The following is a 224,820-nucleotide window of genomic DNA, read 5'->3' on the forward strand; positions in this document are numbered from 1 at the left end:
GTTGCGAAAGCGGCGGCCGTCGAAATTGTCCGAGGCCGGGCCCCGGTAGGGCGCGCGGTACTGACCGGCGAGGGTCATCAGGTTGATCAGCCAGGTGGGGCGCAGGGCACGCGACATGGTGCATTCTCTTGCGGCTGGGAGGCAGTCAACCTAGCATGCCTCTCCCATTCCCATACCGCCAACCCGTTTCCAGGCATGTCGCGCCCAACTCGCCCCGTCCGTCCCGCTTCCCGCCGCCCCGGTCCCGCCGCGCCACGCCGAGTGGCCAAGGCGCCGCCGGCCGAACCGCGCCTGCTGCTGTTCAACAAGCCCTTCGACGTCCTGACCCAGTTCAGCGATGGCGAGGGCCGCGCGACCCTCAAGGACTACATCCCCATTCCCGGTATCTATCCCGCCGGCCGCCTGGATCGCGACAGTGAAGGCCTGCTGCTGCTGACCAACGATGGCCGCCTGCAGGCGCGCATCGCCGACCCGAAGCACAAGCTGCCGAAAACCTATTGGGTGCAGGTGGAGGGGGAGCCCAGCGAAGAACAGCTCAAGCAGCTGCGTGAAGGCGTGGAACTGAACGACGGCCCGACCCTGCCGGCCGAGGCGCGGCAGATCGAAGAGCCGGTGCTGTGGGAGCGCAATCCGCCGGTGCGTTTTCGCAAGAGCGTGCCGACGGCTTGGCTGGAACTGGTGATCCGCGAAGGTCGCAACCGCCAGGTGCGACGCATGACGGCAGCGGTAGGGCTGCCGACGTTACGTCTGGTGCGGGTGCGTATCGGTCCCTGGAGCCTCGATGGGCTGGGGTTGGGAGAGTACCGCGAAGTGCCCGCTCAACTCTGAGCGGCAGGTTGAGCCCGCCTTGGCTGGCGGGCTCAGGAAAAGGGCCTTAGAAGCCTTCGAGGCCGCCGATTACCAGCGTCTTGATGACGAAGCCCAGCACGCCCAGGCCCAGGGCGAGGAACAGGATCATGGTGCCGAAGCGACCCGCCTTGGACTTCTTGGCCAGGTCCCAGACGATGAAGGCCATGAAGGCCACCAGGCCGGCGATCATCGCCGTCATCATCAACTCTTCGAATTTCTCCGGGCTCATCTCGCACCTCGTGGAATGAATACAGGCTGCACCCGCACGGCCGAAGGGCCGGGAGGAAAGCGGGGCGGTGCGCTTGTGATTCCGTGAGCCGGAGGGCTCTTTATATGAGGCGGGGCCACGCGGGGGTACAGCAAAGCGCGGCGATTATACGCCAAGCGAATCGCCGCGCGAGGGCCATTCAGCCGCGCAGATGGCCCAGGGGCAGCTCGGTGCTGCTCAGCACCTGGTTGAGCACGAAGCTCGAACGCACGCTGGTCACCCCCTCGATGCGCGTCAACTGACCCAGCAGGAACTGCTGGTAGTGATCCATGTCCGGTACCACCACCTTCAACTGGTAGTCAGCCTCCATGCCGGTCACCAGGCTGCACTCCAGCACTTCGGGGCACTGGCGGATCACTTCCTGGAAGTGCTCGAAGCGCTCCGGCGTGTGCCGGTCCATGCCGATCAGCACGTAGGCGGTGAGACTGAGGCCCAGCTTCTTGCGATCCAGCAGGGCGACCTGGCGGACGATGTAGCCGTCATCTTCCAGTTGCTTGACCCGCCGTGAGCAGGGCGAGGGCGACAGTCCGATGCGTTCGGCCAGCTCCTGGTTGGAGATGCGCGCATCGCGCTGCAATTCGGCAAGGATCTTGAGGTCGTAGCGATCGAGTTTTTCCATTGCAGCGGCCGTTGTTTGGTTTGATTGCTGTAAATATTGCTACTTTGGAGATTAATTGCGCAAGTGGCCCTGTGGTGAGCAATATTCGCAATCATTCGTCGCGCAGCAAGACGTAAGATTTCTCTCAGTTTCACGGCCCGGACAGCAAGTCCACCCGACCCGCCCAATCAGGTGCGTCGGCGCCTCCGATCCAACCGGTTCGAGCAGGCCCCCGGGTCCGCACTGCCCAACCAGGCAGGCGATGAAAGCGGCGACAAAATCGCCAGCACAGGACGAATTTCCCGAAGGGGGGCCCGCAGTATGGGGCCTCCCTTTTTTATTGCGCGCGGATTGCGGGTCAGATCAGCGCTGCCAGCTTCAGCAGCCACCAGGCGAGGATCGCCAGCTGCACGAAGAACCCGGCGAACCGTAGCCAAACGAACAGCGCGCTGGTGCTGATCAGGTGCGCGATGCTCTGGAACAGGCGCGCGCCCAGCAGCAGGCCGGCCAGCGGATCGGTGATCGCGGTCTGCCCGGCGGCGATGGCGTAGAGCAGGACCGCCGCTTGCATCGGCAGGTTCTCCAGGGTGTTGGCATAGGCGCGCACCAGGCGCTTGCCGAAGGCGCTGGGGGTGTTGCTGCCGTCAGCGGCGAAGGCATTGACCTTCATCCGCCCGGCCATCACCAGCAGGCCGCGCTGGTTCACCAGCAGAAACACCAGCAGCAGACTCCAGGCCGCCAGCCCGAGCAGGGCCGCGGCAGAAGGGGACAGGGGCATTGCGGACTCCTCGTTCTTGTTATGGAACGAGCGAGTCTAGAAGTTTTAGAGCAATTGCTCTAGTCGTGTTTCACCACTTCGCTCGGGTCCGCATGGACCAGCACTTCAGCGCGGGGATAGTGGCTGGTGATCGCCTGTTCAGCCTGCTCGCAGAGCGCGTGGGCGCGGGACAGCGTCAGCTCCCCTGGCAGTTCCAGGTGCAGTTGCACATACCAGTGATTGCCGGAAATCCGCGTGCGCAGGTCATGGGCGCCGAGCACGCCGGGTACCTCGCAGGCCAGGCGGTGCATGTCGGCGCTGATCGCCGGCGACAGTTCCTCGTCCATCAGCACCGAGATCGATTCCCGCGCGATGCCGATGGCGCTCCAGAGGATGTAGCCGGCGATGCCCAGGCCGAACAGTCCGTCGGCCTGCTGCCAACCCAGGCTGGCCAGCACCAGGGCGAGGAGGATGCCGCTGTTGAGCAACAGGTCGGAACGGTAGTGCAGCGAATCGGCGCGGATGGCGGTTGAGCCGGTGGCGCGGATCACCCGGCGCTGCAGCATCAGCAGACCGGCGGTGAGTGCCAGCGACAGCAGCATCACGCCGATGCCCAGCATCTCTGCTTCCAGCGGTTGCGGATCGTTCAGGCGCTCGTAGGCCTGGGCTGCCACCAGCACGGCGCTGACGCTGATGAACAGCGCCTGGGCCAGGCCCGCCAGGGCTTCGGCCTTGCCGTGGCCGTAGCGGTGGTCGTCGTCCGCCGGCTTCAACGCGTAGCGCACCGCCAGCAGGTTGAGCAGGGAGGCTGCGCTGTCCATCAGCGAATCGGTCAGGCCGGCCAGCAGGCTGACCGAGCCGCTCATGGCCCAGGCGATGGCCTTGGCGATGACCAGGGTGATGGCGACGGCGAGGGAGGCGCGGGTGGCCAGGCGCAGCAGTTGCGCATGCTGGCGGGGTAAGGTCATGCCGGCTCCGGCTTGAAGTGGATGAGGTCCATGGCCTAGATCGTGGCGCAAGCCTGGCCGGGGCGATAGCTGCTGTGCAGGCTGCCGAAGAGCAGCCTGCACGAGGCGCGGTACGCCGCATCAGCTACCTGTCGCAGGCTCTCCGACAGGCGCTGGACGCGCCGCGCCAGCGGGTCCACCTCAGGCAGCCGGGTGCAGGCCGAAGGCGGCCAGTTGCTGCAGGTTGCCGCTGCGCTGGAGCAGTTGCGGGTTGTCCAGCGGCAGGTCGTGGCCGGTTTCGCGGGCGATGATCGACTTCAGGCGAATCGGGTCCACCTTGCCGTCGGCGCCGATGGCTTCCCGCAGCTTCTCGGGGTCGACCTGGGCGTGCTGGTCGGCGGGCAGGTAGATGGCGCCGGTGGCGAAGTCGACCGCGAAGGCGATCAGGCCGGGAATCACATAGAAGAGAATGCCGATGGCGTCCATGGCCGCGATGGCCGGGTCGATCTTGCCCTCGATCTGGCCGCGGCGGTCCGGGTAGAACAGCGTGCCGCAGGCGGTGAGCTGGGTAGTGAGGGCAGCGGCGACGACACCGCCGATCCAACGGGAAGCAATGCGCATAAGCGTCTCCTGGTCGAAATTTCGCAACTATAGCAAGCCGGCTATTTCAAAACTGCTCGGTGTATCTAAGACCCCGGCAAGGAACTGGCAGTTCGCCGGTATACTTTGGCGCCTGCCTGGAGTACCCATGAATCCGCTACCCATCGATGCCGTCCTGCCCGACTTGCGGGCCGCCCTGCTATCCCGCCACGAAGCCGTACTGGAAGCGCCGCCTGGCGCCGGCAAGACCACCCGCGTGCCCCTGGCACTGCTGGGCGAGCCGTGGCTGGCCGGGCAGAGCATCCTGATGCTGGAGCCGCGCCGCCTGGCCGCCCGCGCCGCCGCCGAACGCCTGGCCAGCGAGCTGGGCGAGGCCGTGGGCGAAACCGTTGGCTACCGCATCCGCCTGGAGTCGAAGGTCGGTCCGCGCACCCGCATCGAAGTGGTGACCGAGGGCATCCTCGCCCGCCGCTTGCAGGAGGACCCGGCACTGGAAGGCGTCGGCCTGGTGATCTTCGACGAGTTCCACGAGCGTAGCCTGGACGCCGACCTCGCCCTGGCCCTGTGCCTCAATGGCCGCGCGCTGCTGCGCGACGAACCGCCGCTGAAGGTGCTGCTGATGTCCGCCACCCTGGAAGGCGAGCGCTTGTCGCGCCTGCTGGCGGAGGCGCCCGTGGTGCGCAGCGAAGGTCGCATGTTTCCGGTGGAGCAGCGTTGGGGGCGACCGAGTCAGGTGGGGGAGGCGCTCGAACCCAAGGTGGTGCAGATCGTGCTCCAGGCCCTGGCGGACGAACCCGGCAGCTTGCTGGTGTTCCTTCCGGGACAGGCTGAGATTCGTCGCGTTGCCGAGCAGTTGGCCGAGCGCCTTGATGGCCAGCCCGAGATCCTGCTCTGCCCGCTCCATGGCGAGCTGGACCTGACCGCCCAGCGCGCGGCCATCGAGCCGGCACCCACGGGCAAACGCAAGGTGGTGCTGGCCACCAACATCGCTGAAACCAGCCTGACCATCGATGGCGTTCGCGTGGTGGTGGACGCCGGCCTGGAACGGGTACCGCGCTTCGACCCGGCCAGCGGCATGACCCGCCTGGACACCCAGCGCATTTCCCGCGCCTCCGCGACCCAACGCGCCGGCCGGGCCGGCCGTCTGCAACCGGGCGCCTGCTACCGGCTCTGGTCCGAGGCCCAGCACGAGCAACTGGCGGCCCACGGCAGCGCGGAAATCCTTCAGGCCGACCTCGCCGGCCTGGCGCTGCAATTGGCGCGCTGGGGCGTCGGCGATCCCAACGAGCTGGCCTGGCTCGACCCGCCCCCCGCCGCTGCGTACGCCCAAGGCCGCGACCTGCTGCAGCGGCTCGGTGCCCTGGCCGAAGACGGCAGCCTGACCCGCCATGGCCAGGCGATGGCCGAACTGCCGGCGCACCCGCGCATTGCGCACCTGTTGCTGCGTGGACACTCCCTGGGGCTTGGCAATCTCGCGTGCGACCTCGCCGCCCTGCTGGGTGAGCGTGACATCCTGCGCGGCGGCGGCGCCGACCTGCACAGCCGCCTGGCACTGCTGGCGGGTGAAGACAAGGCCGCACGTGGTGCTCGTGGTGGTGTACAGCGCGCCCGTCAGTTGGCGCGGCAGTTCCGCTCCTACCTGCGTGGTCCGGCCAGCGAGCCGGTGGCCGATCCGGATCACCCGCGCTGGCTTGGCTGCCTGCTGGCCTTCGCCTACCCGGACCGTATCGCCCAGCAACGCCGCGCGGGCGGTGCCGACTACCGCCTGGCCAACGGCCGTGCAGCGACCTTCGGTGAACCGGACGCACTGATGAAGGAGCCCTGGCTGGTGATCGCCGACCTCGGCAGCCGCCAGGGCCAACGGGAGGAGCGCATCTATCTCGCCGCCGACCTCGATCCGGCGCTGTTCGAGGGGCCACTCGCCGAACAGGTGAGCCGCCACGACCTGCTGGACTGGGACGAGCGCGAAGGCGTGCTGCGCGCCGAGCGGCAGGTGAAAGTGGGTGAGCTGGTGCTGGCCCGCGAAGCCTTGGTCGAGCTGGATGATGAGGCGCGCTCGCGGGCGCTGCTGGGCCTGGTGCGACGCAAGGGACTGGAGCTGTTGCCGTGGAATCCCGAACTGCGCCAATGGCAGGCGCGGGTGGCGCTGCTGCGCCGGCTGGACCTGGCCGACAAGGGCGCCAGCGAATGGCCGGATCTCTCTGACGCGGCCCTGCTGGCCAGCCTGGAAGACTGGTTGCAGCCCTGGCTGGGTAAGGTCAGCCGGCTCAGCCACTTCGCCAACCTCGACCTCGCCGGCATCCTCCAGGGACTGCTGCCCTGGCCACTGCCGCAGCGGCTCGACGAACTGGCGCCGCGTACGCTGGAAGTCCCATCCGGGTCCCGCATCCGCCTGGACTACAGCGACGAGATGCCGGTGCTCGCCGTGCGCCTTCAGGAGCTGTTCGGCCTGGCCGATACGCCGCGCATTGCCGGTGGCCGGCAGGGCGTCAAGTTGCACCTGCTGTCCCCGGCCCAGCGCCCGGTGCAGGTTACCCAGGACTTGGCGAGCTTCTGGCGTAATACCTATGCGGATGTGAAGAAGGATCTGAAGGGGCGCTACCCCAAGCACTATTGGCCGGAGGATCCGCTAGTAGCCGAGCCGACCGCGCGGGCCAAGCCTAGGAAGTAGGAGAGCCCTACTGGGTAGGGAATCCAGTCGTAGGGTGCGCCATGCGCACCGATTGCGGAATCAGCCCGACCCTACCAGTTCGAAATCGCCCCAATGGAGTCTGCGGACTCAATGCCCCGACGGCAGGAAGAAGCGCGCCGTCAGCGGCAGGTGATCGGAGATGCGCAGGGTGTCGCCCTGGCGCACCCGCGCTTCGATGCGGGTCAGGCTGGGGCTGTGGAAAACGTAGTCCAGGGTGCGGTCAGGCCCCTTCACCCGAGGGTCGTTGGGGTAGTGGGTGAACCATTGCGCCTGCTGGGCACCACTGGCTTCCTCGACGCTGGGAATCATCGGGTAGCGGCTCCAGAGTGCCTTCAGTTCGCTGTCGCGGGTATAGCGGCTGCGCTGGGGGGCGGACAGTCGCTCGTACTGGCCGGGCGGCAACTGGTTGAAGTCGCCGGCCAGGATCCAGGGCAGGCCTTCGCTCTGAAGCTGGTCGAGCAGGCCGCGGGTCATGGCCACCTGGCGCTTGAGGGTTTCCGGGTCGTCCTCCAGGGCATCCAGGTGCGTGTTGACGGCGGCCAGGCGCCCGCCGTCGCGAATCGGCAGGTAGCTCACCAGCAGTGCGCGCTTCTTGTCGAACTGGCGGCTGAGCGGATCGTTTGCCTCCAACGGCAGCTGCAAGCGTTCGGCACTCTCGATGCGGAAGCGGCTGAGGGTCGCGAGTTTCAGGCCAACGCTGCCGAGGATATGGGGATCGGGCACGAAGGCGGCCTTCCAGTAGAAGGCCTGGCTGGCGCAGGGGTAGACGTCGGCCAGGCGTTCCTGGAGCAGGGCCAACTGGTCCTGGTAGTCGGTGGCGCGGGCGCCTTCGTGCAGTTCCTGGAGATTGACGATGTCCGGTTGTTCCTCGCGAATCACCCGCACCACCTCGTCCAGGCTATAGGCCAGGTCTTCCGCCGTGGGGCGTTCGTCCGGGCCTTCGCCATCAGGCAGATCGTAATAGAAGACGTAGCGTTTGCCGGCCAGGTACTGGAGGTTCCAGGTCATGACCTTCAGGGCCTGGCCCGGCTGCAGTTGCGGCGCTTCGGCCTGACAGGCCAGCACGGCCGGTTCGCGCTCTGCGGGATGCCAGGTCAGCGCATAGATCAGGGCCACCAGGCCAACGGCGAGGACCGACAGGCTGAGCAGGGCGAAACGCAGGACTCGGGGCATCGGCAAAGGCAGGCATCTATGCTGGAAGAGGGCGAGCATACCCGAGCCGCCGCCGCGGCCCAAGCCAGGCGCGCCCGGGAGGAATGCCGTGGACAGCGAAGTGCGAATCGCCCAGCGGGGGCCGTTCGAAGTGGAGGTGGTGGCCGGCCGGGATTACTTCTGGTGCCGTTGCGGTCGTAGCCAGCAGCAGCCGTTTTGCGATGGATCTCATAAAGGAACCGGCCTGGCGCCCCTCAAATTCCATGCAGATGTCAGCGAAACCCTGTATTTCTGTGGCTGCAAACATAGCCACTCGCCACCGCTCTGCGATGGCACCCATAACCAACTGCAAGACTGATCCGGGAGCCTGCATGCGGCTGGGTGTAGTCCTCTGGTCAATCCTGGCCTCACATTTCAATTCGGGACGCCTCTGGCTGGCGGGTTTGCTGCTGTTGCCCCGCCTGGTGGTTGCGGACGATGCGCCGCCCTTGCGGGTAATGACCGATTTCTGGCCGCCCTTTCGTATCGCCGGTGAAGGAGGGCAGCTGCGCGGTCTGGACATGGACCTGCTGGCGGAACTGGAGCGCCGTACCGGCCTGCGCTTCGAGGTGCAGCGGGCGCCCTGGTCGCGAGGGCTCGCCGCATTGGAGCGGGGCTCGGCCGACCTGATGACGGGCCTTGCCCGGACCCCCGAGCGCGAACGCTTTATCGACTTCCTGGAACGCCCTTATTTCACCTGCGCGCCCCGCTTCTACAGCCTGCCGGCGCTGGCCCAGAAGGTCAGCGGCTATTCGCAGCTGGGCCAGTACGACATCGGTTTCGTGCGGGGCTCGGCCTACTTCGAACCCTTCGATTCCGATCAGGACTTGCGCAAGGTCGGGGTCGGCAATGAAGGGCAGTTGCTGGACATGCTGCGCCACAAGCGGCTGCAGTTGGTTATCGGCACCGATTGCCAGGTGGACTATCAGCTGCTGCGCGACCCGACCCTCGCCGGGCGCATCGTCAAGCTGAACTATCGGCCGCCCGCGCGTACCGAACTCTTCCTCGGCTTCACGCGCCAGCGGCCCCTGCAGGCGCAGCGCCAGGCCATTGCCGAGGCGCTGGAGCAAATGATCGATGAAGGCTGGGTGCTGGATGCCGCGCGGCGCTACAGCCCTCGTGCTCAGTGAGCGTGAGGCTCGACGTACAGCTCGTAGTCCGGGGCCAGATCCATATCCCAGAAGGCGGCCTCGATCTTGTGGCCATCAAGGTCGCGGATGAAGCAGCCGTAGTAGGGCTCACCGTATTCGGGGCGCGGGCCGGGCTCGCCATCGCCCTTGCCGCCGGCGTCCAGGGCTGCCTCGAAGAAGGCCAGGACTGCCTCCTTGCTGGCAGCGAAGAAACCGATGTGGGTGCCATTGCCGACGCTCGCCGGGCGGCCGTCGATGGGGGACTGCACCCAGAATTCCGGGTACTCGCGGCCGTAAGCCACAGCGCCGGGGTGCTCCATGATGCGCTTGCAGCCCAGGGTGGGCAGCACCTTGTCGTAGAAGGCGACGGCGCGCTCGAAGTCGTTGGTGCCCACCGAGATGTGGGACAGGATGCTGGGGTTTTCAGCCATGGAAGATCCTCCTTGAGTGGCCTGGAAAGCCTAGCAGCCCGTCGCGGAACCAGCGGCCAACCCTTCCATGGGTTGGTGTCCGGACGTTACAGGGTCACTGCTCCGTCGCGCGTTCCGTGACCAGGGTGAACATCCGGTACAGGGCGATGCTGACGAACAACTGGAAGAAGCTGTTGAAGCTTTCCAGCACCACGGTGCCCACCGGATCGGGGTTCTGTCCCAGTTCGCGATAGGCGAACCAGTCCACCAGCCAGATCGGCCCCATCACCAGCAGCACGCAGGCGAGGATGGTCCAGAAGTGCCCGCGAGTGAGGGCGAAGCTTTCCTTGATCGCGTCCAGCGGGGGCTTGCCTTCCAGCACCAGCAGGTACTCGGCGAAGGCCAGTTTGATCATCACGTAGACGCCGGGAATGATCAGCATCCAGACCCCAACCATGATCAGCAGCGTGCTGATGGCTGCCAGCACGGCGAATGTAGGCCAGCGGAACAGCGCCATTTCCAGCACCTGTCGGGGCTTGAGGCGGATGTGATGGCTGCGGCTGTCGACGAAGATGATCAGCGCGCCGACGTAGAGCGGATAGAACAGCATGCTGACGATGATCGATGCGCCCTGGGATTTGTCCGCTCCTAGCCAGGCGATCAGCCCCTGTTGGGCGATCGCTTCGGTGAGGATGGCCGGCAGGCAGAGCAGGGCGATTTCGCCGGCGTTGCGGGAGAAGAAGAACCATGAGGCGCGCAGCAGCTCGAACGGATTCATCGGCGGGCATTCACATCTTGCGGCAGTTGGTCTTGCGCACTTTAGCCCAAGCCTGCGCTGCCTCCAAAGGGCGCTTCACTCGGAACGGTAGTGCAGGACGCGGTTGGGTAATTGCGACAACAGACGGGCGAGGTCGGCGGTGGCCACTTCCAGGGTGTACTCCGGTGGGCCCGGCGAGTAGATCAGGTAGTCGTGCCGGAAGATCGCCTCGTCGAATACCAGGGCAATGTCCTTGGCATGGCCCAGGGGGCAGGCGCACTGGGGCACGCAGCCAGTCAGCTCCACCAGTTCTTCGTCGCTGGCAATGCTTGGTCGCGCGCCCAGCAGCGCCTTGAGTTGTGCCCAGTCGGCCCGCGCGCCCTCCAGGGTCACCAGCATGGCGTAGCCGCCGCCCTTCAGGCGCAGGAACAGGCTCTTGCTCTCCACCCCGCGCAGGCCGAAGCGCTGGCGCACCGCATGGGCGGTGGGGTAGTCGAGCACGGCTTCGTGGCTGACCTCCCGGTAGGGGATGGCGTGATCGCCGAGCAGGGCCAGGTTTCGGTCGTGGAGCGACATCGGGGTTCCGCGGGATGGGAGAGGGGAGCGCCATGATAGTCGTTCAGGGAAGGCTGAGGTCATCCAGCCCGGCTTCGCGCAGCACCTGCTGCTCGATGGCCTGCAAGCGACCTTGCTGTGCCATGTGCCGCAGCACCTCCTCCAGGCGTGGTGCAAGATCGCGATGGCGCGGGTTCAGGTAGTGGTGCATGGAGAAGCGTTCCAGCACCGGATGCAAGGGCTGGATACCGCGCATGCCGTTCTGGCGCAGGATGCACATGCCCGAGTAATAGTCCTCCACATGCACGTCCACGCGGCCACCGGCGAGCTTGCGCATGCCATTCTCCACCCCGTTGGAAGGTGACATCCGCACCCCCTTGAGTCGCAGTTCCAGCGCCGCCTTGCCGCGTTCGAAACCGACGAGATACGGCTTGAGGCTGGACCAGCCGCGCAGTTGCAACGGGCGATTGGCAAAGGCCACCGTGTAGGATTCGAACAGTGGGGTGCGGATCAGCAGCAGGTCGCTGCGCTGCTCGGCCAACAGGCTGGTGCGGCACAGCTCGCCATCGTTCAGGCCGCGCTCGGCATATTGCAGGGCGCGGGCGGCTGGCGCGGCGCGGGTCTCGATGCTGATGCCGAGCTCGCCGTAGGCTTCCACCAGAATGCGCTTGCAGATCTGGAACAGGGGCAGGCCCTGGTCGGGAAAGGTGCTGAATACCAGGCGCGCCTCGGCATGGATGGGGGCGGACAGGAGCAGCAGGACAAGCAGGCAGCTTCCATAGGCTCGCATTGCACAATCGCCTGGGGCACGGCCTGTGGCTGGAGTGACTGCCAGACGGCGCCGCCTGCCATGGCGGGCGCCTTGCTCCCTGCAACAGACCCGTGCGGTGGGTCTTGGCGTCTTCCCCGTTCTCGATGCGCGCGGGGTTAGCTGAAACTATAGACGCCCGCCTTCAGGGCGTTGGCCAGTTCGCCAGCAGTTCGTCCGTCGACAGCACCTGCGCGTATTCGCCCTGCAGGTTGGCCATGGCCATGTCGTGCACTTCCTCGGCGCTGCGCTGGCGGCCGGCGAAGTCGGTCTTGGCGAAGGTGTAGCAGGCGTCCGCGACGACCGTCGTGGCAAAGCCCAGGTTGCCGGCGCTGCGGGCGGTGGCTTCCACAGAGTTCTCGCTGGCTACGCCGACGATCACCAGCGCATCCAGGCCGCGCACCCGCAGCCAGTGCTCCAGACCGCTGTTGATGAAGGCATCGGGCACGTTCTTCTCCAGTACCTGCTCGCGCGCCCCGGGCATGAACTCGGGTTGGAAGAGGGCGCCGGGTTGACCGGGGGCGAATACCGAATGTGCCTCGCGGGAGATATGGCGGATGTGCACCAGCGGCCAGCCGGCTGCTCGCCAGCGTGCCAGCAGGGTGGCCATGTGGCGTTCGGCATCGGGGTTGTTGCGCGGCTTGTCGAGGCCTCGGATGCCCTGCTGCTGATCGATGATCAGCAGGGCACCGGGAGCGTTCTGCAGGGTCCTATCCACTTTCCATCCCCAGAGGCTGGCATACTGGCCGCAATCTACCCTTATACCGTCGCTGCCAGCCAGCCGCCCCCAGTCAGCCACGAGGATCCGCGTTGAAGAAAATCGCAGTATTCGCCGACGTGCAGAACCTCTACTACACGGTGCGTCATACCTACGGCTGCCATTTCCACTACAGCGCGTTCTGGCAGAGCGTCAGCGCCGAGGGCGATATCGTCGAAGCCAACGCCTACGCCATCGATCGCGGCGACCCGCGCCAGCAACAGTTCCAGCAGATCCTGCGCAACCTGGGCTTCAACGTGAAACTCAAGCCCTTCATCCAGCGCAGCGACGGTTCGGCCAAGGGCGACTGGGACGTCGGCATCACCATCGACGTACTGGACGCCGCGCCGCGCGTGGACCTCATCGTGCTGGCCTCCGGCGACGGCGACTTCGACCTGTTGCTGGATCGGGTGGCCAAGGCCCATGGCGTGGAAACCCTGGTCTATGGCGTACCTGGCCTGACCGCGCAATCGCTGATCCGCGCCGCCAGCCGCTACCAGCCCATCGAAAGTCCCCTGCTGCTGCGCAACTGAAACCCGCCCCAATCTGGACAATTCCGTGGACCCCATAGCCGTCATCGACTTCGAGACCACCGGCGTCATGCCGGGCAACGACTGCCGCGCCACCGAGATCGGCATCGTCATCCTGCAGGACGGGCGCATCGTCGACCGCTACCAGAGCCTGATGAATGCCGGTGTTCCGGTACCCGCCTTCATTCAGGGTCTGACCGGCATCACCACCGCCATGCTGCGCGAGGCTCCGCCCGTGGAGCAGGTGATGGGCGAGGCGGCGGACTTCATCGGCGACCTGCCGCTGCTGGCGCACAACGCCTCGTTCGACCAGAAGTTCTGGGACTACGAACTCGGCCGCATCGGCAGGACACGCCACCAGGCCTTCGCCTGCTCATTGCTGCTGGCCCGGCGCCTGTTGCCCGAAGCGCCCAACCACAAGCTCGGCACCCTCAATACCTGGGCGCGCCTGCCGAACACCGGCAAGGCTCACCGCGCTCTGGCCGACGCCGAGATGGCCGCCAACCTCACCCTGCACATTGCCGGACGTCTGCGGGAGAAGCATGGAATCGCGGAGGTCTCGCACAAATTGTTCTGCAGCTTGCAGAAAGTACCGGCGGCAAAGATTCCCGAAGCACTCAGGCGCCATCGGGAAGCCTGAGCCGCTTTTGTAGGTTGGTCCGAGCTCCGCGAGGCCCAACGATTCCGGGTCGGGTCCGCCTGTTGGGCTTCGCTTCGCTCTGCACCAACCTACGGATAGATCAGCCCTTCACCGTGCGCAGGGTTTCCACCTTGCCGCGTTCCTGCAGCACGGCGGGAATACGCTGCTCGAACGGCGTGGAGAGGATGAGCGACGTCTTGGTTGCGCCGAACTGGCCGATCTGGTCGATCAGGTCCTGCAGCTCCGGCATCGACGCCACGGCCGCCTTGATCAGCAGGCAGGCATCGCCGGTAACGCGGTGGCATTGGGTCAGCTGCGGGATCTTCTCCAGGGCTTCCTGGGTACGCTTGTAGTCACGGTCGGTGATGCGCAGTTCGATCACGCATTCGATGGGCGAGCCCAGCTTCGCCAGGTCCACGCCGGCGTGGTAGCCGGTGATGATCCCGGCGGCCTCCAGCTTGGCCACGCGGTCGGCCACCGCCGGCGGTGACAGGTTGACCCGGCGCGCCAGGTCGGCGAAGGAAGCGCGGCCGTTCTCGATCAGGGCCGACAGCAGCAGGCGGTCGTACTTGTCCACAGGTGCCTCCGAAAGTGGCCTCCTTCGAATCGAAGGGTGGAGCCGGTGAATTCGATGATTTGCAAGGTAGGGCCGGGGATCAAGCAGGCTTTCTGCCTTATTTCCCCGCCGAAGCCTTTCATAGAATAGACACCTCATTCCTGCCTGTGTCGAGTTCCGATCATGCCCGCGCGCCGCTTTCCGCTCCTGCTCATAGGGGCATTCATCGCTCTCTATCTGATCTGGGGTTCCACCTACCTGGCAATTCGTATCGGTGTCGAATCCTGGCCGCCGCTGTTGATGGCCGGGGTCCGCTTCGTCGTGGCCGGCGCCCTGATGTACGGCTTCCTGCGCTGGCGCGGGGCCCCCAACCCGACCTGGCAGGAGTGGAAGTCCGCTGCTGCCATTGGCTTTCTGCTGCTGAGCTGCGGCAACGGTGGCGTGACCCTGGCCGAAGACCTCGGCGTGGCGTCCGGCGTCGCCGCCCTGGCGGTGGCCACCGTGCCGCTGTTTGCGCTGCTGTTCGGGCTGATCTGGGGCCAGCGCACCACGCGCCTGGAATGGGCCGGCATCCTGCTCGGGCTGATCGGTATCGGCCTGCTCAACCTCGGCTCCAACCTCCAGGCCAGCCCGCTGGGGGCCGTGCTGATCATCTTCGCTGCGGCGTCCTGGTCCTTCGGCTCCATGTGGAGCAAGAACCTCAAGCTGCCCGCCGGCCCCATGGCCAGCGCGGTGGAAATGCTCGCAGGCGGCGTCGCCCTGCTGGCTGGCAGCCTGCTCAGCGGCGAGCGCATGGTCGCCGCGCCCACGCTGGCCGGTTGGGGTGCGCTGGCCTACCTGATCGTGTTCGGCTCCATCATCGCCTTCAGCTCCTACCTCTACCTGCTGAAGAACGTGCGTCCGGCGGCGGCCACCAGCTACGCCTACGTCAACCCGGCGGTGGCGGTGCTGCTGGGGATCGCGTTCGCCGGCGAGACCATCGGCATCGAAGAGGGCCTGGCCATGCTGGTGATCATCGGCGCCGTGGTGCTGATCGGCCTGCCGCAATGGCGCGAACGCAAGGAAGCCAAGGCGCTGGCGGACGAAGAGCTGCAACAGCAGACCAGTTGATCCCGGAGGTCGTGGGCGGCCTGATAGAATTGCGGCTTTTCCGCACACTATGGCTGCCCCGATGACCTTCGCTTCTCTCGGCCTGATCGAACCCCTGCTGCGCGCCACCGAGGCGCTCGGCTACCAGACCCCATCGCCGGTACAGGCCGAGGCGATTCCCGCCGTCCTCAAGGGCCGCGACCTGATGGCCGCCGCCCAGACCGGCACCGGCAAGACTGCAGGCTTCGCCCTGCCGCTGCTGCAGAAACTGACCCAGGAAGGCCCGCAGGTGGCCAGCAACTCGGTTCGTGCCCTGGTGCTGGTGCCCACCCGCGAACTGGCCGAGCAGGTCAACGAGAGCTTCCGCGTCTACGGCCAGCATCTGCCACTGCGCAACTACGCGGTCTACGGTGGCGTCAGCATCAACCCGCAGATGATGAAGCTGCGCAAGGGCATCGACGTCCTCGTCGCCACCCCCGGCCGGTTGCTCGACCTCTATCGGCAGAACGCCGTGAAGTTCAACCAGCTCCAGGCGCTGGTACTGGACGAGGCCGACCGCATGCTCGACCTGGGTTTCGCCCGCGAGCTGGACGAGCTCTTTTCCGCACTGCCGAAGCGCCGCCAGACCCTGCTGTTCTCCGCCACCTTCTCCGACGCCATCCGCCAGATGGCCGGCGAACTGCTGCGCGACCCGCTGTCCATCGAGGTCAGCCCGCGCAACGCCGCCGCGAAGAGCGTGCGCCAGTGGCTGATCCCCGTGGACAAGAAGCGCAAGAGCGAATTGTTCCTGCACCTGCTGGAAGACCGTGGCTGGGGCCAGGTGCTGGTCTTCGTCAAGACCCGCAAGGGCGTCGACCAATTGGTGGATGAACTCCAGGCCCAGGGCGTCAGCGCCGATTCGATCCACGGCGACAAGCCGCAGCCCTCGCGCCTGCGCGCCCTGCAGCGCTTCAAGGCAGGAGAAGTGCAGATCCTCGTGGCCACCGATGTGGCGGCCCGTGGCCTGGACATCGACGACCTGCCCCTGGTAGTCAACTTCGACCTGCCCATCGTCGCCGAAGACTATGTGCACCGCATCGGCCGTACCGGCCGCGCCGGCGCCACCGGTGAGGCGGTATCGCTGGTGTGTGCCGACGAGGTGCAACTGCTGGCGGCCATTGAAGTGCTGATCCGCCAGACCCTCCAGCGTCGCGACGAGCCGGATTTCATCCCCGATCACCGGGTGCCCATGACCGATGCCACCGGCCAGGTGATCAAGAAGCCGAAGAAACCCAAGAAGCCCAAAGAGCCCCAGGCCGTCGCTGGCAAGCCAGGCAAGGGCGCAGCGCTGGGCCGCTGGATCGACAGCGAAAAGCCCAAGGTTAAATCGGTGCGCAAGTCGCCCGGATTTGGCAAGGCGAAGAAGGGCTGATTCCCGGCCCGGGCGTCACCGCATTGTGGTGATGGGTGACGCCTGATGGGGCAACGGGAACCGGATTGGGGCAGGGCGGGGAACCGGCACCCCCGTGCCAGAGCGGGCGGTTGGGCTTTCAGGATATTGGCGCACTTCCTGCATTTCTGTTCGAAATGCTGAACGCCTATCTATAGTGATTGAAGCGCAGCCCAACCTCAGGCATTTCCCACATGCGCCACAAGGAACTCAAACACTGGACCACCGGTGTTGCCCACCTGCTCGCCCAGCCCGCCGGGCGGGCCCGTCTGCTCGGCCTCAGCCAGTGGTTGCAGCAGGCCTGCCATGTCGACCACTTCGTGCTCTTCATCTATGAAGGCAATCACCGGCCGCTGGCCCTGTTCGATACCTTCCCCCCCGACAAGCGCCATGTGTATGTCGAGGACTACCAGGTCGGCCCCTATCTCCTGGACCCCTTCTACCTCGCCTGCACCCGCAACCAGGCCTCTGGCCTCTGGCGTCTGCGTCAATTTGCGCCGGACCACTTCTACCTGGGCGAGTACTACGTCACCTACTACCAGCAGACCGGCCTGACCGAGGAGATCGCCTTCTTCATCGACCTGGCCGACGGCGCCAAGGCGGTGCTCTCGCTGATGCGCAGCGCCTGCAGCCCGGCCTACAGCCGGGACGAGATGCAACTGCTGGACTGTGCCCAGCCAGTGGTGGAGCAGGTGGTCAACGAAGCCTGGGAACTGGCCCGTGCCCACGCGCCACGCCCGGCGCAGGACCTGGACTACAAGATCCGCGAAGCCTTCGACCAGTTCGGCGCCCACGTGCTGACCGCGCGCGAGCAGGAGGTGGTGCAGATGCTCCTGCGCGGCCACTCCAGCGCCTCCGTGGCCGAGCACCTGGCCATCAGCCCCGGCACGGTGAAGATCCACCGCAAGAACATCTACGCCAAGCTGGGCATCGGCAGCCAGTCGGAGCTGCTCGGGCTGTTCGTGCGTGAACTGGCCGGCCAGCGCGACGACCCCGAACCGCTGCGCAAGGCGGTCTAGCCTTATCGCTATTGGCGATTTAAACGGCTCTGATCAATAACTATCCAGCACAAGCCGGATCAGCCGCCATCGGCCTCCGGCGCGGGTGCCCACGAGTTATCCACAATGATTTGCACAGAAATTGTGGGCAGCGGGCACACCTGTGGGGGCGAATTCATTCGCGATGGGCAACGCAGTTGCCCCCTCAAGATTGCACAGGGCAGACCTGCGGCCTGCTTGGCGAATGAATTCGCCCCCACAAGGAGGCTGCTCAAAAACCGAGCAATTGCCTCTATCCCCTGCGGCACGTGCCTCGCAGCCAGTCTTCCACTAGTTATCCACAATTGATCCCACAGAAAATGTGGGCAGCGGGCATACCTGTAGGGGCGAGTTCATTCGCCAAGGGCAACGCAGTTGCCCCTCGAGATTGCACAGGGCAGACCTGCGGCCTGCTTGGCGAGTGAATTCGCCCCTACAAGGCTGATCGGCCTTCGTAGGATGGGTTGAGCGAAGCGATACCCATCGGCTCGTCATCGCGATTGAAATCTCCCCCACAAAGAGCGCCTGCTCAAAATCCGTCCATCCCTCGAAACTCTCCGCCGGCCGGGGCGTCCAGCCCTCCATCCATAACTTATCCACACCATGCTCCACAGTTTCTGTGGAGGGCGCGTCTATCCCCGGAGGGATATATACAGCCGAAAACCGCCATTGGTAGCGTGTTGCCATATGCCAAGAACACCTGAAAAAAGGGGCCGGCCGTGAGCGATGCAAACGAGTTCTTCGATATCGAGTTCCGCCATGTGGTCAAGCGCTATGGCGCGGTCTCGGCGGTCAACGGCCTGAACTTCAAGGTGCGGCGCGGCGCTTTCCATTCCTTTCTCGGCAGCTCCGGCTGCGGCAAGACCACCACCCTGCGGATGATCGCCGGCTTCGAGCAGCCCACCGAAGGCGAAGTGCTGCTGGCCGGGCGTTCGGTGGCCGGGGTTCCGGCGCACCAGCGGCCGGTGAACATGGTGTTCCAGAGTTATGCACTGTTCCCACACCTCTCGGTGGCGGAGAACATCGCCTATGGCCTGCGCTACCACCAGCCGCGCCCGGATCGCGCCGGGCAGCGCCGCATGGCCGACGAGGCGCTGGAGATGGTGCGCCTGTCCGGCTTTGGCCAGCGCAAGCCCCACGAACTGTCTGGCGGCCAGCAACAGCGGGTGGCCCTGGCCCGCGCTCTGGTGAACAAGCCCACGGTGCTGCTGCTGGACGAACCCCTGGCGGCACTGGACCGCAAGCTGCGCAAGGAGATGCAGTCCGAACTGCTGCGCCTGCAACGCGAGGTGGGCATCACCTTCGTGCTGGTCACCCATGACCAGGAAGAGGCGCTGTCCATGAGCGACAGCATCAGCGTCATGCAGGACGGCCAGATCCTCCAGAGCGCCAGCCCCGAGCAGCTCTACGAAACCCCGGCGAGCCGCTACGTGGCCGACTTCATCGGCGAATCCAACCTGTTCGACGGCACCGTGCGGCGCATCGAGGATGGCCGCGTGCTGCTGGAAACCACCCACGGCCTGCAACTGGCCAGCCCGCAGACGCCCACCGGCCCGGCCCTCAAGGCCTCCGAGCCGGGCTGCATCGCCGTGCGCCCGGAGCTGATCGCCATCGGTGCCGGGGCCGAGGCGCTGCCCCGCGAGATCAGCCTGCCCGGCCAGGTGGTGGACCGCATCTACCTTGGCAACCTCACCGAGTACCGCGTGCGCACCGAGCCCTTCGGCATCGTCTGCGTGCGTGTGCCGCGCCATGGCCAGCACGAGCGTTCGGCCTTCGAACACGGCTCGCCGGTACGCATCGGCTGGGACCAGGCGAGCGGCCTGGCGATGACGCTGTAGAGAGACGCAGTAGGCGAAGGACAAGAACAACCAACCCTTGAAAGGCAGGTGGCAGCAATGGATCGGAAAGACTTCATCAAGCAACTGCGCAGTTGGCAGAACGGCTCCATCAGCCGTCGCGAGTTCCTCGGCCGGACCGGCCTCGGCGTGGCCATGGCGGTAATGGCCGCCAACATGCCGGGCCTGCTCACCAGCAACCGGGCCTTCGCCGCAGAAAAGGGCTCCCTCGGCGACCGCGTGGTCCTGGCTACCTGGCCGAACTACCACAATGCCGAGAACTTCGCCGCCTTCGCCGAGCAGACCGGCGCCCAGGTGCAGATGAACGTGTTCGGCTCCAACGAAGAGATGCTCGCCAAGCTGCAGGCCGGTGGTAGCGGCTGGGACGTCTTCGTGCCCACCAACTACACCATCAGCACCTACGCCGAGCTGGGGTTGATCGAGCCGCTGGACCTGTCACGCATCCCCAACTTCGATCCGTCCTCCTACGAGAAGCGCTTCATGGAGCAGGGCGTGATCAACGGCAAGACCTACGCCGTGCCCAAGGATTGGGGCACCACCGGGTTCGTCTACGACAGCAAGAAGATCAAGGCCAGGCCCACCACCTGGAAGGAGTTCTGGGAGCTGAGCAAAGGCGAAGCCACTGGCCGGGTGATGGTTCACGACTATCAGCTGACCGTGATCGGCAACGCCCTGAAGTCCTTCGGCTACAGCTTCAACTCCATCGACCCGAAGGAGCTGGCCGACGCCGAGAAGCTGCTGCTGGAGGTCAAGCCGCATCTGTTCGCCATCAACTCCGACTACCAGCCGTCCATGCGCAACGGCGATGCCTGGATGGCCATGTGCTGGACCGGCGATGCCTCGCAGCTGCATCGCGACTTGCCGGAAATGACCTACGTGCTGGGCCGCGAGGGCGGTGAAATCTGGAGCGACTTCTTCGCCATTCCGAAGAGCGCCGAGCGGCCGGATGCGGCCTACGCGTTGATCAACTACCTGCTCGATCCGAAGGTGAACAAGCGCGAGGTGGAGGCCCACGGCTACCCCAGCGGCGACAAGCGCGTGGATGCGATGCTGCCCAAGGCCATGCTCGATGACCCGATCATGTACCCGGCCGCCGACCTGCTCAGCGCCTTGGAGTTCGGCGCCGCAGCCACCCTGACCAGCCCGGCCCGGGCGGAACTGATGGCGCGCTTCAAGGCGGCCTGACCCATGGCGCTGTAGGAGCGAGCTTGCTCGCGAAGCCGTTCGCGAGCAGAGCTCGCTCCTACGAAAGCCGCAGTAATGAACCGTAGGGAATCTTCCATGAACGTCGCCCTCAGCGCCCCGGCGCTGGCCGATGCGGGCCAGGCCGCGCCTGCCGAAAGCCGCAGCCTCGGCCGTCGCGTCACGCTGCTCCTGCTGTTGCCGTCCACCTTGTGGTTCCTGCTGCTGCTCCTGCTGCCGCTGGTGATCATCCTGGTCTTCAGCCTGGGCGAGCGCAGCCCCGTGGGGGGCTACAGCGCCGCCCTGACCCTGGACAACTACCTGAACCTCGGCTCGCGGGCAAAGGCCTTCTACAACACCCTGCTGCTGGCGCCGCTGGGCACCCTGGTGTGCCTGCTGGCCGCCTACCCGCTGGCGTATTTCCTCGCGGTGAAGGTGCAGCGCAGCCGCTCGCTGCTGCTGACCCTGGTGATCGTGCCCTTCTGGACCAGCTTCCTGATCCGTACCTACGCCTGGATCTTCATCCTCGGCGGCAAGGGCATCCCGGCGCTGCTGGCGATGGTGGGCCTGGATGACGTGCGCCTGATCAACACGCCGACCGCGGTGCTGATCGGCATCGTCTACGGCTACCTGCCGCTGATGGTGTTTCCCATCTACGTCAGCCTGGAAAAGCTCGACAAGCGCCTGCTGGAAGCCTCGTCTGACCTGGGCGCCAGTGCCTTCGAGACCTTCCGCCGGGTGACCCTGCCGCTGTCGGCGCCCGGCGTCATCACCGGCAGCATGCTGGTGTTCATCCTGCTCATGGGCGAGTTCCTGATCCCGGCCATCCTCGGCGGCGGAAAGGTGTTCTTCGTCGGCAACGCCCTGGTGGACCTCTTCCTGCAATCGCGCAACTGGCCGTTCGGCAGCGCGGTGGCCATGACCCTGGTGGCGATGATGCTGGTGATCATCGCCCTCTACCTGAAACTGGTGGCGCGCTACGGCAAGCGCGGCACGGAGGGGATGCTCTGATGTGGCTGCGCAGCTATTCCACCTCGCTCTACCTGTTCCTCTATGCCCCCATTGCGCTGATCGTGCTGTTCTCGTTCAACGCCGGGCGTAGCGGGCTGTCATTCGAATGTTGCTCGGTGCAGTGGTTCGGCCGCGCCTTCGGCAATCCGTTCATCATCGAGGCCCTGGGCACCAGTGCGCTGATCGCCTTCTGCTCGGCGGTGATCGCCACGCTCTTCGGCACCCTCGCGGTGTTCGGCCTGCAGCGGGCGGGCAAGCGGGTGCGGCTGTTCTTCGATGCCATGACCTACTGCGCGATCATCATCCCCGGCATCGTCATCGGCATCGCCACCCTGATTGCCTTCATCAGCCTGTTCGAAGTGGTCAACCCGCTGCTCGACCTGCTTCTGGGGGCGGGTCTGCCGCGCCTGCGCATGGGCCTGATCACGGTGATCGCCGCGCACTCGTTGTTCACCATGGCGCTGGTGATCGTGATCGTCCGCACCCGCGTCGAAGCCTTGGACAAGGCCCTGCTGGAAGCTTCCGCCGACCTCTACGCACCGCCCTTGGAAACCTTCCGCCGGGTGACCCTGCCGCAGATCGCACCGGCGATCCTCGCCGGCTTCCTGCTGGCGTTCACCTTCAGCTTCGACGACTTCATCGTCGCCTTCTTCGTGGCCGGCTCGGAGACCACGCTGCCGATCTACATCTTCTCGTCGATCCGCCGGGGCATCACACCGGAGATCAATGCCATTTCCACGGTGATCATCTGCGTCTCCCTGGCGCTGCTGTTCACCTCCCGCTACCTGCAGAACCGCCGCAGTGGCGCCTGAGCGCCCATGGAGCAGAGCCATGCGTGACCAGCTTTACATCAACGGGCAATGGGTCCGCCCCGACCTGGGCGGTTATTTCGAGGTGCTGGACCCCAGCAGCGGCGACCTGATCCAGCGCGTACCGGCGGCCACCGAGGAAGACATCGACCATGCCGTGCATGCCGCCCGACAGGCCTTCAATCGAGGCTGGGGACAAAGCAGCGGGGCCGAGCGCGCCAGCTGGCTGGAAGCCCTGGCCAGCGAACTGGAAGGCCGCCAGGACGCCCTGGCGGTGCTGGAAGTGCGGGACAACGGCAAGCCGCTGCCGGAGGCGCAGTGGGACATCGCCGACGCCATCGGTTGCTTCCGCTACTACGCCGAACTGGCGCGGGAACTGGACGACCGCCAGGACGAGCCGCTGGCGCTGCCGGACGATCGCTTCAGCTGCCGTATCCGCTATGAGCCGGTGGGCGTGGCCGGGCAGATTATCCCCTGGAACTACCCGCTGCTGATGGCCGCGTGGAAGGTCGCCCCGGCCTTGGCGGCGGGAGCCACCTGCGTGCTCAAACCGTCGGAACTGACGCCCCTGTCCGCGCTGGAACTGGCCGGCGCCGCCGAACGCATCGGCCTGCCGTCGGGCGTGCTCAATGTGGTCACGGGCCTCGGCAGCGAGGCGGGCGGCCCGCTCAGCCAGCATCCGGGGGTGGATAAGCTGGCCTTCACCGGCAGCGTGCCGACGGGGGCGAAGATCATGTCGGCGGCGGCGGCCGACATCAAGAACATCAGCCTGGAGCTGGGCGGCAAGTCGGCCTTCATCGTGTTCGACGACGCCGATGTGGAAGCCGCCGTGGAATGGATCATGTTCGGCATCTTCTGGAACCAGGGCCAGGTGTGCAGCGCCACGTCGCGCCTGCTGGTGCAGGAAGGCATCGCCTCGCGCCTGATCGAGCGCCTGGTGGAAGAAACCCGGCGCATCAGCATCGGCCCTGGCCTGGAACGTGGCGTGCTGCTGGGGCCGCTGGTGAGTGCCGGGCAGTACCAGAAGGTCGTGGGCATGGTCGAACAGGGCAAGCAGGAGGCCAGCCTGCTCACCGGCGGCAAGCGGCCCGCGCACCTGTCCCACGGCTACTTCATCGAGCCGGCAGTGTTTGACGAGCCAGCGGACAACAGCCGTATCTGGCGCGAAGAGATCTTCGGCCCGGTGCTGTGCGTGAAGCGCTTCAAGACCGAGACTGACGCCCTGCGCATGGCCAACGACAGCCGCTTCGGCCTGGCCGCTGCGGTGATGAGCGCCGACCTCGACCGCGCTGCGCGGGTGGCCAACGGCCTGCGCGCCGGCATCATCTGGGTCAACTGCTCGCAGCCCACCTTCACTCAGGCACCCTGGGGCGGCATGAAGCAGAGCGGCATCGGCCGGGAACTGGGGCGCTGGGGGCTGGAGAATTACCTGGAGGTGAAGCAGGTGACCGAGTACAGAAGCACCGAGCCTTGGGGGTGGTACATCAAATAACGGGGGATTTCGGGTGCATTCCAATGTGGGGGCGAATTCATTCGCTAAGGGCAGCGCAGCTGCCCCCATTGGTTTCGGCAGGGCAGGCCTGCGGCCTGCTTGGCGATTGAAATCGCCCCCACAAAAGGTTGCCCCTACAGGAGCTGCGGACGACGGGTCTCCGCCAACTGCCGCTTCAACCGCGCCACTTCGGTCATGTCGGTGATCACCAGGCACACGCGCTCCACCTTGCCGCCTGCAGCGGCGAGGGGCAGGACGGTGAGATTCTGGTACATGAAGTCCTCTTCGCCGGTGATCGGCCGGTAGTTGTCGAAGCGGATCAGGTAGGGCCGCTGCTCCCACAGGCTGAAGGCGCGGGTGCCGAGCTGCAGCACACTGTCCACCTTGCGTCGCAACCAGTTGCGGTCGATCTCCGGGAACAGCTCGAAGAGGTTCTTGCCGTGTACCCGGTCGGGGCCGAGGCCCGAATGGTTTTCCATGAAGCTGTTCCACACCTCGACGTGGTACTGGCGGTCCAGGACCACTACGCCGACGTCCAGGCACTGGACGATATCGAGCAGCCAGTGGAGTTCCTTGAAATCGATCTGTGCCGGCATGGGGTCAGTCCATCAGGTAGTGGATCTTCTGGGTCAGGCGCGCGATGGAGGTTTCGGTGAAGAGCAGCAGCAGGTCGAAGTGCAGGTTGTGGTCTTCAATGGCGTAGCTGATCTCCACGGCCAGCGTCTTGCGCCAGCGCCGGTTGTTGAGCTGGAACAGCCGTTCGATGGAGCTGTGCCGGCCGAGCAATTGCGGGTGGCCCTGGGAGAAGCGCACGTCGATCTGTTCGGCGATGCCGGCAAGGCAGGCGCCGATCAGGATGCTCGCCAGGTCCAGCTGGATCTCCGCTTCCTCGTTCTCGCCCTGGGGGCGGCAGCCGAGCAGGCGCGCCACCTCGGCGCTCTCGGCATCGTGGAACAGCAGCAATGCCTCGCCGGCGATGGATTCGCCGATGAACCCCTGACACACCGCCGACAGCCGTTCGCCGCGCTGGGCATCGGCCAGGGCCATGTGCAGTTCGCTGACTTCGAAGAGGTTGACGTTGGGCACCGGCAGCTGCACGAACACCCCGAGCACCCGCGCCAACAGGGCGGCGGCGCGGCCCATGGCGACGTTGCTGACTTCGCGCAGGGCATCGCGGAAGTTCACCCGCAGGTCCGGATCGGTGCGCACCGGGATGCCGCTCAGCGGGCTGGTGGACGGCGCCGGGCGCAGCAGCCCCAGGCGGATCAGGGTTTCCCGCAGCTCGTCCGGATCGGCGGGCTTGCGGATGAAGGCCAGGGCGCCGAGCTCGTGAACGCGGCGCTGGGCTTCTTCCTGGATATCGCCGGAAATCACTACCACCCGTGACTTCAACCCCTCGGCGCGGATTCGGCTGAGGACCTGGTAGCCATCCATCACCGGCATGGTCAGGTCCAGCAGGACCACCTGGCCCTGGCCCTGGCGTATCGCTTCAAGGGCTTCTTCGCCGTTGCTTGCCTGGGTGATATGCACCGGCCAGTCCAACGGCAGCGCGCGAATCAACTGCTTGCGCGCCATCATCGAGTCGTCGCAGACGAGGAGGGGAATCACCTTGGGGGCACCGCATGGAGAAAGCTGGACTCTGGGCAAGCATAGACGCTGGCCGCGTGCCAGCCGACACCTCGCGGCCAGCTTCCGATCAGATGTTCTGTCCGATGCGCCAAAGGACGCCACTAGGGTCGATGAGGACAAAGTCGCGCATCCGCCAGGGCTGGTCCTGGGGCGGCACCACCCGTAAACCGTAGCGCTCGATCACGCCGGAGTTCTGCACGTGCTGCCACCAGGCTTCAACGTCCTTCACTTGCAAATGCATCATCAGGTTCTCCGCAAACTCCTTGGTGTAGAAGTTCTGGAGGAGGAAGGCACTGTGGCCGTATCGGAAGTAACTGACCTCGTCCGAGGTGCTGCACATCTCGAAGCCGAGGTCGCGGTAGAAGTCCTTGCTTTGTGCGTAATCCTTCGCCGGCACGAAGGCTTTGATCTCGATGGTGTCCAGTGTGCTCATGGGGCTTTCCCTGACAGTAGCGATGGACAGGCGATCACGGTGGAAGCGGCCCTCTGACGGGGCCTGGAGCGGGATGCTACGCGAGCTCTCGGGGCTGCGAAAGCCAGCGCAGCGCACCCTGTGCCGCCGCTCGTCCACTGGCGAAGCAGGCGGTGAGCAGGTAGCCGCCGGTGGGCGCTTCCCAGTCGAGCATCTCGCCGGCGCAGAACACCCCCGGCAATTGCCTGAGCATCAGGCCTTCATCCATGGCCTCGAAGGGCACGCCACCGGCCGAACTGATGGCCTCGTCCAGCGGACGCGCCCGTACCAGCGTCAGCGGCAGGGCCTTGATCACGGCGGCCAGACGCGCAGGGTCGAGGAAATCGTCCTTGGCCGACAGCTCCCGCAACAGGCCGGCGCGGGCACCGTCGATGCCCAGCTGGCTGTGCAGGTGCTTGGCCATGGAGCGCGAACCGCGCGGGCGCGCCAGGGCCTTGGTGACCTTATCCACAGAGTGGTTGGGCAGCAGGTCCAGGTGCAGGGTGGCGCTGCCGGTGGCGTTGATCCGCTCGCGGATGGCGGCGGAAAGGGCGTAGATCAGGCTGCCTTCCACGCCGTTGGCGGTCAGCACGAATTCACCCAGGCGCGGTGCCTGGTCATCCAGGCGAATGGCCGTCGACTTGATCGGCGCGCCGGCGAACTTCTCTTGCAGCAGTGGGCTCCAGCCGGCCACCTCGAAACCGCAGTTGCTGGGTTGCAGCGGCGCGATGGTCAAGCCGCGCTGTTCCAGCAGCGGCACCCAGGCGCCGTCCGATCCCAGCCGTGCCCAGCTGCCACCGCCGAGCGCCAGCACGCAGGCGTCGGCACGGACGCTCGTTTCACCAGCGGGGGTAGCGATGCGCAGCGCACCGTCCTCGGCCCAGCCGAGCCAGCGGCTGCGGGTATGGATGAGTACGCCTTGCTCGCGCAGGCGCTTGAGCCAGGCGCGCAGCAGCGGAGCGGCCTTCATGTCGGTGGGAAAGACCCGGCCCGAGGTGCCGACGAAGGTGTCGATGCCCAGGCCGTGAATCCAGGCGCACAACTCGTCGGCGCCGAAACCTTCCAGCAACGCGCCTACCTCTTCGCGGCGTGCGCCGTAGCGGCCGACGAAGGGGGCCTTCGCTTCCGAATGAGTGATGTTCATCCCGCCCACGCCGGCCAGCAGGAACTTGCGTCCCACCGAGGGCATGGCATCGAACAACTCCACCCGCGCACCGCCCAGGGCCAGGGCTTCGGCGGCCATCAGGCCGGCAGGGCCGCCACCGATCACGGCGACGAAGGGGGAGGAGTCGTTCATGGGAATAAAAGAGAAGGAGTTGGGAAAGGGCGCATTCTACTGCACGCCGCTCGGCTGGACACGGCATGTTGTGGGGGCGAATTCATTCGCGATGGGCGGCGAAGCTGCCCCGAGGAAGTCTATTGGGCAGGCCAATGGCCTGCTCAGCGATTGAAATCGCCCCCACAGGAAACGCACATTGCTTAGCGCCCCAGCCCCATCTCCCGCCAGACCCGATCCGCGCTGTGATGGAGGATGCCATGCCGCTTTGCCAGGGCCGCGCGGTCCTTGCTGTAGCCACCACCGATCACGCCCACCACCGGGATGTCGCGCCCCAGGCAATGGCGGATTACCCGCTCATCACGCTCGGCCACGCCGGCGTCGGTGAGTTGCAGGTAGCCCAGGGCATCGTCCTTGTGCACATCCACGCCGGCGTCGTAGAGCACCAGGTCCGGCTGATACAGCGGCAACAGATAGTTCAGCGCATCCTCCACCACCTGCAGGTAGTCGGCGTCGCCCATGCCCATGGGCAAGGGGATGTCCCAATCGCTCTCGGCCTTGCGCGCGGGGAAGTTCTTCTCGCAGTGCAGGGAGACGGTGATGGCTTCCGGGGTATCGGCCAGCAAGCGCGCGGTGCCATCGCCCTGGTGCACGTCGCAGTCGAAGATCAGCACCCGCTGAACCTTGCCCGCCTCCAACAGGTAGCGGCTGATCACCGCCAGGTCGTTGAAGATGCAGAAGCCCGCCGCGTGGTCGAAGTGCGCGTGGTGGGTGCCACCGGCCAGATGGCAGGCCAGGCCGTGCTCAAGCGCCAGGTCGGCGGCCAGCAGCGAACCGCCCACTGCGCGCACGGTGCGCCGCGCCAGTGGTTCGCTCCAGGGGAGGCCGAGGCGGCGTTGTTCGTCGCGGCCCAGGTCGCCGTCGAGGAAACGCCGGATGTAGTTGGGGCAATGGGCGAGCGCGAGTACGTCTGGCGGGCAGATGTCCGGGCGATGCAGGCGCGCATCGGTGGTCAGGCCGCTGTCCAGCAGGTGCTCGTAGAGCAGGCGGAATTTCTCCATGGGAAAGCGGTGTTCCGCCGGAAAGGGCGGACTGTAGTCGTCGTGGTACACCAGCGGCAGGAACATCGATCAGCACTCGGGGCGGGACGCAGGGCAGTATTATGAGGCCTTCGAGCCAGGTTCAAGAGTAAGCCCCGTGCCCCCGATCGAACTGCATACCCCGCGCCTGCACCTGCGTGCCTGGCGCGACGATGACCTGACGGCCTTCGCCGAACTCAATGCCGACCCCGAGGTGATGCGGCACTTTCCCGCCTGCATGAGCCGCGAGCAAAGCGATGCCCTGGCGACCCGCATCCACCAGCACACCCAGCAGTACGGATTCGGCCAGTGGGTGGTCGAGCACCGCGGGGACGGTGGCTTTGTCGGCGTCGTCGGCCTGCAGAACGTGAACTTCGACCAGCACTTCACCCCGGCGGTGGAAATCGGCTGGCGCCTGATGCACCGCTACTGGGGGCACGGTCTGGCCAGCGAGGCGGCGCAGGCGGCCCTGGCGTTCGGCTTCGAGTCCATGCAGCTGGCGGAGATCGTGGCGTTCACCGTGCCGGGCAACCTGCGTTCCCAGGCGGTGATGACGCGAATCGGGATGCAGCGCGACATGCAGGGCGACTTCGAGCATCCGCTTCTGCCCGAGGGGCATCCACTGCGCCTCCATCTGCTCTACCGCTTGGGCCGCGCCGAATGGGAAGCCTTGCGATGAGCGATGCCGTACGTGCCTACCACGAGCTCAGCAAGCACCGTCCGGACCGCTTCGCGCCCGGGCCCGGCCAGCTCGACTGGGCGACCCAGCCGGCGCCCTTCCGCCGCTACGCCGGGGCGCGTGTGCTGGAGTTGTGGCATCGCCCGCTGGAAGAAACGCCGGGCTACGACGCGGTGTTCGCCGCCCCGGTCGGCGCGCCGGCCCCCCTGAATCGCGAAAGCCTGTCGCAACTGCTGTACGACAGCCTGGCCATTTCCGCCTGGAAGGAGGCGGGTGCGAGCCGCTGGGCGCTGCGGGTCAACCCGTCCTCCGGCAACCTGCATCCCACCGAGGCCTACCTGCTGCTGCCGGCAGGCGCGGTGGAGGAGGGCGCCCTGCTGGCCCACTACGCCCCGGACGTCCATGGGCTGGAAATCCGCAGCGAGTTGCCGGCGCCCCTGGCCGAGCAGTTGTCCGCAGTGCTGCCGGCGGATGGCTTCCTGCTGGCGCTCGCCAGCATTCCCTGGCGCGAAGCCTGGAAGTACGGCGAGCGCGCCTACCGCTATTGCCAGCACGACCTGGGTCATGCCCTGGCGGCACTGGCCATCGCCGCCAGTGCCCTGGGCTGGCAGGTGCGGGTGATGGGCGGAGTCGCTGAAGAAACCCTGGATGCCCTGCTGGGGCTGGACCGGCCTGGCTTCGTCGAGCGCGAGTACGCTGACGTGCTGCTGTGGATAGGCCCGGCGCATGAGTTGGAGTTCGCCCTTGGCCAGTCCCTGCAGGATGGCCTCGCCGCCCTGGAGTTGCATGGCACACCGAATCGCCTGTCCCGCGAGCAGCGCCACTGGCCCGAACTGGAGCGAGTCCACGAACTCTGCCGGGCGCCGCGCCTGCCGCCGGCCGACTGGCGCGCAGCCGAGGCCCGCGCGGTTGTGGATAACCCCGGGCTGCCGTTGCGCCCGCTGCTGCACCGCCGGCGCAGCGCGCAGTCCATGGATGGTCGCAGCGGTATCCAGGCGGACCTGTTGCTGGCCTGGCTGCGCCGCCTGATGCCGAAGAATTCGCCGGTGCCCTTCGCCAGCCTTGGCGATGCGCGGGTCGACCTGCTGCTGTTCGTCCATCGCGTCCAGGGCATGGCGCCGGGCCTCTACTGGCTGGCACGCGGGGCCGCTGCGGAAAGCGAACTGGCCCAGGGCCTGCGGGGGGATTTCCTCTGGCAGCGGGCCAGCGACGAGCTGCCGCTGTACCGCCTGCTGGAAGGCGATGCCCGTGGCCTGGCGGGCTTTCTGTCCTGCGGCCAGGACATCGCCGCCGATGGTTGCGTCGCGGTGGCCATGCTCGCCCGCTTCGACGCTGCCCTGGAGCGGGGCGCCTGGTGTTATCCGCGCCTGTACTGGGAGTGCGGGCAGATCGGCCAGTTGCTCTACCTGGAAGCCGAGGCCGCCGGGATATCGGGGACTGGCATCGGCTGCTACTTCGACGATTCGGTGCATGAATTGCTGGAAATGGCCGACAGTCGCTGGCAAAGCCTTTACCATTTCACCATTGGCCGCGCGCTGTGGGACGAGCGCCTGACGACGCTACCGGCCTATCCCGAACTACGAAGACCGCCCCGGCCATGACCGGAGCGGCAGCCTTGCAGAGGAGAATTCCATGACCCAGGTGCTCGACGAGCTGGTCGCGCTGCTGAGCCTCGAATCCATCGAAGAGAACCTGTTCCGTGGCGTCAGCCAGGACCTCGGTTTCCGCCAATTGTTCGGCGGCCAGGTGCTTGGCCAGTCGCTCTCCGCCGCCAGCCAGACGGTCGAGTCCGAGCGCCATGTGCACTCCCTCCACGGATACTTCCTGCGCCCCGGCGATGCCACCCTGCCGGTGGTCTACTCGGTGGAGCGGGTGCGTGATGGCGGCAGCTTCAGCACTCGCCGCGTCACTGCCATCCAGAAGGGGCAGCAGATCTTCACCTGCAGCGCGTCCTTCCAGCAGGACGAAGAAGGCTTCGAGCATCAGCTGACCATGCCCGAGGTACCGGGGCCGGAGAACCTGCCGAGCGAGCTGGAACTGGCGCGCAAGAATGTGCATCTGCTGTCAGAGCGCGTGCGCGACAAGTTCCTCTGCGCCAAGCCCATCGAGATCCGCCCGGTCACACTGGAAAACCCATTCGACCCGCGTCCAGGCGAGCCGGTGAAGCACGTCTGGTTCCGCGCCGACGGCAGCCTTCCGGACATCCCTGCGATCCACAAGTACATCCTCGCCTACGCCTCGGACTTCGGCCTGCTGACCACGTCCATGCTCCCCCACGGTGTGTCGGTGTGGCAGAAATTCATGCAGGTGGCCAGCCTTGACCATGCCCTGTGGTTCCACCGCGACCTGCGCGCGGATGACTGGTTGCTCTACTCCATGGATAGCCCCTGGGCCGGCAATTCCCGCGGCTTCTCCCGCGGCAGCATCTTCAACCGCGCCGGCCAGCTGGTGGCCTCGGTGGCCCAGGAAGGCCTGACCCGCCTGCGCGAGGATTGGAAGTGACGGTTCCGAACACCGAACTTGGGCGATACCGCCACTGGGTGTTCGACATGGATGGCACGCTGACCATCGCCGTGCATGACTTCGCCGCGATTCGCGTGGCCCTGGACATCCCGCCGGAGGACGACATCCTCCACCACCTCGCCGCCCTGCCCGATGACGAGGCAGCCGCCAAGCACGCCTGGCTGCTGGAGCACGAACGGGAGCTGGCGCTGAACGCCCAGCCCGCTGACGGCGCCATCGAGTTGGTTCGCGAACTGCACCAGCGCGGCTGCCAGCTCGGCATCCTCACCCGCAATGCCCATGAATTGGCCCTGTTGACCCTGGAAGCCATCGGACTGGGCGACTGCTTCGCTACCGACGACATCCTCGGCCGCGGCGAGGCCCCACCCAAACCCCACCCTGGCGGCCTGCTGCACCTGGCCGGGCGCTGGCAAGTCCCGCCCCGCGAACTGGTGATGGTGGGCGACTACCGCTTCGACCTCGACTGCGGCCGCGCCGCCGGGGCGGCAACCGTGCTGGTCAACCTGCCGGACAACCCCTGGCCGGAACTGGCGGACTGGTTTGCGCGGGATTGTGGGGAGTTGTTGGGGATGGTGGGAGAGTAAGGGGCGGGTGATTGCGAGCAAGGAGGCTCAATGGAACTCAAGAAATTTGCCAGGGAATTGCGCAGCAACATGACTGATGCTGAGCATCACCTCTGGTACTACCTGCGCGGACATCGGTTCTTCGGACTCAAGTTCAAACGACAGAAGCCAATGGGTCACTACATAGTCGACTTCATTTGCCTGGAACAGCGGCTGGTGATTGAACTGGATGGTGGCCAGCATCAGGAACAGGCTGACCGGGATGGCGAACGCGATCGCTGGCTGTCAGAGCAGGGCTATCGGGTATTGCGCTTCTGGAATCATGAGGTGCTGAGGGATACGGACGCCGTGCTTGAGGCGATAGGACGTGCGCTGGGCAAACTCTGACCCACTCCCCAGCCCTCTCCCACACGTGGGAGAGGGGGCGGTCCGAGTGCGTCATGACTTGGTCGCTCTGATCAGGCTCTCTCCCGGCTGCGTGAGTGGGGCGGTCCGTGCTGGTCATGACCAGATCGCGCCGATCAGGCTCCCTCTCCCGCCTGCGGGAGAGGGCGGGGGGAGAGGGCAGATGACGGTGAGCTAAAGCCTCGCCGTCGAAAACGTATCGCAGCGCCCCACTTCCCCCTTCTCGAACCCCATCTTGAACCAGCGCACCCGCTGCGCCGAGGTTCCGTGGGTGAAGGAGTCAGGCACCACCTGGCCACGGCCCTGGCGCTGCAGGCGGTCGTCGCCGATGGCGTTGGCGGCGTTCAGGGCTTCTTCCAAGTCGCCGGGTTCCAGCCAGTTGAGGCGCTTCTGCGCGTGGTAGGCCCAGACGCCGGCCAGGCAGTCCGCCTGGAGTTCCTGGCGCACCAGCAGGCCGTTGTCGCCTTCCACCCGTTCGCCGCGCTGGCGGGCGGCGTTGACCTTGGCCGAGACGCCCAGCAGGGTCTGCACGTGGTGGCCTACTTCGTGGGCAATCACATACGCCTGGGCAAAATCGCCGGCGGCCAGGAAGCGGCTAGCCATTTCCTCGAAGAAGTCCAGGTCCAGGTAGACCTTGCGATCACCCGGACAGTAGAAGGGGCCGACCGCCGATGAGGCGAAGCCGCAGGCCGATTGCACGCCGCCGTTGAACAGCACCAGGGTCGGGTCCTGGTATTGGCGACCGGCGGCCTGGAAGATCTCGCGCCAGGTGTCCTCGGTGTCGCCGAGGATAGCGCGGACGAACTCGCGCTCCTCCGGGGTGCCCGTCGGCATGGCCGACTGCTGCTGGGGATTGACCGAGGCGTTCTGCTGAGTGATCTGGCCGAGGATCTGCAGCGGGTCCTCGCCCATCAGCAGGGCGACCACCACCACAATCGCGATCCCGCCCAGTCCCAGTCCCTTGCCACCGCCCAGGCGCATACCGCCGCCACCCATGCCTCCAGCGTCTTCCACATTGTCGCTGCGACGCGCTTTTTGCCAGCGCATGACCTCTCTCCACACAGAATGCGAGTTATTCAGTGTTGACGCTGGTGGCGAGTGTCGCCAGCCCGGTCGTCAGCCCAACTCGGACAGGGGTGGCAGCAGGCGAGCGTGGGCCAGGAGTTGGACCTCGCCGCCCACCAGCACATTGCCGGCTGCGGTGACGCACACGTCGAGCCGGCTCGGGCGGCCGAGGAAGCGGCCCTGGGCCAGGGCGAAGGGCTGGTCGGGGCGCTCCAGCCCCTGGGCTACGCGCCAGGCGGCCACCGGTCCTGCGGCACTGCCGGTGGCGATGTCTTCCACCACGCCAAGCGGGTCCCAGGTGCGGCCTTCGCGGGCGTCCACATCCATCAGGAAGACGAAGGCGGCGCCGATGCCGGCCAGGGCATCGTCCAGCAGTTCGCGCTGCTTCGCCGCCGCCAGTCCGGCGGCGGTCACCGGTAGCAGCAGGTAGGGCAGGCCGGTGCTGACCACCTGGGCGGGATAGCGGCGGTCGCGCTCACTGCCGAAGGCCGCAGCGAAGGTATCGGCGGCGGCATCGTCCAGCACCTGGCCGAACTCCGCAGGCCCTTGGTCCATCTCGGCATAGAAACCCTTGCCGTGGCGGCGGGTAGCGATGTGCACCTGCTTCTCCGGCAATTGCAGCAGCCACTCGGCGTCGGACTTGCCGCCATGCAGCTGATGCAGCAGCGCGGCGGCGCCGAGTATGGGGTGGCCGGCGAAGGGCAGTTCCTCTTCCACCGTGAACACCCGCGCGGAGAAGGCGTTGTGGGCATCCAGCGGCGCCAGGAAGATCGACTCGAATTGCCGCAGCTCGCGGGTCAGCTCCTGCATGGCGGCGGGGGAAAGGCCGCGGCAATCGGGGAAGACGGCCAGGCCATTGCCGGCCAGGACCCGTTCAGCAAACACATCGACTTGCCAGTATTCCATTTCAGGCTCCAGGGAAATGAAAACGGCCGCACCAGGCGGCCGTTGCGTGAACGCGTGGATTCAGCGTGCAGGATACTCGCTGAGCACGCTCAACTTGCCACCCTGGGCGACGCCGACCACCTGGTAGGCGTCCTGGCGGTCGCCCATTTCCATGCCGGGGGAGCCGATGGGCATGCCCGGTACGGCGGCGCCCAGCAGGTCGGGACGCTCGCGTAGCTTCAGCACGTCGCTGGCCGGCACGTGTCCCTCGACGAACTTGCCGTCCACCACGCCGGTGTGGCACGAGCCGAGCTGGTAGGGCACGCCGACGCGCATCTTCACCGCGGCCATGTTGGTTTCCTCGTGGTCGCGGACCTGGATGCCGTTGTCCCGCAGGTGGGTGATCCATTCCTTGCAGCAGCCGCAGTTAGGGTCGCGGTAGACGTCCATGGTGATGGGGTCGGCGGCCTGGGCGATGCCGGCGAACAGGGTAGTGAGCAGGAGGAGGGAACGCATGTGGACTCCTTGCGGCCAGACCGGCCGGAGACAAAGAAAGGGAGCATAGCGCCGCACCGATTCCGTCCCAAGCACAGGTCTGTTTCAGACTGTTCCCGAGCGGCCTATGCTTTTTCTGACCTTCGCGCGAGATTCGCCGATGCTCTTCACCCGCATCCTGCTTGGCCTGCAGGCCCTGATCCTTGCCGTCTTCGGCCTGGCCTACTTCATCCGCCCGGAAGAAATGGCCAGCCTCAGCGGCATGCTGTTGATGGACCCTTCCGCGGTCACCGATGTGCGTGCCTGGTACGGCTGCCTGCCGCTCGGCATCGCCGCGTTCCTCCTGCTCTCGCAACTGCGCCTGCAACTGGCGCGAGCCTCGCTGGACCTGCTGGTGCTGGTCTACGTCGCCCTCGCCCTGGGACGGATCAGCGGGCTCTGGCTGGACGGCAGCCTGGGGCAGACCTTCAACCTCTATGCGCTGCTGTTCGAGGTGGTGTCGGCAGGACTCGCCTTCGTCGCCCTGCGTAGGCTGGATAGCTGATATATCCAAAAGAGCTATAAATATTTTTATTTCGAATTTTTAGAAATAAAAAATTGCCTTTATAAGAGCGAGAACGACACCTCATCTCGCCCTGAAAAAGGACTTTTCCCGATGAACGCCAAGACCGAAACCCCTGATCTTCCCGAAGGCGCCTGCATCACTGCCAAGGTGCCGGAGCGCGGCACCGCCCTGCTCGGCGACGTGGTGGTCAACCCCTACAAGCTGGCGCCGCTGACCGCGATCATCCGCGACGGTGGCCAGGCCATCAGCGCCGCCCACGTCCGTGTGCTGGGCAAAGGCGAGCGTGGCGTGGACATCGCCTACGAAGTCTCTGACCGCTCCCTCTGGACCTACGGCGGTATCCCGGTGTTCGGCCTCTACCCGGACCACGTCAACCAGGTGGAGGTGACCTACAAGCTCGATGGCGAGCGCATTCGCGAGCGCTATCAGGTCTACGCCCCGGCGGTGCGCCTGCCGGTGGTTGCCAACCAGACCGCCGCGCTGCCGCTGGTGGAGCCGATCAAGGTGGCGCCCGGCTTCGAGCATCGCCTGTACCTGTTCAACCACCTGCTCGGCGAGATTCCCGGCGGCCGCGCCTTCAAATGGAACGCCCTGGGCGGTGCCGCGGAGTGGGACCAGGTGGGCAACAACTGGATCTCCGACAGCAACGGTGATGTGCGCTGGTACCTGGATATCGAGCAGATCCACGATTCCGGTCGCCGGGACGGCCTGGGCGGCACCATGGGCTTCCAGCAGACCCGCGACGGCAAGCTGATCTGGGGCCAGGGCCAGACCTATTCCAAGTACGACCTGCTGGGTCGCCGCGTGTGGCAACGCGCCCTGCCGGACAAGTTCGCCGACTTCTCCCACGAGATCCGCGAGACCCCCAACGGCACTTACCTGCTGCGCGTCGGCACCAGCGACTACCGCCGCCCGGATGGCAAGCGCGTGCGCTCCATCCGCGACCACATTATCGAGGTGAACGAAGCTGGCGACGTGCTGGACTTCTGGGACCTGAACCAGATCCTCGACCCCTATCGCGGCGAGCTGCTGGAAACTCTTGGCAAGGCCGCTCTCCAGCTACCGGAAGGCGTGCAGAAGCAGGACAGCACCGCTGCCAACGAGCTGCTGGAAGGCGACCTGCCGTTCGGCGACACCCCCGGCGTCGGCACCGGCCGCAACTGGGCCCACGTCAACGCCATCGACTACGACGCCAGCGACGACAGCATCATCATCTCCGCCCGACACCAGGGCGTGGTGAAGATCGGTCGCAACAAGGAGGTGAAATGGATTCTCGCCTCGCCCCAGGGCTGGCCGGAGCGCCTCAAGTCCAAGGTGCTGACCCCGGTGAATGCCAAGGGTGAAGCGCTCGCGGAGGAGGGCGGACTCTACGCTGAAGGCTTCGACTGGTCCTGGACCCAGCACACTGCCTGGCTCACCGGCAAAGGCACGTTGAGCGTGTTCGACAACGGCTGGGGCCGCAACTTCGCGCCGACCAAGCTGGCCGGCAACTACAGCCGCGCGGTGGAGTACCGCATCGACGAGGCGAAGGGTACGGTCGAGCAGGTCTGGGAATACGGCAAGGAACGCGGGGACGAGTGGTACAGCCCGGTGACTTCGGTCGTCGAATACCGCGCCGACAAGGACACCCAGTTCATCTACTCGGCTTCGGTGGGCTTCCTCACCCCGGAAAAACTCACCACCACCGTGCTCAACGAAGTGAAGTACGGCACCCAAGAGGTACAGGTGGAGCTCAAAGTGAGCAGCCGCCAGCCGGGTAGCGTGGGCTATCGAGCGCTGGTGATCGATCTGGCGCGTGCCTTCTCGTAGGCAAGCGCTCTTGTAGGTTGGTGCAGAGCGCAGCGAAGCCCAACGATGCCGGGGGGAGCATCGAGCGAGGCTTGGCTACCCTCTCCCCCGGCCCCTCTCCCGAAGGGCGAGGGGTGACTCACGCCGGTCAGTCCCAGCGCGGACCGCCCCCTCTCCCTCTGGGAGAGGGTTGGGGTGAGGGTGTTCGATTCCGCTCCGGACCCCAACCTACGAGCGCCGCTCCAGCAGCACACCCGATTCCATGTGGTGCGTATAGGGGAACTGGTCGAACAGCGCGCAGCGCACCACTTTGTGGGTGTCGCTGAGCTGCTGGATGTTCGCGGCCAGGGTCTCCGGGTTGCAGGAGATGTAGAGGATGCGGTCGAAGCGGCGGGTCAGTTCGCAGGTGTCCGGGTCCATACCAGCACGCGGCGGGTCGACGAAGACGTTGCCGAACTCATAGCCCTTGAGGTCGATGCCGGCCAGGCGGCGGAACGGGCGAACCTCGTTCAGCGCCTCGGTCAGCTCCTCGGCGGACAGGCGCACCAGGGTGACGTTATCCACAGCGTTGTCGGCCAGGTTGGCCAGGGCGGCGTTCACCGAGGTCTTGCTGATCTCGGTGGCCAGCACCTTGCGCACGCGGGTGGCCAGGGGCAGGGTGAAGTTGCCGTTGCCGCAGTAAAGCTCCAGCAGGTCGTCCTGGCGCTCGCCCAGTACATCGAAGGCCCAGCCCAGCATCTTCTGGTTCACCTCGCCGTTGGGCTGGGTGAAGGCACCCTCCGGCTGGCGATAGCGGAACATGCGGTCGGCGACGGTCAGCTCTTCCTCGACATAGTCGCGGCCGATGACGATGCGCTTGCCCTTGGAACGGCCCACCAGGCTCACGCCAAGGTCTGCGGCGAGCTTTTCGGCTTCCGCTTGCCAGGCCTCGTCCAGCGGGCGGTGGTAGCAGAGGGTGATCAGCGCATCGCCGGCCAGGGTGGTGAGGAACTCCACCTGGAACAGCTTGAACGACAGCACCTGGCTTGCCTGCCAACCCGCCTTGAGGCGCGGCATCAACTCGTTGATGCGGCGGCTGGCGATGGGGAAGTCCTCGATCAGGATCGGCGTGAACTTGTCGCCGGCTTCGAACATCGCGTAGTGGCGAGTCTCGTTGCCGGTTTCGCGCCACAGGCGGAACTCGGCGCGAAGGCGGTAATGCTCGCGGGGGGACTCGAAGACTTCCGGTTCCGGGGCGTCGAAGGGCGCCAGCAGCGCCTTGAGGCGCTGCGTCTTCTCGGTGAGCTGGGCGGCGTAGGCCGCCGGGTCGAACTGGGGACGACTCATCAGTGGAAGAAACCCATCTTGATAACGAAGAGCACGGCCAGGATCACCAGCGCCGGGCTGAGCTCCTTGTAGCGGCCAGCCAGGGTCTTGATCGCGGCCCAGGCGATGAAGCCGAAGGCGATGCCGTCGGCGATGGAATAGGTGAACGGCATGGCCAGGGCGGTGATCAGCACCGGTGCGGCGGTGGTCAGGTCGTGCCAGTCGATCTCGGCGAGGCCCGAGGCCATCAGCACGGCGACAAAGAACAGCGCCGGCGCGGTGGCGAAGGCCGGCACGCTACCCGCCAGCGGCGAGAGGAACAGGGCCAGCAGGAACAGCACGGCAACCACCAGGGCGGTGAGGCCGGTGCGGCCGCCGGCGCTGACGCCCGCAGCGGACTCGATGTAGCTGGTGGTGGTGGAGGTGCCCAGCAGGGAACCGCCCATGGCCGCGGTGGAGTCGGCGATCAGGGCGCGGCCCATCTTCGGCATGTAGCCGTCGGCGCGCATCAGGCCGGCCTTCTTGGCCACGGCAATGAGGGTGCCGGAGTTGTCGAACAGATCGACGAAGAGGAAGGCGAAGATCACGCTCACCAGGCCGATTTCCAGGGCACCGGCGATGTCCAGCTGGAGGAAGGTCGGCGCCAGCGACGGCGGCATGGAGAAGATGCCGCCGAACTGGGAAACGCCCAGTGCGATGCCGGCGATGGTCACGGCGAGGATGCCGATCAGCACGGCGCCGGTCACCTTGCGCGCTTCGAGGGCGACGATCAGGAAGAAGCCGAGCACGGCGAGGATCGGCTCGGGCTTGGTCAGGTCACCGACCGTCACCATGGTCACCGGGTGGGCGGCGACGATGCCGGCTTTCTGCAGGGCGATCAGTCCGAGGAACAGGCCGATGCCGGCGGCGATGGCCGAGCGCAGCTCCAGTGGGATGCTGTTGATGATCCACTCGCGGATCTTGAAGATCGACAACAGGAAGAACATGCAGGCGGAGAGGAACACCGCGCCCAGGGCCACCTGCCAGGTGTGCCCCATCTGCAGCACCACGGTGTAGGTGAAGAAGGCGTTCAGCCCCATGCCGGGAGCCAGGGCGATGGGGTAGTTGGCGATCAGCGCCATGACGGTCGAACCGATGGCGGCAGCCAGGCAGGTGGCGACGAACACCGCGCCCTTGTCCATGCCGGTTTCACCGAGGATGGCCGGGTTGACGAAAAGGATGTAGGCCATCGTCAGGAAGGTCGTCAGACCCGCCAGGATCTCGGTACGCACATTGGTGTCGTGCGCCTTGAGTTGGAATAGCTTTTCCAGCATGTGTGAGCTCCCCGTGACGCAGTGCGTCGTTGTCATTCAGCTGGCGAAAAGAAAAGCACAAATGCACGGCGCGCGCGGGCGCCATGGACTTTTCTCTGCCAGTCTGGAAAAAGGCGCGCATCATACCAGCTCACCTGGGAGCGGTGAATTTGTGACCGGACGGACAGCTTCGGTTTCCAGGAACAGGAGAATGCCATGCACACCCAACCCCAACTCCAGGCCCTGATCGCCGTTGCTGAAGGCGTGGAGGACCTGGAGACCGTGACGCTCATCGACGTGCTGCGGCGCGCCGAAATCAAGACGGTGGTGGCCAGCATCGAAACCCGCCGCATGATCACCTTGGCTCGTGGCACCCGCCTGACTGCTGACACCATGTTGCTGGACGTGCTGGCCCAGGACTACGACCTGATCGTGCTACCCGGCGGCATGCCCGGTGCACAGCGCCTGGGCGAACATGAACCGCTGGGCGAAAAGGTCCGCGAACAGGCCAAGGCCGGCCGCTTCTTCGCCGCCATCTGCGCATCCCCGGCCATGGCCCTGCAGCCCTTCGGCGTACTGCGCCAGCGCCGCATGACCTGCTACCCGACCTTCAGCGACCGCCTTTCCGGCTGCACCTTTGTCGACCAGCCGGTGGTGGTGGACGGCAATTGCATCACGGCCCAGGGGCCGGGCAACGCACTGGCTTTTGCCCTGACTCTGGTGGAGCAGCTGTGCGGCAAGGGCAAACGCAATGAAATCGCCAAGGCGATGTTGGTGCCCTGACGGCGGACTCCTAGGGGCTTTCCTGTGGGGGCGAATTCATTCGCTAGGCAGGACGAAGTCCTGCTCCACGGATGTTGAGGGGGGCAGCTGCGCTGCCCATAGCGAATGAATTCGCCCCCACAAGGAAACGCACCCGGGATGGACTCAGTGCAGCTTGTCCCGCTTGGCCAGGCTCGGGAACAGCTTCATCCACAGCCCGGTCACGATCAGCGTGCCCACGCCGCCCATGACCACTGCCGGAACCGTGCCGAACCAGGCCGCGGTGACGCCGGACTCGAACTCGCCCAACTGGTTGGAAGCGCCGATGAACAGGCCGTTCACCGCGCTGACCCGGCCGCGCATCTCGTCCGGGGTGTGCAGCTGCACGAAGGCACCACGGATCACCATGCTGATCATGTCGGCCGCGCCTAGCACTGCCAGAACCGCCAGGGAGAACCAGAAGGAGGTGGACAGGCCGAAGGCGATGGTCGCCACGCCGAATATGCCCACCGAGGTGAACATGATCCGCCCGACATTGCGCTCGATGGGGAAGCGCGCCAGCCAGAATGACATCAGCAAGGCGCCAACCGCCGGGGCCGAGCGCAGCAGGCCGAGGCCCCAGGGGCCGGTGAGCAGGATGTCCTTGGCGAACACCGGAAGCAGGGCAGTGGCGCCACCCAGCAGCACGGCGAAGAGATCCAGGGAGATGGCGCCGAGAATGTCCGGGCGGCTGCGGATGAAGCGGATGCCCGCTAGCAGGTTTTCCAAATTGGCCGGGGCCTTGTTCGCCTGTTGCTGGTTGCTGGAGAGGCCCAGCATCAGGACACAGGCGGCGATATAGAGGATGGCCGTCGGTCCATACACCCACAGGCTGCCGAAGGCATACAGCAGACCGCCCAGGGCCGGCGCGACGATGGTGGCCGCCTGCATGGCCGAGGCCGAAGCAGCCACCGCGCGGGGAAAGAGTTCCTTGGGCACCACGTTGGGCAGCAGCGCCTGGGTGGCCGGCATCTCGAAGGCGCGCGCGGCACCAAGGACGAAGGCCATGAGGAAGATCAGTTCGCGGCTGGCGCTGTCGGTGGCACTGGCAAATACCAATACGCCGGCCACCAGGGCCTGTAGCACCTGGCAGATGGCGGCGACGCGGCGGCGGTCGAAGCGGTCGGCCACATGCCCGGTGTGCAGCATGAACAACACGCGCGGCAGGAACTCCACCAGGCCTACCAGACCCAGGTCGAGCACGTTGCCGGTGAGTTCATAGATGTGCCAGCCGATGGCGACCGTGATCATCTGGAAGCCGCTGGCCGTGCACACGCGCGCGAACCAGAAAGCCAGGAAGGGGCGGTGATGGCGTAGGAGAGGGGTCTGGGACATATCCGAAAATGCTTTCCAGGCTGTTGAAAAACTACCTGCGTTGCCGATACGGCGTTAAAAACGGCCTCAGAATGCTCATTTACAACTCGTAAACTCCGCTTCTTCGGCCGTTTTTGCCTTGTCTCGGCTGCCTCGCCTACGTTTTTCAACAACCTGTTAGGTTGCTATCGATGTCGCAGCCTAGCATGCAGCTGAAACATGCGGTTGCATTTGGCGAACAAAGCGTTCGAACAGCGAGTCCCTCGTCAGAATTTTCTGACCCGTAAGACAATTTTTCTTTGTCTGCGTCAGGCTTTTCGTTAAGATTTGACCTCCGAGTCAGGTAAACCCCACCGACTATTCTTATTGCGGCCCTTTCCCAAGGAAGGGCCGACAACCGTTTATTGCACAAAAATTGGGTTCGGCTTCGGCCGACCCAGGAGAAACGGGCATGTCCACTCCTGAACTATCCCGCCGCGCCTTCCTGCAAGGCAGCGTCGTCGCCGGTATCGGCATCACTCTCGCGCCGCTCGGCAGCAAGGCCTTCGCCGCTCTGTTCGAAGAACAGGTCACCCGTGGCCCCGAGCCCTGGCACACCGCTGGTGGCCAGGCCCGTGGGCGGATCGATGGTGTCAGCAAGGTCTGCGGCGGCAAGGTGTTCGCCCGCGACATCCGCGCCAAGGACATGCCTGGTTGGCCGCAACAGCAGGGCCACGCGCTGCTGATCAAGGCCACCCGTGCCGACCACCTGTACCAGGGCATCGACCTGTCGATGCTGGGGGATGAGCTGAAGCCCGACCGCGTGGTGACCGCCGCGGACCTGGCGCGGGACGGCATCGCCTTCCCCGAAGGCCACAGCCCGGACCCCTTCCTGCCGGAAGGCCAGGTGCCCATGTTCATCGGCCACCCGGTGGCGCTGCTGATCTGGAAGGACTTCGACCGCTATCGCCGGGCGAAGAACATCCTCAAGTTCAACGAGAAAGTGGTGCGCTACGGTGCCCAGGCGCCGCTGTACCAGCGCGACCCCTACGGCAGCTTCCGCTTCGTGCGCGTTGGCGGCGCCACGCCGTTCGAGCCGGACGCCTTCTCCAGCCTGAAGGACAGCATGCTGTTCCCGCTGATCCGCGAGCGCAAACCCACCTGGGGTGCCGGCAACCCGACGGGCGACCTGACCGCCCAGGGCATCTACCACGCCGAGCAGATGCAGTCGAAACTGGCCAATCCGCCGGAAGGCTGGATGGTCTTCGATGAGCGCTTCAAGACTCAGTCCATCGAGCCCGCCGCCCTGGAAGCGGACAACGGTAACGGCTGGTACGACCCGGCCACTGGCACCCTGCATTTCGTCGTGGCCACCCAGTGCCCCTTCGAAGTGGCCGAGCAGACCGCACACATGCTGGCGCCGTCGCGCTTCAAGGTGACGAAGCTGAACATGCACCCCGGCTACACCGTGGGTTACGGCTCCAAGGACAACAACATCTTCGTCTTCTACGCCGCCCTGGCCGCCATGTACGGCGACGGCGTACCGGTGCGCCTGGCCAATGACCGCTACGAGCAGTTCCAGAGCGGCATCAAGCGCCACCCCTTCGATATGCACTACCAGTTGGCGGTGAAGAAGGACGACCTGTCGTTCCAGATCTTCCGTGCTCACATGGATGTCGACGGTGGCGGCCGCATCAACTACAGCCCCTCGGTAGCTGCCGTGGGTGCCACCGCCGCGCAGTCGATCTACTACCTGCCGCAGAGCGACCTGGCCGCCACCGCCTACCACTCCCGTGGCGTCGAAGCCGGCTCCATGCGTGGCTACGGCACCCTGCAGACCATGGCCGCCACCGAGATGATGGTGGACGAAGTGGCCCAGCGCCTGGGCGTCGACCCCATCGAGCTGCGCCGCAAGAACGTCTTCAAGTCCGGCATGAAGAACACCCAGGGCGCCATTCCCGCCGGTGCCCTGCGCCTGGAGGAAATCCTCGACAAGGCCGCCCAGCACGACGTCTGGAAGAACCGCGATGCGCGTAAGCGCGAAGCAGAGGCGAAGGACCCGGACAACTACTACGGCGTTGGCTTCGCCATCTGCCAGAAGGACTTCGGCACCGGCTCCGAAGCGCCCATGGCGAGCGTGGAGTTCACTGCCGACGGCCGCGTGACGCTGCGCCAGATCGCCATCGACATGGGCACCGGCATGGCCACCTCCCAGGCCCTGCTGGTGGCCGACTATCTGGGTCGCCCGGCGCATGACATCCGCACGGGCGTCACCGAGTGGTCCGAACTGGCTCTGTCCACCAGCGGCAACCCCTACCTGATCAGCCAGTCCGAGCAGGACGCCGCGCTGAAGAACCCGCGTTGGGTCGGCAAGCTGGCGTCGCCGTCCTCGGCAACCAACTCGGCCTACTACTCCGGCCACGGCACCCGTGAAGCCGCGCGCATCCTCTTCAACCACGGCCTGTGGCCGGCGGCACTGGCCATCTGGGGCCGCGGCGAGTTCGGCGGCATGGCCAACCCGTACGTCGTGCGCCGCGAGGACGCCAACTGGGTCGAAGGCAAACTCACCGCCAACGGCCTGCCGCCGATCCCCTTCGAGCTGCTGGCGCACAAGGCCCATGAGCTGGGTCTGGTCACCGGCGTCAGCGTCCACGGTTTCAACCGCTGGGCCTGGGCCGAGGGCGAGTTCGAGATCGACGGCAAGCGCGACACCTTCCCGCTGGACGCGGTAGCCGTGAAATACGGCGACGGCGCGCCCAAGGAGAAGAAGGCGAAGATGACCAGCCACGGTTTCCACCTGCTGGATCGCACCGCCATCACCTATCCGCCGACCCAGCTGAACAACGCCATGGTCACCTACTACAGCCCGGTCGCCACCCTGGTCGAGGTGAAGGTGAACAAGGGCAGCGGCGAGGCGCGGGTGATCAACCACCATTCCTGGCTGGAGTGCGGCCGGGTCATCGTGCCGGAACTGGTTCGCGGCCAGCTCGAAGGTGGTATCGCCATGGGCATCGGCCACGCGCTGCTGGAAGAAATGCCGCTGTACGAGGGCGGTCCCGGCGAAGGCACCTGGAACTTCAACCGTTACCAGCTGCCCCGCGCCAAGGACTGCGCAGTCTGGACACAGACCGCTGAAATCCTACCGCCGTTGTCGCCCAGCGACCCGGCCAAGGGCATTGCCGAAGTGGTGATGATCCCCGTGGTCGGCGCCATCGTGAACGCCGTGGCCCACGCCACCGGCAAGCGCCTGCGCGACCTTCCCCTGACCCCGGCCCGCATCAAGGAGGCCCTCCATGGCTAAGCGCGCCCTCAGCATGACCCTCAACGGCCAGGCCGTCGGTCCCATCACCGTGGACGACGACCTGATGATGATCGAGTTCCTCCACGAATACCTGAACCTCACCGGTTCGCGCCTGGGCTGCGGCCAGGGCGTCTGCCATGCCTGCGTGGCGATCCTCGACAAGCCGGACGGCACCAGCGAGGAAATCCGCACCTGCATCACCGGCGCGCACTTCTTCGACGGCAAGAAGGTGCGTACTGTCGAAGGCCACGCCAAGCGCGATGAAAAGGGCGAAGTGACCGGGCTGAACCCGATCCAGCAGAAGTTCATCGACCAGTTCGCCTTCCAGTGCAGCTACTGCACCCCCGGCTACGTCAACGCCGCCACCGTGCTGGTGGAAAAGCTCCAGCGCCAGCCGGTCAAGCGCAGCGAACTGGAAGGGGAGATCGAGCACGCCCTGGGTAACCACATCTGCCGCTGCACCGGCTATGTCCGCTACTACAACGCCGCGCGCGAAGTGGTGGAAGGCCTCGGCCTGGTCAAGGAGGGTTGAGGATGCGCTCGCTTATCCTCGCGGCACTGCTGCTGCCCCTGGCCGCCCAGGCCGCTGAACAACCGGCGGACAAGGCGCTGATCGAGCGTGGCAAGTACCTGGCCCGTGCCGCCGACTGCGTGGCCTGCCACAGCATCGAAGGCGGCGCCGAGTACGCCGGCGGCCTGCCGCTGGTGTCGCCGTTCGGCACCATCTACGGCACCAACATCACCCCGGACAAGGAGCACGGCATCGGCCACTACAGCGCCGATGAGTTCTTCAAGGCGGTGACCCAGGGTGAGCGCAGGGACGGTGGCAAGCTGTACCCGGCCATGCCCTACACCTCCTACCACCTGCTCAAGCGCGAAGACTCCGACGCCATCTATGCGTACCTGATGAGCCTGGAGCCCATCGCCAAGCCGAGCCCGAAGACCGACCTGGCCTTCCCGTTCAACGTGCGCTTCGGCATGACCTTCTGGAACATGCTGTACAAGAACCGCGTGCAGCTCGAAGCGGCCGATGGTAAGGGCGAGGAATGGCAGCGTGGCCAGTACCTGGTGGAAGTGCTCGGCCACTGCGGCGAGTGCCACACCCCGCGCAACGCCGTCGGCGCGCTGCAGCAGGACCTGCGTATGACCGGTGGGGTGATCCTCGGCTACGAGGCCCCCAGCCTGTTGGCCAAGGACCTGGCCGAGCGCGGCTGGACCACCGACGACCTGTCCACCTTCCTCAAGCACGGCATCAGCGACCAGGGCTCGGTGTTCAACGAGATGTACCCGGTGCTGCACCACAGCACTCAGTACCTGCCTCAGGACGACCATCGCGCCATGGCCACCTACCTGTTGGGTGAGCAGGCGCCGGAACCGCGCAAGATCGTTGCCGTGGCCGAGACCCAGCTGGGCGAAAGCGCAGCCCGTGGCCGCCAGCAGTACCTCAACGTCTGCGCCGGCTGTCATGGCGTGGAAGGCGAGGGCGTGCCCCATGTGGCAGTCGCCATGAACGGCAACACAACCCTGCGCCTGGCCGATTCCCGCAACTTGGTTCGGGTGATTGACGACGGCATCCGCGCGCAGCAGTTCACCGGTTTCGAACGGATGCAGCCAATGCCGGGCTTCAGGGATAAACTCGACGACGGCCAGATGCGCGACCTGCTCAACTACCTGCGTCAGACCTGGGGTGGTCTCGACGGTGAGGTGGGTCCCGAGCGGGTGGCGGAATTGCGCAGCGACGCCCCGTCCCACTGATAACGGTATCCCTCGATGCAACACCTCGACCTGCTGGTGGTGCGCAAGGCCCTGGAGTGGTCCGCTTCCGGCCAGCGCGTGTGGCTCTGTACCGTCCTTGCCACGTACGGCTCGGCGCCCCGCGCGCCGGGCTCGCTGCTGGCGGCTACCGCCGATGGGCACTGGATAGGCTCGCTGTCCGGCGGCTGCGTGGAGGATGACTTCCTCGAACGCCTGGCCGCCGGCGCCTTCCCGGAGCCGGTGCAGCTGGTGCGCTATGGCGATGGCAGCGACACCCATTCGTCGATTCGCCTGCCCTGCGGCGGCATCCTCGATGTGCTGGTGGAAAACCTGCCCTCCGATTGCGATGTCCAGGCCCACCTGCGCGAACTGGAAAGCGCCCTGGCGGGCCAGCGCCGGCTGATCCGCGAGGTGTCCGTGCCCGACGGCGCCCGGAGTCTGCTGCCCGACCGCGATCACGGCCCCCGGGTCGAGCGCGAGGACAGGCTGCTGCGCCTGCGCGTCGGTGCTGCCCAGCGGCTGCTGCTGGCGGGGTATTCCACGGTGGCCCAGGTGTGCGCCGAGTTCGGCCAGAGCCTGGGTTTCGAGGTGGTGCTCTGCGACCCGCGTGACGAGGCGCTGCAAGGCGTCGAGCTGCCGGGCGTGGAAATCCGCCGCGAACTGCCCTCGGAGTTCATCCGCCTGGGTGGCTGCCATGCAGACACTGCCGTGGTCGCCCTGACCCACGATCCGAAGATCGACGACCTGGCGATGATCGAAGCGGTGCGCACTGAAGCCTTCTACATCGGCGTGATGGGCTCCATGGCCACCAGCACCAAGCGCATGGAGCGCCTGCGTCGGGTGGGCGGCCTGAACGAGGCGGAAATCGCCCGCATCATTGCCCCCATCGGTCTCAACCTGGGCAGCAAGACCCCGTCCGAAATCGCCCTGGCGGTGCTCGCGGATATCCTGCGGGTGCGCAATGGGATTGCGCGGGAAAGGGTTTGAGTCGCGCTAGCAGGCTCTGCTTTTCCGTTGTGGGGGCGAATTCATTCGCTTTGGGCAGCTATGCTGCCCCCTTTGGCTTTGCAGGGCAGACCTGCGGTCCGCATAGCGAATGAATTCGCCCCCACAGTGTTCGTGCCCTAGCTGAACGGAGTCGCTGCATGCCCACCGTCCCCGCCCTGATCCTCGCCGCCGGCTTCGGCACTCGCTTTGGCAGTGACAAGCGCCGCGCCACTCTGGTTAATGGCCGCACCCTGCTGGCAGCCAGCCTGGAGCGGGCCCAGGCGGTGTTCGACGAGGTGCATGTGGTGCTGCGCCCGGAGGACGACCCGGCGGCGTTGGGGCTGCCGGAAGGCTGCAACATCATCCTCTGCGAAGACGCCGGCCAGGGCATGGGCCATAGCCTGGCGGCCGGAGCGCGGGCACTGGCTGCTGGGGAAGGGGAGGCCATCGCCGTGCTGCTGGGCGACATGCCCTGGATCGCCGAGTCCAGCCTGTGCGCCCTGATTGCCAAGGCGGCGCCGAGCCGCATCGTCTTCCCTGTTCATCACGATGAACGTGGGCACCCTGTGCTCTTCGGCCGGGAGTTCTGGCCCGAGCTGCAGCAATTGACTGGCGACGAAGGCGCGCGCCGGGTTCTGCGCGCCCATGCTGCCGCCTGGATAGCGGTGGGCGTCGACGATCCGGGCGTCCTGCGCGATGTGGACAGCCCCGAGGCTCTCGAACCGTAGGTTGCGGCAGAGCGCAGCGAAGCCCAACGATTCCCGGTGAGTCCGCATGTTGGGCTTCGCTTCGCTCAGCGCCAACCTACACAACCCCTGCCCACCTGATGCGGCGCGCAGCCGCGCGGCAACCTGTCGCGCGGCAACGAACCACAGCTTCCAAAATGCCTTGACCGGCTAATCTCTATGCATTGCTTGATCCGCGTCAAAACCCCAGACGCGGGTTTGTGAAGGGCCGACCTGGCCCGCATCCAGTCGCACTCGCCCCCACAAGAACAATTCGGCTCGGCCTGGCTCCAGTACCAAAAGGAGCCGCGCGGGGCCGCACCCGTATCAACCTGATTAGAGGATTCGCCATGTTCGGATTGGAGGCTCTCGATCTCGCCCGAATGCAGTTCGCCTTCACCGTGTCCTTCCACATCATCTTCCCAGCCATCACCATTGGCCTGGCGAGCTACCTCGCCGTGCTGGAAGGGTTGTGGCTGAAGACGGGGCAGGGGGTCTATCGCGACCTCTACCACTTCTGGTCGAAGATCTTCGCCGTCAACTTCGGCATGGGCGTGGTATCCGGCCTGGTCATGGCCTACCAGTTCGGCACCAACTGGAGCGCCTTCTCCGACTTCGCAGGCTCCGTCACAGGGCCCCTGCTGACCTACGAGGTGCTCACCGCCTTCTTCCTCGAAGCCGGCTTCCTCGGCGTGATGCTGTTCGGCTGGAACCGCGTCGGCCCTGGCCTGCACTTCTTCGCCACGGTGATGGTGGCCATCGGCACCATCATCTCCACCTTCTGGATCCTCGCCTCCAACAGCTGGATGCAGACCCCGCAGGGCTTCGAGATCATCGACGGCCGCGTGGTGCCGGTGGACTGGCTGGCGGTGATCTTCAACCCGTCCTTCCCCTACCGCCTGCTGCACATGGCCACCGCCGCCTTCCTCGCCACCGCCTTCTTTGTTGGCGCCTCGGCGGCCTGGCACCTGCTGCGCGGCCGTGACAACCCGGCGATCCGCAAGATGCTCTCCATGGCCATGTGGATGGCGCTGCTGGTGGCCCCGGTACAGGCCTTCATTGGCGACCTGCACGGTCTGAACACCCTCAAGCACCAGCCGGTGAAGATCGCCGCAATGGAAGGCCACTGGGACAACAGCAGTGGTGAGGCTACCCCGCTGATCCTCTTCGGCTGGCCGGACATGGAGCGCGAGGAAACCCGCTTCAAGGTGGAGATTCCCTACCTCGGCAGCATCATCCTGACCCACAGCCTGGACAAACAGGTGCCGGCGCTGAAGGACTTCCCCAAGGAAGACCGCCCCAATTCCACCGTGGTGTTCTGGTCCTTCCGCATCATGGTCGCCCTGGGGATGCTGATGATCCTGGTAGGCGTCTGGAGCCTCTGGCTGCGCTGGCGCGGCGGGCTGTTCCGCTCGCGGCCGTTCCTCTACCTGTGCCTGTGGATGGGGCCGTCCGGATTGATCGCCATCCTGGCCGGCTGGTTCACCACTGAAATGGGCCGCCAACCCTGGGTGGTCTATGGGCTGATGCGCACGGCTGACGCGGTATCCAACCACAGCGTGGCGCAGATGAGCCTGACCCTGGTGAGCTTCGTGGTGGTGTATTTCGTGCTCTTCGGTACGGGGATCGGCTACATGATGCGCCTGGTGCGCAAGGGCCCGGTCACCCATCAAGGCAAGGAACTGGCTGGTGGCCCTGGCCAGCACCGCACCCCTGCACGCCCGCTCTCGGCGACCGAAGAGGGCATGGACGATGACGACAACGCTACAACCCTGCCGAGGACCTGAACATGGGCGTCGACCTTTCTCTGATCTGGGCCATCATCATCATCTTCGGCGTGATGATGTATGTGGTGATGGACGGTTTCGACCTCGGAATCGGCATCCTCTTCCCCTTCGTCAAGGATGACCAAGAGCGCGACGTGATGATGAACACCGTCGCGCCGGTCTGGGACGGCAACGAAACCTGGCTGATCCTGGGCGGCGCCGGCCTGTTCGGTGCCTTCCCGTTGGCCTACTCGGTGGTGCTTTCCGCGCTCTACCTGCCGCTGATCCTGATGCTGCTGGGGCTGATCTTCCGGGGCGTGGCCTTCGAGTTCCGCTTCAAGGCCCGTCCGGCCAAGCGCCACTTGTGGGACAAGGCCTTCATTGGCGGTTCCATCGCCGCCACCTTCTTCCAGGGCGTGGCCCTGGGCGCCTTCATCGAAGGTATTCCGGTGGTGGACCGCGCCTATGCCGGCGGTTCCCTGGACTGGCTCGCACCCTTCCCGCTGTTCTGCGGCCTGGGCCTGATCGCCGCCTACGCGCTGCTGGGCTGCACCTGGCTGATCATGAAGACCGAAGGCCGCCTGCAGCAGCAGATGCACGACCTGGCGCGTCCGCTGGTGCTGGTGCTGCTGGGCATTACCGGTATCGTCAGCATCTGGACCCCGCTGGCCCATGAAGAAATCGCCACGCGCTGGTTCAGCCTGCCCAACCTGTTCTGGTTCATGCCGGTACCGATCCTGGTGCTGATCTGCACCTGGGCGCTGCTGCGCGCGGTGGCCAACAACGCCCACCATGCGCCGTTCGTGCTGACCCTGGTGCTGATCTTCCTCGGCTACAGCGGCCTGGGCATCAGCATCTGGCCCAATGTGATCCCGCCGTCCATTTCCATCTGGGACGCCGCGGCCCCGCCGCAGAGCCAGGGTTTCATGCTGGTGGGCGCGCTGTTCATCATCCCGTTCATCTTGATGTACACCGCGTGGAGCTACTACGTGTTTCGCGGCAAGGTGCGTGTGGAAGATGGCTACCACTAGGAGCACGGCGATGGGCGAATCCGAGAAGAAGCCCCTGTGGCAGCGCCTGGGCTGGCTGGTGGGCATCTGGGCCCTCAGCGTGCTGGCCCTGGGCGCCGTGGCCTACCTGCTGCGGATGTTCATGGCGGCGGCGGGGTTGAGTACGCACTAGGCGTGCTCTCCCATTACTTGTAGGGGCGAATTCATTCGCCAAGCAGGCCGAAGGCCTGCCCTGCAGATTCGATAGGGGCAGCTGCGCTGCCCTTGGCGAATAAATTCGCCCCTACAGGGTTTCAGTGGCCTGGTGCAGCTATTTGCTTGCTTTGAGCACCACGAACTTCGGCGTCGCCGCCACTTGCTCAACCCCGCGGAACAGGCGCTTGAGCTTGGCGTGGTAGCCCAGGTGGCGGTTCCCCACGATCCACAGCTCGCCCCCCTTCACCAGCGCATTGCGCGCTTGCACGAACATGCGCCAGGCGAGGAAGTCGCCCACCACCTGCTGTTGGTGGAAGGGCGGGTTGCATAGCACCAGGTCCAGCGAATCCGACGGCTGTTCGGCCAGGCCGTCGCCGGCACGGATATCCGCCGGGCGTTCGCCCAGGGCTGCGCGCCAGTTTTCCTGCGCCGATTGCACCGCCATGTACGACTCATCCACCAATGTCATCTGTGCCTGCGGGTTGGCCAGGGCGTAGACGATGCCGAGCACGCCATTGCCGCAGCCCAGGTCCGCCGCGCGGACATCCGCCAGGCTGCGCGGCAGGTGCGGGAGAAAGGCGCGGGTGCCGATGTCCAGCCCGTCGCGGCAGAACACGTTGGCGTGATTCACCAGCGTCAGGCGCGGTTGATCCAGCTGGTAGCGCGTGGGGTAGGGCGAGGCGATGGCCGGCTTCTGCTCGGCCGTGGCGATCAGCAGGCGGGCTTTCTTCGCCGCCAGGGAGGGCTGCATCGGGCCGATGTACTTGGCCAGCAGGTCACCGGCGGCGTGGGGCAGGTGCTTGACCATGCCAGCGGCGACCACAGTAGCGCCTGGAGCCAGTTGGCCGTGCAGGCGGATCAGTTGTTCCTCCAGCAGTGCCAGGGTCTTGGGCACGCGGATCAGTACCCGGTCGAACGGACCAATGGCCGCTTCACTGGCAGGCACGAAGCGTACGCCACCGACATCCAGTTCATTGCGCGCCAGATTGCGTTGCAGGGCGATATGACCGAGGTGGGAATCGCCGCTGCTGGTGACCTGGGCGTGGGCGGCGAGGCTGGCCGCCAGCGCACCGAAGCTGTCGTTCAGTACCAGGATGCGTGTATTGGCCGTGATGCCTTGCTCATGGAGGTGATTGAGCAGGTATTCGTCGGCGGCATCGAAGGCCTGCAGCGGGTCATCCTGCTGCTCGGGCTGGCGAACGAGGTCGAGCTGGGCGAAAGACGTAGCAAATATAGGCATAAGAACCGGCGGTGTTTCTGAAGGCCGCTTTGCGAGACACTGGGGCGGTCTTCGAACGAATCGGAAATGAGTGGGAGCGGAGTATGACCGCCAGCGAAGAGAAGTTCACCCGTCAGGCCCTGCTCGAAGTAGAGACCCTGACGCCCAGCCTGTTCACCCTGCGCACCACCCGCGACGCGGGCTACCGCTTCCGCGCTGGCCAGTTTGCCCGACTGGGCGTGACCAAGCCCGACGGCAGCACCGTCTGGCGCGCCTATTCCATGGTGTCGGCGCCCCATGACGAGCATCTGGAGTTCTTTTCCATCGTCGTGCCGGGGGGCGAATTCACCAGTGAGCTGTCACGCCTCGCGGTCGGCGACACCCTGATGGTGGACAAGACGTCCTTTGGCTTCCTCACCCTTGACCGCTTCGTAGATGGCCGCGACCTCTGGCTGCTGGCCACCGGCACCGGCCTGGCTCCCTTCCTGTCGATCCTCCAGGACCTGGAAGTCTGGCAGCGTTTCGAACGCATCATCCTGGTCTACAGCGTGCGCCAGGCCGCCGAACTGGCCTATCAACCGCTGATCGATGACCTGAAAAACCGTGATTACCTGGAAGGCGCGGCCGACAAGCTGCTGTACATCCCCGTGGTGACCCGCGAGGAAGTGCCCGGCGCGCTGCATGGGCGCATCACCACGCTGATCGAGAACGGTGATCTGGAACGCGCCGCCGGCCTTGAACTGATCCCGGAACATAGCCGCGTGATGCTCTGCGGCAACCCGCAGATGATCGACGACACCCGTGCCGTGCTGAAGAAGCGCGACATGAACCTCAGTCTGACCCGCCGGCCGGGGCAGGTGGCGGTGGAGAATTATTGGTGAGGTAGCGGTTGCTCTCGCTTTTCTGTGGGGGCGATTTCAATCGCTAAGCAGACCGCAGGTCTGCCCAACCGTTGAGAGGGGCTGCTGCGCAGCCCTTAGCGAATGAATTCGCCCCCACAGGGTTCGGCCCTCAGGCGTCCATCTCCACCCGGCTCGCACAACCCCCATCACACCGCCCCGGGCAGCCGCACCCCGTGCTGCTGCGTCCAGTGGCGCGCTCCATGCGCCGGGCCACGGGGTCGTCGTCGGCGAAGGGCAGCATGGTGGCTTCTTCGATCTGACGCTGGCTCCTGCCGCCCAGGCAGGCCTGGGTGGCGAGGTAGAAGAAGGTCAGCGCGGCCAGGCTGAGCAGCGCGTAGGCGCCTTCGCTATCCATGGGCCACCGCCTGCGGCACCACTTCGGTGGTACGGGCATCGCCAACGCGAATCGTGCGCCAGGTATTCCAGGCCATCAGCAGCATGCCAGTGACGAAGAAGATGCCGCCCACCATGCGCACCACGAAGCCGGGGTGGCTGGCTTCCAGCGCTTCGACGAAGGAGTAGGTGAGGGTGCCGTCCTCGTTCACCGCACGCCACATCAGGCCCTGGGTGATGCCGTTGACCCACATCGAGGCGATGTAGAGCACGGTGCCGATGGTGGCCAGCCAGAAGTGCGCGTTGATCAGGCCGACGCTGTGCATCTGCGCGCGGCCGTAGAGGCGCGGGATCAGGTGGTACAGCGAGCCGATGGTGATCATCGCCACCCAGCCCAGCGCCCCGGCGTGCACGTGGCCGATGGTCCAGTCGGTGTAGTGGGAGAGGGCGTTGACGGTCTTGATGGCCATCATCGGGCCTTCGAAGGTGCTCATGCCGTAGAAGGCGAGGGACACCACGAGGAAGCGCAGGATCGGGTCGTCGCGCAATTTATGCCAGGCGCCGGACAGGGTCATCATGCCGTTGATCATGCCGCCCCAGGACGGCGCCAGCAGGATGATCGACATCACCATGCCGAGGGATTGGGCCCAGTCGGGCAGGGCGGTGTAGTGCAGGTGGTGCGGGCCGGCCCAGATGTACAGGGTGATCAGCGCCCAGAAGTGCACGATGGACAGCCGGTAGGAATACACCGGGCGCCCGGCCTGCTTGGGGATGAAGTAGTACATCATCCCGAGGAAGCCGGTGGTGAGGAAGAAGCCCACGGCGTTGTGGCCGTACCACCACTGCACCATCGCGTCGGTGGCGCCGGAATAGACCGAGTACGACTTGAACCAGCTCACCGGAATGGCCATGTGGTTGACGATGTGCAGCATCGCGGTGACCACGATGAAGGCGCCGAAGAACCAGTTGCCCACGTAGATGTGCTTGGTCTTGCGCTTCATCACCGTCCCGAAGAACACCACCGCGTAGGCGATCCAGATGATCCCCATCCACACCGCGCCGGTGAATTCCACCTCGGCGTATTCCTTGGTGGTGGTCAGGCCCTGGGGCAGGGTCACCAGCAGGATCACCACCAGCGCCTGCCAGCCCCAGAAGGTGAATGCCGCAAGCCCGCCACCGAACAGCCGCGCCTGGCAGGTGCGTTGCACGGTGTAGTAGCTGGTGGCGAACAGCGCGCTGCCGCCGAAGGCGAAGATCACCAGGTTGGTGTGCAGCGGGCGCAGGCGGCCAAAGCTGGTCCAGGGCAGGTCGAGGTTCAGCGCCGGCCAGACGAGCTGGGCGGCGATGAACACGCCCATGCCCATGCCGACGATGCCCCAGACGAGCGTCATCAGGGCGAACTGGCGAACCACCTTGTAGTCGTAGGTCGGTTCCGGGATTGCGGTGTTCATGTGCGGGCCTTTCGGTTGGGAAGACTGAGCGGCGCCATTCTGGAAATCCCGTGGCTGGGGAAACAGACTCAGATAAAGGCACTTTTTAAAGCTCAGATTGAGAGTGTCCTCCCAAGTGAACCGCTGCTGTCCCTGTAGGAGCGAGCTCTGCTCGCGATCCTGGCCATTCGCGAGCAGAGCTCGCTCCTACGAAAGCTACCTGTCTGGCTGATCTGATATGGTTTTTACTGACATATCTGGCGCTGTTTCCTGCTGCCGGGCGTAGCCATAGTGAAGGCCCCCGCCCGCCTTGCTGGAGCCCGCTTGCATGTACCACTACGACGACTACGACCGCGCCCTGGTGCAGGAGCGCGTGGCGCAATTCCGCGACCAGGTGGCGCGGCGCATCAGCGGCGAGCTGAGCGAGGAAGAGTTCCTGCCGCTGCGCCTGCAGAACGGCCTCTACCTGCAGAAGCACGCCTACATGCTGCGGGTCGCCATTCCCTACGGCACCCTGTCGTCGAACCAGCTGCGTTGCCTGGCGCACATCGCCCGCGCGCACGACCGTGGCTACGGCCACTTCACCACCCGGCAGAACATCCAGTTCAACTGGATCGAACTCGCTGAAGTCCCGGACATCCTGCAGCAGCTGGCCGAGGTGGAAATGCACGCCATTCAGACCTCCGGCAACTGCGTACGCAACATCACCACCGAGGCCTTCGCCGGGGTGGCGGCCGACGAGCTGCTGGACCCGCGCCCGCTGGCGGAAATCCTTCGCCAGTGGTCCACCATCAACCCGGAATTCCTCTTCCTGCCGCGCAAGTTCAAGATCGCCCTCTGCGCCGCCGAGGAAGACCGTGCCGCCGTGCAGATGCACGACATCGGCCTTTACCTGTACCGCGACGACGCTGGCGAAATGCGCCTGCGGGTGATGGTGGGCGGCGGGCTTGGGCGCACGCCGATCCTCAGCCAACAGATCCGCGACGGCCTGCACTGGCGCCACCTGCTGTCCTATGTCGAGGCCATCCTGCGGGTCTACAACCGCCACGGGCGGCGCGACAACAAGTACAAGGCGCGGATCAAGATCCTGGTGAAGGCGCTCGGCATCGACGCGTTCGCCCGCGAGGTGGAAGCCGAGTGGCAGCACCTGAAGGATGGACCCGCCGAATTGACCGAGGACGAGTACCAGCGAGTCGCCGTCAGTTTCGATGCGCCGTCCTATCACCGTCTCGATGACACTGATCTCGGCTTCGGCACTCACCTGGCGCGGGACCCAGCATTCGCCCGCTGGTGCGCGCGCAACCTGCAGCCGCACAAGGTGCCGGGCTACGCCGCTGTGGTGCTGTCCACCAAGCCGGGGCCGGATGCGCCGCCCGGTGACGTCACCGCCGCGCAGATGGAAGCGGTGGCCGACTGGGCCGAGCGTTTCGGCTTCGGTGAAATCCGCATCGCCCACGAACAGAACCTGGTGCTGCCCGACGTGCGCAAGGCGGACCTGCACGCGCTCTGGTTGCTGGCCTGCGAGCGGGGTTTGGCGACCGCCAACATCGGCCTGCTCTCCGACATCATCGCCTGCCCTGGGGGCGACTACTGCTCCCTGGCCAACGCCAAGTCCATCCCCATCGCCCAGGCGATCCAGGCTCGCTTCCCCGATCCGGCGGCGCTCCAGGACCTAGGCGAGCTGAGCCTGAATATCTCCGGCTGCATGAACGCCTGCGGCCACCACCACATCGGCAACATCGGCATCCTTGGCGTGGATAAGGGTGGCAGTGAGTGGTACCAGATCACCCTCGGCGGCGCCCAGGGCATGCAGAGCGAGCTAGGCAAGGTGATCGGCCCGTCGTTCAGTGCCGACGAGGTGCCGGATGTGATCGAAAAGGTGGTGGCGACCTTCCGCGACTACCGCGAGCCGGAGGAGCGCTTCGTCGACACGGTGCGCCGTATCGGTCTGGAACCCTTCAAGGAACGGGTCTACGCCAAGGCGGAGGTGCCGGCATGAACAACCTGATCAGGCTGCTGGACGGCCAGGCCCAATTGATTGAGAGCGACCCCTGGACCCTGGTGCGCGAGACCGGTGACGTCTTGCCGGATGGCCCGCTGATCCTGCCGTTGGCGCTCTGGCGCGAGCGCGATGGTCGTGATGGCCTGCTGCTGCAACCGGATGACGAAGTGGAGCCGCTGGCGCCGCTGCTGTCGGAAGCGCTGCCGCTGATCGCCGTGGAGTTTCCCAGCTTCCGCGACGGCCGTGGCTACAGCCAGGCCTACCTGTTGCGGGTGCGCCTCGGCTGGCGTGGCGAACTGCGCGCAGTGGGGGATGTGCTGCGGGATCAGCTCAGCCACATGCGCCAGTGCGGCTTCGATGCCTTTGCCGTGCGCGAGGACAAATCCGCCGAGGATGCATTGAAGGGACTGGCCGGCGTGAGCGTGTTGTACGGCCGCTCCGTAATAGAGCCGAACCCCTTATTCCGCCGTCGCTGAGAGCCTGTCCGCAACTGGCTGCGCGTCGGAATAGCTGCGTTGGAAATGGCATCGGGCTTGCTCATTTACAACTCGTAAACTCCGCGCCCTCTGCCATTTCCGCCTTGCTCTTCTCTAGCTCGCCCAGCTGCGAACAGGCTCGGCGAGGTTTCGTACATGAATGGTAAAAATTCCCTACTTAGCTCTGGCTAATTTCTGACCTAGCATTCGCAGTTCGTTTATCCGAACTGGAAACCAATGGACAGCGACAGTAGTTGTAAGCCGCCCCCTGCGACCCTGGGTGCGGCCTCCCTCCCCACCGGCGTTCCCGTACGCCAAATCGAATTGCAGCTTCCTGCTGCCTACGCTTCGTGCATGTCGATGCAACGCCTGCAGGCGCGGTTTGTGCCTGCCCGTGAACTTCTCCCGAGAGCTTGATCCCTATGGAATGGATACTTGATCCCACGGCCTGGCTTGGCCTGCTGACCCTTATCGTCCTGGAGATCGTCCTCGGCATCGACAACCTGGTGTTCATCGCCATCCTGGCCGACAAGCTGCCACCCCATCAGCGAGACCGCGCGCGTCTGATCGGCCTGTCGCTGGCGCTGATCATGCGCCTGGGCCTGCTGGCCAGTATTTCCTGGCTGGTCACCCTCACCACGCCGCTGTTCGAAGTGTTCGACAAGAGCTTCTCCGGCCGTGACCTGATCATGCTCTTCGGTGGTGTGTTCCTGCTGTTCAAGGCCACCATGGAGCTGCATGAGCGCCTGGAAGGCCGCGTCCACAGCCAGGGTGGCAGCCGCACCTACGCCCTGTTCTGGCCGGTGGTGGCGCAGATCGTGGTGCTGGACGCGGTGTTCTCCCTCGACGCGGTGATTACCGCCGTGGGCATGGTGGAGCATCTGGAAGTGATGATGATCGCCGTGGTCGTGTCCATCGGCCTGATGATCATCGCCAGCAAGCCGCTGACCGCCTTCGTCAACGCTCACCCGACGATGATCATGCTGTGTCTGGGCTTCCTGATGATGATCGGCTTCAGCCTCACCGCCGAAGGCCTGGGCTTCCATATTCCGAAGGGCTACCTGTACGCCGCCATCGGCTTCTCGTTGCTGATCGAGGCCGCCAACCAACTGGTGCGCTGGCGCCGCAAGCGCCAGCTCCAGGGCGACCGCAGCGTGCGTGAGCGCACTGCCCACGCGGTGCTGCGCTTGCTGGGCGGCCGTGGTGTGGAGGCTGAAGAGGTAGGTGAGGAAATCGCCGACCTGGTGGGCGCCGGCGACGCTGGCAAGGTGCCCTTCGACCGCCGCGAACGGATCATGATCAGTGGTGTGCTGGGGCTGGCCGAGCGCCCGATCCGCACCCTGATGACCAATCGCAGTGAGGTGGAGCGCGTCGACCTGGACGAATCCCGCGAGGTCATCTGCGATGCCCTGCTGCGCTCGCCCCACTCGCGGCTGCTGGTGATCCGTGGTGGCAACGTAGACGAGCCGCTGGGCTACGTGCACAAGAAGGAGCTGCTGCGCGAACTGCTGCAGGGCCAGGACCCGGATTTCGAGCAGGTGCTGCGGGTTCCGCCGAATCTGCCGGATAGCGCGTCGGTGCTGGGCGCCCTGGAGGAAATGCGCAAGGCCTCCACCCACGTGGCCTTCGTGGTCAACGAGTTCGGCGGTTTCGAGGGTCTGCTGACCATGACCGACATACTCGAGTCCATCGCCGGTGAACTGCCCGACGCCAGCGAGGTGGATGGGCTGGATATCGAGCCGTGCGACGGTGGCTGGAAGGTCAGCGGTGCCGTGAACCTGAGTCTTTTGGGTGAGCGCCTGGGCTTTGCCGCCAAGCCCGGTGAGGACTACCAGACCCTCGCCGGCCTGGCCATGAGCCTGCTGGACCGCTTGCCGGTGAGGGGCGATGCCCTGGAAGTGGAGGGCTGGCAGCTGGAGGTGATCGAGGTGAAGGAAAGGCGGGTCAATCGCCTGCTGCTCAAGCCTTTGGGGTAGTCCACCAGTGCGTTGTAGGGGGAGCATTAAGTGCTGCAAGTAGCTGCATCGCCCGTAGGAGCTGGCTTGCCAGCGAATGTCCCCTTTTCGCTAGCAAGCTAGCTCCTACAAGGCTCAGCTAAAATTCGCCCCACAAGAAGAAACGGCGCCATCGAGGCGCCGTTTTTTATTGCGATGTCCGTCAGGACTACTTGTCCCGTTGCGACTTCAGCAGGTCGCGGATCTCGGTCAGCAGTTCCTGGTCCTTGGTGGGCGCCGGCGGTGCTTCCGGGGCTGCGGCCTCTTCACGCTTGAGCTTGTTGATCGCCTTGACCCCCATGAAGATCGCGAAGGCCACGATCACGAAGTCCAGAATCGTCTGGATGAACTTGCCGTAGCTCAGTACCACAGCCGGGATATCTCCCTCGGCGGCCTTGAGGGTGATGGCCAGGTCGGAGAAATCGACCCCGCCGATCAGCAGGCCAATGGGCGGCATGATCACGTCGCCCACGAAAGACGAGACGATCTTGCCGAAGGCGGCGCCGATGATGATGCCCACGGCCATGTCGACCACGTTGCCCTTGACGGCGAAGGCTTTGAATTCGTTGAGCAGGCTCATGTTCACTCCCTGAGGTTCTGGTTTTAAGGCTGAAGTGTAATTCAGCGGGTCGAGGCTGCCAGTGGCGGTCACCTCCTTGTGCGGGCACACATGCTAGGGCCCGGCATGGCCAGTGCCAAGCCTGCGGTGTGTTTCCGTCAGGCGGCGCTTTCCGCCGCTGGACACTGGTCTAGCCTGAGAGTGAGGCTGCAAGAGGAGGGTCGCTGCCATGCCACTAGAACATCACCCGCTCAACCGTGAATTCCCGGAGTTCAAGGACACCATGCGCGCACTGCTGCAAAGCGATGCGCACTTTGCCCGGTTGGCGGGGGAGTACCAGGATCTGGATTCGCAAATCTACGAAGTCGAGGACGGCAACAAGGCCCTTGATGACAGCGCCCTGCACGGTCTGAAGGTGCAAAGGGTCGCCTTGAAAGATGAAATCGCCCGAATGCTCAGGAGCGCCAAGGGCTGACGCCTTGATTTGATCGGGGTCAACAGGGCTGGACGAGTAGGGGCATAGGCTGGGCACCATCTTTTCTTCCCGGAGCCTTTGCCATGACCGCTGCCATCCTGGTGTCCGGCGTGGGCATGATGCCTGCGTCGTCCATTTCCCCTGAGCGCCTGGAAGCCATCGAACGCCTGGGCCGCCTGCAAAGCCAGCTCGACCTGTTGCAACTCCGCATCCGCCGCGTGGAAGAGGGCAGCGAGCCGGATGACGGCTCCAGCCTGACCATGCTGCACATGCGCCTGGATGGTCTGCTTGAGGACCTCGAACGCCAGCGTCGACGCGCCAGCGGCCAATGCTGCAACTGCGGCGGCGGTTGCCGGGGTTGATCCGCTATCATGCGGGCTTTCGTGTTTTGACGGAGTCCGCTGATGGCCAAGGCCAAGCGCATGTACGGCTGCACCGAGTGCGGCGCCACTTTCCCCAAATGGGCCGGCCAGTGCGCTGATTGCGGGGCCTGGAACACCCTGGTGGAAACCGTGCTGGAGGGCGCCGCGGCGTCTTCCTCGGGCGGCCGCGGCGGCTGGGCTGGCCAGCAGGCGCAGCTCAAGACCCTGGCCGAGGTCAGCGTCGAGGAAATGCCGCGCTTTTCCACCGCCTCCACCGAGTTGGACCGCGTCCTCGGCGGCGGCCTGGTGGATGGCTCGGTGGTGCTGATCGGCGGTGATCCGGGCATCGGCAAGTCCACCATCCTGCTGCAGACCCTCTGTAACATCGCTGCGCGCTTCCCCGCGCTCTATGTCACCGGTGAGGAGTCCCAACAGCAGGTGGCCATGCGCGCCCGCCGCCTGGGCCTGCCGGAAGACAAGCTCAAGGTCATGACCGAGACCTGCATCGAAGCCATCATCGCCACCGCACGGGTGGAGCAGCCCAAGGTGATGGTGATCGACTCCATCCAGACCATCTTCACCGAACAATTGCAGTCCGCCCCCGGCGGTGTGGCCCAGGTGCGCGAGAGCGCCGCGCTGCTGGTGCGCTTCGCCAAGCAGAGCGGCACGGCGATCTTCCTGGTCGGCCACGTAACCAAAGAAGGTGCCCTGGCCGGTCCTCGCGTGTTGGAGCACATGGTGGACACGGTCCTCTATTTCGAAGGCGAGTCCGATGGTCGCCTGCGCCTGCTGCGGGCGGTGAAGAACCGCTTCGGCGCGGTGAACGAACTGGGCGTGTTCGGTATGACCGACAAGGGCCTGAAGGAAGTCTCCAACCCTTCTGCGATCTTCCTCACCCGTGCCCAGGAGTCAGTGCCCGGCAGCGTGGTGATGGCCACCTGGGAGGGGTCGCGGCCCATGCTGGTCGAGGTCCAGGCGCTGGTGGACACCAGCCACCTGGCCAACCCTCGCCGAGTGACCCTGGGCCTGGACCAGAACCGCCTGGCCATGCTGCTGGCGGTGCTGCACCGCCACGGTGGCATCCCGACCTATGACCAGGATGTGTTCCTCAACGTGGTGGGCGGTGTGAAGGTGCTGGAAACCGCCTCCGACCTGGCGCTGATCGCCGCCATCATCTCCAGCCTGCGCAATCGTCCGCTGGCCCATGACGTGCTGGTGTTCGGCGAAGTGGGGCTGTCCGGTGAGGTGCGCCCGGTACCCAGCGGCCAGGAGCGCCTTAAGGAAGCCGCGAAGCACGGCTTCAAGCGCGCGATCGTGCCCAAGGGCAACGCGCCCAAGGAAGACCCGCCCGGCCTGACCGTGGTCGCGGTGACCCGCCTGGAACAGGCGCTGGGTGCGCTGTTCGAGTAGCGGGGAGGTGGGGGTGAGGTGAGAGGTATTGGCAGACCTGCGGTCTGCTTAGCGATTGAAATCGCCCCCACAGGAAAAGCGAGCAGCATTTAGCCTGCACGGACAGCTCCCTCTCCCGCTTGCGGGAGAGGGTTGGGGTGAGGGGCTTTTGGCAGACCTGCGGTCTGCTTGGCGAATGAATTCGCCCCTACAAGAAGCGGCTGTCGACGGGCTCTTCCTCACCCAATGCGGTCAACTCGCGCTCCAGCAGCTCTTCGCTACCGAGGTTGAGCTCCACCAGGCGGCGCAGGTGGCTGATGGAGTCCAGGTCGATATGACGGCAGATGAAACCGAGCTGGTCGCCCTGGGCGCGGGTCAGTTCCACTTCCATCGCGACCTGTATGTCGGCCCCCAGGTCGATGCGGACATCGAAGGGCATGGCCGGGTCGCCATCCCACTCCGACGGGCGAATCACCAGCAGGCCCTTGAGGGAAATGTCGTGCAGCTCCGCCGCCCAGCGCTTGTCGCCCTGCGCGATGGTGGTGGCGGCATCGAAGTTGATGCGGTGGAAGCGCCGACGTTCGCTGGCGATTTCACTCATGTTCATGCTCCTGCGAGATTTCAACCACTATAGACAAGGCTCTTCGCGCCTTCATTCGCCCCGGCGCCGCCTGATCCACAAAATCATTGCCGCAATCGCCAGCACGCCGGTTCCGGCCAGCAGGTACTTCCACGGGCGCAGGCTGCTGCGCAACCACTGCCCGCGCTCTTCCCAGACGCGCTTGCCGGCGGCATCGAAGTTCGGTTCCTCGCAGTTCTGGCCGAAGTTGACGGCCCAGGGCACGTACGGTCCCTGCTGCACGTAGCGCCGGTAATGGACACGTGCGCCTTCCAGGTCGCGGTAGAGCAGCCAGCCGGTGGCCTTGCACAGCACCGCGGCGAAGGCCTGGCTGCTCCGGGGCAGTTGGTCGGCGGCGCGGTCAGCGAGCTGCGCGGCGACCCAGCGATAGTGGTAGCGGGCATTGGGCTGGGCCAGATTGGCGTTCTGCCGCTCGGCCTCGTCGGCGCTCAGCAGCCCGCTTGCTTTCTGGCGGTCGACCTGGAGCAGGGCGAAGGAACCGCCGAGGCTATGGAAGTCTGGCGACATCTCGTAGCCCAACAGTTCCATGCCCTGTTCACGGGCGATCACCGCCGCTTCATAGAGGGCTTCGGCACGGCCGGTGGCGGTCCAGCGGTTCTCCGCTTCTTCCCGAGCGTGGCCATAGCGGCGGGCGGTTTCGCGCAGCTCGTCGCTGTCGTAATAGGGCAAGGCCTCGGCGTAGTGGCCTTCACGCAGCAGACGCCGTGCCAGCAAATCACGCAGTTGGGCGGCTACGGGACGTGGCTGGTAGCTCTCGCGCTCTTCGGCTGTCTGCGGTTTGGCTGCCGCTACCTTGGCGTCGACATAGCCCTTGAGTTCTTCCAGCGTGAGCACCCGCTCGGCGACAGCGGCGGCATCCCACCAGTAGAGGTCGCCGCTGCGGTAGAGCAGGTCGAAGGCGTCCAGGTAATCGCCGCGCTGCAAAGAGAGGATGGCGTTTTCGCCGTCCACCCGGCAGCGCGGTTTCACGTTCTCGTAATCCCAGTTGGCCGTGCGCCGGGTGCCCCAGTCTTCACCTTCGGGGAAGGCGCGCGCGGCCTTGGCGTAGGCTTCGGCGGCACGGGTGGCATCACCGTCGCGCAGGGCCAGCTTGGCTCGCAGCCACCAGGCCAGACCGCTGTCGCCGGCTTTGGCGAGGAAGCGCCGGGCATCGTCGTAGCGACCGAGCTGGTAGCTCAGGGCGGCCAGGCGATCGGCATTGTCCAGATCGCTGGCAGTGTTCTCGACCAGCAAGGAGCCGAGGTGATCATCCCCATTCGGCTCGCCATCGAGGCGGCTGAGCAGGCGCGCGGTCAGCAGTTGCTGAACCTCGGGAATGGCCAGCAACGGCACCAATTGTTCATCGGGCAAGCGGATGAGTTCGGCCGAAAGCTGGCGCAGCGAGCTGTAGCCGGTGGCCGAATGGTGGGCGGTCTGGCTGGCGTAGAGGCGGATGGCGCCGGCCCAGTCGCCGGCCAGATAGGCCAGGCGGGCGTCTTCGCCGAGGCTGGCGATGCCCAGCTCCAGAGGGTCGGAGTAACCCTGGGCGGTGAGCTGGCGGGTCTGACTGAAAGCATCGCGCGCGGCCTCGGTGGCTTGTCGCATGAACAGCCGCTGGTCTTCTTCGCTGCGTTGGGTTTCGTCCGTAGGCACGCCCTCGGGATTTCCTAGGCTGGCCTGTGCCCGGCCCAGGGAATAGGCGGCCCAGGTGCTGCGCAGGCGACGTTGTTCGGGCGGCAGTTGCAGGACCCTCTGGAAGTAGTCGGCAGCCAGTTGGTAATCCTGCTGGGCGAACGCGACCGCACCAGCGCTGTAGAGGCGCAGCTCGGCGGGCAGGTCCAGGCCCTGGTCCTCCACCTGGTGGGCGTCGGTCAGGGTTCGCAGGTGCCGGACCTGCTGGTAGAGGGGCTCGCCCAGTTCCTTCTGTTCCACTTCATCGCGCTGCTGGAGGTAGCGTTCCCCGCCGTCGTCCCAGTAACCCACCAGGGTGGCATCACCTGACTGGCCGAGGCCGGGGACCGGCTTGCCCAGGCGCGCGACCTCGAAGGCGAAGTTGCCTTCGGGCAGCTCGGCCAGGGTCTGGGCGCGGTCGTCCAGCAGGCTCAGGGGAAAGTCCGGCCCGCACGCCTGCGCGCTCAATACCGGCAGGCAGAGCGCGATGGCGAGGGCAAGGCGAGTGCGGCGTTCAGGGGTAGACACGGGATCCTCCTTGATCGAGATGTTCGCAGCGGGCCCAACCCAGGGCGCGCTGTTGGCCGGCGGCGAGCCGGCCTTCGTTGAGACGGGTGAAGACCAGGCGGTCGGTTGCGCGCTCCAGGCGATAGCCGGCCAGGGCGTCGGCCGCATAGCAGGACTGGGCAGGCAGTTCGATGCGCTCCGGCAGGGGGCCGTCGAGGTTGCCCAGGTTGGTGAGGGCCAGCTCGTGCAGTGGTCCCGACTGCTGGATCTCAGGCTGGATGTCGGCGTGCAGGGCTTCGCCACGCGCCACTGCCAGCAGGGTTACCAACCGCCAGGCGCGGCGATCGCCGGCCAGGGGCAGGCGGAACCAGATGACGCCGGTCAGGTGCTCGGGGCGGTCGCGGCGCAGGTTGGCCAGCAGTTCAGCCAGTTGCTGCGGGTCGGCCTGGAGTTCGCGGCGTGGTCCGGCGATGGCCAGCGGGCTTTCGCTCTCGACCCGGCCATTCACCAGGGCGATGCCGTAGGCGGGCAGGGCGAGCAGGAAGGGGCGGTCGCTGACATCGTTCCAGAGCTTTGCCCAGGCCTGTGCCCGTGTGGGGTCGAACAAACCATTCTCCGGGGCGCTCACCGCATGGACCTGCAATACGCTGCCATCCACTTGCCGAAGCAGATCGGCCAGAACCGGGCTGTCGAGCCAGGCGGGCAGGGCGGTGATGCTGAGCTTGAGGTCCGCCGGAAGCGCCTGGCGAAGGTCGCGGAGAAAGTCCCGGTACCCCGGCAGGCGCGCGCTGGCGCAATCGTGATCGATCTCCAGACCCTGCATGACCACACCCTGGGCGCGCCAGTGGTCCACCAGGGCGAGTATGTCGGCGCGGGTGCGTTGCAGGTCCAGGTCTGGCAGCTGGCCGTCCAGGCGGACCACTGCGACCAGCGGGCGGCCGTCGGCGGCGAGCAGTTCGCGGTCCACCTGAATGCGCGACCAGCCCGCACCCGGATGGGCCTGGGCGGCGAGCACCCGCAGGGTGGAAAAGTCGGTACGGCTGGCGGCCAGGGCTTCTGCGTGGGCCGGGCGCCATTGCCGCTGCCATATATAGAGTTGCTGGTCGAGCGGCGCGCGGGTTTCCTGCTCGCAGCCAGAGAGCAAGAGCAGCAAAAGGATGAAGGCTGCGCGAAGGTGTGAATAAGGCATGGAATCGGCGCGCTCTGGAGCGGGCTCCTTGGGTAATTGAGCCTGACTGCGGCGAATTACATCCGTAATCCCGGTGGCCGACAAGGCGTGCCGGGGCTGGTTTGACAGTTCCCTATACGTCGCCAAAGCTGCTTATGCGGTTTTTCTATAAATTCGTGCGGAGCGCAAATAATGGATAAGCGACTTCTGAAAAAGGGTTTGATCGTGGGGCTGCTCAGTGCAGCCAGCGTGGCGGCGCAGGCCGACCAGGCGGGGGGCGGTGGTTGCGGTTGGGGCAACATGCTGTTCGAAGGTCAGCGCGGGCTGGTCCCGCACCTGCTGGCCACCACCACTAACGGAACTTCCGGTAACGCTACCTTTGGCTTGACCTCGGGTACCAACGGTTGCGATTCCAGCGTGCGCCTGGGCTACGGCGGACGCTCCATGCTGGCCATGAACGGCATGCTCGACAACATTGCCGAAGACATGGCCCAGGGCAAAGGCGAGGCGCTGGATGCCTATGCGACCCTGCTGGGCATCGAACAGTCCGATCGCGCCCACTTCGCCCAGGTCACCCAGGCCAATTTCTCCACCATCTTCTCTTCGCCAGACGTGACCGGGGACCAGGTACTCGCCGCCACTGTCGACGTCATGAGCCGCGACCAGCAGCTGGCCCGCTATGCCAAGCAGCCGAGCTAAGTCCAGCAGCGTATAAGAAAGCCGGGCCTTGCCCGGCTTTTTTCTAGCCCCCTGTCGTTGAAAGGGCCATTCCAGACCCGGTTCGGTCACCGGCTGCTTCCAGAGGGACTAAGCTTGTGCGGCAGCCTGTCTGTTCATTCATTCGGAGTTCCCTATGAACAATAACAACAGCGTCCTGCGCCACCTGCCCTGGGCAGTGCTGGCTGTGGCCGGGGCCTGCGCCCTGGGCGTTGTCGCGTTGCGGCGCGGCGAGGCGATCAACGCACTGTGGATAGTGGTAGCCGCCGTTGCCCTCTACCTGGTTGCCTATCGCTACTACAGCCTGTTCATCGCCACCAGAGTGATGCAGCTCGATCCAGCTCGCGCCACGCCGGCCGTCCTCCACAATGACGGTCTGGATTTCGTTCCAACCAACAAACACGTGCTCTTCGGGCACCACTTCGCTGCCATCGCTGGCGCCGGCCCGCTGGTGGGCCCCGTACTCGCCGCGCAAATGGGCTACCTGCCCGGCACCCTCTGGCTGATTGCCGGAGTGGTACTGGCAGGCGCAGTGCAGGACTTCATGGTGCTGTTCATTTCCAGCCGCCGCGATGGACGTTCCCTGGGCGACCTGGTGCGAGAGGAAATGGGCCAGGTGGCTGGCACCATTGCGCTGTTCGGCGCGTTCCTGATCATGATCATCATCCTCGCGGTGCTCTCGCTGATCGTGGTGAAAGCCCTGGCCGAAAGCCCATGGGGCATGTTCACGGTGATGGCGACCATCCCCATTGCGATGCTGATGGGGATCTACATGCGCTATATCCGCCCGGGCCGCATCGGCGAGATTTCGGTGGTGGGCGTGGTCCTGCTGCTGACTTCCATCTGGCTCGGTGGCCAGGTCGCCGCCGACCCGGTCTGGGGGCCGGCGTTCACCTTCACCGGCGTGCAGATCACCTGGATGCTGATCGGCTACGGCTTCGTCGCCGCCGTGCTGCCGGTGTGGCTGATCCTCGCCCCGCGTGACTACCTGTCCACATTCCTCAAGATCGGCACCATCATCGCTCTGGCCATCGGCATCCTGATCACCATGCCGGAGCTGAAAATGCCGGCGCTGACCCAGTTCGTCGACGGCACCGGTCCGGTATGGAAGGGCCCGCTGTTCCCCTTCCTGTTCATCACCATCGCTTGCGGCGCGGTATCGGGCTTCCATGCGCTGATTTCCTCGGGCACCACGCCCAAGATGCTGGCCAGTGAGTCCCACGCCCGCTACATCGGCTACGGCGGCATGCTGATGGAGTCCTTCGTTGCCATCATGGCCATGGTCGCCGCCTCGGTGATCGAACCGGGCGTGTACTTCGCCATGAACAGCCCGCCGGCCGTGGTCGGCGCGGATGTCGCCAGTGTGGCGGCGGCGGTGAGCAACTGGGGCTTCGCCATCACCCCCGAGCAACTGGAGGCGACCGCCAGGGACATTGGCGAACACACCATCCTGGCCCGTGCCGGCGGTGCGCCGACCCTGGCCGTGGGTATCGCACAGATCCTCCACCAGGTGCTGCCGGGTGAGAACACCATGGCCTTCTGGTACCACTTCGCGATCCTCTTCGAGGCACTGTTCATCCTCACTGCCGTGGACGCCGGTACCCGTGCTGGTCGCTTCATGCTGCAGGACCTGCTGGGCAACTTCGTCCCGGCCCTGAAGAAGACCGAGTCCTGGACCGCCAACGTCATCGCCACCGCCGGTTGCGTGGCCCTCTGGGGCTGGCTGCTGTACCAGGGCGTGATCGACCCGTTGGGCGGCATCAATACCCTGTGGCCGCTGTTCGGTATCTCCAATCAGATGCTGGCGGGCATCGCCCTGATGCTGGGCTGCGTGGTGCTGATCAAGATGAAGCGCCAACGCTATGTCTGGGTGACTCTGATCCCGGCCACCTGGCTGCTGATCTGCACCACCACTGCCGGTGTGATCAAGCTCATCGATCCGAACCCCGCCGTCGGCTTCCTGGCCCTGGCGAAGAAATACAGCGACGCCCTGGCTGCGGGGCAGGTGCTGGCGCCGGCCAAGGACATCGGCCAGATGCAGAACGTGATCTTCAACGCCTACACCAATGCGACCCTGACCGCGCTGTTCCTCTTCGTGGTGCTGAGCGTGCTGTTCTACGCCATCAAGGTGGGCCGAAATGCCTGGATGAAACCGGAGCGCACCGACAAGGAATCTCCGTTCCAGCCGATCCCGGAAGCCTGAGGAGGGCGCCATGTTCAATGACCTCAGCCGCATGGGTAAGTACCTCGGGCAGGCCGCACGCATGCTCGTGGGCATGCCCGATTACGACAATTACGTCGAGCACATGCAGCGCAAGCATCCGGACAAACCGGTGATGAGTTACGAGGAATTCTTCCGCGAGCGCCAGGAGGCGCGTTATGGCGGCGGAAAAGGACGGCCTGTGCGTTGTTGCTGAGCTGAGAAGCAGAGGCAAGGAGCGCCACGCATTGTCGTGGCGCTTTTTTTTTGAGGGCGATTTCATGCCTGGTGTGGACGCTGCCTCAACCACGTGATTGTTCCGGCGACCAGACACAAGACCCTGCGTGACTTCGCTTCCCTGGCTCAGTGCGACCTGGCGCGCAATCCCGACAATCCGGCAGCCAGACACAAGCGTCTGGCAGGCACGGCCATGACAGCATCCGGGGTGAGCCTTCTAATCCTTCCAGCCCTCATGGGAGCAGGGCTGGAGGGAACCATGAAGAAAATGTTCTGCCTGTTGCTGTGCACGTTGCTGGTCGGATTCGTTCAGGCCGAAGAGGTGTTGCGGGTCTACAACTGGACCAACTACATCGAGCCCGAAGTGTTGGCGGCTTTCCAGAGTGAGAGCGGCATCCGTGTCGAGTACACCACCTTCAGTACCGCTGCCGAGCTGGATGCGGCCCTGGCCGGGACGACGCAATACGACCTGGTAGTGCCTTCGCATTTCCAGCTGGCCCGGTTGATTGGCGAAAAACGTCTGCAGCCCCTGGATTTCTCCCAGCTGCCCCACTCCAACAGCCTGGACCCGGCGCTCCTGGCCATGCTAGCCGGATTCGATTCGGCGAACCGCTATGTCGTGCCTTATCTCTGGGGTTCGGTTGGGATGGTGAGCAACCCGGCTCTGGCCGAGCCAGCGTTCGGCGGTGCCTTGCCGAACAGCTGGAGCCTGCTCTTCGACGAGCAGCAGCGCTCGCGCCTTGCGAGCTGCGGCCTGGGGATGCTGGATGCGCCGGAGGAAACCCTGTCGCTGTGGCTCAACTACCGTGGCCGTAACCTGAGCAAGGGCGGCACCCGGCAGATCGACCAAGCCGGCAAGCAACTGTTGGCCATGCAGGGGCAGTTCCGCAATCTGGACAACGACGGCTATGTCACCGACCTGGCCAGCGGCAAGCTCTGCGTGGCCATGGCCTGGGTCGGACATGCGCTGACGGCGGCGGCGAAGAATCCGGCATTGCGCTTTCGGATTCCCGATGAAGGCGCGCTGGTGTTCATCGACAGCCTGGCCATTCCCACCAACGCCTCGCGGCCGGACCTCGCCTACCGATTCATCGACTATCTCCTGCAGCCGGAGAACGCCCGGCGCAATGCCCTGGCATCGCATTTCTACTCGTCACTCAAGGCCGACTCGCCGGAAATGGCGCGGCTGGCCAAGGAACAGCCGATGCTGGTGCCCAATCAGGCCGAGCGAAAGCGTCTCTACTTCCTGGAGCGCCTGACGCCGGAGCAGAAGGCGCGGGTCGATGCGTTGTGGCAGCAGATCAAGGTGTCGCGCACGGCATTGTGAAGGGGCTGCAGCTGGCGGCCCAGCTCATTGCCGAGTGTGCTTCAGGTTCCTGTTTCGCCTTCCCGGGCGAGTCCCTTTTGCAGTCGCCGGAGTGCCGCCCACCCAAAAGGAACCAAAACGCTTGCCCCTGCATCCGGCCCGGCTTCGCCGGGTGACCAGCCTTCGGCTGTTACTGCGTTTCCCTCCCTCCATCATTGCGCCGGGGGCACGGCGAGAGGGGCCATCCATGGCCCCACACGCCTCTCGCGGCATCCATGCCGCTCGTCCCCCTATGCAACGATTCCGCTCGGCCTCCTGAAGGGGCGAAATCGCCGCCCCACCTCATTTACTTAATATCAGCCCGGCGGTGGCTTCAGGATTGCTTGTGTCTCGCCAGCGCGAGTCACCCCTCGCCCGCCTGCGGGGTGAAGAGGCACGCTTTCGGAAGCACCGCTTCCGGTGCCGATGAACGACTGCGCGCGAAGCGATCAGGCTGGGGCGCAGAGCGGGGGCCGGGGGAGAGGGTGGGCCGAGTGGCTCAATTCATCCTGCCAATTCACTACGAGCCGAACACCCATAAAAAAGCCCGGCATTTGCCGGGCTTTTTCGTTGCGCTGTCGCTTACTTGCCGTAAACCGGCAGCTTGGCGCAGACGGCCTTGACCTGGTCGCGAACGCGGTCGATCACGGACTCGTCGCCCATGTTCTCCAGGATGTCGCAGATCCAGGTGGCCAGCTCGCGGCACTCGACTTCCTGGAAGCCACGGGTGGTGACAGCCGGGGTGCCGATACGCAGGCCGGAGGTGACGAAGGGCGAGCGCGGGTCGTTCGGCACGGAGTTCTTGTTCACGGTGATGAAGGCACGGCCCAGGGCAGCGTCCGCATCCTTGCCGGTGATGTCCTGCTTGATCAGGGACAGCAGGAACAGGTGGTTCTGGGTGCCACCGGAAACCACGTCGAAGCCGCGGTCAACGAATACCTGGGCCATGGCCTGGGCGTTCTTCACCACTTGCTCCTGGTAAGCCTTGAACTCAGGCTGCAGGGCTTCCTTGAAGCACACGGCCTTGGCGGCGATCACGTGCATCAGCGGGCCACCCTGGCCGCCGGGGAATACGGCGGAGTTCAGCTTCTTCTCGATCTCTTCGTTGGCCTTGGCCAGGATCAGGCCGCCGCGCGGGCCGCGCAGGGTCTTGTGAGTGGTGGTGGTGACCACGTCGGCGTAGGGCAGCGGGTTCGGGTAGACGCCAGCGGCAACCAGGCCGGCCACGTGGGCCATGTCGACGAACAGGTAGGCGCCTACCTTGTCGGCGATGGCGCGGAAGCGCGGGAAGTCCAGGACCTGGGAGTAGGCGGAGAAGCCGGCGATGATCATCTTCGGCTTGTGCTCAACGGCCAGGCGCTCGACTTCGTCGTAGTCGATCAGGCCGGTGGCGGTGTCCAGGCCGTACTGCACAGCCTTGTAGATCTTGCCGGAGAAGTTCACGGAAGCGCCGTGGGTCAGGTGGCCACCGTGGGCCAGGCTCATGCCGAGGACCGTGTCGCCCGGCTGTACCAGGGCCTGGAAGACGGCGCTGTTGGCCTGGGAACCGGAGTGCGGCTGAACGTTGGCGTAGTCGGCGCCGAACAGTTCCTTGGCGCGGTCGATGGCCAGCTGCTCGACGATGTCGACGTACTCGCAACCACCGTAGTAGCGCTTGTGCGGGTAGCCTTCGGCGTACTTGTTGGTCAGCACGGAGCCCTGGGCTTCCATCACCGCCGGGCTGGTGTAGTTCTCGGAGGCGATGAGCTCGATGTGCTCTTCCTGGCGCTGGGCTTCTTGCTCCATGGCGGCGAACAGGTCGGCATCGTAGCGGGCGAGGGTCAAATCACGGCTGAACATGGCGGTCCTCTTAAGGATCGGTGCTAGGAAAGCTGCGCATTCTACCTGATCGGTCGCTGGCTGGCATATGAAGGTCGGTCATGTGACAGACAAGTGGCCCTCATTCAGCGGGGTGCGCCGATGGCGACGAATGCGGCGGGGCGAATCAGCTGAGGATGAAGTTGGCGCTGGTGCCGAACAACCGCTCGAACTGCGCTGCTGGCACCGGGTGACCGAACAGGTAGCCCTGCACTTCATCGCAGCCGTGTTCGCGGAGGAAGTTGAGCTGCGCGTGGGATTCCACGCCTTCGGCGATCACCGCCAGGTTCAGGCTGTGGGCCATGGCGATGATGGCGCGGGCGATCTGCGCGTCGCGCTCACCGTCCGGCAGGCCGTCGACGAAGCTGCGGTCGATCTTCAGCACGTCGATGGGGAACTGCTTGAGGTAGTTGAGCGATGAGTAACCGGTGCCGAAGTCGTCTACCGCGATGCACAGGCCGAGGCGCTTGAGGTTCTCCAGGATCTCCATGGCTTCGCCCACGTCGCGCATCAGGATGCTCTCGGTCAGCTCCAGCTCCAGGCAGGCCGGCGGAAGGCCGCTGTCTTCGATGATGGCGGCGATGCGCTCGGCAAGCTGGCCATCGGCGAACTGGCGGGCGGAGATGTTCACCGAGATCTTCGGCAGGCGCATCTTCGCCAGGTGCCAGGCCTTGAGCTGGCGGCAGGCTTCGCTGAGTACCCAGTCGCCCACCTGCACCACAAGACCGAGCTCCTCCATCACCGGCACGAATTCCCCGGGCGGCACCAGCCCGCGCTTGGGGTGGCGCCAGCGCAGCAGCGCCTCGACACCGGTCAGGCGCCGGCCGTCGCCAGAGAATTGCGGCTGGTAATAGAGCAGGAATTCGCCCTGTTCCAGCGCATGACGCAGGTCGCTTTCCAGCTCCAGGCGCTCCAGGGCGCGGGCGTTCATGTCCGCCTGGTAGAACTGGAAGTTGTTCTTGCCGCGTTCCTTGGCGTGGTACATGGCGGTGTCGGCGTTCTTCATCAGCTGGCTCAGCTCGCGGCCGTCCTGGGGCGAGAGGGCGATGCCGATGCTGGCGGTGACGAAGAATTCGCGGCCTTCGAGGACGAAGGGCCTGGCCAGGCTGTCGAGGATCTGTTCGGCGACATGGATGGCGCGGTTCAACGCACCCTCGCGGGTGGCGCGCGGCTGCAGCAGCAGGGTGAACTCGTCGCCGCCCATGCGCGCCACGGTGTCGTCTTCGTGGACGCAGGCCGCCAGGCGCACGGCGACGTCCTTGAGCATGCGATCGCCGGCGGCATGGCCGAGGGAGTCGTTGATCGGCTTGAAACGGTCGAGGTCGAGGAACATCAGCACCACCCATTCCTGGTGCCGCTCGGCGTACTGCAGGGCGGTGTGCAGGCGATCCTGGAACAGGGTGCGGTTCGGCAGGTGGGTCAGGCCGTCGTAGTAGGCCAGGCGGTGGATGCGCTGCTCGCTGGCCTTGCGCTCGCTGATGTCGCTGAAGAAGCAGACGTAGCTGACCAGGTCGCCATCCTCGTCGTGCACCGCGGTGATGCCGACCCAGGCCGGATAATTGTCGCCTTCGCGGCGCTTGAGCCAGATCTCGCCTTCCCAGCTGCCGCGCTGGTTGAGCTGGCTGAGGATGAAATTGAGCTGGTTGGCCTGCTGGCGGTCGGCGGTGAGCACGGCCGGCAGTTGATCCAGCACATCCTGGGCCTTGTGTCCTGTGATGCGGCAGAAGGCTTCGTTGACCTGGACGATGTAGCCGGCCGGGTCGGTGACCAGGATGGCCGAGGTGGAATGCTCGAACACCGTGGCCGCCATGCGCATTTCCTTCTCGGCGCGGCGCTGCTGGCTGATGTCGCGGCCGACGCCGAGCATGCCTTCGAAGCGGCCGTATTCGTCCCACATCAGCATGGTGCGCAGTTCCACCGGGATCTTCTGCCCATCGGCGCGCATGCAGTCGAAGAGGAACAGCCGCGACGGCATCTGGCTGCGCAATTCGGCCAGGCGTTGCGGGTTGCCCAGGGCGTTACGCACCTGCTCCAGCTGCTCGAACAGGTCGAGCATCTGCCTCGGGTCGGCGGCCATGCCATGGAAACCGTTGGCGATTGCCCAGTCGGCGGTGTAGCCGAGTACCGGTTGTACCGAGGGGCTGACGTAGTTGAGCTGCAGTTCGCTGTTGGTGGTGAAGATCACGTCGCTGATGCTTTCGGCCAGCATGCGGTAGCGGCGTCCGCTCTCACGCATGGATTCGGTGGCTTCGATCTGCTCGGTGATGTCCTTGGCCACGCCGATCAGGCGGCTGACGCGCCCCTGCTCGTCGCGGGCCAGGGCCTGTTCGCGGATGTCGAACCAGTGCCACGTGCCGTCCTTGTGCCGCCAGCGCAGCTGACATTGCAGCAGCAGGCCGTCGCCCACCACCTGCTGCAGGCTGCGCATGCGCCAGTACTGTTCGGCGTCGTCAGGGTGCAGCACTTCTTCCCAGAAGCGCTCGCCCATGTTGCGAATGTCTTCTCGGTCGTAGCCCAGCTGCGGGCCGAGGCGGTTGTTGGTGAGCATCACCCGCTTGTTGACGATGTCGTGCACATAGAGGGTGTCGGGCAGCGCCAGCACCACGTCGGACCAGAAGCGCTCGCGCTCGATCAGCGAAAGCTCGACCTCCTTGCGGCTGGTGATGTCGTTGATGCTCAGGGTGACCGCTTCCAGGTCCTCGACCATGTCCGGCAGGTGCAGCACCAGCCAGATGTGCCGCATCTGGCCCTGGGCGGTGACGATCTGGCTCTCCATCTCCAGGTGCTTCTTGCCGCCCAGCAGGGCTGCCATCAGCTGAAAGCGGATGCCGCCTTCATGCAGCGGATGGGAACCGATCAATTGCCGCCAGGCCTGCTCGCTGCTGCTGACGCCCAGCAGGTGCATGGCCACCTGGTTAACCTCGGTGATCCGCAGCCGGTGCAGCAGCTCGCCGTGCTGTTGCGGGTTGTCCCTGATCCACGCGGCCAGGACGGCACGGTCGAGCAGGCCCAACTGGATCAGGTGCTTGCGCAGGTCGGCGAGGTCGAGCACGCAGAGGGCGATGCCGCCGCCTTCGAAGATGTCCTGGTAGCGCCGCCGGGTTTCCTGCAGTACACGCAGGGCCCGCTGCTCCTCGGTCACGTCGCGCAGTACCCAGACGTAGCCGAGCAATTGGGCGCCGTCGTTGAGGTCGTTGCGGGTCACGGCCAGCAGGCGCTGTTCGCTGCCGCGCTTGAATTGCACCAGGTCCGAACCCAGTTCGTGGTCCAGGCCGGGAGCGTTGAGCAGCAATGGGTCCAGGCCCGGCAGCAAGGCCAGCAGGTGGTGGTTCTGGGCAGCCTCGCCGCTGATGCCGAACATGGCTTCGGCCTGCGGGTTGAGGTAGCTCAGGCGCCCGTCCACCTGGGTCACCAGCACGCGTTCCTCGATTACACCGAGGGCGCTTGCCGCCTGGCGCAGGGAACGCCGCGAGGCGTTGTTGAGTTCGAGCAGGCCGCGCTGTTCGCGCTGCAGGTAGTAAAGGGCGATCAGCGCCAGGCTGGCGCTGATGAGGAACAGCAGCAACTTGCTGAGCAGTTCGGGCAGCAGGTTGGTACGCACCTGGCGTTCGTCGTGAAGGGCGCGGAGTTGCCAATCACTGTGGCCAAGGGGCGAGACGAGGATGGTCTGCGCCTCCTGTTCGGCGGTCACCGGCATCACGATGGGGCTGCTGCGGCTGAGCTTGCCGCTCTGCGCCAGGACCCGCTGGAGGAAGTGGTCTTCCAGCAGCCAGCGGTAGTCGCGGTCTTCATGCTTGAGCAGCCAGGTGCGGATGGCTTCCGCATCCAGGCGCAGGGCCCAGTAGCCGCTGGGCTCGGGCAGGGGAGACTGGCGCAGGATCAGGTAGACCTGGCCGCGGCCCTGGGGGCTGAAGGCGTAGTGGTAGGTTTGGCCTTCACCGCGCTGGACCAGGTCGGCGAGGAACAGGGCGTCGTCACTGTTGGCCTGGGTGTCCGCCAGCACGCCGCCGTTGGGATTGAGCCAGGCCAGGCTGGTAATCGATGGCAGGATGGGCCGCAGCAGGTCCATTTCCGCCAGCTGCCGGTCTTCGCCCTCTGGGTGGGGCGGTTGCTGGCGGAGCAGGACGAGCACGGCGTCCGCCTTCATCTGCATGACCAGCTCAAGGTGACTGGCCAGCTCGCGGGTGAGGGTGTAGTTGCGCTCCCGGGCGCCGTCCTGCAGCTGGCGGTACTCCTGGTGCAGCTGCCAGAGCAGCAGGGCCAGCATCAGCAGGACGAGGCCGCCCAGCAGGCCCTTGACCGAGCTACGCGCAGGAGCGTTGGCCAGGGGCTGTCCTTGCTCGGGCTGGGCGGGGGGGAGTGGGCTGGCTGGCACTAATGGCGTTCCTGCTACTGCTCATTGGGCAGGTGACGGGGCGTCCCGGGCCAAGGGGGCCGCGGACCGGCTAGCATGCCCTGAAGGCACTCAAAGTGCCAGTACGACCGTCGAGTGTTGTTTGCCCTCCCCGGTGCATTCCGGTAGCTTTGCCGCACGCGCGCGGGAGCGCCTGTTCCCTCATTGTCGCTCCCCGCCTTATTCCACATTTGTTACAGCACCAAGGTCAGCCATGGCTCAATACGTCTACACCATGCACCGGGTCGGCAAAGTCGTGCCCCCGAAGCGTGAGATCCTCAAAGACATTTCCCTGTCCTTCTTCCCGGGCGCCAAGATCGGCGTGCTCGGCCTGAACGGCGCGGGTAAGTCGACCCTCCTGCGCATCATGGCCGGGGTGGACACCGAGATCGATGGTGAAGCCCGCCCGATGCCTGGCATCAAAGTCGGCTACCTGCCCCAGGAACCCAAGCTGGATCCGACCAAGACCGTGCGCGACATCGTTGAAGAGGCGGTGGGCGAAATCAAGCAGGCCCAGGCCCGCCTGGACGAGGTCTACGCTGCCTACGCCGAGCCGGACGCCGACTTCGACGCCCTGGCCGCCGAGCAGGCGAAGCTGGAAGCCATCCTCCAGGCTTCCGATGGCCACAACCTGGAGCGTCAGCTGGAAGTCGCCGCTGACGCCCTGCGCCTGCCGCAGTGGGACGCGAAGATCGAACATCTTTCCGGTGGTGAGAAGCGCCGCGTGGCCCTGTGCCGCCTGCTGCTGTCCGCCCCTGACATGCTGCTGCTGGACGAGCCGACCAACCACCTGGACGCCGACTCCGTCGCCTGGCTGGAGCACTTCCTCCATGACTTCCCGGGCACTGTGGTAGCCATTACCCACGACCGTTACTTCCTCGACAACGTTGCCGGCTGGATCCTCGAACTGGACCGTGGCCATGGCATTCCGTTCGAAGGTAACTACTCCGGCTGGCTGGAATCCAAGGCCAACCGCCTGGCCCAGGAAGCCAAGCAGGAAGCCTCTCACGCCAAGGCCATGAAGGCCGAACTGGAGTGGGTGCGCCAGGGCGCCAAGGCTCGACAGTCCAAGTCCAAGGCCCGTCTGCAACGCTTCGAGGAAATGCAGTCCCAGGAATTCCAGAAGCGTAGCGAGACCAACGAGATCTACATCCCGGCCGGTCCGCGCCTGGGCGACAAGGTCATCGAGCTGCACAACGTCACCAAGGGCTACGGCGATCGCGTACTGATCGACGACCTGTCCCTGAGCATTCCGAAGGGCGCCATCGTCGGCGTGATCGGCGGTAACGGTGCCGGTAAGTCGACCCTGTTCCGCATGCTTACCGGCAAGGAGCAACCGGACTCGGGCACCATCGATATCGGTGAAACCGTGCAGATCGCCAGCGTCGATCAGAGCCGCGACAGCCTGGAAGGCACCAAGACCGTCTGGCAGCAGGTTTCCGATGGCTTCGAGCAGATCAAGATCGGCAACTACGAAGTCCCGTCGCGCAGCTACGTCGGCCGCTTCAACTTCAAGGGCGCCGACCAGCAGAAGTTCGTCAAGGACCTCTCCGGTGGTGAGCGTGGCCGCCTGCACCTGGCCCTGACCCTGAAGCAGGGCGGCAACGTGCTGCTGCTCGACGAACCGTCCAACGACCTCGACGTGGAAACCCTGCGTGCGCTGGAAGAAGCGCTGCTGGACTTCCCCGGCGCCGCCATCGTGATTTCCCACGATCGCTGGTTCCTGGACCGTATCGCCACCCACATCCTCTCCTATGAGGACGACGGCAAGGTGAACTTCTTCGAAGGCAACTACACCGAGTTCGAAGCGGACCGCAAGAAACGCCTCGGCGAGGCTGCCGCCCAGCCGCACCGCGTGCGTTACAAGAAGCTCGCCCAGTAACTTTACCGGGCAGGCATCGCAGACAACGGGGCCTTTTGGCTCCGTTGTCGTTTCTGGAGGTTCGATGAAAGGATTCAACCACTACCTGTTCTGGCTTTCCTCCCTGGCGCTGTTCGGGGTCTGTGGCCTGTATTTCTCCTTCTATCCCTCTCCCGCCTGGAAGGTGGTTTCCGTTCCCTGCTCCTTGGCTCTGGGGGCTGGGCTCTATGCCTGGCTGGCCCGGCGCGAGCGCTTCAGCACCCTGTTCGGGCTGGAAACCGATGCCGCCCGCTGGCAGTTGCACCTGACCCTGGGGGCGTTGCTGGTCCTGGTGGTCTGGGGTGCCCTGCAGGTACCCGCTGCCGCGCTCTATACCCAATGGCTGGGTGAGGACGCCGAATTCGCCGCCCGCGTGCTGGGCAAGGAGTCTGGCGGCCTGGGTTGCCGGTTCCGTGTGGAACTCGTGCTGGACGATGCCGCCATGGGCGTGGGCGTCTGCGTGACCGAGGATGTCTGGCACTCCCTGCCGGACCATGGCGTGGTGGTGATGCGCGGCAAGCGCAGCGAGCTGGGCATCAATCCCCGGCAGGTGCTGCGGGAGTCGGCGGGGCGCTGAGGCATTGCCTGCCCCGGCCTCATCACGGCCGGCTTGTATCCAATTGCGCTGATAGTGCGAGTGCTCCGGGTGAACACGGGGATGGTCGCGACGTGTCGTGGTCTTTCATGGTGCGGCGTGGCTGCGAAATGGTGCATTGGGTTGTCCGGGGCAATCTGAGGAGAAAAACCTGAATTCAGCGATTTCAGATGGTTTTATTCCTTTTTCGTAGCGCCATTTACATGTAATGCACCAAAAAGATTCAGATATGCGTCACTTTGCCCTATCGAGGTGCTGGCCAGCTTGGTAGAGTCTCGCGCCATAAATTGTTCACAAAAGAAAAATGGTGAGAAACATGACGCAATCCGTCGACGCATTCCTACAGCGCCTGAAGCAGCGCGACCCCGACCAGCCTGAGTTCCATCAGGCGGTGGAAGAGGTTCTGCGCAGCCTTTGGCCATTCCTTGAAGCCAATCCGAAGTACCTGGAGGCCGGCATCATCGAGCGGATCGTCGAGCCGGAGCGTGCCGTCCTGTTCCGGGTGCCGTGGGTCGACGATGCCGGCCGTGTGCAGGTGAACCGTGGTTATCGCGTGCAGATGAGCAGCGCCATCGGCCCGTACAAGGGCGGCCTGCGCTTCCACCCGTCGGTGAACCTGGGCGTGCTGAAGTTCCTCGCCTTCGAGCAGGTATTCAAGAATTCCCTGACCTCGCTGCCCATGGGCGGTGGCAAGGGCGGCTCGGACTTCGACCCCAAGGGCAAGAGCGACGCGGAAGTCATGCGCTTCTGCCAGTCCTTCATGAGCGAGCTGTACCGTCACATCGGTGCCGATCTCGACGTGCCGGCCGGTGATATCGGCGTCGGCGCCCGTGAAATCGGCTTCCTCTTCGGCCAGTACAAGCGCCTGTCCAACGAGTTCACCTCGGTCCTCACCGGCAAGGGCCTGGCCTACGGTGGCAGCCTGATCCGCCCCGAAGCCACCGGCTACGGCTGCGTGTACTTCGCCCAGGAGATGCTCAAGGGCATCGGCCGCGGTTTCGACGGCCAGCGCGTGGCCATCTCCGGTTCTGGCAACGTGGCCCAGTACGCGGCGCAGAAGGTGATGGAGCTGGGCGGCAAGGTGATTTCCCTGTCCGACTCCGAGGGCACCCTGTTCGCCGAGGCCGGCCTGACCCAGGAACAGTGGGAAGAGCTGATGGAGCTGAAGAACGTCCGCCGCGGACGCCTCAGTGAACTGAGTGCACCGGGCCTGCGCTTCATGCCCGGCGAGCGTCCCTGGTCGCTGGCTTGCGACATCGCGCTGCCCTGCGCCACCCAGAACGAGCTGAACGGTGAAGACGCCCGCGCGCTGCTGGCCAACGGCTGCATCTGCGTGGCCGAAGGCGCCAACATGCCGTCGACCCTCGAGGCGGTGGACCTGTTCCTCGAGGCGGGCATCCTCTTCGCCCCGGGCAAGGCGTCCAACGCCGGTGGCGTGGCTACCAGCGGTCTGGAAATGAGCCAGAACGCCATGCGCTTGCACTGGACCGCCGGCGAGGTGGACCAGCGCCTGCACGGCATCATGCAGAACATCCACCACGCATGCGTGAGCTACGGCGAAGAGAACGGCCGGATCAACTACGTGAAGGGCGCCAACATCGCCGGCTTCGTGAAAGTCGCCGACGCCATGCTGGCGCAGGGTGTGGTGTAACGCTGCCGTTTCCTGACGCAGGCCTTGTAGGGGCGAATTCATTCGCCAAGGGCAGCTTAGCTGCCCCCTTCAGGGCCTGATGGGCAGACCTTCGGCCTGCTTGGCGAATGAATTCGCCCCTACAGATTCATCACCGTCAATTCGGATGCAGCGCCCTCCCCATGGCGTTGCCCCGATTTCTCTGCCACTCGACATCCTCCCGATTGCGGCGCCATTCCTCGTATTCGCGCTGTTCCTCGCTCTGCACCTGCGCCTGACACTGGCGGAAGCCGTCGCTCCAGCCCTCGGCATAGTTGGCATCCTTGAGATAGCGCGGCACGTTCTTGCGGAATTCGCCACTGATCACTCCCGCCGCCTGGCGACCACTGCTGCAACCATCGGCAAAGCCGTCGGCGAAGGCCGGTGGGTAACCCTGGGCGATCAGATGATCGTGGGTGGATTCGCAGCCCGCGAGCAGGCCGGTGAGCAGGAGGGCGAGAAGGGCGGCGTGACGTGACGCCATAGGTAGGCTCCCGTGCACCAAAAGGCGGGCGCACGCGCGACTGGGGTGTATTACCGGAAGTCTAGCGCTGGCGATGTGATCAAAGCGTCAAGGCCTTCAGCCTTTGACGCAGACCACCTGGCGCAGGGTGTGCACCACTTCCACCAGGTCGCGCTGGGCCGCCATCACGGCGTCGATGTCCTTGTAGGCCATCGGGATTTCGTCGATCACATCCTTGTCCTTGCGGCATTCCACATGGGCGGTGGCGCGGACCTGGTCTTCCACGGTGAACAGTTTCTTCGCCCGTCCACGGCTCATCGCGCGACCGGCGCCGTGGCTGCAGGAGCAGAACGCTTCTTCGTTGCCCAGTCCGCGGACGATGAAGCTCTTCGCACCCATGGAGCCGGGAATGATGCCCAGCTCACCCTTCTGCGCCGACACCGCGCCCTTGCGCGTCACCAGCACTTCGCGGCCGAAGTGCCATTCCTTCTGCACATAGTTGTGGTGGCAGTTCACCGCTTCCAGGCTGGCGTCGAAGGGTCTTTTGAGCACCTTGCGGGCGGCTTCGATCACCGCCTGCATCATCAGGGCGCGGTTCTGCCGGGCGAAGTCCTGGGCCCAGCCCACCGCTTCCACATAGTCGTCGAAGTGCCTGCTGCCTTCCTCGAAGTAGGCCAGGTCGCGGTCCGGCAGGTTGGCGATGTGTTGGCGCATGTCGGCCTGGGCCAGCTCGATGAACAGGGTGCCGATGGCATTGCCCACCCCGCGCGAGCCGCTGTGCAGCATGAACCAGACGCGGTCGGCCTCGTCCAGGCAGACCTCGATGAAGTGGTTGCCGGTACCCAGGGTGCCGAGGTGGTGGCGGTTATTGGTCTTCTCCAGGCGCGGGTACTTCGAGGTGATCGCCTTGAAGCGCCTTGCCAGGGGCCGCCAGGCCTGGTCGGCTGCATCCGGCACGTTGTCCCAGGCGCCCTGGTCGTGCCGGCCGAAGGTCTTGCCGTGGGGCACCGCGCGTTCGATGGCGCTGCGCAGGCCGTGCAGATTGTCCGGCAGGTCGGCGGCGCGCAGGGACGTGAGGGCAGCGATCATGCCGCAGCCGATATCCACGCCCACGGCGGCAGGGATGATGGCGCCCACGGTCGGGATCACGCTGCCGATGGTCGAGCCCTTGCCCAGGTGCACGTCGGGCATCACCGCCAGGTGCTTGAAGATGAAGGGCATCTTGGCCGTGTTGATCAACTGCTGGCGGGCTTCGTCTTCCACCGGCACGCCCTGGGTCCAGAGCTTGATCGGCTTGCCGTTGGAAACTTCCAGCAATTGGGAACCGTTGGTGTTCATCTGCATCGCCTGACGAGGGTGTGGATAACCATTCTGAGCCCGTTGTGGCGGGCCGGGCGCGCATCTTACCGGTGGCGCCAGTGATGGGTATCGCAGGCTCGCGGAACGCCGCCCGACCCATCCTACAAAAGCATGGTCGGGGACGGTCGTAGGATGCGATACCCATCAATAGTGGTACCACTTCAGCTCCAGCATCACTTCGTTCACCGGGGCGGCGAGCTGGCTGAACTCCCGTTGTGCGGTCAGGCGCAGGCCGAGGTCGCGGGAGATTTCCCATTGCTGGTTGAGGGACAACCGGCGGCGGACTTCGCCGTTGTGGAAGTAGTCGCCGGCAGCTTCCAGGCTCGTGGTACCCAGTGCGTTGTGCCAGAGCAGGCCGGTGTTGAAGCCGGCGGCAGTGGCGACGAAGGGGGCGAAGTCTTCGTTGTGCTCGATACGGGCGGTGGCCATGGCGAAGCCGAGGGCGTCCTCGCCAAGATTCCACGAGCCGCCGACGCCGCCGTTGAGGTGGCTCACCAGGCGTTCGTCGCCATCCTCGCCCAGTACACGCTCCAGGCCGCCGGCAACCTGCCAGGACAGGGGCTTGAGCAATTCACCGCGCGGGGTCAGGGAGCGGATGGTGGCGAGGTCCAGGCGCTGCAGCTGCCAGTGGTTGTCCTCGAACTGACGCAGCTTGAGCTGGAGGATCTCGATCTGCGCCCCTAGCGGGAAGCCGGACAGGTTGTCGTTGAGGTCGTGATAGGCCATGCGCAGCCCGTACTCGGCGAAGGCGCGGTCCTCACGGGTGCCTGCGCCCAGTTGCCAGGTGCGCGATTCGTGGCCTTCCTCGGGGAGGCCAGGGCGATCCACCTCCAGCTCCGGCGGCGGATTGCGGTTGATACCTTGCAGCAACTTGAAGCTGCGGGTGGCGATTTCGCGGGTGCGGTCTTCACCGGTGGAGCGGTAGCGCACCAGGCGGAAGGCAGCGTCCTGGATCAGGGCGCGGCGTGGGGCGGGCAGGGCGAGGAACGCCGGGTCGTCGAGCAGTTTCTCGTCGTCGGCAAGCTGCAATACCCACTGCTGTTCGGCGTCGTCCAGCGGCTCGGCGCGGGCCAGCAGTTCCTTTTCCCGCGAGGGCCGGTAGTCGATGGACTCCACCAGACCGGCCTGCTTGATCGCACGCACCGTGTCGGTGGGGATGGCGGTAATCGGGAACTGCTCGGTGAGTTCGATGCCGGGGCGCGCAATTTCCAGCAGCTCCAGCAGGCGGTAGGAGCAGTTCTCGTCGAAGAAGTAGTAGTCGAAGCGGATCTGCTTGAGTTCCCAGACATGCTCGACCATGCGCCCGGTCTCCTCCGGGGTGAGGTTCAGACGGTACTCCCAGAGGTCGCGGTTCTCCAGGCGGCTATATTCCTTGAGCTTGTCGCGATAGGGCACCAGGGCGAACAGGCCGGGGTAGCCGCCCATCAGGCCCTTCCAGGCGTAGAGGATGCTGTTGTCCGCACCTTCGATGAAGGCGCCGAAGTTCAGCGCGTAGCTGAGCATCACCGTGTTGTTTTCGTGGATGTCCGGCTGGTCGATGCGCAGCAGGGTGTGGCCGAACATGGACGAGGGGCTGTTCAGGTAGGCGGCGGGGAAGACCAGCACCGTGCTGTGCGGGTTGACGTCGGCGTACCAGGTCTTGAATTCGCTGCAGTCCGGCTGCGGCAGGTCGCTGAGCTGGAGCTGCTCGCGCAGCCAGCGGGTACGTGCCGGGTAGGTGCACTGCGGGTGCTTGTCGCCTTGACCTTCCGGGGCGTAGATCGCCTCCAGGGTGGCGCGCAATTCGGCTTCCGGGTTGCTTGGCCCATCCTCGGCGAGGAAAAAGTCGGGATCGTCCACGTAGCTGCGCCAGCCGCCCAGTTTGCCCGTCTCGTAATGCCCCAGGGCGATCCAATAGGGATCGCTGGCCAGTGTCTGCAGGCGTTCAGCGGGGATTTGGGGCGTTGCGTGGGCGGTAATCCAGGTGCACAGGGCGAGGTACGGGAAAATCCGTTTCAAGGGCGCAGCTCTTCTTCATGAGAGGTTCGACGGGCGGAGCTTTGGGGAAGGCCAGGGCGGGTGTCAAGCAAGGTTAAGACGTGCATTTGCGCAAGTTTGCACGGCTGGGATGCAGGCTGCGTTACAGCGTCCACACTTAGAGTGAGAACTGGGGAGATTCCAGCATGACAGCAACCGATCCAAGGGCGACACTCGACGCCCTGATAGCGGAGTACACCGCCCGCGCCAACTCCATTCGTGAAGACCTGGCCAGCAGTCACTCGCCGGATTTCGCCGAGCAGGCGGGGGAGCGCGAGAACGATGAAGTGCTGACTGCCATCCTCGTCGAGACCGAGGCCGCCCTGCGCCGCGTGGGCATGGCCAAGCTGCGCCTGGCAGACGGTAGCTACGGCTATTGCCAGCGTTGTGGCGAGGCCATCGAGCCTGCGCGCCTGGCGATACTGCCTGCCGCCGAGTACTGCCTGGACTGTGCCGACCGGGAGCACTGACAACCCCTGGCGCAATGCCTTGCCAGTGATGTCAGGGCGGCGCCAGAATGCGGCCATCGCTTTCTTGCCGAGCCATTAAGGACACTCGATGCCTGACTCCTTCGCTGCCAGCCTGCGACTGGCGCCCGATGCGCTGACCCGTCCGTTCGAGCCTCATCAGTTCAACTTCAAGAGTACCGAAGACCTGGAGCCCTTCCGGGGTGTACTCGGCCAGGAACGCGCGGTGGAGGCCCTGCAGTTCGGGGTGGCCATGCCGCGTCCGGGTTACAACGTCTATGTCATGGGGGAACCGGGCACTGGCCGCTTCTCCTTCGTCAAACGCTATCTCAAGGCTGAGGGCAAGCGCCTGCAAACCCCGGCGGACTGGCTCTACGTCAACCACTTCGAAGAGCCTCGCGAGCCGCGGGCCTTGCAGCTGCCGGCGGGCGAAGCGAGCGGCTTCGTCTGCGACATCGAGCATCTGGTGGATAACCTGCTGTCCACCTTCCCTGCGGTATTCGAGACCCCCACCTTCCAGCAGAAGAAGAGCGCCATCGATCGCGCCTTCAACCAGCGCTACGACCGTGCCCTGGACGTGATCGAGCGCGTCGCCCTGGAGAAGGACGTCGCCCTCTACCGCGACAGCGCAAACATTGCCTTCACCCCGATGAAGGATGGCAAGGCCCTGGACGAGGCGGACTTTTCCCAGTTGGACGAAGCCGAGCGCGAGCGCTTCCATGACGACATTTCCATGCTGGAGGAGCGCCTGAATGAGGAGCTGTCCGGCCTGCCGCAGTGGAAGCGCGAGTCCAGCAACCAGCTGCGCCAGCTCAACGAGGAAACCATTACCCAGGCGCTTCAGCCGCTGCTTTCGCCGCTTTCGGAGAAGTACGCGGAGAACGCCGGTGTGGTGGCCTATCTGCAGGCCATGCAGGTGAACTTGCTGAAAACGGTGGTGGACCAGTTACTGGACGACAAGCCGGACGCCCAGCGCCGTGAGATTCTGGAAGAGCAGTACTGCCCCAGCCTGGTTGTGGGCCATCACGCCAGCGGTGGCGCTCCCGTGGTGTTCGAGCCGCATCCCACCTACGACAACCTGTTCGGCCGCATCGAGTACGGCACCGACCAGGGCGCCCTCTACACCAGCTATCGCCAGTTGCGCCCAGGTGCGTTGCACCGGGCCAACGGTGGTTTCCTGATCCTGGAGGCGGAAAAACTACTAAGCGAGCCCTTTGTCTGGGATGCGCTGAAGCGTGCCCTGCAATCGCGCAAGCTGAAGATGGAGTCGCCTCTGGCGGAACTCGGCCGCCTGGCCACCGTCACCCTGACGCCGCAGGTGATCCCGCTGCAGGTCAAGGTGGTGATCATCGGTTCGCGCCAGCTCTACTACACGCTCCAGGACCTGGATCCCGACTTCCAGGAGATGTTCCGCGTGCTGGTGGACTTCGACGAGGAAATCGCCCTGTCGGACGACAGCCTGGAGCAATTCGCCCAGTTGCTGAAGACCCGCACCTCCGAAGAGGGCATGGCGCCCCTCACTGCGGCCGCCGTGGCCCGCCTGGCGACCTACAGCGCACGTTTGGCCGAGCACCAGGGGCGTCTGTCGGCGCGAATCGGTGATCTGTTCCAGCTGGTCAGCGAAGCGGACTTCATCCGTCAGCTGGCGAATGAGCCCCTGACCGACGCCGACCACATCGACCGCGCCCTCCGGGCCAAGGCCACCCGCACGGGCCGCGTATCCGCACGCATCCTCGACGACATGCTGGCGGGCGTCATCCTGATCGACACCGCTGGCGCTGCTGTGGGCAAGTGCAACGGCCTGACCGTGCTGGAAGTGGGCGACTCGGCCTTCGGCGTGCCGGCGCGGATATCCGCGACCGTCTATCCCGGTAGCTCGGGCATCGTCGACATCGAGCGCGAGGTCAACCTTGGCCAGCCGATCCACTCCAAGGGGGTAATGATCCTCACCGGTTACCTCGGCAGTCGCTATGCCCAGGAATTCCCCCTGGAGATCTCCGCGAGCATCGCCCTGGAGCAGTCCTACGGCTACGTGGACGGCGACAGCGCCTCCCTCGGCGAGGCCTGCACCCTGATCTCGGCCCTGTCGCGCACCCCGCTCAAGCAGTGCTTCGCCATCACCGGCTCGATCAACCAGTTCGGTGAGGTACAGGCAGTGGGCGGGGTCAACGAGAAGATCGAGGGCTTCTTCCGCCTGTGCGAGGCCCGCGGCCTGACCGGCGAACAGGGGGTGATCATCCCCCACGCCAACGTCACCACCCTGATGCTCGACGAGCGCGTGCTGGATGCGGTGCGCAAGGGGCGTTTCCACGTCTACGCAGTGCGCCAGGCCGACGAGGCTCTGAGCCTGCTGGTGGGCGAGCCGGCCGGTGTGCCTGACGAGAAGGGCCAGTTCCCCGAAGGCAGCGTCAACGCCCGTGTGGTGGCGCGCCTGCGGGAAATCGCCGAGATGGGGCTGGAAGAAGAGGAGAAGGCGGCGCCCACCCAGGAAGTCGCCGAGGTGGTCGCCAAGGTTGCAGCGCCGCCCAAGCCGGCGCGCAAGGGGTCCAAGAAGGAACCCGGCAAGACTCCGGCTCCGGACAAGACCCAGGGACCGTCCTGAACGATCCCCTGACCGGTCATGCCGGGGCGTGTTCCCGGCGTGGCTGGTCAGTCACCGAACAACGGCTAGGGAGGCTCGTGTAATCGGCCTCCCTTCGCGTTTCCCTCACCCTGTTCACAGGGTTATCCACAGTTTGCGTGGATAAGCGTCGCGCTTTCGCAGGTCCAAACTCGGGTGTAGGCTGAAATCAGGCCCCTGCGAGGAAAGCCGCCATGACGCGCAACCTCTGCCTTACCCGCCAATGCCTGGGACTGGTGACTCGGATCGAGTGCGTGATCCGTCCACTGGCGGGAGAGAATGGACTCTGGACGCTGCTTTGTGCGGCGGGAATGTCGGGGGAACAACCCTCGGCGATCAAAGCCCAGGGCCCATTCCACGGGCCTATCGTGGCGGAATCGGTGCTCTCCGCGATTGCCGACTGCCTGGCGGAGCAGGGCTACACCGAAGCCCACGACCCGCCGATCTGGCGGCTGCACCTGCAAGGTGAGCTACGACGCATCAACGGTACGCGCTGCAGAGGCCTGGGTGACTGCCAGTTCCGTCCCGAAAGCTGACGGGGTTGGTTGACCAGCTTTTGAGCAGCTGCTGCCCGTCAGCGCGGGGAGTGGCGTTTGCGCGACGTTCCAGTGCTCGTGCACAGATTTATCCACAGTGTTTGGGGATATTTCCTCCTGCTTTGCCATTATTTTTCTGTAGGAAACACCTCGTTATACTCGCGGCCGGTTTTTTACTGACTACGAGAAGCCATGGAACGCTTTCTAGAAAACTCGATGTACGCCGCGCGTTGGCTGCTGGCCCCGATCTACTTCGGCCTGTCCCTGGCCTTGCTGGCGCTGACCCTTAAATTCTTCCAGGAGATCGTTCATATCCTGCCGCACGTCTTCGAGAAGACTGAGGCAGACCTGATCCTGGTGCTGCTCTCGCTGATCGACATGTCCCTGGTGGGCGGCCTGCTGGTGATGGTGATGATCTCTGGCTACGAGAACTTCGTTTCGCAACTGGACATCGACGACGACAAGGAGAAGCTGAGCTGGCTCGGCAAGATGGACTCCGGCTCGCTGAAGATGAAGGTGGCGGCCTCCATCGTGGCGATCTCCTCCATCCACCTGCTGCGCATTTTCATGGATGCGCAGAACATCGATAACGGCAAGATCATGTGGTACGTGGTCCTGCACATGACTTTCGTCATCTCGGCCTTCGCCATGGGCTACCTGGACAAGATGACCAAGCACGACCACTGATTCTCGCTCTGCCTCCCTCCCAGGCCGCCCGTCCGCTGAAAAGCGGACGGGCGGTTGCGTTTCTGCCGTCTGCTGCCGGCCCTGTGCATTAGATTTGAGGTGTACAGCGCGCGAGGGCGAAGCCATGAAATTGCACGACCTCACCAGCCATGCCCGTGCCGGGCACGTCGAAGAAATCAACCTGATCTCCCTGGAAGGGGGTATCTATCTGCTGGAAGCACTCATCGACGGCCGCTCCCACCATCTGGACGATGGTCAAGGCCATGCCACGCACCTGCGCTCGGTTGAGCATGCACGGGAGGTGCTCCACGAGTTCCCGGACCTGCCGTTCCACCTGGTGCACAACGTGGTGCATGACGAGATGTGCGGAATGGATGCTGATAGTCAGGACACCGTGAAGGTCCCGATCTCGACACGCGTTTCCCACTGAACGGGGAGCAGATCGGAGCCCGCGCCGGGGAGGGGAAGCTGTGCTAGTCTGGCCGGCCTTTTTACCCTGAGCGGAGCTCCGCGATGTCCCAACTCGACCTTTCCACCGACGAAACCCGCGTCAGCTATGGCATCGGCCGCCAGCTCGGCGATCAGATCCGTGACAATCCCCCGCCCGGTGTGAGCCTGGACGCCGTGATCGCTGGCCTCAGCGATGCCTTCCAGGGCCTGGAAAGCCGCGTCGATGGTGCTGCCCTGTCCGCCAGCTTCCGCGTGATCCGCGAGCGCATGCAGGCCGAAGCCCAGGCCAAGGCGGAAGCCGCCGCTGGCGCCGGTCGTGCCTACCTGGAACAGAATGCCAAGCGCGAGGGCGTGACCGTCCTGGCGTCCGGTCTGCAGTACGAGGTGCTGGTAGCGGGCGAGGGCGCCAAGCCGTCGGCCGAGGACACCGTGCGCACCCATTACCACGGCACGCTGATCGACGGCACCGTGTTCGACAGCTCCTACGATCGTGGCCAGCCTGCCGAATTCCCGGTGGGCGGCGTGATCGCTGGTTGGGTGGAAGCCCTGCAACTGATGAATGCTGGCAGCAAGTGGCGTCTGCACGTGCCGAGCGAACTGGCCTACGGCGGTCAGGCTGTCGGCAGCATCCCGCCGCACAGCGTGCTGGTATTCGACGTGGAGCTCCTGGACATTCTCTGATCCAGGTGACCCCCGGGCGTGCCGTCCCTGGCCCGCCCAGGAACCCGCGAGGGCGCCTTTGCCCTCACTGCAAGCCGGCGCCCGGGCGCCGGCATTGCGGATGACGCGTCCTGGCGTCACCCAGATTCCCCAATCCCTTTCAGTGCACCTCGCCGTGGGGTCGTAGCGCCCTGGCGTAGCAGAACAGGAAGAGATTGCGCACCAGCTCCTTGAGTACCAACGGTTCGCTGGAGTTCAGGCCGGCGAGGTCAAGGTCGCCCTGGTCGCGCAGTTCGTCGAGGTCGTCTTCTTCCAGTACGGCGCAAACCTCTCCGGTTTCCCGATGGAGTATCCGCAGGTAGGGGTGGGGGCGATCCAGCCAGGCATCGATCAGGTAGGTCATGGCTCATCTCCTTGAAAAGCGTTGAGATGAGAATAATTCCTATTATCGAAATAGCAAGTGCCAATCGATACCTTTCGTCGAGGCAGAAAAAAGCCCGTCACCAGGACGGGCTTTTCAGCAGATCGGGACTCAGTGGGTCCGCGCTACGGCGAATTCGGTGAGCTCGATCAGGGCGTCGCGGTAGGCGTTGGACGGCAGCGTGTCCAGGCAGGCGATGGCGCGGGCGGCGTAGTCGCGGGCCAGGCGGGCGGTGTAGTCCAGGGCGCCGGCGGCTTCGACTGCGGCACGAATGCCTTCCAGGTCCTGGCTGCCGCCTTGCTGGATGGCCTTGCGCACGAGGCTGGCCTGCTCCGGCGTGCCGTCGCGCATGGCGGCGATCAGCGGCAGGGTGGGCTTGCCTTCGGCCAGGTCGTCACCGACGTTCTTGCCGAGGGTGGCGGCATCGCCACGGTAGTCGAGCAGGTCATCCACCAGTTGGAAGGCGATGCCCAGGGCGTCGCCGAACTGGCGCAGGGCTTCGGCCTGTTCGGCGCTGGCGCCGGCCAGCATCGCTGCGCTGTGGGTGGAGGCTTCGAAGAGCATCGCGGTCTTGCCGCGGATGACTTCCATGTAGGTTTCTTCGGTGGTGCTGGCGTCGCGGATCTTGGACAGCTGCAGCACTTCGCCTTCGGCGATGACCCGGGTGGCCTGGGAGATGATGCGCATCACCGGCATGGAGCCAAGTTCCACCATCATTTCGAAGGAGCGGGCATAGAGGAAGTCGCCCACCAGCACGCTCGGCGCGTTGCCCCACAGGGCATTGGCGGTGGAGCGGCCGCGGCGTAGGCCAGAGGCATCCACCACGTCGTCGTGGAGCAGGGTGGAGGTGTGCAGGAATTCGATGGTGGCAGCCAGCAGGCGCAGTTGGTCGCCGCCGAAGCCCAGGGCGTTGCCGCTCAGCAGTACCAGGAGCGGGCGCAGGCGCTTGCCACCGGCGGAGACGATGTAATCACCGATCTTTTCCACCAGAGGAACGCGGGAGGTCAACTGCCGGCGAATGATGTCGTCGACTGCGGTAAAATCGTCCGCCACCACGCGGTAGAAAGCCTGGGGTTGCATCAGCCAGAAGTGCTCCAATTGGGATGCGCGGCATGCTAGGGACCGGGCCGGGGACTGTCAAGGCGAGCGCTGGCGGTGCTTGCGCGGCAATCGCGGCTTGCGTACAATCGCGGCCCCTGAACTTTCCTTGGGCATTTTCCTGCCTTACGCAATTGCACGGGCGTCAATTCCGGCCCCATGCAGCCATGCCGACCCATACCTCTTCTTATAAAGCGTCGGGTGAGCAGGTTTAACGGAGAAAATCCATGTACGCAGTTATCGTTACCGGCGGCAAGCAATACAAAGTCGCTGAAGGTGAATTCCTGAAAGTCGAGAAGCTCGAAGTCGCCACCGGCGAATCCGTGACTTTCGACCGCGTCCTGCTGATCGGCAATGGCGAAGACGTGAAAATCGGTGCTCCGGTTGTAGATGGCGCCAAAGTAGTCGCTGAAGTGGTCTCCCAAGGCCGTCACGACAAAGTGCGCATCATCAAGTTCCGCCGTCGTAAGCACCACATGAAGCGCCAGGGCCACCGCCAGTGGTTCACTGAAATCAAGATCACCGGCATCCAGGCCTAATTTCCTTTTTGGAGGATTTGACTCATGGCACACAAAAAAGCTGGCGGTTCTACCCGCAACGGCCGCGACTCAGAAAGTAAACGCCTTGGCGTGAAGCTTTACGGCGGCCAGGCTGTCAAAGCCGGCAACATCATCGTGCGTCAGCGCGGTACCAAGTTCCACGCCGGCGTCGGCGTAGGCCTGGGCAAGGATCACACCCTGTTCGCGAAAGTGGACGGCGTGATCAAGTTCGAGGTCAAAGGTGCTTTCAACCGCAAGTACGTAAGCATCGTCGCTGCCTGATAGCGACCTCGCTGGAAGAGCCCCGTCTTGCGACGGGGCTTTTTTGTTTCTGCTCCACGGAAACTCTGCATCGAGCGGGGTTCCCTGTATCCTATGTGCTTTGTTTCACTCAACCCGTCCCCGTGGCGGGAGGCGTCCTGATGAAATTCGTCGATGAAGTATCGATCTTTGTAAAAGCGGGCGACGGCGGCAATGGCCTGATGAGTTTCCGTCGCGAAAAATTCATTGAAAAGGGCGGCCCCAACGGTGGTGACGGGGGCGACGGCGGCTCCGTGTTCATGGAGGCCGATCCGAACCTCAATACCCTGGTGGACTACCGCTACACCCGCCGTTTCGACGCTCAGCGCGGCGAGAACGGCGGCAGCAAGGACTGCACCGGGCGCAAGGGTGATGACCTGGTTCTGCCGGTGCCTGTGGGCACCACCATCATCGATGCCGCCACCCAGGAAATCATCGGCGACCTGACCAAGCCTGGTCAGCGCCTGCTGGTGGCTCAGGGCGGCTGGCACGGTCTGGGTAATACCCGTTTCAAGTCCAGTACCAACCGCGCACCGCGTCAGACCACCAAGGGCAAGCCGGGCGAGTCCCGCGACCTCAAGCTGGAGCTGAAGGTGCTGGCTGACGTTGGTCTGCTGGGCCTGCCAAATGCTGGCAAGAGCACCTTCATTCGTGCGGTGTCCGCCGCCAAGCCGAAGGTTGCCGACTATCCCTTCACCACCCTGGTGCCGAACCTGGGCGTGGTCAGCGTGGGGCGCTTCAAGTCCTTCGTCGTGGCCGACATTCCCGGTCTGATCGAGGGTGCCGCCGAAGGTGCTGGCTTGGGCATTCGTTTCCTCAAGCACCTGGCGCGTACCCGCCTGCTGCTGCACATCGTCGACATGGCGCCGCTGGATGAAAGTGATCCGGCCGAAGCTGCTGCGACCATCATCGAAGAGCTTGCTCGCTTCAGCCCTGCACTGACCGAGCGTGATCGCTGGCTGGTGCTGAACAAAGCGGACCAGCTTCTCGATGAGGATCGTGATGCGCGCTTGAAGGCTGTGCTGGAGCGTCTGGGTTGGGATGGTCCGGTGTTCGTGATTTCCGCCCTGGAGCGCGAAGGTACCGAAGCGCTTTCCCAGGAGATCATGCGTTACCTCGACGAGCGCACACTGCGCATGGAAGAGGAGCCGGATTACGCCGAGCAGCTCGCTGAGCTGGATCAGCGCATCGAGGATGAGGCGCGTGCCCGTCTGCAGGCCATGGATGACCAGCGCGCCCTGCGCCGTGCCGGCCTGAAGAATGCCGGCGTCGACGATGACGACGATTTCGATGACGACGAGGATGACGGCGACGGGCCGGAAATCTTCTACGTACCCTGAGCCCGGCGCCACCCGGCGCTGTGGAGTGTTCGCATGGCCGCGCGCCTTGCCGCGCGGCCTTCTAGCTAAGGTTGGACGATATGCGGGACAAGGTGACTGGCGCGCAGCGCTGGGTGGTGAAGATCGGAAGTGCATTGCTCACGGCTGATGGTCGTGGGCTGGATCGTTCGGCCATGGCGGTTTGGGTCGAGCAGATGGTGGCCCTGCGCGATGCGGGCGTGGAGCTTGTGCTGGTGTCCTCTGGCGCTGTAGCGGCCGGCATGAGTCGCCTGGGTTGGCATAGCCGCCCGAGTGCCGTGCATGAGCTGCAGGCTGCGGCCTCGGTAGGACAGATGGGGTTGGTCCAGGCCTGGGAATCCAGTTTTGCTGAGCACGGTCGCCACACGGCGCAGATCCTGCTCACCCACGACGACCTGTCGGATCGCAAGCGCTACCTGAACGCCCGCAGCACCCTGCGCACGCTGGTGGAGCTTGGGGCGATCCCGGTGATCAACGAAAACGACACCGTGGTCACCGATGAGATTCGTTTCGGCGACAACGACACCTTGGCGGCGCTCGTGGCCAACCTGGTGGAGGCTGACCTGCTGGTGATCCTCACCGACCGCGACGGCATGTTCGACGCCGATCCGCGTCACAATCCCGATGCTCAACTGATCTTCGAAGCTCGTGCCGATGATCCGGCCCTGGATGCCGTGGCCGGCGGAACCGGTGGTGCTCTGGGGCGCGGTGGCATGCAGACCAAGCTGCGGGCGGCTCGCCTGGCGGCGCGCTCCGGTGCTCATACGGTGATCGTTGGTGGTCGCATCGAGCGAGTGCTGGATCGCCTCAAGGCTGGCGAGCGCCTGGGTACGCTGCTGGCGCCTGAGCGCGGCATGCTGGCGGCACGCAAGCAATGGCTGGCGGGGCATCTGCAGACGCGTGGCACCCTGGTGCTCGATGCGGGTGCGGTCAAGGCGCTGCGCGAAGACCGCAAGAGCCTGTTGCCGGTGGGTGTGAAGGCTGTCCAGGGCAGTTTCCGTCGCGGCGAGATGGTGGTCTGCGTCGGGCCTGATGGTTCGGAAATCGCTCGTGGCCTGGCCAACTACAGCGCCCTTGAGGCGCAGAAGATCATTGGTCAGTCCTCCGATCTCATCGAAAAGCTGCTGGGCTATGTCGACGAGCCGGAACTGGTGCATCGCGACAACCTGGTCCTGGTCTGAGGCGTGGAGGAAGGGATGCGACTGATCAAGGGAATGGCAGCGGCCTTGCTCGCGATGCCGCTGCTGGCTGGTGCTGAAGAAATTGGTTCGGTGTCGACGGTGTTCAAGTGGGTCGGTCCGAACGACAAGATCATGGTGGAGGCGTTCGACGATCCCAAGGTGGAGGGTGTGACCTGCTACCTGTCGCGGGCCAAGACCGGCGGTGTGAAAGGTGGTCTGGGGCTCGCAGAGGATCGTGCCGAGGCGTCCATCGCCTGCCGCCAGGTCGGGCCTATCCGCTTCAATGGTGAGCTCAAGGATGGCGAGGAGGTGTTCAAGGAGCGCACTTCGCTGGTGTTCAAGACCATGCAGGTGGTGCGCTTCTTCGATCGCAAGCGCAATACTCTGGTTTATCTGGTCTACAGCGACCGCGTGATTGAGGGCAGTCCGCAGAATGCGGTCACGGCGATTCCGATCCTGCCATGGCCGAGCATGCCCTGAGATAGCTGGAAAGAGCCCGGATGATCCGGGCTTTTTCATGGGTGTTCAGATCGTTTCAAAGAATCCAGGCAATAAAAAAACCGGCCAGAAGGCCGGTTTTTTACAAGAACTCAAGCTTAGGCAGCAGCTTGACCGAGCGCCTTGATGTGGGCGTTCAGGCGGCTCTTGTGACGAGCGGCTTTGTTCTTGTGGATGATGCCTTTGTCAGCCATGCGGTCGATCACCGGAACAGCAGCGGTGAAAGCGGCCTGAGCCTTCGGCAGGTCCTTGGCGTCGATAGCCTTGACCACGTTCTTGATGTAGGTACGGACCATGGAGCGCAGGCTGGCGTTATGGCTACGACGCTTCTCAGCCTGTTTGGCGCGTTTTTTGGCAGAAGGTGTGTTGGCCACCGTCAAGCTCCTCGAAACTGGGGGATTGAATCAAATTAAGGCCGCGAATCATGCCCACGCGCTTTGGCCTTGTCAAGGGCGATCAGGTGAGTGGGGCGACGAGCGTAAGCTTTTCTTCCGGATGATTTTATCCTGCCCGGACTCTACACTCGGCAGCCTTGACCGTCCCCGGCAGCGCTGCCCGGCGGAAGGCGCACTTTCTCTCCGGACCCCTGAATGAATCTGCTCAAGTCGCTGGCGGCTGTCAGCTCCATCACCATGCTTTCCCGCGTCCTGGGCTTTGTACGCGACACCATCGTCGCGCGTTTCTTCGGCGCCGGCATGGCGACCGACGCCTTCTTCGTCGCATTCAAGCTGCCGAACCTGTTGCGCCGGGTCTTCGCCGAGGGTGCGTTCTCCCAGGCCTTCGTGCCCATCCTTGCCGAGTACAAGACCCAGCAGGGCGAGGAGGCGACCCGCACGTTCATCGCCTATATCTCTGGCTTGCTGACCCTGGTCCTGGCGCTGGTGACCCTGGTGGGGATCCTGGCGGCGCCCTGGGTGATCTGGGTGACCGCGCCGGGCTTCGCCGATACTCCTGAGAAGTTCGCCCTGACCACCGATCTGCTGCGGGTGACCTTCCCCTATATCTTCCTGATTTCGCTGTCCTCCCTGGCCGGCGCCATTCTCAATACCTGGAACCGCTTTTCAGTGCCGGCCTTCGTGCCGACCTTGCTGAACGTCAGCATGATTGTCTTCGCGCTGTTCCTGATTCCCTATTTCGACCCACCCATCATGGCCCTCGGCTGGGCCGTGCTGGTCGGTGGCCTGGCGCAGCTGCTCTACCAGCTTCCGGCGCTGAAACGCATCGGGATGCTGGTACTGCCACGGCTGAACCTGCGTGACACCGGTGTCTGGCGTGTGCTCAAGCAGATGGGGCCGGCGATCTTCGGGGTGTCCGTGGGGCAGATCTCGTTGATCATCAACACCATCTTCGCCTCGTTCCTGGCGGCCGGCTCCGTGTCCTGGATGTACTACGCCGACCGCCTGATGGAGTTACCGTCCGGCGTGCTGGGCGTGGCCCTGGGCACCATCCTGCTGCCCTCCCTGGCCAAGACCTATGCCAGTGATGATCGCCAGGCCTACTCGCAGTTGCTCGATTGGGGCCTGCGCCTGTGTTTCCTGCTGGTGCTGCCTTGCACCCTCGCTCTGGCCCTGTTGGCCGAGCCGCTGACGGTGGCGCTGTTCCAGTACGGCAAGTTCACCGCTAACGACGCCCTGATGACCCAGCGTGCGCTGATCGCCTACGCCGTGGGGCTGCTCGGGATCATTCTGGTGAAGGTTCTGGCGCCCGGTTTCTATGCGCGGCAGAACATCCGCACGCCGGTGAAGATCGCCGTTTTCACTCTGGTGGCGACCCAGTTGATGAACCTCGCCTTCGTCTTTCCCCTGAAACATGCCGGTCTTGCGCTGGCTATCAGCCTGGCGGCGTGCATGAACGCCGGGCTGCTCTACTGGCAGCTGCGCAAGCAGCGTCTGTTCCAGCCGCAGCCCGGCTGGGGCCGCTTCCTCGCCAAGCTGGTGCTGGCCGTGCTGGTGATGTGCGCGGTGCTATTGGGCGTGATGCACCTGCTGCCGGCCTGGGAGCTGGGCGGCATGTTCGAGCGTCTGCTGCGCCTAGGCGTGCTCGTCGGGGCGGGTGTGATTGCCTATTTCGGCATGCTGGCCCTGCTGGGCTTCAGGCTTCGCGACTTCGCCCGGCGGGCCGTGTGATTCGCTGAGCCACGACACGTCACCACTTGTCGCGCTGGCGGGCCTATAGCGCCTGTTGTCCAGCGCCGGCTGTGCGTATAATCGACCACTTTGTGAACAAGACTTGTGCTATGCAGCTGGTTCAAGGCCTCCACAACCTGCGGCCCCAACATAGGGGCTGTGTCGCCACTATCGGCAATTTCGACGGCGTGCACCGCGGCCATCAGGCCATTCTCAAGCGGTTGCGCGAGCGTGCGGCTGAGCTGGGTTTGCCCACCTGCGTGGTGATTTTCGAACCGCAACCGCGCGAATTCTTCGGCCCGGATACCGCACCGGTGCGCCTGACCCGCCTGCGCGACAAGCTCGAGTTGCTGGCGCGCGAAGGCGTGGACCGGGTGCTGTGCCTTGCGTTCAACCGCCGCCTGCGTGAGCTCAGCGCCGCCGAGTTCGTCCATGCGGTCCTTGTCGAGGGGCTGGGTGCCAGGCATCTGGAGATCGGTGACGATTTCCGCTTCGGTTGCGACCGCGCCGGTGATTTCGAATTCCTGCAGCAGGCTGGCGCGGCGGAGGGCTTCAGCGTCGAAGCCGCGGCCACCGTGGAGCTGGATGGCCTGCGGGTCAGCAGCACCCGCGTCCGTCAGGCACTTGCCGAGGGTGATTTCGCCCTGGCCGAACGCTTGCTTGGGCGCCCGTTCACCATTACCGGCCGGGTGCTGCATGGGCAGAAGCTCGGTCGTCAATTGGGCACTCCGACCGCCAACGTGCAACTCAAGCGTCGCCGGGTGCCGCTCAATGGTGTGTTCCTGGTCAGTGTGGAGCTGGATGGCCGGCAGTTGCCCGGTGTAGCCAACATCGGCGTGCGCCCGAGCGTGAAGGGTGACGGGCGCGCCCACCTGGAGGTCCACCTGCTGGACTACGCCGGCGATCTCTATGACCGGCGGATCAGCGTGACCTTCCATCACAAGCTGCGTGATGAGCAGCGTTTTGCCTCCCTGGAGGCGTTGAAGTCGGCGATCGATGCGGATGTCGCTGCCGCCCGTGCCTATTGGCAGGGTACTCAATCAAATTGAAGAGCCTGGACTGAAATGACCGATTACAAAGCGACCCTGAACCTGCCCGAGACGGCATTCCCGATGAAGGCCGGTCTGCCCCAGCGCGAGCCGGAACTGCTGCAGAGCTGGAACAGCATCGACCTGTACGGCAAGCTGCGGCAGATCGGCGAAGGTCGCCCGAAGTTCGTCCTGCACGATGGCCCGCCCTATGCCAACGGCAGCATCCACATCGGTCACGCGGTCAACAAGATCCTCAAGGACATCATCGTCCGCTCCAAGACCCTGTCGGGCTATGACGCCCCCTATGTGCCGGGCTGGGACTGCCACGGCCTGCCGATCGAGCACAAGGTCGAGACCACCCATGGCAAGAACCTGCCCGCGGACAAGACCCGCGAGCTATGCCGTGCCTATGCCGCCGAGCAGATCGAAGGCCAGAAGGCCGACTTCATCCGCCTGGGCGTGCTGGGTGACTGGGACAACCCCTACAAGACCATGGCCTTCGCCAACGAGGCCGGCGAGATTCGTGCCCTGGCCGAAATGGTCAAGCAGGGCTTCGTGTTCAAGGGCTTGAAACCGGTTAACTGGTGCTTCGATTGCGGCTCGGCCCTGGCTGAAGCCGAAGTCGAGTACGCCGACAAGAAGTCCGACGCCATCGACGTGGCCTTCCTGGTCGAAGACGCCGACAAACTGGCTGCCGCCTTCGGCCTGCCGAGCCTGGCCAAGCCCGCTGCCATCGTCATCTGGACCACCACTCCCTGGACTATCCCGGCCAACCAGGCACTGAACGTCCACCCTGAATTCAACTACGCGCTGGTGGATACCGGTGCGCGCCTGCTGGTTCTGGCCGAAGAGCTGGTGGAATCCTGCCTTTCGCGCTACGGCCTGGAAGGCCAGGTCATCGCCACCGCCAAAGGCGAGGCGCTGGACCTGATTCGCTTCCGCCACCCCTTCTACGAGCGCCTGTCGCCCGTCTACCTGGCCGAGTACGTCGAGCTGGGCGCCGGTACCGGCATCGTCCACTCCGCGCCGGCCTACGGCGAGGACGACTTCCGTACCTGCAAACAGCACGGCATGAGCAATGACGACATCCTGAGCCCCGTTCAGAGCAACGGCGTGTATGTACAGGATCTGCCGTTCTTCGGCGGCCAGTTCATCTGGAAGGCCAACCCGGCCATCGTCGCCAAGCTGGAAGAGGTAGGCGCGCTGCTCAAGCACGAGGCGATCAACCACAGCTACATGCACTGCTGGCGCCACAAGACTCCGCTGATCTACCGCGCCACTGCACAGTGGTTCGTCGGCATGGACAAGCAGCCGGAGCAGGGCTCCACGCTGCGCGAGCGCGCCCTGTCCGCCATCGACAAGACCGAGTTCGTTCCCGCCTGGGGCCAGGCGCGCCTGCACGGTATGATCGCCGGTCGCCCGGACTGGTGCATCTCCCGCCAGCGCAACTGGGGCGTACCGATCCCGTTCTTCCTGCACAAGGCCACCGGTGAACTGCACCCGCGCACCGTCGAGCTGATGGAGCAGGTGGCCCAGCGTGTCGAGCAGGAAGGCATCGAGGCCTGGTTCAAGCTGGACGCCGCCGAGCTGCTCGGCGACGAAGCCGGCCAGTACGACAAGATCAGCGACACCCTGGACGTGTGGTTCGACTCCGGTACCACTCACTGGCACGTGCTGCGCGGCTCCCATGCCGAGCTGGGCCATGCCAGCGGTCCGGCGGCCGACCTGTACCTGGAGGGCTCCGACCAGCACCGTGGCTGGTTCCACTCATCCTTGCTGACCGGCTGCGCCATCGACGGCCACGCGCCGTATCGCCAGCTGCTGACCCACGGCTTCACCGTGGACGAGAGCGGTCGCAAGATGTCCAAGTCCCTGGGCAACGTGATCGCTCCGCAGCAAGTTACCGACAGCCTGGGTGCCGACATCCTGCGCCTGTGGGTATCGGCTACCGACTACTCCGGCGAAATGGCCGTTTCCCAGCAGATTCTCCAGCGCAGCGCCGATGCCTACCGCCGCATCCGCAACACCGCGCGCTTCCTGCTGGCCAACCTGAATGGCTTCGACCCGGTCAAGGACCTGCTGCCCGCCGCGGACATGCTAGCCCTGGATCGCTGGGCTGTGGACCGCGCCCTGCTGCTGCAGCGCGAACTGGAAGACGCCTACGGCGAGTACCGTTTCTGGAACGTCTACTCCAAGGTGCACAACTTCTGCGTACAGGAGCTGGGCGGCTTCTACCTCGACATCATCAAGGACCGCCAGTACACCACCGCCGCTGACAGCGTGGCGCGTCGTTCCTGCCAGACCGCACTGTTCCACATCGCCGAGGCGCTGGTGCGCTGGGTCGCGCCGATCCTGGCATTCACCGCCGACGAGATCTGGCAGTACCTGCCGGGCGAGCGCAATGAGTCCGTCATGCTCAACACCTGGTACCAAGGCCTGTCCGAGCTGCCGGAGGGCACCGAGCTGGACCGCGAGTTCTGGGAGCAGGTCATGGCGGTCAAGGCTTCGGTCAACAAGGAGCTGGAAAACCTGCGCAGCAACAAGGCCATCGGCGGCAACCTGCAGGCCGAAGTGACCCTGTTCGCCGAAGACGCCCTGGCTGCGGCCCTGGCCAAGCTGGGCGATGAGCTGTGCTTCGTGCTGATCACCTCGGCCGCCGACGTACAGCCGCTGGCCAGCGCTCCGGCCGATGCCGTGGAGACCGAAGTCGCCGGCCTCAAACTGAAGATTCACAAGTCCGCCCACACCAAGTGCGGCCGTTGCTGGCACCACCGCGCCGACGTTGGCCAATTCGTGAAGCGCCCGGACCTGTGTGGTCGTTGCGTGGAAAACATCGATGGTGCCGGTGAGGTTCGACACTATGCCTAAGGCATATGGCCGTCTCGGCTGGCTCTGGCTGACTGGCCTCGTGTTCGTGCTGGACCAGGCGACCAAGTGGTTCTTCGAGAGCGAACTCAACCTCTACCAGCAGATCGTGGTCATCCCTGACTATTTCAGCTGGACCCTGGCCTACAACACCGGCGCGGCCTTCAGCTTTCTGGCCGACAGTTCGGGCTGGCAGCGTTGGCTGTTCGCCCTGATTGCCCTGGTGGTCAGCGGCGTACTGGTGGTGTGGCTGAAGCGCCTGAAGCCCGAGGAAACCTGGCTGGCCATTGCGCTGGCCCTGGTCCTGGGTGGTGCCCTCGGCAACCTTTACGACCGCGTGGTGCTTGGCCACGTGGTCGATTTCATCCTGGTGCATTGGCAGAACCGCTGGTACTTCCCGGCGTTCAACCTGGCCGATAGCGCCATCACCGTCGGCGCCGTGATGCTGGCGCTGGATATGTTCAAAGCGAAGAAGTCCGGAGAACCTGCCCATGACTGAACATCGCATAGGGCCGGACATGGAAGTCACCCTGCATTTCGCCATCAAGCTGGATAACGGCGACGTGGTGGACAGCACCTTCGAGAAGAACCCGGCCACTTTCAAAGTGGGCGACGGCAACCTGCTCCCAGGCTTCGAAAGCGTGCTGTTTGGCCTCAAGAGTGGTGACAAGCGGGTCCTGGCCGTCGAACCTGAGCAGGCCTTCGGCCAGCCCAATCCGCAGAACGTGCAGGTGATGCCCCGCGGCAACTTCCAGGACATGGAACTCTCCGAAGGCCTGCTGATCATCTTCAATGATGCGGCCAACGCCGAACTGCCTGGCGTGGTGAAGATGGTCGACGACACCCATGTGACCGTCGACTTCAACCACCCGCTGGCGGGCAAACCGCTCTCCTTCGAGGTGGAAATCCTGTCGGTCAAGCCGGCCTGATCTTCACGCGTTCGGACGAGGTAACCACCATGCAAATCAAACTCGCCAACCCTCGCGGCTTCTGCGCCGGCGTCGATCGCGCCATCGAGATCGTCAACCGTGCCCTCGAGGTGTTCGGTCCGCCGATCTACGTGCGCCACGAGGTGGTGCACAACAAGTTCGTGGTCGAGGACCTTCGTGCTCGCGGCGCCGTGTTCGTCGAAGAGCTCGACCAGGTACCGGACGACGTGATCGTCATCTTCAGCGCCCACGGCGTTTCCCAGGCTGTGCGCCAGGAAGCCGCCCGCCGCGGTCTGAAAGTATTCGATGCGACCTGCCCGCTGGTGACCAAGGTGCATATGGAAGTCGCGCGCTACAGCCGCGATGGCCGCGAATGCATCCTCATCGGCCACGCCGGCCACCCGGAAGTGGAAGGCACCATGGGTCAGTATGACGTCAGCAACGGCGGCGCCATCTACCTGGTGGAGGACGAGATGGACGTCGAGCGACTGCAGGTGCGCAATGCAGATGCGCTGTCCTTCGTCACGCAGACCACTCTGTCCATGGACGACACCAGCCGCGTCATCGATGCGCTGCGCGCCAAGTTCCCCAACATCGGCGGTCCGCGCAAGGACGACATCTGCTACGCCACCCAGAATCGCCAGGATGCGGTGAAGCAGCTTGCCCACGAAAGTGATGTGGTGCTGGTAGTCGGCAGCCCGAACAGCTCCAACTCCAATCGCCTGCGCGAGCTGGCCGAGCGCATGGACACCCCGGCCTACCTGATCGACGGTGCCGAAGACCTCAAGCGCGAATGGTTCGAGAACGTGAAACGCGTCGGCATCACCGCCGGCGCTTCCGCTCCCGAAGTGCTGGTGCAAGGTGTGATCAATCAGCTCCGGGAGTGGGGCGCCGAAGTCGCCGTCGAGCTGGATGGTCGACCGGAGAACGTGACCTTCTCCATGCCGAAGGAGTTGCGGGTGGTCAACGTCGGCTGACTCGGTTTCTTAGTTCAGCAAGGGCCGGGTGTTTCCAGGGTGCGGCGCACCCGGCCTGTAGCATTGATTACCAACCTGCGGACGGGGGCCTTGCCGTCGATGTGACAGAGCACCAGGGTTCCCGCCTGGAAAGCTCCGCTGGCCATCGATGTCCGCCCTGTTGGCGTATAGCGCACATAGCGCCGCACGGGGGCATTGCCCTTGATGACCACACCCTTTGGCTGGGCATCAAATTTTCTCAATACGGGTTCGTCGTCGTCCCACCGACTATTTCCATTCTGATCGGCGTACACCAGCCAGCCGGTTGACCAGTCCCCGTCTTGGTTGTCGACCAGAACTGCCACCCTTCGCGTGACCGAAGCTTGCCGTGCGAGGGTAAAACTGGTTAGTAGTGCATGGCTGGCGACGGTCATCTGTTGTGCCTGAATGAACTGGGTGAACGCAGGGACTGCAAATCCGATGCACATGGCTATGATTGCCAGCGTTATCAATGCCTCGATCAGCGTGAACCCGCGTGTGATCCCAATCATGGTGTCCTTTCCCTGCTTGAAAATTGGTATTGGCCTGTCGTCCCTGGCCTTTGCCCGCTCGTCGCCGATAAAAGGACCAGAATCAGGTCTGGCCTTTAAGCTTCTGGAATTGAAGGGTTTTCTCAAGGTCGCCAGGCCGATGCTGGGGTAGGGAAAACTCCGGAAATTGGCAGCAGATCACTTTGCGTCATACGGGAATGACGCATGCTGTGTGTACGAATGTGCAGGGAAGACATGTGTAACGCCCGTGTTGCTCGCGCTGGTAGGCGTGTGGCGTGAAACTGAGGCGTAATTGGGTGAAGTTGCGACGGAAGTCGGAGAGTGGACAATGGCAGCAACTGAAGGGATTCCAACTGATTCTGGGATTAGGACGTCGAATCAGGCACTTCTCCGGTCGTCAAACCAAGCAGGTGGCTCAGTGGGCAGAACGAAGCAGCGTGGTTTCACCCTCCTAGAACTCATGATCGTGGTCGTGGTAGTAGCTATATTGGCGTCGATTGCGTATCCGTCTTTCAGACAATATGTGGTTCGGGCAAACCGGTCAGAGGTTCAACAGTTCATGTTGGATATTGCCAGCCGCCAGCAACAATATCTCTCGGATGTCCGAAATTACGGCAGTACATTGACTCAGCTGGGGCTGGCCGTGCCGGCCAGTGTCGCGAAGAACTACACCATCGACCCAGGGGTGGATAACACGACTACCCCACCGTCCTATCTGATAACCGCAACGCCCAAGTCGGGATCGGCCCAAGTCGGAGATGGCAATCAGACTCTTTCCAGTACTGGAGCCAAGACAGGGAACTGGCGATGAGTAAAGTTTCGAACCGAGGCTTTACATTGATTGAGTTGATAACAGCGCTGGCGCTTGTCGCCATTCTGGCGGTGTTGGCCATACCCAGTTTCAGAGGCTTCATCGCCAATCAACAAGTCAAGACCGCATCCTATGACTTGCTAGTAGCCCTCAATTACGCTCGTGGTGAGGCGATCAAACGCAATGAAACAGTGACGGTGCAAGCTGTCGGTGGGGCCTGGTCCGGAGGCTGGCAGGTAAAGGCGACCATTGACGGCACGGCTGTCGTTCTAAAAGAGTGGGATGCGCAGAACACCATCAGCTTCAGCGACACGCCGGTCAGTTTCGCCTTCCTGGCCAATGGCCGCATAAGTGGCGGTGTGGGCGCTTCGCTTTCTGTCTGCAAGCGCAAGGCGACGCAACGCATCGTAATTGTCGACATGAGTGGTCATGCCAGCCTTAAACGCTCGGGAGCATGCAGTGAGTAAGCCAATGCTGTACAGGGTGGAGGCTGGGGTTGGCCTGCTGGAGGTTATGATTGCCCTTCTTGTCCTCTCTGTAGGCTTATTGGGGATGGCTGCCATGCTAGTGCGGGCGCACCAGGCGGAAATGGAGTCGTATCAACGCGCACAAGCGCTGGTCCTGCTGGACGATATTGCGGCGAGGATCACAGCCAACCGTCCAGGTCGAAATTGCTATCCGCAACTCAGTTCACTCGGGTCTGGCAGCACTTTTTCCGGATCTGGTTGCAATGCACAGGCGAGTGCCGATCTGTCCGCGTGGGACTCGTTGCTGAAAGGCGCAGCGGAGACCCTTGATGGGGCCTCGGTTGGCGCGATGGTTGGTGCGCGTGGCTGCATCACGGGCGCCAATGAAAGCTATGTGGTAACCGTGGCCTGGCAGGGGCTGTCCGAAACGGCGGCCCCGGCCAATACATGCGGGCAAAACCAGTATGGCAATGATGCACAGCGCCGGGTGGTTTCGCGGACTATCCGTTTTGCCAAGCTTAATTGACCGTGTTGCCTGAATGATTGGCGCAAGAGAACGGGAGATAACCTGGGTGGGCAGAACACAACACGGCTTTTCCCTCGTCGAAATGATGGTGGCCTTGACCATCAGCCTGATCCTGCTGCTGGGGGTTTCTAACATCATCATCAGCTCGAGCCAAAGCTATAACGAATTGGCTCGGAGCAGCCAGCAGCTGGAGAATGGGCGATACGCCGTGCAAGTGATGCGCGACGATATTCTGCATGCGGGCTTTTATGGCGAATTTTCGGGCTTGAAGGTCCCCGCAACCATGCCCAATAGCTGTTTGGTGAGCGGTACTGAGCTGCTGGCTGCCATTAATGCTCCGGTGCAGGGGTTCGCTGCCGCTGCACAAGCACCTTTAGGGTGCCTGCCAGGATACGCAGGAGGGGATGTATTGGTTATTCGCCGGGCAGCCACCAGCGTGACAGCCATAGACAGCCTTTCCGCCAACGATTTCTACATTCAGTCGCGTCCCGGGGAAGTAACAGTGGCCTTGGGAAGTGCCGGCAACTTCGCTCTGAAAAAGAAAGACAACGTAACTCTCGCTGATGTTCGCAAGTACGTGGCGCATATCTACTACATCCGCAACTGCAATGATTGCTCTGGTTCAGGGGATGGTGTGCCGACGTTATGGAGGCGTGAACTGGTGTCCGGAAACATTACTTCCATCCCCATTGCCGAGGGCGTGGAAAATCTCCAACTGCGCTATGGCCTTGACGATAACAAGGACGGTGCCCCCGACCGCTATGTCGCATTGCCGAGCTCAACCACGGAATGGTCCAGCGTCGTTTCGGTGGAGGTCAATCTTCTAGCTCGTGCGGCGGAGCCCACTGCAGGCTTTACCGACTCCAAGCGTTATGTACTGGGGGATGTGCAGGTCGCCCCCGGTGGAAGCTTCAAGCGCCATGCGTTCAGCGCGGTGGTTCGCGCAACCAACCTGAGTAGCAGGAAGGAGTTGTGATGAAGGGGGCAGGCAGGCAATGCGGTGCGGCGCTGGTGGTAGCCCTGCTGATGCTGGTGGTGATGGCGTTGCTGGGTATTTCGGCCATCAATTCGAGCACAGTCAACCAGAGCATCATATCCAACGTTCAGAGCCAGCAGGCGGCGGAAGCAGCGGCTCAGGACGGAATCGAGCAGGCGATCAGCTCCATCGAGGCGTTCAGGGTGCCGTCCGCTAGAAAATTGACGATCGAGGGGTTGGAGATAAACGTGAGCGCCCCAGTCTGCATCGGTTCTCAGGTCAAGTCAGGTTATTCCCTTACCACGAAGTTCCCGCCCGAGGACACACACTGGGAGCTCTCGGCAACAGTCGACGACAAGGCAACCGGCAGCAAGGTGGTGATACGGCAGGGCGTTTCCATTGTCATGCCGTCCGGCTCATGCCCTCTGTAGGATCAGGAGACACAATATGAAATGTCTTGGTTTGCGCTCATGGATGCTCGCCTGGGGGCTCCTTGTAATAGCGGGAGAGGCTGGTGCGCAGGACACCGACTTGTTCATGACCCGCCGGTTCGATGCCGCCTTGCCGAACGTGCTGATCATCCTGGATAACACCGCCAACTGGTCCACATCGGCTGGCTCCGGTCGAACAAAATTCGATATCGAGCGGGAGGCCTTGGCCAAGGTAGTCGCGGGGCTGGACGTGAACGCCTTCAATGTTGGCCTGATGCTCTTTTCCGAAAGCGGCGATGGTAATGCAGCAGTCAGTGGTGGTTACGTGCGCTCGGCGATCAGCCGGATGACTGCAGACAACAAGCTCGCTCTGCAGACACTGATCACGAACCTGCAGGAGGGTAGCGGGGGCGGCAACAGTACCTCCGGCGGCAAAGGAAACTCCGGTGGCGGTGGCTCTACCAATGGTAGTGGCGATAAAGGCAGTAGCGCCGAGTATGCCAAGGCCATGGACGAGGCGTATCGCTACTTCCAGGGCATCGACGCACGCTCCGGCGACAAGATCAAGACCGATCAGAAAGCGTTTTCCGTCAAACCCAAGTATGCCAAGCCCACTACCGACGCCTGCGCGGCGAACTACATCATCTTCATCAGCAATGGCGCTCCGGACAATAGTGAAAACAACAAAGCCAAGGACATGCTCCAGGCCTGGGGAGGCGATATCACCCAGATCAATCTGACCCCCAGCGGACGCCAGGCCAACTTTGCTGACGAATATGCCCGTTTCATGAACGGCAAGAAGATCAAGACCTATACCATTGATGTCGCGCCTGAGACCGGTGGGCAAGGGCCGGACAATACCGCCCTCCTCCACAGCATGGCTCAGAGCGGCGGGGGCGGTTACAACGCGGTCTTCAACGCGGATGAACTGAAACAAGTGCTGGACGACACCTTCAAGCAGATCCAGGACGTTAACAGCGTATTCGCATCCACGGCCCTGCCGGTTAGCGTGAACGTCCGCGGCACCTATCTGAACGAAGTCTACATGGGGATATTCCGGCCCGATGCCGATGCCCATCCCCGCTGGATCGGCAACCTGAAGCTGTACCAGTTCGCCAAGAACACGGCTACGGGCGCCCTCTACCTGGCCGATGCCCGCACTGGCACTCCGCCTCCGCCCGCGCAAAACCCGGCCACTGGTTTCATCGACAGCAAGGCTGTCAGCTTCTGGACCAAGACATCGGACTATTGGAGTTTCAGCACGCTGTATACTGCATCGGACATGCCGGACGGCGATATAGTCGAGAAGGGAGGGGCTGCACAGCGTCAACGCAGCGACTATGCGACCCGTAAGCTGTATACCTGTACTGGTACCTGCACGCTCAGCAGCACGCTCAACAGAGAGTTGAGTTTGACGCCTTTCGTAACCGACAATGCAGCAATAACAGCTGGTAGTCTCGGTATCACTGATGATCCCGATGGCACCAAGCGTACTGCTCTGATCAACTGGGTTCGCGGGGCGGACAATACCCCTGCCGCGGAACGCGCTGCGGGCGGGGTCAGGCCGTCCCTGCATGGCGATGTAGTGCATTCGCGGCCGGCGGTCGTGAACTTCAACCGCACCGGCAGCAGCGATAACGATATCGTGGCGTTCTACGGGGCGAATGACGGCGTGCTGCGCGCTATCAAGGGTGGCAAGTTTGCCGACAACGGCGGCGCAGAGTTGTGGGGATTCATAGCTCCGGAGTTTTTCGGCCAGTTGAAACGCCAGCGCGACAATTCGCCGGATATCAATGTGCCGTCCGTGGCTGGTTCGGATCCCAACATCGGTAATAACAAACCCTACGCGGTGGATGGCAACATCAGTATCCATAGCTTCGACGTCAACGGCGATGGGCGTCTGGAGGGGGCCGACAAGGTCTACCTGTACGCCACCATGCGTCGGGGTGGTCGCTTCATCTACGCCATCGATGTTTCGGTTCCGGAGACCCCGAAGATGATGTGGAAGCGTGGCTGCTTCGGTGCCACTCCGGTCTGCGACAGCGGTTATGACGAGCTGGGGCAGACCTGGTCGGAAGCCAAGACGGCCACCGTCAATCTCGCTGGCACAGTCACACCAGTGCTTATCTTGGGCGCTGGTTATGACCCAGCGGCAGATGACGTCGAGCCCGCCGGTACGAACACGATGGGGCGCGGAATCCTTGTGATCAACGCCTTGACGGGCGATTTGATCTGGCAGGCCGGACCAGCGCCCAAGGGCGCCGGCAAGAATCTGACCGTCTCCGGCATGACCCACAGCATTCCCGCAGACATCGCGGTCATCGATCGTAACCGGGATGGATTGGCCGATCGGCTCTATGGGGTGGATACCGGTGCGAACGTCTGGCGCGTCGACATCGGTGATCAGGATGTCAACAATTGGGCGGTCCATCACTTCGCCTCCCTCGGCGGTAGCGGGACGAATGCGCGCAAATTCCTCTATGGTCCGGATGTGGCGGTCGGCGAAGACAGTAACGGACCTTATGATGCCGTCCTGCTGGGTTCCGGTGACCGCGAGCACCCGTTCGAAACCGTGGTGGACAACCACTTCTTCATGCTCAAGGACCGTAATACAGGTAACAGCGGTGCTGAGGCGTCGACCATCACTTTGACGCAGCTGTACAACGCCACTTCAAACCTCATCCAGTCGTCGGACGTCGACGTGCAGGCCGAGGCGCGTAGGAATATGTTGTCGGCGAGCGGCTGGTATTTCAATCTGGCTGATAACGAGAAGGTGGTGGGCAATGCGGCAATAGATGGCGGCAGCGTATTCTTTGCAACCAACCAGCCGAAACCTGTTACCGATCCAAACAGTTGTGCAAGTAACCTGGGTACCGCCCGTCTCTACGTAGTGAACTTCGAGAACGGTGCTCCTATCACCAATCTCGACGGCGCGGATGGGGATGACCGTTTCTTTGAAGCAAGTGGTGGCGGCTTACCGCCATCGCCGACATCCGTCATCACCGACCTCGGTGCGACAGTCTGTTTCGGCCCTCACTGCTTGCCACCGCCCAAGGTCAGCTTGAACGCTCGGCAGAGGAAATACTGGTTCAAGAGTATCGACTGAGTCGGTCCTGCCCTCTGGAGCCATTGCTTCAGAGGGCTATCGATGCCTGCGGTTTTCTCTTTCCCCAAGCTAGGGGCTGGCCCGCGCAGATGTGGCGATCCATTGCACTGAACAACTCGCAGCTCTGCGATCCCCGCTGACTTAGAATCCCCATCCCGATGTGTACTTGCAGTACTGCCTCGTGCCGTGAAGTTTGGGGCGCCGATTGGGCCCTGCACTTCTTCCTGCAAGCCAAATGGCCACGTTTCCATTTGGGGCTGCTTCAGCTCTGAGCCGTAAACTCCATCGGACGATGATTCATTGATCTGGAGGTTCCATGCGCGTGTTGTTGGTCGGAGGGGGGGCTATCGGGTTGCTGTCTGCATACTCGCTGGCGCAAGCAGGGGCTGAAGTCTGCCTGCTGGACAAGGGCGAATGTGGACGCGAGTCCTCCTGGGCGGGTGGCGGCATCGTTTCTCCTCTCTATCCCTGGCGATACTCCTCCGCCGTGACGGCGCTGGCCCATTGGTCCCAGGACTACTACCCCGGTCTTGGTCAGCGCCTGTTCGCTGAAACGGGGATAGACCCCGAGGTCCATGAGACTGGTCTGTACTGGCTGGACCTTGAAGACGAAGCTGAGGCTTTAGCCTGGGCTGCGCAGGAACGGCGGCCGCTGGCATCGGTGACAATGGAGCGGGTGCACGCAGCGGTGCCGCCCTTGGGAGCGGGGTATCGGCATGCCATTCATATGGCCGGTGTGGCCAATGTGCGCAATCCGCGCCTGACCCGGGCGTTACGGGAAGCCCTCTTGCAGATGCCGAATGTTTCCTTGCGCGAGAACTGTGAGGTGCGCGGTTTCATCCGCGACGGCGGGCGCATTCTTGGCGTGAGCACGGCTGAAGGCGATCTGTTGGCCGATCGCGTTGTCCTGGCGGCCGGCGCCTGGAGTGGCGAGCTGCTGGCCAGCCTCGGGCTGGTGCTGCCCGTGGAGCCGGTCAAGGGGCAGATGATTCTTTTCAAATGCGCGCCAGACTTCCTCCCCGCCATTGTGCTGGCCAAGGGGCGTTACGCGATTCCGCGTCGCGATGGCCATATTCTGGTGGGCAGCACTCTGGAACACGCCGGCTTCGACAAGACGCCAACGGACGAAGCCCTGGAAAGCCTAAAGGCTTCTGCCTTCGAGTTGTTGCCGCAACTGGCGGATGCCGAATTGGTAGGGCACTGGGCGGGGCTGCGTCCAGGGTCGCCGGAAGGGATTCCCTTCATCGGGCCGGTGCCCGGAGTGGACGGTCTCTGGCTCAACTGCGGCCACTACCGCAATGGCCTGGTACTGGCGCCTGCCTCCTGCCAATTGCTGGCGGACCTTCTCCTTGGCCGGGAGCCCGTCATCGACCCGCAGCCCTATGCCCCCAAGGGCCGTTTGGGCTAACCGCATCCTGATGCCCGCTTGGGTATCGCGGGCTTCGCTGTGCCCCGTTGAGCTTGCCCATTCTTGTGGGCAAGCTCGCAGATCGCAAAACCCAATTTAAAACGAACGTCCCACTCAGCTACTATTCGCGCACAATTTGCCGCTGGTCGTTAAATTCGACCGCTTGTCATGGATGTCTGGCAAAGCAGGAGCAGGAAGCTTCGTTGCACGGGCACTCGCCCGTTTGAGTTCGCACCGTTCAGTTTGGGAGGGGCAGGGAATGTCGCAACGAGGTTTTACGTTGATCGAACTGCTGGTCACGCTAGCCGTGCTCGTGGTTCTGATCGGCCTGGCAGCACCGAATCTCTCCCAATTGCTTCGCAACAGTCGGGCGTCAGCGGAGTTGAGCGCGTTTTCCGACATGCTCAACTATGCGCGGCGCGAAGCCGTGCAGGGCGCGCAGACGATCAGGGTGCGCGGGCCGCTGGCCGCCGACGGCGCATGGCAGGTGCTGCGCGAGCGTGATAGTCAGGAGTTGCGGCGATTCGCGCCGCTGTCTTTGTTCGCAGTCGAGCCCGAAGGGTTGCAGAGTGTCCTCTTCGATTCTCAGGGGCGCCTGTTGAGTGCCGCCAGGGTGAATCTCGATCTGGCGGTGAAGGACTCCAGCCTCGATTGCGCCGCCTTTAATCGCACGGTCTCTATCGAACTGTCCGGATCGATCTCCCAGCAGAAGGGGGATTGCCAATGAAATTCGAATTTCAGCGTGGGGCCTCTCTGATAGAGGTCCTGGTGGCGCTGGTGCTTTTCTCAATAGGTGTTTTGGGGCTTGCGGCCATGCAACTCACCGCGCTGAAAGCCAATCAGACGGCATCTGCACGCACTCACGCAATCTTCCTGGCCTATGAGATGGCGGACCGGATGCGTGCGGCCCGAGGGGATGCGCAGGCCGGGTTTTACAACCTGGCAATCGGTGCCGAGTTGCCTTGTGACCCAGCGAATGAGACTTGCCTGCCGTTCCAACGAGACCTGGCGGATTGGCGGGCCAACCTGGCGCAGCAACTGCCCGACGGGAATGGCGGAGTCGTGCAGAACGGTGACCGTTTCACGGTCGTCGTGCAATGGAACGAGGAGAGGGTAGGTGGAAGCAACGCCCAGCAATTCTCCTTCGTCACGCAGATTTGACGGGGTGCGCATGCGCAAGCAACACGGCTTGAGCCTGGTGGAACTGATGGTGGCCATGGCACTTGGCCTGGTTATCAGCCTGGCAGTGCTCCAAGTATTCATCAGCAACAAGAATACCTTTCTGCTCCAGGGGGCGGCCGGCCACCTGCAGGAGAATGGTCGTTTCGCTCTTCAGTACCTGGCTGCTGAGTTACGTCCTGCAGGGGTGGGGGTGGGAACCCGGCTTGATGAAGAGGATATCTGCGTGGTGGCCAGTAACGGGACCGCAGCGGAATGGGGCTCGATGAATCGCCCGATCTGGGGCAAGCGTAACGCCGCGGCTGGCGGATTGGGTGCAGTGGGCACCGACGAGCTGTCTATCTTCGCCAACGACGGCTGCGAGTCCTTCCTCACTGCCGGCGAGCTTCTCAAGCCCGGGCAGAACGCAAATCTGAAGGTCACAGCCTATTGCCCGAGCATGCAGAAAGATCATGCGGTGATGGTGTTGGACATGGAAAAGGCGGTGGTCGTCCGCATAACCAACAAGCCGAATTCATCCGGCTCCGGTCAAGTGACCCTTACCCATGCCGCTGGCAACAATGACAAGAACGCCAAGTGCGGTGGTTTCAAGTTTTCCGATATCCAGTTCACCAGTCCGGCGCGGGTGGTGGGGTTCGCTCATAAGACTTTCTACGTTGCCGATACCGGCCGTACCTCGGTGACTGGGCAGCCGGTCCGTGCCCTGTTCGTCCGCGACACGGCGCAGGTTCCAGTGCAGACCAATGAGATCATCGAAGGCGTGGAGTCCCTGCGCACCAGCTTCGGTGTCGCGGCGGGCAACAATGTGGGCGTTCAGGCCTACCTGAGTCCTACCGAGGTAGAGGCGGCCAACCGCTGGAGCGATGTCCGTACGGTGAAGTTCGATCTGTTGCTGGTCAGCGAGGAACGGGTTACGGGAGCGCAGGACCAGGCCATCCAATTCGGTGGCGCGACAGTGGCGGCCGATGGGCGACTGCGCCAGGTATTCAGCACGGTAGTAGCCCTGCGCAATCGGATTGACTGACAAGACAAGGATGAATATGCAAGAGCAAAAAGGGGCGGTGCTGCTGGTCTGCCTGATTGCAATCCTGGCCTTGACCGTGCTCGGGGTGACGGCGATGTCCAGTAGCACCCTGCAAGAACGCATGGCCGGTGGTGCCCGGGATTACAACGTGGCGTTCCAGGCGGCGGAAAGCGCACTGCGGGTCGGCGAGGCCTATGTACGTCAGCAGGTGGAGGCCAGCGTCGACCCGGCCCAACTCTTCCAGGCAAGCACTGATTGTCCTGCTGTGACAGAGGCACAGTGGTCGCCTCCGGCTGAGCTCAATGCCAAACCTCAGCAACCGGACTGCCGGGTGCGCAGTTTCTACGGCGCCTCGGGTGGGGCGAACTCCTTCATTTGCGAAACCGATGGTTCGATCGCCGAGAACCGCGCCTTCGACTGCCTGAGCCGGACGTATCTGTTCAATGTCGAAGCCACCGGATACGGCAGCGGGGACGCTGAAGTACACCTGCGCTCCACCGTGGCCATTGCCATTCGCAGCCAGAACTGATCGAAGGGAGACGCAAATGATCAGGTCGAAAATCCTATTTGCGGTACGGGTAATGGTCGCCGGTCTGCTGACCGCTGGCATCAGCCATAGCGCCCTGGCGGCCTTCGTGCCGTCGCAGGTTCCTTTGAACCTGGGCGGCCAGGTCGAGCCGAACCTCATGTTCATCCTGGACGATTCGGGGTCGATGCGCTGGGGCTTTCTGCCGGACGATCTGAAGCCTTCCTACCTCGAGCGCACAGGCGATTGGTACGAGCGCAAGGAGTGCACGGGGCGGGGCGCGTACGCCGGCAATAATCTGCATTTCTGCCCCAAGAGCGGTCATCGTTACCTGGCCTCCAGCCACCTGAACAAGTCCTACTACAACCCGTCCGTGCAGTACCTGCCGCCAATCAAGAGCGACGGGCAGCGCTATGCCAATGCGAGCTTCTCGGCCGCATACGTGGATGGTTATGCGGGAGGACAGACGGTCAACCTCGGCAGCAACTACATGGCGATCATGGACGACTATTTTTCGCCCAGCAGCTATGAGTGCCTCAACAAACGCTGCAGCAACGTGGAGTACTACAACGGTTTCGCCGTAGGGGCGGCAACGGGAGGTGTTGCTGCGTTTTATTACGACTACGTTGGCGGGGGCTCCTGCTCCAGCAATCCGCGTCAGGACGCCTGCTATACCGAGCGCAGTGTGGGGGCGGCCGAGCAGCAGAACTTTGCCAACTGGTTCTCCTATTACCGCAGCCGCATGATGTCGGCCAAGGCCGGTGTAAGCCAGGCGTTTTCGGGGTTGTCCGGCGACGTCCGGGTAGGCTACGGCGCGATCAACGTGACAGGACAAAGCGTTGACGGGGGCTCCACCGACACCTTGGTGCGAGGCGTAAGGCGTTTCGAGGGTAGTGGTCGCTCCGAGTTCTACAATTGGCTGTTCGCCGCCTCGGCTTCTGGGGGCACGCCATTGCGCCGGGCCCTGGGGGACGCCGGTGAGTACTTCTCCCGCACTGATGCCCCCGGACCGTGGAGTTCGACTCCCGGCCAGTCGGGAGGCAAGGAGTATTCCTGCCGCCAGAGCTACACGATTCTGACCACCGACGGTTACTGGAACAACGATGCCGCTTCCAAAAAAGCTGCGCGTGCCAATGTGGACAACAGCAACGGCCCGGTGATCAGTGGGCCGGATGGGGAGTCCTACCGTTACGTGCCAAAGTCCCCATTCAGCGACAGTCAGAAAGACACCTTGGCTGACGTGGCCATGTATTACTGGAGCCGCGACCTGCATTCCGACCTGGCCAACCGGGTGCCGACCGATCCGTCCGATCCCGCATTCTGGCAGCACATGGTGACCTTTGGCGTGGGCCTGGGGATGAGTGGGACCATCGATCCGAAAACAGCTTTCGCTGCAATTGGCACCGGTGCTTCCGTGACCTGGCCCGATCCGGCCAGTAGTGAGCCGGGCAAGCTGGATGATCTGTTGCACGCGGCAGTGAACAGTCGGGGTGGTTTTTTCAGTGCCCAGGACCCGCAACAGTTCGCCACGGCGCTGGGCGATACTCTGGCGTCGATTGCCGACCGCACCGGGTCGAATACCTCGGCAGTACCCAACGCTCGTCGCCTGGACAGCAATACCTTGGTCTATGAGGCGTTCTATAGCAGCGCAGACTGGTCCGGCAAGTTGCTGGCCAAGCGTCCGACACAGACCAGTGCCGGGGTGGTATTCAAGGAAGTGTGGGAGGCAGGGCGGAAGTTGGGCACAGGTACACGTAGCCTGTTCACCCATAATGGCGCCGCAGGCAGGGACCATGGCGTAGCCCTGAGCTGGGGTGACCTGTCGATTGACCTCAAGGCTCGCTTCGACAACAACGAGGCGCTGTTCAACTACCTGATGGGCAGCCGCGCCAACGAGGCACCGGCCGGGCTGAAGTACCGCAATCGTTCGACCTTGCTCGGCGATATCGTCAACTCCACCCTGGTGCTCGCCAACAAGCAGGACTGGGGCTTCCATGGCCGCGTGCCAGTGCCGAGCAATGGGCAGAGCTATGCGCAGTTCGTTGCTGCCAAGGCAAGCAAGGCGCCGGTGCTGTTCGTCGGCGCCAACGACGGATTCCTGCATGCTTTCAACGCCAATAACGGCAACGAGCTCTTCGGCTACATGCCCAGTGGCGTGCTGGATAACGTCAAGCTCCTGGCTAACAGCGATTACAAGCACCGCTACTTCGTGGATGGCAAGCTGCATATCCGTGATGCCCGTCTGAACGACGAGTGGCGAACCGTGCTGCTCGGCAGCCTGGGAGCAGGTGGGAAGACTGTCTTCGCCCTCGACGTTACCGATGTCTCCACCAGTGGTTTCGGTGCCAGCAAGGTGCTCTGGGAGATCAAGGACGACGCTGACCTGGGCTATAACTTCGGCGAACCGCTGGTTGGGCGCATGAAGGATGGCAGCTGGGCGGCCATCTTCGGCAATGGCTACGGCAGCACCAATGATGACTCCGTACTGTTCATCGTCGATCTTGCTACAGGCGCGGTGAACAAGGTCCGAGCAGGAACCTCCACCGGCGGTCTTTCCAGCCCGTCGTTCGTGTACGCCACAGACGACGCCGGCAATATCTATGTGCAGGACGTTTATGCCGGTGACCTCAACGGTAACCTTTGGAAATTCAACCTGAAGAGCAATGGCTCCGGCGTCGGTGATTTCGAGGTCAGCCTGAAGTCCGGCAACAAGCCGCAGCCGCTGTATGTGGCGGCCAATGCCCAAGGCACGCGCCAACCTATCACCGTCAAGCCGGAGATCGCCTACCATCCGGACGGCGAGGCCAAAGGTGCGGTGGTCTACTTCGGCACCGGGCGCCTGTATAGCTCAGGGGATGTCGTGGATCTGGGCACGCAGACCATCTATGGGATCTGGGACAAGAAGGCCAGCAATGGTTCCTCCATCGCCTTCACTGGTCGCTCGGCGCTCGAATCGCGATCAATCCTTCTTGAGGGTAAAGCGTTCTCGCGTGATGTCAGGGTCGTGGATGCGCCAGCCAATGGCCTGGACTGGACCACCAAGCGGGGCTGGTACCTCGACTTGACCTCACCATCTCTGGGGGCCCAGGGCGAGCGGATGATTTTCTCCCCGCGCATTCTGCTCAATCGCCTGGTCGTCGAGACTGCCATCCCGTCCTCCGATCCCTGCCAGGCCGGCGGCTCCGGCTGGACCATGGTGCTCGACATGGCAACCGGCGGGCGGCTCAACTACGTCTTGCTGGATCTGAACAAGGACGGCAAGTTCACCGAAGCCGATATGGTCGACGTCGGTGGGCAGAAGCTCCCGCCGTCCGGTATCGGCTCCACAGGCAGCATACCCACCGGTTCGTTCGACTTGATCGACCCGCAGAAATATTGGCTTTGCCGCGGTACCGGGGTGGACGATTGCATTCCTGCAGCCAATACCTTGAACGTGCTGGAAGGCCGCCAGTCCTGGAACCAGATTCGATGAAGAACAGCAAGGCGTTCACTCTGATTGAACTGATGATCGTGGTGGCTGTGATCGGCATACTCGCCGCAATTGCCTATCCCAGTTACACGGAGCACGTGCGACGCGGGAAGCGGGCCGAAGCCAAGGCCGCCCTGATGGAGGGAGCTCAGGCATTGGAGCGCTATTACTCCACCCACAGCTCCTACCTGGATACCAACGGGAATTTCGCTGCCGTTTTCGCCACACAGACGCCCGCTTCGGGGGCGGCCAACTTCACCCTTGCCGCTCAAGGGGCGGCGACCGCAACCACCTTCCAGCTGCGGGCCACCCGAACCGGCAGCATGGCGGGTGACCCGTGCGGTGACTTCCAGATCAGCCACACCGGTGCGCGCACGCTGGCCAATGCGACGCGCACCGTGGCCGAGTGCTGGTAGGTATTAGCGGGTAAGTTCGTGGCGGATTTTCCATCCAGCGCCTGCTGCACTCCGGAGGCATTCGTAGGAGCCAGCTCGTTGGTGAGCTGGCTCTTGAGGGCCGGTGTCAGTCTATGCCCAGCTTCTTCAGGCGATAACGCATCGAGCGGAAGGTCAGGCCCAGGCGCTGGGCCGCGGCGGTGCGATTCCAGCGGGTTTCTTCAAGCGCCTGCATGATCAGCTTGCGCTCGATGTCTTCCAGGTAGTCTTCCAGATTGTCGATCTGCGCCAGGCTGGCCTCTCCGGTATCGGCTGCGCCGCTGGCTTCGGCAAGGCGCAGGTCGCGGGCCTGGATCTGGTCATCCTCGCAGAGCGTGTAGGCACGCTCGAGCATGTTCTCCAGCTCCCGCACGTTGCCGGGGAAGCGATAGCACTTGAGCTTGTCGAGGGCCTCCGGGGCGAGGCTGGCGGCGGGCAGTCCACTCTGCTGGGCCAGGCGCTTGAGCATGGATTCGGCCAGTAGCGGGATATCCTCGCGGCGCTCGCGCAACGGCGGCACGCTGAGCTCGATGACGTTGAGGCGGTAGTAGAGGTCCTGACGGAAACGGCCAGCGGCCACTTCGGCGGCCAGGTCCTTGTGGGTGGCGCTGAGGATGCGTACGTCGACCACCACTTCCTGCTGCCCACCCACGGCCCGAATGGCCTTCTCCTGGATGGCGCGCAGCAGCTTGACCTGCATGGCCAGCGGCAGATCGGCTACTTCGTCCAGGAACAGGGTGCCGCCATTGGCGGCCTGGAACAGGCCCTGTTTGTCCTCCACTGCGCCGGTGAAGCTGCCCTTTTTGTGGCCGAAGAATTCGCTTTCCATCAGCTCGGACGGAATGGCACCGCAGTTGACCGGCACGAAGGGGCGCTCAGCACGCGGACCCTGCTCGTGGATCAGGCGCGCCACCAGTTCCTTGCCGCTGCCCGATTCGCCGCTGATGTACACCGGCGCCTGGCTGCGGGCGAGCTTCTGGATCTGTTTGCGCAGGGCGTTCATGGGCGGTGAGGTGCCCAGCAGTCGACCGTCTACCGGCGCTTCGCCCTCGTCGGGAGAGCTGAGGCGCAGGGCGGTATTGACCAGTTCACGCAGGCGGCCGAGATCCACAGGCTTGGTGACGAAGTCGAAGGCCCCGGCCTTGAGCGCATTCACGGCGGTATCGAGGCTGCCGTAGGCGGTGATCATCGCCACCGGGACCATCGAGTGGCGCTGCTGGATGTACTGCACCAGTTCCAGGCCAGTGCCGTCGGGCAGGCGCATGTCGGTCAGGCACAGGTCGAAGGGCTCGCGGGCCAGCCAATCGCGGGCTTCCTTGAGGTTGCGGGCGCTGCGGGTGTCGAGCTTCATCCGGCCGAGGGTGATTTCCAGCAATTCGCGGATATCGGGCTCGTCGTCGACGATCAGGGCTCTCTGTCGGGTCATGGTCAGCTCAGTTTGCGCGGATGGGCGAAGGTAATGCGGAAGCAACTGCCGCCGTGCTCGCGCGGTTTGTAGTCAAGGCGGGCCTGGTTGCTCTCGCAGAGTTCGCGGGAGATGTACAGGCCCAGGCCAGTGCCCTTGCTTTCGGTGGTGAAGAAGGGCTCGAAGATACTGTGTACCTGCTCAGGCGTAACGCCTTCCCCGTCGTCTTCCACCTCCAGTACCGGCAGGTCGCTTTCGGGGTCGCGGAACAACTTGAGCCAGACCTGGCCCTGGGTGTTTTTCTTGCTGCTGTAGCGTAGGCCGTTCTGCACCAGGTTGGTCAGCACCTGGGTGAGCTGGTGCGGATCCATGCGGGTCTGCAGGGTGCTGCCGAGTGTGCTCAGGTGCAGGGTCTGGTTAGGGCCGGAGGAGGTACGGAATTCACTGGCGAAGCGCGTCAGCCAGTACTTGAGGTCCAGCAGCTGCGGTTCCGACTGTCGACGGCGGGACAGCTGGAGCACGTTCTCGATCACGAGGTTCATGCGCCGCGAGTGGTCCTGGATAATCTGCGCCAGGCGCCGATCCGGGCTCTGGAGTTCGTCCGACTCCTGTAGCAACTGGGCCGCGTGGCTGATGGCCCCCAGGGGATTACGAATTTCATGGGCGATGCCGGCCGTCAGGCGGCCGAGGGACGCGAGTTTGAGCTGCTGGGCCTGCTGGGCGATCTGCGAGATGTCTTCGAGGAAGACCAGGGTGTTCTGCTGACCGCCCCGCTGGAGGTGGACGAAGCTCGGCTGCAGCGTCGGGCCGTTGGCGAACGCCTGGAGGCTCTGCGGCCGGAGGGTCGGGTTGGCGAGCCAGAGCTGCAGGCTTTCCAGCAACTCCGGGCATTGGCTGTTCAGGGGGCGCCCCGACAGGCTGTCCTTGCCCAGCAGGGTTTGGGCGCCATTGTTGGCGAGCAGGACCAGGTTCTGAGGGTCCAGTACCAGGATGCCGGTGCGCATGCGCTCGAGTATCTGGGCGTTCAGCGCCTCCAGACTCGCCACATCCTCAGCGCGCTGCTCCGCAAGCGTCTCGCTGAGTTGCAGGCGCCGGCTCAGCCCCTGGATGAACAGCGCTGCGGCGAAACACAGGGTGCCGAAGCCACCGGCCTGGACGAATTGGCTGGCGGCTGCGGGCTGGCTGATGCTGAGGTAGAAGGTCAGGTAGATCAGGCCGATCGTTGCCACGGCGGCCACCAGGAGCCCGATACGCCCGCGCAGGAGGATATTGGAGATGGCCACCGAGACCACGATGAGGTTGGCGATGCCACTCGGCGTACCGCCTGCCGCGAAGAACAGGCAAGAGAGCAGCAACACATCCACCACGGCCAGACTGAAGACCTGCACCATGCTCCTCGGGCGGGGCACCAGTGCGGCGATCAGGGCGTTCAGGATCAGGTAGAACCAGCTGGCGTTGCGAAACAGGTCGGGCCGCGCGAGATCCAGCAGACGGTCGTCCATTTCGCTGGAGATCAGTAGGACCAGCACCAGGCCGATCAGCAGCCGGTAGAGGCTGTAGAGACGGAAGATGCGTCGCCCCTGGGCGCTGAGCCCGGTCGGGAGGGGGCGGGTATCAGCGTTCACCGGAACCCTGGTCCTGTTCCAGATGGGCCCGGCTGCAGTACCAGCGATCGTCCTGGGACAGGGCGTGGTTGCGAGGAACGTGAACACCGCATTGTGCGCAACGCACCATCGGTTGTGTTTCGTCCTGCTGGCGTGGCTTGGGGCGGGGCGTCGAGGGAGTCTTGAAGCGGCGCCACAGCCAGATGGCGGCGAAGATCACGACAATCCAGAACAGCAGGCGAAACATGCCGAAGGTGCTCTCTTCTTGGTGGAAAGCAGGCAGTTTAGCCAAGCCGGTTGCCTGCGCACAGAGATCGGCCGCACGCTGGTGCAACTTGCGTGGTTTTCGCTGCGGACGCGCCGGAGTATGGTGGCCTTGAGGCGCATTCGATGCCTCGCACAACGCTCGGGAGGCGGCCATGCGCCAAAACCTGCGAATCGTGATGGCCCAGCTCAATTTCCGTGTCGGCGACGTCCAGGGCAATGTCGAGCGGATAATCGAGGCGGCGAACTCCGCCCGCGAGGCCTGGGAGGCGGATGTCATCGTCTTCCCCGAGCTGTCCCTGTGCGGCTATCCACCGGAGGACCTGCTGCTGCGCTCCAGCATGCAGCGGCGAATCGAGATGGGGCTGCAGCGGCTGCGCGACGAAGTACGCGGCATCTACCTCGTGGTCGGTTATCCCTGGTTGGAAGATGAGCTGCGCTACAACGCTTGCGCGGTGATCGCCGATGGCCAGTTGCTGGCCAGTTACTACAAGCAGTGCCTGCCCAATTACCGGGTATTCGACGAGAAACGCTACTTCGAGTCCGGACAGCAGCCGTGCGTCGTCGACATCAAGGGTGTGGCGGTGGCGCTGTCGATCTGTGAAGACATCTGGTTTCCCGAGCCCATGGCCCAGGCCCGCGCCGCCGGGGCGAAGCTGATGCTCAGCCTGAATGCCTCACCTTTCCATCTGGACAAGCAGCTGGAGCGCGAAGAGGTGCTGGCCGAGCGGGTGGCGGAGGGCGAGATACCGGTGATCTACGTGAACCAGGTCGGTGGGCAGGACGAGTTGGTATTCGACGGTGGCAGTTGCGTCATGGATACCGGCGGGATGATCTGCCAGCGCGCGCCGGCCTTCGTCGAAGGCCTCTACCCGGTAGACCTGCAATTGCAGGACGGGGTCTGGCGGCCACGTCGGACCCATTGCGCTGAGCTTCCGGAGCTGGAAGCGAGTGCCTATCAGGCGTTGGTGATGGGGGTGCGTGACTACGTTCGGAAGAACGGCTTCAAGGGTGTGGTGATGGGATTGTCTGGCGGTATCGATTCGGCCTTGACCCTTGCGGTGGCCGTCGATGCTCTGGGGGCGGAGCGTGTGGAGGCCGTGATGATGCCCTATCACTACACGGCGCAGATCAGCCTGGAGGATGCCGAGGCTGAGGCACAACTGCTTGGCGTCGGATATCGGGTACTGCCAATTGCGCCTGTGGTTGAGGCTTTCCAGCAGGTCGTGGCGCCGGTGTTCGATGGTCATTCCCGAGATGCCAGCGAGGAGAATTTGCAGGCACGCTGCCGCGGCACGCTGCTGATGGCCATTTCCAACAAGAAGGGCAGCCTGGTGCTGAGCACCGGTAACAAGAGCGAGCTGGCGGTGGGCTACGCGACGCTGTATGGCGATATGGCAGGTGGGTTCGATGTGCTCAAGGATGTGCCGAAGTCGCTGGTCTTCCGTCTAGCCGAGTACCGCAACAGCCTGGGCCCTGTGATCCCGCCACGGGTGATCGAGCGGCCACCCTCGGCGGAGCTGGCCCCGGGGCAGCAGGATGACGATTCGCTGCCGCCCTATCCGGTGCTGGACGAGATTCTCAAGCTCTACATCGAACATGACCTGTCGGCCAACGCCATCATTGCCGAGGGGTTCGATGAGGATACCGTGAATCGGGTGCTGGGCATGGTGGATCGCAACGAATACAAGCGGCGCCAGGCGGCGGTGGGCATCCGGGTGACGCAGCGGGGGTTCGGGCGGGACCGGCGCTATCCCATTACCTCGGGGTGGCGGTTGGGGGATTGAAGCAGGGCTGAAACGAAGAAGGGAGGCCATTGGCCTCCCTTCCTTTATCGCGGCACTGCTCAGTCGAACAGGCCGAAGGTCATGTAGCTGAACCAGGAACGGTCGTTCTGGTTGGCTTCGGACTCGTGCTGTTCTTCCTGCACTTCGTCCTGGTTCTCCGGCAGCAGTTCTTCCGGGATCTGCTCCTTGGCGTCTTCGTACTGCTTGATCACGTCCTGGGCGGCGCGGGTTTCGCCCGGGGGCAGCGGCGCTTCGTTTTCGATCAGACCCAGGGTGGCCTTGGCCAGCCAGGAGCGGTTGTCGGCCTCTTCTTCACGAGGAACGAACTGGCCGTCGACCAGGGTCGGGTGGTCCGGGTAGTTCAGCTTCAGGGTTTCCAGGCTGGAAGCAGCCAGCTCGTTCAGGCCCAGGCGCTGGTAAGCCTCGACCATTACGGCCAGGCCATCACCCACAGCGGGGGTTTCCTGGAAGTTTTCCACTACGTAGCGACCGCGGTTGGCGGCGGCGACGTAGGCCTCGCGGGTCAGATAGTAGTGGGCAACGTGGATTTCGTAGGCGGCCAGCAGGTTGCGCAGGTAGATCATGCGCTGCTTGGCATCCGGGGCGTAGCGGCTGTTCGGGTAGCGGCTGGTGAGCTGGGCGAACTCGTTGTAGGAGTCGCGGGCGGCGCCCGGGTCACGCTTGGTCATGTCCAGCGGCAGGAAGCGCGCCAGCAGGCCACGGTCCTGTTCGAAGGAGGCCAGGCCTTTCAGGTAGTAGGCGTAGTCAACGTTCGGGTGCTGCGGGTGCAGGCGGATGAAGCGCTCGGCGGCGGACTTGGCAGCTTCCGGTTCGACGTTCTTGTAATAGGCGTAGATCAGCTCGAGCTGGGCCTGTTCGGCGTAGCGGCCGAAGGGATAGCGGGATTCCAGGGCCTTGAGCTTGGCGATGGCGGGGGTGTAGCTGCTGTTGTCCAGATCGGCCTGGGCCTGCTGATACAGCTCGGCCTCGCTCAGGTTCTCGTCCACCACTTCCTTATTGGAGGAACAGGCGGCGGCGAGGGCGAGAGTGGCGATCAGCAGCAGGTGTTTCACTTGCATGGCGGCTTGCGTCCCTGTGACGGCTGGCTGTCTTGGCTGGAGCCGTCCTGTTATGATGGGCGCCCCGGAACCCCCGGGACAAAGACGCGGTATTTAACCACAAGCGCGCAACCGAAACCAAAGGCTGCGCCCCCTCCGTTCCCGAGCATGTCTTCTAATACCAAGCAGGTCATTCAACTCAGCGCCGAGGTCCCGTCCGAATTGGGTGGGCAACGTCTCGATCAGGTCGCTGCACAACTTTTTTCCGAGCACTCCCGTTCTCGCCTCGCTGGCTGGATCAAGGACGGGCTCCTGACCGTTGACGGCAGCGTGCTGCGTCCGCGCGACATCGTGTATGGCGGCTCTCAACTGGAGCTGAATGCCGAGCAGGAGGCCCAGGGCGAGTGGGTGGCCCAGGACATCGAGCTCGACATCGTCTACGAGGATGAGCACCTGCTGGTGCTGGACAAGCCCGCCGGCCTGGTGGTGCATCCGGCCGCAGGGCATGCCGACGGCACCTTGCTGAATGCCCTGCTGCACCATGTGCCGGGGCTGGAGAATGTGCCGCGAGCGGGCATCGTCCATCGCCTGGACAAGGACACCACCGGCTTGATGGTGGTGGCCAAGACCCTCGAAGCTCACACCAGCCTGGTGGCACAGCTTCAGGCACGCAGCGTGAGCCGCATCTATGAAGCAGTGGTGGTCGGCGTGATCACCTCCGGTGGCAAGGTGGATGCTCCCATCGGTCGTCACGGCCAGCAGCGCCAGCGTATGGCCGTAGTTGCCGGCGGCAAGCCCGCCGTCAGCCACTATCGCGTGCTGGAGCGCTTCCGCTCTCATACCCACACCCGCGTCAAGCTGGAAACCGGCCGTACCCACCAGATTCGCGTGCACATGGCCTATGTGAACTACCCGCTGGTGGGCGACCCCGTCTACGGCGGTCGTTTCCGCATTCCGCCGGCAGCGAACCAAACGCTGATCCAGACCCTCAAGGAATTCCCGCGCCAGGCCCTGCATGCGCGCTTCCTTGAACTGGACCACCCGGTAAGCGGCGAGCGTATGAAGTGGGAGTCCCCGCTGCCTGACGATTTCGTCTGGCTGCTCAGCCTGCTGCGCCAGGATCGCGAGTCCTTCGAGCAATGACCAACTGGCTGAAGCCCGATTGGCCTGCGCCAGCGCGGGTGAAGGCCTGTGTCACCACCCGCGATGGTGGCTTCAGCCTGCCTCCTTTCGAGGGCCTGAACCTCGGCGGCCACGTTGGCGACGATCCACTCGCCGTCGATAGGAATCGCCAGGTGCTGACCTCTACCCTGGCGTGCCGGCCTGCCTGGCTGAGCCAGGTGCATGGCGTGCATGTCGTGCAGGCCGATCCCGGTCGCGTGGACGAAGCAGATGCCAGCTGGACTGCGGAACCCGGCGTCGCCAGCGCGGTTCTGACGGCCGACTGCCTGCCGGCGCTGTTCTGCGACCGTGCCGGTAGCAAGGTTGCGGCTGCTCACGCCGGTTGGCGTGGCCTGGCCAATGGCGTGTTGGAGGCGACCCTGGATGCGCTTGCCTTGCCGGCGGAAGAGGTGCTGGTCTGGCTCGGTCCGGCCATCGGCCCGACTGCCTTCGAGGTCGGTCCCGAGGTGCGTGAAGCCTTCATTGCCAGTCATCCCGAAGCGAGCGAGGCCTTCCAGCCCAGCGTCAACGAAGGGAAGCACATGGCCGATATCTACCAGCTGGCACGCATCCGGCTGGCCGCACGCGGCATCTACGCCGTATATGGCGGCGGCTTCTGCACCGTCAGCGATCCGCGTTTCTATTCCTATCGCCGCGCCTCTCGCACGGGCCGTTTCGCCAGCCTCGTCTGGCTGGCCGACTGAGGTTTTCCACCGCTCTGGAGGCGTGAATGAATTCGTTCCCGCAGCCAGCTGTCCAGACGGCCCCATGATCCCGATCAAATCTGGAAAGGTTGAATCGCACAGAATCGTCCCTATCTAAGCTTCATCCCGGCGGGCTTTTCGTATCTGGTGCCGTCACCGCGCCGCCCGCTATCTGAAGGAAGGACGAACCCATGCGAATAGACCGTTTGACCAGCAAACTGCAACTGGCGCTCTCCGATGCCCAGTCCCTGGCAGTTGGCCATGACCACCCGGCCATTGAACCCGTACACCTGGTACTGGCCCTGCTCGACCAGCAGGGCGGATCGATCAAGCCCCTGCTGATGCAGGTGGGCTTCGACGTGGTGGCCCTGCGTCAGGGCCTGACCCGCGAACTCGATCATCTGCCGAAGATCCAGAATCCCACCGGCGACGTGAACCTGTCCCAGGACCTGGCGCGCCTGCTCAACCAGGCTGATCGCCTGTCCCAGCAGAAGGGCGACCAGTTCATCTCCAGTGAGCTGGTGCTGCTCGCCTCGATGGACGAGAACACCCGCCTCGGCAAGCTCCTGCTCGGTCAGGGCGTGACTCGCAAGGCGCTGGAAAATGCCATCGCCAACCTGCGTGGCGGCCAGGCCGTGAACGATCCCAACATCGAAGAATCCCGCCAGGCACTGGACAAGTTCACCGTCGACCTGACCAAGCGCGCCGAGGACGGCAAGCTGGACCCGGTGATCGGCCGTGACGACGAGATCCGCCGCACCATCCAGGTCCTGCAACGCCGTACCAAGAACAACCCCGTGCTGATCGGTGAGCCCGGCGTCGGCAAGACCGCCATCGCCGAAGGCCTGGCCCAGCGCATCGTCAACGGCGAAGTGCCTGACGGCCTGAAGGACAAGCGCCTGCTGGCCCTGGACATGGGGGCGCTGATCGCGGGTGCCAAGTTCCGTGGCGAGTTCGAAGAACGCCTGAAAGGCGTGCTCAACGAACTGTCCAAGCAGGAAGGCCGGGTCATTCTGTTCATCGACGAGCTGCACACCATGGTCGGCGCCGGCAAGGCCGAAGGCGCCATGGATGCGGGCAACATGCTCAAGCCGGCCCTGGCCCGCGGCGAGTTGCACTGCGTTGGCGCCACCACCCTGGACGAGTATCGCCAGTACATCGAGAAGGACGCCGCGCTGGAGCGCCGCTTCCAGAAGGTGCTGGTGGATGAGCCGAGTGAAGAAGACACCATCGCCATCCTGCGCGGCCTCAAGGAGCGTTATGAGGTGCACCACGGCGTGACCATCACCGACGGCGCGATCATCGCCGCGGCCAAGCTGTCACACCGTTACATCACTGACCGCCAATTGCCGGACAAGGCCATCGACCTCATTGACGAAGCGGCCAGCCGCATCCGCATGGAGATCGATTCCAAACCTGAAGCCCTGGACCGCCTCGAGCGCCGCCTGATCCAGCTGAAGATCGAGCAGGAGGCGCTGAAGAAGGAAGACGATGAAGCCGCCCTGAAGCGTTTGGAGAAGCTGAAGGAGGACATCGCCCGTCTGGAGCGCGAATACGCCGACCTGGAGGAAGTCTGGAAGTCCGAGAAGGCCGAAGTACAAGGCTCGGCGCAGATCCAGCAGAAGATCGAACAGGCGCGCCAGGACATGGAGGCTGCCCGCCGCAAGGGTGACCTGCAGCGCATGGCGGAGCTGCAGTATGGGGTGATCCCGGACCTCGAGCGCAGCCTGCAGATGGTCGACCAGCACGGCAAGACCGAGAACCAGTTGCTGCGCAACAAGGTGACCGACGAAGAGATCGCCGAAGTCGTCTCCAAGTGGACCGGCATCCCGGTGGCCAAGATGATGGAAGGCGAGCGGGAGAAGCTCCTGCACATGGAAGACGGCCTGCACAAGCGGGTCATCGGCCAGCACGAAGCAGTTGTCGCCGTTGCCAACGCGGTGCGTCGTTCCCGCGCGGGCCTGGCCGATCCGAATCGCCCGAGCGGTTCCTTCCTGTTCCTCGGCCCGACCGGCGTGGGCAAGACCGAACTGTGCAAGGCGCTGGCCGAGTTCCTCTTCGATACCGAGGAGGCACTGGTGCGCATCGACATGTCCGAGTTCATGGAGAAGCATTCCGTGGCTCGCCTGATCGGCGCTCCTCCGGGCTACGTCGGATATGAGGAAGGTGGTTACCTGACCGAAGCCGTGCGTCGCAAACCCTATTCAGTGGTGCTGATGGACGAGGTGGAAAAGGCCCATCCAGACGTATTCAACGTATTGCTCCAGGTTCTGGAAGATGGTCGTCTGACCGACAGCCACGGCCGTACCGTGGACTTCCGCAATACGGTCGTGGTCATGACCTCCAACCTGGGTTCCGCGCAGATTCAGGAGCTTGTGGGCGACCGTGAGGCGCAGCGCGCCGCGGTGATGGATGCGGTAAGTGCGCATTTCCGTCCCGAGTTCATCAACCGGATCGACGAAGTGGTGGTGTTCGAACCCCTGGGTCGTGACCAGATAGGCGGTATTGCGGAGATCCAGCTGCAGCGTCTGCGCAAACGCCTGGCCGAGCGTGAACTGAGCCTGGAGCTGAGCCCCGAAGCTCTGGATAAGCTGATCGCGGTTGGATACGACCCGGTCTACGGTGCGCGTCCGCTGAAGCGGGCAATCCAGCGCTGGATCGAGAACCCGTTGGCCCAGCAGATCCTGGCTGGCCAGTTCGCGCCGGGTGCCACCATTGCTGCGAGGGTTGAGGGCGACGAGATCCTCTTCAACTGATCGGCAGCACTCACGAAAAAGCCCCGCACTGCGGGGCTTTTTCATGTTCATCGTTTGCGCTATGGCGTACGAATGGACTGCAGCAGGTCTTCCAGGACGGTGGCCTGATCTTCGGCCAGGTCGATGATGTGGAAGCCCGCCCAGCAATTGCGCTGGTCCTCGGCCATACGAGTCCACAGGCAGTCCGCGCCCAGGCGGATTTCTTCGAGTCCTTCCACCCAGGTCAGGGGCACGAGCCGGCATTCCCAGACCGAGTCGGCGGCAAGCGGCAATTCGCTCAGCAGCATGAAACCGTCCATCGACAGGTCGACGATACGCCCCAGGCGCTGTCCTGAATGCAGATCGAATACTTCCAGCTGCAGCTCTGTGGCAAAGCGGCTGTGCTGGCGACGTTCTTCCATGGTGAACTCCTGCTGCGGGCTCAGGCGGTGCGGCCGGTAAAGCGTTGCAGTACCCGGTAGATGGCGCCCAGGGCGCGATCCACCAGCGGGATATTGCGTTCCGGCGGGACCAGGCGTGCCAGTCCTTGCTCCATGTCCAGGGCCAACTGGGTAATAGGCATGATTGCCACGCGCTGGCCGCTGTGGTCGACGAACATGTAATTGCGAGTGGTCGGGCTGTACCAGGACAGCTTGAGAGCCCGGGTTTCCGGCCCATCGATGAACTCGAACCAGGTGCCGAATTCTACGCCCGCCAGTTCCTTGATCAGTGCCTGCGCGCGGCTGGACAGGCTGACCGGCTGCGGGGCCTTGGCCAGCTCGGCGTCTTCTCCGAGCATCTCGCCCAGCTTGCTTTCCGGTAGCGGGCTTTCTATGCGTGCCGCCACCTGGGGCTGCTGCGACTGGACCGCATGCTGGCAGGCGACCAGATCCTGAAGAAGGCGGCGGATGCCGTCCTCGTGGTAGCCACCCAGCAGCTCCAGGCCTTTGCGCAAGTCTTCCAGCATGGGAATGCGCAGCTGCTGCAGGCGGGCCCGGCCGTTGGCGTCCAGCGGAGTGCCGCTCCAGGCCAGTTGCTCGGCGACTTCCACCGAGCGTTGCCATTCACTGCTGCGCTCGCCATGGCGGAGCAGTACGAAGACCAGCACGTCAGTCCAGGTGAGTTCGAGAAAGTGCTGCATCATGCCGGGCAGCTCGCGGTCCACCAGAAGGCGTCCCACCGTGTCGACGGCCTGCTGACGGGCTCCCAGCAGTTTGTCGCGCCCTTTGGCGGCTTCCACGGCGCGTTGCTCGCGCAGTTCCACCTTGTGCCGCAGTGTGCCGATGTAATCGTTGAACTCATCCAGCAAGCTGTCGAACAACAGCAGGTCGCCGCTGAAACCATGGACGACGCGTTCCACGACCCAATGCATCTTCGCCAGCAGGCCGCGTTCTTCACCTTCGCTGGCGTAAAGCACGCCGGCCTGGGCCATGCTGTTGAGCAGGCGTCGGGCGGGGTGATGGTGCTGCGTGAAGAGCGCCTTGTCCTGCAGCGCAACCTTCAGGTAGGGCGTGTGCAGGTGGGAGAGGGCGGTCTTGTAGACATCGGAGAGATTGTCGTCATCGAGGATGAAGTCGAAGAGCATTCCCACCAGGTCGATCACGTCGGCTTCGTAATCCGAGAGTTTCTGCTGGCCCGGCAGGCTGCTGTGGCTCTCCAGTTGCTGTTGCAGGTCGGCTTTCAGGCCTTCAACGCGCTGCGGCTGGCGCAGTTTGCTGGCGAGGTCCTGGGCGGACTGCTGCTGCAAGCGGTTCAGGGCTTCCAGCAATTCTGCCGCGCTGTAGGTACGCGTCGCGCCGCGTGGGGCGAAGCTCGAAATACTCGGTGTACCGCCGGGCAGTGGCGCGTCGCTGTGGTGCTGGCGGCGTTCACCCAGCAGACTGGCCAGGCCACTGAAGAGCTGGCCCGGGTCGCTGGGTGGTGCCCCGCTCAGGTCCAGGGGGCCGGGTGCCTGCGCAGCCTGTTCGGATGAGGGCTTCTGGTCGGCGGCCGGCGAAGAAGGGCTCGGTGCGCTGGCCGAGCGCTGCACACTGTACTTCAGGTTGGGCAGTATGCCGGCCTGGATCAGCCTCTGGTTGAGTGCTTCATAGATGCTGTCCAGACCGTGCATCACGTGCTGGTCGAAGAGCATATAGAGGATGGTCTTGATCCGCAGCGGGAAGGGGCAGAGTTCGAGCGCTTCGCGGAAGGCGAGTGCGACGGCCTGCGGCCCGAAGGGATTGTCGTCATCCGCCAGTTTTCGCCCGCCATTGAGTACCGCCAGGCGCTGGTCGAGGGCGAACAGGGATTGTGAACACCGCGCCTTCACCCGGCTGACCATGTTGGTGACCAGCAGGCTTTCCTCGTATTCGTCGTTCTCTATCAGTTCCAGGTTGTCAGCGTCCAACTCGCCGGCATTCGGTCCAGCCTTCAGCTTGCCGCCGAGAAAATCTTCGAAGCTCTTGGCGATACGCTGGTGGTACACGCGTTCTATTTGCGGGCGCTGCTTGCGGATATCCCGCATGCTGTCGAAGAAGAGGGCCTGGACCTGATTGTTCTCGGCCTTTTCGGCGCATTCGAAGAGGGTGTCGTCTACCTTGCCGAAAACACTGGTCATATGCTCCGCCAGCCGGTTCATCACCAGCTTGCGGCAGCTTTGTACCAAATCACCGAAGCGCGGCTGTATACCGCGGCTGGCCAGGGTCGTCACGGGGCCTGGAGGGGGTGGGGGTCGATCCTGATTGCTCATAGCCGTCCTGTAGAGAGACAGGCCGCGACCACGACCTGCAACGATCTCGCCACGGGTCAGGTATAGCACTCGGGCGGCTTTCTGCAAATCATTGTCGGAATTCGTTTTTTTAGGGGTTGACAGCTTGTTCGCTATCCGTAAAATGGCGCGCCTCTGAAGCGCTAAAGCAAACAGCGAAGCGAAGAAGAGTTGGAAGATCGAAGTTCCGCGATAGCTCAGTCGGTAGAGCAAATGACTGTTAATCATTGGGTCCCTGGTTCGAGTCCAGGTCGCGGAGCCAACTTCCAGACGGGGTATAGCGCAGTCCGGTAGCGCGCCTGCTTTGGGAGCAGGATGTCGGGAGTTCGAATCTCTCTACCCCGACCACCTCAAATTTGGGTCGTTAGCTCAGTCGGTAGAGCAGTTGGCTTTTAACCAATTGGTCGTAGGTTCGAATCCTACACGACCCACCATACAAGACCTCTCGGGAGGTCCGAAGAAGCGGTAAGGCGAAAGCCTTACCGCTTTTTTGTTTGCCGCAATTCTTCCGGCGCGCCGGCTGGCATTGCCATATACCGGGCAAGGTGGACTTCCACCTTGCCCGGTCCCTGTCAGTGCAGTTTCAGGCGCGGGTCGGTGCTGCGGCCGATACGGTCGCTGAGCATCAGCAGGAAGGTGCGGAAAGCGCCGTACAGCGCCATCTGGTGCATGCGATAGAGCGAGATGTAGAACATCCGCGCCAGCCAGCCTTCCAGCTTCACGCTGCCCATGAGATTGCCCATCAGGTTGCCGACGGCGCTGAAGCTCGACAGTGAGATCAGCGAGCCGTAGTCCTTGTACTGATAGTCCGGTAGCGGCTGGCCCTGCAGGCGCAGCTTGAAGGCCTTCACCAGCAGTGAGGCTTGCTGATGCGCCGCCTGGGCGCGAGGAGGCACGTTGCGATCGGTGCCGTCACCCAGCGGACAGGCCGCGCAGTCGCCGAAGGCAAAGATGTCGTCGTCGCGGGTGGTTTGCAGGGTGGGGCGCACAACGAGCTGGTTGATGCGGTTGCTTTCCAGTCCGTCCAGATCCTTCAGAAGCGCAGGCGCGCGAATGCCCGCAGCCCAGACTTTGAGGCTGGCGGGGATCTTCTCGCCTTGCGCCGTAAGCAGGCCCTCGGCGGTCACTTCCTTTACTGCTGCGCCGGTCATTACGGTGACGCCAAGTTTTTCCAGGGTGCTGTGCACTGGAGCGCTGATGCGCTCGGGCAGGGCTGGCAGCACGCGTGGGCCGGCCTCGATCAGAGTGATGCGCATGTTTTCTGGCTGGATGCGATCCAGTCCGTATGCAGCGAGCTCGTGGGCGGCGTGGTGCAACTCGGCGGCCAGTTCAACGCCGGTGGCACCGGCACCAACGATGGCGACGCTGATCTGCTCGTTGGCATCCTGTTGGGCATGGGCGCGCAGATAGTGGCTGAGCAGCTTGCGGTGGAAGCGTTCGGCCTGTTCACGGGTGTCGAGGAAGATGCAGTGCTGAGCCGCGCCTTCAGTGCCGAAGTCATTGGTGGTGCTGCCGACGGCGAGAACCAGGCTGTCGTAGGCCAGTTCGCGCGCAGGCACCAGTTCGCGCCCGTCCTCGTCATGGGTGGCGGCCAACTGGATGACCTTGCGCTTGCGGTCGAGCCCGCTCATACGACCCAACTGGAACTCGAAGTGGTTCCACTTGGCCTGGGCTACATAGTTCAGCTCGTTCTCGGTGGAGTTGAGCGAACCGGCGGCCACTTCGTGAAGCAGGGGTTTCCAGATATGGGTGAGGTTGGCGTCGGCCAGGACAATCTTGGCCAGGCCTTTCTTGCCGAGGGTTCTACCCAGACGGGTAGCGAGCTCCAGGCCGCCGGCGCCGCCGCCGACGATCACGATACGATGGGACATGGGAAAGTCTCGCAAGGCTATAGGAATTCTTTTTCGCCGAGGGCGAGCGCAGAAGGCAGCTCATAGCACCAGTCGGCTCAGGAGGCGGCTGAGGATGCCCAGGGCGACGACGATGGCCAGCGCTATCCACAGCAGGCGCCATGGGCGGAACGGCTGGCGTTCCACCTGGTGCTGGGGAAGGTTCAGGTACTGGTCGACCTTTTGCTGGTCTTCTGGCGTCAGGCGGCTGGGCATGGAGGCCTCGACTTTGGAGTGATTGGCATTCTAGCCGGCGAATTCACAGGGGCTCAACGCACGGCGAGGGAAATTTGCGTGCTGCTCTCTACAGGCCGATTCCAACATCGAAAAGAATGGTCCGGCCAAGGTTGCTGCGCAGGAAGTCGGGTGCGTCCCCGTGGGCGAACAGTACCCGAGCGAAATTCGGCCCCACCAGCGACAACGAACGCCAGCCCTGGCGCAGGTATTCCGTGGGTGGTGGAAAAGGGCTGTTGAAGTCCGGCGTGGCGCGTTTGAGATTGACGAAGGCGAGCAAATCGAGATCACCGAGTTCGAGTCCGCGCTCACCATAGTTGCGAGCCTTCTTGCGCAGGGTTGGTGCCAGGCGCGCCTGGAGTTCGGCGGCGGCGATGCGCTTGGGGCGGCCTTCCCGGCGTACCAGTTGGGCAAGGGAAAAGGCACTGCGTCGGCGCTCCAGTTCGGCGCGCCATTCCTCGTTGAGGCGACGTCCTTCATCCAGTACGAAGAACACTTCGAAGTTGGCCTCGCGGAATTGCACATCCGGAGGCTCCTGGCCGGTGCTGAAATCATCGAGTCGATAGGGCAGGTTGAGCGCCTGCAGAAGTCGCTGGCAGACCCAGCGCTCGCGTTCCCACTTGCGCGCATTCGACAGAAAGTCGTTGGCTTGCTCGGCCTGCCGCGTCAGCAGGCGCAGATAGTCGGACTCGTTCATGTCCCGCAGCTTAGCCTCCCGGCCAGTGCTCTGGGTAGCCCGAAGCGCCAGCGGCGGCACCGTCGCGACAAATGCGCGCAGCTTGTCTGATATGGGCGCGGTGTAAACTTTCAGGACCTGCCCGGAGCCCTCCATGCGCATTCGCCCCGTCACCGCCGCTGATCATGCTGCCTTGCTCGCGCTCTGGCGCCGCACGCCGGGAATCCGGTTGCGCGCGGAGGATGAGTTGGAACCGTTCTGCGCCTATCTGCAACGCAATCCCGATCTTTGCCTGTTGCTTGAGGATGATCACGGGCGGGTGGCCGGCAGCCTGCTGGTGGGCCATGACGGACGCCGTGGCTACCTGCAGCACTTGGTGGTCGACTTACCATTCCGCGGCAAGGGTTGGGCCCGGGCCTTGCTGCAGGAAGCACTGCGACGCCTGACTGTTCTGGGCATTCGCAAGTCCCATGTATTCGTCCTGGAGGATGCGCCCGAGGCGCTGGCCTTCTGGCAGATGCAGCGGGGCTGGTCTGAGCGTGAGGACATTCGGGTCTACTCGACTACTGGAGACTGAATCGATGCGGATTTGTGTTGGCTTGATTCTGGGTTTGTTGGCCACCTTCAGCCATGCCCTGGAAGTGGGTGAACGATTGGCGCCCTGGACCCTGCTGGACCAGTACGATCAGCCCTACAGCCTGGACGATGGGCTGCAGGTACTGTTGGTGGCGCGGAGCATGGATGGCGGCAAGCTGGTGAAGGCCGCGCTGGAGGGGCAACCCAAGGGTTACCTCGAGGCGCGCCATGCCGTCTTCGTGGCTGACATCAGCCGCATGCCGTCGATGATCTCTTCACTCTTCGCGGTGCCTGCCATGCGCGACTACAGCTATCGCGTCCTGCTTGATCGCGAGTCTCGCGTCGTCAGCCGTTATCCGGGGAGCGAGTCCAGCGTGCTCTGGCTCAAGCTTGACCATGGCAGGCTCACCGAGCAGAAGGAGTTCAGTGATGCTGCGGCCCTGCGCGCCGCACTGGAGTCCCTGGCGCCGTGATATCCGCTGAACTCCTGTCGACAGAAACCCTGGGCCTCGGCTGGGCAATCTACTTGCCCGCCATCGCCTGGGCGGTATGGCGGGCGCCTTGGGTCGAACTATTCAGCGATTTTCGTCGCCAGCACCTGCTATTCGGTACGGTACTGGCGCTCTTTCTGCTCTGGCTGATGCGGCGGGACTTCGAGTCCGGTGTGTCCTATCACTTCATCGGCCTGACCGCGGTAACCCTTCTGCTGGATTGGCCTCTGGCGGTGTTGGGCGGCCTGGTAGCCCAACTTGGCCTGCTGGCACTGGGCAAGCAGGACCTGGCGGCATTGGGCGTCAATGGTGCTTTGCTGGTGCTGCTGCCGGTTCTCGTCACCGAGCTATGCGCCAAGTGGGTCGAGCATTACCAGCCGCGTAACCTGTTCGTGTACATCTTTTGCTGCGGCTTCTTTCCGGCGGCCCTGGCTGCGTTGCTTTGCGTGCTGATCGGGCTGGGGTTGCTATGGGTGGACGGGATCTTCCCGATGCCGCCCTGGCTTGAAGATTTCATCGGCTATCTCTGGCTGGTGATGTTCCCCGAAGCCTTCATCAACGGCACCGCAGTGACAGCCCTGGTGGTGTTCTGCCCGGATTGGCTGGAAACCTTCAACCGCACCCGTTACCTCCAGGCGCCCTGGAAGGACGATGACTCCCGTTGATGAGGGCGGATACGTCCGCTCGATTCCGTCCAGGCGCCTGATCTGAATCATGGTTTCCGCCACACGGCTCTCCGTAGGGTGGATGGCTCTTTCATCCACCAGCACGGGATCAGACAGCATGGGAATTCACGATTGGGCAAGGGCCGCCTTGGGACAGAGTCTGGAGGCGGCGAAGCGGGACGGTTTCAGCGAGGAGTTGGTATTGCGCGCTTTGCTGAGCGCGGTCGTCGAGCACAGCGCGAAGCTGCGCCCGGCAGATGATCTGGCTCAGGAGCTGACCTTCCTGGCGGAAAACCTCGACCCGGAGCGCGATTACAGCTTCATGCGCCCCTGAGCCTGCGGATCAATGTTCGCGCGGCGGCAGGTCGCCGGAGAACAGATCGTCTTCCAGGTTGTCGCCGGGGATCGCGTGCTCCTCGGCGGCCCAGGCGCCAAGGTCGATCAGCTTGCAGCGTTCGGAGCAGAAGGGGCGGGAAGGGCTTTGCGGGCCCCATTCCACCGGAGCGCCGCAGGTCGGGCACTCCACAGTGACGGGTTGGCTCATGGTTGGCCTCCTCGCAGGGTCAGGTAGAAGTTGTGCAGGCGCTCCACTTCGGCGCGCAACCAATCCAGGCCTCGGTCGTTGAGCAGTACGTCGTGGGCGTGCTTCAGGCGCTCTTCACGACTGGCCTGGACCTTCAATATGGCTTGGACCTGCTCCTCGGGCACTTTGTCCCGTTGCATGGTGCGCTGGATCTGCATGGTTTCCAGAGCGTCCACCAGCAGGATGCGCTGGGTGAGGCGATGCTGGCCGGACTCGATCAGCAATGGCGAGACGAGAATTGCGTATGGCGACTCGGCGCGCGCCAGGTACTGACTGATCTCCTGGCCAATCAGCGGGTGCAGCAGGCTTTCCAGCCAGCGGCGTTCATCCGCGTTCTCAAAGATGCGCTGGCGCAGGGCTGCGCGGTCAAGCTGGCCATCCGCCTGCAGTACTTCATTGCCAAAGTGCTCGGCGATTTTCGCCAGGGCGGGGCGGCCGGGCTCCACTACCCAACGTGCGGCCTGGTCGGCATCTACCAGATGCACACCAAGGTCGCTGAAATGGGCGGCTACGGCGCTCTTGCCGCTACCGATGCCGCCTGTGAGGCCAAGGATCCAGGGTTTGTTCATTTGAAACCGGCGAACTGCAGATAGGTCGCCGTTATTTGATCACCCCAGAGCAGCGCAATCCAGCCGGCAATCGCCAGGTAAGGACCAAAGGGAATGGGAGTGGCGGTGTCCTGGTTGCGCAGGCGCAGCATGATCACGCCCAGTACGGCGCCTACGAGGGACGACAGCAGGATGGTCAGCGGCAGCACCTGCCAGCCACCCCAGGCCCCAAGCATCGCCAGCAATTTGAAGTCGCCGTGGCCCATGCCTTCCTTGCCGGTCACCAGCTTGAACAGCCAGTACACCGACCAGAGGCTCATATAGCCGGCGACAGCGCCCCAGAGCGCGTCCTCCAGACTGGCGAACAGGCCTTGGCTATTGAGGATCAGGCCGAGCCAGAGCAATGGCAGGACCAGTGCGTCCGGCAGTAACTGATGGTCGACGTCGATCATGCTCATCGCTAGCAGACCCCAGGTTAGCACCAGGAAGGCGCCGGTCTGCCAACTGAGCCCGAAGTGCCACGCCACATAGGCAGATAGCACGCCGCACAACAGTTCCACCAGGGGATAGCGTTTGCTGATGGGTGCCTTGCAGGAGGAGCACTTTCCACCAAGCGCCAGGTAGCTCACCACCGGGATGTTTTCCCAGGCGCGGATCTCGTGGCTGCAATGGGGGCAGCGGGAGTTCGGCAGGATGAGGTTGAACACCGGCCCTTTCGGCTCGGCCGGTAGGCTTAGCGCCTCGCGGGCCTGCTCCTGCCAGTCGCGCATCATCATCGCCGGCAGGCGGTGGATCACCACATTGAGGAAACTGCCTACCAGCAAGCCGAGCAGGAGCGCGCATAAAACAAAGGCCAGCGCGTGGCTGGCCAGAGAATCAATTAGTGGCATATTACACGATTGCGCCAAGCTGGAAGATGGGCAGGTACATTGCGATGATTAATCCACCTACCAATACGCCGAGGACGGCCATGATCATGGGCTCCATCAGCGAAGTGAGACTGTCTACGGCGTTATCTACTTCCTGTTCGTAGAAGCTGGCGACCTTATCGAGCATGTCGTCTAGAGCGCCGGACTCTTCACCGATGGCGGTCATTTGTACTGCCATAGAGGGAAAAACGCCCGTTGTCCTCATAGAGAAATTAAGCTGCATACCAGTGGCAACGTCGGATTTGACCTTCTGCACGGCATTTTTGAACACAACGTTACCGCTAGCTCCCGCAACAGAGTCAAGGGCATCTACCAGTGGTACGCCGGCAGCAAAGGTGGTGGCTAGGGTGCGTGCGAAGCGTGCAACGGCGGACTTGTAAAGGATGTCGCCAACTATTGGAGTTTTCAGGGCGGTGCGGTCTGCCCAGTCCCGGAAGTTCTCAGATTTCTTGTGTGCCTGCTGAAGCATAAAAGCAATAGCAAAGAAAGCCAGTAAGATAATGAACCACCATTCCTGAAGTATTTCGGAGAGCCCGATTACCATTAGAGTAAAAGCGGGAAGCTCAGCACCGAAGTTGGCAAACACGGATTGGAACTGGGGCACTACCTTGATCAGCAGGATGGCGGAAACGACGATGGCGACCAAAATCACCGCAATGGGATAGTTCATCGCCTTTTTGATCTTGGCTTTCAGCGCCTCGGTTTTTTCCTTGTAAGTGGCGATGCGGTCGAGCAGGGTCTCCAGAGCCCCGGCCTGTTCGCCGGAGTCCACCAGGTTGCAATAAAGCTCGTCGAAGTACTCAGGTTTCTTGCGCAGCGAGTTGGCCAGACTGTTGCCGGCGGCCACCTCCTGCTTCACATCATTGACCAGTGTGCGCATGGCTGGCTTTTCGAAACCTTCGCCAATGATGTCGAACGACTGCATCAGCGGAACGCCCGCCTTCATCATGGTGGCCATCTGCCGGGTGAACAGGGCGATGTCCATGGGCTTGATCTTCTTCCCAGCACTTAGCAAAGAAGAGGACTTCTTGCGTACCTTAGTAGGGTTGATACCCTGCTTGCGTAGCTGCGCCTTGACCAAGGCGGGGTTTTGGCCTGAGATTTCGCCCTTGACCTTGGAACCTTTCTTGTCGGTACCTTCCCAGGCAAAGGTGCTGGTGCGTAGCGCTTTTTCCGCCATGGTTAATCCTTGGTCACGCGGTTGACTTCCTCTAGGCTGGTAATGCCATTCATGGCTTTCACCAGACCTGAGGTTCGCAGGTCATTGAAGCCATCACGGCGCGCCTGCTGGGCGATCTGGATGGAGTTGCCTTCTTCCATAATAAGCTGCTGCAAGGGGGGCGTGATTTTAACCACTTCATAAATACCCACTCGACCCTTGTATCCCTGGTTGCAGTTTTCGCAGCCGACTGGGGCGTAGAGCTTGAAGCTCCCAATCCGGTCTTCCGGGAAGCCTTCTTTGATCAGGGTCTCCCGCGGAACTTCCAGCTCCTTCTTGCAGTGGCTACACAATTTACGTGCCAGGCGCTGGGCGATGATCAGGTTGACCGAGGTGGCGATGTTGAACGCGGGCACGCCCATGTTGCGCAAGCGGGTCAGGGTCTCGGCGGCACTGTTGGTGTGCAGTGTAGACAGTACCATGTGGCCGGTCTGGGCCGCCTTGATGGCAATCTCGGCGGTTTCCAGGTCGCGGATCTCACCCACCATGATCACGTCCGGGTCCTGACGCAGGAAGGCACGCAGAGCCTGGGCGAAGTCCATGCCCTGTTTAGGGTTGACGTTGACCTGGTTGACACCTTCGAGGTTGATCTCCACCGGGTCTTCAGCGGTGGAGATATTGATATCCACGGTATTGAGGATATTGATGCCGGTGTAGAGGGAGACCGTCTTGCCTGAGCCTGTGGGACCGGTCACCAGGATCATTCCCTGGGGTTGCTTCAGAGCAGCGAGATAGAGCTCTTTCTGTTCCTCTTCGTAGCCGAGGGCATCGATGCCCATCTGTGCGCTGGTGGGGTCGAGGATCCGCATCACGATCTTCTCGCCCCAGAGCGTTGGTAGAGTATTGACCCGAAAATCGATGGATTTCACCTTTGAAATCTTCATCTTTATCCGGCCGTCCTGGGGTTTGCGACGCTCGGAAATATCGAGCGCGGCCATCACCTTGAGGCGCGCGGCGATGCGGCTGGCAAGCTGGATGGGCGGCTTGGCTATTTCATGTAGCATGCCATCGGTACGGAAACGGACCCGGTAGGAGCGCTCGTAGGGCTCGAAGTGCAAGTCCGAAGAGCCGCCGCGAATGGCGTCCAACAGCATCTTGTTGACGAAACGCACAACGGGGGCATCGTCGGCATCTGCGCCGCCCGGTCCGTCATTCTTGTCATTATCAACGGCCTCAACATCCACACCATCCAGATCGACGTCGGCCAGGTCCTCCATGCCACTGCTGGCAGAATCGAAGAATTTTTCGATGGCATCGCCGAGCTTGTCGTCCTCTACCAGAATGGCCTCGGTGTTCAGACCGGTACTGAACTGGATGTCGGTAACGGCCTGATGATTGGTAGGATCGGAAATGGCGACGAAAAGCTTATTGCCGCGGCGCCACAGGGGGAGCGCGCGATGTTGGCGAATCAACTTCTCGCTGACCAACTCCTTCGGCTGGGCTTCTTTATCCACACTGGATAAATCGAGAAATGCGACCCCGAACTGTTCCGCCGCCATCTCCGCTAGGTCACGGCTTTTCAGCAGCTTGTTCTGGACTAGGTAGGTAATCAGCGGAATCTTGTTGCGCTGGGCTTGGGTGTGGGCCTGTAAGGCGCTCCGCTCATCGAGAAGCTTGGTTAGCACCAGTTGTTTGGCTAGGCCTGTTAGCGTGGGGGCGGTCTCGGTCATGGGGGAGCGTCAGTCTGCCGGTTTTGACTCTGCCTTATAACGTAGTTGACCAGCAGCGCCAAATGCGGTCATGGCAGGTGACAAAAAAAGGCAGTTAGTGGCTTGGATGGGGATGTGGAGGTTTGCGGCTAGAGGTGGGGCTTGCTCTAGAGGCAGTGCCTTGCTGTTCAGCAATGGCGGGCGTTCAACCCGCCGCCGGAACATATGAGGAAACTGGCACGTGTCCTGCTTTGGGGAGAGCAGGCGCGTTGCCTACTCAATTGAGGATCAATAAATGAAGGCACAAAAAGGTTTTACTCTGATTGAATTGATGATTGTCGTAGCGATCATCGGCATCCTGGCTGCAATTGCTTTGCCGGCCTATCAGAACTACACCCGTAAAGCGGCGTATAGTGAAGTGGTTGGCGCCATTGCTCCCTATAAGTTGGCGGTCGAAGAGTGTTATCAGGCTACCTCGGATGTTGCTCAGTGCGATGCTGGTAGCAACGGCGTCCCAACGGCAATTACTGCGTCTAGCAATGCCAATGCCCTGGTGAATGCTGTTAACGTCACTAACGGTGCGATTCAGGTCACTCCTAAGGCGCTGCGCGGTATTACTACTAACGATACTTGCACCTGGACCCCCGCTGTTAACACTGCTACTGGTGGCGGTGCTCTGACCAACCTGATTTGGACTGCAAGCGGCAATTGCGTGACCAATGGTTGGGTGCGTGCAAACTGATAATCCCTTATTAATTGAGGGGGCTAATAAAACGGTTGGTGCAATTGCATATAGCCTAAGGCAACGCTCTGTATAAGCAGAGCGTTGTTTTTTTGCAGCGCATCGTTTAGAAGCTGTTGACTCGAAGGACGGGCTGGATGCGGGCGGAACGTGTGCGTTGCGTAGTGCTTGTAGTTTGCTTTGGTATTTTACTGGCTATTGCCTGGCCATTTTTAGATAATCCTTTAGTATTTGATGATCATTATTTCTTTGTTTCTGTAAACTTTCATGGACTTATGGATGGAGGGGTAAATGTTGCTCCTCGCGTGTGGGTTTTGAAGACGTTGGCGCTTTCCTACTCTTGGGCTGGTGGGAGTATTGAGTGGTTGCGTTTGTCTAATCTTTTTCTCCATTTTTGTACCGCTATAGTTCTTTACTTCTTTGCGATTCGATTGCTGGAAGATTTCGACAATGTCGACACCGATCAGTCGCTGAGCCATGGCAATGCCGCACTGTTGGCGTCCCTGTTTTTTCTCTTTCATCCCCTGGCAATTTTTACACAGGGATACTTAGTTCAAAGAACCATCCTTTGCGCAACGTTGTTTTCTTTGTTGAGCCTTTTCGCGTTTTGGCATGGTTTATCACGCGGGCGCTTTGCGCTTTGGGCGTCCTGTGTTTTATTTGCCGTCGCGATATACGCGAAGGAACATGCGGTAATGCTTCCTGCTGGGGCCTTCTTGCTGATGGTATTGCATCGGCGCAGTGGGTTGGTGCAAGGCGTCAAGTTGAAAGAAGCTATAGCGGCTATCTTCTTGCAGGGAATGATAGCATTTGTGGTCGTGCTGCAAGTTAGAGGGATAATAGGCCAGTCGTATGAGCCGCTGACAGAAGAGATTTTGGCGGATCAAGATTTTCTAAGTAGAGATGGTCTCTTCTTGTCTAGTGTCTTGAATCAGGCCTGCTTGTTTTTTAAGTATCTTGCGCTCTGGATTATTCCTGATCCATTGAGTATTTCAATTGATATGCGCGAAAGCTTTCCAGTGGGAATTTCTTTGTCGCTGTTGGGCGGAGTGCTGTTTTTTGGAGGGGTGGGGGGCGTTTGTCTGGCGCTTCTCCTGCGTGGAGGGAAGAAGGGGCTTGTCGGTTGGTTGTTGCTGTTGCCGCTTGTGTTGTTTGTGACTGAGTTCTCTGCGGTGCGCTTACAGGAACCATTTGTAATTTATCGAAGCTATCTATGGTTTCCTACTCTATTTGTGGTTTTTGCGCTGGCTTTGCGTCGGCTTAGCTATAAATTGCTCTTTGTTTTGGTTTCAGTGCTTGTTGTTACATATTTGGGGCTGTCAATAGATAGACTGAAAACATTATCTGACTCCTATTTGGTTTGGAGTGAGGCTGCTCAGTTGCTTGAGCGGCAGGGGCGTGATGTGGGGGTTTTTGGTCAATATCGAATCTATTATAATTTAGGTAATTCTCTAAGTAGGGCGGGAAGGCCTGATCTTGCATTGGAAAGTTATTCTCGTGCTATAGAGTATAAGCCGAGCTATGCGTTTGCCTATAGTCAGCGCGGCTCTATTTATTTAAAGATGCGTAAGTGGGATATTGCTCGTGCTGAGTTTGATAAAGCTATCAAGTTAAAGCTGGACTATATTCCCGCTTATTTTGGGCGAATTGAAGCGTTGGATAAATTAGGCGAGATTGAGGAGGCGGAAAAGACTCGTCAAATAGCCTGTGCTCTTGGGGCTGAGAAGGCTTGTGGCGGATGATTGCTTTGTCTTTCGGTAGGTGATAGCTTGCAGCCCGCCGCCGGTGTAGCTCAGTCGGTAGAGCAGCTCATTCGTAATGAGAAGGTCGGGGGTTCGATTCCTCTTACCGGCACCATGATCCAAACAAAAAGCCCCGCAATTGCGGGGCTTTTTGTTGTCTGGCGTTTGGTTCAGAGGCTGAGTCGCATCGAGAGGTCGATGGCCTTGACGTCTTTTGTCAGGGTGCCGATGGAGACGTAGTCGACACCCGTTTCGGCGATGGTGCGCAGGGTGGTTTCGTTGACGCCGCCGGAGGCTTCTAGCTTGGCGCTGCCGTTGGTGAGGGTGACGGCGGTGCGCATGTCGTCGAGGCTGAGTTCGTCGAGCATGATGATGTCGGCGCCAGCGTCGAGGGCCTGCTGGAGTTCGTCCAGGCTCTCCACTTCCACTTCCACCGGCTTGCCGGGCGCGATGCGGTGGGCGGCTTCGATGGCCTGGGCGATGCCGCCGGAGGCCGCGATGTGGTTTTCCTTGATGAGGAAGGCATCGTAGAGGCCGATGCGGTGGTTGTGGCCGCCGCCGCAGGTCACAGCGTACTTCTGGGCCAGGCGCAGGCCGGGCAGGGTCTTGCGGGTGTCGAGGAGTTTTACCTGGGTGCCCTTCACCATTTCCATGTAGTGGCCGACGCGGGTGGCGACGCCCGACAGGCACTGGAGGAAGTTCAGCGCGCTGCGCTCGCCGCTGAGCAGGGCGCGGGCCGGGCCTTCGAGGTGGAAGAGTGCCTGGTTGGCCTCAGCACGAGCACCGTCCTGCACCTGCCACTCGACTTTCACGCGTGGATCGATCTGCCGGAATACTTCATTTACCCAAGCGGTGCCGCTGATGATGGCCGCCTCACGGGTGATCACGGTGGCGCGGGCCTGGCGATCCTCGGGGATGAGTTGGGCGGTGATGTCGCCACTGCCGATGTCTTCCTGGAGGGCGGTACGTACGTTGGCCTCGATTTCAGCGGTGAGGTCAGCGAGGAGAAGGTTGGGCATGGTGGGCTCCGCAGGCAGGAAGGCGGCGATTATAAAGGCTGCCGACGGTCGGTGCAGCGCCGGGGAACAAGCGGTTCGTGCTTTCTGCTAGATACTGATGAGTGCGTCCGGTGTGCTGTGCGTCGGTCGGTCGAAATCCCTGCATCTGTGACTTGATTCATGTCTGTAGGAAATCTCCGCTTGGTTGTCACAGCATCATCCATATAATGACATCGGAAATTTCTATTTTTGACGCCAGATGCTTGACGTTATGGATGACTCCCCATGTTCGAATTGCGGTCCGATAAACCCTTCGGAAGGGTCCGGCCTGCGGGAGGCTCATGATGCAGACCGACGCTAAGGTGGTGCCGCTGAACAAGGGGGCCACCCAGCAATCGCCAACCTCACCGGTAGGAAGGCTGCCCGTGGCCTTGATCCAGGTGCGTGACAAAGTGGCATTGCAGCTGAAGCAGGCGCTTCAGGTGCTGTTCGACAATGCGGACGACACCCTCTTCGAGATGGCGGACCGTGCCACCAGCAACGCCGAGCAGAACGCCTTCTTCGAGGCGATGCGCGACCTTCGCCTCAAGCGCAAGAGCATCGAGCGGACCTTCCTGCAGAAGGTCTTCGAGTCATTTTCTTCCCTTAATCAATATGAAATAGGCGCAGCTCCGAAGCTGGACGCGGTGTCTTTCGACAGCCTGTCCCTGGTGCAGAACGACGAACTAGAAGAAGTCGTGGCTCTGGACGCCATGGTGGCCAAGGTCGTCAATCGCGATGGCATCGCCCTCGGCCACCTCACGGCGCGTTTCAACACCCTTGTCAGCAAGAAGATCGAAGACAAGAGCAACCCGCTGGGTCCGCGCCTGCTGTGCGAGACGTTCCTCGACGCCTGCCGCAGCCTGGGCGTGGAGATCAAGGTCAAGCTGATCATTCTCAAGCTGTTCGAGAAGTACGTCCTTACGGAACTCGACCAGGTTTACGCTGAAGCCAACCAGTTGCTGGTCACTGCCGGCGTGCTCCCGGAGTTGCGCTCTGCACCGGCCCGACGCCAGCCGGAGCGTTCCAGCACTGCCGGGAGCCCGGCCCAACCGCACTCCCAACCCCAGGTTGGCACTGCAGCAAGCGCTGGCCAGGTTTCCGAAGAAGGTGTGCAGGAAGTCTTCGGCGTGCTCCAGGGCCTGCTGTCCCAGGTACGTGGCAGCAGTGTGTTGCCGCGCCGGGATTATCCGGCCGATGCGGTACCGGTCAGTAGCCTCGACCTGATGCGTCTTCTTTCGCACCTGCAGCAGCACCTGCCGCAGCAGCACAATGATGACTACGACCTGCGTCTGAGCCTCGACCAACTGCTCACTCGTGCCAGCGCCCGCAGTGGCCGGGCGCGGGTGGTGGGGCAGGTGGACGATGACGTCATCAACCTGGTGTCCATGCTTTTCGAGTTCATCCTCGACGACCGCACCCTGCCGGATTCGCTCAAGGCCCTGATCGGCCGGATGCAGATTCCGATGCTCAAGGTCGCCTTGCTGGACAAGACCTTTTTCAGCCGCGGCAGTCACCCGGCTCGCCGTCTGCTCAACGAGATTGCCTCCGCCGCCCTGGGTTGGGTGGAACAGGATGACGCCCAGCGCGACAGCCTTTACCACCGTATCGAACAGGTGGTGCAGCGTCTGCTGAACGATTTCGTCGATGACCCGACGATCTTCTCCGATCTCCTCTCCGAGTTCCTCGCCTATACCGGCGATGAGCGTCGTCGCAGCGAATTGCTGGAGCAGCGCACCCGCGATGCCGAAGAGGGCCGCGCCAAGGCCGAACTGGCTCGCCGGCAGGTAGAAGAAGCGCTCAACCAGCGCCTGCTCGGCCGTACCTTGCCGGAAGTGGTGGTGCGCCTGCTGCAGGAGGCCTGGAGCAAGGTCATGCTGCTGACCTGCCTCAAGCACGGCGTGGAGTCGGCCGAATGGCAGTCCGCCCAGCAGACCATGGATGACCTGATCTGGAGCGTGGAACCCCACGAGGCGCCAGAGGCGCGTGCCCGCCTTTTGGAGCTGGTGCCGGGGCTGCTCAAGTCCCTGCGCGAGGGGCTGGCCAGCGCTGCGTTCGATCCGTTCTCCACCAGCGAATTCTTCAGCCAGCTGGAAGCGCTGCACGTTCAGGCCTTCCAGCGGTTCCGCAAACCCGAGCCGGTGGAAGTACTCGCCAACGACGGCCTGGAATCTCCGCCCCTGCTGCTCGACCTGCCGGACGAGGAAGAGGTGGAGGAGGAAGCGATGCCGGCCATGGTCGCAGTGGTCGAGGAGATCGTCCTGGTCTCTCCCGGCGAGACGCAGGTGCAGGAACCCGAGAACTGCCTCGCGGATGATGAAGAAGCACTCGGCTTCGTCGACAACCTGCGAGTCGGCAGCTGGGTCGAATTCCAGGAAGACGAAGAGCACAAGCTGCGTTGCAAGCTGGCGGCGCTGATCAAGCCCACCGGCAAGTACATCTTCGTCAATCGCACCGGCATGAAGGTGCTGGAAAAGACCCGTATGAGCCTGGCCGTGGAGTTCCGTCGCCAAGCCATCCGGTTGCTGGACGATGCCTTGCTGTTCGATCGCGCGCTGGAGTCGGTGATCGGCAACCTGCGTCGGCTCAAGGGGGCTTGAGCCGACGCAAAGGGCCGACAGTGAATCGTTGGGCTTCGCTTCGCTCTGCGCCAACCTACGGGGCTTCTGCACACCCGCTTTTGTAGGTTGCGGTAGAGCGAAGCGAAACCCAACATGACCATGCCTCTACCCTGCGCGTTGGGCTTCGCAGAGTTCAGCCTACGGATGTCAGCTGTTGCTCGCCTCTCGCTAAAATGGCTCCACTGCGCCTAAAGTGGGCAGCAGACCAAGGAGCCGACATGCAGCTGGACCCCGCATCCGGTTGGTGCCAGGGCATCAGCCAATGCCCATCGCCCAACTTCAATAGTCGCCCGCAGGGGGAAGTGTCCCTGCTGGTGATCCACAACATCAGCCTGCCGCCCGCCCAGTTCGGCACGGGCAAGGTGCAGGAGTTCTTCCAGAACCGCCTCGACCCCAGCGAACATCCCTATTTCGAAGGCATCCGCGATCTCAAGGTGTCCGCACATTTCCTGATCGAACGCGATGGCGCCGTCACCCAATTCGTTTCCTGCCAGGAGCGTGCATGGCATGCCGGCGTGTCCCTGTTCGAAGGGCGGGAGAACTGCAATGACTTTTCCTTGGGGATAGAGCTGGAAGGCACCGATGACCTGGCGTTCACGGAACCTCAGTACGCTTCGCTGATCGCATTGGTAGAGCAGCTGCGGCTTGCCTATCCGGCCATCACGCCTGAACGCATCTGCGGCCATAGTGACATCGCTCCCGGGCGCAAGACCGACCCGGGGCCGGCGTTTGATTGGGAGCGTTTGCGGGCTGCGCTCAAACAATAGGAACAAGGAGGGACCCATGTATTTTCTGGTGTTGTTGCTGGTGCTCTGGATCGAGAAGTTCTCCGCTTGGCGCCGGCATATCCAGCAGGATGGTTTCTGGCTGAGGGAACTGGCCAAGGCCGAGGCCAATCCGCGTATGAACGAGCGCCCCTGGGCGATCCTGGGGCTGCTGGTGCTGTTGCCCCTGGTGCTGCTTGCGCTGGTGCTTCTGGCCCTGGAGCCCATTGCCTATGGCTGGCTGGCGCTGCCGGTGCACCTGCTGGTGATCATCTACAGCCTTGGCCGTGGCGACGTGCTGGCCGATATCGGTCCCTTCCGCGATGCCTGGCGACGCGGAGATACCCAGGGCGCCTACCATGTCGCCGAGCGCGATCTCGGGCTGGAAGCGGATGAGGGCAGCGACCTCCTGCAACAAGTGCAGGGCTACCAGCTGTGGCAGGCCTATCAGGGCTTTTTCGCCGTGATCTTCTGGTACGCGCTGCTCGGTCCGGTGGCGGCATTGGCCTACCGCTTGCTCGCCCTCGCCTCGGAGAATGCCTCCGCGCCCGCTCTGCGCGAGCAAGCCGAAATGATCCGTCATGCCTTCGATTGGTTGCCGGTGCGAGTATTGGCGGCCAGTTTCTCGCTGGTGGGCAATTTCGTCGGTGTCAGCAGGGTGCTGCTGCATGAGCTGCTGAGCTGGGAGATTTCGGCGCGACGCTACATCGAGCTGGCTGGCCGTGCTGCTGCCGAATTGCCGGAGCCCACCACTGGTGACCTGGGTGTCGCAACCCTGGACGCCCTCTGGCAATTGCTGGTTCGTGCCGCCGTGGTCTGGTACGCCGGCTTCGCCGTCTGGGCCCTATTCTTCTGATCCCCACCTTTCGCCCGCCCGTGCCACCGCCGGGCGGGTCCCGCCTCGATTAACCTTTAGTTACAGAAACTCCTGCCGATATCGGGTACACAGATGAGCGCGCCAGAATTTTCTGACTTAGCTCACAGAATCATCTGACTGAGTCTGACGGCCGCCTTGCAGCGTGGGGATGCTGCCTGGCCCTGGCTGAGCGCTGTCAGCCGATCAGAGCGCGCCCATAACAATAAATGAGAACAGGAGACGTCTCGTGAAGACCCTGTTGTATCCTGCCATCGCGCTGATGAACCGCCTCAGCTTCGGGATGAAGTTCAGTCTGATCAGTGTTCTGTTCTTCCTGCCGATGTTGATCACCAACTTCTATCTGGTGCGCGACTCCTACCGTCAATTCGTCAGTACCCGCTCCGAACTGCAGAGCCTCGACCTGCTGGGTGCCAGCCTGAACTTGCGCCGCAGCCTGGAGAGCCTCAACGACCTGGTCCTGATCAACTCGATGATCGGCCAGTCCGGCCAGGCCGGGGATCTGGAAAAGCGCATCGTAGCGCTTGAGCAGGAACTGCTCTCGACCCTCCAGGGCCTGGCGCCGGTGGTCTCTGAACCCGAGCAGGTCGAGGCCTTCAACACCAAGCGCGACGAACTGCTCAACGCCCTGCAGACCGCCAAGGGCGAAACCTCGCTGCAGAGCAAGAGCGCGATGATCGAGAAGCTGCTGGGCAATGCCCAGGTCTTCATCAAGTTCGTTGCCGCCCAAGCGGGCCTCAGCCAGGACGACCAGGCCGACGTGCGCCAGATCACCGAGCTGATCACTACAGCCACGCCGCAGGTGACCATGGCCCTCGGCAAGGGCCGCGCCATCGGCGCCTATTCCCTTGGTCAGGGCTTCCTCAACTCGGCCGCCAGCACCAAGCTGGACGACCTGCTGCTGGACCTGGACAAGCTCAACGCCGAGTACGGCCTGAAGATCGCCGATGCCCTGGATGGCAGCCCGCGTGGTCACCAGGCCCTGGACGGCCTGGCCACCGCCAGCCGCGACACCATCAAGCAGAGCGCGTCCCTGTTCGAAGATCAGGTGATCATGGCCGACACCCTCAGCACGCCGTGGCAGCAGTTCTACGACCAGGTCAGCGCCTCGCTGGAGAAGACCTACCAGCTCAACGACGGCTCCCTGGCTTTCCTCAAGGCCGAGCTGGAAAGCCGCCTCGCCGGCAAGCGCGTACAGACCGTTCTGCTGGTCGTAGCGCTGCTGGTGGTGTTCCTCGCCATCGTCTACCTCTACAGCGGTTTCTACGTCTCCACCCGCACCACACTGAAGAGCCTGGGCAAGGTGATGGACCAGGTCGCCGGCGGCGACATGACGGTCAGTTTCCGCGCCGAAAGCCGCGACGAACTGGGCGAATTGGGCCAGGTGTTCAACGGCACCGTGGCGAAGATCCATGACCTGATCGAGTTGGTGGGCCATACCGTGGCGGAAGTGGAACGCCAGGCTGGCCGCGTGGAGCAGGTTTCCGGCGAAAGCAATCAGGCGGTGGCCGGGCAGCGCAGCCAGATCGAACAAGTGGCCACGGCCATGAACCAGATGTCCGCCACCGCGCAGGAGGTCGCGCGCAGCGCCGCTCAGGCGGTGGACAGCGCGCAGAGCGTCAACCAGGAAACCGTCAGTGGCCGCGCACTGGTGGAGTCCCAGCTGGGCAGTATCGAGAAGCTGGCCAGCGAGATCGACCAGTCGGTGAACGTGATCAACCAACTGGCGGCCGACAGCGCTTCCATCAGCCGTGTTCTGGAAGTGATCAAGGGCATTGCCGAGCAGACCAACCTGCTGGCCCTGAACGCCGCCATCGAAGCAGCGCGCGCCGGCGAGCAGGGGCGCGGTTTTGCTGTGGTGGCGGATGAGGTCCGCACCCTGGCCAAGCGTACCCAGCAGTCCACCGAGGAAATCGAGCAGATGATCGTCCGGCTGCAAGGTGGCGTTGGTGCGGCGGTGAAGGCGATGAACACCAGCCACCAGATGGCCGATGGCACCGTCAGCCAGTCCGGCAAGGTGCAGGCGGCGCTGGAGAACATCCTCGGCGCGGTGGGCATGATCGTCGACCAGAACCAGCAGATCGCTGCCGCTGCAGAGCAGCAGACCGCCGTGGCCCACGACATCGACCAGAACATCGTCGAGATCAACCACGCGGGTGAGCGCACCGCATTGGGGGCGAACCAGACCGAGCAGGCGAGCCGCGAGCTGTCCGGCCAGGTGGCTCAGCTCAAGCAGTTGATCGGCGCGTTCCGCGTTTGATGCTCCGAAATGAAAAAGCCCGCCAATCGGCGGGCTTTTTTGTGGGCGGTGTTCGCGTTTCTGTAGGGGCGAATTCAGCAGCGGCCCCGTAGGTTGGTCCGAGCGCAGCGAGGCCCAACGCGCCCGGCATCAACCGCGAAATGTTGGGTTTCGTTCCTCTACCCAACCTACAAATGCCCCCACAAGGCAGAAGCCGCCCCGCCGCGGGGCTACCAACCGAACACCTCGCAGGCATTGCGCGTACTGGCCTCGGCCAGTTCCTCGGGTGTGACACCGCGAATCTCCGCCAGTGCCGCGCAGATGTCCGGCAGGAATTCCGGACTGTTGCGACCGTAAGGGTGCATGGCGGGCGCCATGTCCGGCGAGTCGGTTTCCAGCACGATGTCTTCCAGCGGCAACTGGGCCACCACCTTGCGCAGGCGATTGGCCTGGGGCCAGGTGGGGGCGCCACCGAGGCCGAGGCGGAAGCCCAGCTTGCGGTATTCCTTCGCCTCTTCGACGCTGCCGGCGAAAGCATGGACGATGCCGGGGCGTTTGAGGCGGAAGCGCTTGAGGGTGGCGATCACCGCCGCGTGGCTGCGCCGGACATGGAGCAGGGGCGGCAATTCGAACTCGGCCGCCAGGGTCAACTGAGCTTCGAACAGGTGCTGCTGGGCGTTGCGGTCCAGTTCGGGGACGAAATAGTCCAGGCCGATTTCTCCCACGGCGCAGAGCTTCGGATGGCCTGCATGGCGATCCAGCCACTCGCGTAGCTCGAGCAGATGGTCGTCCCGGTGTTGCGCCAGATAGACCGGATGCAGGCCGAGGGCGGTGTAGAAGCCTTCCTCGGCGTTGGCCATCTCCCAGACCCGCTGCCAGTTGTCGCGGAACACCCCAAGCAGGACCTGGCGCCGTACGCCCAGAGCGCGGCAGCGCGCCAACACCTCAGCGCGGTCGGCGTCGAAGTCGGGGAAGTCCAGGTGGTTGTGGGTATCGATCAGCATGAGCGCCAGCATATACCGCCGGAACCCGCCTGGCATGCCGATTTCCGGGGCTTTCGGGGCGAATTTTCTGGTGCATCCGCTCTGTCTCGGGGCATTGCGCGAGGCCGGTAGAACAAGGCGAAAAAAGTTATTGAACACTCGTTCATGCTTGGCTATGGTGGGGCCAATCGCCGGTTCGCAGATGCAACCACGTGACCCGGATTCCACCATTTGCAATGGGGCCCGAACATGCGTTTCGCTTCGCTTGTGGAGAGAATGGCAGGGCCAGGCACAGCAGCCTGGGATATTCACTACGCGGCCATCGCCGCCCAGCGTGCGGGCGAGGACGTGATAGTCCTCAGCATTGGCGACCCGGATTTCGCCACCCCCGAACCCATCACCAACGCGGCCATCGAAGCCCTTCGGGCCGGCGATACCCATTACTGCGACGTTGCCGGCCGCCCCGAGCTGCGCCAGGCCATTGCCGACCTGCATGGCCGCCTTACCGGTCAGGTGGTGTCGGCGGACAGCGCGATCCTCGTGGCGGGTGCACAGAACGGCCTCTATGCGGCCGCCATGTGCCTGCTGGAGGCGGGCGATGAAGTGATCGTCTTCGATCCGGTCTACGTCACCTACGAAGCCACCCTGAAGGCAACCGGCGCCAATCTGGTACGGGTGCCTTGCCCTGCGGCGGGCGGATTCCGTCCCGACCTGGAGGCTCTGAAGGGCGCCATCAGCGAGCGCACCCGCGCCATCTTCTTCGCCAACCCGAACAACCCGACCGGCGTGGTGCTGAGCACGGAAGAGATGCAGGCCATCGCGGACCTGGCCCGACAGCACGACCTGTGGGTGGTGGTGGACGAGGTCTACGAGAGCCTCACCTTCGAGCAGCCGCATCAATACTTCGCCACCCTGGAAGGCATGCGCGAGCGCACCGTGAGCATCGGCAGCCTGTCCAAGTCCCACGCCATGACCGGCTGGCGCACCGGCTGGGCCGTCGCCAGCCCGGCGCTGGTGGCGCACATCGAGAACCTCGCGCTCAACATGCTCTACGGGCTTCCGGGTTTCGTGCAGGAAGCCGCGCTTGCCGCTGTGCTCGCCTACGACCAGGTGACGGCTGAAATGCGCGAGCTTTACCGGCGCCGTCGCGACCTGGTGGTGGACGCGCTACAGAACTGCGCTCCGCTCAAGGTGCTCAAGCCCGAGGCGGGCATGTTCGTGCTGCTGGATGTGCGGGGTAGCGGGCTGAGCTCCCTGGAATTCGCCTGGCAGCTGTTCCGCGAAACCGGTGTCGCGGTCCTCGATGCCGCCGCCTTTGGCCCCGCCGCCAGCGGTTTCGTGCGGATCTCCTACAGCCTGGGTGAGGAGCAGTTGGCTGATGCCTGTGCGCGCATCCGTCGCTTCGCCTCCACCCTGAAGTCGTCCCCGGTCATCGAGGTCATTACCGCCGCTGCAGCTGGCTCCAGTGCGTCCGGATCGGAGCGGCCGAAAATGGTGGAGGTGGATTCCATCCACAAACGCTTCGGCCAGTTCGAAGTGCTCAAGGGTGTTTCGCTGACCGCTCGGGAGGGCGGCGTCGTCTCCCTGATCGGCGCCAGTGGTTCGGGCAAGAGCACCCTGCTGCGCTGCATCAACATGCTGGAAATTCCCAACCAAGGCACGGTCAAGGTCGACGGGGAGAGCATCCGCCTCACCACCAATCGCATCGGCGAACCCATGGTGGCCGACCAGAAACAACTGACCCGTATCCGCTCGCGGCTCGGCATGGTGTTCCAGAGCTTCAACCTCTGGCCCCACCGCACCGTTCTGGAAAACCTGATCGAAGCGCCGATCCAGGTCCTGCGCGAAACCCGCGCCGAGGCCATCGATCGCGCCGAGGCCCTGCTGGAACGGGTCGGCCTGGCCGCCAAGCGCCACGAATACCCATCATTCCTCTCCGGTGGCCAGCAGCAGCGGGTAGCCATTGCCCGTGCACTCGCCGTGGAGCCCAAGGTGATGCTGTTCGACGAGCCTACCTCGGCGCTCGATCCCGAACTGGTCGGTGAGGTGCTGCGGGTGATCCGCTCCCTGGCCGAAGAGGGGCGCACCATGATCCTGGTCACCCATGAAATGGCCTTCGCCCGCGACGTCTCCAGCCATGTCGCTTTCCTTCACCAGGGACGGATCGAAGAAGAAGGGCCACCCCAGGAGGTCTTCCTGCGGCCGCGCAGCGAGCGCTGCCGGCAGTTCGTCACCGCACACCAGAATCGCTGACTCCGGCCGCCGGTGCGGCCAATTCCACAAGCTCTAACCACAACAACATCAAGCAGGGCGGAAACCATGAAGAAGTCTCAACTGGCACGTTGGATGGCAGGTGCAGTAATGCTCATGGCCGGCGCGGCAGGCGCCCAGGCCGAGACCCTGAAATTCGCGATGGCGGCCGAACCCTACCCGCCGTTTTCCAGCAAACAGCCGGATGGCCAGTGGGCAGGCTTCGAGCCTGATCTGATCCGCGCCCTATGTGCTCAGATGAAGGCCGAGTGCGAGATCGACGAGGTGGCCTGGGACGGGCTGATACCCGCGTTGATGGCGAAGAAGGTCGACGTGATCTTCAACTCCATGTCTGTGACCGAGGAGCGCGAAAAACAGATCGCCTTCAGCCGCGCCTACTACGACACCCCGGTCGCAGTCGCCGCACCTGCAGCGCTGGATTTCGCCGTCACCCCGGAAGGACTCAAGGGCAAGGCGATCGGCGTACAGCTCTCCACCGTGAGTTCCAACTACCTGAAGAAGTACTACGAAGGCATCGCTGACGTGCGCTACTACGACACCCAGGATTCGGTGAACGCCGACCTGGTGGCGGGGCGCATCGACCTGATGATGGCCGACGGCATCGCCGTGAGCGCTTTCATCAAATCCCCCGATGCCCAGGCCGCTGGCATCGAGAACAAGGGAATGGTCCCCTACGACCCGCTGTTCGGCCGCGGTGTTGGGGCCGGCCTGCGCAAGGAAGACACCGCCCTCAAGGCCAAACTCGACGAGGCAATCGGCAAGCTGCTGGCCAGCGAGGACTACAAGACCATCTCCGCCAAGTACTTCGACGTCAGCGTCGCGCCGAAGCAGTGACCTCCGGAGCCATCCCGGCCAGGCCGGGATGGCGCATTTCCGCCTCGATGAGGGCCTGCAATGCAGTCTTACTTTGAACTGGTCGGCTTCGGTGCTCAGGGCTGGGGACCGGCGCTGCTGAAGGGGTTGTGGGTAACCCTGCAGATTTCCGTCGGCGCCTTCCTGGTCGGCATGCTGATCGGCCTGGCCGTCGCCATGGGCAAACTCAATGGCCCGCGCCCCGTGGCGCAACTGATGCGCGGCTACACGACCCTGTGCCGGGCGGTACCCGAGCTGTTGCTGATCCTGTTGCTCTACTACGTCGGTTCGATGGGGCTGAACCAGCTGTTCGCCTGGCTGGGCCACGGCGACGTCAAGCTCAACGGTACCGTGGTGGCGATCGCCGTACTCGGGCTGGTGCAGGGCGCCTACGCCTCGGAAATCTTCCGTGGCGCCATCCAGGCCATCCCCCATGGCCAGATCGAAGCAGCACGCGCGTTTGGCCTGAATGGCTTCAGCCTGTTCCGCCGCGTGACCCTGCCGATCATGGCGCCCAACGCACTGGCGGGCATGGCCAACCTCTGGGTCAACCTGATCAAGGACAGCGCCCTGATCAGCGTGGTGGGCACCAACGAATTGCTCTTCACTGCCAAACAGGCGGCCGGTTCCACTCGCTCCTACCTGACCTTCTATCTCACCGCGGCGGCGTTCTATTACGTGCTGACGGTGCTCTCCAACCTGTTTTCCGGCTGGCTCGAGCGGCGCTTCCGTCGCTGGGCTCCGTCGGTGTGAGTGAGGGCAGGCAATGACCCCTACCTGGATCTTCGACTACGGCAAGTTGCTCCTCAACGGCCTTGGCACCACTTTGCTCATCCTCGTCATTTCCGCCGTGCTGGGCTTCGCCCTGGCACTGCTGGTCGCCCTGGCGCGGATGTCACGCAATCCGCTGCTGGCGGGGACGAGCCTCGCCTACACCAGCGTGATTCGCGGTACGCCGCTGCTGGTGCAGATCTACATCTTCTATTACGGCCTGGGCAGCCTGTTCGCCCAGTTCCCGCTGATCCGTGGCAGCTTTCTCTGGCCCTACCTGCGAGATGGCTTCTGGTACATCGTCATCGCCCTGGTGCTCTCGGTAGGCGCCTACGTCGGGGAGGTGATTCGCGGGGGCATGAAGTCGGTGCCCAGGGGCGAACTGGAGGCCGCCGCTGCCTTCGGCATGCGCCAGCGCCTGGTGCTGTGTCGCGTCTGGCTGCCCAGGGCGATTCGTCTGCTGCTGCCGACGCTGGCCGGTGAATCGGTGATGCTGCTCAAGTCCACGGCGCTGGCTTCAACCGTGGCTGTGGTGGACCTGCTGGGCGCCGCCAACGTGGTGCGTGCCCAAACCTTCCAGATCTACCAGCCGTTGCTGCTGGTGGCGGGCATCTATATCTGCCTGACCTTCATGATCGAGACGGGCTTTGGTCTTGCGGAGCGGCGAAGCATGTTCCGCCGCGCGAATTAGGCGAAGGTGACCTGTCCTGTGGGGGCGAATTCATTCGCTACGTAGGATGGGTTGAGCGAAGCGATACCCATCGATGGTGATGATGGGTATCGCAGGCTCAACCCATCCTACGGGATTGCGTCAGGCATAAGCCCCACGGCGCAGGCTGTCGACCCAGCGGCGGCTGATCTCCAACCCTTCCTCGGCGCTGAAGTTGGCGGGGTTCAGACACCATTCCAGCCACAGGCCGTCGAGCATGGCCGACAGGCCGATGGCTGCCAGGCGTGGCTTGGCGATGGAAAAACCTTCTTCCCTGGCCAGTTCCGAGAGCAGTTGCTCCAGCAGCACCAGGGAGCCGCCGTAGGTGCGTTCGTGGGCTTCGTTCACCTGCGGGGAATGGCGGATCAGGCTCCAGAACACCACCCAGGGGCTGAGCAGGTCGGGGTCGAGGGTGACCGGCGAGAAGTAGCCGGTGAGGAAGGCCTCAAGGCGTGCAGCGGGCGCCGGCCCTGCCGCGTCGATGCGCGCCACCAGTGCCTGGTTGACCTCACTGGCGAGGGTCTCGTAGGCCTGGGCGACCAGGGCGTCGATACTGCCGAAGTAGTGATTGATCAGCCCCAAGGCAACATTGGCTTCCTTGGCGATCCGGCGCACCGAAATGCCGGCATGTCCCTCGGCGACCAGGCAGCGCAGGGCGGCGCGCACCAGATGCTCGCGGCGTTCGTCGGGGTTGGTGCGGGGCTGTCTTTCGCGGGGCGTATCCAAGGGGCGATTTCCTTCGCTCGATGGGCCGGGATAGTACCGCCTGGCTCGATGACAAACCAACCGTCCGGACCGGTCCGGCGACCATGAGGAGACAGGACATGATCGAAGACGTATCGCTCTGCGTGCCAGGGGATTCCGGTGCCATGCTGCGGGTACCGGCCTGGCGCCTGGACAGTGGCAGGCCTGGCCCCAGGGTTCACCTGCAGGCGGGTGTCCACGCCGATGAGATCGCCGGCATGCTGGTGCTGCACAATTTGCTGCCGCGCCTGATCGAAGCAGACGAGAAGGGCCTGCTGCGCGGCTGCGTGACGGTGGTGCCCCAGGCCAATCCGCTGGGCATCGGCCAGTTCCGCCAGGGGCGCATCCTCGGGCGGCTGCATGAGCCCAGCGGCAGGAATTTCAATCGAGGCTTCCCGGAGTCGCTCGCGCAGGCAAGGCCGTTGGGCAACCTGGCGGCCTGGCAGAAGGCGCTGGCGGTGCTCGCGGCGGACGCCGACATCGTCCTCGACCTGCACACGGACGAGCAGGCGCTGCAGTACGTTTACCTGCATCAGTGCTTCTGGCCCGCCGGGCAGGACCTGGCAGCGGCGCTCGGGGCCGAAGTGGCGATCATCTGGGAGGGCGACAGCGATGGCGCCTTCGAGGAAGTGGTGATTGCGCCCTGGCTCGCGGAAGGGCGCTTCGAGGGGCGACTGGTGTCCACCGTCGAGCTGCGCGGCCAAGGGGACGTGAGCGACGCCCTGGCGCTGCAGGATGCCGATGGGATCTACCGCTTCCTCTGTGTCCGCGGGCTGATCGCCGAGCCGGTGCAGTTGCCGTCATGGCAGGGGAGGGCGGTGCCCATCGGGCATATGGAAACGGTCTTCGCGCCCGCATCCGGGGTGCTGGTGTTCGAGCGCGAACTGGGGGATCTGGTCCAGGCGGGAGAGTGTTTCGCGCGCATCGTCGCCGTGCCCGGCGATCCTTCCAGCGAGCATCGGCTGGTGGCGCCTCAGAGCGGGCTGATGGTCACTCGCCATGGCGACCGGTTGATCCAGGCAGGGGCGATTGCCGCCAAGTTCACCGGCTCCGAAGCATCGAGCACCTGGACCTCAGGCGCGCTCGACCCGTAACGCTCATATGTAGGAGCCAGCTTGCTGGCGAAGGGGAGGCTCCGATTCGCGAGCAAGCTCGCTCCTACAACCAGATCGCATCCCAGAAAGGGTAATCCCCCAGCTTCTCCACAAGCCCGGCTCGCAAGGGATTGGCAATGACATAGCGGGCTACCGTCCGCACGTCTTCCTCTCTGCGAAGCGCATGGTCGTGAAAGCCCTTCTGCCAAAGCTGGCCGCTGCTGCGTGCAAGTGCATTCACGCCAATGGCTGAGCGGGACTTCAGTCGTCTTACGTGCTGTTCCAGAGTTCCGGACTGCAGCTGAACGAGCCAATGCAGATGGTCAGGCATCAATACCCAAGCGAGGGTTTCCAGCGAGTGCCCGTCCCGCATGGCGTAAATCTCCCGGGCGACCAGACAGCCGGCACTCCACTTGGTGAACAGGGGCTTCCGGTTATGGGTAACAGTGGTCAGGAGATATATTCGGCCGGGCTCGGAGAAGCGGCCTCTGCGCAGATTCCTTCCTTGATAGCGCATCCATTCAGCTCCCTGTGGGCGAAACAGGGAGGCTTGCTCAGGGCGTCAAGAGGGGCACGGGAGGGAGTGTAGGAGCCAGCTTGCTGGCGAAGCGGATGGTCCGGTTCGCGAGCAAGCTCGCTCCTACAGCGCGCGGTCAGTGGTGCTCGCGGGTTGCGCGGAATTTCACGTCCGGCCAGCGTTCTTCCATCAGGCTGAGGTTCACTCGGGTCGGGGCCAGATAGGTGAGGTGGCCGCCGCCGTCCACGGCAAGGTTCTCGAAGGCCTTGTCCTGGAACTCCTTGAGCTTCTTCTCGTCGCTGCACTCGATCCAGCGCGCCGACCAGACGTTGATCGCCTCGTAGGCGCACTCGACCTTGTATTCCTCCTTCAGGCGGCTGGCGACCACATCGAACTGCAGCACGCCCACGGCGCCGAGGATGATGTCGTTGTTGCGCTCGGGGAAGAACACCTGGGTGGCGCCTTCCTCGGCCAGTTCCTGCAGGCCCTGGCGCAGCTGCTTGGACTTCAGCGGGTCCTTCAGGCGTACGCGGCGGAAGAGTTCCGGGGCGAAGTGCGGGATACCGGTGAAGCCCAGGGCCTCGCCTTCGGTGAAGGTGTCGCCGATCTGGATGGTGCCGTGGTTGTGCAGGCCGATGATGTCGCCGGCGAAGGCTTCTTCCAGCTGCTCACGCTCGCTGGAGAAGAAGGTCAGGGCGTCGCCGATCTTCACGTCCTTGCCCAGGCGCACGTGGCGCATCTTCATGCCCTTCTCGTACTTGCCCGAGCAGATGCGCATGAAGGCGATGCGATCGCGGTGTTTCGGGTCCATGTTCGCCTGAATCTTGAACACGAAGCCGGAGAACTTCTCTTCGGTGGGCTCGACGCTGCGCTCGTGGGTAGCACGCGACAGCGGTTTCGGCGCCCAGTCAACGATGCAGTCGAGCACCTGGTCGACACCGAAGTTACCCAGTGCGGTACCGAAGAACACCGGGGTCAGCTCGCCCTTGAGGAAGGCTTCCTTGTCGAACTCATGGCAGGCGCCCTGCACCAGTTCCAGCTCCTCGATGAAGCGCTCGTAGAGGTCGCCCAGGTGGGCACGGGCCTCATCCGAGTCGAGCTTGTCGATCACCTTCATCTCGGTGCGTTCGTGGCCGTGGCCGGGGGTGTAGACGATGATCTTGTCCTGGGCCAGGTGGTACACGCCCTTGAAGTCCTTGTAGCAGCCGATCGGCCAGGTGATCGGCGCAGCCTTGATCTTCAGGACGGCTTCGATCTCGTCGAGCAGCTCGATGGGGTCGCGGATGTCGCGGTCCAGCTTGTTGATGAAGCTGACGATGGGTGTGTCACGCAGGCGGCAGACTTCCATCAGGGCGATGGTGCGCGGCTCTACGCCCTTACCGCCGTCGAGGACCATCAGCGCCGAGTCCACCGCGGTCAGGGTGCGGTAGGTGTCTTCGGAGAAGTCTTCGTGGCCGGGGGTGTCGAGCAGGTTGATCATGTGCTCGCGGTAGGGGAACTGCATCACCGAGGTGGTGATGGAGATGCCGCGCTGCTTTTCCATCTCCATCCAGTCGGAGGTGGCGTGACGGTCGGATTTACGCGACTTCACGGTACCGGCCACGGCGATGGCCTTGCCCATCAGCAGCAGCTTCTCGGTGATGGTGGTCTTACCGGCGTCGGGGTGGGAAATGATGGCGAAGGTGCGGCGTTTCGCGACTTCGGCGGCCTGGATGGTCATGGGTGCGTGCCTGGCTGGAAATGTGACGGGCAGCGGACGGCCCGGAAAAGCGCGGGATTATAACGGGAAATGGACGGTCGATCAGCGCCGCCGGGCATGTCGGGGCACCCTACGCCCGGATCACCAGCCGGGCCTACACGCTTTTTGTAGGAGCGAGCTTGCTCGCGAAAGATCGTGCTTGGGGCTGTTCGCGAGCAAGCTCGCTCCTACGGGTGTTCAATTTGCCCCTCCCGAGCCCCCTGTCATCACCCTGAAACCCGCGTCTGTGCAGCATTCCATAACGTTTTGTTGAGTATTTGAAACATTCAACTGGTGATGCGACAAAGGGATGCGAGAAAGCGGCAATTTTTGATTGATCTGCGGTTCCTGTGGTCCTAAAGTTCGCGCCCGAACGTCCATGCTGGCAACGATCCATCCGGCTCAAGTACTGACGACGAGAGGTTTGAGGTCATAGATGACTGAAAATCCTCGGCGACATGCCTTGGGAAGTAGGCGAACCAAAGTGGGGAAACTGATCAGACGTTCAGGCCTGTTGTCCAACGCAACTCTGGGCCACCCCTAACAACTTTTGTTTGTTTTGCCATATGGAGTCCCTCGCATGTCGATCAAGGTCGAAGACTATTTCTCGTCCGCAACTTTCCAGCGCATGAAGGCATTCGCCGACAAGCAAGAAACCCCGTTCGTAGTGATCGACAAGCAGACCATCGCTGATTCCTACGACCAGCTGGTGAGCTGCTTCCCCTTCGCCAAGGTCTATTACGCGGTGAAGGCCAACCCCGCCACCGAAATCACCGAGCTGCTGCGCGACAAGGGCTCGAACTTCGACATCGCCTCCATCTATGAGCTGGACAAGGTGATGAAGACCGGCGTTGGCCCGGAGCGCATCAGCTACGGCAACACCATCAAGAAAGCCCGTGACATCCGCTACTTCTACGAGAAGGGCGTGCGTCTGTTCGCCACCGACTCCGAAGCCGACCTGCGTAACATCGCCAAGGCCGCTCCGGGCGCCAAGGTCTACGTGCGCATCCTCACCGAAGGTTCCACCTCGGCTGACTGGCCGCTGTCGCGCAAGTTCGGTTGCAACCCGGACATGGCCCTGGACCTGCTGATCCTCGCCAAGCAACTGGGCCTGGTGCCTTACGGCGTGTCTTTCCACGTTGGCTCGCAACAGCGCGACATCGACGTGTGGGACGCCGCCATTGCCAAGGTGAAGGTGATCTTCGAGCGCCTGAAGGAAGAAGACGGCATCACCCTGCAGATGATCAACATGGGCGGCGGCTTCCCGGCCAACTACATCCAGCGCACCAACAGCCTGGAAACCTACGCCGAGGAAATCATCCGCTTCCTCAAGGAAGACTTCGGCGACGAGCTGCCGGAAATCATCCTGGAGCCGGGCCGTTCCCTGATCGCCAACGCCGGCATCCTGGTCAGCGAAGTGGTGCTGGTGGCGCGTAAGTCGCGCACCGCCGTGGAGCGCTGGATCTACACCGACGTGGGCAAGTTCTCCGGCCTGATCGAAACCATGGACGAAGCCATCAAGTTCCCGATCTGGGTCGAGAAGAAGGGCGAGATGGAAGAAGTGGTAATCGCCGGCCCGACCTGCGACAGCGCCGACATCATGTACGAGAACTACAAGTACGGCCTGCCGCTGAACCTGGCCGCTGAGGACCGCCTGTACTGGCTGTCCACCGGCGCCTACACCACCAGCTACAGCGCGGTGGAATTCAACGGCTTCCCGCCGCTGAAGGCTTTCTACCTGTAAGCAGCCAAGCGTTACCGACAAGGCCCGCCTTCATGGCGGGCCTTGTCGTTTGTGGGGGCGATTCCGTGTCGCAGCGCCTGTCATTTCGCGCGCCCCGCAGTGGCAGTAAGATGAGTGCGATTTCCATTTGCAATCGCTTGTCGACCGGCTCCCAGCGGGCCTGGAGTGCCTGCCGCCGTGACCGTCCAGATACCCGCCGAAATCGCCGCCGTCGCCGATTACGAAGCCTTCGCCCGCGAGCGCATGACGCCTTCCGCATGGGCCTACCTCAACGGTGGTGCCGCGGATGAGCTGACCCTGGCAGAAAACCTCGCCGCCTTCCGGCGCATGCGTCTGCTCAACCGGGTCCTGGGGAATCTGCAGGGCGGCCATACGCGACTTCGGCTCTGCGGGCTCGATCTCGACTACCCGATCCTCCTCGCCCCGGTGGCCTTCCAGAAGCTGGCCCACCCGGATGGCGAGCTGGCCAGCGTCCTAGGCGCTTCGGCGATGGGGGCGGCCATGGTGGTCAGCACCCAGGCCAGCGTCAGTCTTGAAGACATCGCCCAGGCGGCGCATGCACCGCTCTGGTTCCAGCTCTACATCCAGCCGGACCGCGACTTCACCCGCGAGCTGGTGCGACGTGCCGAAGCCGCCGGTTATCGCGCCCTGGTGGTGACGGTGGATGCGCCCGTCAACGGCATGCGCAATCGCGAGCAACGTGCCGCCTTCGCCCTGCCCGAGGGCGTTGAGGCGGTCAACCTGAGGGGCATGCGCAGCCTGCCGCCCAGCGTCGCTCAGCCGGGCGCCAGACCGCTCTTCGGCAGCCCGCTACTGGACCACGCGCCAACCTGGAAGGACCTGGAGTGGCTGCAATCACTCACGCGCCTGCCGGTGCTGGTCAAGGGGGTGATGAACCCCGTGGACGCGGCGCGGGCGGTGGATCAGGGCGTGGCAGGCCTGGTGGTTTCCAATCACGGCGGGCGTACGTTGGACGGCATGCCCGCGACCCTGGATGTGCTTCCCGCCATCGCCAGCGTGGTGCAGGGCAGGGTGCCGATCCTGCTGGATGGCGGCATTCGCCGGGGCACCGATGTGCTCAAGGCCATCGCCCTGGGGGCGAGTGCGGTGATGATCGGGCGGCCGTACGTTCACGGCCTGGCCACCGCTGGTGCTTCCGGTGTCGCCCATGTGCTTCACCTGCTGCGCACCGAGTTGGAGGTGGCCATGGCGCTTACCGGCTGCGCCAGAGTGACCGATATCGACGCTTCGCTCATTTGGCGCTGAGCTGCGCACACTTCATTGCGATGGGCGACAAGCCTGGGAAATCAATGAGATCGAGGCTATCGGCTTGGTCGATTTTTATCCTCGCGTCCATTCCTGCTAGTCGCCGGGTTGAAAATGTGACTTGCTGGTCACTGTTTTCGTGGTGAAAGCCGCGTGCGCGGAATATTTCTCCTTTTCCGGATTTATTGCAGCGGATGGCGTCATGATCGAGGTGCTTAGCGGGGAACTGGCTGATCTCATGAGTCCATGCAGGCTCTCGAGAAATGTAAATTCTATGTAAAGTATTTGCATTAATATTTACTGATAAACATTCGCAAATAGAATCGCGCCTCAAATTCACCGGGGAGTGATTCTTATGAGCAAGAAAAACAATCTGCCGCAACGTGCTCTTCTGGCGACTGCCATTGGTCTCGCCACCATCTCGACCGCCGGCCTGGCCATGGCCGCCGAGCAGAGCAAGGCTCTTGAACTCGGCAACGTGAATGTCGACGGCAAGGCCGCCAAGAAAACTTACAAGGTCGAGCAATCCTCCTCGGTGAAATACACCGCTCCGCTGCTGGACACCCCGCAGACCATCACCGTGGTGCCCAAGGAAGTGATTCAGGAGCAGCAGGCCCTGAGCCTGCGCCAGGTGCTGTCCAACGTGTCCGGTATCACCTTCAACGCCGGTGAAGGCGGCGGTGGCTCCGGCGACAGCATCAACATTCGTGGCTTCTCTGCGAACAACAACATCCAGATCGACGGCCTGCGCGACAGCGCCCAGACCAGCCGTACCGATACGTTCAACATCGAGCAGGTCGAGGTCATCAAGGGCCCGAACTCGGTGTTCGGCGGCGCCGGCACCACCGGTGGCAGCATCAACATCATCAGCAAGCAGCCCATGGACCGCGCCTTCACCACCCTCGGTGGCGGCCTCGGTACGGACAACTACCATCGCCTCACCCTGGACGCCAACCAGCCGCTGGAAGGCGTGGGCACCAATAGCGCCTTCCGTGTGAACGTAATGGCCCACGAGAACGACGTGCCCGGCCGTGACGAGATCGATCGCGAGCGCTGGGGTGTCGCTCCCTCTCTGCGCCTGGGCTTCAACGACTCCACTCGCCTGACCCTGAGCGCCTTCCATCAGACCGACGACAACCTGCCGGACTACGGCGTGCCGGCCCGTGATGGCAAGAAGCTCGGCGGTGTCAGCCGCGAGGACTACTTCGGCTGGGAAAACCTGGACAAGGATGAGATCGAGCAGAACGCCTTTACCGCGAACCTTGAGCACGATTTCAACGACAACCTGCGCCTGCAGAACCTGACCCGTTACAGCCGCATCGACCGCAATACCATCGTCTCGGCGTCTCATGTGAACATCCAGGGCGTTCCTCCGGGCCGCTACCGCCCCGCAGGCCCGCAGGCTTCCGGCCGCGACACCACCACCGAGATGTGGATCAACCAGACCAACCTGCGCGCCAGCTTCGACACTTTCGGGCTGGGTCATGAGCTGGTTACCGGCATGGAAATCTCCCGTGAGGACTTCGACCTCAAGAGCTACAACCACGGTCTGGGCAACGCGTTGTACCCGTCCAATGGCTTCGACCTGTCGAACCCGCCCGGACACTGGGACGGCCCGGTAAACAAGGCCACCACCGGATTCACCGAGAACCAGCTGGACGACAAGGCGCTGTATGTCTTCGACACCATCGCCCTGAACGAGCAGTGGGACTTCAACGCCGGCCTGCGTTACGACTGGTTCAAAGGGCACAGCGATACCTTCGGTGCGACCCATCAACAGACCGGCGACTTCACCTCCAAGGACGAGAAGCTCAGCAGCCGCGCTGGCCTGGTCTACAAGCCGGTAGAGAACGGCAGCATCTATGTGGCCTGGGGCAACTCCTTCAACCCCACCGCTGAGGGTATCGCCTCCAACGGTGGTGGCCTGACCGCAGCGACCGAGAACCTGGACCCGGAAAAGAACGAGACCTGGGAGCTGGGCACCAAGTGGGAGCTGCTGGATGGCCGCTTGGCAGTGGACGGTGCGCTGTTCCGGGTGGAGAAGACCAATGCACGTGAAACCATGGCCGATGGTTCGACCCAACTGGCCGGCAAGCAGCGTGTCGAGGGCGTGGAGTTGGGTCTGACCGGCCACATCACCGAGCAGTGGGATGTGTTCGCCAACTACACCTTCCAGTCCAGCGAGACCCTTGATGCTGCCGACACCGCCGCGGGTATCGCTCGCGAAGGCCAGGCGCTGGGGAACACCCCGCCGCGCTCCTTCAACCTGTGGACCACTTACGAGCTGCCGGAAGGCTGGACCCTGGGCTACGGCGCGCGTTACGTGAGCGAACGTAACGTGAGCTCCAGCACCACCGCCAAGCTGGACGCCTACTGGCTGCACAACGCAATGGTCGGCTACAAGGTCAGCAAGAACCTGGACCTGCAGCTGAACGTGAACAACCTGTTCGACAAGGACTACGTGGAGCGTGTGCGTCAGCAGAACGGTACCGACGCGCGTTCTTCCGCTATCGAATACGGCGATGCCCGTTCGGCGATCCTGACCGCCAGCTACTCGTTCTGACGACCGAGCCGAGGGCCCTACACAAGGGCCCTCGGAGATGGCTGTAAATAAAAGGTAAAAGATCTGAATCCCGACTTTATGCATCCCGTTCTCAAATAGAATCGCCTTCCGGCCAGGCATGGGGCCTGCCGCGAACGAGCGATTCGACGCGTCGCCAGACGCGTATCCGAGGGATATCACGTGTTGAAGAAGACCTTGTTCCAGCTGCACTGGCTGTTCGGTATCAGTGCGGGGCTGGTACTGGCCTTGATGGGCATCACCGGCGCCGCCTACAGCTTCCAGGAAGAAATCCTGCGTTTGCTCAACCCCGAGACCCTGTCGGTCGAAGTGCGTGACAGCGGCGTGCTGCCGCCCGCCGAACTGGTGAGCAAGATCGAGGCAGCCGAAGGCAAGAAGGTGTCCGGCCTCTGGGTCGAAACCAACAACGACCATGCCGCCCGCGTCTTCTTCATGCCGCCGCCGGGCGAGCGTCGTGGCCCCATGCGCTACTTCGACCCCTATACCGGCGAATTGCTGGGCCATCCGGTGGGCCAGAAGTTCTTTGGCCTGATGCTGCAACTGCACCGCTTCCTGGCCATGGGCGAGTTCGGCAAGCAGATCACCGCCGCCTGTACCCTGATCCTGATCTTCTTCTGCCTCTCCGGCCTGTATCTGCGCTGGCCGCGCAAAGCCGGTAGCTGGCGTGCCTGGCTGACCCTCGACTGGTCACGCAAGGGGCGCAGCTTCAACTGGGACCTGCATGCCGTCGCCGGCACCTGGTGCCTGGTGTTCTATCTCCTGGCCGCGCTGACCGGCCTGTTCTGGTCCTACGAGTGGTACCGCGAAGGCCTCAACCGCTTGCTCTCGGACGCTCCTGCCGGCCAGCAGGGCAAGCAGGGCGAGCGCCGTGGTGAAGGTCGTGGCCGCCCGGGCATGCAGGCCCCGTCCGGTCCGCCGTTGGTGGTGGACTACGACGCCGTATGGAAGAGCATCCGCGAAACCGCCGGCCCGACCATGAGTGCCTACAACCTGCGCCTGCCACCGGTGGGTGGCCAGCCGGCCCAGGTGTTCTACCTGCTGGAAGACGCCTCACATCCGCGTGCGTTGAACCAGATCGTCCTCGATCCGGCCACCGGCAAGGTGAAGCGCAGCGACCGCTACACCGACAAGAGCTTCAAGGCGCAACTGCTGACCAGCATCTATGCGCTGCACGTGGGCGAGTACTTCGGCCTGACGGGGCGCATCCTGATGATGCTGGCGAGCCTGGCCATGCCGCTGTTCTTCATTACCGGCTGGCTGCTCTATCTGGACCGTCGGCGCAAGAAGCGCGCGGCCCGGGCTGCCCGTGGCGGCCTGGCCGAGAGCACTGGCGAGGGTTCCTGGCTGATCGGTTTCGCCAGCCAGAGCGGCCTCGCCGAACAACTGGCCTGGCAGAGCGCCGGCCAGCTCCAGGCGGCCGGCCTGCCGGTGCGCGTCGAACCCCTGGCGTCGCTGGACGGCGGCGCCTTGGCCAAGGCCAGCAACGCACTCTTCGTGGTCAGCACCTTCGGTGACGGTGAGGCACCGGACAACGCCCGTGGCTTCGAACGCAAGGTGCTTGGCCAGGCTTCCCAGCTCGCCGGCCTGCGCTTTGCCGTGCTGGCCCTGGGTGACCGTCAGTACGAGCAGTTCTGCGGTTTCGGCCGCCGCTTGCAGAGCTGGTTGAAAGGGCAGGGCGCGAGCCAGCTGTTCGATCCGGTGGAAGTGGACAATGGCGACAGCGGCGCCCTGCAGCAGTGGCAGCAGCGACTGGCTCAGGTCTCCGGCGGCGCCATGCTGACCCCTTGGAGCGGCCCGAACTTCGAAAGCTGGACGCTGGAGGGCCGTGAGCACCTCAACCCGGGCAGCCCGGGAGAATCCACCTGGCTCCTGCGACTGCGCGCTCCAGCGGGCAGTCAAGTGGACTGGCAGGCCGGCGACCTGGTGGAAATCCTTCCGAGTCAGGCCGAATCGGTCATCGACGCCTGGTTGGCAAGGCACCACCTCGACGGCAATGTCCAGGTCGAACTGGACGGACTGCGCCAGTCGCTGCGCCAGGCACTGGCAGGGCGCCTGCTGCCGAGTTCGTTCGAACATCTGGTTGGTCTGCAACCGCAGGCGCTGGTGCAGGCACTGATCGGCCTGTCGGTGCGGCAGTACTCCATCGCTTCGTTGGCCAGCGACGGTGCGCTGGAGCTGATCGTGCGCCAGGAACAACATGCCGACGGCAGCCTGGGCATCGCCTCCGGCTGGCTGACCCATTACCTGCCGGTCGGTGCCGTCGTGCCGCTGCGCCTGCGTCGCAACAGCCGCTTCCATCTGATCGAAGAAGACCGTCCGCTGATCTTCATCGGCAACGGCACCGGGCTCGCCGGTTTGCGCAGCCTGCTCAAGGCCGCCATCGCCGCTGGCCGCAACCGCAACTGGTTGCTGTTCGGCGAGCGCAACCAGGCCCATGACTTCTACTGCCGCGATGAGCTGCAGGGCTGGCTGGCCAGGGGCGAACTGCAACGTCTGGACCTTGCCTTCTCCCGCGACCAGGCCGAGAAGATCTACGTGCAGGACCGCCTACGCGAGGCCGCCGATGAGCTGCGTGCCTGGCTGGCCGAGGGCGCGGTGATCTACGTCTGTGGCAGCCTGCAGGGCATGGCTGAAGGCGTCGACCGCACCCTGCGCGACATCCTGGGCGACGAAACGCTGCAGCAACTGAATGACGATGGTCGCTACCGCCGCGATGTGTATTGAAGGCGCTAGCGCCGAACCGAGTGATCCCTGCTCCTAGGGAATGTTCGCCCCGCCTAGTGTGGGGCGTTTTTTTGCAGGGGCACTCAAGGGCAGACCTTCGGCCTGCTTAGCGAATGAATTCGCCCCCACAGGAAAAGTGAAAACAACCCGTTTGGCACGTACAGCCCCCTCTCCCGCCTGCGGGAGAGGGCGGGGGGTGAGGGCAACGTCTGGCCAGCTCCGTGCCAATCCTTTTCGCGAATAAATTCGCTCCTACAAGAGCGCCGCCATTTAGCCATCTCGGCGGCTGAATTCGCCCCCACAGGAAAAGAATCGCGGCCAGGCATTGCACCGTCCACCCCCTCTCCCTTCAGGGAGAGGGTTGGGGAGAGGGTGCCTTTCACGGCGAATGAATTGTTCCCAGCCAGAGCGCCGGCTTTTAGCCATAATCCGCTTCATGAACAGACGAATCCTGCTGAACTGCGACATGGGGGAAAGCTTCGGCGCCTGGCGCATGGGCGACGACGAACACGCCATGCCGCTGGTGGACCAGGCAAACCTCGCCTGCGGTTTCCACGCCGCCGATCCCCTGACCATGCAACGCACCGTCGAACTGGCGCAGCGCCACGGGGTGCGCATCGGCGCCCATCCGGCGTACCCGGACCTCGCCGGTTTCGGCAGGCGTCACATGACCTGCTCGCCGGAAGAGGTACGCGCCCAGGTGCTCTACCAGATCGGTGCGCTGGAAGCCTTCTGCCGCGTCGTCGGCACCCAGGTGGCCTATGTCAAACCCCACGGTGCCCTGTACAACGACCTGGTGCGCGACGATGCCCTGCTCGCCGCGGTGCTCGATGCCTGTGGCAGTTACCGCAAGGGGCTGCCGTTGATGGTCCTGGCCCTGGCAGACAACAGCCGTGAACTGCAACTGGCCGATGCCGCCGACGTGCCTCTGATGTTCGAGGCCTTCGCCGATCGCGCCTACCTTTCCGATGGACAGCTTGCGCCCCGGCGCCTGGCGGGTGCCGTGCACCACGAGGCCGAACGCATCCTCGACCAGGCCCTGGCCATCGCCGCCGGCGAGCCCTTCCCGGACATCGACGGCAAGCCGCTGCGGCTTACCGCCGACAGCCTCTGCGTGCATGGCGACAACCCCGAGTCCCTGGCCGTGCTCCGCCGTCTGCGAGGCAAGCTGGACGCCCTATGATCCGCCTCGAACCCGCCGGCGCCGAAGCCCTGCTGCTGGTACTGGCCGACGAGCCGGATGCCCGCTTGCCGGAACGCATCGCCGTGCTGGCCGAGACCCTGCGCCGACATTCGGGCCACCTGCTGCTCGACCTGGTGCCCGGCTGGACCACCTTGCTGCTGCACTACGACATCACCCGCATCGACCACCAGGCCCTGACGCTGCACATCGAGCCGTTGCTGGAAGCCTGGCTGGCGGAAGGGGCTGCGGCCGACCCTGGCCGTTTGCATGAATTTCCCATCTGGTACTGCGGCGAGGATCTTGCCTGGGTGGCCGAGTCCTGCGGACTGTCGGTCGATGATCTGGTGGACATCCACAGCAGCGCCGAGTACCGGGTCGGCGCCATCGGCTTCTCCCCCGGTTTCGCCTACCTCGGCGGGCTCGACTCGCGCCTGGCCCTGCCGCGACGCAGCAGCCCGCGTATTCGTGTGCCAGCAGGCAGCCTGGCCATCGCCGAGCGGCAGACGGCCATTTATCCACAGGCGTCTCCAGGCGGCTGGCATCTGCTCGGGCTGTGCCCCTGGCGACTGTTCGACGCCCACCGTGAGCCGCCGTGTCCGCTGGAACTGGGCGACCGCGTACGCTTCTTCGCCATCGACGAAGCCCGCTACCGCGTCGAAGGAGGCGAGGCATGAGCGGCCTGCGGGTGATCAAGCCCGGCCCGCTGAGCCTGCTGCAGGATGCCGGCCGTCACGGGTGGCAGCACCTGGGTGTATCGCCGGCCGGCCCCATGGACCCGCAGGCGGCAGCCTGGGCCAATCGATTGCTGGGTAATCCCCGCAGATGCGCGGTGTTGGAGATCGCCCTGGGTGGCGTGGAGCTGGAAGCCGAGGAAGCGCTCTGGGTGGCGTTCACCGGTGCCGACATGCCGCTGAATGTCGATGGCGAACTGCGCCTCAACTGGTCGCGCTTTCGTCTTGAGGCCGGGCAGCGCTTGCAGATCGGTTTCGCCCGTAGCGGGCAACGCGGCTACCTGGCGTTGGTCGGCGGGATAAGCGCTGAACCGGTGCTGGGCAGCGTCGCCTGCCAGTTGCGCGAAGGCCTGGGCGGGCTGGACGGTGAGGGGACGCGCTTGACCGAGGACGACCTGCTCGCCGGCGGCGATGGCGATTTCCCCTGGGGCGCCAGCGTGCCCTGGCCCTGGCAGCCGGACTACAAGGTGGCGCAATCGTTGCGGGTGATGCTCGGCGGCGACGCAGCCAGCTTCGACGAAGCGCAGGCGCGGGCATTCTTCGAGCGGTCCTGGCAGATCAGCCCGCAGTCCGACCGCATGGGTGTGCGGCTGGAGGGCGATCCCCTGGTCGCACCACAGCGCCAGTGGTCACAGGGCGTGGTCAGCGGCGCCATCCAGGTGCCGCCGGACGGCCAGCCGATCATCCTCATGGCCGACCGCCAGACCATGGGCGGTTACCCCATTCTCGGCTGGGTTCATCCCATGGACCTCGGGCGCCTGGCGCAATGCCCGGCGAACCAGATCTTGCGCTTCATCGTCATGAGCCTGGAGGACGCGCAGGCCGAGTTGCGGGCGTTCTATCGCTTCTTTGGGCGTTAGCTGTTGCCAGAAATCGACAGTCGGTCCAGGTGCCTTGTAGGAGCTAGCTTGCTAGCGAAAAGGGCGCCATTCGCTGGCAAGCCAGCTCCTACGAGCAATGCAGCTACTTACAACACTTAATGCAGACACAGCGAAGCAGCCCGTCCGTGCAGCGGATCATTTCGGCAGGTGATTCAACGGTAGCGGCGAAGGTGCCTTCACCGTCTGGATGGCGAAGTTGCTGCGGATGTCGCTGACGCCAGGAAGCTTGAGCAGGGTGCCGGTAAGGAAGTGCTCGTAGGCGCGCAGGTCCGGCACCACCACTTGCAGCAGGAAGTCCGCTTCGCCTGATACCAGGTGCACCGAGATCACTTCCGGCAGGCTGATCACCGCTTCGCGGAATGCGTCGGCCTGTTCCTGGCGATGGCGCTCTACCTTGATCCCCACGAATACCGTCAGGCCCAACCCGACTTCGTCACGGTCCAGGCTGGCGTGGTAGCCGCGAATCACCCCAGCCTCCTCCAGCAGCCGTACCCGGCGCAGGCAGGGGGAGGCGGAGAGGCCGATCTCGTCGGCCAGTTGCACGTTGGACAGGCGGCCATCGCGCTGCAGGGCCGCGAGGATTCGATGGTCCAGGGCGTCGAGTTTAAGTTTTGGCATATATGCTCTGTTGTGCTTCGTAAGGTTGGTAGGAAATGCCAGAAATCATGGCGAAGTAGGCCGAATACGCAAGCACCTGCCCTGGCCTTCGGCCCTAGAATTTTCTCTCCACAGGCTGTTCTGGAGCGAACGACATGACCGGTTTCCTGATCGCCCTGGCGGTGGTCTACCTGCTGCCCGGGCCCGACATGATCCTCTTGCTGCAAACCGGTGCGCGCCAGGGTCGCACCATGGCCCTGGCAACCGCACTGGGGCTGGCGCTGGCGCGGGCGTGCCACGTGGCGCTGGCCGGTCTCGGCCTGGCTGTGTTGTTCAAGACCGCGCCCTGGACCTTCGATGTCGTGCGCCTGGCTGGCGCCGGATACCTGCTCTGGCTGGGCCTGAAGCTGCTCCAGGCGGAGACGTCGGCATTGGTGGTGGACGCTGAGCGCCAGCCTTCGCGGGCCTACTGGCAAGCCTTGCGGCGTGGGCTGCTAACCAACCTGCTGAACCCCAAGGCGCTGGTGTTCTGCTCCGTGCTGCTGCCGCAATTCGTCAGCCCGGACGCCGGGCCCCTGGGGCTGCAGTTCGCCCTGCTGGGGGCCGTGCTGGTGGCGGTGGGGCTGGCCTTCGACTCGGCCTATGCGCTGATGGGTGCCGGCTTGGGCCGTTGGCTGGGACGCCGGCCGCTGGTGCAGCGGGTGCAGCAGTGGCTGTTCGGCGGAGTGCTGGTGGGGTTCGGGGTGAGGCTGGCGTTGCTGAAAGATCTGTAGGGGCGAATTCATTCGCCAAGGGATGCGCAGCATCCCCGGCAGTTGTCCCGGGCAGGCCGTTGGCCTGCTTGGCGAGTGAATTCGCCCCTACAAGGGTTTCCCGGTTCCCCTCTCAAACGTTGATGGTTTCCACGTTGTGGCAGGCCACCTGGCGGGCGTCGAGCAGGCGCAGCTCCGGCACTTCCACCTTGCAGCGCTCGGTGGCGTAGGGGCAGCGCTTGTGGAACGCGCAGCCGGATGGCGGGTTGAGCGGGTTGGGCAGTTCGCCGGTGATCTTGATCTTCGGCTTGCTCGGGTCCGGGTGGATGGCCGGCGTGGCCGAGAGCAGGGCCTTGGTGTAAGGGTGCAGCGGGCGCTCGTAGATCAGTTCGCTGGGGCCCATTTCCGCCGGGCGGCCGAGGTACATCACCAGCACGTCGTTGGCGACGTGGCGTACCACCGCGAGGTTGTGGGAGATGAACACGTAGCCCGTGTTGTAGCGCTCCTGCAGGTCCATGAAGAGGTTGAGCACCTGGGCCTGGATCGACACGTCCAGGGCCGATGTGGGCTCGTCCGCCACCAGTACCTTTGGGTTGAGCATCATGGCGCGGGCCAGGGCGATGCGCTGGCGCTGGCCGCCGGAGAACATGTGCGGATAGCGCTGGAAATGCTCGGGGCGCAGGCCCACCTGCTGCATCATCGCCTGCACCTGCTCGCGGCGTTCGACGCGGGACAGGCCGGTGTTGATGACCAATGGTTCGGCCAACTGGTCGCCGATCTTCTGCCTCGGGTTGAGCGAGGCGTAGGGGTTCTGGAACACCATCTGCACATCGCGGCGCAGTTGCTTGCGTTCGTCCTTGCTGGCGCCCGCCACTTCGCGACCGGCGATCTGCAGGGAGCCGGAGGAGGGTTCCTCAATCAGAGTCAAGGCGCGGGCGAGGGTGGACTTGCCGCAGCCTGATTCGCCGACCACGGCCAGGGTGCGACCGGCTTCCAGTTCGAAGGACACACCATTCAGGGCGCGCACCAGGGCATGGGGCTTGAACAGGCCACGGGAGACTTCGTAGTGGCGGTGCAGGTCTCGGGCGGTCAATACGGCACTCATCGCGCCACCTCGATCAGGTTTAGGGGGTAGAAGCAGCGCACGGCGCCATGGGCGTGCGGGTCCAGCGTCGGACGCTGGGCCACGCAGTTGGACTGGCCGTAGGGGCAGCGCGGCGACAACAGGCAGCCGTGGGGACGGTCGTAGCGGCCGGGGACGATGCCGGGCAGCGTCGACAGGCGGTGGGCGCCCAGGCTGTGCTCGGGAATCGCCTTGAGCAGGGCTTCGGTATAAGGATGGGTGGGCTCGTCGAACAGGCGCGGCACTTCGCCGATTTCCACGGCCTGGCCGGCGTACATCACGCACACGCGGTCGGCGGTTTCGGCAACCACAGCCAGGTCATGGGTGATCAGCACCAGGGCCATGCCCTGGTCGCGCTGCAGGTCCAGCAGCAGGTCCATGATCTGCGCCTGGATGGTTACGTCCAGGGCGGTGGTGGGTTCGTCGGCGATCAGCAGCTTGGGTTCGGCGGCGATGGCCATGGCGATCGCCACGCGCTGGCTCATGCCCCCGGACAACTGGTGCGGATAAGCATCGAGACGGCTGGCGGCACCGGGGATTTCCACCCGTTCCAGCAGCTCCAGGGCGCGCTGGCGAGCGGCCTTGCCCTTCAGGCCCAGGTGCTGGCGCAGCACTTCCTCGATCTGGAAGCCCACGGTGTAGCTGGGGTTGAGGGCGGTCATCGGGTCCTGGAAGACCATCGCCAGGTCCTTGCCGACGATGTGGCGACGCTGCTTGCCCTTGAGCTTGAGCATGTCGTGGCCGTCGAAGCGCAGGCTGTCGGCGGTGATGCGGCCGGGGGCGTCGATCAGGCCCATCAGCGCCATCATGGTCACCGACTTGCCGGAGCCGGACTCGCCAACGATGGCCAGTACTTCGCCCTTGTTCACCGAGATATCGAGGCCATCCACCACCGGGACGGCGTTGGCGTCGCCGAAGCGCACGCTGAGGTTCTTGATTTCAAGGAGGCTCATACGGCGGACTCCGGGCAATGCGCAACGCTGGAACGCGACGTTGCAGGAGCGAGCTTGCTCGCGAAGGGGGACGGTAGGTTCGCCAGCAAGCTGGCTCCTACGAGGAGCTGGCGCGGAATAGAGAAATTCATGGCGGGCTCCTCAGACTGCATTCTTGAGTTTCGGGTCCAGCGCATCGCGCAGGCCGTCGCCCATCAGGTTGATCGCCAGCACGCTGAGCAGGATGGTCAGGCCAGGCAGCGAAACCACCCACCAGGCGCGTTCGATGTAGTCGCGCGCGGAGGCCAGCATGGTGCCCCACTCGGGGGTGGGCGGCTGCACGCCGAGGCCGAGGAAGCCCAGGGCGGCGGCATCGAGGATGGCCGAGGAGAAGCTCAGGGTCGCCTGGACGATCAGCGGCGCCATGCAGTTGGGCAGCACGGTGACGAACATCAGGCGCATCAGGCCGGCGCCGGCCAGGCGCGAAGCGGTGACGTAGTCGCGGTTCAGCTCGCCCATCACCGAGGCGCGGGTCAGGCGCACGTAGGAGGGCAGGGAGACGATGGCGATGGCGATCACGGTGTTGATCAGGCCTGGACCGAGGATGGCGACGATGGCCACGGCCAGCAGCAGCGATGGCAGGGCCAGCATGATGTCCATCAGGCGCATGATCGACGGGCCCAACAGGCGCGGGAAGAAACCTGCCACCAGGCCAAGGAGGATGCCGGGAATCAGCGACATCACCACCGACGTCAGGCCGATCAGCAGCGACAGACGGGCGCCATGGATCAGGCGCGAGAGCACGTCGCGGCCAAGTTCGTCGGTGCCGAGCAGGAACTGCGCCTGGCCGCCTTCCAGCCACACCGGGGGCGTCAGCAGGAAGTCGCGGAACTGCTCGCTCGGGTCATGGGGGGCGACCCAGGGAGCGAAGAGGGCGCAGAAGACGATCAGGATCATGAAGAGAAGGCCGCCAACAGCGCCCTTGTTGTGGGCGAAGGCCTTCCAGAATTCTTTGAGCGGCGACGGGTAGAGGACGCTCGGGTCGACCTGGGGTTGCATTGTGGTCACGTCAGGTCTCCTTAACGCTGATGGCGGATACGTGGATTAACCAGGCCGTAGAGGATGTCCACGACGAAGTTCACCACGATCACCAGGCAGGCGATCAGCAGGATGCCGTTCTGCACCACCGGGTAGTCACGGGCGCCGATGGCTTCGATCAGCCATTTGCCGATGCCCGGCCAGGAGAAGATGGTTTCGGTCAGCACTGCGCCGGCGAGCAGGGTGCCCACCTGCAGGCCGAACACGGTGAGCACCGGGATCAGCGCGTTGCGCAGGCCGTGGACGAAGACCACGCGGGCCGGCGACAGGCCCTTGGCGCGGGCGGTGCGTACATAGTCTTCGCGCAGCACTTCGAGCATGGCCGAACGGGTCATGCGGGCGATCACCGCCAGCGGGATGGTGCCCAGCACGATGGCCGGCAGGATCAGGTGGCGCAGGGCGTCGACGAAGGCGCCTTCCTCTTCGGACAACAGCGTGTCGATGAGCATGAAGCCGGTTTTCGGCTCGATGTCGTAGAGCAGGTCGATACGCCCGGACACCGGCGTCCAGCCCAGTCCCACGGAGAAGAACATGATCAGCAGCAGGCCCCACCAGAAGATCGGCATGGAGTAGCCCGCGAGCGAGATGCCCATCACCCCGTGGTCGAATAGCGAGCCTCGCTTCAGGGCGGCGATCACCCCCGCCAGCACCCCGAGGGTGCCGGAGAAGATCAGCGCGGCGATGGCCAGTTCCAGGGTGGCGGGGAACAGGGTGAGGAACTCGTGCCAGACGCCTTCGCGGGTACGCAGCGATTCGCCCAGGTCGCCCTGTGCCAGCTTGCCGATGTAGTCCAGGTACTGTTCCGGCAGCGGTTTGTTGAGACCGAGGCGTTCCATGGCCTGGGCGTGCATTTCCGGGTCTACCCGACGCTCACCCATCATCACTTCCACCGGGTCACCGGGAATCAGGCGGATCAGGGCGAAGGTGAGCAAGGTGACGCCGAAGAAGGTGGGGATCAAAAGCCCCAGTCGGCGCGCGATGAAACTCAGCATTTGGGCGAATCACTCCTCATCTTTTGTTTTGCCGGTCAACACACTGACCGTTCCCAGCAGTTTAGGCCGCGTGGGTAAAGGCGCCGGCCCGAGGGGGTCGGTTGCCTTGCGTTTTTTGTGGCAGGTGAGATTGGCCTCGTCCGATCTAGGTGTCGGATTGAGGATGCGACGAAGGCCGGTCGCCCGGCCTCGTTCACTCAGCGCCCGTTGGAGACGCCATAGAAGCTGTTACGTCCGAAGGGGCTGATCAGGAAGTCCTTCACGCTGGCGCGCATCGGCTGGTAGACCGTGGAGTGGGCGATCGGGGTGATCGGCACCTGCTGTTGCAGGACGTGCTGGGCCTGCTTGTACAGCTCGGTGCGTTTCTCGACGTCGGCGGTGGCCTTGGCGGCCTTCACCAGCTTGTCGTAGCTCGCATCGCACCATTTGGAGAAGTTGTTGCCGTCCACCGAGTCGCATCCGTAGAGGGTGCCCAGCCAGTTGTCCGGGTCACCGTTGTCGCCGGTCCAGCCGATCAGCATGGCGTCGTGCTCGCCGGCATGGGCGCGCTTGATGTATTCGCCCCACTCGTAGCTGACGATGCGGGCCTTGATACCCACCTTGGCCCAGTCGGACTGGAGCATTTCGGCCATCAGCTTGGCGTTGGGGTTGTACGGACGCTGAACCGGCATGGCCCAGAGGGTGATCTCGGTGCCTTCCTTCACGCCGGCGGCTTTCAGCAGCTCCTTGGCCTTCTCCGGGTTGAACTCGCGATCCTTGATGGTCTCGTCGTAGGACCACTGGGTCGGCGGCATGCCGTTCACCGCCAACTGGCCGGCGCCCTGGTAGACGGCGTCGATGATGGCTTTCTTGTTCACCGCCATGTCCAGCGCCTGGCGCACTTCGAGCTTGTCGAAGGGGGCGCGGGTGACGTTGTAGGCGATGTAGCCGAGGTTGAAGCCTGGCTCGCTCGGCACCTGCAGGTTCGGGTCCTTCTTCAGGGCCTCGATGTCGGCAGGACGCGGGTTGAGGGTGATCTGGCACTCGCCGGCCTTGAGCTTCTGGGCACGTACCGAGGCATCGGTGTTGATGGCGAAGATCAGGTTGTCGATCTTCACGTCGTCCGGCTTCCAGTAGTCCTTGTTGCCGGTGAAGCGGATCTGCGCGTCCTTCTGGTAGCGCTTGAGCACGAAGGGACCGGTGCCGATGGGCTTCTGGTTGATGTCGGCGGCCTTGCCAGCCTTGAGCAGCTGGTCGGCGTACTCGGCGGACTGGATCGCGGCGAAGTTCATCGCCAGGTTCTGGATGAAGGCGGCGTCCACCTCGTTCAGGGTGAAGGCGACGGTCATGTCGTCGACCTTCTCCACCTTGGCGATGTTCTTGTCCAGGCCCATGTCGGTGAAGTAGGGGAATTCAGTGGGGTACGCCTTACGGAAGGGGTGGTTCTTGTCCAGCATGCGCTGGAAGGTGAACACCACGTCATCGGCGTTGAATTCGCGGGTCGGCTTGAAGTAGTCGGTGGTATGGAACTTCACGCCCGGGCGCAGGTGGAACACGTAGCGCTTGCCGTCTTCGCTGATGTCCCAGCTGCTGGCCAGGGTCGGCTCGACCTTGGTGCTGCCACGCTGGAACTGTGCAAGGCGGTTGAAGATGGTTTCCGAGGCCGCATCGAAGTCGGTACCGGTGGTGTACTGGCCCGGGTCGAAGCCGGCGGGGCTGCCCTCGGAGCAGAAGACCAGGTTGCTGGCGGCGTGGGTGAAGCCGGAACCGAGGATGAGACCAGCGGCAATCATGGACTTGAGCGCGGTTTTCTGACGCATGCGAACCTCGTTGTTGTTTTTTTGAGGGCGGCATATCAGGTGTTGAAGCCTGCGGTGTCTTGTACACCTGACCCTGCGACTTCGTGGGCCGCAGGTTGCCCGTCATTCGCGAGCCGGGTCCGTAGATCGGTGTTCCCGGGCGGGCGATGGCGGCGAAGGAAGAAGGAGTGCTTGCGCCTCCGCCGGCCGAGGCCGAACTTAAGTGATGCTGAAATTAAGGTCAACTTAAATTCAGTGGCGCTTACTTCCGAAAACCGACCGGTCAGGGGGTGGCGTGGTCGTCGAAAAGACCCATGGTGGTAACGGTCAGCACCTCGGCCACTTCTTCGCCGGAATTGGCGAGAAAGTGCGCTTTGGCCGCGTCGAAATGCACCGAATCCCCTGGACCCAGGGGATAGTTGCGGCCTTCGATGGTGTAGACGATCTGCCCGGACAGCACGTAGGCGAACTCGGCGCCTTCATGGGAAATGAGCTCGGACTGGTAGCCCACCGGCATGCTCATCTTCACCGCGTTGATCAGGTTGCCGGGGAAGTTGCTGGACAGGCGCTCGTAGGCCAGCGGCTGGCCGCCGATGGTGTAGCGCACGCGCTGGCCCTGGTGGGAATCGGGCTGGTGCTGGCTGGGTTGGTCAAACAGGACGTTGAGGGGAATGCCCAGGGATTTGGCGATGTTCGCCAGGGAAGAGATCGACACGCCAGTGAGGTTGCGCTCCGCCTGGGACAGGAAACTGGCCGTGAGGCCCGATTCGGCGGCTACCTGGTTCAGGGTCTTGTTGGCGGCGCGGCGATAGCGGCGCAACCGTTCGCCGATCTGTTCTACGGTCATTGGTGTGGCTCTTGTTTTGAGGGCGCCAGTATAACGGGTGGCGCATTGTAGAAAAGGCTTGTCGCCTTATTGAAATTAAGTGGGACTGAAAATTAGCATTGACGGCTATTTAAGTGGAACTTAAATTCTGCGCACCGCAACACGACTCAGGAGAACAAGATGACAGTGGGAGTGGGTGGCAAGACTCCGGAACAGGCGCTCGCCGGCCTGTCGAACATGGTCGCGGGCATGGGCCCCATCGGCCTCGATGAGTACCAGGTGCGCATTGCCAAGGCCCAGGGCCTGATGCGTGACCAGGGCATCGCGGCCATCTACCTGAACGCCGGCAGCAACCTGCGCTACTTCACCGGGGTGAAGTGGAGCCCGAGCGAACGCATGGTTGGCGCCGTACTTCCGGCCAATGGCCCGCTTGCCTACATCGCCCCGGCCTTCGAGGAAGGCACGATTCGCGATTTTCGCGAGGTGGACGGGGTTATCCACACCTGGCAGGAACACGAGAGCCCTTACCGCCTGCTGCTGGACATGCTGACCGGCATGGGCATCGCTGCTGACGCCAGCATCGGCCTCTGCCCGTCCATGGCCTTCTTCATGTACGACGGCATCCGTCGCCTGGGTTCCGCCTTCGACTTCGTCGATGCTGCCTGCATCATCAACCCCTGCCGCTTCCACAAGTCCGCCACCGAACTGGCGCTGATGCAGCGCGCCAAGGATATGACCCTGGAAGTGCACAAGGCCGCTGCCAGCATCCTGCGCGAGGGCATCAGCACCACGGACGTTGTGGAGTTCATCCAGCAGGCGCACCGCAAGGTGGGCGCGCCGGGTTCTACCTTCTGCATCGTGCTGTTCGGCGAGGCGAGTGCCTTCCCCCATGGGGTGAAGCATGCGCAGGTGCTCAAGGACGGTGACATGGTGTTGATCGACACCGGCTGCCAGGTTCACGGCTACCAGTCGGATATCACCCGCAGCTATGTGTTCGGCGTGCCGAGCGAGCGTCAGCGCGCGCTCTGGAACCTGGAGAAGGCCGCGCAGCAGGCGGCCTTTGACGCTGCTCTCCTTGGGGCACCGTGCAGCTCGGTGGATTCGGCCGCGCGTCGTTGCCTGGAAGCTGGTGGCCTGGGACCGGACTACAAGCTGCCGGGCCTGCCGCACCGCACTGGCCACGGCATCGGCATGGACATCCACGAAGGGCCTTACCTGGTGCGTGGCGACGAGACGCCGCTGGCCGAGGGCATGTGCTTCTCCAACGAGCCGATGATCTGCGTGCCGGGCGAGTTTGGGATTCGTCTGGAGGACCACTTCTACATGACCGCCACCGGGCCGCGCTGGTTTACCCAGCCGAGCCATTCCATCGACGATCCGTTTGGGTTGGAGGCCTGAGGGCGGACCCGCTTGGATAGCTCCCTCTCCCTTCAGGGAGAGGGTTGGGGAGAGGGAAGGGCAGGACTGCGTCCTGCTTGGCGAATGAATTCGCCCCTACAGGACTGCGCCGGGACTCGCCTCTGTGCGGACAGCTCCCTCTCCCTCTGGGAGAGGGGTGGGGTGAGGGCAGCTGAGCCTTGCTGGAAGTTCCAGGGGCAGACCTGCGGTCTGCTTAGCGAATGAATTCGCCCCCACAGTCGCCACGCCAGCCTATTTCGCCAATTTCACCTTCGCGAAGTTGTTCGAGCCCATCGGATTCAACTGAAAGCCCTCCACCCCCTTCTGCACAACGGCGAACTGCTTGGGGTGCGCAAGGGGAATCCACGGCGCCTGTTCGTGGAAGATCGCCAGTGCCTGCCGATAGAGCTCTGCGCGCCGGGCCGGGTCGGTGATGGCGCGAGCCTCGCGGATCAGCGCGTCGAATTTCTCGTTGCACCAACCTGCCTGGTTTTCGCCTGACTGCGCTGCTGCGCAGGACAGGTTTGGCGTGAGGAAGTTATCCGGATCGCCGTTGTCGCCGGCCCAGCCCATGAACACCAGGTCGTGCTCGCCGTTCTTGGCACGCTTGATCAGCTCGCCCCATTCAAAGACGCGAATCTCTGCCTTGATACCGATGGCCGCCAGGTCGGCCTGGAGCATCTGTGCGCCGATGCCGGGGTTGGGGTTGGTCGGGCCGCCGCCGGGCCGCGTCCAGATGGCCAGCTTGAAGCCGTCCTTGTAGCCGGCCTCGGCCAGCAGCTGGCGCGCTCTTTCGGGATCGTGGGGCCAGGGATCCAGCTTGTCGTTGAAGCCCAGTAGGGTGGCCGGGTAGGGCGCCACGGCGATGCTGGCATTACCTTCGCCGAACTGCGCACGAAGGTAGGCGCGGGTGTCGAAGGCGAAGTTGATGGCCTGGCGCACGCGCACGTCGTCCAGCGGCGGATGGCGGGTGTTGAGGCCGACATAGGCGACCAGCAGCGAATCCAGTTCCAGCACCTTGAGCTCCGCTTGCTGACGGAGGTCCGCGATGTCGGTGGGGCGTGGATACACGGCGATCTGGCAGGCGCCGGCCTTGAGCTGTTGCACTCGCACGTTGGGATCGGGGGTGATGGCGAACAACAACTTGTCCACAGCCGGCTTGCCTGCCCAGTAGGTCGGGTTGGCGTGGAAGCGGACCTGTGAATCCTTGCGGTAGCGCTCGAAGACGAAAGGTCCGGTCCCTACCGGCTCGCGGTTGAGCTGGTCCGTCTTGCCGGCCTTGAGCAACTGGTCGGCGTATTCGGCGGAATAGATCGAGGTGAAGCCCATGGCCAGGTCGGCGAGGAAGGGCGCCTCCGGGTGCTTCAGGGTGAAGCGCACGCGGTGGTCGTCGAGCTTCTCGACGCGCTCGATCAATTGGGTGAAGGCCATGGATTCCACATAGGGAAAACCGCGCGGAGAGAGCTTGTGCCAAGGGTGCGCAGGGTCGAGCTGGCGCTGGAAGCTCCAGAGCACATCGTCGGCGTTGAACGCGCGGCTGGGGGTGAACCAGGGCGTGCTGTGGAAGGTGACACCCTTGCGCAGCTGGAACTCGTAGACCAGGCCGTCGGGGCTGATGGTCCAGCTCTCCGCGAGGCCCGGTTGCAGCCGGGTACTGCCGGGGGCGAATCGCACCAGGCGGTCGAAAACGGTTTCGGCCGAGGCGTCGGCCGTGGTGGCTGCGGTGTACTGGACGATGTCGAAGCCTTCGGGGCTGGCTTCGGTGCAGACCACCAGCGACTGGCTGGCGAAGGCATGGAGGGGAAGGCAGAGGGCGAGGGACAACAGGTTTCGACGCATCGGGCTTCCTTGATGGTGTAAAGAAAACGGGGCCCGAAGGCCCCGTTTGCCGGCTTACTTGCCGACGCTCACGCCATAGAAGGAGTTGAGTGCGAACGGGCTGATCTTGAAGTCCTGCACGTTCTTGCGCATCGGTTGATAGACAGTGGAGTGGGCGATCGGGGTGATCGGCACGTTGTCTTTCAGGATGTGCTGGGCCTGTTTGTACATCTCGGTGCGTTTTGCAACGTCGCTGGTGGCCTTGGCGGCCTTCACCAGCTTGTCGTAGTTGGCGTCGCACCATTTGGAGAAGTTGTTGCCTTCCACGGCGTCGCAGCCGTAGAGGGTGCCCAGCCAGTTGTCCGGGTCACCGTTGTCGCCGCTCCAGCCGATCAGCATGGCGTCGTGTTCGCCGCCCTTGGCGCGCTTGATGTACTCGCCCCATTCGTAGGTGACGATCTTGGCCTTGATGCCCACCTTGGCCCAGTCGGACTGGAGCATTTCGGCCATCAGCTTGGCGTTGGGGTTGTACGGACGCTGAACCGGCATGGCCCACAGGGTGATCTCGGTGCCTTCGGCAACGCCGGCGGCTTTCAGCAGCTCCTTGGCCTTGTCCGGGTTGTAGCCGGCATCCTTGATGGTCTCGTCGTAGGACCACTGGGTCGGTGGCATGCCGTTCACGGCGAGTTGGCCGGCGCCCTGGTAGACGGCGTCGATGATGGCTTTCTTGTTCACCGCCATGTCCAGTGCCTGGCGCACTTCAAGCTTGTCGAACGGCTTGTGGGTGACGTTGTAGGCGATGTAGCCGAGGTTGAAGCCCGGCTGCGACGGCATGTTCAGGTTCGGGTCTTTCTTCAGCGCTTCCAGGTCGGCCGGACGCGGGAAGAGGGTGATCTGGCACTCGCCGGCCTTGACCTTCTGCATGCGCACCGAGGCGTCGGTGTTGATGGCGAAGATCAGGTTGTCGATCTTCACCTCGCCAGGCACCCAGTAGTCCTTGTTGCCCTTGAAGCGAATTTGCGCGTCTTTCTGGTAGCGGCTGAAGACGAACGGGCCGGTGCCGATGGGCTTCTGGTTGATGTCGGCGGCCTTGCCGGCCTTGAGCAGCTGGTCGGCGTACTCGGCGGACTGGATGGACGCGAAGCTCATGGCCAGGTTCTGGATGAAGGCTGCATCCACGCCATTGAGGGTGAACTTGACGGTGTTGTCGTCGACCTTCTCCACCTTGGCGATGTTGGCGTCCATGCCCATGTCGGTGAAGTAGGGGAATTCGGTGGGGTACGCCTTACGGAACGGGTGGTCCTTGTCGAGCATGCGCTGGAAGGTGAAGAGCACGTCGTCGGCGTTGAAATCGCGGGTCGGCTTGAAGTAGTCGGTGGTGTGGAACTTCACGCCCTTGCGCAGATGGAAGGTGTAGGTGAGGCCATCGGGGGATACGTCCCACTTCTCGGCCAGGCCCGGGATTACCGCGGTGCCGCCACGCTCGAACTGGGTCAGGCGGTTGAAGACGGTTTCAGCGGCGGCGTCGAAATCGGTACCGGTGGTGTATTGGCCCGGATCGAAACCGGCGGGGCTGCCTTCGGAGCAGAACACCAGGTTGCTTGCAGCGCTGGCGAAAGGTGCGCTGGCGATCAGCCCAGCCGCGACAAGTGCCTGGATGACGGCGTTTTTACGCATGTTGACCTCATATTTATTCTGTTTGTCATCGTGAGGGGCCCTTTGTGGGGGCCTTGCGAGAAGCTATGCAGGGCATATGCCCGACGCAATAGCTGGACGGGAAAGAGTGTAGTCGGCGGAATAAAGCTGTAAGGGCTTGTCGCAATTCTGCAAATCCAAGCCGCGGGGAGGGGGTGGGCGCCGCCCCGGAATGCGGCGGCGCCCCGTGCAGGATCAGGGCATCTGCACTTCGATGGTGCCGTCGGCGCTGACGCTGACGCGGCTGGTGCCGGCTTCGATCTCGGGCGCGGCGGCCGCATCGGCGTAACCTTTGGCGGACATGGCGCGCATCATGATCGGCTGCGGCGGCTGGAAGCCAGCGCTGTTCAGGCTCAGGTTGACCAGCTTGTAGCCCTTGCCGCCGAGGGCGTTAGTCGCCAGCTGGGCGCGGGCCTTGAAGGCGTCCACGGCTTGCTTGATCAGGTCGTCTTCATGGGTCTTGCGGGTCTTCTCGGCGATGCTGAAGTTCATGCCGGCCATCTTCAGCTGACCCATCAGGTCGGCGCTGAGTTGGGACAGGGCGGCGAAGTCGGCACTTTCCAGGCGCAGTTCGGCGCGCTCGCGCCAGGCGGTGATTTTCTGACCCTTTTCGTCATACACCGGGTAGCTGTTGCGGCTGCCCAGGCTGACGGTGACGCCCTTGGCCTTGCGGGCCTTTTCCACGGCGCTGTTGAGGGTGCGGGTGATCTCGTCGGCCAGCTTGGCCGGGTCGGTATTCTGCGACTCGCTATAGAGGGTGACGTGCATCAGGTCGTGGGCCACTTCCTGGCTGACTTCGGCACGCACTGCCACCTGGTTGTAGCGGGCTTCGTCGGCGGCCTGGGCCGCGAGGCTGCCAAGGCTGGCGGCGCAGAGGGCGAGGGCGGCGGCGAGACGGGTGAACTTGGGCATGTCGACTCCTTGTGGGACAGGGTTCCGCGCGGGTTGCGCGGTGATTCTCCATAGTGGACGAGGGTATCCGTCCATTCGGGTTAACGGCGACGCAAATTGACCAGGATTTGGGACAGATGTTCCAGGCAATGCTGGCTGAGTGCCTTGTGGGGGCGAATTCATTCGCTATGTAGGCCGCAGGCCTGCCGGGATGGTATGGGGCCGCTCCGGTCCCTTTGCGAATGAATTCGCCCCCACAGAAGTTCCCCATCGGCCTCGACGCAGATCCAGTGCGGCGAGTTGCCGCACAGAGGCGGGCCGGTGTGCGCCTTGGTTATACTCCGTCGATTCCAGGGAGTACCCATGCTCGAACCCGTACAGCTACTGTCTGCCAGCCGCCAGAACCTGCTGCGGCTCACCCTGATCCGCATCCTCGTCCTGGCCGCCCAGGCAGGCTCGGTCGGCCTCGCCTACAAGACCCAACTTCTGCAACTGCCCTGGGTCGCACTGAGCGTCACCCTCGGTGTCTCGCTGGTGCTCTGCGTGGGCACGGCGTTGCGCCTGCGCGGGCCCTGGCCGGTGACCGAGCTGGAATATGCCGTCCAGCTGGGCCTCGACCTGGTTATCCACAGCGTGCTGCTGTATTTCTCCGGCGGCTCGACCAACCCCTTCGTTTCCTACTACCTGGTGCCGCTGACCATTGCCGCGGCGACCCTGCCCTGGCTCTACACCCTGACCCTCGCAGGCCTGGCCCTGGCGGCATACACCCTGCTGCTGGTGCTGTTCCATCCGCTGGAAATGCCCGCCGGCCAGCGCGAATCGCTGCTGATCTACGGCATGTGGCTGAGCTTCGCCCTGGCGGCGGCGCTGATCACCTTCTTCGTCGCACGCATGGCCGAGGAGCTGCGTCGCCAGGATCAGCTGCAAGCGGTTCGCCGCGAAGAAGGCATGCGTGACCAGCAGTTGCTGGCCGTGGCCACCCAGGCCGCCGGTGCCGCCCATGAGCTGGGCACCCCGCTGGCAACCATGAGCGTGCTGCTCAAGGAGCTGCGCCAGGAGTACGGCGACAAGCCAGGTCTGCAGGACGACCTGGCCCTGCTGCAGGAGCAGGTGATGCTCTGCAAGGACACCCTCCAGCAATTGGTGCGCGCCGCCGAAGCGGATCGGCGCCAGGCGGTGGTGGAGCAATCGGTGATCGAGTGGCTGGAAGTCACCCTCAATCGCTGGCACCTGATGCGTCCGGAGGCCACCTATCGCTACCAGTGCATGGGCCTTGGCGTGGCGCCTCGGCTGAAACCCCCGGCAGACCTGACCCAGGCCCTGCTGAACTTGCTCAACAACGCTGCCGACGCCTGCCCGGAGAAGCTCGACATCCGCGTCAACTGGGACCACCAGTGGATGGTGCTGACCATCCGTGACCACGGTGCTGGCGTACCCCTGGCAATTGCCGAACAGATTGGCCGGCCTTTCTTCACCACCAAGGGCAAGGGTTTCGGCCTTGGCCTGTTCCTGAGCCAGGCCAGCGTTACTCGTGCCGGCGGCACGGTTAAACTTTATAACCATGAGGAAGGCGGCACCCTGACGGAGTTGCGCCTGCCGCGCACCTACGGCGTCGCCTGAGTGCCTTGACGAAGAGGAAGCGAGATGACTGACGAACCCCTGATCGAAGGCGAAGAACAACCCCATCTGCTGCTGGTGGACGACGACGCCACCTTTACCCGCGTCATGGCCCGGGCCATGACCCGCCGTGGCCTGCGGGTGTCGGTAGCCGGTTCCGCCGAAGAAGGCCTGCTGCTGGCCAAGGACGACCTGCCCGACTACGCGGTGCTCGACCTGAAGATGGACGGCGACTCCGGCCTGGTGCTGCTGCCCAAGCTGCTGGAACTGGACCCGGAAATGCGCGTGGTGATCCTCACCGGCTATTCGAGCATTGCCACCGCGGTGGAAGCCATCAAACGCGGCGCCACCAACTACCTGTGCAAGCCCGCCGATGCCGACGACGTACTGACCGCGCTGCTCTCCGAGCACGCCGACCTGGACAGCCTGGTGCCGGAAAACCCGATGTCGGTGGACCGCCTGCAGTGGGAGCACATCCAGCGTGTGCTGGCCGAGCACGACGGCAACATCTCCGCCACCGCCCGCGCCCTGGGCATGCACCGCCGGACCTTGCAGCGCAAACTGCAGAAGCGCCCCGTGCGCCGCTGATCGCACGCATTCGCTTGTTCTTTGTGGGGGCGAATTCATTCGCTAAGCAGGCCGTAGGCTTGCCCTGAGGTCCTTTGGGGACACTGCGTGTCCCTTGGCGAATGAATTCGCCCCCACAAGGTAATTTCCCCTCCGCAGTTGGTATCCTTAGCCGCCTAACTATTTCCGCCGCCAAGGTTTCCCCATGCTCGCCGTCGTCCAGCAGACCCTCAGCATCACCGCTCCGGTGTTCTCCATGCTGTTCCTGGGTGTGGGGCTCAAGCGCCTTGGCTGGATCGATGGCGCATTCATCAACACCGCGTCGTCACTGGTGTTCAAGGGCACCATGCCCACTCTGCTGTTCCTCGGGATCGTCCAGGCGGACCTGAGCACCGCCCTGAAGCCGGAACTGATCGGCTACTTCGTCGCAGCCACCATCCTGTGTTTCCTGATCGGCTGGGGTTGGGCCATCCTGCGTTGCCCGGCCGCGGATCGCGGCATCTACACGCAGGGCGCCTTTCGCGGCAACAACGGCATCGTCGGCTTGGCGCTGGCAACCAGCATGTACGGCGACTACGGCCTGTCGGTGGGCAGTATCCTCGGCGCGGTGGTGATCCTCAGCTACAACACGCTGTCGTCCATCGTCCTGGCGATCTACAGCCCGAATGCCAAGAGCGACCCGCTGAGCCTGGCCAGGAGCATCATCAGCAACCCGCTGATCATCGGTGTGCTGGCCGCCATGCCGGTGGCGTACTGGCAGTTGCCGCTACCGAAATGGCTGATCACTTCCGGTGAATACTTCGCCCAGATGACCCTGCCCCTGGCGCTGATCTGCATCGGTGGCACCCTGTCGCTGGCGTCCCTGCGCTCCAGCGGCAAGATCGCCGTCAGTGCCAGCCTGATGAAAATGGTCTGGTTGCCGATCCTGGCGACCTTCGGCGCCTGGTTGTCCGGGTTCCGCGAGGCGGACCTGGCGATCCTCTTCCTCTACTTCGCCAGCCCGACTGCGGCGGCGAGTTTCGTAATGGCTCGTGCGGTGAACGCCAACCATGAGCTGGCGGCAGCCATCATCGTGATGACCACCCTGGCGGCCGTGGTGACCACCAATATCGGGCTGTTCCTGTTGCAGTGGGCTGGCTGGATCTGAGCAGTAGGGTGGGCTTCAGCCCACGCTGTTAATCGAGGGTGGACTTAGGCGGAGGCAGGGCAAGGTGGGCTTAAGCGGAACGCCGCCCGGCCCACCCTACGAAAAAAGTCAGGACTTCTGGTAGTCGTCGATGACTTCCTGGGCGGCGCGGAAGGCGTCGATAGCGGCGGGAACGCCAGCGTAGACGGCACAGTGCAGCAGGGCTTCTCGGATTTCCTCCACCGTGCAACCGTTGTTCAGCGCACCGCGCACATGGCCCTTCAGTTCCTGCGGGCATTTCAGCGCGGTGAGGGCGGCGAGGGTGATCAGGCTGCGGGTCTTGCGCGGCAGGCCCTCGCGGTTCCAGACACCACCCCAGGCGTGTTCGTTGACGAAGTCCTGCAGCGGCTGGGTGAACTCAGTGGCATTGCCCAGGGCGCGGTCGACGAAGGCGTCGCCCATGACTTCGCGGCGCACTTGCAGTCCGGGTTTGCGTTCTTCGCTCATTGTGATTCTCCAGTCAGTCCAGGGATTCCACGCGCACGGGTGCCACGCCGGCCCGCAGCATGCCGAGGCGTTCGGCGGCTTCGCGCGACAGGTCGATGATCCGGCCACGGATATGCGGGCCGCGATCGTTGATGCGAACCACCACCGTGCGGTCGTTGTTCAGGTTGGTCACTTTCACCCGGGTGCCGAAAGGCAGCGTGCGGTGGGCGGCCGTGAGGGCATGCTGGTCGAAGCGCTCTCCACTGGCCGTGCGCCGACCATGGTGGCGGGAGCCGTAATAGGAGGCCTTGCCTTCGGCGTGATAGCCGTGGCCGGACGTGCTGTCACCGCCACCAAAGGGGGAGGTGCTGCAACCTGCGAGAAGAAGGGCGAACGTGGGAACCCAGAACAGGGATCGAAACATCGTGCATGCCTCGGACAAGAAAACGCCGGGCATGCCCGGCGTCCTCAAAGGGTGTTTCAGCCTTCGAGCTTCTTCTTGAGCAAATCGTTCACTTGGCCGGGGTTGGCCTTGCCCTTGGAAGCCTTCATCGCCTGACCGACGAAGAAGCCGAACATCTTGCCGCGCTTGGCTTCGTCGCTGGCGCGATACTGCTCGACCTGGGCGGCGTTGGCGGCCAGCACTTCGTCCAGCATGGATTCGATGGCGCCGCTGTCGGTGACCTGCTTCAGGCCCTTCTTCTCGATGATCTCGTCGGCAGAACCTTCGCCGGCGGCCATGGCTTCGAAGACCATCTTGGCGATCTTGCCGGAGATGGTGTTGTCCTTGATGCGCAGGATCATGCCGCCCAGGTGCTCGGCGGAAACCGGCGATTGCTCGATCTCCAGGCCGTCCTTGTTGAGCAGGCTGGAGAGCTCACCCATCACCCAGTTGGCGGCCAGCTTCGCGTCGCCGCAGACCGATTGGACGGCCTCGAAGTAGTCGGCCAATTCGCGGCTGGCAGCGAGCACCGTGGCGTCGTAGGTGGATAGGCCGAACTGGCTCTCGAAGCGTTCGCGCTTCTGCACCGGCAGCTCCGGCAACTGGGCGCGCACCTCGTCGAGGAAGCTCTGCTCGATCACCACTGGCAGCAGGTCGGGGCAGGGGAAGTAACGGTAGTCGTTGGCTTCTTCCTTGCTGCGCATGGAGCGGGTTTCGTCCTTGTTCGGGTCGTACAGACGAGTTTCCTGTACCACCTTGCCACCATCCTCGATCAGCTCGATCTGACGCTGGATCTCGTGGTTGATGGCCTTTTCGATGAAGCGGAACGAGTTGACGTTCTTGATCTCGGCGCGGGTGCCGAAGGCTTCCTGGCCTTTCGGGCGAACCGAGACGTTGCAGTCGCAACGCAGGGAGCCTTCGGCCATGTTGCCGTCGCAGATGCCGAGGTAGCGGACCAGGGCGTGGATGGCCTTGACATAGGCCACCGCTTCCTTGGCGCTGCGGATGTCCGGCTCGGAAACGATTTCCAGCAGCGGGGTGCCCGCGCGGTTCAGGTCGATGCCACTCATGCCGTGGAAGTCTTCGTGCAGGCTCTTGCCGGCGTCTTCTTCAAGGTGCGCTCGAGTGATGCCGATGCGCCGGACGGTGCCGTCTTCCAGAGTAATGTCCAGGTGGCCCTTGCCGACGATCGGCAGGTCCATCTGGCTGGTCTGGTAGCCCTTGGGCAGGTCCGGATAGAAATAGTTCTTGCGGGCGAAGACGTTCTTCCCGGCGATTTCGGCGTCGATGGCAAGACCAAACTTGCAGGCCATGCGAACCGCTTCGGCGTTCAGCACCGGCAGGGTGCCGGGCATGCCGAGGTCAACCAGGCTGGCCTGGGTGTTGGGCTCGGCGCCGAAGGTCGTGGCGCTGCCGGAGAAAATCTTCGATTGGGTGCTGAGCTGTGCGTGGATTTCCAGCCCGATCACTGTTTCCCATTGCATGTGAGTCGTCCTCAGAATCCGGCCGGAGCGCGTTTGTGCCAGTCGGTCGCCTGCTGATACTGGTGGGCGACGTTGAGCAGGCGGCTTTCCTGGAAGTAGGGCGCCAGCAGCTGCACGCCGACCGGCAGGCCATCGATGAAACCGGCGGGCATGGAGAGCCCCGGCACGCCCGCCAGGTTGGCGGTGATGGTGTAGATGTCTTCCAGGTACTGGGCGACCGGATCGTTGTTCTTCTCGCCGAGTTTCCAGGCCGGGTTCGGCGTGGTCGGGCCGAGGATCACGTCGACCTCGCCAAAGGCGGCCATGAAGTCGTTCTTGATCAGGCGGCGGATCTTCTGTGCCTTCAGGTAGTAGGCGTCGTAGTAGCCGGCGGAAAGGGCGTAGGTGCCGACCATGATGCGACGCTTCACTTCGGCGCCGAAGCCTTCGGCGCGGGAGCGTTTGTAGAGGTCTTCCAGGTTCTGCGGGTTCTCGCAGCGATATCCGAAGCGCACGCCGTCGAAGCGCGACAGGTTGGAGGAGGCTTCCGCCGGGGCGATCACGTAGTAGGCCGGAATGGCGTGCTGCATGTTCGGCAGGCTGATTTCCTTCACGGTGGCGCCGAGCTTCTTCAGCTCTTCGACCACGGCCATCACGGCATCGGCGATGCGGCTGTCGAGGCCGGCACCGAAGTACTCCTTCGGCAGGCCGATGCGCAGGCCAGCCAGCGGCTGGTTCAGGCCGGCGAGGTAGTCATCGACCGGCTGGTCGACGCTGGTGGAGTCCTTGGGATCGAAGCCGGCAATGGCGCCGAGCATCAGCGCGCAGTCCTCGGCGGTACGGGCCAGCGGGCCGCCCTGATCGAGGCTGGAGGCGTAGGCGATCATGCCCCAGCGGGAAACCCGGCCGTAGGTAGGCTTGATGCCGGTGAGGTTGGTGAAGGCGGCCGGTTGGCGGATCGAGCCACCGGTGTCGGTGCCGGTGGCGGCGGGTACCAGGCGCGCAGCGACGGCTGCGGCGGAACCACCGGAAGAGCCACCGGGAACGCGGTCCAGCGCCCAGGGGTTCTTGACCGCGCCATAGTGGCTGGATTCGTTGGAGGAGCCCATGGCGAACTCGTCCATGTTCAGCTTGCCGAGGCTGACCGCACCGGCGGCCTTGAGGCGCGCGACCACGGTGGCGTCGTAGGGGGCCTTGAATCCGCTGAGGATCTTCGAGGCGCAGCTGGTCAGCACGCCTTCGGTGCAGAACAGGTCCTTGTGGGCGATCGGGGCACCGAGCAGTGCGCCTTGCTCACCGGCGGCACGCCGTGCGTCGGCTGCCTTGGCCTGTTCGATGGCCGGTTCGTCGGTGATGCTGATGAAGCTGTTCAATTGCGGATCGAGCTGATGGATGCGCGCCAGCAGGCTGCGGGTCAGCTCTTCGGCGGAGAATTCCTTGGCGGCGAGGCTTCGGGCGATCTCGGCGAGGGTCAGTTGATGCATGGGAAACCCTTTCCTTATTCGATGACTTTGGGCACGAGGTACAGGCCGTTTTCGACGGCCGGCGCTACGGCTTGGTAGGCGTCGCGATGATTTTCCTCGGAGACGCTGTCGGCGCGCAGGCGCTGGGTGGCGTCGAGCGGGTGCGCCATGGGTTCGATGCCGTCGGTATCAACCGCTTGCATGGCGTCGATCAGGCCGAGGATGTTGTTCAGGGTCTCGGTGGTACGCGGGATATCGGCCTCGTTCAGGCCCAGTCGGGCGAGATGGGCGATTTTTTCCACGTCGGAGCGTTCAAGCGCCATCGGGGGTCTCCAACTAGAAGCGGCCTGCGTGGCAGTCGACCGTGCGGGAATCGAGCGGGGAACGGTGCTGCGAACGGGCGGTCAAAGGCCGCGATGATGGGCCTTGCTGGCCCGGAAAAACAGGCAATTTAACATATCGGCGCCTTGCCCAAAATCCCTGTCATTGTTAGAGTTTGCCGCACTTTTTTACCCACGCGTTGCCTAGGGTCCCTCTCCCATGTTCAAGAAACTGCGTGGCATGTTTTCCAGTGATCTGTCGATCGACCTGGGCACTGCCAATACCCTTATTTACGTGCGCGAGCGCGGTATCGTCCTCAACGAGCCCTCCGTGGTCGCCATTCGTAACCACGGCAACCAGAAGAGCGTGGTAGCCGTAGGTACCGAGGCCAAGCGCATGCTGGGCCGTACTCCTGGCAACATTTCCGCCATCCGTCCGATGAAGGACGGCGTGATCGCCGACTTCAGCGTCTGCGAGAAGATGCTGCAGTACTTCATCAACAAGGTTCACGAAAACAGCTTCCTGCAGCCCAGCCCGCGCGTGCTGATCTGCGTACCGTGCAAATCCACCCAGGTGGAACGCCGTGCCATCCGTGAATCCGCCCTGGGCGCCGGCGCCCGCGAAGTCTTCCTGATCGAAGAGCCCATGGCTGCCGCCATCGGCGCCGGCCTGCCGGTAGAAGAAGCCCGCGGTTCCATGGTTGTGGACATCGGTGGTGGTACCACCGAAATCGCCCTGATCTCCCTGAACGGCGTGGTCTACGCCGAATCCGTACGTGTGGGTGGCGACCGTTTCGACGAGTCCATCGTGACCTACGTGCGCCGCAACTACGGCAGCCTGATCGGTGAATCCACCGCTGAGCGCATCAAGCAGGAAATCGGCACCGCCTACCCGGGTGGCGAGATCCGCGAGATTGACGTTCGCGGCCGTAACCTGGCCGAAGGCGTACCGCGCAGCTTCACCCTGAACTCCAATGAAGTGCTGGAAGCGCTGCAGGAATCCCTGGCAACCATCGTCCAGGCGGTGAAGAGCGCCCTGGAACAGTCCCCGCCGGAACTGGCTTCCGACATCGCCGAGCGCGGCCTGGTGCTGACTGGTGGTGGCGCGCTGCTGCGCGATCTGGACAAGCTGCTGGCCCAGGAAACCGGCCTGCCGGTGATCGTCGCCGAAGACCCGCTGACCTGCGTCGCCCGTGGTGGCGGCCGTGCTCTGGAAATGATGGACCGTCACGCGATGGATCTGCTCTCCACCGAGTGAGGTTGGAGAGCGTCGCAGCCATAGGAGCGGGCCATCAAGCCGCTATTCACCAAGGGACCTTCGCTCGGCGTGCGCCTACTGGTGTTCGCCGTGCTCTCGGCTGCGCTGATGGTGGTCGATGCCCGATTCGACACCCTGAAGCCCATGCGCAGCCAGATGGGGCTGGTGCTCACGCCTTTCTACTGGCTGGCTGACCTGCCGGTGCGCGTCTGGGATGGCGTCAGCGACCAGTTCACCAGCCGCAGCACGCTGATCGCCGAGAACGAGAAGCTCAAGGCCGAGTCCCTGCTGATGCAGCGCCGTCTGCAGAAGTTGGCGACCCTGACCGAGCAGAACGTGCGCCTGCGCGAGCTGCTCAACTCCTCCGCTCTGGTGGACGAGAAGGTCCTGGTCAGCGAGCTGATCGGCGTCGATCCCAACCCCTTCACCCACCGCATCCTGATCGACAAGGGCGAAAAGGATGGCGTGTTCCTCGGTCAGCCGGTGCTCGATGCCCGTGGCCTGATGGGACAGGTGGTGGAGGTGATGCCCTACACCGCCCGCGTTCTGCTGCTGACTGACACGACTCACAGCATTCCCGTGCAGGTGAACCGCAATGGCCTGCGGGCCATCGCCAGTGGCACCGGCAACCCCGAGCGGTTGGAGCTGCGCCACGTAGCCGACACCGCCGATATCAAAGAAGGCGACCTGCTGGTGAGCTCCGGTCTTGGTCAGCGTTTCCCTGCCGGTTATCCAGTGGCGACCGTCAAGGAAGTCATCCATGACTCAGGCCAGCCTTTCGCCATCGTTCGCGCCGTGCCCACCGCCGCGCTGAACCGCAGCCGTTACATGCTTTTGGTGTTCAGCGATACCCGCAGCCCCGAAGAGCGCGCCAACGACGCCGCCAAGGCCCAGGAGGCCGCCGACCGCGAGGCCGCTGCCCAGCCCGCCGCAGGTGAAGCCACCTCGGGAGCCCAGGCTGCACCCGCCACCGCGAATCCTCCCGCAGCGCCTGCCGCCGCCCCTGTCGCCCCGGCCACGGCGCCTGCTGCACCGGCGCCCGCCGTGCCGAACAAGCCGCCTGCGGCACAGAATTCCCAGGAGAGTCACTGATGGTCGGCCAGCGCTCCAACAATGGCTGGGTCATCTGGGTCAGTCTGATCCTGGCCCTGGTGCTCAGCGTCGGGCCGGTCCCCAGTTTCATGGAAATCGGCCGGCCGCTGTGGCTCGCGCTCTTCCTCACCTACTGGACCCTCGCCCTGCCGCACCGCGTGGGCATGACCACCGCCTGGGTGCTGGGTCTGGCGGAGGACGTGCTCTACGGCACGTTGCTCGGGCAGAACGCCCTGATCCTCGCCCTGATTACCTTCCTGGTGCTGACGCTTCACCAGCGCCTGCGTATGTTCCCCATGTGGCAGCAATGCCTCGTGCTGCTCGTTGTTTTCGGCCTGGCCCAGCTGGTGCAGCTGTGGCTCAATGCCCTCACCGGTAATCGTCCCCCGACCCTGGTCTTCCTGTTGCCCGCGCTGGTCAGCGCGCTGCTCTGGCCCTGGGTATACGCCGCCTTGCGCGGTACGAGTCGCCGCCTCAACGTAAACTGATCGGCTTGCGGCCATGTCGCAAGCCTCTGTCTTCGACAGGGAGAAGTCCGCATGGCCACGCTGTATCTGGCTTCGGGGTCGCCGCGCCGGCGCGAATTGTTGGCGCAGATTGGCGTTCCCCATATCACCCTGATCGCCTCCATCGACGAAACCGCCCAGCCTGGTGAGGCCGCCTCCGCCTATGTAGAGCGCCTGGCCCGTGAAAAGGCCTTGGCCGGGCTCGCCAGCCTGTCCGAGCCCGCGAATGCCTGCGTGCTGGGCGCCGATACCGCCGTGGTGCTGGATGGCCGCATCCTCGGCAAACCGGCCGATCGTGATGACGCCCTGGCGACCCTGGAAATGCTTTCCGGTCGTGAGCATGAGGTGCTTACCGCCGTCGCCCTGGCCGATGCGCGCCGCTGTGAATCGCGTGTAGTCGCCAGTCGGGTGCGCTTCCGCGCCATTTCCCGAGCCGAACTGGAAACCTACTGGGCAAGTGGCGAGCCCGCAGACAAGGCCGGCAGCTACGCTATTCAGGGGCTGGGTGCGGTATTCGTCAGTCGCGTCGAAGGCAGTTATTCAGCGGTAGTGGGATTGCCGCTGCTGGAAACGGCGGAAATGCTCGCCGGGTTCGGCATTCCTTGTTGGCAGCACCTGGGATAGGTCACGGCATGAGCGAAGAGATTCTGATCAATATCACGCCGATGGAATCGCGCGTGGCGGTGGTGGAGAACGGCGTGCTGCAGGAGGTGCATGTCGAACGCACCCTGCGGCGCGGCATTGTCGGCAACATCTACAAGGGCAAGGTGGTGCGGGTACTGCCGGGGATGCAGGCGGCCTTCGTCGACATCGGGCTGGACCGCGCCGCCTTTATCCACGCCTCGGAAATCAGCACCCGCGAAGGCAGCGCCGTCGAAAGCATCAGTGCACTGGTGCATGAAGGCCAGAGCCTGGTGGTGCAGGTCACCAAGGACCCCATCGGTAGCAAGGGCGCACGTCTGACCACCCAGCTGTCGATTCCCTCGCGTTACCTGGTGTACATGCCGCGCACAAGCCACGTTGGCATTTCCCTGAAGATCGAGGACGAAGCCGAACGCGAACGCCTCAAGCAGGTAGTGGCCGACTGCATCGCCGCCGAAGGTATCGAGGAGGCCGGTGGTTTCATCCTGCGTACGGCTGCCGACGGCGCCCGTGCCGACGAGATCCTGGTGGACATCCGTTACCTGCGCCGCCTCTGGGAGCAGATTTCCGCGCAGATGCAGACCGCGCCGTCGCCCTCGGTCATCTACGAAGACCTCAGCCTGGCCCTGCGCACCCTGCGTGACCTGGTCAACCCGCGCATCGAGAAGATCCGCATCGACTCCCGCGAAACATTCCAGAAGGTCACGCAGTTCGTCGACGAGCTGATGCCGGAAATCGCCGACCGCCTGGAGCATTACCCGGGCGAGCGGCCGATATTCGACCTCTACGGCGTCGAGGATGAAATCCAGAAGGCGCTGGAACGCAAGGTGCTGCTGAAGTCCGGCGGTTACCTGATCATCGACCCGACCGAGGCGATGACCACCATCGATGTGAACACTGGCGCGTTCGTCGGCCACCGCACCCTCGAAGAAACCATCTTCAAGACCAACCTCGAGGCGGCCACCGCCATCGCCCGCCAGCTGCGCCTGCGCAACCTGGGCGGGATCATCATCATCGACTTCATCGACATGGAAGATGAAGAACACCAGCGCCAGGTGCTCCGCACCCTGGAGAAACAGCTGGAACGCGACCACGCCAAGACCAACATCATCGGTATCACCGAACTCGGCCTGGTACAGATGACCCGCAAGCGCACCCGCGAAAGCTTGATCCAGGTGCTCTGCGAGCCCTGCTCGTGCTGCCAGGGGCGCGGCTTGCTGAAGACCGCGGAGACCATCTGCTACGAAATCTTCCGCGAGATCCTGCGCGAAGCGCGGGCCTACCAGGCGGAAGGCTACCTGGTGCTGGCCAATCAGAAAGTCGTGGACCGTCTGCTGGACGAAGAATCGGGCAACGTCGCCGATCTGGAAGCCTTCATCGGGCGTCCGATCAAGTTCCAGGTGGAAACCATGTATTCCCAGGAACAGTACGACGTAGTCCTGCTCTGAGGCGCTGAGTGGACGCCTTTGCCCGCTGGTTGATGCGCATCCTGCGCTGGTCGTTGGGGCTTTGCGCCCTGGTCCTGGTGCTGGCTGCACTCTACGTCAGCCTGGGGCGCGAGCTCGTGCCCCTGGTGGCCGAGTATCGTGGCGAGGCGGAAGAAAAGGCCGCTGCCGCGCTGGGGCAACCGTTGAAGATCGGCGCCCTCGAAGGGCGCTGGCACGGGCTGTCGCCGCTGTTGATCGCCCATGATGTGCTCCTGGGGGAGGGCGACGGTGCCCTGCGCCTGGAGCAGCTCAGGGTGGTGCCCGATGTACTGGGCAGCCTGATGGCTCAGCAACCGCGCATCGCCCGCCTGGAACTCGACGGCGTACAACTGACCCTGAACCAGGACGAAGCCGGCAAATGGCATCTGCAAGGATTCGCCGCCGGCTCCGACAAGCCGCTGCCAGGTCCCCGGCAGTTGCGTGACCTGCTGCGGCAGGTCGGCCATGTATCGGTGCTGAACAGCCGGCTGACCCTGGCGCCGCACGGGCAGGAACCGACCCACTTCGATGGGATCAGCCTCGGCCTGAAATCCACTGGCAGCCGTCAGCGGCTCGACGGCCGTCTCGCATTGCCGGACGGGCAGCCCCTGGCTCTGCGGCTGCGCACCCGGCTCAATACCGAGGCCTGGCTGCAGGGTGATGCCGAACTCTATCTGAGCCTGCCGCAAACCGACTGGGCGCAGTGGCTGCCTGCCAGCCTGACCCGCGAGTGGCACCTGCAGCACCTGCAGGCCGGCGGGGAGCTCTGGGGTGAGTGGGCCAAGGGCGGCCTGCAGCGCGCGGTCGCCAGGTTGCATGTGCCCGAGGCGCGCGGTGCCTATGCCAAGCGCAAGGCCGTGACCCTCAACAACCTGGGGCTGAATGCCTATTTCACCCGTACCGACGAAGGTTTCCAGGTTCTGATCGACTCCCTTGCCGCTGATATTGGCAAGCAGCGTTGGGGCGACGTTCATCTGCGCCTCGACCACAAGGCGGGCGAGCAACCCGAATGGTCGCTGAGCGTCGATCGTCTCGACGTGGCGCCTCTGCTGCCAGTAGTCGACGCACTGGTGCCACTGCCCGAGCAGGCCGCAGCCGCGGTGGCTGGCCTCAAGCCCAGGGGCGCCCTGCGCAACCTGAGCTTGCACTACCGCCCAGGGCAGGAAGGCGCCAAGCGCCTGGAGTTCAGCAGCAACCTGGATGATGTCGGCTTCAACGCTTACCACGGTGCGCCGGCGGTCGAGAACGTCAGCGGCAGCCTGGCAGGTGACCTGTACCAGGGCGAACTGCGCCTGGATTCGAACGACTTCGCCCTGCACCTCGACCATCTCTTCCCCAAGGCCTGGCATTACCGCGAAGCCAATGCACGCCTGACCTGGAGCCTGGACGACACCGCCTTCACCCTGGCCAGCCCGTATATGCGGCTGGAGGGCGAGGAGGGCAGCATCGCCGGCGACATGCTGATCCGCCTGATGCGCGACCCCGAGGCGGAGGACTACATGGACCTGCGCGTCGGCCTGCGCGACGGCGATGCCAAATACACCGAGAAGTACCTGCCCACGCTTTCGCCGGGGATGAGCCCGGCGCTGTCCAAGTGGCTTAAGGAAGCCATCAAGGGCGGTGCGGTGGATGAAGGCATCTTCCAGTACCAGGGCTCGCTGGCCCATGGCGCTGATCCGTCCGCCCGTTCCCTCAGCCTGTTCTTCAAGGTGCACGACGCCAAGCTGGCCTATCAGCCCGGTTGGCCGGAGCTGCGTGAGGCTCGTGGCGACGTGTTCATCGAGGACACGGGGGTGCGGATCAAGGTGCCGGACGGACGCATCCTCGACAGCCGGGTGAGCGACGCCGAGGCTGAGGTCCCCCACGTGGAGCCCGGGGAGATACCGCGCCTGCAACTGGAAGCCAAACTGGACAGCAGCTTCACCGATGGCCTGAAGATTCTCCAGGAAGCACCAATGGGCACCGCCAGCGTCTTCGCCGGCTGGCAGGGGCAGGGTACCCTGGATGGCAACCTGAAACTGGACATACCGCTGGAAAAGGGCGACGCGCCCCACGTGGTGGTGGATCTCTCTACCCGCGACGCGCAGCTGAAAATCGCTCGCCCGGAGCTGGCCCTCAGCCAGCTCAAGGGCTCCTTCCGCTACGACACCGACAAGGGGCTGAGCGCGCAGGACATTCGTGGCCAGGCCTTCGGACGAGAGGTTCGCGCCAGGGCGCAAGCCGAAGGCAGCGACGGCAAGGCCCGCTCGCGCATCTTCGCCAACGGCAGCATTGCCCTGACGGACCTTGTCACCTGGCTTGGCGTCACCCAGCCGCTGCCCGCCTCGGGAACCGTGCCCTACAGCCTGAACCTGAGCCTTGATGGCAAGGACAGCCAGCTGCGCATCGATTCCAATCTAAAGGGGCTGGCGGTCGATCTGCCGGCTCCGTTCGGCAAGACCGCCGATGACAGTCGCGACACCAACTGGCGCATGACCCTGGACGGCGACGAGCGGCGCTACTGGCTCGACTACGCCGGGTTGGCCAGCCTGGCCCTGGCGGCTCCCGTTGGCAAACTGGACGAGGCGCGTGGCGACCTGGTGCTGGGCGGCGGCGCGGCCACCCTGCCGGGGAACAAGGGCCTGCGCGTTCGTGGTCGCGTCTCGGAACTGGATACGACGCCCTGGCTGGCGCTGGCCAAGCAGTACGCACCCAAGGATGGCGCCGAGAAGGCTCGCATACTGCGAAGCGCCAACCTGGAGATCGGCCGGTTCCAGGGCTTCGGCACGAGCCTGGAGAACCTCAAGGTGAACCTCGAGCGTTCCTCCAGTGGCTGGAACCTCGGCCTGGACAGCGCCCTGATGCAGGGCACCGTTGCGATGGCGGATGCCAAGGACGCGCCCATCTCCATCCATTTGAAGCAGGTGCGCCTGCCTGAACCGCCGGAGAATGAAGCAGAGGCCGATGCCAAGCCCGATCCTCTGGCGGGTGTCGACCCGCGCCAGGTGCCAGCGCTCGATGTGCGTATCGATCAGGTGGTGCTGGGGAATTCGCCGCTGGGCGCCTGGTCCTTCAAGGCGCGGCCGAATGCCAAAGGGCTGGGTTTCAGCGACCTGGATCTCGATCTGCGGGGCCTGAAAGTAACCGGTTCGGCCGGCTGGGAAGGCACCGCTGAAAGCAGTGCCTCCTGGTACAAGGGGCGGATGGAGGGCAAGAACCTGGCGGATGTGCTCAAGGCCTGGAACTACGCGCCGTCGGCCACCAGCGAGCGCTTCCGCCTGGATGCCGACGGGCGCTGGCCGGGGTCGCCGGCCTGGGTCAGTCTCAAGCGTTACTCCGGCTCCCTGGACGCCGGCTTGCGCAATGGCCAGTTCGTCGAAGTGGAGGGCGGTGCGCAAGCTCTGCGGGTGTTCGGCCTGCTCAACTTCAACTCCATCGGTCGCCGCCTGCGCCTGGACTTCTCTGACCTGCTGGGCAAGGGTCTGGCCTACGACCGGGTCAAGGGATTGCTGGTGGGGAGCGATGGGCGTTTCGTCACTCGTAAACCCATCACGCTCGAAGGCCCGTCCAGTGGCCTGGAGCTCGACGGCACCCTGGACCTTGCCGCCGATCGCATCGACGCCAAGCTGCTGGTAACCCTGCCGGTGACCAACAACCTGCCTCTGGCAGCGCTGATCGTCGGGGCGCCTGCCATCGGTGGCGCGCTGTTCGTGGTCGACAAGCTGCTGGGCGACAAAGTGGCGCGCTTCGCCAGTGTGCAATACAAGGTTGAAGGTTCGTGGAAGAACCCCAAGATCACCTTCGAAAAGCCATTTGAAAAGTCTCGTTGAAATGACCCTGTGGAAACGTCGCGAGCGAAGGTCAGGCAAGGCGAAAACAGCCGAAAAAGCGCAGTTTACGTGTTGTAAATGAGCATTTTGAGGCTGTTTTCAACGCAGCATCACCGAGCGCAGTAGTTTCCACATGGTCAGTAAAGCGAGCTTTCGTGGCTTGGGTTAGCATGCATCCCATGCCTTGTGCGGAGATTCCGATGTCCCTTGCCGTGATTCAGATGGTCAGCCAGGACGATGTCCTGGCCAACCTCGCCGATGCCCGGCGCTTGCTGGAGCAGGCCGCCGAAGGCGGCGCCCGCCTGGCCGTGCTGCCGGAGAACTTCGCGGCCATCGGCCGCCGCGACCTGGCCGATCTCGGGCGTGCCGAAGCTGAAGGCCGTGGGCCAATCCTGCCCTGGCTGCGCCAGGCGGCCCGTGATCTGAAGCTGTGGATAGTGGCTGGCACCCTGCCACTGCCGCCTGACGAACGGCCGGCGGACAAGGCCAACGCCTGTTCCCTGCTGATCGACGAGCACGGCGAACGAGCCGCGCGCTACGACAAGATCCACCTGTTCGATGTCGACGTGGCCGACACGCGCGGTCGCTATCGCGAGTCGGACGATTACGCCCATGGTGCCCAGGTGGTGGTGGCTGACACCCCGGTGGGTCGCCTCGGCCTGACCGTCTGCTACGACCTGCGTTTTCCCGAACTCTATGGCGCCCTGCGCGAAGCCGGTGCCGAGCTGATCAGCGCGCCATCCGCCTTCACCGCCGTTACGGGGGCGGCCCACTGGCAAGTGCTGGTGCGCGCCCGCGCCATCGAAACCCAGTGCTACCTGCTGGCGGCGGGGCAGGGTGGGATACATCCCGGTCCGCGCGAAACCTTCGGCCATTCGGCCATTGTCGATCCCTGGGGGCGGGTGCTGGCTGAACAGCCCAGAGGTGAGGCCGTTTTGCTCGCCCAGCGTGACGCCGACGAACAGGCGGCCATTCGCCAGCGCATGCCCGTGAGCACCCACAGAAGATTCATGACGCCGGCCGTTCCCGGGCCGGCGCGTACGGAGAAGTTATGAGCGACCTCTTGTTGTCCGTCAGCGAGCATCTGCTGGCGCCTGGTGACCTCAGTATCGAGCAGTTGCCTGAGATCCTCGGCGAGCTGGCCGGCCCTGGTATCGATGCCGCCGACCTCTATTTCCAGGGGCAGATTTCCGAGTCCTGGGTGCTGGAAGACGGCATCGTCAAGGAAGGCAGCTTCAACCTCGACCAGGGGGTGGGCGTGCGTGCCCAGTCCGGCGAGAAGACGGGTTTCGCCTACAGCAATGCCATCACCGCCGATGCCCTGCGTCAGGCGGCGCGGGCCGCGCGTTCGATTTCGCGAGCCGGGCAGGAGGGCCGGGTCCAGGCATTTGCCAGTCCACAGATCACCCGCCTCTACGACTCCGGCAGCCCGCTGGATGTGATCAGCCGCGCCGAGAAAGTGGAGCTGCTTAAACAGGTCGACGCCGCCACCCGTGCGCTGGACCCGCGCATCAAACAGGTAACCGTGAGCATGGCCGGTGTCTGGGAGCGCATCCTGATCGCCGCCAGCGATGGCAGCCTGGGTGCCGATGTCCGTCCGCTGGTGCGTTTCAATGTCAGCGTGATCGTCGAGCAGAATGGTCGCCGCGAGCGCGGTGGGCACGGCGGTGGCGGGCGTACCGACTACCGTTACTTCCTCCAGGAAGATCGCGCCATGGGCTACGCCCGTGAGGCATTGCGCCAGGCCCTGGTCAATCTGGAAGCCATTCCTGCACCGGCCGGCACCCTGCCGGTGGTGATGGGCGCAGGCTGGTCCGGGGTGTTGCTGCACGAAGCCGTGGGCCACGGTCTGGAAGGCGACTTCAACCGCAAGGGCAGTTCGGCGTACAGCGGCCGTATCGGTGAGCGGGTCGCCTCCAGCCTCTGCACCATCGTGGACGACGGTACCCTGGCTTACCGCCGCGGTTCCCTCAGTGTCGACGACGAAGGCACCCCGACCCAGTGCACCACGTTGATCGAGAATGGCGTGCTCAAGGGTTATATGCAGGACAAGCTCAACGCGCGCCTGATGAAGGTGGCGCGCACCGGCAACGGTCGCCGTGAGTCCTATGCGCATCTGCCGATGCCGCGCATGACCAACACCTACATGCTGGCCGGCAAGAGCGACCCGCAGGAAATCATCGCGTCGGTGGAACGAGGCATCTACTGCGCGAATCTCGGTGGTGGCCAGGTGGACATCACCAGCGGCAAGTTCGTCTTCTCCACCAGCGAGGCGTACCTGATCGAGAACGGCAAGATCACGGCCCCGGTGAAGGGCGCGACCCTGATCGGCAACGGCCCCGAGGCCATGAGCCGGGTGTCCATGGTCGGCAACGACCTGGCACTGGATAGTGGCGTGGGTACCTGCGGCAAGGACGGTCAGTCGGTGCCGGTGGGCGTGGGTCAGCCGACCCTGAAGATCGACGCGATTACCGTAGGTGGGACGGGGGCCTGATGGCGGCCCCCGGAAGGATCAACGCAAGCCGCGTTTGGATTCGTCCAGGTCGCGGATGTATTTGAACACCTTGCGCGCGGCGGCCGGCGGTTTGTTGTGGGCCGCTTCGTGCTGGGCGTGACGGATCAGGCCGCGCAGGTGCTGGCGGTCGGTATCCGGGTAGTCGGCGACGAAGCTCTCGAGGGCGGCATCGCCACCTTCGATCAGGCGGTCACGCCAGCGTTCCAGGGCGTGGAAACGCTCGTTGTACTCGCGGGTGGAGCTGTCGAGCTGGTCGATGAGGGCGACGATGGCTTCGACGTCCTGCTCGCGCATGAGCTTGCCGATGTATTGGATGTGCCGTTTGCGGGCGACGTGTGCCTTGTGCTTCGGCGCTTCCGCCAGGGCCTTTTGCAGGGCGTCGGTCAGCGGCAGCTTGGCCAGCACGTCGGCCTTGAAGGTGGTCAGGCGCTCACCGAGTTCCTGCAGGGCATGCAGCTCGCGTTTGACCTGGGTTTTGCTCTTCTCTCCGGAGAAGTCGTCGTCGAAGAATTCAGACATGGGGGTGGTCCAGTTGGAAACGCCGCCATGATAACCAGTCGGGGCCGCGTTGTCCGGCCCGGCTGGCGCCGCCGGAGCGCGGTATGTGCGGCAAGGCGCCCGGTTGCGCCTGCCGCGTCGAAGAATTTTTGAACTGGAGTGGCTATGAGTGAAGTAGAAGTGGTCGGCCCGGAAGCATTGCCGGAATTGCAGGCGCGGGTCGAACGCATCCTCGCCGAAGCCCGGCGCCAGGGCGCCAGTGCGTGTGAGGTGGCTGTTTCAGTGGAGCAGGGATTGTCCACCAGTGTTCGCCAGGGCGAGGTGGAAACAGTCGAATTCAACCGCGACCAGGGCTTCGGCATCACCCTGTATGTCGGCCAGCGCAAAGGCTCGGCCAGCACCTCGGCGAGCGGCGAGGATGCGATCCGCGAAACCGTGGCTGCAGCCCTGGCCATTGCGAAACATGCTTCCGAGGACGAGTGCGCCGGTCTCGCCGACGCGGCCCTGATGGCCCGCGACATGCCGGAACTCGACCTCTATCATCCCTGGTCGATCTCGCCCGAACAGGCCGTGGAGCAGGCGCTGATCTGCGAGGCGGCGGCTTTCGAGACCGACAAACGCGTCAGCAAGGCGGACGGCACCACGCTCAATACCCATCAGGGTTGTCGGGTGTATGGCAACAGCCACGGGTTCGTCGGCGGTTACGCCAGCACCCGTCACAGCCTGAGCTGCGTGATGATCGCTGAGGCGCAGGGGCAGATGCAGCGTGACTACTGGTACGACGTCAGCCGCATTGGCAGTCAGCTCGCCGATCCGGCCAGCATCGGTCGCCGCGCTGCCCAACGTACTGCCGCTCGCCTGGGCGCGCGGCCGGTACCCACCTGCGAAGTACCGGTGCTGTTCGCCGCGGAACTGGCGACCGGACTGTTTGGCAGCTTCCTTGGCGCCATTTCCGGCGGCAACCTGTACCGCAAGTCCTCCTTCCTCGAAGGCGCCCTGGGCCAGCGTCTGTTCCCCGAGTGGCTGTCCATCGACGAGCGCCCGCATATCCCGCGCGCCATGGCCAGTGCTGCCTTCGACAACGACGGCCTGGCGACCTACGCCAAGCCCTTCGTCGAGAAAGGCGAACTGGTTTCCTACATCCTCGGCACCTACTCCGGGCGCAAGCTGGGGCTGCCCAGCACGGCCAACGCCGGCGGCGTGCACAACCTCTTCGTCAGCCACGGCCAGGAGGACCAGGCAGCGCTGCTGCGGCGCATGGGCCGCGGTCTGCTTGTGACCGAGCTGATGGGGCAGGGACTGAACATGGTGACCGGGGACTATTCCCGTGGTGCCGCCGGATACTGGGTGGAGAATGGAGAGATCCAGTTCCCGGTGCAGGAAGTGACCATCGCCGGCAATCTCAAGGACATGTTCCGCCAGATCCTCGCCGTGGGCAGCGATCTGGAACTGCGCGGCAACATCCGTACCGGCTCGGTGCTCATCGAGAAAATGACGGTGGCCGGTAGCTGAGGCTGCCTGTTTCCAGAACGAAAAACGCGCCCAGAGGGGCGCGTTTTTCTTTGGAGCAGATGACGATCATTCACCTTCGTCGAACTTGTTGTTGATCAGTTCGATCAACGCATTGAGGGCGTCGTCATCCTGATCGCCTTCGGTGTGCAGGTGAATGGGAGTACCCTTGCCGGCGGCCAGCATCATCACAGCCATGATGCTCTTGCCGTCCACCAGGCTCTCGGGAGTGCGGCCCACGCGGATCTGACAAGGGAAGCGACCGGCCACCCCGACGAACTTCGCCGCGGCCCGGGCGTGCAGGCCGAGTTTGTTGATGATGGTGATCTCGCAGGCTGGCATCGCGTTTCCAATCCTTCTAACTGAGGTCGCGGTGGCGAACCTGGACATTCTTCAAACTGGGTTTCAGCGCCGCCCCCAGACGCTCGGCAACGTAGACCGAACGGTGGTGGCCCCCAGTGCAGCCAATGGCGATCGTGACGTAGGCGCGATTGCTGGCGGCGAAGCGCGGCAGCCATTTGCTCAGATAGCCGAGGATATCCTGATACATCTCTTCGACATCGGGCTGCCCGGCGAGGTACTCGGCGACAGCCGGCGCGAGTCCCGAATGATCCCGCAGCTCCGGCTTCCAGTACGGGTTTGGCAGGCAGCGCACGTCGAACACCAGGTCGGCGTCGACCGGCATGCCACGCTTGAAGCCGAAGGACTCGATCAGGAAAGCAGTGCCGGGTTCAGGCTGATTCAGCAGGCGCAGCTTGATGCTGTCGCGCAGCTGATAGAGGTTGAGGTGCGTGGTGTCGATCTTCAGGTCGGCGAGATCGGCGATGGGCGCCAACAACACTTCCTCGTCCCGGATGGCTTCGGCCAGGGAGCGGTTGTCATTGGTCAGTGGGTGGCGCCGGCGCGTTTCCGAGAAACGCTTTAGCAGCGTGTCGTGGTCGGCATCGAGGTACAGCACGTCGCACTTGATGTGGCGATTGCGGGCCTCGCTGAGCAACTCGGGAAAACGCTGCAGCTGGCTGGGCAGGTTGCGTGCGTCGATGGACACGGCGACCTGGGGTTCCAGTAGTTCGGTGTGCAGCAGGGTCCGTTCGGCAAGTTCGGGAAGCAGGCCAGCGGGCAGGTTGTCGATGCAGTAGAAACCGTGGTCCTCGAGAACATCGAGGGCGGTACTCTTGCCCGACCCGGAGCGGCCGCTGACGATGACCAGGCGCATGGAAGAACCTTAGCGCCCGCTCTGCACGTCCACTACCACCTGGTAGAGGCTGGTGCTGTCGGAAGCCTGGCGCAGGCGCTCGCGCACATCACTGCGGTCGAGCATGCTGGCGATCTGGCGGAGCAGTTCAAGGTGTTCATCGGTGGCGGCTTCGGGGACCAGCAGCACGAACAGCAGGTCAACCGGGGCGCCGTCGATGGCGTCGAAATCGACTGGAGCGTCAAGGCGCAGCACGGCACTGATGGGCGACGTGCAGCCAGTGAGGCGGCAGTGGGGAATGGCGATGCCGTTGCCGAAACCGGTGGAGCCGAGTTTCTCCCGGGCTACCAGGCTTTCGAAGATGTCCTGGTTGTCGAGGTCGGGAAGGTCGCGAGCGACCAGCTTGGCGATCTGTTCCAGTACACGTTTCTTGCTGCCACCCGGCACGTTCACCAGGGAACGGCCGGGGGTCAGGATTTGCTCAAGTCGGATCATAGAGGAGGGGTCAGCGGGCGGTGGCACCCTGCTGGCGGTTTAGTTGCTTTTCCTTGTGCTTGATCAGTTGGCGATCAAGCTTGTCGGTAAGCAGGTCGATGGCGGCGTACATGTCTTCATGCTCCGCGTTGGCAACGACTTCGCCGCCGGCGATGTGCAAAGTGGCTTCGATTTTCTGTTTGAGTTTTTCGACCTGCATGATCACCTGAACGTTGGTGATTCGGTCGAAGTGGCGCTCCAGACGGTCGAACTTCTCGACAACGTAGTTGCGCAGGGCGTCGGTCACATCCAGTTGATGTCCACTGATGTTGACTTGCATACCGCTTTCTCCTTATTGCCCGTGTATAAGAGACAGGCTAACGGGCCTGCCACCGGAACACTTTGGCGTGGGTCAATTTCCGCGTCACATCAGTCGCTTTCGTTCGCTGGAAGGGGCAATCCCAAGGGATTCGCGATACTTGGCTACTGTGCGACGGGCCACTTGAATGCCCTGTGCTTCCAGTAAACCAGCGATCTTGCTGTCGCTCAACGGCTTTTTCGGATTTTCCGCTGCGACCAGTTTTTTGATGATGGCGCGGATTGCGGTAGACGAGCATTCGCCGCCTTCCGAAGTACTTACGTGGCTGGAGAAGAAGTACTTCAGCTCGTAGATTCCGCGGGGAGTGTGCATGTATTTCTGGGTGGTCACGCGCGAGATGGTGGACTCGTGCATGCCTACGGCTTCGGCGATGTCGTGCAGGACCAGAGGCTTCATCGCCTCGTCGCCGTATTCGAGGAAACCGCGCTGATGCTCGACGATCTGGGTGGCGACCTTCATCAGCGTCTCGTTGCGGCTCTGCAGGCTCTTGATGAACCAGCGCGCTTCCTGAAGCTGATTGCGCATGAAAGTGTTGTCGGCGCTGGAGTCGGCGCGACGGACGAATCCGGCATAGTGCGGATTGACCCGCAGGCGCGGAACGGCTTCCTGGTTCAGTTCCACCAGCCAGCGTTCGTTGTGCTTGCGGACGATCACATCCGGCACCACGTATTCGGGTTCGCTGGCTTCGATCTGGGAGCCGGGGCGCGGATTCAGCCCCTGGATCAGTTCGATGATCTGGCGCAGTTCGTCTTCCTTGACCTTCATGCGGCGCATCAGCTGGCTGTAATCGCGACTGCCGAGCAGGTCCAGGAAGTCACCGGCCAGGCGCTGGGCCTCGGCCAGCCAGCGAGTGCCCGGAGGCAGCTGGCGCAATTGCAGGAGCAAGCACTCGCGCAGGTCGCGGGCGCCAACGCCGGCGGGTTCGAATTGCTGGATGCGATGCAGGACGACTTCGACTTCGTCCAGCTCGATGCCGAGCTCCGGATCGAAGGCTTCGACGATCTCGGAAAGAGACTCTTCGAGGTAACCGTCGTTGTTGATGCAATCGATCAGGGTGACCGCGATCAGGCGGTCGGTATCGGACATGGGCGCCAGATTGAGTTGCCAGAGCAGGTGGCTCTGCAGACTCTCACCAACCGAAGTGCGCGACGTGAAATCCCACTCGTCGTCATCGTTGGTCGGCAGACTGCTGGCGCTGGTCTGGTAGACGTCTTCCCAGGCCGTGTCGACGGGGAGTTCGCTGGGGATGCGCTCGTGCCACTCGCCATCTTCCATGGCTTCGGCATTGGTCTCGACGCTGGACTCCTGGAAACTGGTTTCCTGGCTGCCGGAATTGGGCTGCTGGTCGCCTTCGGCCATGGGGTCGGAGGTGTCGAAATCGTCGCCATCCTCCTGCCGCTCGAGCATCGGATTGGACTCGAGCGCTTCCTGGATCTCCTGCTGGAGGTCCAGGGTGGAGAGTTGGAGCAGGCGAATGGCCTGTTGCAGCTGCGGGGTCATCGTCAGCTGCTGGCCCATCTTGAGGACTAGCGATGGTTTCATGGCAGAGGGCTTAGCACCTTATTCGCCGGCGCTCGCGCGCCATCCACTACAGGGCGCCGGGGCGCCACCAGGAAGCAAATTATATGCCTGACCTTGAAGGATTTTCCTAGCCCGCGCAACCCGTCTTGTAGGCGTGGTTGCGGGAAACTACAGGCGGAACTCGTGGCCCAGGTAGACTTCCTTCACCAACTGGTTGGCCAGGATGGCTTCCGCATCACCTTCGGCGATCAGTTGTCCGTCACTGACAATGTAGGCGGTCTCGCAGATGTCCAGGGTCTCGCGGACGTTGTGGTCGGTGATGAGTACACCGATCCCCTTCGCCTTGAGGTGATGGATGATCTGCTTGATGTCGCCGACGGAAATCGGGTCCACGCCGGCGAAGGGTTCGTCCAGCAGGATGAATTTGGGGGCTGTGGCCAGCGCGCGGGCGATTTCCACACGACGACGCTCGCCACCCGACAGGCTCATGCCGAGGCTGTCGCGGATGTGGCTGATATGGAATTCCTGTAGCAGGCTTTCCAGCTCCTTGCGGCGTGCGGCGCGGTCGAGGTCCTTGCGGGTCTCGAGGATCGCCATGATGTTGTCCGCCACGCTGAGCTTGCGGAAGATCGAGGCTTCCTGCGGCAGATAGCCGATGCCGGCACGGGCGCGGCCATGCATCGGTTGGTGGGTGACGTCCTGCTGGTCGATCAGGACGCGTCCCTGATCGGCCTTGACCAGACCCACGATCATGTAGAAGCAGGTGGTCTTGCCCGCGCCGTTGGGGCCGAGGAGGCCGACGATCTGACCGCTGTCGATGGACAGGCTGACGTCGCGGACCACCTGGCGGCTCTTGTAGCTCTTGGCCAGGTGCTGGGCTTTGAGAGTCGCCATTACTGTGCTTTCTGCTCTTTCTTCTTCGGCTGGATGACCATGTCGATCCGCGGACGCGGAGTGGTCACGTTACCGCCGGTGGCGCGGCCTGCGTTCACGATCTGGCGCTGGGTGTCGTAGACGATCTTCTCGCCTTCGAACGTGTTGCCTTCCTGTACGACCTTGGCCTGGTCGAGCAGGATGATGCGCTCATTGGCGGCGAAGTACTGGATGGTCAGGCCGTAGGCCTTGACGATCTGCTTGTCGACTGATGGCTTCTGCTCGTAGTACGCGGGCTTGCCGACCGAGGTGAAGACCTCGACGTCGCCGTTGGCGTCCTGAGTGATGGTAACGGTGTCGCCGGTGATCTTGAGGGTGCCCTGGGTGATCACGACGTTGCCGCGGTAAACCGCGACGCCCTGCTTGTCATCGAGCTCGGCGCTATCGGCCTGTACGCGAATCGGCTGGTCGCGGTCCGTGGGCAGTGCCCAGGCGGCGGCACTTCCGAGTGCGGTGCCCAGGCTGAGCAATAGGGGGAGGGTATTAACGAACCTCATGCTGGCCTCTTACGTTGGACTGCAGGAGCATCCTGCTGTCATTCAAGTACGCTTTCATTCCTTGTGCCGTGGTCACCCCATTGGCCGCTTCGATTCTAACGGCTTGCTGGGTCTGCGCATATTCCTGGTCGGGGAACACGGTCAGCCGGCTGGTGGTCAGGATAGTCGGGCGTCCCTTGGCATCGGTGCGCGCTACCCGGACCTTCTCAATCAGTTCGACTTGCTTGCCCTCGGGGCCCACTTCTCCACGCTCGCTCTGCACGTGCCAGGGGAAGTCAGTGCCACGGTGCAGGAGCAGGTCGGGAGTGGTCAGCAGTGTGACATCAGTGGCCTTCATATGTTCGAGGCGCGTGGCGGTCATCTCGTAATGGAGCTTGCCGTCTTCCTGGAACTGGGTGCTCTTGCCGTTTTCGACATAGAAGTCGATGGCGTTGTCGTTGCCCGTCGCGGTGGTGCGATCCATGAAACTTTCTGGGCGGATGTTCCAGTAACCCAGGGCAATGAATAGCGCTGCAATGGGAATCAGGATGAGCGCCAGGCGGATGTTCTTCGGCATGTCGGATCTCAGAGGTAGGCGGCTTGGGCCGCTTCGAGGCTGCCCTGGGCGCGTAGGATGAGTTCGCAGAACTCACGGGCAGCGCCTTCGCCTCCACGTGCCTGGGTAACGCCATGGGCATGCTGGCGCACAAAAGCGTCGGCATTGGCTACCGCCATGCCGAGGCCTACACGGCGGATCACCGGCAGGTCGGGCAGGTCATCACCTAGATAGGCAACCTGGTCATGGGTCAGGCCGAGTTCCGCAAGCAGGCCGTCGAGCACCACCAGCTTGTCTTCGCGCCCCTGGAACAGGTGCTGGATGCCGAGGTTCTGCGCGCGGCGCTCGACCACCTCGGACTGGCGGCCGCTGATGATGGCGGTACGCACGCCAGCGTTCATCAGCATCTTGATGCCATGGCCGTCGAGTGTGTTGAAGGTCTTGAATTCGCCGCCGCCGGGAAGGAAGTAGAGGCGGCCGTCGGTCAACACACCGTCGACATCGAATACTGCCAGGCGCACGGCCTTGGCGCGGGCGAGGAGTTCGTTGCTCATCAGATCACTCCGGCGCGGGTCATGTCATGGATGTGCAGGGCGCCGATGGGGCGGTCGTCTGCATCGACGACGACGAGCACGTTGATCTTGTGGTCGTCCATGATCTTCAGGGCTTCGGCGGCGAGCATGTCCGGGCGCACGGTTTTGCCGTGGACGGTCATGACATCGTCGATGCTGGCCTGGCGCACGTCGACGCCCTTGTCCAGGGTGCGGCGCAGGTCGCCGTCAGTGAAGATACCGGCGAGGTGACCATCGTCTTCCACCACAGCGGTCATGCCCAGGCCCTTGCGGGTCATTTCCAGCAGTGCTTCGCGCAGCGGAGTGCCACGGGAGACGCTGGGCAGGTTGTCGCCGCCATGCATGATGTTCTCTACCTTGAGCAACAGGCGCCGGCCCAGGGCTCCGCCCGGATGGGAGAAGGCGAAGTCTTCGGCGGTGAAGCCGCGGGCCTCCAGCAGTGCGATCGCCAGGGCATCACCCAGCACCAGGGCAGCAGTGGTGGAGGAGGTGGGGGCCAGGTTCAGCGGGCAAGCTTCCTGGGCCACGCGTGCATCCAGGTTGGCGGCTGCGGCCTTGGCCAGCGGCGAATCCGGATTACCGGTGAGGCTGATCAGCGTGATGCCCAGGCGCTTGATCAGCGGCAGCAGGGTCACGATTTCGGCGGTGGAGCCGGAGTTGGACAGTGCGATTACCACGTCTTCACGGGTGATCATGCCCATGTCGCCATGGCTGGCTTCGGCGGGGTGTACGAAGAAGGACGGCGTGCCGGTGCTGGCCAGGGTGGCTGCAATCTTGTTGCCGACATGTCCGGACTTGCCCATACCCACGACCACCACGCGTCCCTTGCAGGCCAGGATGAGCTCGCAGGCGCGAACGAAATCGGCGTCGATGCGCGTCAGAAGGGCGTCGATCGCCTCGCGTTCGAGCTGGATAGTGCGTTGTGCGGACTTGATGAGATCGCTGGATTGGCTCATGGAAGGCGTGCAGTTGCCGAAGAAAAAGACAGCGATTATAGCGATAAAGGTGATTTAGCTCACGCGCCAATGCCGTGGATGCTGTCGCAAAGCTGAACAGACGCTGGAGCGGCCTTGGGAGGCGCATTGGCGCGGTGATATAGTTCGCGCCTTGTTCGGCCCGTCCTGGGCGGGGTGTCCTTCCGTTGGGGCGCGTCGTCTCTCAGGGAGGCTGTATCGCAAGGAGTCTAGATGAGCGCCGAAAACGCCTATGCCGTCGAACTGAAGGGGGTAACCTTCAAACGCGGCACGCGCAGCATTTTCCAAGATGTCGACATTCGTATCCCGCGCGGCAAGGTCACCGGCATCATGGGGCCTTCCGGTTGCGGCAAGACCACGTTACTGCGCCTGATTGCCGCCCAGCTCAAGCCCGCAAGTGGCGAGGTCTGGGTCAACGGCCAGAACCTGCCCAAGCTCTCTCGCGCCGACCTGTTCGACATGCGTAAACAGTTCGGCGTGCTGTTCCAGAGCGGCGCGCTGTTCACCGATCTCGACGTGTTCGAGAACGTCGCTTTCCCGCTTCGGGTGCACACCAAGCTTCCCGAGGAAATGATTCGTGACATCGTCCTGATGAAACTCCAGGCGGTCGGCCTGCGTGGTGCCATCGAGCTGATGCCGGATGAGCTGTCCGGCGGCATGAAGCGTCGCGTGGCGCTGGCCCGTGCCATCGCCCTCGATCCGCAGATCCTGATGTACGACGAGCCGTTCGTCGGCCAGGACCCCATTGCCATGGGCGTGCTGGTGCGTCTGATCCGTCTGCTCAACGACGCCCTTGGCATCACCAGCATCGTGGTTTCCCACGACCTGGCGGAAACTGCCAGCATCGCTGACTACATCTATGTGGTGGGTGATGCTCAGGTGCTGGGGCAGGGGACTCCAGACGAGCTGATGAATTCCGATAACCCGCGTATCCGCCAGTTCATGCAAGGCATTCCGGATGGTCCGGTGCCCTTCCATTTCCCGGCACCGGATTACCGCAAAGACTTGCTGGGGGGGCGCTGATGCGCAAGAAATCCTTGCTCGAGCGCATTCGCCTGCTCGGGCGTTCCGGTCTGGACGTGCTGGAGGCGCTTGGGCGCTCCACGCTCTTCCTGATGCATGCCCTGTTCGGCCGCACCGGTGTGGGCCAGGGTTTCCACTTGCTGCTCAAACAGCTCTACGCCGTCGGCGTGTTGTCGCTGGCGATCATCGTGGTTTCGGGCGTCTTCATCGGTATGGTGCTGGCCCTGCAGGGCTATAACATCCTGGTCGACTATGGTTCCGAACAGGCGGTGGGGCAGATGGTTGCACTCACCCTGCTGCGTGAGCTCGGCCCGGTGGTGACCGGACTGCTCTTCGCGGGCCGCGCGGGCTCCGCCCTGACTGCTGAAATCGGCAATATGAAGTCCACCGAGCAGCTCTCCAGCCTGGAGATGATCGGTGTCGATCCGCTCAAGTACATCATTGCCCCGCGCCTCTGGGCGGGCTTCATCTCGATGCCACTGCTGGCGATGATCTTCAGCGTGGTGGGCATCTGGGGTGGCGCAATGGTGGCCGTGGACTGGCTGGGAGTCTATGAAGGCTCCTTCTGGTCCAACATGCAGAATAGTGTGCAATTCACCGAGGATGTGCTGAACGGCGTGGTCAAGAGCGTCGTCTTTGCCTTCGTCGTGACCTGGATCGCCGTGTTCCAGGGCTATGACTGCGAGCCGACCTCGGAAGGGATCAGCCGCGCAACGACTAAAACCGTGGTCTATGCCTCTCTGGCCGTGCTGGGGCTGGACTTCATCCTGACTGCCTTGATGTTTGGAGATTTCTGATGCAAATCCGCACCTTGGAGATTGGTGTCGGCCTGTTCCTCCTGGCCGGTATCTTGGCCTTGCTGCTTCTGGCCCTGCGGGTCAGCGGTCTGTCGTATGGCGCCAATGGCGATACCTATAAGCTCTATGCTCATTTCGACAATATTGCCGGTTTGACTGTCAGAGCGAAGGTAACCATGGCCGGCGTCACCATTGGCAAGGTCACGGCCATCGATCTTGATCGCGACAGCTATACCGGCCGCGTCACGATGGAAGTCGAGAAACGCGTGGACAACCTGCCCGCTGACTCCACGGCTTCCATCCTCACGGCTGGCCTGCTGGGCGAGAAGTACATCGGCATCAGCGTCGGTGGTGACGAAGAGTTGCTCAAGGATGGCGGTACCATCCGTGACACCCAGTCGGCCCTGGTGCTGGAAGACCTGATCGGCAAGTTCCTGCTGAACACGGTCAACAAAGAAAGCAAATGAGGATTCGAACGATGATGAAAGCCCTGCGAAACGGCCTACTGGTGCTGCTGGCAGCACTGCCCCTGTTTGCCAGTGCTGCGCCGAGCGCGCACGACGTGGTAAAGCAGACGACCGACCAACTGCTCGCTGACCTCAAGGCCAACAAGCAGCAGTATCGCAGCGACCCGAATGCGTTCTATGACGCCCTGAACAATATCCTCGGTCCGGTGGTGGATGCCGACGGCATCTCCCGTAGCATCATGACCGTGAAGTACTCGCGCCAGGCCTCGCCCGAACAGATGACGCGCTTCCAGGAGAACTTCAAGCGCAGCCTGATCCAGTTCTACGGCAATGCCCTGCTGGAGTACGACAACCAGGAAATCCGCGTGCTGCCGCCCAAGCAGGAAGACCCCGAGCGCACCAGCATCAGCATGGAAGTCAAGGGCAGCAACGGCGCCATCTACCCCGTCTCCTACACCATGGTGAACATCAACGGGCAGTGGATGCTGCGCAATGTGATCATCAACGGCATCAACATCGGCAAGCTGTTCCGTGACCAGTTCGCCGACACCATGCAGCGCAATGGCAACGACCTCGACAAGACCATCAATGGTTGGGCGGAAGTGGTTGCCAAGGCCAAGGAATCCGAAGAAGCCAAGAAGGCAGGCGGCCAATGAGTGACGCCCGTATCGAGCAGGCTGCTCCGGGCGAGCTGCGCCTGATCGGCGTGCTCGACTACAGCACCGGACCGCAGCTGCGTGAGAAGGGCGGACAGCTGATCAGCGCGAGCAATGGCGCGGCTCTGCTGCTGGACTGCTCCGCAGTGGAGAAGACCAGCAGCGTCGGGCTAGCCCTGCTGCTGGCTTTCCTGCGCGACGCCGAAGCCGCCGGCAAGGCGGTGAAGGTGCGCGGAATGCCCGAAGACATGCGGCAGATCGCCGAAGTCTCCGGGGTGACCGAGCTGTTACCCCTCGAGGCCTGAGCCGGTCCAACGGCCCTCCGTCAGGCCCCGCGCACGCGGGGTTCGCAGGCGGAGGGCTTTTTTGTATCATGGCCGACCCGCGCGCGTTGGGCGCCGATTGAGGTTGAGCATGCAGGCCGTAGAAGTGAAAAGCCTCCTGGAGGCAAAACTGCCAGGTACCCAGGTGGAAGTTGAAGGGGAAGGCTGCAATTTCCAGCTGAACCTGATCAGCGATGAGCTGGCCGGCCTGAGCCCGGTGAAGCGTCAGCAGCAGGTTTACGCCCACCTGAACGCCTGGATCGCCGATGGCAGCATCCACGCCGTCACCATGAAATTCTTCAGCCGGGCCGACTGGGCCGGGCGTTCCTGAGCCCAGCTTCCGAGAGAGCAATGGACAAACTGATTATTACCGGCGGTCAACGCCTCGATGGCGAGATCCGCATTTCCGGCGCCAAGAACTCCGCGCTGCCGATTCTGGCCGCTACGCTGCTGGCCGACACTCCGGTCACCGTGGCCAACCTGCCGCACCTGCACGACATCACCACCATGATCGAGCTCTTCGGTCGCATGGGTGTGCAGCCGGTGATCGACGAGAAGCTGGCTGTTGAAGTCGACGCCAGCAGCATCAAGACCCTGGTCGCGCCCTACGAGCTGGTCAAGACCATGCGCGCCTCCATTCTGGTGCTGGGTCCCATGGTGGCACGCTTCGGTGAAGCCGAAGTGGCCCTGCCCGGCGGTTGCGCCATCGGCTCCCGTCCGGTGGACCTGCACATCCGCGGCCTTGAAGCCATGGGTGCGAAGATCGATGTAGAAGGTGGTTACATCAAGGCCAAGGCTCCGGCCGGCGGCCTGCGTGGCGCCAACTTCTTCTTCGACACCGTCAGCGTGACCGGTACCGAGAACATCATGATGGCCGCAGCACTGGCCAATGGCCGCAGCGTTCTGCAGAACGCCGCCCGTGAGCCGGAAGTGGTCGACCTGGCCAACTGCCTGATCGCCATGGGTGCGCAGATCCAGGGCGCCGGCACCGACACCATCACCATCGATGGCGTGAAGCGCCTCGGCGGTGCTCGCTACAACGTGATGCCCGACCGTATCGAAACCGGCACCTACCTGGTGGCCGCTGCCGCCACGGGTGGCCGCGTCAAGTTGAAGGACACCGATCCGACCATCCTCGAAGCTGTGCTGCAGAAGCTGGAAGAGGCCGGTGCCCATATCAACACCGGCAACAACTGGATCGAGCTGGACATGAAGGGCAATCGCCCGAAAGCGGTCAACGTGCGCACTGCGCCGTACCCGGCATTCCCCACCGACATGCAGGCCCAGTTCATTTCCATGAACGCCGTGGCCGAAGGCACCGGTGCGGTGATCGAGACCGTGTTCGAGAACCGTTTCATGCACGTTTATGAAATGAACCGCATGGGCGCTCAGATCCTCGTTGAAGGCAACACCGCCATCGTTACCGGCGTGCCGAAGCTCAAGGGCGCGCCGGTCATGGCGACCGACCTGCGGGCTTCCGCGAGCCTGGTGATCGCCGGCCTGGTGGCTGAGGGCGATACCCTGATCGACCGCATCTACCACATCGACCGTGGTTACGAGTGCATCGAAGAAAAACTGCAGTTGCTCGGCGCCAAGATTCGCCGCGTGCCGGGTTAGGTCGAAATACGGACCGGCCCTGAATGGGCCGGTCCATGACGACCGCGCAACAGGCCCTAAAGGGGCCGTAGCCAAGGAAATCCAGTTTCATGCTCACCATCGCGCTGTCCAAGGGCCGAATTCTCGACGACACCCTGCCGCTGCTTGCCGAGGCCGGTATCGTACCCACCGAGAATCCGGACAAGAGCCGCAAGCTGATCATCCCCACCACCCAGGAGGATGTGCGCCTGCTCATCGTGCGTGCCACCGACGTGCCGACCTATGTCGAGCATGGCGCGGCCGATCTCGGCGTTGCCGGCAAGGACGTGCTGATGGAGTACGGCGGCCAGGGCCTGTACGAGCCGCTGGATCTCCGGATTGCTTGCTGCAAGCTGATGACCGCCGGTGCGGTCGGCGCGCCCGAGCCCAAGGGGCGCCTGCGTGTCGCCACCAAGTTCGTCAACGTCGCCAAGCGCTACTACGCCGAACAGGGCCGCCAGGTCGATGTGATCAAGCTGTACGGCTCGATGGAGCTGGCGCCGCTGGTTGGGCTGGCCGACAAGATCATCGACGTCGTCGACACCGGCAACACCCTGCGCGCCAATGGCCTGGAACCCCAGGAACTGATTGCCACCATCAGCTCGCGCCTCATCGTCAACAAGGCTTCGATGAAGATGCAGCACGCGCGCATCCAGGCGCTGATCGAAGTGCTGCGCAACGCCGTCGAATCCCGACACCAAAGCTGACACCTGAGTGCGGCCCTGCGCCGCACGCGCCTATCCGTGTCATAGCCAATATTCTCGGGTGCCCGCACGGTGGGCTTGCTACTCTAGCGGCGCCCGAGCAATTGCCATTCATGAGGCCCGCTATGACCGCTCCAATCGCAATCCGTCGACTCAATGCCGCTGATCAGGATTTCGCGCGACACCTGGATCATCTGCTGAGCTGGGAAAGCGTGTCCGACGAAGCGGTCAACCAGCGTGTCCTCGACATCATCCAGGCCGTACGTGAGCGTGGCGACGCTGCCGTGGTTGAGTTCACCCAGCGCTTCGATGGTGTGCAGGCGACCTCCATGGCCGAACTGATCCTGCCGCGTGAGCGTCTGGAACTGGCCCTGACCCGCATTACCGCTGGGCAACGCAAGGCTCTGGAAACCGCTGCTGCTCGCGTTCGCAGCTACCACGAGAAGCAGAAGCAGGATTCCTGGACCTACACCGAAGCCGACGGCACGGTGCTGGGCCAGCAGGTGACTCCGCTGGATCGCGCCGGTCTTTACGTACCTGGCGGCAAGGCGTCCTACCCGTCCTCTGTGCTGATGAACGCGATTCCCGCCAAGGTCGCCGGCGTCGCCGAAGTGGTGATGGTGGTTCCGACGCCGCGTGGCGAAATCAACGAGATCGTCCTGGCTGCCGCCTGCGTGGCCGGCGTGGACCGCGTCTTCACCATCGGCGGGGCCCAGGCCGTGGCCGCACTGGCCTACGGCACCGAGAGCGTGCCCCAGGTGGACAAGATCGTCGGCCCGGGCAACATCTACGTTGCCACCGCCAAGCGCCACGTCTTCGGCCAGGTCGGTATCGACATGATCGCTGGCCCTTCGGAGATCCTCGTGGTCTGCGATGGCGGCACCGATCCTGACTGGATCGCCATGGACCTGTTCTCCCAGGCCGAGCACGACGAGGACGCCCAGGCCATTCTGGTCAGCCCCGACGCTGCCTTCCTCGACAAGGTGGCCGCCAGCATCGACAAGCTGCTGCCGACCATGGAGCGCGCCGAGATCATCCGCACCTCGCTGCAGAACCGTGGTGCGCTGATCCTGGTGGCCGACCAGGCCCAGGCGTGCCAGGTGGCCAATCGCATCGCCCCTGAGCACCTGGAACTGTCCGTTGCCGATCCGCAGGCCTGGCTGCCGCACATTCGCCACGCGGGCGCCATCTTCATGGGGCGTTACACCGCCGAAGCTCTGGGCGACTACTGCGCCGGCCCGAACCACGTGCTGCCGACTTCCGGCACCGCGCGCTTCTCGTCGCCGCTGGGTGTGTATGACTTCCAGAAGCGTTCGTCGATCATCTTCTGCTCAGCCGACGGCGCGTCCGAACTGGGCAAGACCGCGTCCGTCCTGGCGCGTGGCGAGTCCCTGACCGCCCACGCGCGCAGCGCCGAATACCGCATTGTTTCTAACAAAGGGCAGGGGGAGTGAGCATGAGCAAGTTCTGGAGTCCCTTCGTCAAGGACCTGGTGCCCTACGTACCTGGCGAGCAGCCCAAGCTGGCAAAGCTGGTCAAGCTGAACACCAACGAGAACCCCTATGGCCCGTCGCCCAAGGCGATCGCGGCCATGCAGGCGGAAGTCGGTGACAACCTGCGCCTCTACCCGGACCCCAACAGCGACCGGCTGAAGCAAGCAGTGGCCGACTACTACGGCGTGCAAACCAACCAGGTGTTCGTCGGCAACGGTTCGGACGAAGTCCTGGCGCACGCGTTCCACGGGTTGTTCCAGCACGGCAAGCCGCTGCTGTTCCCGGACGTGACCTACAGCTTCTATCCGGTTTACTGCTGTCTCTACGGCATTCCCTTCGAGGCGCTGCCGCTGGACGAGCAGTTCCAGATCCGTGTCGAAGATTACGCGCGCCCCAATGGCGGCATCATCTTCCCCAACCCCAACGCGCCCACCGGTTGCCTGCTGGCCTTGGAAGCCATCGAGCGCCTGCTGCGGGCCAACCCGGATACGGTGGTAGTAGTGGATGAGGCCTACATCGACTTCGGAGGCGAAACCGCCATCAGCCTGGTGGACCGTTATCCCAACCTGCTGGTTACCCAGACCCTGTCCAAGTCCCGCTCCCTCGCGGGCTTGCGCGTGGGCCTGGCGGTGGGGCATCCGGACCTGATCGAGGCGCTGGAGCGGATCAAGAACAGCTTCAACTCCTACCCGCTGGACCGCATGGCCATCGTTGGCGCCGCAGTTGCGTTCGAGGACAAGGCCTACTTCGAGGAAACCTGCCGCAAGGTGATCGACAGCCGCGAGCATTTGGTCGCCGAGCTGGGCACGCTGGGCTTCGAAGTACTGCCTTCGGCAGCCAACTTCGTCTTCGCCCGCCACCCGCAGAAAGACGCCGCCGGTATCGCCGCAGGGTTGCGCGAGCAGGGCGTGATTGTTCGTCACTTCAAGCAGGAGCGAATTGCCCAGTTCCTGCGCATCACCATCGGCACGCCGGAGCAGAACCAGGCGCTGCTGGACGCCCTTGGCTCGCTCTGAGTCGCAGGGAAATGAACGAAGCCGAGCGCGGGTTACCGCCTCGGCTTTTTTCTTGCGCGCTTACTCGTGGTGGGGCACGCCGAGGAAGGTCAGTGAGCTGAACAGGCCCTGCTGTTTGACGTCGGGATCATTCGGCGTATCCAGGGTCACCTGGGCAGCAATGATGTTCAGTCCAGCATTGCGCACCATGACCTGGGCGCGGCCCTTGGCATCGGTCTTCGCGCTGACGGCATCAGGCTCGCCACGATAGTCGCCGATCAGTTCGATACCGGCAGCCGGCTTGCCATCGAGCAGAACCTTTACCGGCAGTGGCTTGCCCGGCCCGACTTCCAGTGGATCTGCCTCAGGCACGATAGCCAGGCGGATACGCTTGAGCTCTGGCAACTGGGCGCCGGGTTGATAAACGGCCAGGCTGTACTTCCAGGTATGAATGGAGGCGACTGCGCCCGGCACCTGCCTTTGGCCCTGGTTGATCCACTGCTTGTCGGCGGTTTGCGACCAGGGGCCGTTATCCAGGGCCACGGCCAGGGTCGCCGCGGCTTTCAGGGGCTTGAGTCGAGCGTGGTCTGCAAGACGCTCGACGGTTACCGGGATCATCCGGCCCTGTCCGTCGAAAGCCCAGGCGCCGCTGACTTTTTCTGCCTTGAAGGCGTCGTCTTCGGCGCCATGGCCGTAGATCACTTCAATGTTGCCGCGCCGCTGCTCGGTCCACAGGCCGTGTGCTTGCACGTTGCCGGCGAAGAAGACGGCGAGGATGGGAGTGACGAGGAAGCGTTTATCCAGTCGCATGGGATTTCCTTTTTCAGAGGTCGAGGGTGAGGCTGAGGTTGATGTTGCGGGGCTCGCCCGGGATGACCCAGACGCTGTTGTAGGAGCGTTCGTAGTACTTGCGGTCGAAGAGGTTGTTGAGGTTCAGGCCGACCGTTACCCGCTCGCTGGCCTTGTAGTGGGCGAGCAGGTCGACGGTGCTGTAAGCGGGTAGTTCGAACTGGCTGCCGGCCTGCCCGATGCGGTCGCCGACATGGTTGAAGGCTGCACCGACATCCGAGCCGCGAAGGTGCCCGTCCTGGAATTCATAGACGGCGAGCAGGCTGCCGCTGTGCTTTGGTATGCCAAGCAGTCGGCTGCCTTCGGGGAGGACGTTGTCCTTGGTGACTTCGGCATCGATGTAGGCGTAGGCGCCAATGATCCGCAGGGCATCCGTCAACTGGCCGCTGACCTGCAGATCCAGGCCCTGGCTTCGTGCCCGGCCGGCGGCGATGTTCTGCCCCGGCTCGTTCGGGTCTGCGGTCAGCACGTTTTCCTTGTCGATGTGGAAGAGTGCGACCGTGGTCCCGAGACGGCCTTCCAACAGGTCGAGCTTGAGGCCGGCTTCCTTGCCCAGTCCTTTCTCCGGTTCAAATACGGTGCCCTGGCTGCCAATGGCGTTGGGTTTGACCGAAGTGGCCGCGTTGGCGAACAGGCCGATCTCCGGTGTCAGCTGATAGAGCAGGCCGCTGCGCAGGGTAAGGCTGTCCTTGTGCTGGTCATTGCGAACGCTGGTGGTGCGATTCAGTGCGGACTGTTCGAAATGCTCGAAGCGCGCGCCGATCAGCCCCTTCCAGTCACCACCGAAGTCGATCTGGTCCTGCAGGTTCAGCGCGTGGCTCTCCACCTGCTCGAAGAAGTCGTTGGGATTGACCAGTGCCGGCTTCGGCTTGCCGTACACCGGGTTGTAGATGTCCTGTCCGTAGTCCAGGGAAGCAAGGCTCTGCGGATATTTCTGGCTATTGCGGTAGTTCTCGTACTCCAGTCCGGCGAGGGTTTGGTGCAGCCAGCTGCCGGTCTCGAACAGGCCATGCAGTTCCAGTTGGGTAATGCTGTCGTTCCATTCGAAGTCGCGCTGCCGATAGAAGCGGCTGACCTGGTTGCCGATCAGTCGTGACGCTTCCGTGGCGTCGCCTTGC

Annotated in this window: 213 protein-coding genes and 4 tRNA genes (2 of these 217 running past the window's edge); 130 read left to right on the plus strand and 87 right to left on the minus strand. The window is 63.7% G+C overall.

Features of this window, described 5'->3' with window-relative positions:
* On the minus strand, positions 1-117 hold the start of the coding sequence (locus E8F06_RS10440; RefSeq protein ID WP_280366744.1) for an MBL fold metallo-hydrolase. It extends 930 nt beyond the left edge of the window; only the first 117 of its 1,047 coding nucleotides appear in the window; the start codon lies at positions 115-117; its stop codon lies off the left edge, out of view.
* 144 nt (positions 118-261) lie between these two features.
* On the opposite strand from E8F06_RS10440, the gene E8F06_RS10445 reads away from it, so the two are divergent.
* Positions 262-828: a pseudouridine synthase gene (locus E8F06_RS10445; protein ID WP_190827825.1), complete on the plus strand. Its 567-nt coding sequence runs from the start codon at positions 262-264 to the stop codon at positions 826-828.
* Between the two features lie 46 nt (positions 829-874).
* Here the strand turns inward: E8F06_RS10445 and E8F06_RS10450 are convergent, their stop codons facing one another.
* The 5 genes from E8F06_RS10450 to E8F06_RS10470 form a co-directional block, all read right to left on the minus strand.
* Complete coding sequence (locus E8F06_RS10450) at positions 875-1,078, minus strand: DUF2788 domain-containing protein (RefSeq protein ID WP_190826826.1); 204 nt, start codon at positions 1,076-1,078, stop codon at positions 875-877.
* Between the two features lie 178 nt (positions 1,079-1,256).
* Positions 1,257-1,736, minus strand: a complete 480-nt coding sequence (locus tag E8F06_RS10455; RefSeq protein WP_016490763.1) for an Lrp/AsnC family transcriptional regulator — start codon at positions 1,734-1,736, stop codon at positions 1,257-1,259.
* Positions 1,737-2,073: 337 nt separating this feature from the next.
* Positions 2,074-2,493 carry an MAPEG family protein gene (locus E8F06_RS10460; protein WP_280366747.1) on the minus strand — a complete coding sequence of 140 codons (420 nt, stop codon included), beginning with the start codon at positions 2,491-2,493 and terminating at the stop codon, positions 2,074-2,076.
* A gap of 59 nt (positions 2,494-2,552) precedes the next feature.
* Entirely contained in the window at positions 2,553-3,440 is an 888-nt protein-coding gene (locus E8F06_RS10465) for a cation diffusion facilitator family transporter (protein WP_280366749.1), read from the minus strand.
* A gap of 180 nt (positions 3,441-3,620) precedes the next feature.
* Complete coding sequence (locus tag E8F06_RS10470; RefSeq protein WP_280366751.1) at positions 3,621-4,040, minus strand: polyribonucleotide nucleotidyltransferase; 420 nt, start codon at positions 4,038-4,040, stop codon at positions 3,621-3,623.
* Positions 4,041-4,167: 127 nt separating this feature from the next.
* Between E8F06_RS10470 and hrpB the strand changes: the two genes are divergently transcribed.
* Positions 4,168-6,690 carry an ATP-dependent helicase HrpB gene (gene hrpB / locus E8F06_RS10475; RefSeq protein WP_280366753.1) on the plus strand — a complete coding sequence of 841 codons (2,523 nt, stop codon included), beginning with the start codon at positions 4,168-4,170 and terminating at the stop codon, positions 6,688-6,690.
* Between the two features lie 108 nt (positions 6,691-6,798).
* Here hrpB and E8F06_RS10480 read toward each other — a convergent pair whose 3' ends face one another.
* A complete protein-coding gene (locus E8F06_RS10480) occupies positions 6,799-7,923 on the minus strand; it encodes an endonuclease/exonuclease/phosphatase family protein (RefSeq protein ID WP_280366755.1) in 1,125 nt (374 codons plus the stop codon).
* A gap of 49 nt (positions 7,924-7,972) precedes the next feature.
* Between E8F06_RS10480 and E8F06_RS10485 the strand changes: the two genes are divergently transcribed.
* Both E8F06_RS10485 and E8F06_RS10490 read left to right on the plus strand, forming a co-directional pair.
* Positions 7,973-8,221, plus strand: a complete 249-nt coding sequence (locus E8F06_RS10485) for a CDGSH iron-sulfur domain-containing protein (protein WP_280366757.1) — start codon at positions 7,973-7,975, stop codon at positions 8,219-8,221.
* A 13-nt stretch (positions 8,222-8,234) separates the two neighbouring features.
* The gene (locus E8F06_RS10490) at positions 8,235-9,032 is read left to right on the plus strand and encodes a transporter substrate-binding domain-containing protein (RefSeq protein WP_280366759.1); all 798 of its coding nucleotides are present in this window, start codon (positions 8,235-8,237) and stop codon (positions 9,030-9,032) included.
* Here the strand turns inward: E8F06_RS10490 and E8F06_RS10495 are convergent.
* From E8F06_RS10495 to E8F06_RS10515, 5 genes are all read right to left on the minus strand, one after another.
* Complete coding sequence (locus tag E8F06_RS10495) at positions 9,026-9,463, minus strand: VOC family protein (protein ID WP_271470044.1); 438 nt, start codon at positions 9,461-9,463, stop codon at positions 9,026-9,028. The two genes, E8F06_RS10490 and E8F06_RS10495, sit on opposite strands and share 7 nt — an antisense overlap.
* 94 nt (positions 9,464-9,557) lie before the next feature.
* Positions 9,558-10,220, minus strand: a complete 663-nt coding sequence (locus tag E8F06_RS10500) for a YciC family protein (protein ID WP_280366763.1) — start codon at positions 10,218-10,220, stop codon at positions 9,558-9,560.
* 75 nt (positions 10,221-10,295) lie between these two features.
* Entirely contained in the window at positions 10,296-10,775 is a 480-nt protein-coding gene (locus tag E8F06_RS10505; RefSeq protein ID WP_280366765.1) for a YbaK/EbsC family protein, read from the minus strand.
* Between the two features lie 43 nt (positions 10,776-10,818).
* Positions 10,819-11,544: a transporter substrate-binding domain-containing protein gene (locus tag E8F06_RS10510; RefSeq protein ID WP_280366768.1), complete on the minus strand. Its 726-nt coding sequence runs from the start codon at positions 11,542-11,544 to the stop codon at positions 10,819-10,821.
* A gap of 163 nt (positions 11,545-11,707) precedes the next feature.
* On the minus strand, positions 11,708-12,280 hold the full coding sequence (locus tag E8F06_RS10515; RefSeq protein ID WP_280366770.1) for a cysteine hydrolase family protein: 573 nt from the start codon (positions 12,278-12,280) through the stop codon (positions 11,708-11,710).
* Between the two features lie 92 nt (positions 12,281-12,372).
* On the opposite strand from E8F06_RS10515, the gene E8F06_RS10520 reads away from it, so the two are divergent.
* Both E8F06_RS10520 and E8F06_RS10525 read left to right on the plus strand, forming a co-directional pair.
* Positions 12,373-12,852: an NYN domain-containing protein gene (locus tag E8F06_RS10520; RefSeq protein WP_190826849.1), complete on the plus strand. Its 480-nt coding sequence runs from the start codon at positions 12,373-12,375 to the stop codon at positions 12,850-12,852.
* Positions 12,853-12,877: 25 nt separating this feature from the next.
* Entirely contained in the window at positions 12,878-13,489 is a 612-nt protein-coding gene (locus E8F06_RS10525) for a 3'-5' exonuclease (protein WP_280366774.1), read from the plus strand.
* Between the two features lie 100 nt (positions 13,490-13,589).
* Here the strand turns inward: E8F06_RS10525 and E8F06_RS10530 are convergent, their stop codons facing one another.
* Entirely contained in the window at positions 13,590-14,066 is a 477-nt protein-coding gene (locus tag E8F06_RS10530) for an Lrp/AsnC family transcriptional regulator (protein WP_280366777.1), read from the minus strand.
* Between the two features lie 162 nt (positions 14,067-14,228).
* On the opposite strand from E8F06_RS10530, the gene yedA reads away from it, so the two are divergent.
* The 8 genes from yedA to E8F06_RS10570 all read left to right on the plus strand — a co-directional run bounded on the left by yedA (position 14,229) and on the right by E8F06_RS10570 (position 23,950).
* Positions 14,229-15,155 carry a drug/metabolite exporter YedA gene (gene yedA, locus E8F06_RS10535; RefSeq protein WP_280366779.1) on the plus strand — a complete coding sequence of 309 codons (927 nt, stop codon included), beginning with the start codon at positions 14,229-14,231 and terminating at the stop codon, positions 15,153-15,155.
* A 61-nt stretch (positions 15,156-15,216) separates the two neighbouring features.
* Positions 15,217-16,545 carry a DEAD/DEAH box helicase gene (locus E8F06_RS10540; RefSeq protein ID WP_280366781.1) on the plus strand — a complete coding sequence of 443 codons (1,329 nt, stop codon included), beginning with the start codon at positions 15,217-15,219 and terminating at the stop codon, positions 16,543-16,545.
* Positions 16,546-16,757: 212 nt separating this feature from the next.
* Positions 16,758-17,582 (plus strand): LuxR C-terminal-related transcriptional regulator, encoded by an 825-nt coding sequence (locus tag E8F06_RS10545; protein ID WP_280366783.1) that lies wholly within the window; start codon positions 16,758-16,760, stop codon positions 17,580-17,582.
* Positions 17,583-18,319: 737 nt separating this feature from the next.
* Positions 18,320-19,438: an ABC transporter ATP-binding protein gene (locus tag E8F06_RS10550; RefSeq protein WP_280366785.1), complete on the plus strand. Its 1,119-nt coding sequence runs from the start codon at positions 18,320-18,322 to the stop codon at positions 19,436-19,438.
* A 57-nt stretch (positions 19,439-19,495) separates the two neighbouring features.
* On the plus strand, positions 19,496-20,641 hold the full coding sequence (locus E8F06_RS10555; RefSeq protein ID WP_280366786.1) for a spermidine/putrescine ABC transporter substrate-binding protein: 1,146 nt from the start codon (positions 19,496-19,498) through the stop codon (positions 20,639-20,641).
* Positions 20,642-20,737: 96 nt separating this feature from the next.
* Complete coding sequence (locus E8F06_RS10560; protein ID WP_190826864.1) at positions 20,738-21,649, plus strand: ABC transporter permease; 912 nt, start codon at positions 20,738-20,740, stop codon at positions 21,647-21,649.
* On the plus strand, positions 21,649-22,461 hold the full coding sequence (locus E8F06_RS10565; RefSeq protein WP_280366790.1) for an ABC transporter permease: 813 nt from the start codon (positions 21,649-21,651) through the stop codon (positions 22,459-22,461). Before E8F06_RS10560 ends, E8F06_RS10565 begins: the two co-directional genes overlap by 1 nt.
* 19 nt (positions 22,462-22,480) lie before the next feature.
* Positions 22,481-23,950, plus strand: a complete 1,470-nt coding sequence (locus E8F06_RS10570) for an aldehyde dehydrogenase family protein (RefSeq protein ID WP_280366792.1) — start codon at positions 22,481-22,483, stop codon at positions 23,948-23,950.
* Between the two features lie 134 nt (positions 23,951-24,084).
* Here the strand turns inward: E8F06_RS10570 and E8F06_RS10575 are convergent, their stop codons facing one another.
* The 4 genes from E8F06_RS10575 to E8F06_RS10590 form a co-directional block, all read right to left on the minus strand.
* Entirely contained in the window at positions 24,085-24,546 is a 462-nt protein-coding gene (locus E8F06_RS10575; RefSeq protein ID WP_280366794.1) for a PAS domain-containing protein, read from the minus strand.
* 4 nt (positions 24,547-24,550) lie between these two features.
* Positions 24,551-25,558 carry a response regulator gene (locus tag E8F06_RS10580; RefSeq protein WP_280366796.1) on the minus strand — a complete coding sequence of 336 codons (1,008 nt, stop codon included), beginning with the start codon at positions 25,556-25,558 and terminating at the stop codon, positions 24,551-24,553.
* Positions 25,559-25,646: 88 nt separating this feature from the next.
* A complete protein-coding gene (locus E8F06_RS10585; protein WP_280366798.1) occupies positions 25,647-26,012 on the minus strand; it encodes a VOC family protein in 366 nt (121 codons plus the stop codon).
* Positions 26,013-26,088: 76 nt separating this feature from the next.
* Positions 26,089-27,327 (minus strand): TIGR03862 family flavoprotein, encoded by a 1,239-nt coding sequence (locus E8F06_RS10590; protein WP_280366801.1) that lies wholly within the window; start codon positions 27,325-27,327, stop codon positions 26,089-26,091.
* Here E8F06_RS10590 and E8F06_RS10595 point away from each other — a divergent pair.
* On the plus strand, positions 27,326-27,481 hold the full coding sequence (locus E8F06_RS10595) for a hypothetical protein (RefSeq protein ID WP_280366803.1): 156 nt from the start codon (positions 27,326-27,328) through the stop codon (positions 27,479-27,481). The genes E8F06_RS10590 and E8F06_RS10595 overlap by 2 nt on opposite strands.
* 28 nt (positions 27,482-27,509) lie before the next feature.
* Here the strand turns inward: E8F06_RS10595 and E8F06_RS10600 are convergent, their stop codons facing one another.
* Positions 27,510-28,433, minus strand: a complete 924-nt coding sequence (locus E8F06_RS10600; RefSeq protein ID WP_280366804.1) for a histone deacetylase — start codon at positions 28,431-28,433, stop codon at positions 27,510-27,512.
* A 70-nt stretch (positions 28,434-28,503) separates the two neighbouring features.
* Here E8F06_RS10600 and E8F06_RS10605 point away from each other — a divergent pair, with 70 nt between their 5' ends.
* From E8F06_RS10605 to E8F06_RS10625, 5 genes are read left to right on the plus strand one after another with little or no spacing between them, the layout of a single operon-like run.
* Positions 28,504-29,064 (plus strand): GNAT family N-acetyltransferase, encoded by a 561-nt coding sequence (locus E8F06_RS10605; RefSeq protein ID WP_280366806.1) that lies wholly within the window; start codon positions 28,504-28,506, stop codon positions 29,062-29,064.
* Entirely contained in the window at positions 29,061-30,665 is a 1,605-nt protein-coding gene (locus E8F06_RS10610) for a nitroreductase family protein (RefSeq protein WP_280366809.1), read from the plus strand. The genes E8F06_RS10605 and E8F06_RS10610 overlap by 4 nt, the downstream gene beginning before the upstream one ends.
* Positions 30,666-30,696: 31 nt before the next feature.
* Positions 30,697-31,566 carry an acyl-CoA thioesterase II gene (tesB, locus tag E8F06_RS10615; RefSeq protein WP_280366811.1) on the plus strand — a complete coding sequence of 290 codons (870 nt, stop codon included), beginning with the start codon at positions 30,697-30,699 and terminating at the stop codon, positions 31,564-31,566.
* Positions 31,563-32,171 carry an HAD family hydrolase gene (locus E8F06_RS10620; protein ID WP_280366813.1) on the plus strand — a complete coding sequence of 203 codons (609 nt, stop codon included), beginning with the start codon at positions 31,563-31,565 and terminating at the stop codon, positions 32,169-32,171. Before tesB ends, E8F06_RS10620 begins: the two co-directional genes overlap by 4 nt.
* Positions 32,172-32,201: 30 nt before the next feature.
* On the plus strand, positions 32,202-32,537 hold the full coding sequence (locus E8F06_RS10625) for an endonuclease domain-containing protein (RefSeq protein WP_280366816.1): 336 nt from the start codon (positions 32,202-32,204) through the stop codon (positions 32,535-32,537).
* Positions 32,538-32,729: 192 nt separating this feature from the next.
* Here the strand turns inward: E8F06_RS10625 and E8F06_RS10630 are convergent, their stop codons facing one another.
* From E8F06_RS10630 to E8F06_RS10640, 3 genes are all read right to left on the minus strand, one after another.
* Positions 32,730-33,602, minus strand: a complete 873-nt coding sequence (locus E8F06_RS10630) for a neutral zinc metallopeptidase (protein ID WP_280366817.1) — start codon at positions 33,600-33,602, stop codon at positions 32,730-32,732.
* A 69-nt stretch (positions 33,603-33,671) separates the two neighbouring features.
* Positions 33,672-34,526 (minus strand): PhzF family phenazine biosynthesis protein, encoded by an 855-nt coding sequence (locus tag E8F06_RS10635; RefSeq protein WP_280366819.1) that lies wholly within the window; start codon positions 34,524-34,526, stop codon positions 33,672-33,674.
* A gap of 60 nt (positions 34,527-34,586) precedes the next feature.
* On the minus strand, positions 34,587-35,021 hold the full coding sequence (locus E8F06_RS10640) for a DUF411 domain-containing protein (protein ID WP_280366821.1): 435 nt from the start codon (positions 35,019-35,021) through the stop codon (positions 34,587-34,589).
* Positions 35,022-35,160: 139 nt separating this feature from the next.
* Here E8F06_RS10640 and E8F06_RS10645 point away from each other — a divergent pair, with 139 nt between their 5' ends.
* Positions 35,161-35,544 carry a DUF4345 domain-containing protein gene (locus tag E8F06_RS10645; protein WP_280367353.1) on the plus strand — a complete coding sequence of 128 codons (384 nt, stop codon included), beginning with the start codon at positions 35,161-35,163 and terminating at the stop codon, positions 35,542-35,544.
* Between the two features lie 111 nt (positions 35,545-35,655).
* Positions 35,656-37,374: an aryl-sulfate sulfotransferase gene (locus E8F06_RS10650; RefSeq protein WP_280366824.1), complete on the plus strand. Its 1,719-nt coding sequence runs from the start codon at positions 35,656-35,658 to the stop codon at positions 37,372-37,374.
* Between the two features lie 207 nt (positions 37,375-37,581).
* On the opposite strand, the gene trmA is transcribed toward E8F06_RS10650, so the two are convergent.
* Both trmA and E8F06_RS10660 read right to left on the minus strand, forming a co-directional pair.
* Complete coding sequence (trmA, locus tag E8F06_RS10655; protein ID WP_280366826.1) at positions 37,582-38,679, minus strand: tRNA (uridine(54)-C5)-methyltransferase TrmA; 1,098 nt, start codon at positions 38,677-38,679, stop codon at positions 37,582-37,584.
* Positions 38,679-39,971, minus strand: coding sequence for an NCS2 family permease (locus tag E8F06_RS10660; RefSeq protein WP_280366828.1), 1,293 nt, complete (start codon positions 39,969-39,971; stop codon positions 38,679-38,681). The genes trmA and E8F06_RS10660 overlap by 1 nt, the downstream gene beginning before the upstream one ends.
* A 195-nt stretch (positions 39,972-40,166) precedes the next feature.
* On the opposite strand from E8F06_RS10660, the gene E8F06_RS10665 reads away from it, so the two are divergent.
* A complete protein-coding gene (locus tag E8F06_RS10665; protein WP_280366830.1) occupies positions 40,167-40,733 on the plus strand; it encodes a DJ-1 family glyoxalase III in 567 nt (188 codons plus the stop codon).
* Between the two features lie 144 nt (positions 40,734-40,877).
* On the opposite strand, the gene E8F06_RS10670 is transcribed toward E8F06_RS10665, so the two are convergent.
* Positions 40,878-42,086: an MFS transporter gene (locus E8F06_RS10670; RefSeq protein WP_280366832.1), complete on the minus strand. Its 1,209-nt coding sequence runs from the start codon at positions 42,084-42,086 to the stop codon at positions 40,878-40,880.
* Positions 42,087-42,516: 430 nt separating this feature from the next.
* On the opposite strand from E8F06_RS10670, the gene E8F06_RS10675 reads away from it, so the two are divergent.
* The 8 genes from E8F06_RS10675 to E8F06_RS10710 all read left to right on the plus strand — a co-directional run bounded on the left by E8F06_RS10675 (position 42,517) and on the right by E8F06_RS10710 (position 51,760).
* A complete protein-coding gene (locus tag E8F06_RS10675; RefSeq protein WP_280366834.1) occupies positions 42,517-45,345 on the plus strand; it encodes a xanthine dehydrogenase family protein molybdopterin-binding subunit in 2,829 nt (942 codons plus the stop codon).
* The gene (locus E8F06_RS10680; protein WP_280366837.1) at positions 45,338-45,877 is read left to right on the plus strand and encodes a 2Fe-2S iron-sulfur cluster-binding protein; all 540 of its coding nucleotides are present in this window, start codon (positions 45,338-45,340) and stop codon (positions 45,875-45,877) included. Before E8F06_RS10675 ends, E8F06_RS10680 begins: the two co-directional genes overlap by 8 nt.
* A 2-nt stretch (positions 45,878-45,879) precedes the next feature.
* On the plus strand, positions 45,880-47,100 hold the full coding sequence (locus E8F06_RS10685; RefSeq protein ID WP_280366839.1) for a cytochrome c: 1,221 nt from the start codon (positions 45,880-45,882) through the stop codon (positions 47,098-47,100).
* A gap of 15 nt (positions 47,101-47,115) precedes the next feature.
* Entirely contained in the window at positions 47,116-48,087 is a 972-nt protein-coding gene (locus tag E8F06_RS10690) for an XdhC family protein (protein ID WP_280366842.1), read from the plus strand.
* 158 nt (positions 48,088-48,245) lie between these two features.
* Complete coding sequence (locus E8F06_RS10695; protein WP_280366844.1) at positions 48,246-48,815, plus strand: nucleotidyltransferase family protein; 570 nt, start codon at positions 48,246-48,248, stop codon at positions 48,813-48,815.
* A 347-nt stretch (positions 48,816-49,162) separates the two neighbouring features.
* Entirely contained in the window at positions 49,163-50,599 is a 1,437-nt protein-coding gene (locus tag E8F06_RS10700; protein WP_280366846.1) for a cytochrome ubiquinol oxidase subunit I, read from the plus strand.
* 2 nt (positions 50,600-50,601) lie between these two features.
* Positions 50,602-51,609 carry a cytochrome d ubiquinol oxidase subunit II gene (gene cydB / locus E8F06_RS10705; protein WP_280366849.1) on the plus strand — a complete coding sequence of 336 codons (1,008 nt, stop codon included), beginning with the start codon at positions 50,602-50,604 and terminating at the stop codon, positions 51,607-51,609.
* A gap of 10 nt (positions 51,610-51,619) precedes the next feature.
* The gene (locus E8F06_RS10710; RefSeq protein WP_190826909.1) at positions 51,620-51,760 is read left to right on the plus strand and encodes a DUF2474 domain-containing protein; all 141 of its coding nucleotides are present in this window, start codon (positions 51,620-51,622) and stop codon (positions 51,758-51,760) included.
* 138 nt (positions 51,761-51,898) lie between these two features.
* Here the strand turns inward: E8F06_RS10710 and E8F06_RS10715 are convergent, their stop codons facing one another.
* Positions 51,899-53,023 carry a class I SAM-dependent methyltransferase gene (locus tag E8F06_RS10715; RefSeq protein ID WP_280366853.1) on the minus strand — a complete coding sequence of 375 codons (1,125 nt, stop codon included), beginning with the start codon at positions 53,021-53,023 and terminating at the stop codon, positions 51,899-51,901.
* A gap of 83 nt (positions 53,024-53,106) precedes the next feature.
* Between E8F06_RS10715 and E8F06_RS10720 the strand changes: the two genes are divergently transcribed.
* Entirely contained in the window at positions 53,107-53,883 is a 777-nt protein-coding gene (locus E8F06_RS10720; RefSeq protein ID WP_280366855.1) for a ferredoxin--NADP reductase, read from the plus strand.
* A 130-nt stretch (positions 53,884-54,013) separates the two neighbouring features.
* Here the strand turns inward: E8F06_RS10720 and E8F06_RS10725 are convergent, their stop codons facing one another.
* Together E8F06_RS10725 and ccoN are read right to left on the minus strand one after the other, a co-directional pair.
* Complete coding sequence (locus E8F06_RS10725; RefSeq protein ID WP_280366857.1) at positions 54,014-54,259, minus strand: cbb3-type cytochrome c oxidase subunit 3; 246 nt, start codon at positions 54,257-54,259, stop codon at positions 54,014-54,016.
* Complete coding sequence (ccoN, locus tag E8F06_RS10730; protein WP_280366859.1) at positions 54,252-55,688, minus strand: cytochrome-c oxidase, cbb3-type subunit I; 1,437 nt, start codon at positions 55,686-55,688, stop codon at positions 54,252-54,254. Before ccoN ends, E8F06_RS10725 begins: the two co-directional genes overlap by 8 nt.
* Positions 55,689-55,995: 307 nt before the next feature.
* On the opposite strand from ccoN, the gene E8F06_RS10735 reads away from it, so the two are divergent.
* The 3 genes from E8F06_RS10735 to E8F06_RS10745 all read left to right on the plus strand — a co-directional run bounded on the left by E8F06_RS10735 (position 55,996) and on the right by E8F06_RS10745 (position 60,121).
* The gene (locus E8F06_RS10735) at positions 55,996-57,666 is read left to right on the plus strand and encodes a nitrite/sulfite reductase (protein WP_280366861.1); all 1,671 of its coding nucleotides are present in this window, start codon (positions 55,996-55,998) and stop codon (positions 57,664-57,666) included.
* The gene (locus tag E8F06_RS10740; protein ID WP_280366863.1) at positions 57,663-58,145 is read left to right on the plus strand and encodes a DUF934 domain-containing protein; all 483 of its coding nucleotides are present in this window, start codon (positions 57,663-57,665) and stop codon (positions 58,143-58,145) included. Before E8F06_RS10735 ends, E8F06_RS10740 begins: the two co-directional genes overlap by 4 nt.
* A 422-nt stretch (positions 58,146-58,567) precedes the next feature.
* On the plus strand, positions 58,568-60,121 hold the full coding sequence (locus E8F06_RS10745; protein WP_280366865.1) for a TerC family protein: 1,554 nt from the start codon (positions 58,568-58,570) through the stop codon (positions 60,119-60,121).
* 187 nt (positions 60,122-60,308) lie between these two features.
* Here E8F06_RS10745 and mscL read toward each other — a convergent pair whose 3' ends face one another.
* Entirely contained in the window at positions 60,309-60,719 is a 411-nt protein-coding gene (gene mscL / locus E8F06_RS10750; RefSeq protein WP_280366868.1) for a large-conductance mechanosensitive channel protein MscL, read from the minus strand.
* Positions 60,720-60,927: 208 nt separating this feature from the next.
* On the opposite strand from mscL, the gene E8F06_RS10755 reads away from it, so the two are divergent.
* The 3 genes from E8F06_RS10755 (at position 60,928) to radA (ending at position 62,945) form a co-directional block, all read left to right on the plus strand.
* Complete coding sequence (locus E8F06_RS10755; RefSeq protein ID WP_077525124.1) at positions 60,928-61,173, plus strand: YdcH family protein; 246 nt, start codon at positions 60,928-60,930, stop codon at positions 61,171-61,173.
* Between the two features lie 83 nt (positions 61,174-61,256).
* On the plus strand, positions 61,257-61,535 hold the full coding sequence (locus E8F06_RS10760) for a hypothetical protein (RefSeq protein ID WP_280366871.1): 279 nt from the start codon (positions 61,257-61,259) through the stop codon (positions 61,533-61,535).
* Positions 61,536-61,577: 42 nt separating this feature from the next.
* Positions 61,578-62,945 carry a DNA repair protein RadA gene (radA, locus tag E8F06_RS10765; protein ID WP_280366873.1) on the plus strand — a complete coding sequence of 456 codons (1,368 nt, stop codon included), beginning with the start codon at positions 61,578-61,580 and terminating at the stop codon, positions 62,943-62,945.
* A 187-nt stretch (positions 62,946-63,132) separates the two neighbouring features.
* Here radA and E8F06_RS10770 read toward each other — a convergent pair whose 3' ends face one another.
* Genes E8F06_RS10770 through E8F06_RS10780 form a run of 3 tightly spaced genes read right to left on the minus strand, consistent with a single transcriptional unit; the run spans position 63,133 to position 66,910 of the window.
* Positions 63,133-63,525: a PilZ domain-containing protein gene (locus E8F06_RS10770; protein WP_280366875.1), complete on the minus strand. Its 393-nt coding sequence runs from the start codon at positions 63,523-63,525 to the stop codon at positions 63,133-63,135.
* A gap of 51 nt (positions 63,526-63,576) precedes the next feature.
* Positions 63,577-65,742: a hypothetical protein gene (locus E8F06_RS10775; RefSeq protein ID WP_280366878.1), complete on the minus strand. Its 2,166-nt coding sequence runs from the start codon at positions 65,740-65,742 to the stop codon at positions 63,577-63,579.
* Positions 65,729-66,910 carry a DUF3142 domain-containing protein gene (locus tag E8F06_RS10780; protein ID WP_280366880.1) on the minus strand — a complete coding sequence of 394 codons (1,182 nt, stop codon included), beginning with the start codon at positions 66,908-66,910 and terminating at the stop codon, positions 65,729-65,731. Before E8F06_RS10780 ends, E8F06_RS10775 begins: the two co-directional genes overlap by 14 nt.
* A gap of 171 nt (positions 66,911-67,081) precedes the next feature.
* Here E8F06_RS10780 and E8F06_RS10785 point away from each other — a divergent pair, with 171 nt between their 5' ends.
* The 4 genes from E8F06_RS10785 (at position 67,082) to E8F06_RS10800 (ending at position 71,370) form a co-directional block, all read left to right on the plus strand.
* A complete protein-coding gene (locus E8F06_RS10785; protein WP_280366883.1) occupies positions 67,082-67,588 on the plus strand; it encodes a DUF3015 domain-containing protein in 507 nt (168 codons plus the stop codon).
* Positions 67,589-67,742: 154 nt separating this feature from the next.
* On the plus strand, positions 67,743-69,809 hold the full coding sequence (locus E8F06_RS10790) for a carbon starvation CstA family protein (RefSeq protein ID WP_280366887.1): 2,067 nt from the start codon (positions 67,743-67,745) through the stop codon (positions 69,807-69,809).
* 10 nt (positions 69,810-69,819) lie between these two features.
* The gene (locus E8F06_RS10795) at positions 69,820-70,023 is read left to right on the plus strand and encodes a YbdD/YjiX family protein (protein WP_190826939.1); all 204 of its coding nucleotides are present in this window, start codon (positions 69,820-69,822) and stop codon (positions 70,021-70,023) included.
* A gap of 279 nt (positions 70,024-70,302) precedes the next feature.
* On the plus strand, positions 70,303-71,370 hold the full coding sequence (locus E8F06_RS10800; protein WP_280366890.1) for an extracellular solute-binding protein: 1,068 nt from the start codon (positions 70,303-70,305) through the stop codon (positions 71,368-71,370).
* 600 nt (positions 71,371-71,970) lie between these two features.
* On the opposite strand, the gene glyA is transcribed toward E8F06_RS10800, so the two are convergent.
* Both glyA and E8F06_RS10810 read right to left on the minus strand, forming a co-directional pair.
* Complete coding sequence (gene glyA / locus E8F06_RS10805) at positions 71,971-73,227, minus strand: serine hydroxymethyltransferase (RefSeq protein ID WP_280366892.1); 1,257 nt, start codon at positions 73,225-73,227, stop codon at positions 71,971-71,973.
* 145 nt (positions 73,228-73,372) lie between these two features.
* Complete coding sequence (locus E8F06_RS10810) at positions 73,373-77,512, minus strand: EAL domain-containing protein (RefSeq protein ID WP_280367355.1); 4,140 nt, start codon at positions 77,510-77,512, stop codon at positions 73,373-73,375.
* A 340-nt stretch (positions 77,513-77,852) separates the two neighbouring features.
* On the opposite strand from E8F06_RS10810, the gene ettA reads away from it, so the two are divergent.
* From ettA to gdhA, 3 genes are all read left to right on the plus strand, one after another.
* Entirely contained in the window at positions 77,853-79,520 is a 1,668-nt protein-coding gene (gene ettA / locus E8F06_RS10815; RefSeq protein ID WP_280366895.1) for an energy-dependent translational throttle protein EttA, read from the plus strand.
* A gap of 64 nt (positions 79,521-79,584) precedes the next feature.
* A complete protein-coding gene (locus tag E8F06_RS10820) occupies positions 79,585-80,115 on the plus strand; it encodes a hypothetical protein (protein ID WP_280366897.1) in 531 nt (176 codons plus the stop codon).
* Between the two features lie 334 nt (positions 80,116-80,449).
* Positions 80,450-81,784, plus strand: a complete 1,335-nt coding sequence (gene gdhA, locus E8F06_RS10825; protein WP_280366899.1) for an NADP-specific glutamate dehydrogenase — start codon at positions 80,450-80,452, stop codon at positions 81,782-81,784.
* 136 nt (positions 81,785-81,920) lie between these two features.
* Here gdhA and E8F06_RS10830 read toward each other — a convergent pair whose 3' ends face one another.
* The 3 genes from E8F06_RS10830 to E8F06_RS10840 all read right to left on the minus strand — a co-directional run bounded on the left by E8F06_RS10830 (position 81,921) and on the right by E8F06_RS10840 (position 85,622).
* The gene (locus E8F06_RS10830) at positions 81,921-82,286 is read right to left on the minus strand and encodes a hypothetical protein (RefSeq protein WP_280366901.1); all 366 of its coding nucleotides are present in this window, start codon (positions 82,284-82,286) and stop codon (positions 81,921-81,923) included.
* 96 nt (positions 82,287-82,382) lie between these two features.
* Complete coding sequence (locus E8F06_RS10835) at positions 82,383-83,603, minus strand: RtcB family protein (protein ID WP_280366903.1); 1,221 nt, start codon at positions 83,601-83,603, stop codon at positions 82,383-82,385.
* 165 nt (positions 83,604-83,768) lie between these two features.
* Positions 83,769-85,622 carry a DUF4105 domain-containing protein gene (locus tag E8F06_RS10840; RefSeq protein WP_280366905.1) on the minus strand — a complete coding sequence of 618 codons (1,854 nt, stop codon included), beginning with the start codon at positions 85,620-85,622 and terminating at the stop codon, positions 83,769-83,771.
* Between the two features lie 164 nt (positions 85,623-85,786).
* Between E8F06_RS10840 and E8F06_RS10845 the strand changes: the two genes are divergently transcribed.
* From E8F06_RS10845 to E8F06_RS10870, 6 genes are all read left to right on the plus strand, one after another.
* Positions 85,787-86,110: a TraR/DksA family transcriptional regulator gene (locus E8F06_RS10845; RefSeq protein WP_280366908.1), complete on the plus strand. Its 324-nt coding sequence runs from the start codon at positions 85,787-85,789 to the stop codon at positions 86,108-86,110.
* An 88-nt stretch (positions 86,111-86,198) separates the two neighbouring features.
* Positions 86,199-88,709: an AAA family ATPase gene (locus E8F06_RS10850; protein ID WP_280366910.1), complete on the plus strand. Its 2,511-nt coding sequence runs from the start codon at positions 86,199-86,201 to the stop codon at positions 88,707-88,709.
* Between the two features lie 212 nt (positions 88,710-88,921).
* Entirely contained in the window at positions 88,922-89,263 is a 342-nt protein-coding gene (locus E8F06_RS10855) for a hypothetical protein (protein WP_280366912.1), read from the plus strand.
* A 192-nt stretch (positions 89,264-89,455) separates the two neighbouring features.
* On the plus strand, positions 89,456-89,950 hold the full coding sequence (locus E8F06_RS10860) for a TIGR00645 family protein (RefSeq protein ID WP_151131826.1): 495 nt from the start codon (positions 89,456-89,458) through the stop codon (positions 89,948-89,950).
* A gap of 124 nt (positions 89,951-90,074) precedes the next feature.
* Positions 90,075-90,380: a DUF6482 family protein gene (locus tag E8F06_RS10865; protein ID WP_280366914.1), complete on the plus strand. Its 306-nt coding sequence runs from the start codon at positions 90,075-90,077 to the stop codon at positions 90,378-90,380.
* An 83-nt stretch (positions 90,381-90,463) separates the two neighbouring features.
* Positions 90,464-91,081: an FKBP-type peptidyl-prolyl cis-trans isomerase gene (locus tag E8F06_RS10870; protein ID WP_280366916.1), complete on the plus strand. Its 618-nt coding sequence runs from the start codon at positions 90,464-90,466 to the stop codon at positions 91,079-91,081.
* A 139-nt stretch (positions 91,082-91,220) separates the two neighbouring features.
* Here the strand turns inward: E8F06_RS10870 and E8F06_RS10875 are convergent, their stop codons facing one another.
* Both E8F06_RS10875 and E8F06_RS10880 read right to left on the minus strand, forming a co-directional pair.
* On the minus strand, positions 91,221-91,463 hold the full coding sequence (locus tag E8F06_RS10875) for a hypothetical protein (protein ID WP_280366918.1): 243 nt from the start codon (positions 91,461-91,463) through the stop codon (positions 91,221-91,223).
* Between the two features lie 129 nt (positions 91,464-91,592).
* Positions 91,593-92,561 (minus strand): polyprenyl synthetase family protein, encoded by a 969-nt coding sequence (locus E8F06_RS10880; protein ID WP_280366920.1) that lies wholly within the window; start codon positions 92,559-92,561, stop codon positions 91,593-91,595.
* Between the two features lie 245 nt (positions 92,562-92,806).
* Between E8F06_RS10880 and rplU the strand changes: the two genes are divergently transcribed.
* The 5 genes from rplU (at position 92,807) to E8F06_RS10905 (ending at position 96,437) form a co-directional block, all read left to right on the plus strand.
* Positions 92,807-93,118 carry a 50S ribosomal protein L21 gene (rplU, locus tag E8F06_RS10885; protein WP_044872190.1) on the plus strand — a complete coding sequence of 104 codons (312 nt, stop codon included), beginning with the start codon at positions 92,807-92,809 and terminating at the stop codon, positions 93,116-93,118.
* A gap of 24 nt (positions 93,119-93,142) precedes the next feature.
* The gene (rpmA, locus tag E8F06_RS10890) at positions 93,143-93,400 is read left to right on the plus strand and encodes a 50S ribosomal protein L27 (protein ID WP_190826969.1); all 258 of its coding nucleotides are present in this window, start codon (positions 93,143-93,145) and stop codon (positions 93,398-93,400) included.
* A 140-nt stretch (positions 93,401-93,540) separates the two neighbouring features.
* A complete protein-coding gene (cgtA, locus tag E8F06_RS10895) occupies positions 93,541-94,758 on the plus strand; it encodes an Obg family GTPase CgtA (protein WP_280366923.1) in 1,218 nt (405 codons plus the stop codon).
* An 80-nt stretch (positions 94,759-94,838) separates the two neighbouring features.
* Positions 94,839-95,957: a glutamate 5-kinase gene (gene proB / locus E8F06_RS10900; protein ID WP_280366926.1), complete on the plus strand. Its 1,119-nt coding sequence runs from the start codon at positions 94,839-94,841 to the stop codon at positions 95,955-95,957.
* Between the two features lie 15 nt (positions 95,958-95,972).
* Entirely contained in the window at positions 95,973-96,437 is a 465-nt protein-coding gene (locus E8F06_RS10905; RefSeq protein WP_280366928.1) for a CreA family protein, read from the plus strand.
* 116 nt (positions 96,438-96,553) lie between these two features.
* Here E8F06_RS10905 and rpsT read toward each other — a convergent pair whose 3' ends face one another.
* The gene (gene rpsT, locus E8F06_RS10910; RefSeq protein ID WP_069082204.1) at positions 96,554-96,829 is read right to left on the minus strand and encodes a 30S ribosomal protein S20; all 276 of its coding nucleotides are present in this window, start codon (positions 96,827-96,829) and stop codon (positions 96,554-96,556) included.
* A gap of 216 nt (positions 96,830-97,045) precedes the next feature.
* On the opposite strand from rpsT, the gene murJ reads away from it, so the two are divergent.
* The 6 genes from murJ (at position 97,046) to ispH (ending at position 104,383) form a co-directional block, all read left to right on the plus strand.
* Positions 97,046-98,581: a murein biosynthesis integral membrane protein MurJ gene (gene murJ / locus E8F06_RS10915; protein WP_280366930.1), complete on the plus strand. Its 1,536-nt coding sequence runs from the start codon at positions 97,046-97,048 to the stop codon at positions 98,579-98,581.
* Between the two features lie 110 nt (positions 98,582-98,691).
* Positions 98,692-99,630 carry a bifunctional riboflavin kinase/FAD synthetase gene (gene ribF, locus E8F06_RS10920; RefSeq protein WP_190826979.1) on the plus strand — a complete coding sequence of 313 codons (939 nt, stop codon included), beginning with the start codon at positions 98,692-98,694 and terminating at the stop codon, positions 99,628-99,630.
* A gap of 15 nt (positions 99,631-99,645) precedes the next feature.
* Positions 99,646-102,480 (plus strand): isoleucine--tRNA ligase, encoded by a 2,835-nt coding sequence (gene ileS, locus E8F06_RS10925; protein WP_280366933.1) that lies wholly within the window; start codon positions 99,646-99,648, stop codon positions 102,478-102,480.
* A complete protein-coding gene (gene lspA / locus E8F06_RS10930) occupies positions 102,473-102,976 on the plus strand; it encodes a signal peptidase II (protein ID WP_280366935.1) in 504 nt (167 codons plus the stop codon). The genes ileS and lspA overlap by 8 nt, the downstream gene beginning before the upstream one ends.
* Positions 102,969-103,406: an FKBP-type peptidyl-prolyl cis-trans isomerase gene (fkpB, locus tag E8F06_RS10935; protein ID WP_280366937.1), complete on the plus strand. Its 438-nt coding sequence runs from the start codon at positions 102,969-102,971 to the stop codon at positions 103,404-103,406. The genes lspA and fkpB overlap by 8 nt, the downstream gene beginning before the upstream one ends.
* 29 nt (positions 103,407-103,435) lie before the next feature.
* Positions 103,436-104,383 (plus strand): 4-hydroxy-3-methylbut-2-enyl diphosphate reductase, encoded by a 948-nt coding sequence (gene ispH, locus E8F06_RS10940; protein WP_280366940.1) that lies wholly within the window; start codon positions 103,436-103,438, stop codon positions 104,381-104,383.
* Positions 104,384-104,397: 14 nt separating this feature from the next.
* Here ispH and E8F06_RS10945 read toward each other — a convergent pair whose 3' ends face one another.
* Positions 104,398-104,796, minus strand: a complete 399-nt coding sequence (locus tag E8F06_RS10945) for a GspH/FimT family protein (RefSeq protein ID WP_280366942.1) — start codon at positions 104,794-104,796, stop codon at positions 104,398-104,400.
* 13 nt (positions 104,797-104,809) lie between these two features.
* On the opposite strand from E8F06_RS10945, the gene E8F06_RS10950 reads away from it, so the two are divergent.
* The 14 genes from E8F06_RS10950 (at position 104,810) to E8F06_RS11015 (ending at position 119,252) form a co-directional block, all read left to right on the plus strand.
* The gene (locus E8F06_RS10950; protein ID WP_280366944.1) at positions 104,810-105,064 is read left to right on the plus strand and encodes a hypothetical protein; all 255 of its coding nucleotides are present in this window, start codon (positions 104,810-104,812) and stop codon (positions 105,062-105,064) included.
* A 177-nt stretch (positions 105,065-105,241) separates the two neighbouring features.
* Positions 105,242-105,724: a type IV pilin protein gene (locus tag E8F06_RS10955; protein ID WP_280366947.1), complete on the plus strand. Its 483-nt coding sequence runs from the start codon at positions 105,242-105,244 to the stop codon at positions 105,722-105,724.
* Positions 105,721-106,191, plus strand: a complete 471-nt coding sequence (locus E8F06_RS10960) for a GspH/FimT family pseudopilin (protein WP_280366949.1) — start codon at positions 105,721-105,723, stop codon at positions 106,189-106,191. Before E8F06_RS10955 ends, E8F06_RS10960 begins: the two co-directional genes overlap by 4 nt.
* On the plus strand, positions 106,184-106,717 hold the full coding sequence (pilV, locus tag E8F06_RS10965) for a type IV pilus modification protein PilV (protein ID WP_280366952.1): 534 nt from the start codon (positions 106,184-106,186) through the stop codon (positions 106,715-106,717). The genes E8F06_RS10960 and pilV (E8F06_RS10965) overlap by 8 nt, the downstream gene beginning before the upstream one ends.
* A gap of 13 nt (positions 106,718-106,730) precedes the next feature.
* The gene (locus E8F06_RS10970; protein WP_280366955.1) at positions 106,731-107,693 is read left to right on the plus strand and encodes a PilW family protein; all 963 of its coding nucleotides are present in this window, start codon (positions 106,731-106,733) and stop codon (positions 107,691-107,693) included.
* Positions 107,693-108,124: a PilX N-terminal domain-containing pilus assembly protein gene (locus E8F06_RS10975; RefSeq protein WP_280366957.1), complete on the plus strand. Its 432-nt coding sequence runs from the start codon at positions 107,693-107,695 to the stop codon at positions 108,122-108,124. Before E8F06_RS10970 ends, E8F06_RS10975 begins: the two co-directional genes overlap by 1 nt.
* A 100-nt stretch (positions 108,125-108,224) precedes the next feature.
* Positions 108,225-111,230 (plus strand): hypothetical protein, encoded by a 3,006-nt coding sequence (locus tag E8F06_RS10980; protein WP_348532253.1) that lies wholly within the window; start codon positions 108,225-108,227, stop codon positions 111,228-111,230.
* 316 nt (positions 111,231-111,546) lie between these two features.
* Positions 111,547-112,638, plus strand: a complete 1,092-nt coding sequence (gene thiO / locus E8F06_RS10985; protein WP_280366960.1) for a glycine oxidase ThiO — start codon at positions 111,547-111,549, stop codon at positions 112,636-112,638.
* Between the two features lie 259 nt (positions 112,639-112,897).
* Positions 112,898-113,365: a GspH/FimT family pseudopilin gene (locus tag E8F06_RS10990; RefSeq protein WP_280366962.1), complete on the plus strand. Its 468-nt coding sequence runs from the start codon at positions 112,898-112,900 to the stop codon at positions 113,363-113,365.
* Complete coding sequence (gene pilV / locus E8F06_RS10995; protein WP_280366964.1) at positions 113,362-113,799, plus strand: type IV pilus modification protein PilV; 438 nt, start codon at positions 113,362-113,364, stop codon at positions 113,797-113,799. The genes E8F06_RS10990 and pilV (E8F06_RS10995) overlap by 4 nt, the downstream gene beginning before the upstream one ends.
* A 10-nt stretch (positions 113,800-113,809) precedes the next feature.
* Positions 113,810-114,841 (plus strand): PilW family protein, encoded by a 1,032-nt coding sequence (locus E8F06_RS11000; RefSeq protein WP_280366966.1) that lies wholly within the window; start codon positions 113,810-113,812, stop codon positions 114,839-114,841.
* A gap of 16 nt (positions 114,842-114,857) precedes the next feature.
* Positions 114,858-115,370 (plus strand): PilX N-terminal domain-containing pilus assembly protein, encoded by a 513-nt coding sequence (locus E8F06_RS11005; RefSeq protein ID WP_280366969.1) that lies wholly within the window; start codon positions 114,858-114,860, stop codon positions 115,368-115,370.
* A gap of 16 nt (positions 115,371-115,386) precedes the next feature.
* Entirely contained in the window at positions 115,387-118,839 is a 3,453-nt protein-coding gene (locus tag E8F06_RS11010; protein ID WP_280366971.1) for a PilC/PilY family type IV pilus protein, read from the plus strand.
* Positions 118,836-119,252 (plus strand): type IV pilin protein, encoded by a 417-nt coding sequence (locus E8F06_RS11015; protein WP_280366974.1) that lies wholly within the window; start codon positions 118,836-118,838, stop codon positions 119,250-119,252. Before E8F06_RS11010 ends, E8F06_RS11015 begins: the two co-directional genes overlap by 4 nt.
* A gap of 106 nt (positions 119,253-119,358) precedes the next feature.
* Here E8F06_RS11015 and E8F06_RS11020 read toward each other — a convergent pair whose 3' ends face one another.
* The 3 genes from E8F06_RS11020 to E8F06_RS11030 are packed head-to-tail and all read right to left on the minus strand — an operon-like array spanning position 119,359 to position 122,526.
* Positions 119,359-120,696 (minus strand): sigma-54 dependent transcriptional regulator, encoded by a 1,338-nt coding sequence (locus tag E8F06_RS11020; protein WP_280366976.1) that lies wholly within the window; start codon positions 120,694-120,696, stop codon positions 119,359-119,361.
* Positions 120,697-120,698: 2 nt separating this feature from the next.
* On the minus strand, positions 120,699-122,300 hold the full coding sequence (locus E8F06_RS11025) for an ATP-binding protein (RefSeq protein ID WP_280366979.1): 1,602 nt from the start codon (positions 122,298-122,300) through the stop codon (positions 120,699-120,701).
* Complete coding sequence (locus E8F06_RS11030; RefSeq protein WP_190827837.1) at positions 122,290-122,526, minus strand: PP0621 family protein; 237 nt, start codon at positions 122,524-122,526, stop codon at positions 122,290-122,292. Before E8F06_RS11030 ends, E8F06_RS11025 begins: the two co-directional genes overlap by 11 nt.
* Before the next feature lie 172 nt (positions 122,527-122,698).
* On the opposite strand from E8F06_RS11030, the gene E8F06_RS11035 reads away from it, so the two are divergent.
* The gene (locus E8F06_RS11035; RefSeq protein ID WP_280366981.1) at positions 122,699-124,330 is read left to right on the plus strand and encodes an NAD+ synthase; all 1,632 of its coding nucleotides are present in this window, start codon (positions 122,699-122,701) and stop codon (positions 124,328-124,330) included.
* Positions 124,331-124,389: 59 nt separating this feature from the next.
* On the opposite strand, the gene E8F06_RS11040 is transcribed toward E8F06_RS11035, so the two are convergent.
* Positions 124,390-125,409: an outer membrane protein assembly factor BamD gene (locus E8F06_RS11040; protein WP_280366984.1), complete on the minus strand. Its 1,020-nt coding sequence runs from the start codon at positions 125,407-125,409 to the stop codon at positions 124,390-124,392.
* Positions 125,410-125,556: 147 nt separating this feature from the next.
* Between E8F06_RS11040 and rluD the strand changes: the two genes are divergently transcribed.
* The 3 genes from rluD to clpB all read left to right on the plus strand — a co-directional run bounded on the left by rluD (position 125,557) and on the right by clpB (position 130,009).
* Entirely contained in the window at positions 125,557-126,531 is a 975-nt protein-coding gene (rluD, locus tag E8F06_RS11045; RefSeq protein ID WP_280366986.1) for a 23S rRNA pseudouridine(1911/1915/1917) synthase RluD, read from the plus strand.
* A complete protein-coding gene (gene pgeF / locus E8F06_RS11050) occupies positions 126,528-127,253 on the plus strand; it encodes a peptidoglycan editing factor PgeF (RefSeq protein ID WP_280366988.1) in 726 nt (241 codons plus the stop codon). The genes rluD and pgeF overlap by 4 nt, the downstream gene beginning before the upstream one ends.
* Positions 127,254-127,444: 191 nt before the next feature.
* Positions 127,445-130,009, plus strand: a complete 2,565-nt coding sequence (clpB, locus tag E8F06_RS11055; RefSeq protein WP_280366990.1) for an ATP-dependent chaperone ClpB — start codon at positions 127,445-127,447, stop codon at positions 130,007-130,009.
* Between the two features lie 59 nt (positions 130,010-130,068).
* On the opposite strand, the gene E8F06_RS11060 is transcribed toward clpB, so the two are convergent.
* A complete protein-coding gene (locus tag E8F06_RS11060; protein ID WP_280366992.1) occupies positions 130,069-130,410 on the minus strand; it encodes a PilZ domain-containing protein in 342 nt (113 codons plus the stop codon).
* A gap of 20 nt (positions 130,411-130,430) precedes the next feature.
* Positions 130,431-132,962: a DUF1631 domain-containing protein gene (locus E8F06_RS11065; protein WP_348532255.1), complete on the minus strand. Its 2,532-nt coding sequence runs from the start codon at positions 132,960-132,962 to the stop codon at positions 130,431-130,433.
* Between E8F06_RS11065 and E8F06_RS11070 the strand changes: the two genes are divergently transcribed.
* From E8F06_RS11070 to E8F06_RS11080, 3 genes are all read left to right on the plus strand, one after another.
* Positions 132,921-132,996 (plus strand) — tRNA-Asn (locus E8F06_RS11070). The genes E8F06_RS11065 and E8F06_RS11070 overlap by 42 nt on opposite strands.
* 9 nt (positions 132,997-133,005) lie before the next feature.
* Positions 133,006-133,082: transfer RNA gene (locus E8F06_RS11075), tRNA-Pro, on the plus strand.
* A gap of 10 nt (positions 133,083-133,092) precedes the next feature.
* A tRNA-Lys gene (locus E8F06_RS11080) sits at positions 133,093-133,168 on the plus strand.
* A 138-nt stretch (positions 133,169-133,306) separates the two neighbouring features.
* Here E8F06_RS11080 and E8F06_RS11085 read toward each other — a convergent pair.
* From E8F06_RS11085 to E8F06_RS11095, 3 genes are all read right to left on the minus strand, one after another.
* Positions 133,307-134,605 carry an NAD(P)/FAD-dependent oxidoreductase gene (locus tag E8F06_RS11085; protein WP_280366996.1) on the minus strand — a complete coding sequence of 433 codons (1,299 nt, stop codon included), beginning with the start codon at positions 134,603-134,605 and terminating at the stop codon, positions 133,307-133,309.
* Between the two features lie 60 nt (positions 134,606-134,665).
* Positions 134,666-134,839 carry a DUF3094 family protein gene (locus tag E8F06_RS11090; RefSeq protein WP_280366997.1) on the minus strand — a complete coding sequence of 58 codons (174 nt, stop codon included), beginning with the start codon at positions 134,837-134,839 and terminating at the stop codon, positions 134,666-134,668.
* Positions 134,840-134,927: 88 nt separating this feature from the next.
* Positions 134,928-135,554, minus strand: a complete 627-nt coding sequence (locus tag E8F06_RS11095; protein ID WP_280367359.1) for a DUF1780 domain-containing protein — start codon at positions 135,552-135,554, stop codon at positions 134,928-134,930.
* Between the two features lie 133 nt (positions 135,555-135,687).
* Between E8F06_RS11095 and E8F06_RS11100 the strand changes: the two genes are divergently transcribed.
* The 4 genes from E8F06_RS11100 to E8F06_RS11115 all read left to right on the plus strand — a co-directional run bounded on the left by E8F06_RS11100 (position 135,688) and on the right by E8F06_RS11115 (position 137,599).
* Positions 135,688-136,110 carry a GNAT family N-acetyltransferase gene (locus E8F06_RS11100; protein ID WP_280366999.1) on the plus strand — a complete coding sequence of 141 codons (423 nt, stop codon included), beginning with the start codon at positions 135,688-135,690 and terminating at the stop codon, positions 136,108-136,110.
* A gap of 4 nt (positions 136,111-136,114) precedes the next feature.
* Positions 136,115-136,582: an FAD/FMN-containing dehydrogenase gene (locus tag E8F06_RS11105; RefSeq protein ID WP_280367002.1), complete on the plus strand. Its 468-nt coding sequence runs from the start codon at positions 136,115-136,117 to the stop codon at positions 136,580-136,582.
* Entirely contained in the window at positions 136,579-137,265 is a 687-nt protein-coding gene (locus E8F06_RS11110; protein WP_280367003.1) for an energy-coupling factor ABC transporter permease, read from the plus strand. The genes E8F06_RS11105 and E8F06_RS11110 overlap by 4 nt, the downstream gene beginning before the upstream one ends.
* 118 nt (positions 137,266-137,383) lie before the next feature.
* A complete protein-coding gene (locus E8F06_RS11115; protein ID WP_280367005.1) occupies positions 137,384-137,599 on the plus strand; it encodes a hypothetical protein in 216 nt (71 codons plus the stop codon).
* Between the two features lie 9 nt (positions 137,600-137,608).
* On the opposite strand, the gene yacG is transcribed toward E8F06_RS11115, so the two are convergent.
* From yacG to pilB, 5 genes are read right to left on the minus strand one after another with little or no spacing between them, the layout of a single operon-like run.
* Positions 137,609-137,809 carry a DNA gyrase inhibitor YacG gene (yacG, locus tag E8F06_RS11120; RefSeq protein WP_151131890.1) on the minus strand — a complete coding sequence of 67 codons (201 nt, stop codon included), beginning with the start codon at positions 137,807-137,809 and terminating at the stop codon, positions 137,609-137,611.
* Complete coding sequence (coaE, locus tag E8F06_RS11125; RefSeq protein ID WP_280367007.1) at positions 137,806-138,417, minus strand: dephospho-CoA kinase; 612 nt, start codon at positions 138,415-138,417, stop codon at positions 137,806-137,808. The genes yacG and coaE overlap by 4 nt, the downstream gene beginning before the upstream one ends.
* The gene (locus E8F06_RS11130; protein WP_280367008.1) at positions 138,414-139,286 is read right to left on the minus strand and encodes an A24 family peptidase; all 873 of its coding nucleotides are present in this window, start codon (positions 139,284-139,286) and stop codon (positions 138,414-138,416) included. The genes coaE and E8F06_RS11130 overlap by 4 nt, the downstream gene beginning before the upstream one ends.
* A 1-nt stretch (position 139,287) precedes the next feature.
* Positions 139,288-140,505, minus strand: a complete 1,218-nt coding sequence (locus E8F06_RS11135) for a type II secretion system F family protein (RefSeq protein ID WP_280367010.1) — start codon at positions 140,503-140,505, stop codon at positions 139,288-139,290.
* A 2-nt stretch (positions 140,506-140,507) separates the two neighbouring features.
* Positions 140,508-142,214: a type IV-A pilus assembly ATPase PilB gene (gene pilB / locus E8F06_RS11140; protein WP_280367011.1), complete on the minus strand. Its 1,707-nt coding sequence runs from the start codon at positions 142,212-142,214 to the stop codon at positions 140,508-140,510.
* Between the two features lie 274 nt (positions 142,215-142,488).
* Between pilB and E8F06_RS11145 the strand changes: the two genes are divergently transcribed.
* The 3 genes from E8F06_RS11145 to E8F06_RS11155 all read left to right on the plus strand — a co-directional run bounded on the left by E8F06_RS11145 (position 142,489) and on the right by E8F06_RS11155 (position 144,792).
* A complete protein-coding gene (locus tag E8F06_RS11145) occupies positions 142,489-142,935 on the plus strand; it encodes a prepilin-type N-terminal cleavage/methylation domain-containing protein (RefSeq protein WP_280367013.1) in 447 nt (148 codons plus the stop codon).
* Positions 142,936-143,072: 137 nt separating this feature from the next.
* A complete protein-coding gene (locus E8F06_RS11150) occupies positions 143,073-144,677 on the plus strand; it encodes a tetratricopeptide repeat protein (RefSeq protein ID WP_280367015.1) in 1,605 nt (534 codons plus the stop codon).
* A 39-nt stretch (positions 144,678-144,716) separates the two neighbouring features.
* Positions 144,717-144,792, plus strand: a tRNA-Thr gene (locus E8F06_RS11155).
* Between the two features lie 55 nt (positions 144,793-144,847).
* On the opposite strand, the gene nadC is transcribed toward E8F06_RS11155, so the two are convergent.
* On the minus strand, positions 144,848-145,696 hold the full coding sequence (gene nadC / locus E8F06_RS11160) for a carboxylating nicotinate-nucleotide diphosphorylase (protein WP_280367018.1): 849 nt from the start codon (positions 145,694-145,696) through the stop codon (positions 144,848-144,850).
* Between the two features lie 323 nt (positions 145,697-146,019).
* On the opposite strand from nadC, the gene E8F06_RS11165 reads away from it, so the two are divergent.
* From E8F06_RS11165 to E8F06_RS11180, 4 genes are all read left to right on the plus strand, one after another.
* A complete protein-coding gene (locus E8F06_RS11165; protein WP_280367020.1) occupies positions 146,020-148,314 on the plus strand; it encodes a DUF1631 domain-containing protein in 2,295 nt (764 codons plus the stop codon).
* A gap of 239 nt (positions 148,315-148,553) precedes the next feature.
* Positions 148,554-149,102 carry a 1,6-anhydro-N-acetylmuramyl-L-alanine amidase AmpD gene (ampD, locus tag E8F06_RS11170; RefSeq protein WP_280367023.1) on the plus strand — a complete coding sequence of 183 codons (549 nt, stop codon included), beginning with the start codon at positions 148,554-148,556 and terminating at the stop codon, positions 149,100-149,102.
* Between the two features lie 16 nt (positions 149,103-149,118).
* Positions 149,119-149,955, plus strand: a complete 837-nt coding sequence (ampE, locus tag E8F06_RS11175; RefSeq protein WP_280367026.1) for a regulatory signaling modulator protein AmpE — start codon at positions 149,119-149,121, stop codon at positions 149,953-149,955.
* Between the two features lie 247 nt (positions 149,956-150,202).
* Positions 150,203-152,233: a methyl-accepting chemotaxis protein gene (locus tag E8F06_RS11180; RefSeq protein WP_280367028.1), complete on the plus strand. Its 2,031-nt coding sequence runs from the start codon at positions 150,203-150,205 to the stop codon at positions 152,231-152,233.
* Positions 152,234-152,442: 209 nt separating this feature from the next.
* Here the strand turns inward: E8F06_RS11180 and E8F06_RS11185 are convergent, their stop codons facing one another.
* Positions 152,443-153,228 (minus strand): TatD family hydrolase, encoded by a 786-nt coding sequence (locus tag E8F06_RS11185; RefSeq protein WP_280367361.1) that lies wholly within the window; start codon positions 153,226-153,228, stop codon positions 152,443-152,445.
* A gap of 216 nt (positions 153,229-153,444) precedes the next feature.
* Between E8F06_RS11185 and E8F06_RS11190 the strand changes: the two genes are divergently transcribed.
* The 4 genes from E8F06_RS11190 to E8F06_RS11205 all read left to right on the plus strand — a co-directional run bounded on the left by E8F06_RS11190 (position 153,445) and on the right by E8F06_RS11205 (position 157,780).
* Positions 153,445-155,448, plus strand: coding sequence for an aminotransferase class I/II-fold pyridoxal phosphate-dependent enzyme (locus E8F06_RS11190; protein WP_280367031.1), 2,004 nt, complete (start codon positions 153,445-153,447; stop codon positions 155,446-155,448).
* 66 nt (positions 155,449-155,514) lie between these two features.
* Positions 155,515-156,300, plus strand: a complete 786-nt coding sequence (locus tag E8F06_RS11195; protein WP_190827058.1) for a transporter substrate-binding domain-containing protein — start codon at positions 155,515-155,517, stop codon at positions 156,298-156,300.
* Positions 156,301-156,360: 60 nt separating this feature from the next.
* A complete protein-coding gene (locus E8F06_RS11200; protein ID WP_280367033.1) occupies positions 156,361-157,071 on the plus strand; it encodes an ABC transporter permease subunit in 711 nt (236 codons plus the stop codon).
* A gap of 13 nt (positions 157,072-157,084) precedes the next feature.
* Positions 157,085-157,780 (plus strand): ABC transporter permease subunit, encoded by a 696-nt coding sequence (locus E8F06_RS11205; RefSeq protein WP_151131905.1) that lies wholly within the window; start codon positions 157,085-157,087, stop codon positions 157,778-157,780.
* A 120-nt stretch (positions 157,781-157,900) separates the two neighbouring features.
* Here the strand turns inward: E8F06_RS11205 and E8F06_RS11210 are convergent, their stop codons facing one another.
* Positions 157,901-158,524, minus strand: coding sequence for a TetR family transcriptional regulator C-terminal domain-containing protein (locus tag E8F06_RS11210; RefSeq protein WP_280367035.1), 624 nt, complete (start codon positions 158,522-158,524; stop codon positions 157,901-157,903).
* 98 nt (positions 158,525-158,622) lie between these two features.
* Between E8F06_RS11210 and E8F06_RS11215 the strand changes: the two genes are divergently transcribed.
* On the plus strand, positions 158,623-159,636 hold the full coding sequence (locus E8F06_RS11215) for a succinylglutamate desuccinylase/aspartoacylase family protein (protein WP_280367038.1): 1,014 nt from the start codon (positions 158,623-158,625) through the stop codon (positions 159,634-159,636).
* A 64-nt stretch (positions 159,637-159,700) separates the two neighbouring features.
* Here the strand turns inward: E8F06_RS11215 and E8F06_RS11220 are convergent, their stop codons facing one another.
* Positions 159,701-160,153: a transposase gene (locus E8F06_RS11220; protein WP_280367039.1), complete on the minus strand. Its 453-nt coding sequence runs from the start codon at positions 160,151-160,153 to the stop codon at positions 159,701-159,703.
* Between the two features lie 136 nt (positions 160,154-160,289).
* Complete coding sequence (locus tag E8F06_RS11225; RefSeq protein ID WP_280367041.1) at positions 160,290-161,873, minus strand: peptide chain release factor 3; 1,584 nt, start codon at positions 161,871-161,873, stop codon at positions 160,290-160,292.
* A gap of 598 nt (positions 161,874-162,471) precedes the next feature.
* On the opposite strand from E8F06_RS11225, the gene E8F06_RS11230 reads away from it, so the two are divergent.
* The 7 genes from E8F06_RS11230 to E8F06_RS11260 all read left to right on the plus strand — a co-directional run bounded on the left by E8F06_RS11230 (position 162,472) and on the right by E8F06_RS11260 (position 172,980).
* Complete coding sequence (locus tag E8F06_RS11230; protein WP_280367043.1) at positions 162,472-163,635, plus strand: type III PLP-dependent enzyme; 1,164 nt, start codon at positions 162,472-162,474, stop codon at positions 163,633-163,635.
* Positions 163,636-163,812: 177 nt separating this feature from the next.
* The gene (locus tag E8F06_RS11235; protein WP_280367045.1) at positions 163,813-164,901 is read left to right on the plus strand and encodes an alpha-hydroxy acid oxidase; all 1,089 of its coding nucleotides are present in this window, start codon (positions 163,813-163,815) and stop codon (positions 164,899-164,901) included.
* Positions 164,902-165,256: 355 nt separating this feature from the next.
* On the plus strand, positions 165,257-167,464 hold the full coding sequence (locus E8F06_RS11240) for a TonB-dependent siderophore receptor (protein WP_280367048.1): 2,208 nt from the start codon (positions 165,257-165,259) through the stop codon (positions 167,462-167,464).
* Positions 167,465-167,647: 183 nt separating this feature from the next.
* Positions 167,648-170,206 (plus strand): sulfite reductase flavoprotein subunit alpha, encoded by a 2,559-nt coding sequence (locus E8F06_RS11245; RefSeq protein WP_280367363.1) that lies wholly within the window; start codon positions 167,648-167,650, stop codon positions 170,204-170,206.
* Positions 170,207-170,642: 436 nt separating this feature from the next.
* Positions 170,643-171,389 (plus strand): 5-oxoprolinase subunit PxpA, encoded by a 747-nt coding sequence (locus E8F06_RS11250; protein ID WP_280367050.1) that lies wholly within the window; start codon positions 170,643-170,645, stop codon positions 171,387-171,389.
* Positions 171,386-172,063, plus strand: a complete 678-nt coding sequence (gene pxpB, locus E8F06_RS11255; protein ID WP_280367052.1) for a 5-oxoprolinase subunit PxpB — start codon at positions 171,386-171,388, stop codon at positions 172,061-172,063. Before E8F06_RS11250 ends, pxpB begins: the two co-directional genes overlap by 4 nt.
* Positions 172,060-172,980: a biotin-dependent carboxyltransferase family protein gene (locus E8F06_RS11260; RefSeq protein ID WP_280367054.1), complete on the plus strand. Its 921-nt coding sequence runs from the start codon at positions 172,060-172,062 to the stop codon at positions 172,978-172,980. Before pxpB ends, E8F06_RS11260 begins: the two co-directional genes overlap by 4 nt.
* Positions 172,981-173,136: 156 nt before the next feature.
* On the opposite strand, the gene E8F06_RS11265 is transcribed toward E8F06_RS11260, so the two are convergent.
* Complete coding sequence (locus E8F06_RS11265; protein WP_280367057.1) at positions 173,137-173,619, minus strand: Lrp/AsnC family transcriptional regulator; 483 nt, start codon at positions 173,617-173,619, stop codon at positions 173,137-173,139.
* Between the two features lie 134 nt (positions 173,620-173,753).
* Between E8F06_RS11265 and E8F06_RS11270 the strand changes: the two genes are divergently transcribed.
* Positions 173,754-174,371 (plus strand): LysE family translocator, encoded by a 618-nt coding sequence (locus E8F06_RS11270; protein WP_280367059.1) that lies wholly within the window; start codon positions 173,754-173,756, stop codon positions 174,369-174,371.
* Positions 174,372-174,483: 112 nt separating this feature from the next.
* On the opposite strand, the gene E8F06_RS11275 is transcribed toward E8F06_RS11270, so the two are convergent.
* The 6 genes from E8F06_RS11275 to E8F06_RS11300 form a co-directional block, all read right to left on the minus strand.
* On the minus strand, positions 174,484-175,455 hold the full coding sequence (locus E8F06_RS11275; protein WP_280367061.1) for a peptide ABC transporter ATP-binding protein: 972 nt from the start codon (positions 175,453-175,455) through the stop codon (positions 174,484-174,486).
* Positions 175,452-176,426: an ABC transporter ATP-binding protein gene (locus tag E8F06_RS11280; RefSeq protein WP_280367063.1), complete on the minus strand. Its 975-nt coding sequence runs from the start codon at positions 176,424-176,426 to the stop codon at positions 175,452-175,454. Before E8F06_RS11280 ends, E8F06_RS11275 begins: the two co-directional genes overlap by 4 nt.
* A gap of 141 nt (positions 176,427-176,567) precedes the next feature.
* A complete protein-coding gene (locus E8F06_RS11285; protein WP_280367365.1) occupies positions 176,568-177,464 on the minus strand; it encodes an ABC transporter permease subunit in 897 nt (298 codons plus the stop codon).
* A gap of 20 nt (positions 177,465-177,484) precedes the next feature.
* A complete protein-coding gene (locus E8F06_RS11290) occupies positions 177,485-178,495 on the minus strand; it encodes an ABC transporter permease subunit (RefSeq protein WP_190827084.1) in 1,011 nt (336 codons plus the stop codon).
* A 197-nt stretch (positions 178,496-178,692) separates the two neighbouring features.
* A complete protein-coding gene (locus E8F06_RS11295; RefSeq protein ID WP_280367065.1) occupies positions 178,693-180,294 on the minus strand; it encodes an ABC transporter substrate-binding protein in 1,602 nt (533 codons plus the stop codon).
* Positions 180,295-180,556: 262 nt separating this feature from the next.
* Entirely contained in the window at positions 180,557-181,120 is a 564-nt protein-coding gene (locus E8F06_RS11300) for a cupin domain-containing protein (protein WP_280367068.1), read from the minus strand.
* A 159-nt stretch (positions 181,121-181,279) separates the two neighbouring features.
* Between E8F06_RS11300 and E8F06_RS11305 the strand changes: the two genes are divergently transcribed.
* On the plus strand, positions 181,280-182,497 hold the full coding sequence (locus E8F06_RS11305; RefSeq protein WP_280367070.1) for a Xaa-Pro peptidase family protein: 1,218 nt from the start codon (positions 181,280-181,282) through the stop codon (positions 182,495-182,497).
* Positions 182,498-182,749: 252 nt separating this feature from the next.
* Here E8F06_RS11305 and E8F06_RS11310 read toward each other — a convergent pair whose 3' ends face one another.
* From E8F06_RS11310 to E8F06_RS11320, 3 genes are all read right to left on the minus strand, one after another.
* Entirely contained in the window at positions 182,750-184,336 is a 1,587-nt protein-coding gene (locus E8F06_RS11310) for an ABC transporter substrate-binding protein (RefSeq protein ID WP_280367072.1), read from the minus strand.
* 54 nt (positions 184,337-184,390) lie between these two features.
* Positions 184,391-185,992 carry an ABC transporter substrate-binding protein gene (locus tag E8F06_RS11315; RefSeq protein ID WP_280367075.1) on the minus strand — a complete coding sequence of 534 codons (1,602 nt, stop codon included), beginning with the start codon at positions 185,990-185,992 and terminating at the stop codon, positions 184,391-184,393.
* A 213-nt stretch (positions 185,993-186,205) separates the two neighbouring features.
* Entirely contained in the window at positions 186,206-186,922 is a 717-nt protein-coding gene (locus E8F06_RS11320) for an SIMPL domain-containing protein (RefSeq protein ID WP_280367077.1), read from the minus strand.
* Positions 186,923-187,264: 342 nt separating this feature from the next.
* Here E8F06_RS11320 and E8F06_RS11325 point away from each other — a divergent pair, with 342 nt between their 5' ends.
* From E8F06_RS11325 to E8F06_RS11335, 3 genes are all read left to right on the plus strand, one after another.
* Complete coding sequence (locus E8F06_RS11325) at positions 187,265-188,521, plus strand: ATP-binding protein (RefSeq protein ID WP_280367079.1); 1,257 nt, start codon at positions 187,265-187,267, stop codon at positions 188,519-188,521.
* A 24-nt stretch (positions 188,522-188,545) separates the two neighbouring features.
* Positions 188,546-189,106 carry a response regulator transcription factor gene (locus E8F06_RS11330; protein ID WP_280367082.1) on the plus strand — a complete coding sequence of 187 codons (561 nt, stop codon included), beginning with the start codon at positions 188,546-188,548 and terminating at the stop codon, positions 189,104-189,106.
* 184 nt (positions 189,107-189,290) lie between these two features.
* Positions 189,291-190,232: an AEC family transporter gene (locus tag E8F06_RS11335; protein ID WP_280367084.1), complete on the plus strand. Its 942-nt coding sequence runs from the start codon at positions 189,291-189,293 to the stop codon at positions 190,230-190,232.
* A 108-nt stretch (positions 190,233-190,340) separates the two neighbouring features.
* Here the strand turns inward: E8F06_RS11335 and E8F06_RS11340 are convergent, their stop codons facing one another.
* The 5 genes from E8F06_RS11340 to gatC are packed head-to-tail and all read right to left on the minus strand — an operon-like array spanning position 190,341 to position 194,388.
* A complete protein-coding gene (locus E8F06_RS11340; protein ID WP_280367087.1) occupies positions 190,341-190,718 on the minus strand; it encodes a carboxymuconolactone decarboxylase family protein in 378 nt (125 codons plus the stop codon).
* 13 nt (positions 190,719-190,731) lie between these two features.
* Positions 190,732-191,121: a septal ring lytic transglycosylase RlpA family protein gene (locus E8F06_RS11345; protein ID WP_280367089.1), complete on the minus strand. Its 390-nt coding sequence runs from the start codon at positions 191,119-191,121 to the stop codon at positions 190,732-190,734.
* A 56-nt stretch (positions 191,122-191,177) separates the two neighbouring features.
* A complete protein-coding gene (gene gatB, locus E8F06_RS11350; protein WP_280367090.1) occupies positions 191,178-192,623 on the minus strand; it encodes an Asp-tRNA(Asn)/Glu-tRNA(Gln) amidotransferase subunit GatB in 1,446 nt (481 codons plus the stop codon).
* Positions 192,624-192,634: 11 nt separating this feature from the next.
* Positions 192,635-194,086 (minus strand): Asp-tRNA(Asn)/Glu-tRNA(Gln) amidotransferase subunit GatA, encoded by a 1,452-nt coding sequence (gene gatA / locus E8F06_RS11355; protein ID WP_280367093.1) that lies wholly within the window; start codon positions 194,084-194,086, stop codon positions 192,635-192,637.
* Between the two features lie 14 nt (positions 194,087-194,100).
* A complete protein-coding gene (gatC, locus tag E8F06_RS11360) occupies positions 194,101-194,388 on the minus strand; it encodes an Asp-tRNA(Asn)/Glu-tRNA(Gln) amidotransferase subunit GatC (RefSeq protein WP_280367096.1) in 288 nt (95 codons plus the stop codon).
* Between the two features lie 217 nt (positions 194,389-194,605).
* Between gatC and mreB the strand changes: the two genes are divergently transcribed.
* The 8 genes from mreB (at position 194,606) to tldD (ending at position 205,652) form a co-directional block, all read left to right on the plus strand.
* Positions 194,606-195,643: a rod shape-determining protein MreB gene (mreB, locus tag E8F06_RS11365; protein WP_103102876.1), complete on the plus strand. Its 1,038-nt coding sequence runs from the start codon at positions 194,606-194,608 to the stop codon at positions 195,641-195,643.
* A gap of 33 nt (positions 195,644-195,676) precedes the next feature.
* Positions 195,677-196,735, plus strand: a complete 1,059-nt coding sequence (gene mreC, locus E8F06_RS11370; RefSeq protein ID WP_280367368.1) for a rod shape-determining protein MreC — start codon at positions 195,677-195,679, stop codon at positions 196,733-196,735.
* Positions 196,735-197,223, plus strand: a complete 489-nt coding sequence (mreD, locus tag E8F06_RS11375; RefSeq protein ID WP_151131935.1) for a rod shape-determining protein MreD — start codon at positions 196,735-196,737, stop codon at positions 197,221-197,223. Before mreC ends, mreD begins: the two co-directional genes overlap by 1 nt.
* A 51-nt stretch (positions 197,224-197,274) precedes the next feature.
* Positions 197,275-197,865, plus strand: a complete 591-nt coding sequence (locus tag E8F06_RS11380; protein WP_280367099.1) for a Maf family protein — start codon at positions 197,275-197,277, stop codon at positions 197,863-197,865.
* Between the two features lie 8 nt (positions 197,866-197,873).
* Positions 197,874-199,331 carry a ribonuclease G gene (gene rng / locus E8F06_RS11385; RefSeq protein ID WP_151131937.1) on the plus strand — a complete coding sequence of 486 codons (1,458 nt, stop codon included), beginning with the start codon at positions 197,874-197,876 and terminating at the stop codon, positions 199,329-199,331.
* Between the two features lie 8 nt (positions 199,332-199,339).
* Positions 199,340-203,158, plus strand: a complete 3,819-nt coding sequence (locus E8F06_RS11390; protein ID WP_280367101.1) for a YhdP family protein — start codon at positions 199,340-199,342, stop codon at positions 203,156-203,158.
* Positions 203,159-203,358: 200 nt separating this feature from the next.
* Positions 203,359-204,213 (plus strand): carbon-nitrogen hydrolase family protein, encoded by an 855-nt coding sequence (locus tag E8F06_RS11395; protein ID WP_280367103.1) that lies wholly within the window; start codon positions 203,359-203,361, stop codon positions 204,211-204,213.
* Positions 204,210-205,652: a metalloprotease TldD gene (gene tldD, locus E8F06_RS11400; protein ID WP_151131940.1), complete on the plus strand. Its 1,443-nt coding sequence runs from the start codon at positions 204,210-204,212 to the stop codon at positions 205,650-205,652. Before E8F06_RS11395 ends, tldD begins: the two co-directional genes overlap by 4 nt.
* 18 nt (positions 205,653-205,670) lie before the next feature.
* Here the strand turns inward: tldD and yjgA are convergent, their stop codons facing one another.
* Positions 205,671-206,192, minus strand: coding sequence for a ribosome biogenesis factor YjgA (gene yjgA / locus E8F06_RS11405; protein ID WP_280367106.1), 522 nt, complete (start codon positions 206,190-206,192; stop codon positions 205,671-205,673).
* A 144-nt stretch (positions 206,193-206,336) separates the two neighbouring features.
* Between yjgA and pmbA the strand changes: the two genes are divergently transcribed.
* Positions 206,337-207,683, plus strand: a complete 1,347-nt coding sequence (gene pmbA / locus E8F06_RS11410; RefSeq protein ID WP_280367108.1) for a metalloprotease PmbA — start codon at positions 206,337-206,339, stop codon at positions 207,681-207,683.
* Positions 207,684-207,749: 66 nt separating this feature from the next.
* On the opposite strand, the gene E8F06_RS11415 is transcribed toward pmbA, so the two are convergent.
* From E8F06_RS11415 to E8F06_RS11460, 10 genes are all read right to left on the minus strand, one after another.
* Entirely contained in the window at positions 207,750-208,022 is a 273-nt protein-coding gene (locus tag E8F06_RS11415) for an HPr family phosphocarrier protein (RefSeq protein ID WP_280367110.1), read from the minus strand.
* A 16-nt stretch (positions 208,023-208,038) separates the two neighbouring features.
* A complete protein-coding gene (rapZ, locus tag E8F06_RS11420) occupies positions 208,039-208,896 on the minus strand; it encodes an RNase adapter RapZ (protein WP_280367112.1) in 858 nt (285 codons plus the stop codon).
* Positions 208,897-208,905: 9 nt separating this feature from the next.
* The gene (ptsN, locus tag E8F06_RS11425) at positions 208,906-209,370 is read right to left on the minus strand and encodes a PTS IIA-like nitrogen regulatory protein PtsN (RefSeq protein ID WP_190827118.1); all 465 of its coding nucleotides are present in this window, start codon (positions 209,368-209,370) and stop codon (positions 208,906-208,908) included.
* Positions 209,371-209,380: 10 nt separating this feature from the next.
* Complete coding sequence (raiA, locus tag E8F06_RS11430; RefSeq protein WP_016490962.1) at positions 209,381-209,689, minus strand: ribosome-associated translation inhibitor RaiA; 309 nt, start codon at positions 209,687-209,689, stop codon at positions 209,381-209,383.
* An 84-nt stretch (positions 209,690-209,773) separates the two neighbouring features.
* Complete coding sequence (locus E8F06_RS11435) at positions 209,774-211,270, minus strand: RNA polymerase factor sigma-54 (RefSeq protein WP_280367117.1); 1,497 nt, start codon at positions 211,268-211,270, stop codon at positions 209,774-209,776.
* A 147-nt stretch (positions 211,271-211,417) separates the two neighbouring features.
* Complete coding sequence (gene lptB, locus E8F06_RS11440) at positions 211,418-212,143, minus strand: LPS export ABC transporter ATP-binding protein (protein WP_190827122.1); 726 nt, start codon at positions 212,141-212,143, stop codon at positions 211,418-211,420.
* Entirely contained in the window at positions 212,143-212,679 is a 537-nt protein-coding gene (gene lptA, locus E8F06_RS11445; RefSeq protein WP_190827124.1) for a lipopolysaccharide transport periplasmic protein LptA, read from the minus strand. The genes lptB and lptA overlap by 1 nt, the downstream gene beginning before the upstream one ends.
* On the minus strand, positions 212,666-213,235 hold the full coding sequence (gene lptC / locus E8F06_RS11450) for an LPS export ABC transporter periplasmic protein LptC (RefSeq protein WP_280367121.1): 570 nt from the start codon (positions 213,233-213,235) through the stop codon (positions 212,666-212,668). Before lptC ends, lptA begins: the two co-directional genes overlap by 14 nt.
* An 8-nt stretch (positions 213,236-213,243) precedes the next feature.
* The gene (locus tag E8F06_RS11455; RefSeq protein ID WP_151131950.1) at positions 213,244-213,768 is read right to left on the minus strand and encodes an HAD family hydrolase; all 525 of its coding nucleotides are present in this window, start codon (positions 213,766-213,768) and stop codon (positions 213,244-213,246) included.
* A complete protein-coding gene (locus tag E8F06_RS11460) occupies positions 213,768-214,742 on the minus strand; it encodes a KpsF/GutQ family sugar-phosphate isomerase (protein ID WP_280367123.1) in 975 nt (324 codons plus the stop codon). The genes E8F06_RS11455 and E8F06_RS11460 overlap by 1 nt, the downstream gene beginning before the upstream one ends.
* 231 nt (positions 214,743-214,973) lie before the next feature.
* Here E8F06_RS11460 and E8F06_RS11465 point away from each other — a divergent pair, with 231 nt between their 5' ends.
* The 10 genes from E8F06_RS11465 to hisC all read left to right on the plus strand — a co-directional run bounded on the left by E8F06_RS11465 (position 214,974) and on the right by hisC (position 222,874).
* Positions 214,974-215,783: an ATP-binding cassette domain-containing protein gene (locus E8F06_RS11465; RefSeq protein WP_226283571.1), complete on the plus strand. Its 810-nt coding sequence runs from the start codon at positions 214,974-214,976 to the stop codon at positions 215,781-215,783.
* The gene (gene mlaE / locus E8F06_RS11470) at positions 215,783-216,580 is read left to right on the plus strand and encodes a lipid asymmetry maintenance ABC transporter permease subunit MlaE (protein WP_280367126.1); all 798 of its coding nucleotides are present in this window, start codon (positions 215,783-215,785) and stop codon (positions 216,578-216,580) included. Before E8F06_RS11465 ends, mlaE begins: the two co-directional genes overlap by 1 nt.
* Complete coding sequence (gene mlaD / locus E8F06_RS11475; RefSeq protein ID WP_190827132.1) at positions 216,580-217,047, plus strand: outer membrane lipid asymmetry maintenance protein MlaD; 468 nt, start codon at positions 216,580-216,582, stop codon at positions 217,045-217,047. Before mlaE ends, mlaD begins: the two co-directional genes overlap by 1 nt.
* 11 nt (positions 217,048-217,058) lie before the next feature.
* Positions 217,059-217,703, plus strand: coding sequence for an ABC transporter substrate-binding protein (locus E8F06_RS11480; RefSeq protein ID WP_280367128.1), 645 nt, complete (start codon positions 217,059-217,061; stop codon positions 217,701-217,703).
* Positions 217,700-218,008 carry an STAS domain-containing protein gene (locus E8F06_RS11485; RefSeq protein ID WP_280367131.1) on the plus strand — a complete coding sequence of 103 codons (309 nt, stop codon included), beginning with the start codon at positions 217,700-217,702 and terminating at the stop codon, positions 218,006-218,008. Before E8F06_RS11480 ends, E8F06_RS11485 begins: the two co-directional genes overlap by 4 nt.
* Before the next feature lie 109 nt (positions 218,009-218,117).
* Positions 218,118-218,357 (plus strand): BolA family protein, encoded by a 240-nt coding sequence (locus E8F06_RS11490; RefSeq protein ID WP_151131957.1) that lies wholly within the window; start codon positions 218,118-218,120, stop codon positions 218,355-218,357.
* A 20-nt stretch (positions 218,358-218,377) separates the two neighbouring features.
* Entirely contained in the window at positions 218,378-219,643 is a 1,266-nt protein-coding gene (gene murA, locus E8F06_RS11495; RefSeq protein WP_179061779.1) for a UDP-N-acetylglucosamine 1-carboxyvinyltransferase, read from the plus strand.
* A gap of 89 nt (positions 219,644-219,732) precedes the next feature.
* Complete coding sequence (gene hisG / locus E8F06_RS11500; protein WP_280367133.1) at positions 219,733-220,368, plus strand: ATP phosphoribosyltransferase; 636 nt, start codon at positions 219,733-219,735, stop codon at positions 220,366-220,368.
* 122 nt (positions 220,369-220,490) lie between these two features.
* Complete coding sequence (gene hisD / locus E8F06_RS11505) at positions 220,491-221,819, plus strand: histidinol dehydrogenase (RefSeq protein ID WP_280367135.1); 1,329 nt, start codon at positions 220,491-220,493, stop codon at positions 221,817-221,819.
* Positions 221,820-221,821: 2 nt separating this feature from the next.
* Positions 221,822-222,874, plus strand: a complete 1,053-nt coding sequence (gene hisC / locus E8F06_RS11510; RefSeq protein WP_280367137.1) for a histidinol-phosphate transaminase — start codon at positions 221,822-221,824, stop codon at positions 222,872-222,874.
* 60 nt (positions 222,875-222,934) lie between these two features.
* Here the strand turns inward: hisC and E8F06_RS11515 are convergent, their stop codons facing one another.
* Both E8F06_RS11515 and E8F06_RS11520 read right to left on the minus strand, forming a co-directional pair.
* Positions 222,935-223,663, minus strand: coding sequence for a DUF4198 domain-containing protein (locus tag E8F06_RS11515; RefSeq protein ID WP_280367139.1), 729 nt, complete (start codon positions 223,661-223,663; stop codon positions 222,935-222,937).
* 13 nt (positions 223,664-223,676) lie between these two features.
* Positions 223,677-224,820, minus strand: the 3' portion of a protein-coding gene (locus E8F06_RS11520) for a TonB-dependent siderophore receptor (RefSeq protein ID WP_280367141.1). It continues 956 nt past the right edge of the window; only the last 1,144 of its 2,100 coding nucleotides appear in the window; the start codon falls outside the window, past its right edge; it ends in the stop codon at positions 223,677-223,679.

It is taken from the genome of Pseudomonas sp. BN411 (assembly GCF_029871235.1).
Lineage (GTDB): Bacteria > Pseudomonadota > Gammaproteobacteria > Pseudomonadales > Pseudomonadaceae > Metapseudomonas.

Coding starts and splice junctions, on each gene's coding strand:
- E8F06_RS11185 (WP_280367361.1), bottom strand. CDS start 153,228: ATGCTGGCGCTCATGCTGATCGATACCCACAACCACCTGGACTTCCCC.
- E8F06_RS11320 (WP_280367077.1), bottom strand. CDS start 186,922: ATGCCCAAGTTCACCCGTCTCGCCGCCGCCCTCGCCCTCTGCGCCGCC.
- E8F06_RS10505 (WP_280366765.1), bottom strand. CDS start 10,775: ATGTCGCTCCACGACCGAAACCTGGCCCTGCTCGGCGATCACGCCATC.
- rplU (WP_044872190.1), top strand. CDS start 92,807: ATGTACGCAGTTATCGTTACCGGCGGCAAGCAATACAAAGTCGCTGAA.
- E8F06_RS10850 (WP_280366910.1), top strand. CDS start 86,199: ATGCCTGACTCCTTCGCTGCCAGCCTGCGACTGGCGCCCGATGCGCTG.
- E8F06_RS10680 (WP_280366837.1), top strand. CDS start 45,338: ATGGCTAAGCGCGCCCTCAGCATGACCCTCAACGGCCAGGCCGTCGGT.
- E8F06_RS11195 (WP_190827058.1), top strand. CDS start 155,515: ATGAAGAAGTCTCAACTGGCACGTTGGATGGCAGGTGCAGTAATGCTC.
- E8F06_RS10715 (WP_280366853.1), bottom strand. CDS start 53,023: ATGCCTATATTTGCTACGTCTTTCGCCCAGCTCGACCTCGTTCGCCAG.
- rapZ (WP_280367112.1), bottom strand. CDS start 208,896: ATGCGCCTGGTCATCGTCAGCGGCCGCTCCGGGTCGGGCAAGAGTACC.
- ccoN (WP_280366859.1), bottom strand. CDS start 55,688: ATGAACACCGCAATCCCGGAACCGACCTACGACTACAAGGTGGTTCGC.
- radA (WP_280366873.1), top strand. CDS start 61,578: ATGGCCAAGGCCAAGCGCATGTACGGCTGCACCGAGTGCGGCGCCACT.
- E8F06_RS10630 (WP_280366817.1), bottom strand. CDS start 33,602: ATGCGCTGGCAAAAAGCGCGTCGCAGCGACAATGTGGAAGACGCTGGA.
- cydB (WP_280366849.1), top strand. CDS start 50,602: ATGGGCGTCGACCTTTCTCTGATCTGGGCCATCATCATCATCTTCGGC.
- E8F06_RS11090 (WP_280366997.1), bottom strand. CDS start 134,839: ATGCCCAGCCGCCTGACGCCAGAAGACCAGCAAAAGGTCGACCAGTAC.
- E8F06_RS11295 (WP_280367065.1), bottom strand. CDS start 180,294: ATGCGTCAGAAAACCGCGCTCAAGTCCATGATTGCCGCTGGTCTCATC.
- E8F06_RS11265 (WP_280367057.1), bottom strand. CDS start 173,619: ATGCCAAAACTTAAACTCGACGCCCTGGACCATCGAATCCTCGCGGCC.
- E8F06_RS10495 (WP_271470044.1), bottom strand. CDS start 9,463: ATGGCTGAAAACCCCAGCATCCTGTCCCACATCTCGGTGGGCACCAAC.
- E8F06_RS10755 (WP_077525124.1), top strand. CDS start 60,928: ATGCCACTAGAACATCACCCGCTCAACCGTGAATTCCCGGAGTTCAAG.
- E8F06_RS10670 (WP_280366832.1), bottom strand. CDS start 42,086: ATGTCCCAGACCCCTCTCCTACGCCATCACCGCCCCTTCCTGGCTTTC.
- E8F06_RS11330 (WP_280367082.1), top strand. CDS start 188,546: ATGACTGACGAACCCCTGATCGAAGGCGAAGAACAACCCCATCTGCTG.
- E8F06_RS10585 (WP_280366798.1), bottom strand. CDS start 26,012: ATGAGCACACTGGACACCATCGAGATCAAAGCCTTCGTGCCGGCGAAG.
- E8F06_RS10500 (WP_280366763.1), bottom strand. CDS start 10,220: ATGAATCCGTTCGAGCTGCTGCGCGCCTCATGGTTCTTCTTCTCCCGC.
- E8F06_RS11335 (WP_280367084.1), top strand. CDS start 189,291: ATGCTCGCCGTCGTCCAGCAGACCCTCAGCATCACCGCTCCGGTGTTC.
- E8F06_RS11240 (WP_280367048.1), top strand. CDS start 165,257: ATGAGCAAGAAAAACAATCTGCCGCAACGTGCTCTTCTGGCGACTGCC.
- hisD (WP_280367135.1), top strand. CDS start 220,491: ATGACCGCTCCAATCGCAATCCGTCGACTCAATGCCGCTGATCAGGAT.
- E8F06_RS10595 (WP_280366803.1), top strand. CDS start 27,326: ATGGGAATAAAAGAGAAGGAGTTGGGAAAGGGCGCATTCTACTGCACG.
- E8F06_RS10950 (WP_280366944.1), top strand. CDS start 104,810: ATGAACTGGGTGAACGCAGGGACTGCAAATCCGATGCACATGGCTATG.
- E8F06_RS11285 (WP_280367365.1), bottom strand. CDS start 177,464: ATGCAACCCCAGGTCGACCCGAGCGTCCTCTACCCGTCGCCGCTCAAA.
- E8F06_RS11300 (WP_280367068.1), bottom strand. CDS start 181,120: ATGACCGTAGAACAGATCGGCGAACGGTTGCGCCGCTATCGCCGCGCC.
- E8F06_RS10545 (WP_280366783.1), top strand. CDS start 16,758: ATGCGCCACAAGGAACTCAAACACTGGACCACCGGTGTTGCCCACCTG.
- E8F06_RS11190 (WP_280367031.1), top strand. CDS start 153,445: ATGCGTTTCGCTTCGCTTGTGGAGAGAATGGCAGGGCCAGGCACAGCA.
- E8F06_RS11345 (WP_280367089.1), bottom strand. CDS start 191,121: ATGTTTCGATCCCTGTTCTGGGTTCCCACGTTCGCCCTTCTTCTCGCA.
- E8F06_RS10480 (WP_280366755.1), bottom strand. CDS start 7,923: ATGCTCGCCCTCTTCCAGCATAGATGCCTGCCTTTGCCGATGCCCCGA.
- E8F06_RS10960 (WP_280366949.1), top strand. CDS start 105,721: ATGAGTAAAGTTTCGAACCGAGGCTTTACATTGATTGAGTTGATAACA.
- E8F06_RS11060 (WP_280366992.1), bottom strand. CDS start 130,410: ATGGAAGAACGTCGCCAGCACAGCCGCTTTGCCACAGAGCTGCAGCTG.
- E8F06_RS11030 (WP_190827837.1), bottom strand. CDS start 122,526: ATGTTTCGCCTGCTGTTCTGGATTGTCGTGATCTTCGCCGCCATCTGG.
- E8F06_RS11485 (WP_280367131.1), top strand. CDS start 217,700: ATGAGTGACGCCCGTATCGAGCAGGCTGCTCCGGGCGAGCTGCGCCTG.
- yedA (WP_280366779.1), top strand. CDS start 14,229: ATGCCCGCGCGCCGCTTTCCGCTCCTGCTCATAGGGGCATTCATCGCT.
- E8F06_RS10725 (WP_280366857.1), bottom strand. CDS start 54,259: ATGGATAGCGAAGGCGCCTACGCGCTGCTCAGCCTGGCCGCGCTGACC.
- E8F06_RS11230 (WP_280367043.1), top strand. CDS start 162,472: ATGTCGATCAAGGTCGAAGACTATTTCTCGTCCGCAACTTTCCAGCGC.
- E8F06_RS10955 (WP_280366947.1), top strand. CDS start 105,242: ATGGCAGCAACTGAAGGGATTCCAACTGATTCTGGGATTAGGACGTCG.
- E8F06_RS11290 (WP_190827084.1), bottom strand. CDS start 178,495: ATGCTGAGTTTCATCGCGCGCCGACTGGGGCTTTTGATCCCCACCTTC.
- E8F06_RS11395 (WP_280367103.1), top strand. CDS start 203,359: ATGTCCCTTGCCGTGATTCAGATGGTCAGCCAGGACGATGTCCTGGCC.
- E8F06_RS11270 (WP_280367059.1), top strand. CDS start 173,754: ATGACCGGTTTCCTGATCGCCCTGGCGGTGGTCTACCTGCTGCCCGGG.
- E8F06_RS11020 (WP_280366976.1), bottom strand. CDS start 120,696: ATGACCCGACAGAGAGCCCTGATCGTCGACGACGAGCCCGATATCCGC.
- E8F06_RS10735 (WP_280366861.1), top strand. CDS start 55,996: ATGTACCACTACGACGACTACGACCGCGCCCTGGTGCAGGAGCGCGTG.
- yjgA (WP_280367106.1), bottom strand. CDS start 206,192: ATGTCTGAATTCTTCGACGACGACTTCTCCGGAGAGAAGAGCAAAACC.
- rluD (WP_280366986.1), top strand. CDS start 125,557: ATGTCTTCTAATACCAAGCAGGTCATTCAACTCAGCGCCGAGGTCCCG.
- E8F06_RS11215 (WP_280367038.1), top strand. CDS start 158,623: ATGATCGAAGACGTATCGCTCTGCGTGCCAGGGGATTCCGGTGCCATG.
- gatA (WP_280367093.1), bottom strand. CDS start 194,086: ATGCATCAACTGACCCTCGCCGAGATCGCCCGAAGCCTCGCCGCCAAG.
- E8F06_RS11095 (WP_280367359.1), bottom strand. CDS start 135,554: ATGAACGAGTCCGACTATCTGCGCCTGCTGACGCGGCAGGCCGAGCAA.
- lspA (WP_280366935.1), top strand. CDS start 102,473: ATGCCTAAGGCATATGGCCGTCTCGGCTGGCTCTGGCTGACTGGCCTC.
- E8F06_RS11005 (WP_280366969.1), top strand. CDS start 114,858: ATGCAAGAGCAAAAAGGGGCGGTGCTGCTGGTCTGCCTGATTGCAATC.
- E8F06_RS10575 (WP_280366794.1), bottom strand. CDS start 24,546: ATGCCGGCACAGATCGATTTCAAGGAACTCCACTGGCTGCTCGATATC.
- E8F06_RS10795 (WP_190826939.1), top strand. CDS start 69,820: ATGTTCAATGACCTCAGCCGCATGGGTAAGTACCTCGGGCAGGCCGCA.
- E8F06_RS11010 (WP_280366971.1), top strand. CDS start 115,387: ATGATCAGGTCGAAAATCCTATTTGCGGTACGGGTAATGGTCGCCGGT.
- E8F06_RS11165 (WP_280367020.1), top strand. CDS start 146,020: ATGCAGACCGACGCTAAGGTGGTGCCGCTGAACAAGGGGGCCACCCAG.
- E8F06_RS10565 (WP_280366790.1), top strand. CDS start 21,649: ATGTGGCTGCGCAGCTATTCCACCTCGCTCTACCTGTTCCTCTATGCC.
- E8F06_RS11515 (WP_280367139.1), bottom strand. CDS start 223,663: ATGCGACTGGATAAACGCTTCCTCGTCACTCCCATCCTCGCCGTCTTC.
- pxpB (WP_280367052.1), top strand. CDS start 171,386: ATGATCCGCCTCGAACCCGCCGGCGCCGAAGCCCTGCTGCTGGTACTG.
- E8F06_RS11100 (WP_280366999.1), top strand. CDS start 135,688: ATGCGCATTCGCCCCGTCACCGCCGCTGATCATGCTGCCTTGCTCGCG.
- mlaE (WP_280367126.1), top strand. CDS start 215,783: ATGCGCAAGAAATCCTTGCTCGAGCGCATTCGCCTGCTCGGGCGTTCC.
- E8F06_RS10625 (WP_280366816.1), top strand. CDS start 32,202: ATGGAACTCAAGAAATTTGCCAGGGAATTGCGCAGCAACATGACTGAT.
- E8F06_RS10635 (WP_280366819.1), bottom strand. CDS start 34,526: ATGGAATACTGGCAAGTCGATGTGTTTGCTGAACGGGTCCTGGCCGGC.
- E8F06_RS10600 (WP_280366804.1), bottom strand. CDS start 28,433: ATGTTCCTGCCGCTGGTGTACCACGACGACTACAGTCCGCCCTTTCCG.
- E8F06_RS10455 (WP_016490763.1), bottom strand. CDS start 1,736: ATGGAAAAACTCGATCGCTACGACCTCAAGATCCTTGCCGAATTGCAG.
- trmA (WP_280366826.1), bottom strand. CDS start 38,679: ATGAGTCGTCCCCAGTTCGACCCGGCGGCCTACGCCGCCCAGCTCACC.
- nadC (WP_280367018.1), bottom strand. CDS start 145,696: ATGCCCAACCTTCTCCTCGCTGACCTCACCGCTGAAATCGAGGCCAAC.
- E8F06_RS10640 (WP_280366821.1), bottom strand. CDS start 35,021: ATGCGTTCCCTCCTCCTGCTCACTACCCTGTTCGCCGGCATCGCCCAG.
- E8F06_RS10710 (WP_190826909.1), top strand. CDS start 51,620: ATGGGCGAATCCGAGAAGAAGCCCCTGTGGCAGCGCCTGGGCTGGCTG.
- E8F06_RS10880 (WP_280366920.1), bottom strand. CDS start 92,561: ATGCAACCCCAGGCTTTCTACCGCGTGGTGGCGGACGATTTTACCGCA.
- E8F06_RS10770 (WP_280366875.1), bottom strand. CDS start 63,525: ATGAGTGAAATCGCCAGCGAACGTCGGCGCTTCCACCGCATCAACTTC.
- gatB (WP_280367090.1), bottom strand. CDS start 192,623: ATGCAATGGGAAACAGTGATCGGGCTGGAAATCCACGCACAGCTCAGC.
- hisC (WP_280367137.1), top strand. CDS start 221,822: ATGAGCAAGTTCTGGAGTCCCTTCGTCAAGGACCTGGTGCCCTACGTA.
- E8F06_RS11015 (WP_280366974.1), top strand. CDS start 118,836: ATGAAGAACAGCAAGGCGTTCACTCTGATTGAACTGATGATCGTGGTG.
- E8F06_RS11415 (WP_280367110.1), bottom strand. CDS start 208,022: ATGCCAGCCTGCGAGATCACCATCATCAACAAACTCGGCCTGCACGCC.
- hisG (WP_280367133.1), top strand. CDS start 219,733: ATGCTCACCATCGCGCTGTCCAAGGGCCGAATTCTCGACGACACCCTG.
- E8F06_RS11315 (WP_280367075.1), bottom strand. CDS start 185,992: ATGCGTAAAAACGCCGTCATCCAGGCACTTGTCGCGGCTGGGCTGATC.
- coaE (WP_280367007.1), bottom strand. CDS start 138,417: ATGAACAAACCCTGGATCCTTGGCCTCACAGGCGGCATCGGTAGCGGC.
- ptsN (WP_190827118.1), bottom strand. CDS start 209,370: ATGATCCGACTTGAGCAAATCCTGACCCCCGGCCGTTCCCTGGTGAAC.
- glyA (WP_280366892.1), bottom strand. CDS start 73,227: ATGTTCAGCCGTGATTTGACCCTCGCCCGCTACGATGCCGACCTGTTC.
- thiO (WP_280366960.1), top strand. CDS start 111,547: ATGCGCGTGTTGTTGGTCGGAGGGGGGGCTATCGGGTTGCTGTCTGCA.
- E8F06_RS10690 (WP_280366842.1), top strand. CDS start 47,116: ATGCAACACCTCGACCTGCTGGTGGTGCGCAAGGCCCTGGAGTGGTCC.
- E8F06_RS10510 (WP_280366768.1), bottom strand. CDS start 11,544: ATGCGAGCCTATGGAAGCTGCCTGCTTGTCCTGCTGCTCCTGTCCGCC.
- E8F06_RS10665 (WP_280366830.1), top strand. CDS start 40,167: ATGCACACCCAACCCCAACTCCAGGCCCTGATCGCCGTTGCTGAAGGC.
- E8F06_RS11130 (WP_280367008.1), bottom strand. CDS start 139,286: ATGCCACTAATTGATTCTCTGGCCAGCCACGCGCTGGCCTTTGTTTTA.
- E8F06_RS11145 (WP_280367013.1), top strand. CDS start 142,489: ATGAAGGCACAAAAAGGTTTTACTCTGATTGAATTGATGATTGTCGTA.
- E8F06_RS11205 (WP_151131905.1), top strand. CDS start 157,085: ATGACCCCTACCTGGATCTTCGACTACGGCAAGTTGCTCCTCAACGGC.
- ribF (WP_190826979.1), top strand. CDS start 98,692: ATGCAGCTGGTTCAAGGCCTCCACAACCTGCGGCCCCAACATAGGGGC.
- E8F06_RS10785 (WP_280366883.1), top strand. CDS start 67,082: ATGGATAAGCGACTTCTGAAAAAGGGTTTGATCGTGGGGCTGCTCAGT.
- E8F06_RS10905 (WP_280366928.1), top strand. CDS start 95,973: ATGCGACTGATCAAGGGAATGGCAGCGGCCTTGCTCGCGATGCCGCTG.
- E8F06_RS11260 (WP_280367054.1), top strand. CDS start 172,060: ATGAGCGGCCTGCGGGTGATCAAGCCCGGCCCGCTGAGCCTGCTGCAG.
- E8F06_RS11250 (WP_280367050.1), top strand. CDS start 170,643: ATGAACAGACGAATCCTGCTGAACTGCGACATGGGGGAAAGCTTCGGC.
- gdhA (WP_280366899.1), top strand. CDS start 80,450: ATGACGCAATCCGTCGACGCATTCCTACAGCGCCTGAAGCAGCGCGAC.
- pgeF (WP_280366988.1), top strand. CDS start 126,528: ATGACCAACTGGCTGAAGCCCGATTGGCCTGCGCCAGCGCGGGTGAAG.
- E8F06_RS10675 (WP_280366834.1), top strand. CDS start 42,517: ATGTCCACTCCTGAACTATCCCGCCGCGCCTTCCTGCAAGGCAGCGTC.
- E8F06_RS10570 (WP_280366792.1), top strand. CDS start 22,481: ATGCGTGACCAGCTTTACATCAACGGGCAATGGGTCCGCCCCGACCTG.
- ispH (WP_280366940.1), top strand. CDS start 103,436: ATGCAAATCAAACTCGCCAACCCTCGCGGCTTCTGCGCCGGCGTCGAT.
- murA (WP_179061779.1), top strand. CDS start 218,378: ATGGACAAACTGATTATTACCGGCGGTCAACGCCTCGATGGCGAGATC.
- E8F06_RS11465 (WP_226283571.1), top strand. CDS start 214,974: ATGAGCGCCGAAAACGCCTATGCCGTCGAACTGAAGGGGGTAACCTTC.
- E8F06_RS11490 (WP_151131957.1), top strand. CDS start 218,118: ATGCAGGCCGTAGAAGTGAAAAGCCTCCTGGAGGCAAAACTGCCAGGT.
- E8F06_RS10845 (WP_280366908.1), top strand. CDS start 85,787: ATGACAGCAACCGATCCAAGGGCGACACTCGACGCCCTGATAGCGGAG.
- E8F06_RS10610 (WP_280366809.1), top strand. CDS start 29,061: ATGAGCGATGCCGTACGTGCCTACCACGAGCTCAGCAAGCACCGTCCG.
- E8F06_RS11065 (WP_348532255.1), bottom strand. CDS start 132,962: ATGATTAACAGTCATTTGCTCTACCGACTGAGCTATCGCGGAACTTCG.
- raiA (WP_016490962.1), bottom strand. CDS start 209,689: ATGCAAGTCAACATCAGTGGACATCAACTGGATGTGACCGACGCCCTG.
- E8F06_RS11035 (WP_280366981.1), top strand. CDS start 122,699: ATGCGCCAAAACCTGCGAATCGTGATGGCCCAGCTCAATTTCCGTGTC.
- tesB (WP_280366811.1), top strand. CDS start 30,697: ATGACCCAGGTGCTCGACGAGCTGGTCGCGCTGCTGAGCCTCGAATCC.
- E8F06_RS11305 (WP_280367070.1), top strand. CDS start 181,280: ATGACAGTGGGAGTGGGTGGCAAGACTCCGGAACAGGCGCTCGCCGGC.
- E8F06_RS10975 (WP_280366957.1), top strand. CDS start 107,693: ATGAAGGGGGCAGGCAGGCAATGCGGTGCGGCGCTGGTGGTAGCCCTG.
- E8F06_RS10945 (WP_280366942.1), bottom strand. CDS start 104,796: ATGACCGTCGCCAGCCATGCACTACTAACCAGTTTTACCCTCGCACGG.
- E8F06_RS11135 (WP_280367010.1), bottom strand. CDS start 140,505: ATGGCGGAAAAAGCGCTACGCACCAGCACCTTTGCCTGGGAAGGTACC.
- murJ (WP_280366930.1), top strand. CDS start 97,046: ATGAATCTGCTCAAGTCGCTGGCGGCTGTCAGCTCCATCACCATGCTT.
- E8F06_RS11085 (WP_280366996.1), bottom strand. CDS start 134,605: ATGTCCCATCGTATCGTGATCGTCGGCGGCGGCGCCGGCGGCCTGGAG.
- E8F06_RS11280 (WP_280367063.1), bottom strand. CDS start 176,426: ATGAGCCTCCTTGAAATCAAGAACCTCAGCGTGCGCTTCGGCGACGCC.
- E8F06_RS11200 (WP_280367033.1), top strand. CDS start 156,361: ATGCAGTCTTACTTTGAACTGGTCGGCTTCGGTGCTCAGGGCTGGGGA.
- E8F06_RS11150 (WP_280367015.1), top strand. CDS start 143,073: ATGCGGGCGGAACGTGTGCGTTGCGTAGTGCTTGTAGTTTGCTTTGGT.
- rpmA (WP_190826969.1), top strand. CDS start 93,143: ATGGCACACAAAAAAGCTGGCGGTTCTACCCGCAACGGCCGCGACTCA.
- E8F06_RS11275 (WP_280367061.1), bottom strand. CDS start 175,455: ATGAGTGCCGTATTGACCGCCCGAGACCTGCACCGCCACTACGAAGTC.
- yacG (WP_151131890.1), bottom strand. CDS start 137,809: ATGAGCCAACCCGTCACTGTGGAGTGCCCGACCTGCGGCGCTCCGGTG.
- mlaD (WP_190827132.1), top strand. CDS start 216,580: ATGCAAATCCGCACCTTGGAGATTGGTGTCGGCCTGTTCCTCCTGGCC.
- E8F06_RS10555 (WP_280366786.1), top strand. CDS start 19,496: ATGGATCGGAAAGACTTCATCAAGCAACTGCGCAGTTGGCAGAACGGC.
- E8F06_RS10720 (WP_280366855.1), top strand. CDS start 53,107: ATGACCGCCAGCGAAGAGAAGTTCACCCGTCAGGCCCTGCTCGAAGTA.
- hrpB (WP_280366753.1), top strand. CDS start 4,168: ATGAATCCGCTACCCATCGATGCCGTCCTGCCCGACTTGCGGGCCGCC.
- pilV (WP_280366964.1), top strand. CDS start 113,362: ATGAAATTCGAATTTCAGCGTGGGGCCTCTCTGATAGAGGTCCTGGTG.
- gatC (WP_280367096.1), bottom strand. CDS start 194,388: ATGGCGCTTGAACGCTCCGACGTGGAAAAAATCGCCCATCTCGCCCGA.
- E8F06_RS10820 (WP_280366897.1), top strand. CDS start 79,585: ATGAAAGGATTCAACCACTACCTGTTCTGGCTTTCCTCCCTGGCGCTG.
- ileS (WP_280366933.1), top strand. CDS start 99,646: ATGACCGATTACAAAGCGACCCTGAACCTGCCCGAGACGGCATTCCCG.
- E8F06_RS10685 (WP_280366839.1), top strand. CDS start 45,880: ATGCGCTCGCTTATCCTCGCGGCACTGCTGCTGCCCCTGGCCGCCCAG.
- E8F06_RS11225 (WP_280367041.1), bottom strand. CDS start 161,873: ATGACCATCCAGGCCGCCGAAGTCGCGAAACGCCGCACCTTCGCCATC.
- E8F06_RS10990 (WP_280366962.1), top strand. CDS start 112,898: ATGTCGCAACGAGGTTTTACGTTGATCGAACTGCTGGTCACGCTAGCC.
- E8F06_RS10855 (WP_280366912.1), top strand. CDS start 88,922: ATGACGCGCAACCTCTGCCTTACCCGCCAATGCCTGGGACTGGTGACT.
- clpB (WP_280366990.1), top strand. CDS start 127,445: ATGCGAATAGACCGTTTGACCAGCAAACTGCAACTGGCGCTCTCCGAT.
- pilB (WP_280367011.1), bottom strand. CDS start 142,214: ATGACCGAGACCGCCCCCACGCTAACAGGCCTAGCCAAACAACTGGTG.
- E8F06_RS11435 (WP_280367117.1), bottom strand. CDS start 211,270: ATGAAACCATCGCTAGTCCTCAAGATGGGCCAGCAGCTGACGATGACC.
- E8F06_RS11115 (WP_280367005.1), top strand. CDS start 137,384: ATGGGAATTCACGATTGGGCAAGGGCCGCCTTGGGACAGAGTCTGGAG.
- E8F06_RS11000 (WP_280366966.1), top strand. CDS start 113,810: ATGCGCAAGCAACACGGCTTGAGCCTGGTGGAACTGATGGTGGCCATG.
- E8F06_RS10695 (WP_280366844.1), top strand. CDS start 48,246: ATGCCCACCGTCCCCGCCCTGATCCTCGCCGCCGGCTTCGGCACTCGC.
- lptC (WP_280367121.1), bottom strand. CDS start 213,235: ATGCCGAAGAACATCCGCCTGGCGCTCATCCTGATTCCCATTGCAGCG.
- E8F06_RS10470 (WP_280366751.1), bottom strand. CDS start 4,040: ATGCGCATTGCTTCCCGTTGGATCGGCGGTGTCGTCGCCGCTGCCCTC.
- E8F06_RS10540 (WP_280366781.1), top strand. CDS start 15,217: ATGACCTTCGCTTCTCTCGGCCTGATCGAACCCCTGCTGCGCGCCACC.
- E8F06_RS10865 (WP_280366914.1), top strand. CDS start 90,075: ATGAAATTGCACGACCTCACCAGCCATGCCCGTGCCGGGCACGTCGAA.
- E8F06_RS10800 (WP_280366890.1), top strand. CDS start 70,303: ATGAAGAAAATGTTCTGCCTGTTGCTGTGCACGTTGCTGGTCGGATTC.
- E8F06_RS10970 (WP_280366955.1), top strand. CDS start 106,731: ATGATTGGCGCAAGAGAACGGGAGATAACCTGGGTGGGCAGAACACAA.
- lptA (WP_190827124.1), bottom strand. CDS start 212,679: ATGAGGTTCGTTAATACCCTCCCCCTATTGCTCAGCCTGGGCACCGCA.
- E8F06_RS10860 (WP_151131826.1), top strand. CDS start 89,456: ATGGAACGCTTTCTAGAAAACTCGATGTACGCCGCGCGTTGGCTGCTG.
- E8F06_RS10650 (WP_280366824.1), top strand. CDS start 35,656: ATGAACGCCAAGACCGAAACCCCTGATCTTCCCGAAGGCGCCTGCATC.
- E8F06_RS10870 (WP_280366916.1), top strand. CDS start 90,464: ATGTCCCAACTCGACCTTTCCACCGACGAAACCCGCGTCAGCTATGGC.
- E8F06_RS10875 (WP_280366918.1), bottom strand. CDS start 91,463: ATGACCTACCTGATCGATGCCTGGCTGGATCGCCCCCACCCCTACCTG.
- tldD (WP_151131940.1), top strand. CDS start 204,210: ATGAGCGACCTCTTGTTGTCCGTCAGCGAGCATCTGCTGGCGCCTGGT.
- E8F06_RS11340 (WP_280367087.1), bottom strand. CDS start 190,718: ATGAGCGAAGAACGCAAACCCGGACTGCAAGTGCGCCGCGAAGTCATG.
- lptB (WP_190827122.1), bottom strand. CDS start 212,143: ATGGCGACTCTCAAAGCCCAGCACCTGGCCAAGAGCTACAAGAGCCGC.
- E8F06_RS11105 (WP_280367002.1), top strand. CDS start 136,115: ATGCGGATTTGTGTTGGCTTGATTCTGGGTTTGTTGGCCACCTTCAGC.
- rng (WP_151131937.1), top strand. CDS start 197,874: ATGAGCGAAGAGATTCTGATCAATATCACGCCGATGGAATCGCGCGTG.
- E8F06_RS10830 (WP_280366901.1), bottom strand. CDS start 82,286: ATGGCGTCACGTCACGCCGCCCTTCTCGCCCTCCTGCTCACCGGCCTG.
- E8F06_RS10780 (WP_280366880.1), bottom strand. CDS start 66,910: ATGCCTTATTCACACCTTCGCGCAGCCTTCATCCTTTTGCTGCTCTTG.
- ettA (WP_280366895.1), top strand. CDS start 77,853: ATGGCTCAATACGTCTACACCATGCACCGGGTCGGCAAAGTCGTGCCC.
- E8F06_RS11220 (WP_280367039.1), bottom strand. CDS start 160,153: ATGCGCTATCAAGGAAGGAATCTGCGCAGAGGCCGCTTCTCCGAGCCC.
- E8F06_RS11480 (WP_280367128.1), top strand. CDS start 217,059: ATGATGAAAGCCCTGCGAAACGGCCTACTGGTGCTGCTGGCAGCACTG.
- E8F06_RS10835 (WP_280366903.1), bottom strand. CDS start 83,603: ATGAACACCAACGGTTCCCAATTGCTGGAAGTTTCCAACGGCAAGCCG.
- mreB (WP_103102876.1), top strand. CDS start 194,606: ATGTTCAAGAAACTGCGTGGCATGTTTTCCAGTGATCTGTCGATCGAC.
- E8F06_RS10560 (WP_190826864.1), top strand. CDS start 20,738: ATGAACGTCGCCCTCAGCGCCCCGGCGCTGGCCGATGCGGGCCAGGCC.
- E8F06_RS10810 (WP_280367355.1), bottom strand. CDS start 77,512: ATGCTGGCCCTGCTGCTCTGGCAGCTGCACCAGGAGTACCGCCAGCTG.
- E8F06_RS10460 (WP_280366747.1), bottom strand. CDS start 2,493: ATGCCCCTGTCCCCTTCTGCCGCGGCCCTGCTCGGGCTGGCGGCCTGG.
- proB (WP_280366926.1), top strand. CDS start 94,839: ATGCGGGACAAGGTGACTGGCGCGCAGCGCTGGGTGGTGAAGATCGGA.
- mreD (WP_151131935.1), top strand. CDS start 196,735: ATGGTCGGCCAGCGCTCCAACAATGGCTGGGTCATCTGGGTCAGTCTG.
- fkpB (WP_280366937.1), top strand. CDS start 102,969: ATGACTGAACATCGCATAGGGCCGGACATGGAAGTCACCCTGCATTTC.
- E8F06_RS11380 (WP_280367099.1), top strand. CDS start 197,275: ATGGCCACGCTGTATCTGGCTTCGGGGTCGCCGCGCCGGCGCGAATTG.
- E8F06_RS10450 (WP_190826826.1), bottom strand. CDS start 1,078: ATGAGCCCGGAGAAATTCGAAGAGTTGATGATGACGGCGATGATCGCC.
- ampE (WP_280367026.1), top strand. CDS start 149,119: ATGTATTTTCTGGTGTTGTTGCTGGTGCTCTGGATCGAGAAGTTCTCC.
- E8F06_RS11460 (WP_280367123.1), bottom strand. CDS start 214,742: ATGAGCCAATCCAGCGATCTCATCAAGTCCGCACAACGCACTATCCAG.
- E8F06_RS10740 (WP_280366863.1), top strand. CDS start 57,663: ATGAACAACCTGATCAGGCTGCTGGACGGCCAGGCCCAATTGATTGAG.
- E8F06_RS10465 (WP_280366749.1), bottom strand. CDS start 3,440: ATGACCTTACCCCGCCAGCATGCGCAACTGCTGCGCCTGGCCACCCGC.
- E8F06_RS11455 (WP_151131950.1), bottom strand. CDS start 213,768: ATGAGCAACGAACTCCTCGCCCGCGCCAAGGCCGTGCGCCTGGCAGTA.
- E8F06_RS10790 (WP_280366887.1), top strand. CDS start 67,743: ATGAACAATAACAACAGCGTCCTGCGCCACCTGCCCTGGGCAGTGCTG.
- E8F06_RS11310 (WP_280367072.1), bottom strand. CDS start 184,336: ATGCGTCGAAACCTGTTGTCCCTCGCCCTCTGCCTTCCCCTCCATGCC.
- E8F06_RS10745 (WP_280366865.1), top strand. CDS start 58,568: ATGGAATGGATACTTGATCCCACGGCCTGGCTTGGCCTGCTGACCCTT.
- E8F06_RS10490 (WP_280366759.1), top strand. CDS start 8,235: ATGCGGCTGGGTGTAGTCCTCTGGTCAATCCTGGCCTCACATTTCAAT.
- E8F06_RS10660 (WP_280366828.1), bottom strand. CDS start 39,971: ATGCTGGAAAAGCTATTCCAACTCAAGGCGCACGACACCAATGTGCGT.
- pmbA (WP_280367108.1), top strand. CDS start 206,337: ATGAGTGAAGTAGAAGTGGTCGGCCCGGAAGCATTGCCGGAATTGCAG.
- E8F06_RS10645 (WP_280367353.1), top strand. CDS start 35,161: ATGCTCTTCACCCGCATCCTGCTTGGCCTGCAGGCCCTGATCCTTGCC.
- mscL (WP_280366868.1), bottom strand. CDS start 60,719: ATGAGCCTGCTCAACGAATTCAAAGCCTTCGCCGTCAAGGGCAACGTG.
- E8F06_RS10590 (WP_280366801.1), bottom strand. CDS start 27,327: ATGAACGACTCCTCCCCCTTCGTCGCCGTGATCGGTGGCGGCCCTGCC.
- E8F06_RS10700 (WP_280366846.1), top strand. CDS start 49,163: ATGTTCGGATTGGAGGCTCTCGATCTCGCCCGAATGCAGTTCGCCTTC.
- E8F06_RS10760 (WP_280366871.1), top strand. CDS start 61,257: ATGACCGCTGCCATCCTGGTGTCCGGCGTGGGCATGATGCCTGCGTCG.
- ampD (WP_280367023.1), top strand. CDS start 148,554: ATGCAGCTGGACCCCGCATCCGGTTGGTGCCAGGGCATCAGCCAATGC.
- E8F06_RS11325 (WP_280367079.1), top strand. CDS start 187,265: ATGCTCGAACCCGTACAGCTACTGTCTGCCAGCCGCCAGAACCTGCTG.
- cgtA (WP_280366923.1), top strand. CDS start 93,541: ATGAAATTCGTCGATGAAGTATCGATCTTTGTAAAAGCGGGCGACGGC.
- E8F06_RS11040 (WP_280366984.1), bottom strand. CDS start 125,409: ATGCAAGTGAAACACCTGCTGCTGATCGCCACTCTCGCCCTCGCCGCC.